211 protein-coding genes, 1 tRNA gene and 1 riboswitch (1 of these 213 only partly in view) are annotated in these 227440 nt (G+C 70.4%); of the genes, 119 read left to right on the top strand and 93 right to left on the bottom strand.

Annotated elements, in window-relative coordinates:
- Window positions 1-141 precede the first annotated feature (141 nt).
- The 4 genes from ACWD2L_RS13410 to ACWD2L_RS13395 all read right to left on the bottom strand — a co-directional run bounded on the left by ACWD2L_RS13410 (window position 142) and on the right by ACWD2L_RS13395 (window position 4197).
- The gene (locus tag ACWD2L_RS13410) at window positions 142-1029 is read right to left on the bottom strand and encodes a chitosanase (RefSeq protein WP_351335132.1); all 888 of its coding nucleotides are present in this window, start codon (window positions 1027-1029) and stop codon (window positions 142-144) included.
- 236 nt (window positions 1030-1265) lie between these two features.
- Window positions 1266-2204 carry an acyl-CoA dehydrogenase family protein gene (locus tag ACWD2L_RS13405; protein ID WP_351335130.1) on the bottom strand — a complete coding sequence of 313 codons (939 nt, stop codon included), beginning with the start codon at window positions 2202-2204 and terminating at the stop codon, window positions 1266-1268.
- Window positions 2204-3343 carry an acyl-CoA dehydrogenase family protein gene (locus tag ACWD2L_RS13400; protein WP_351335127.1) on the bottom strand — a complete coding sequence of 380 codons (1140 nt, stop codon included), beginning with the start codon at window positions 3341-3343 and terminating at the stop codon, window positions 2204-2206. Before ACWD2L_RS13400 ends, ACWD2L_RS13405 begins: the two co-directional genes overlap by 1 nt.
- Window positions 3340-4197: an enoyl-CoA hydratase gene (locus ACWD2L_RS13395; protein ID WP_351335125.1), complete on the bottom strand. Its 858-nt coding sequence runs from the start codon at window positions 4195-4197 to the stop codon at window positions 3340-3342. Before ACWD2L_RS13395 ends, ACWD2L_RS13400 begins: the two co-directional genes overlap by 4 nt.
- Window positions 4198-4244: 47 nt before the next feature.
- On the opposite strand from ACWD2L_RS13395, the gene ACWD2L_RS13390 reads away from it, so the two are divergent.
- The 8 genes from ACWD2L_RS13390 (at window position 4245) to ACWD2L_RS13355 (ending at window position 12266) form a co-directional block, all read left to right on the top strand.
- Window positions 4245-5057, top strand: a complete 813-nt coding sequence (locus ACWD2L_RS13390) for an SDR family oxidoreductase (protein ID WP_351335122.1) — start codon at window positions 4245-4247, stop codon at window positions 5055-5057.
- A complete protein-coding gene (locus tag ACWD2L_RS13385; protein WP_351335120.1) occupies window positions 5054-5647 on the top strand; it encodes a TetR/AcrR family transcriptional regulator in 594 nt (197 codons plus the stop codon). Before ACWD2L_RS13390 ends, ACWD2L_RS13385 begins: the two co-directional genes overlap by 4 nt.
- 22 nt (window positions 5648-5669) lie before the next feature.
- Window positions 5670-6827 carry an acetyl-CoA C-acetyltransferase gene (locus tag ACWD2L_RS13380; RefSeq protein WP_351335117.1) on the top strand — a complete coding sequence of 386 codons (1158 nt, stop codon included), beginning with the start codon at window positions 5670-5672 and terminating at the stop codon, window positions 6825-6827.
- 209 nt (window positions 6828-7036) lie between these two features.
- Window positions 7037-8608 (top strand): FAD-dependent oxidoreductase, encoded by a 1572-nt coding sequence (locus ACWD2L_RS13375; protein ID WP_351335114.1) that lies wholly within the window; start codon window positions 7037-7039, stop codon window positions 8606-8608.
- Between the two features lie 77 nt (window positions 8609-8685).
- Complete coding sequence (locus tag ACWD2L_RS13370) at window positions 8686-9468, top strand: SDR family NAD(P)-dependent oxidoreductase (RefSeq protein WP_351335111.1); 783 nt, start codon at window positions 8686-8688, stop codon at window positions 9466-9468.
- 72 nt (window positions 9469-9540) lie between these two features.
- Entirely contained in the window at window positions 9541-10152 is a 612-nt protein-coding gene (locus tag ACWD2L_RS13365; protein WP_351335109.1) for a TetR/AcrR family transcriptional regulator, read from the top strand.
- Window positions 10153-10326: 174 nt separating this feature from the next.
- Window positions 10327-10530, top strand: coding sequence for a cold-shock protein (locus ACWD2L_RS13360; RefSeq protein ID WP_266720703.1), 204 nt, complete (start codon window positions 10327-10329; stop codon window positions 10528-10530).
- Window positions 10531-10661: 131 nt separating this feature from the next.
- Window positions 10662-12266, top strand: a complete 1605-nt coding sequence (locus tag ACWD2L_RS13355; protein ID WP_351335106.1) for a DEAD/DEAH box helicase — start codon at window positions 10662-10664, stop codon at window positions 12264-12266.
- Between the two features lie 181 nt (window positions 12267-12447).
- Here the strand turns inward: ACWD2L_RS13355 and ACWD2L_RS13350 are convergent, their stop codons facing one another.
- From ACWD2L_RS13350 to ACWD2L_RS13330, 5 genes are read right to left on the bottom strand one after another with little or no spacing between them, the layout of a single operon-like run.
- Window positions 12448-13410, bottom strand: coding sequence for a tyrosine-protein phosphatase (locus ACWD2L_RS13350; protein WP_351335104.1), 963 nt, complete (start codon window positions 13408-13410; stop codon window positions 12448-12450).
- Between the two features lie 41 nt (window positions 13411-13451).
- Window positions 13452-14501 carry an NAD(P)H-dependent flavin oxidoreductase gene (locus ACWD2L_RS13345; protein ID WP_351335270.1) on the bottom strand — a complete coding sequence of 350 codons (1050 nt, stop codon included), beginning with the start codon at window positions 14499-14501 and terminating at the stop codon, window positions 13452-13454.
- 50 nt (window positions 14502-14551) lie between these two features.
- Window positions 14552-15307 carry a CoA-transferase subunit beta gene (locus ACWD2L_RS13340; protein WP_351335101.1) on the bottom strand — a complete coding sequence of 252 codons (756 nt, stop codon included), beginning with the start codon at window positions 15305-15307 and terminating at the stop codon, window positions 14552-14554.
- Window positions 15304-16158, bottom strand: a complete 855-nt coding sequence (locus ACWD2L_RS13335; protein ID WP_351335099.1) for a CoA transferase subunit A — start codon at window positions 16156-16158, stop codon at window positions 15304-15306. The genes ACWD2L_RS13340 and ACWD2L_RS13335 overlap by 4 nt, the downstream gene beginning before the upstream one ends.
- Window positions 16155-16925, bottom strand: a complete 771-nt coding sequence (locus ACWD2L_RS13330; protein WP_351335097.1) for an enoyl-CoA hydratase family protein — start codon at window positions 16923-16925, stop codon at window positions 16155-16157. The genes ACWD2L_RS13335 and ACWD2L_RS13330 overlap by 4 nt, the downstream gene beginning before the upstream one ends.
- A gap of 121 nt (window positions 16926-17046) precedes the next feature.
- Here ACWD2L_RS13330 and ACWD2L_RS13325 point away from each other — a divergent pair, with 121 nt between their 5' ends.
- A complete protein-coding gene (locus ACWD2L_RS13325; protein ID WP_351335095.1) occupies window positions 17047-17787 on the top strand; it encodes an SDR family oxidoreductase in 741 nt (246 codons plus the stop codon).
- Window position 17788: 1 nt separating this feature from the next.
- Window positions 17789-18733, top strand: a complete 945-nt coding sequence (locus ACWD2L_RS13320) for an SDR family oxidoreductase (protein ID WP_351335093.1) — start codon at window positions 17789-17791, stop codon at window positions 18731-18733.
- Window positions 18734-18876: 143 nt separating this feature from the next.
- On the opposite strand, the gene ACWD2L_RS13315 is transcribed toward ACWD2L_RS13320, so the two are convergent.
- Window positions 18877-19791, bottom strand: a complete 915-nt coding sequence (locus ACWD2L_RS13315) for a hypothetical protein (protein ID WP_351337070.1) — start codon at window positions 19789-19791, stop codon at window positions 18877-18879.
- 221 nt (window positions 19792-20012) lie between these two features.
- Here ACWD2L_RS13315 and ACWD2L_RS13310 point away from each other — a divergent pair, with 221 nt between their 5' ends.
- Window positions 20013-23120: an endo-alpha-N-acetylgalactosaminidase family protein gene (locus tag ACWD2L_RS13310; RefSeq protein WP_351337210.1), complete on the top strand. Its 3108-nt coding sequence runs from the start codon at window positions 20013-20015 to the stop codon at window positions 23118-23120.
- 47 nt (window positions 23121-23167) lie between these two features.
- On the opposite strand, the gene ACWD2L_RS13305 is transcribed toward ACWD2L_RS13310, so the two are convergent.
- Window positions 23168-24919 (bottom strand): glycoside hydrolase family 35 protein, encoded by a 1752-nt coding sequence (locus ACWD2L_RS13305; protein ID WP_351337072.1) that lies wholly within the window; start codon window positions 24917-24919, stop codon window positions 23168-23170.
- Window positions 24920-25056: 137 nt separating this feature from the next.
- Between ACWD2L_RS13305 and ACWD2L_RS13300 the strand changes: the two genes are divergently transcribed.
- From ACWD2L_RS13300 to ACWD2L_RS13280, 5 genes are all read left to right on the top strand, one after another.
- Window positions 25057-25944 carry a helix-turn-helix domain-containing protein gene (locus ACWD2L_RS13300; RefSeq protein WP_351337075.1) on the top strand — a complete coding sequence of 296 codons (888 nt, stop codon included), beginning with the start codon at window positions 25057-25059 and terminating at the stop codon, window positions 25942-25944.
- A 6-nt stretch (window positions 25945-25950) separates the two neighbouring features.
- Complete coding sequence (locus ACWD2L_RS13295) at window positions 25951-26295, top strand: chorismate mutase (RefSeq protein WP_351337077.1); 345 nt, start codon at window positions 25951-25953, stop codon at window positions 26293-26295.
- A gap of 113 nt (window positions 26296-26408) precedes the next feature.
- Window positions 26409-28916 (top strand): aminopeptidase N, encoded by a 2508-nt coding sequence (pepN, locus tag ACWD2L_RS13290; RefSeq protein ID WP_351337080.1) that lies wholly within the window; start codon window positions 26409-26411, stop codon window positions 28914-28916.
- 233 nt (window positions 28917-29149) lie between these two features.
- A complete protein-coding gene (locus ACWD2L_RS13285) occupies window positions 29150-30544 on the top strand; it encodes a pyridoxal phosphate-dependent decarboxylase family protein (RefSeq protein ID WP_351337083.1) in 1395 nt (464 codons plus the stop codon).
- On the top strand, window positions 30541-31974 hold the full coding sequence (locus ACWD2L_RS13280; RefSeq protein WP_351337086.1) for a lysine N(6)-hydroxylase/L-ornithine N(5)-oxygenase family protein: 1434 nt from the start codon (window positions 30541-30543) through the stop codon (window positions 31972-31974). The genes ACWD2L_RS13285 and ACWD2L_RS13280 overlap by 4 nt, the downstream gene beginning before the upstream one ends.
- Window positions 31975-31986: 12 nt before the next feature.
- Here the strand turns inward: ACWD2L_RS13280 and ACWD2L_RS13275 are convergent, their stop codons facing one another.
- The gene (locus tag ACWD2L_RS13275; protein ID WP_351337088.1) at window positions 31987-33780 is read right to left on the bottom strand and encodes a bifunctional metallophosphatase/5'-nucleotidase; all 1794 of its coding nucleotides are present in this window, start codon (window positions 33778-33780) and stop codon (window positions 31987-31989) included.
- 150 nt (window positions 33781-33930) lie between these two features.
- Here ACWD2L_RS13275 and ACWD2L_RS13270 point away from each other — a divergent pair, with 150 nt between their 5' ends.
- Together ACWD2L_RS13270 and pyk are read left to right on the top strand one after the other, a co-directional pair.
- Window positions 33931-34620, top strand: coding sequence for an SIMPL domain-containing protein (locus ACWD2L_RS13270; protein WP_351337089.1), 690 nt, complete (start codon window positions 33931-33933; stop codon window positions 34618-34620).
- Between the two features lie 144 nt (window positions 34621-34764).
- Window positions 34765-36201: a pyruvate kinase gene (gene pyk / locus ACWD2L_RS13265; protein WP_351337092.1), complete on the top strand. Its 1437-nt coding sequence runs from the start codon at window positions 34765-34767 to the stop codon at window positions 36199-36201.
- 11 nt (window positions 36202-36212) lie between these two features.
- Here the strand turns inward: pyk and ACWD2L_RS13260 are convergent, their stop codons facing one another.
- Together ACWD2L_RS13260 and ACWD2L_RS13255 are read right to left on the bottom strand one after the other, a co-directional pair.
- Window positions 36213-37001, bottom strand: a complete 789-nt coding sequence (locus ACWD2L_RS13260) for an RNA polymerase sigma factor sigma-70 region 4 domain-containing protein (RefSeq protein ID WP_351337095.1) — start codon at window positions 36999-37001, stop codon at window positions 36213-36215.
- An 82-nt stretch (window positions 37002-37083) separates the two neighbouring features.
- A tRNA-Leu gene (locus ACWD2L_RS13255) sits at window positions 37084-37166 on the bottom strand.
- 104 nt (window positions 37167-37270) lie between these two features.
- Here ACWD2L_RS13255 and ACWD2L_RS13250 point away from each other — a divergent pair.
- Complete coding sequence (locus ACWD2L_RS13250) at window positions 37271-37927, top strand: ANTAR domain-containing response regulator (protein WP_266720737.1); 657 nt, start codon at window positions 37271-37273, stop codon at window positions 37925-37927.
- A 70-nt stretch (window positions 37928-37997) separates the two neighbouring features.
- On the opposite strand, the gene ACWD2L_RS13245 is transcribed toward ACWD2L_RS13250, so the two are convergent.
- The 5 genes from ACWD2L_RS13245 to ACWD2L_RS13225 all read right to left on the bottom strand — a co-directional run bounded on the left by ACWD2L_RS13245 (window position 37998) and on the right by ACWD2L_RS13225 (window position 43656).
- Window positions 37998-38714: an ABC transporter ATP-binding protein gene (locus ACWD2L_RS13245; protein ID WP_351337098.1), complete on the bottom strand. Its 717-nt coding sequence runs from the start codon at window positions 38712-38714 to the stop codon at window positions 37998-38000.
- Window positions 38711-39565 (bottom strand): ABC transporter ATP-binding protein, encoded by an 855-nt coding sequence (locus ACWD2L_RS13240; RefSeq protein ID WP_351337101.1) that lies wholly within the window; start codon window positions 39563-39565, stop codon window positions 38711-38713. The genes ACWD2L_RS13245 and ACWD2L_RS13240 overlap by 4 nt, the downstream gene beginning before the upstream one ends.
- 5 nt (window positions 39566-39570) lie before the next feature.
- Entirely contained in the window at window positions 39571-41364 is a 1794-nt protein-coding gene (locus ACWD2L_RS13235; RefSeq protein ID WP_351337104.1) for a branched-chain amino acid ABC transporter permease, read from the bottom strand.
- 5 nt (window positions 41365-41369) lie between these two features.
- Window positions 41370-42299, bottom strand: coding sequence for a branched-chain amino acid ABC transporter permease (locus ACWD2L_RS13230; protein WP_351337107.1), 930 nt, complete (start codon window positions 42297-42299; stop codon window positions 41370-41372).
- A gap of 118 nt (window positions 42300-42417) precedes the next feature.
- Window positions 42418-43656, bottom strand: a complete 1239-nt coding sequence (locus tag ACWD2L_RS13225; protein WP_351337109.1) for a branched-chain amino acid ABC transporter substrate-binding protein — start codon at window positions 43654-43656, stop codon at window positions 42418-42420.
- A 516-nt stretch (window positions 43657-44172) separates the two neighbouring features.
- On the opposite strand from ACWD2L_RS13225, the gene ACWD2L_RS13220 reads away from it, so the two are divergent.
- The gene (locus ACWD2L_RS13220; RefSeq protein WP_351337112.1) at window positions 44173-46101 is read left to right on the top strand and encodes a Xaa-Pro dipeptidyl-peptidase; all 1929 of its coding nucleotides are present in this window, start codon (window positions 44173-44175) and stop codon (window positions 46099-46101) included.
- Window positions 46102-46119: 18 nt separating this feature from the next.
- Here the strand turns inward: ACWD2L_RS13220 and ACWD2L_RS13215 are convergent, their stop codons facing one another.
- Together ACWD2L_RS13215 and ACWD2L_RS13210 are read right to left on the bottom strand one after the other, a co-directional pair.
- Window positions 46120-46590 (bottom strand): PaaI family thioesterase, encoded by a 471-nt coding sequence (locus tag ACWD2L_RS13215; RefSeq protein ID WP_351337115.1) that lies wholly within the window; start codon window positions 46588-46590, stop codon window positions 46120-46122.
- A gap of 71 nt (window positions 46591-46661) precedes the next feature.
- The gene (locus tag ACWD2L_RS13210; protein ID WP_351337118.1) at window positions 46662-48941 is read right to left on the bottom strand and encodes an FdhF/YdeP family oxidoreductase; all 2280 of its coding nucleotides are present in this window, start codon (window positions 48939-48941) and stop codon (window positions 46662-46664) included.
- Between the two features lie 250 nt (window positions 48942-49191).
- On the opposite strand from ACWD2L_RS13210, the gene polA reads away from it, so the two are divergent.
- Entirely contained in the window at window positions 49192-51861 is a 2670-nt protein-coding gene (gene polA, locus ACWD2L_RS13205; protein WP_351337213.1) for a DNA polymerase I, read from the top strand.
- Window positions 51862-51949: 88 nt separating this feature from the next.
- Here polA and ACWD2L_RS13200 read toward each other — a convergent pair whose 3' ends face one another.
- Window positions 51950-52816: a DUF4184 family protein gene (locus ACWD2L_RS13200; protein ID WP_351337120.1), complete on the bottom strand. Its 867-nt coding sequence runs from the start codon at window positions 52814-52816 to the stop codon at window positions 51950-51952.
- A 181-nt stretch (window positions 52817-52997) separates the two neighbouring features.
- On the opposite strand from ACWD2L_RS13200, the gene ACWD2L_RS13195 reads away from it, so the two are divergent.
- The 3 genes from ACWD2L_RS13195 to ACWD2L_RS13185 all read left to right on the top strand — a co-directional run bounded on the left by ACWD2L_RS13195 (window position 52998) and on the right by ACWD2L_RS13185 (window position 56068).
- The gene (locus ACWD2L_RS13195) at window positions 52998-54719 is read left to right on the top strand and encodes a lytic transglycosylase domain-containing protein (protein ID WP_351337123.1); all 1722 of its coding nucleotides are present in this window, start codon (window positions 52998-53000) and stop codon (window positions 54717-54719) included.
- A 170-nt stretch (window positions 54720-54889) separates the two neighbouring features.
- A complete protein-coding gene (locus ACWD2L_RS13190; protein WP_266720761.1) occupies window positions 54890-55024 on the top strand; it encodes an SPW_0924 family protein in 135 nt (44 codons plus the stop codon).
- A gap of 39 nt (window positions 55025-55063) precedes the next feature.
- Window positions 55064-56068: a DUF3068 domain-containing protein gene (locus tag ACWD2L_RS13185; RefSeq protein WP_351337126.1), complete on the top strand. Its 1005-nt coding sequence runs from the start codon at window positions 55064-55066 to the stop codon at window positions 56066-56068.
- Here the strand turns inward: ACWD2L_RS13185 and hrpB are convergent.
- Window positions 56058-58655, bottom strand: coding sequence for an ATP-dependent helicase HrpB (gene hrpB, locus ACWD2L_RS13180; protein ID WP_351337129.1), 2598 nt, complete (start codon window positions 58653-58655; stop codon window positions 56058-56060). The two genes, ACWD2L_RS13185 and hrpB, sit on opposite strands and share 11 nt — an antisense overlap.
- Window positions 58656-58659: 4 nt before the next feature.
- Window positions 58660-59487, bottom strand: a complete 828-nt coding sequence (locus ACWD2L_RS13175) for a class I SAM-dependent methyltransferase (RefSeq protein WP_351337132.1) — start codon at window positions 59485-59487, stop codon at window positions 58660-58662.
- Window positions 59488-59860: 373 nt separating this feature from the next.
- On the opposite strand from ACWD2L_RS13175, the gene rpsA reads away from it, so the two are divergent.
- From rpsA to ACWD2L_RS13145, 6 genes are all read left to right on the top strand, one after another.
- A complete protein-coding gene (gene rpsA, locus ACWD2L_RS13170) occupies window positions 59861-61393 on the top strand; it encodes a 30S ribosomal protein S1 (protein WP_351337135.1) in 1533 nt (510 codons plus the stop codon).
- A gap of 273 nt (window positions 61394-61666) precedes the next feature.
- A complete protein-coding gene (locus tag ACWD2L_RS13165) occupies window positions 61667-63193 on the top strand; it encodes a flavin monoamine oxidase family protein (RefSeq protein ID WP_351337138.1) in 1527 nt (508 codons plus the stop codon).
- Between the two features lie 115 nt (window positions 63194-63308).
- Window positions 63309-64247, top strand: a complete 939-nt coding sequence (locus ACWD2L_RS13160) for a PAC2 family protein (protein ID WP_351337141.1) — start codon at window positions 63309-63311, stop codon at window positions 64245-64247.
- A gap of 63 nt (window positions 64248-64310) precedes the next feature.
- Entirely contained in the window at window positions 64311-64913 is a 603-nt protein-coding gene (gene coaE / locus ACWD2L_RS13155; protein ID WP_351337144.1) for a dephospho-CoA kinase, read from the top strand.
- Complete coding sequence (locus tag ACWD2L_RS13150; RefSeq protein WP_351337147.1) at window positions 64910-65302, top strand: DUF3592 domain-containing protein; 393 nt, start codon at window positions 64910-64912, stop codon at window positions 65300-65302. Before coaE ends, ACWD2L_RS13150 begins: the two co-directional genes overlap by 4 nt.
- 91 nt (window positions 65303-65393) lie before the next feature.
- Window positions 65394-65756, top strand: coding sequence for a tetratricopeptide repeat protein (locus ACWD2L_RS13145; RefSeq protein WP_351337150.1), 363 nt, complete (start codon window positions 65394-65396; stop codon window positions 65754-65756).
- A gap of 21 nt (window positions 65757-65777) precedes the next feature.
- Here the strand turns inward: ACWD2L_RS13145 and ACWD2L_RS13140 are convergent, their stop codons facing one another.
- Window positions 65778-66032 (bottom strand): DUF6343 family protein, encoded by a 255-nt coding sequence (locus ACWD2L_RS13140; protein WP_351337216.1) that lies wholly within the window; start codon window positions 66030-66032, stop codon window positions 65778-65780.
- Window positions 66033-66259: 227 nt separating this feature from the next.
- Between ACWD2L_RS13140 and ACWD2L_RS13135 the strand changes: the two genes are divergently transcribed.
- Entirely contained in the window at window positions 66260-66940 is a 681-nt protein-coding gene (locus tag ACWD2L_RS13135; RefSeq protein WP_351337152.1) for a methyltransferase domain-containing protein, read from the top strand.
- Window positions 66941-67250: 310 nt separating this feature from the next.
- Here ACWD2L_RS13135 and ACWD2L_RS13130 read toward each other — a convergent pair whose 3' ends face one another.
- A complete protein-coding gene (locus tag ACWD2L_RS13130; protein WP_351337155.1) occupies window positions 67251-67715 on the bottom strand; it encodes an RNA-binding S4 domain-containing protein in 465 nt (154 codons plus the stop codon).
- 157 nt (window positions 67716-67872) lie between these two features.
- On the opposite strand from ACWD2L_RS13130, the gene ACWD2L_RS13125 reads away from it, so the two are divergent.
- From ACWD2L_RS13125 to pip, 5 genes are read left to right on the top strand one after another with little or no spacing between them, the layout of a single operon-like run.
- Window positions 67873-69249 (top strand): M20/M25/M40 family metallo-hydrolase, encoded by a 1377-nt coding sequence (locus ACWD2L_RS13125; RefSeq protein WP_351337157.1) that lies wholly within the window; start codon window positions 67873-67875, stop codon window positions 69247-69249.
- Window positions 69246-70778, top strand: coding sequence for a YfcC family protein (locus ACWD2L_RS13120; RefSeq protein ID WP_351337160.1), 1533 nt, complete (start codon window positions 69246-69248; stop codon window positions 70776-70778). Before ACWD2L_RS13125 ends, ACWD2L_RS13120 begins: the two co-directional genes overlap by 4 nt.
- 16 nt (window positions 70779-70794) lie before the next feature.
- Window positions 70795-71535, top strand: a complete 741-nt coding sequence (locus tag ACWD2L_RS13115) for a uracil-DNA glycosylase (protein WP_351337162.1) — start codon at window positions 70795-70797, stop codon at window positions 71533-71535.
- 9 nt (window positions 71536-71544) lie between these two features.
- Window positions 71545-72750, top strand: coding sequence for a nitrate/nitrite transporter (locus tag ACWD2L_RS13110; RefSeq protein WP_351337164.1), 1206 nt, complete (start codon window positions 71545-71547; stop codon window positions 72748-72750).
- Window positions 72751-72791: 41 nt separating this feature from the next.
- Window positions 72792-73742 carry a prolyl aminopeptidase gene (gene pip / locus ACWD2L_RS13105; protein ID WP_351337167.1) on the top strand — a complete coding sequence of 317 codons (951 nt, stop codon included), beginning with the start codon at window positions 72792-72794 and terminating at the stop codon, window positions 73740-73742.
- A 15-nt stretch (window positions 73743-73757) separates the two neighbouring features.
- On the opposite strand, the gene ACWD2L_RS13100 is transcribed toward pip, so the two are convergent.
- Both ACWD2L_RS13100 and ACWD2L_RS13095 read right to left on the bottom strand, forming a co-directional pair.
- Window positions 73758-74165, bottom strand: coding sequence for a (2Fe-2S) ferredoxin domain-containing protein (locus tag ACWD2L_RS13100; protein ID WP_351337169.1), 408 nt, complete (start codon window positions 74163-74165; stop codon window positions 73758-73760).
- A gap of 19 nt (window positions 74166-74184) precedes the next feature.
- The gene (locus tag ACWD2L_RS13095) at window positions 74185-74859 is read right to left on the bottom strand and encodes a GntR family transcriptional regulator (RefSeq protein WP_351337172.1); all 675 of its coding nucleotides are present in this window, start codon (window positions 74857-74859) and stop codon (window positions 74185-74187) included.
- 248 nt (window positions 74860-75107) lie between these two features.
- Between ACWD2L_RS13095 and ACWD2L_RS13090 the strand changes: the two genes are divergently transcribed.
- Window positions 75108-75881 carry a nucleotidyltransferase domain-containing protein gene (locus ACWD2L_RS13090; protein ID WP_351337174.1) on the top strand — a complete coding sequence of 258 codons (774 nt, stop codon included), beginning with the start codon at window positions 75108-75110 and terminating at the stop codon, window positions 75879-75881.
- Here ACWD2L_RS13090 and ACWD2L_RS13085 read toward each other — a convergent pair.
- Entirely contained in the window at window positions 75875-76408 is a 534-nt protein-coding gene (locus ACWD2L_RS13085) for a 2'-5' RNA ligase family protein (protein WP_351337177.1), read from the bottom strand. The two genes, ACWD2L_RS13090 and ACWD2L_RS13085, sit on opposite strands and share 7 nt — an antisense overlap.
- 137 nt (window positions 76409-76545) lie before the next feature.
- Here ACWD2L_RS13085 and ACWD2L_RS13080 point away from each other — a divergent pair, with 137 nt between their 5' ends.
- Window positions 76546-78474 (top strand): FUSC family protein, encoded by a 1929-nt coding sequence (locus ACWD2L_RS13080; RefSeq protein ID WP_351337180.1) that lies wholly within the window; start codon window positions 76546-76548, stop codon window positions 78472-78474.
- 10 nt (window positions 78475-78484) lie between these two features.
- On the opposite strand, the gene ACWD2L_RS13075 is transcribed toward ACWD2L_RS13080, so the two are convergent.
- Window positions 78485-79447 (bottom strand): endonuclease/exonuclease/phosphatase family protein, encoded by a 963-nt coding sequence (locus ACWD2L_RS13075; RefSeq protein WP_351337182.1) that lies wholly within the window; start codon window positions 79445-79447, stop codon window positions 78485-78487.
- Between the two features lie 201 nt (window positions 79448-79648).
- Here ACWD2L_RS13075 and ACWD2L_RS13070 point away from each other — a divergent pair, with 201 nt between their 5' ends.
- Together ACWD2L_RS13070 and ACWD2L_RS13065 are read left to right on the top strand one after the other, a co-directional pair.
- Window positions 79649-80341, top strand: a complete 693-nt coding sequence (locus ACWD2L_RS13070) for a DUF899 domain-containing protein (protein WP_351337184.1) — start codon at window positions 79649-79651, stop codon at window positions 80339-80341.
- Window positions 80342-80493: 152 nt separating this feature from the next.
- A complete protein-coding gene (locus tag ACWD2L_RS13065) occupies window positions 80494-80676 on the top strand; it encodes a hypothetical protein (RefSeq protein WP_351337187.1) in 183 nt (60 codons plus the stop codon).
- Window positions 80677-80697: 21 nt separating this feature from the next.
- Here the strand turns inward: ACWD2L_RS13065 and ACWD2L_RS13060 are convergent, their stop codons facing one another.
- Window positions 80698-81174, bottom strand: coding sequence for a hypothetical protein (locus ACWD2L_RS13060; RefSeq protein ID WP_351337188.1), 477 nt, complete (start codon window positions 81172-81174; stop codon window positions 80698-80700).
- A gap of 58 nt (window positions 81175-81232) precedes the next feature.
- A complete protein-coding gene (locus ACWD2L_RS13055) occupies window positions 81233-81670 on the bottom strand; it encodes an ATP-binding protein (RefSeq protein ID WP_451189610.1) in 438 nt (145 codons plus the stop codon).
- Between the two features lie 341 nt (window positions 81671-82011).
- Between ACWD2L_RS13055 and ACWD2L_RS13050 the strand changes: the two genes are divergently transcribed.
- Window positions 82012-82881, top strand: a complete 870-nt coding sequence (locus tag ACWD2L_RS13050) for a helix-turn-helix domain-containing protein (RefSeq protein ID WP_351337192.1) — start codon at window positions 82012-82014, stop codon at window positions 82879-82881.
- Complete coding sequence (locus tag ACWD2L_RS13045) at window positions 82882-83154, top strand: DUF397 domain-containing protein (RefSeq protein ID WP_351337194.1); 273 nt, start codon at window positions 82882-82884, stop codon at window positions 83152-83154.
- Between the two features lie 79 nt (window positions 83155-83233).
- On the opposite strand, the gene ACWD2L_RS13040 is transcribed toward ACWD2L_RS13045, so the two are convergent.
- From ACWD2L_RS13040 to ACWD2L_RS13030, 3 genes are all read right to left on the bottom strand, one after another.
- A complete protein-coding gene (locus ACWD2L_RS13040) occupies window positions 83234-84766 on the bottom strand; it encodes a glutamate synthase subunit beta (RefSeq protein WP_351337197.1) in 1533 nt (510 codons plus the stop codon).
- 78 nt (window positions 84767-84844) lie between these two features.
- On the bottom strand, window positions 84845-85330 hold the full coding sequence (locus ACWD2L_RS13035; protein ID WP_351337200.1) for an anthrone oxygenase family protein: 486 nt from the start codon (window positions 85328-85330) through the stop codon (window positions 84845-84847).
- Between the two features lie 93 nt (window positions 85331-85423).
- On the bottom strand, window positions 85424-86290 hold the full coding sequence (locus ACWD2L_RS13030; protein WP_451189509.1) for a DUF2293 domain-containing protein: 867 nt from the start codon (window positions 86288-86290) through the stop codon (window positions 85424-85426).
- A 44-nt stretch (window positions 86291-86334) separates the two neighbouring features.
- Here ACWD2L_RS13030 and ACWD2L_RS13025 point away from each other — a divergent pair, with 44 nt between their 5' ends.
- Window positions 86335-86967, top strand: a complete 633-nt coding sequence (locus ACWD2L_RS13025; protein ID WP_351337202.1) for a nucleoside/nucleotide kinase family protein — start codon at window positions 86335-86337, stop codon at window positions 86965-86967.
- 27 nt (window positions 86968-86994) lie between these two features.
- On the opposite strand, the gene ACWD2L_RS13020 is transcribed toward ACWD2L_RS13025, so the two are convergent.
- On the bottom strand, window positions 86995-88122 hold the full coding sequence (locus ACWD2L_RS13020; protein WP_351337205.1) for a magnesium and cobalt transport protein CorA: 1128 nt from the start codon (window positions 88120-88122) through the stop codon (window positions 86995-86997).
- Window positions 88123-88283: 161 nt separating this feature from the next.
- On the opposite strand from ACWD2L_RS13020, the gene ACWD2L_RS13015 reads away from it, so the two are divergent.
- Entirely contained in the window at window positions 88284-89081 is a 798-nt protein-coding gene (locus ACWD2L_RS13015) for a methyltransferase domain-containing protein (protein ID WP_351337207.1), read from the top strand.
- Window positions 89082-89200: 119 nt separating this feature from the next.
- Here ACWD2L_RS13015 and fdhA read toward each other — a convergent pair whose 3' ends face one another.
- Complete coding sequence (gene fdhA, locus ACWD2L_RS13010; RefSeq protein WP_351342640.1) at window positions 89201-90427, bottom strand: formaldehyde dehydrogenase, glutathione-independent; 1227 nt, start codon at window positions 90425-90427, stop codon at window positions 89201-89203.
- Window positions 90428-90633: 206 nt separating this feature from the next.
- Here fdhA and ACWD2L_RS13005 point away from each other — a divergent pair, with 206 nt between their 5' ends.
- Window positions 90634-91008 carry a cupin domain-containing protein gene (locus ACWD2L_RS13005; protein WP_351342642.1) on the top strand — a complete coding sequence of 125 codons (375 nt, stop codon included), beginning with the start codon at window positions 90634-90636 and terminating at the stop codon, window positions 91006-91008.
- 24 nt (window positions 91009-91032) lie between these two features.
- Here ACWD2L_RS13005 and ACWD2L_RS13000 read toward each other — a convergent pair whose 3' ends face one another.
- From ACWD2L_RS13000 to ACWD2L_RS12990, 3 genes are all read right to left on the bottom strand, one after another.
- Window positions 91033-92361 carry an MFS transporter gene (locus ACWD2L_RS13000; protein WP_451189505.1) on the bottom strand — a complete coding sequence of 443 codons (1329 nt, stop codon included), beginning with the start codon at window positions 92359-92361 and terminating at the stop codon, window positions 91033-91035.
- Window positions 92362-92423: 62 nt separating this feature from the next.
- Window positions 92424-92996, bottom strand: coding sequence for a methylated-DNA--[protein]-cysteine S-methyltransferase (locus tag ACWD2L_RS12995; protein ID WP_351342644.1), 573 nt, complete (start codon window positions 92994-92996; stop codon window positions 92424-92426).
- 41 nt (window positions 92997-93037) lie between these two features.
- Window positions 93038-93889: a glycerophosphodiester phosphodiesterase gene (locus ACWD2L_RS12990; protein WP_351342646.1), complete on the bottom strand. Its 852-nt coding sequence runs from the start codon at window positions 93887-93889 to the stop codon at window positions 93038-93040.
- A 293-nt stretch (window positions 93890-94182) separates the two neighbouring features.
- Between ACWD2L_RS12990 and ACWD2L_RS12985 the strand changes: the two genes are divergently transcribed.
- The 7 genes from ACWD2L_RS12985 (at window position 94183) to aroQ (ending at window position 101381) form a co-directional block, all read left to right on the top strand.
- Window positions 94183-95034 (top strand): MHYT domain-containing protein, encoded by an 852-nt coding sequence (locus ACWD2L_RS12985; protein WP_351342648.1) that lies wholly within the window; start codon window positions 94183-94185, stop codon window positions 95032-95034.
- A gap of 74 nt (window positions 95035-95108) precedes the next feature.
- On the top strand, window positions 95109-97250 hold the full coding sequence (gene uvrB, locus ACWD2L_RS12980; protein ID WP_351342649.1) for an excinuclease ABC subunit UvrB: 2142 nt from the start codon (window positions 95109-95111) through the stop codon (window positions 97248-97250).
- Between the two features lie 150 nt (window positions 97251-97400).
- Window positions 97401-97979, top strand: a complete 579-nt coding sequence (locus ACWD2L_RS12975; protein ID WP_351342651.1) for a TerD family protein — start codon at window positions 97401-97403, stop codon at window positions 97977-97979.
- A gap of 269 nt (window positions 97980-98248) precedes the next feature.
- Window positions 98249-99238 (top strand): TerC family protein, encoded by a 990-nt coding sequence (locus tag ACWD2L_RS12970; protein WP_351342652.1) that lies wholly within the window; start codon window positions 98249-98251, stop codon window positions 99236-99238.
- 129 nt (window positions 99239-99367) lie between these two features.
- Window positions 99368-99670 carry a hypothetical protein gene (locus ACWD2L_RS12965; RefSeq protein WP_351342654.1) on the top strand — a complete coding sequence of 101 codons (303 nt, stop codon included), beginning with the start codon at window positions 99368-99370 and terminating at the stop codon, window positions 99668-99670.
- A 52-nt stretch (window positions 99671-99722) separates the two neighbouring features.
- Window positions 99723-100823, top strand: coding sequence for a calcium:proton antiporter (locus ACWD2L_RS12960; protein WP_351342656.1), 1101 nt, complete (start codon window positions 99723-99725; stop codon window positions 100821-100823).
- 84 nt (window positions 100824-100907) lie between these two features.
- Window positions 100908-101381: a type II 3-dehydroquinate dehydratase gene (gene aroQ, locus ACWD2L_RS12955; protein ID WP_351342658.1), complete on the top strand. Its 474-nt coding sequence runs from the start codon at window positions 100908-100910 to the stop codon at window positions 101379-101381.
- Window positions 101382-101429: 48 nt separating this feature from the next.
- Here the strand turns inward: aroQ and ACWD2L_RS12950 are convergent, their stop codons facing one another.
- Window positions 101430-102086, bottom strand: a complete 657-nt coding sequence (locus ACWD2L_RS12950) for an MBL fold metallo-hydrolase (RefSeq protein ID WP_351342659.1) — start codon at window positions 102084-102086, stop codon at window positions 101430-101432.
- Between the two features lie 9 nt (window positions 102087-102095).
- A complete protein-coding gene (locus tag ACWD2L_RS12945) occupies window positions 102096-102827 on the bottom strand; it encodes a maleylpyruvate isomerase family mycothiol-dependent enzyme (protein WP_351342660.1) in 732 nt (243 codons plus the stop codon).
- Window positions 102828-103125: 298 nt separating this feature from the next.
- On the opposite strand from ACWD2L_RS12945, the gene uvrA reads away from it, so the two are divergent.
- Entirely contained in the window at window positions 103126-106200 is a 3075-nt protein-coding gene (uvrA, locus tag ACWD2L_RS12940; RefSeq protein ID WP_351342661.1) for an excinuclease ABC subunit UvrA, read from the top strand.
- A 119-nt stretch (window positions 106201-106319) separates the two neighbouring features.
- Here uvrA and ACWD2L_RS12935 read toward each other — a convergent pair whose 3' ends face one another.
- Both ACWD2L_RS12935 and ACWD2L_RS12930 read right to left on the bottom strand, forming a co-directional pair.
- Entirely contained in the window at window positions 106320-107246 is a 927-nt protein-coding gene (locus ACWD2L_RS12935) for a carbohydrate kinase family protein (RefSeq protein WP_351342663.1), read from the bottom strand.
- Between the two features lie 212 nt (window positions 107247-107458).
- Window positions 107459-108409: a hypothetical protein gene (locus ACWD2L_RS12930; protein ID WP_351342665.1), complete on the bottom strand. Its 951-nt coding sequence runs from the start codon at window positions 108407-108409 to the stop codon at window positions 107459-107461.
- A gap of 195 nt (window positions 108410-108604) precedes the next feature.
- Here ACWD2L_RS12930 and uvrC point away from each other — a divergent pair, with 195 nt between their 5' ends.
- From uvrC to ACWD2L_RS12870, 12 genes are all read left to right on the top strand, one after another.
- Window positions 108605-110683, top strand: a complete 2079-nt coding sequence (uvrC, locus tag ACWD2L_RS12925) for an excinuclease ABC subunit UvrC (protein ID WP_351342667.1) — start codon at window positions 108605-108607, stop codon at window positions 110681-110683.
- Complete coding sequence (gene rapZ / locus ACWD2L_RS12920; RefSeq protein ID WP_351342669.1) at window positions 110680-111783, top strand: RNase adapter RapZ; 1104 nt, start codon at window positions 110680-110682, stop codon at window positions 111781-111783. The genes uvrC and rapZ overlap by 4 nt, the downstream gene beginning before the upstream one ends.
- Window positions 111780-112817: a gluconeogenesis factor YvcK family protein gene (locus ACWD2L_RS12915; RefSeq protein ID WP_351342671.1), complete on the top strand. Its 1038-nt coding sequence runs from the start codon at window positions 111780-111782 to the stop codon at window positions 112815-112817. The genes rapZ and ACWD2L_RS12915 overlap by 4 nt, the downstream gene beginning before the upstream one ends.
- Window positions 112808-113833, top strand: a complete 1026-nt coding sequence (whiA, locus tag ACWD2L_RS12910; RefSeq protein ID WP_351342673.1) for a DNA-binding protein WhiA — start codon at window positions 112808-112810, stop codon at window positions 113831-113833. The genes ACWD2L_RS12915 and whiA overlap by 10 nt, the downstream gene beginning before the upstream one ends.
- A 184-nt stretch (window positions 113834-114017) precedes the next feature.
- Entirely contained in the window at window positions 114018-116975 is a 2958-nt protein-coding gene (locus ACWD2L_RS12905; protein ID WP_351343674.1) for a M14 family metallopeptidase, read from the top strand.
- A gap of 193 nt (window positions 116976-117168) precedes the next feature.
- On the top strand, window positions 117169-118176 hold the full coding sequence (gap, locus tag ACWD2L_RS12900; protein ID WP_351343677.1) for a type I glyceraldehyde-3-phosphate dehydrogenase: 1008 nt from the start codon (window positions 117169-117171) through the stop codon (window positions 118174-118176).
- A 156-nt stretch (window positions 118177-118332) separates the two neighbouring features.
- Complete coding sequence (locus ACWD2L_RS12895) at window positions 118333-119544, top strand: phosphoglycerate kinase (RefSeq protein ID WP_351343680.1); 1212 nt, start codon at window positions 118333-118335, stop codon at window positions 119542-119544.
- Window positions 119545-119583: 39 nt separating this feature from the next.
- Entirely contained in the window at window positions 119584-120339 is a 756-nt protein-coding gene (gene tpiA / locus ACWD2L_RS12890; protein ID WP_351343710.1) for a triose-phosphate isomerase, read from the top strand.
- Window positions 120340-120457: 118 nt separating this feature from the next.
- Entirely contained in the window at window positions 120458-120688 is a 231-nt protein-coding gene (gene secG, locus ACWD2L_RS12885; protein ID WP_351343683.1) for a preprotein translocase subunit SecG, read from the top strand.
- A 230-nt stretch (window positions 120689-120918) separates the two neighbouring features.
- A complete protein-coding gene (locus ACWD2L_RS12880) occupies window positions 120919-121254 on the top strand; it encodes an RNA polymerase-binding protein RbpA (RefSeq protein ID WP_266720873.1) in 336 nt (111 codons plus the stop codon).
- A 159-nt stretch (window positions 121255-121413) separates the two neighbouring features.
- Window positions 121414-123069, top strand: a complete 1656-nt coding sequence (pgi, locus tag ACWD2L_RS12875; protein ID WP_351343686.1) for a glucose-6-phosphate isomerase — start codon at window positions 121414-121416, stop codon at window positions 123067-123069.
- 49 nt (window positions 123070-123118) lie between these two features.
- Window positions 123119-123634, top strand: a complete 516-nt coding sequence (locus tag ACWD2L_RS12870; protein WP_351343689.1) for a DUF2087 domain-containing protein — start codon at window positions 123119-123121, stop codon at window positions 123632-123634.
- 49 nt (window positions 123635-123683) lie between these two features.
- On the opposite strand, the gene pgl is transcribed toward ACWD2L_RS12870, so the two are convergent.
- The 5 genes from pgl to tkt are packed head-to-tail and all read right to left on the bottom strand — an operon-like array spanning window position 123684 to window position 130327.
- Window positions 123684-124463, bottom strand: coding sequence for a 6-phosphogluconolactonase (gene pgl / locus ACWD2L_RS12865; protein ID WP_351343692.1), 780 nt, complete (start codon window positions 124461-124463; stop codon window positions 123684-123686).
- 10 nt (window positions 124464-124473) lie between these two features.
- Window positions 124474-125550: a glucose-6-phosphate dehydrogenase assembly protein OpcA gene (gene opcA, locus ACWD2L_RS12860; protein WP_351343695.1), complete on the bottom strand. Its 1077-nt coding sequence runs from the start codon at window positions 125548-125550 to the stop codon at window positions 124474-124476.
- Complete coding sequence (zwf, locus tag ACWD2L_RS12855) at window positions 125547-127082, bottom strand: glucose-6-phosphate dehydrogenase (protein WP_351343698.1); 1536 nt, start codon at window positions 127080-127082, stop codon at window positions 125547-125549. Before zwf ends, opcA begins: the two co-directional genes overlap by 4 nt.
- A gap of 4 nt (window positions 127083-127086) precedes the next feature.
- Window positions 127087-128205, bottom strand: a complete 1119-nt coding sequence (tal, locus tag ACWD2L_RS12850; RefSeq protein ID WP_351343701.1) for a transaldolase — start codon at window positions 128203-128205, stop codon at window positions 127087-127089.
- A gap of 34 nt (window positions 128206-128239) precedes the next feature.
- Window positions 128240-130327, bottom strand: a complete 2088-nt coding sequence (gene tkt, locus ACWD2L_RS12845; protein WP_351343704.1) for a transketolase — start codon at window positions 130325-130327, stop codon at window positions 128240-128242.
- Between the two features lie 390 nt (window positions 130328-130717).
- On the opposite strand from tkt, the gene ACWD2L_RS12840 reads away from it, so the two are divergent.
- From ACWD2L_RS12840 to ACWD2L_RS12830, 3 genes are all read left to right on the top strand, one after another.
- A complete protein-coding gene (locus ACWD2L_RS12840) occupies window positions 130718-131668 on the top strand; it encodes a heme o synthase (RefSeq protein ID WP_351343707.1) in 951 nt (316 codons plus the stop codon).
- A 94-nt stretch (window positions 131669-131762) separates the two neighbouring features.
- On the top strand, window positions 131763-132098 hold the full coding sequence (locus ACWD2L_RS12835) for a hypothetical protein (RefSeq protein WP_351344752.1): 336 nt from the start codon (window positions 131763-131765) through the stop codon (window positions 132096-132098).
- Window positions 132099-132169: 71 nt separating this feature from the next.
- Window positions 132170-133264, top strand: a complete 1095-nt coding sequence (locus ACWD2L_RS12830) for an amidohydrolase family protein (RefSeq protein ID WP_351344749.1) — start codon at window positions 132170-132172, stop codon at window positions 133262-133264.
- Between the two features lie 26 nt (window positions 133265-133290).
- On the opposite strand, the gene ACWD2L_RS12825 is transcribed toward ACWD2L_RS12830, so the two are convergent.
- The 4 genes from ACWD2L_RS12825 to ACWD2L_RS12810 form a co-directional block, all read right to left on the bottom strand.
- Window positions 133291-134286, bottom strand: coding sequence for a COX15/CtaA family protein (locus tag ACWD2L_RS12825; protein ID WP_351344746.1), 996 nt, complete (start codon window positions 134284-134286; stop codon window positions 133291-133293).
- A 97-nt stretch (window positions 134287-134383) separates the two neighbouring features.
- The gene (locus ACWD2L_RS12820; RefSeq protein WP_351344743.1) at window positions 134384-135151 is read right to left on the bottom strand and encodes an ABC transporter permease; all 768 of its coding nucleotides are present in this window, start codon (window positions 135149-135151) and stop codon (window positions 134384-134386) included.
- Complete coding sequence (locus ACWD2L_RS12815) at window positions 135148-136071, bottom strand: ABC transporter ATP-binding protein (RefSeq protein WP_351344740.1); 924 nt, start codon at window positions 136069-136071, stop codon at window positions 135148-135150. The genes ACWD2L_RS12820 and ACWD2L_RS12815 overlap by 4 nt, the downstream gene beginning before the upstream one ends.
- 114 nt (window positions 136072-136185) lie before the next feature.
- Complete coding sequence (locus ACWD2L_RS12810; protein WP_351344737.1) at window positions 136186-136977, bottom strand: aminoglycoside N(3)-acetyltransferase; 792 nt, start codon at window positions 136975-136977, stop codon at window positions 136186-136188.
- A 205-nt stretch (window positions 136978-137182) separates the two neighbouring features.
- Between ACWD2L_RS12810 and ACWD2L_RS12805 the strand changes: the two genes are divergently transcribed.
- The 11 genes from ACWD2L_RS12805 to dapD all read left to right on the top strand — a co-directional run bounded on the left by ACWD2L_RS12805 (window position 137183) and on the right by dapD (window position 145816).
- Window positions 137183-137917, top strand: coding sequence for a helix-turn-helix transcriptional regulator (locus tag ACWD2L_RS12805; RefSeq protein ID WP_351344734.1), 735 nt, complete (start codon window positions 137183-137185; stop codon window positions 137915-137917).
- Window positions 137914-139338 carry a Fe-S cluster assembly protein SufB gene (sufB, locus tag ACWD2L_RS12800; RefSeq protein WP_351344731.1) on the top strand — a complete coding sequence of 475 codons (1425 nt, stop codon included), beginning with the start codon at window positions 137914-137916 and terminating at the stop codon, window positions 139336-139338. The genes ACWD2L_RS12805 and sufB overlap by 4 nt, the downstream gene beginning before the upstream one ends.
- Window positions 139339-139397: 59 nt before the next feature.
- Window positions 139398-140582 (top strand): Fe-S cluster assembly protein SufD, encoded by a 1185-nt coding sequence (gene sufD, locus ACWD2L_RS12795; protein ID WP_351344728.1) that lies wholly within the window; start codon window positions 139398-139400, stop codon window positions 140580-140582.
- Window positions 140582-140911 (top strand): bifunctional 3-phenylpropionate/cinnamic acid dioxygenase ferredoxin subunit, encoded by a 330-nt coding sequence (locus tag ACWD2L_RS12790; RefSeq protein WP_351344725.1) that lies wholly within the window; start codon window positions 140582-140584, stop codon window positions 140909-140911. The genes sufD and ACWD2L_RS12790 overlap by 1 nt, the downstream gene beginning before the upstream one ends.
- A gap of 7 nt (window positions 140912-140918) precedes the next feature.
- Entirely contained in the window at window positions 140919-141683 is a 765-nt protein-coding gene (sufC, locus tag ACWD2L_RS12785) for a Fe-S cluster assembly ATPase SufC (protein ID WP_351344722.1), read from the top strand.
- On the top strand, window positions 141680-142939 hold the full coding sequence (locus ACWD2L_RS12780) for a cysteine desulfurase (RefSeq protein WP_351344719.1): 1260 nt from the start codon (window positions 141680-141682) through the stop codon (window positions 142937-142939). The genes sufC and ACWD2L_RS12780 overlap by 4 nt, the downstream gene beginning before the upstream one ends.
- Window positions 142940-142958: 19 nt before the next feature.
- Window positions 142959-143417 carry a Fe-S cluster assembly sulfur transfer protein SufU gene (gene sufU, locus ACWD2L_RS12775; protein ID WP_351344716.1) on the top strand — a complete coding sequence of 153 codons (459 nt, stop codon included), beginning with the start codon at window positions 142959-142961 and terminating at the stop codon, window positions 143415-143417.
- A complete protein-coding gene (locus ACWD2L_RS12770) occupies window positions 143414-143752 on the top strand; it encodes a metal-sulfur cluster assembly factor (protein ID WP_266720908.1) in 339 nt (112 codons plus the stop codon). The genes sufU and ACWD2L_RS12770 overlap by 4 nt, the downstream gene beginning before the upstream one ends.
- Before the next feature lie 123 nt (window positions 143753-143875).
- Window positions 143876-144196 (top strand): DMT family transporter, encoded by a 321-nt coding sequence (locus ACWD2L_RS12765; protein WP_351343481.1) that lies wholly within the window; start codon window positions 143876-143878, stop codon window positions 144194-144196.
- On the top strand, window positions 144196-144735 hold the full coding sequence (locus ACWD2L_RS12760; RefSeq protein WP_351343483.1) for a TetR/AcrR family transcriptional regulator: 540 nt from the start codon (window positions 144196-144198) through the stop codon (window positions 144733-144735). The genes ACWD2L_RS12765 and ACWD2L_RS12760 overlap by 1 nt, the downstream gene beginning before the upstream one ends.
- Window positions 144736-144814: 79 nt before the next feature.
- Window positions 144815-145816, top strand: a complete 1002-nt coding sequence (gene dapD / locus ACWD2L_RS12755) for a 2,3,4,5-tetrahydropyridine-2,6-dicarboxylate N-succinyltransferase (RefSeq protein ID WP_351343485.1) — start codon at window positions 144815-144817, stop codon at window positions 145814-145816.
- Between the two features lie 72 nt (window positions 145817-145888).
- On the opposite strand, the gene ACWD2L_RS12750 is transcribed toward dapD, so the two are convergent.
- Window positions 145889-146209 carry an SCO4225 family membrane protein gene (locus tag ACWD2L_RS12750; protein ID WP_351343487.1) on the bottom strand — a complete coding sequence of 107 codons (321 nt, stop codon included), beginning with the start codon at window positions 146207-146209 and terminating at the stop codon, window positions 145889-145891.
- Window positions 146210-146348: 139 nt separating this feature from the next.
- Between ACWD2L_RS12750 and ACWD2L_RS12745 the strand changes: the two genes are divergently transcribed.
- The gene (locus ACWD2L_RS12745) at window positions 146349-146495 is read left to right on the top strand and encodes a hypothetical protein (protein WP_351343489.1); all 147 of its coding nucleotides are present in this window, start codon (window positions 146349-146351) and stop codon (window positions 146493-146495) included.
- Window positions 146496-146576: 81 nt separating this feature from the next.
- Here ACWD2L_RS12745 and dapA read toward each other — a convergent pair whose 3' ends face one another.
- Complete coding sequence (gene dapA / locus ACWD2L_RS12740; protein WP_351343490.1) at window positions 146577-147464, bottom strand: 4-hydroxy-tetrahydrodipicolinate synthase; 888 nt, start codon at window positions 147462-147464, stop codon at window positions 146577-146579.
- Between the two features lie 212 nt (window positions 147465-147676).
- On the opposite strand from dapA, the gene ACWD2L_RS12735 reads away from it, so the two are divergent.
- The 4 genes from ACWD2L_RS12735 (at window position 147677) to ACWD2L_RS12720 (ending at window position 149687) form a co-directional block, all read left to right on the top strand.
- A complete protein-coding gene (locus ACWD2L_RS12735) occupies window positions 147677-147976 on the top strand; it encodes a hypothetical protein (RefSeq protein WP_351343492.1) in 300 nt (99 codons plus the stop codon).
- Window positions 147973-148158, top strand: coding sequence for a hypothetical protein (locus ACWD2L_RS12730; RefSeq protein WP_351343494.1), 186 nt, complete (start codon window positions 147973-147975; stop codon window positions 148156-148158). The genes ACWD2L_RS12735 and ACWD2L_RS12730 overlap by 4 nt, the downstream gene beginning before the upstream one ends.
- Window positions 148155-148871, top strand: coding sequence for a hypothetical protein (locus ACWD2L_RS12725; RefSeq protein ID WP_351343496.1), 717 nt, complete (start codon window positions 148155-148157; stop codon window positions 148869-148871). Before ACWD2L_RS12730 ends, ACWD2L_RS12725 begins: the two co-directional genes overlap by 4 nt.
- Before the next feature lie 63 nt (window positions 148872-148934).
- Complete coding sequence (locus ACWD2L_RS12720; RefSeq protein WP_351343498.1) at window positions 148935-149687, top strand: SRPBCC family protein; 753 nt, start codon at window positions 148935-148937, stop codon at window positions 149685-149687.
- A 19-nt stretch (window positions 149688-149706) separates the two neighbouring features.
- Here the strand turns inward: ACWD2L_RS12720 and ACWD2L_RS12715 are convergent, their stop codons facing one another.
- Complete coding sequence (locus tag ACWD2L_RS12715; protein WP_351343501.1) at window positions 149707-151545, bottom strand: endonuclease/exonuclease/phosphatase family protein; 1839 nt, start codon at window positions 151543-151545, stop codon at window positions 149707-149709.
- Between the two features lie 212 nt (window positions 151546-151757).
- On the opposite strand from ACWD2L_RS12715, the gene ACWD2L_RS12710 reads away from it, so the two are divergent.
- Window positions 151758-153197: a hypothetical protein gene (locus ACWD2L_RS12710; RefSeq protein ID WP_351343504.1), complete on the top strand. Its 1440-nt coding sequence runs from the start codon at window positions 151758-151760 to the stop codon at window positions 153195-153197.
- 194 nt (window positions 153198-153391) lie between these two features.
- Here the strand turns inward: ACWD2L_RS12710 and ACWD2L_RS12705 are convergent, their stop codons facing one another.
- From ACWD2L_RS12705 to ACWD2L_RS12690, 4 genes are all read right to left on the bottom strand, one after another.
- Complete coding sequence (locus tag ACWD2L_RS12705; protein WP_351343507.1) at window positions 153392-153838, bottom strand: hypothetical protein; 447 nt, start codon at window positions 153836-153838, stop codon at window positions 153392-153394.
- Between the two features lie 17 nt (window positions 153839-153855).
- A complete protein-coding gene (locus ACWD2L_RS12700; protein WP_351343510.1) occupies window positions 153856-155010 on the bottom strand; it encodes a chymotrypsin family serine protease in 1155 nt (384 codons plus the stop codon).
- A 50-nt stretch (window positions 155011-155060) separates the two neighbouring features.
- The gene (locus tag ACWD2L_RS12695) at window positions 155061-155300 is read right to left on the bottom strand and encodes a hypothetical protein (protein WP_351343513.1); all 240 of its coding nucleotides are present in this window, start codon (window positions 155298-155300) and stop codon (window positions 155061-155063) included.
- 86 nt (window positions 155301-155386) lie between these two features.
- The gene (locus ACWD2L_RS12690) at window positions 155387-156142 is read right to left on the bottom strand and encodes an SDR family NAD(P)-dependent oxidoreductase (RefSeq protein WP_351343521.1); all 756 of its coding nucleotides are present in this window, start codon (window positions 156140-156142) and stop codon (window positions 155387-155389) included.
- A 134-nt stretch (window positions 156143-156276) separates the two neighbouring features.
- Here ACWD2L_RS12690 and ACWD2L_RS12685 point away from each other — a divergent pair, with 134 nt between their 5' ends.
- Entirely contained in the window at window positions 156277-157767 is a 1491-nt protein-coding gene (locus ACWD2L_RS12685; RefSeq protein WP_351343516.1) for an alkaline phosphatase PhoX, read from the top strand.
- Window positions 157768-157773: 6 nt separating this feature from the next.
- Here ACWD2L_RS12685 and ACWD2L_RS12680 read toward each other — a convergent pair whose 3' ends face one another.
- Window positions 157774-159267: an amino acid permease gene (locus tag ACWD2L_RS12680; RefSeq protein WP_351343524.1), complete on the bottom strand. Its 1494-nt coding sequence runs from the start codon at window positions 159265-159267 to the stop codon at window positions 157774-157776.
- Window positions 159268-159412: 145 nt separating this feature from the next.
- Between ACWD2L_RS12680 and ACWD2L_RS12675 the strand changes: the two genes are divergently transcribed.
- Window positions 159413-160657, top strand: a complete 1245-nt coding sequence (locus ACWD2L_RS12675; protein ID WP_351343527.1) for a TerD family protein — start codon at window positions 159413-159415, stop codon at window positions 160655-160657.
- A gap of 241 nt (window positions 160658-160898) precedes the next feature.
- A complete protein-coding gene (locus ACWD2L_RS12670; RefSeq protein WP_351343518.1) occupies window positions 160899-161834 on the top strand; it encodes a PRC and DUF2382 domain-containing protein in 936 nt (311 codons plus the stop codon).
- 55 nt (window positions 161835-161889) lie between these two features.
- Here the strand turns inward: ACWD2L_RS12670 and ACWD2L_RS12665 are convergent, their stop codons facing one another.
- From ACWD2L_RS12665 to ACWD2L_RS12640, 6 genes are all read right to left on the bottom strand, one after another.
- On the bottom strand, window positions 161890-162879 hold the full coding sequence (locus ACWD2L_RS12665) for a zinc-dependent alcohol dehydrogenase family protein (RefSeq protein ID WP_351345796.1): 990 nt from the start codon (window positions 162877-162879) through the stop codon (window positions 161890-161892).
- Between the two features lie 40 nt (window positions 162880-162919).
- A complete protein-coding gene (locus ACWD2L_RS12660; protein ID WP_351345799.1) occupies window positions 162920-163753 on the bottom strand; it encodes a carbohydrate ABC transporter permease in 834 nt (277 codons plus the stop codon).
- Window positions 163753-164691 (bottom strand): carbohydrate ABC transporter permease, encoded by a 939-nt coding sequence (locus ACWD2L_RS12655; RefSeq protein WP_351345802.1) that lies wholly within the window; start codon window positions 164689-164691, stop codon window positions 163753-163755. Before ACWD2L_RS12655 ends, ACWD2L_RS12660 begins: the two co-directional genes overlap by 1 nt.
- Window positions 164688-166064 (bottom strand): ABC transporter substrate-binding protein, encoded by a 1377-nt coding sequence (locus tag ACWD2L_RS12650; RefSeq protein ID WP_351345804.1) that lies wholly within the window; start codon window positions 166062-166064, stop codon window positions 164688-164690. The genes ACWD2L_RS12655 and ACWD2L_RS12650 overlap by 4 nt, the downstream gene beginning before the upstream one ends.
- 24 nt (window positions 166065-166088) lie before the next feature.
- Window positions 166089-166850 carry a DeoR/GlpR family DNA-binding transcription regulator gene (locus ACWD2L_RS12645; RefSeq protein WP_351345807.1) on the bottom strand — a complete coding sequence of 254 codons (762 nt, stop codon included), beginning with the start codon at window positions 166848-166850 and terminating at the stop codon, window positions 166089-166091.
- Between the two features lie 282 nt (window positions 166851-167132).
- Window positions 167133-167963: an NAD-dependent epimerase/dehydratase family protein gene (locus tag ACWD2L_RS12640; RefSeq protein WP_351343351.1), complete on the bottom strand. Its 831-nt coding sequence runs from the start codon at window positions 167961-167963 to the stop codon at window positions 167133-167135.
- A gap of 224 nt (window positions 167964-168187) precedes the next feature.
- On the opposite strand from ACWD2L_RS12640, the gene ACWD2L_RS12635 reads away from it, so the two are divergent.
- Together ACWD2L_RS12635 and ACWD2L_RS12630 are read left to right on the top strand one after the other, a co-directional pair.
- The gene (locus tag ACWD2L_RS12635; RefSeq protein WP_351343349.1) at window positions 168188-169132 is read left to right on the top strand and encodes a 5-dehydro-4-deoxyglucarate dehydratase; all 945 of its coding nucleotides are present in this window, start codon (window positions 168188-168190) and stop codon (window positions 169130-169132) included.
- Window positions 169129-170289: a hypothetical protein gene (locus ACWD2L_RS12630; protein ID WP_351343347.1), complete on the top strand. Its 1161-nt coding sequence runs from the start codon at window positions 169129-169131 to the stop codon at window positions 170287-170289. Before ACWD2L_RS12635 ends, ACWD2L_RS12630 begins: the two co-directional genes overlap by 4 nt.
- On the opposite strand, the gene ACWD2L_RS12625 is transcribed toward ACWD2L_RS12630, so the two are convergent.
- Together ACWD2L_RS12625 and ACWD2L_RS12620 are read right to left on the bottom strand one after the other, a co-directional pair.
- A complete protein-coding gene (locus ACWD2L_RS12625; protein WP_351343345.1) occupies window positions 170281-170688 on the bottom strand; it encodes a type II toxin-antitoxin system VapC family toxin in 408 nt (135 codons plus the stop codon). The genes ACWD2L_RS12630 and ACWD2L_RS12625 overlap by 9 nt on opposite strands.
- Window positions 170685-170966, bottom strand: coding sequence for a type II toxin-antitoxin system Phd/YefM family antitoxin (locus ACWD2L_RS12620; RefSeq protein WP_351343343.1), 282 nt, complete (start codon window positions 170964-170966; stop codon window positions 170685-170687). Before ACWD2L_RS12620 ends, ACWD2L_RS12625 begins: the two co-directional genes overlap by 4 nt.
- A 198-nt stretch (window positions 170967-171164) precedes the next feature.
- Here ACWD2L_RS12620 and ACWD2L_RS12615 point away from each other — a divergent pair, with 198 nt between their 5' ends.
- From ACWD2L_RS12615 to ACWD2L_RS12565, 11 genes are all read left to right on the top strand, one after another.
- Entirely contained in the window at window positions 171165-171836 is a 672-nt protein-coding gene (locus ACWD2L_RS12615) for a GntR family transcriptional regulator (protein ID WP_351343341.1), read from the top strand.
- Window positions 171833-172750, top strand: coding sequence for a dihydrodipicolinate synthase family protein (locus tag ACWD2L_RS12610; protein ID WP_351343339.1), 918 nt, complete (start codon window positions 171833-171835; stop codon window positions 172748-172750). The genes ACWD2L_RS12615 and ACWD2L_RS12610 overlap by 4 nt, the downstream gene beginning before the upstream one ends.
- Entirely contained in the window at window positions 172747-174486 is a 1740-nt protein-coding gene (gene araD, locus ACWD2L_RS12605) for an L-arabinonate dehydratase (protein ID WP_351343337.1), read from the top strand. Before ACWD2L_RS12610 ends, araD begins: the two co-directional genes overlap by 4 nt.
- A gap of 158 nt (window positions 174487-174644) precedes the next feature.
- A complete protein-coding gene (locus ACWD2L_RS12600) occupies window positions 174645-175586 on the top strand; it encodes a carbohydrate ABC transporter permease (RefSeq protein ID WP_266720981.1) in 942 nt (313 codons plus the stop codon).
- The gene (locus tag ACWD2L_RS12595; protein ID WP_451189470.1) at window positions 175583-176512 is read left to right on the top strand and encodes a carbohydrate ABC transporter permease; all 930 of its coding nucleotides are present in this window, start codon (window positions 175583-175585) and stop codon (window positions 176510-176512) included. The genes ACWD2L_RS12600 and ACWD2L_RS12595 overlap by 4 nt, the downstream gene beginning before the upstream one ends.
- An 8-nt stretch (window positions 176513-176520) precedes the next feature.
- The gene (locus tag ACWD2L_RS12590; protein ID WP_451189605.1) at window positions 176521-177756 is read left to right on the top strand and encodes a Gfo/Idh/MocA family protein; all 1236 of its coding nucleotides are present in this window, start codon (window positions 176521-176523) and stop codon (window positions 177754-177756) included.
- Window positions 177753-178679, top strand: coding sequence for a DUF6807 domain-containing protein (locus ACWD2L_RS12585; protein ID WP_351343335.1), 927 nt, complete (start codon window positions 177753-177755; stop codon window positions 178677-178679). Before ACWD2L_RS12590 ends, ACWD2L_RS12585 begins: the two co-directional genes overlap by 4 nt.
- A gap of 50 nt (window positions 178680-178729) precedes the next feature.
- Window positions 178730-180286, top strand: coding sequence for a glycoside hydrolase family 43 protein (locus ACWD2L_RS12580; protein ID WP_351343353.1), 1557 nt, complete (start codon window positions 178730-178732; stop codon window positions 180284-180286).
- The gene (locus ACWD2L_RS12575; protein ID WP_351343333.1) at window positions 180283-181653 is read left to right on the top strand and encodes an ABC transporter substrate-binding protein; all 1371 of its coding nucleotides are present in this window, start codon (window positions 180283-180285) and stop codon (window positions 181651-181653) included. Before ACWD2L_RS12580 ends, ACWD2L_RS12575 begins: the two co-directional genes overlap by 4 nt.
- 252 nt (window positions 181654-181905) lie before the next feature.
- Complete coding sequence (locus tag ACWD2L_RS12570) at window positions 181906-183231, top strand: pectate lyase family protein (RefSeq protein WP_351343331.1); 1326 nt, start codon at window positions 181906-181908, stop codon at window positions 183229-183231.
- 169 nt (window positions 183232-183400) lie between these two features.
- Window positions 183401-184513 carry a pectinesterase family protein gene (locus ACWD2L_RS12565; protein ID WP_451189466.1) on the top strand — a complete coding sequence of 371 codons (1113 nt, stop codon included), beginning with the start codon at window positions 183401-183403 and terminating at the stop codon, window positions 184511-184513.
- Window positions 184514-184526: 13 nt separating this feature from the next.
- On the opposite strand, the gene ACWD2L_RS12560 is transcribed toward ACWD2L_RS12565, so the two are convergent.
- Window positions 184527-184757 (bottom strand): hypothetical protein, encoded by a 231-nt coding sequence (locus tag ACWD2L_RS12560; protein ID WP_351343327.1) that lies wholly within the window; start codon window positions 184755-184757, stop codon window positions 184527-184529.
- A 248-nt stretch (window positions 184758-185005) separates the two neighbouring features.
- Between ACWD2L_RS12560 and ACWD2L_RS12555 the strand changes: the two genes are divergently transcribed.
- Complete coding sequence (locus ACWD2L_RS12555; RefSeq protein WP_351343325.1) at window positions 185006-185800, top strand: HAD family acid phosphatase; 795 nt, start codon at window positions 185006-185008, stop codon at window positions 185798-185800.
- A 61-nt stretch (window positions 185801-185861) separates the two neighbouring features.
- On the opposite strand, the gene ACWD2L_RS12550 is transcribed toward ACWD2L_RS12555, so the two are convergent.
- From ACWD2L_RS12550 to ACWD2L_RS12530, 5 genes are all read right to left on the bottom strand, one after another.
- Window positions 185862-186692 (bottom strand): pectate lyase, encoded by an 831-nt coding sequence (locus tag ACWD2L_RS12550; protein ID WP_351343076.1) that lies wholly within the window; start codon window positions 186690-186692, stop codon window positions 185862-185864.
- A 136-nt stretch (window positions 186693-186828) separates the two neighbouring features.
- Window positions 186829-187500 carry a hypothetical protein gene (locus ACWD2L_RS12545; RefSeq protein WP_351343078.1) on the bottom strand — a complete coding sequence of 224 codons (672 nt, stop codon included), beginning with the start codon at window positions 187498-187500 and terminating at the stop codon, window positions 186829-186831.
- On the bottom strand, window positions 187497-188084 hold the full coding sequence (locus tag ACWD2L_RS12540) for a SigE family RNA polymerase sigma factor (RefSeq protein ID WP_351343080.1): 588 nt from the start codon (window positions 188082-188084) through the stop codon (window positions 187497-187499). The genes ACWD2L_RS12545 and ACWD2L_RS12540 overlap by 4 nt, the downstream gene beginning before the upstream one ends.
- 124 nt (window positions 188085-188208) lie before the next feature.
- Window positions 188209-189669, bottom strand: a complete 1461-nt coding sequence (locus ACWD2L_RS12535) for a peptidoglycan D,D-transpeptidase FtsI family protein (protein WP_351343082.1) — start codon at window positions 189667-189669, stop codon at window positions 188209-188211.
- A gap of 472 nt (window positions 189670-190141) precedes the next feature.
- Window positions 190142-190924: an IclR family transcriptional regulator gene (locus ACWD2L_RS12530; protein ID WP_351343083.1), complete on the bottom strand. Its 783-nt coding sequence runs from the start codon at window positions 190922-190924 to the stop codon at window positions 190142-190144.
- A gap of 131 nt (window positions 190925-191055) precedes the next feature.
- Here ACWD2L_RS12530 and ACWD2L_RS12525 point away from each other — a divergent pair, with 131 nt between their 5' ends.
- The 7 genes from ACWD2L_RS12525 (at window position 191056) to ACWD2L_RS12495 (ending at window position 197695) form a co-directional block, all read left to right on the top strand.
- Window positions 191056-192588: an aldehyde dehydrogenase (NADP(+)) gene (locus ACWD2L_RS12525; protein WP_351343085.1), complete on the top strand. Its 1533-nt coding sequence runs from the start codon at window positions 191056-191058 to the stop codon at window positions 192586-192588.
- 45 nt (window positions 192589-192633) lie between these two features.
- Window positions 192634-193242, top strand: coding sequence for a DUF1349 domain-containing protein (locus ACWD2L_RS12520; RefSeq protein ID WP_351343087.1), 609 nt, complete (start codon window positions 192634-192636; stop codon window positions 193240-193242).
- Window positions 193239-193712 (top strand): GNAT family N-acetyltransferase, encoded by a 474-nt coding sequence (locus tag ACWD2L_RS12515; protein WP_351343089.1) that lies wholly within the window; start codon window positions 193239-193241, stop codon window positions 193710-193712. Before ACWD2L_RS12520 ends, ACWD2L_RS12515 begins: the two co-directional genes overlap by 4 nt.
- A gap of 76 nt (window positions 193713-193788) precedes the next feature.
- On the top strand, window positions 193789-194508 hold the full coding sequence (locus tag ACWD2L_RS12510; RefSeq protein ID WP_351343091.1) for a DsbA family oxidoreductase: 720 nt from the start codon (window positions 193789-193791) through the stop codon (window positions 194506-194508).
- A 69-nt stretch (window positions 194509-194577) separates the two neighbouring features.
- Entirely contained in the window at window positions 194578-195714 is a 1137-nt protein-coding gene (locus ACWD2L_RS12505; protein WP_451189602.1) for an aminotransferase class V-fold PLP-dependent enzyme, read from the top strand.
- 44 nt (window positions 195715-195758) lie between these two features.
- Window positions 195759-196391: a sigma-70 family RNA polymerase sigma factor gene (locus tag ACWD2L_RS12500; RefSeq protein ID WP_451189459.1), complete on the top strand. Its 633-nt coding sequence runs from the start codon at window positions 195759-195761 to the stop codon at window positions 196389-196391.
- Window positions 196391-197695: a maleylpyruvate isomerase family mycothiol-dependent enzyme gene (locus ACWD2L_RS12495; RefSeq protein ID WP_351343097.1), complete on the top strand. Its 1305-nt coding sequence runs from the start codon at window positions 196391-196393 to the stop codon at window positions 197693-197695. The genes ACWD2L_RS12500 and ACWD2L_RS12495 overlap by 1 nt, the downstream gene beginning before the upstream one ends.
- A gap of 29 nt (window positions 197696-197724) precedes the next feature.
- Here the strand turns inward: ACWD2L_RS12495 and ACWD2L_RS12490 are convergent, their stop codons facing one another.
- Entirely contained in the window at window positions 197725-198219 is a 495-nt protein-coding gene (locus ACWD2L_RS12490) for a MarR family winged helix-turn-helix transcriptional regulator (protein WP_351343099.1), read from the bottom strand.
- Between the two features lie 164 nt (window positions 198220-198383).
- Here ACWD2L_RS12490 and ACWD2L_RS12485 point away from each other — a divergent pair, with 164 nt between their 5' ends.
- Window positions 198384-199448, top strand: a complete 1065-nt coding sequence (locus ACWD2L_RS12485; RefSeq protein WP_351343101.1) for an alkene reductase — start codon at window positions 198384-198386, stop codon at window positions 199446-199448.
- A 64-nt stretch (window positions 199449-199512) separates the two neighbouring features.
- Here ACWD2L_RS12485 and thpD read toward each other — a convergent pair whose 3' ends face one another.
- From thpD to ACWD2L_RS12460, 5 genes are all read right to left on the bottom strand, one after another.
- Window positions 199513-200409, bottom strand: a complete 897-nt coding sequence (gene thpD / locus ACWD2L_RS12480; RefSeq protein ID WP_351343103.1) for an ectoine hydroxylase — start codon at window positions 200407-200409, stop codon at window positions 199513-199515.
- Between the two features lie 5 nt (window positions 200410-200414).
- Window positions 200415-200819 (bottom strand): ectoine synthase, encoded by a 405-nt coding sequence (locus ACWD2L_RS12475; RefSeq protein ID WP_351343105.1) that lies wholly within the window; start codon window positions 200817-200819, stop codon window positions 200415-200417.
- A 40-nt stretch (window positions 200820-200859) separates the two neighbouring features.
- Window positions 200860-202131, bottom strand: a complete 1272-nt coding sequence (gene ectB, locus ACWD2L_RS12470) for a diaminobutyrate--2-oxoglutarate transaminase (RefSeq protein ID WP_351343107.1) — start codon at window positions 202129-202131, stop codon at window positions 200860-200862.
- 65 nt (window positions 202132-202196) lie between these two features.
- Window positions 202197-202739, bottom strand: a complete 543-nt coding sequence (gene ectA / locus ACWD2L_RS12465; RefSeq protein ID WP_351343109.1) for a diaminobutyrate acetyltransferase — start codon at window positions 202737-202739, stop codon at window positions 202197-202199.
- 400 nt (window positions 202740-203139) lie between these two features.
- Window positions 203140-204240 (bottom strand): pyridoxal-phosphate-dependent aminotransferase family protein, encoded by a 1101-nt coding sequence (locus tag ACWD2L_RS12460; RefSeq protein ID WP_351343111.1) that lies wholly within the window; start codon window positions 204238-204240, stop codon window positions 203140-203142.
- 75 nt (window positions 204241-204315) lie between these two features.
- Here ACWD2L_RS12460 and ACWD2L_RS12455 point away from each other — a divergent pair, with 75 nt between their 5' ends.
- Window positions 204316-205410 carry an amidohydrolase family protein gene (locus ACWD2L_RS12455; protein WP_351343115.1) on the top strand — a complete coding sequence of 365 codons (1095 nt, stop codon included), beginning with the start codon at window positions 204316-204318 and terminating at the stop codon, window positions 205408-205410.
- 263 nt (window positions 205411-205673) lie between these two features.
- Window positions 205674-206603, top strand: coding sequence for an SCO1860 family LAETG-anchored protein (locus ACWD2L_RS12450; protein WP_351343116.1), 930 nt, complete (start codon window positions 205674-205676; stop codon window positions 206601-206603).
- A 268-nt stretch (window positions 206604-206871) separates the two neighbouring features.
- Here the strand turns inward: ACWD2L_RS12450 and cobC are convergent, their stop codons facing one another.
- The gene (gene cobC, locus ACWD2L_RS12445; RefSeq protein ID WP_451189452.1) at window positions 206872-208323 is read right to left on the bottom strand and encodes an Rv2231c family pyridoxal phosphate-dependent protein CobC; all 1452 of its coding nucleotides are present in this window, start codon (window positions 208321-208323) and stop codon (window positions 206872-206874) included.
- An 84-nt stretch (window positions 208324-208407) separates the two neighbouring features.
- Window positions 208408-208824, bottom strand: a complete 417-nt coding sequence (locus ACWD2L_RS12440) for a cobalamin biosynthesis protein (protein ID WP_451189449.1) — start codon at window positions 208822-208824, stop codon at window positions 208408-208410.
- Window positions 208825-208830: 6 nt separating this feature from the next.
- Between ACWD2L_RS12440 and ACWD2L_RS12435 the strand changes: the two genes are divergently transcribed.
- The gene (locus ACWD2L_RS12435; protein WP_351336542.1) at window positions 208831-209565 is read left to right on the top strand and encodes a ZIP family metal transporter; all 735 of its coding nucleotides are present in this window, start codon (window positions 208831-208833) and stop codon (window positions 209563-209565) included.
- A 5-nt stretch (window positions 209566-209570) separates the two neighbouring features.
- Here the strand turns inward: ACWD2L_RS12435 and ACWD2L_RS12430 are convergent, their stop codons facing one another.
- The 8 genes from ACWD2L_RS12430 to ACWD2L_RS12395 all read right to left on the bottom strand — a co-directional run bounded on the left by ACWD2L_RS12430 (window position 209571) and on the right by ACWD2L_RS12395 (window position 219088).
- Complete coding sequence (locus ACWD2L_RS12430; protein ID WP_451189445.1) at window positions 209571-210986, bottom strand: cobyrinate a,c-diamide synthase; 1416 nt, start codon at window positions 210984-210986, stop codon at window positions 209571-209573.
- Window positions 210980-211579: a cob(I)yrinic acid a,c-diamide adenosyltransferase gene (gene cobO, locus ACWD2L_RS12425; protein ID WP_351336537.1), complete on the bottom strand. Its 600-nt coding sequence runs from the start codon at window positions 211577-211579 to the stop codon at window positions 210980-210982. The genes ACWD2L_RS12430 and cobO overlap by 7 nt, the downstream gene beginning before the upstream one ends.
- Window positions 211580-213688 (bottom strand): putative cobaltochelatase, encoded by a 2109-nt coding sequence (locus ACWD2L_RS12420; RefSeq protein ID WP_351336535.1) that lies wholly within the window; start codon window positions 213686-213688, stop codon window positions 211580-211582.
- Between the two features lie 133 nt (window positions 213689-213821).
- Window positions 213822-215357 (bottom strand): cobyric acid synthase, encoded by a 1536-nt coding sequence (locus tag ACWD2L_RS12415; RefSeq protein ID WP_351336533.1) that lies wholly within the window; start codon window positions 215355-215357, stop codon window positions 213822-213824.
- Window positions 215354-216316: a cobalamin biosynthesis protein gene (locus tag ACWD2L_RS12410; protein WP_351336531.1), complete on the bottom strand. Its 963-nt coding sequence runs from the start codon at window positions 216314-216316 to the stop codon at window positions 215354-215356. The genes ACWD2L_RS12415 and ACWD2L_RS12410 overlap by 4 nt, the downstream gene beginning before the upstream one ends.
- A 38-nt stretch (window positions 216317-216354) precedes the next feature.
- Window positions 216355-216502, bottom strand: a riboswitch (cobalamin riboswitch).
- A gap of 85 nt (window positions 216503-216587) precedes the next feature.
- Window positions 216588-216809, bottom strand: coding sequence for a hypothetical protein (locus ACWD2L_RS12405; protein WP_351336529.1), 222 nt, complete (start codon window positions 216807-216809; stop codon window positions 216588-216590).
- Between the two features lie 33 nt (window positions 216810-216842).
- Complete coding sequence (locus ACWD2L_RS12400) at window positions 216843-218135, bottom strand: inorganic phosphate transporter (RefSeq protein ID WP_351336526.1); 1293 nt, start codon at window positions 218133-218135, stop codon at window positions 216843-216845.
- A gap of 203 nt (window positions 218136-218338) precedes the next feature.
- Complete coding sequence (locus ACWD2L_RS12395; RefSeq protein ID WP_351336524.1) at window positions 218339-219088, bottom strand: lysozyme; 750 nt, start codon at window positions 219086-219088, stop codon at window positions 218339-218341.
- 201 nt (window positions 219089-219289) lie between these two features.
- On the opposite strand from ACWD2L_RS12395, the gene ACWD2L_RS12390 reads away from it, so the two are divergent.
- The 3 genes from ACWD2L_RS12390 to ACWD2L_RS12380 all read left to right on the top strand — a co-directional run bounded on the left by ACWD2L_RS12390 (window position 219290) and on the right by ACWD2L_RS12380 (window position 222597).
- Window positions 219290-219961, top strand: coding sequence for a class II aldolase/adducin family protein (locus ACWD2L_RS12390; protein WP_351336522.1), 672 nt, complete (start codon window positions 219290-219292; stop codon window positions 219959-219961).
- Between the two features lie 48 nt (window positions 219962-220009).
- Window positions 220010-221137 (top strand): alpha/beta hydrolase, encoded by a 1128-nt coding sequence (locus tag ACWD2L_RS12385; protein ID WP_351336520.1) that lies wholly within the window; start codon window positions 220010-220012, stop codon window positions 221135-221137.
- Window positions 221138-221205: 68 nt separating this feature from the next.
- Window positions 221206-222597: a hypothetical protein gene (locus tag ACWD2L_RS12380; RefSeq protein ID WP_351336517.1), complete on the top strand. Its 1392-nt coding sequence runs from the start codon at window positions 221206-221208 to the stop codon at window positions 222595-222597.
- Between the two features lie 18 nt (window positions 222598-222615).
- On the opposite strand, the gene ypfJ is transcribed toward ACWD2L_RS12380, so the two are convergent.
- Complete coding sequence (gene ypfJ, locus ACWD2L_RS12375) at window positions 222616-223503, bottom strand: KPN_02809 family neutral zinc metallopeptidase (protein WP_351336556.1); 888 nt, start codon at window positions 223501-223503, stop codon at window positions 222616-222618.
- Between the two features lie 223 nt (window positions 223504-223726).
- On the opposite strand from ypfJ, the gene ACWD2L_RS12370 reads away from it, so the two are divergent.
- The 3 genes from ACWD2L_RS12370 (at window position 223727) to ACWD2L_RS12360 (ending at window position 226851) form a co-directional block, all read left to right on the top strand.
- Window positions 223727-225325, top strand: coding sequence for an ABC-F family ATP-binding cassette domain-containing protein (locus ACWD2L_RS12370; protein WP_351336514.1), 1599 nt, complete (start codon window positions 223727-223729; stop codon window positions 225323-225325).
- 394 nt (window positions 225326-225719) lie between these two features.
- Window positions 225720-225941, top strand: coding sequence for a helix-turn-helix domain-containing protein (locus ACWD2L_RS12365; RefSeq protein WP_009337982.1), 222 nt, complete (start codon window positions 225720-225722; stop codon window positions 225939-225941).
- A gap of 118 nt (window positions 225942-226059) precedes the next feature.
- Window positions 226060-226851 (top strand): enoyl-CoA hydratase/isomerase family protein, encoded by a 792-nt coding sequence (locus ACWD2L_RS12360; RefSeq protein ID WP_351336512.1) that lies wholly within the window; start codon window positions 226060-226062, stop codon window positions 226849-226851.
- 127 nt (window positions 226852-226978) lie between these two features.
- Here the strand turns inward: ACWD2L_RS12360 and ACWD2L_RS12355 are convergent, their stop codons facing one another.
- Window positions 226979-227440, bottom strand: the 3' portion of a protein-coding gene (locus ACWD2L_RS12355; RefSeq protein ID WP_351336509.1) for a nucleopolyhedrovirus P10 family protein. The gene runs 288 nt beyond the window's last position; 462 of the gene's 750 nt are visible here — the last part of the coding sequence; the start codon falls outside the window, past its right edge; the stop codon is at window positions 226979-226981.

Here is a 227440-nt window from a genome sequence, read left to right as displayed (position 1 = left end):
GTGCGGGCCTGACGGCCCGTCAATGAACGTCCCGTACAACGGCGTACGGAACTGAGCGCGACGCTCGCCCTAAAGTCCCCGACCGGACGCTGGGCGGGCGTCGCGGTGCGTTCGGCCCGGTTCGGCCCGGTTCGGCCCGGTTCAGCCAGGGATGTGGAAGGTCTCGCCGTAGACCTTCCATGTCAGGGGCGTCTTCAGGGACAGGTTGCCGTCGTAGAGGAACTGGCGCTGCGCCGTGTCGATGCGGGTCGTGTCGCGGTCGGGGTTCTTCGCCTTCATGGCCTTGCGGCGCAGGTCGAGGAAGATGTCGAGGTAGGCCTTCTCCTTTCCGCCCTGGGACGGGGTGTCGGCCTCCTTGAGCGCCGCCTCGCGCAGGCCGTAGAAGCCGTGCGGGCCCGTGCCGGGGCCGTGCAGGACCATCGCGTCGTAGTAGATGAACTGGCCGAGCGTGCCCAGGCCGTCGAGCTTGGCGAGGCGGACCGCCGGGTCGAAGTAGCCCCGGTCGCGCTCCTTCTCCTGGACGTCCCGGAAGGCCTTGTGTGTGGCCTCCTGCTTCCACGCGGCGGTGAAGCCGGGGTCGAGGCCCTTGTGGGAGTCGGTGCCGTCGACCTTGCGCAGGGCCGGGAGGAAGCGGGCCAGGCCGTTGTCCGGGTGGGCCTTCGTGTAGCGCTCGACCAGGGTAAGCAGGTCGTGGGTGCCGGTGCAGAAGCCGATGATGCCGGCCGTGTAGCCCTGGCCGTCGTCGATGTCCTCGATGTAGCCGTACGCGCTGCGCCAGTCCAGCGTGGAGTTCTCGGCGCTGGCGACGATCTGCTGCGCCAGGTCCTTCTTCTGCGGGGCGGCGAGGCCGGGCGGCAGGCTCGCGATCGCCTTGTCATCGGCTTTGCGCTCCGCTTCGGGCTGGTGGGCGGAGGCGGGGGGCCGCGCGTGCGGGGCGGGGGCGTCGGTGGGCGACAGGAGGTATACGGCGGCTGTGGCGAGGGGGGCCACGGCCAGGAGGGAGAGGGTTATGCAGCCCGCGCGTTTCATGCGGCACAGATTATGCGCCCGGCACCGTCGTTACGCCCTCGGGGCTCCGCCCCGGCCCCCGCGCCTCAACCGCCGGCGGGGCTTGATTTTGCCGCAGGGGCTCGATCTATCAAGCCCCTGCGGCGTGTGAGCAGGCCCGCCCGGCAGGGCTGCTCCTAGCCCCTGCGGCGTTTGAGCAGGCCCGTCCGGCAGGACTTTCGGGAAGGGGCGGGGTGGGGGAGACAAGCGGCCCCGGCCTACCCCACCACTCGCGCCCGGCACGCCGCCGGCGACCCCCACGCGTCGCGCAGCGGGCGCGCCTTGCGGAGCCACAGGGACAGGTCCAACTCCTCCGTGTACCCCACCGCCCCGTGGAGTTGAAGGGCCGCGCGAGCCGCCACATAGCACGCCTCGCCCGCCGCAAGCTTCGCCGCCGCGATGTCCGCCGACGCCATCGTGAGCGCCGCCCCGAACAGCAACGGACGCGCGAACTCCAGCCCCACCAGCGCATCCGCGAGCCGATGCTTGACCGCCTGGAACGATCCGACCGGCACGCCGAACTGCTCCCGCTGCCGGACGTAGTCGACCGTACGGCGGAGCAACTCCAGTCCCACGCCGAGCGACTGCGCCGCCGTCAGGAACGCCGCCATGTCCCTCGCCTCCCGCACCTTCGCGCCCCGCGCCACGACCTCGCCGCCCTCGTCCGGTGCGAACAGCCGGCGCGCCGGGTCCGCCGACTCCCGCAGCGGACCGTGACCGGCGGCGAGCCGCACCGTGTCGCCCTCCACGAGGAACACGGCGTCCGCCGAATCCGCGTCCAGCGCATACGGTCCCGACGCCAACGTCACCGCCACGTCCCCCGCCGCGATCCGAGGCAGCCACTCCTTCGCGGCCTCCGTACCGTTCAGCAGCACCGCCACCGCCGCCGTCTCGACGACCGGCCCCGGTATCGCGTGGCGCCCCAACTCCACGTACGACAACGCCAGTTCCACGGGCAGCGGGCCCACCCCTTCGTACGCCTCCGGGACGGCCAGCGCGAACACTCCCGCCTCCGCGAGCCGCCCCCACAGAGCCCGTCCGGGCCCGGCGTCACCGCCCGCCCACGCGCGGACCGCCGATGGGGTGTCCGCCGCCGTCAGCATCCGGTCGAGCGTGCGGCCGAACTCGGCCTGCTCCGCGTCCAGGAGGAACCTCATCAGCGGCGTCCCTTCGGCAGGCCGAGCAGACGCTCGGCGATGATGTCGCGCTGGATCTCGTTCGTCCCCGCGTAGATCGGCCCGGCGAGCGAGAAGGTATAACCCTCGGCCCACTCGCCCTCCGCCAATTCGCCCTCCGCGCCCAGTAGTTCCAGCGCCGTCTCGTGCAGCGCGATGTCGTACTCCGACCAGAACACCTTGTTCAGGCTCGACTCCGCCCCGATCTGCTCACCCGCCGCGAACCGCGACGCGTTGCCGTACGTGAACAGCTGGTACGCGCGCGCCCCCACCACCGCGTCCGCCACCCGGTCCCGCAGCGCCGGATCCGCGCCGCTCTCCCGCCACAGCCCGAGCAGCCGGTCCGACGCGGCCAGGAAGCGGCCGGGGGAGCGCAGCATGAGACCCCGCTCGTTCCCCGTCGTCGACATCGCGATGCGCCAGCCGTTGCCGACCTCCCCGATCACGTCCTCGTCCGGGACGAACACGTCGTCAAGGAACAGCTCGGCGAAGGCCGGTTTGCCGTCGATGCGGCCGATCGGCCGGACCGTGACACCCGGCGCGCGCAGGTCGAACATCAGGTACGTGAGCCCGTGATGGGGCTTGGCCGCCTCCGGGTCCGTACGGAAGATGCCGAACGCCCGGTCGGCGAACGCGGCCCGCGACGACCACGTCTTCTGCCCGTTCAGCAGCCACCCGCCGTCCGTGCGCACCGCCCGCGAGCGCAGCGCCGCCAGGTCGGAGCCCGCTTCCGGCTCCGACCAGGCCTGCGCCCAGATCACCTCGCCGCTCGCCATCGACGGCAGTACGCGCGCCCGCTGCTCGTCCGTGGCGTGGTCGAAGAGTGTGGGGGCGAGAAGGTTGATGCCGTTCTGTGAGACGCGGCCAGGGGCCCCCGCCGCGTAGTACTCCTCCTCGAAGATCAGCCACTTGAAGATGTCGACGCCGCGGCCCCCGAACTCCTCGGGCCACGAGACGACCGACCAGCGGTCCGCGGACAGCTCGGCCTCCCACGCGCGGTGCGCGGCGAAGCCCTCCTCGGTCTCCAGGGACGGCAGCGGCTCGGCCGGTACGTGCTCCGCGAGCCACGCCCGCGCCTCCTCGCGGAACGCGTCCTGATCCGGGGTGAACTCCAGGTTCATCGGGCACCCGCCTCCTTCATGGCGTGGACGTCCATGCCGCCCAGCGAGTCCGACGCCGTCTCCGCGTTGTGCGCGTGCGCCAGGTGGTGCAGGCCGAAGACGGAGTCCAGGCCCGCGTGCATGCCCTGGAGGTCCTCCGCCTGGTTCACCGCGCGCTTGGTCAGCGCGAGCCCGAGCCGCGGCATCTCGCCGACCCGGTCCGCCAGATCGCACGTGGCGGCCGCCAGTTCGTCCCGGGGCACCACCCGGTTGATCATCCCCACCTCGTGCGCCCGGCGTGCGCTCATCCGCTCGCCCGTGAACAGGAACTCCTTGGCGATCCGCGGCGGCATCACCCACGGGTGCGCGAAGTACTCGACGCCCGGGATCCCCATCCGGACGACGGGATCCGCGAAGAACGCGTCCTCGCTCGCCACGATCAGGTCGCACACCCAGGCCAGCATCAACCCGCCCGCCACGCACGCCCCTTGCACCGAGGCGATCACCGGCTTCGGCAGCTCGCGCCAGCGCCTGCACATGCCCAGGTACACCTCCGACTCGCGGGCGAACCGCGACTCGGCGCCCCGCTTGTCGGAGTGGTCCCACCACAGCCCGGCCCGCCGCTCGAACGGCAGATGCGCGTCCCGCTCCGGCGTCCCGATGTCGTGCCCCGCCGAGAAGTGCTCGCCCGCGCCCGAGAGGACGACGACCTTGACGGCCTCGTCCTCGGCGGCCCGGTAGAGGGCGGAGTCCAGGGCATACGTCATCGCCGAGTTCTGCGCGTTGCGGTACTTCGGCCGGTTCATCGTCACGTGCGCGACCCGGCCCCTGACCTCGAACAGGACGGGCTGCGGCGCGGTTTGTTCTGTGGGCATCGGAGACATCCTTCCCTAACAAGTGTTTGGTAGGTTAGCTTATGAGCATGGACAGCGTCGAGGACTCCCGATCCCGCTCCACCACTCCCGCGTACGTCTCGGGCCACCAACTGCTCGACGGGCGCAGTGCCGTCATCACCGCGGCCGCCGGCGCCGGGATCGGCGGCGCCACCGCGCGCCGCTTCCTGGAGGAGGGCGCCCGCGTCGTCATCAGTGACGCGCACGCGCGCCGCCTGAAGGAGAGCGAAGCGGCCCTCGCCGCCGAGTTCGGCGCCGAGCGGGTCTCCGCGCTCGCCTGCGATGTCACCGACGAGGAGCAGGTGCAGGCACTCTTCGCGCACACCGCCGAGCGGCACGGCGGGCTCGACATAGTCGTCAACAACGCGGGCCTCGGCGGCACTTCGCCGCTCGTCGACATGAGCGACGAGCAGTGGACGAAGGTCCTGGACGTCACCTTGAACGGGACCTTCCGGTGCGTGCGGGCCGCCCTGCGCGCCTTCCGCGAAACCGGGCGCGGCGGCGCGATCGTCAACAACGCGTCGGTCATCGGCTGGCGCGCCCAGGCCGGACAGGCGCACTACGCCGCCGCGAAGGCCGGCGTGATGGCCCTGACCAGGACCGCCGCGATAGAGGCCGCCGAATACGGAGTACGGGTCAACGCGGTGGCGCCCAGCCTCGCCATGCACCCGCACCTGGTGAAGGTCACCTCGGAGGAACTGCTCGCCGAACTGACCGAGAAGGAGGCCTTCGGCCGGTACGCCGAGCCCTGGGAGGTGGCCAACGTGATGGTCTTCCTCGCCTCCGGCTACTCCTCGTACATGACCGGCGAAACCGTCTCCGTCAGCAGCCAGCGCGCATGAGCCCCTCGCCCGAGCGGCGTCGAGAACTCCTCGCCACGGCGGCCGAGGTGTTCGCGGCGCAGGGCTACGACGCCACCACCGTGCGCCGGATCGCGGACGCCGCGGGGATGCTCGCGGGCAGCCTCTACTACCACTTCGACTCCAAGGACTCGATCGTCGAGGAGATCCTGCGCGGCTTCCTCGACGAGCTGTGGGGCCGCTACGACACCGTCCTCGCCGCAGGCCACGAGCCGCGCGAGACGATGCGGGCCCTGGTCACCGAGTCTTTCCGGGAGATCGACCGGCACGGACCCGCCGTCGCCATCTACCAGAAGGAGTCGAAGGCGCTCGCCGCGAGGGAGCGGTTCGCCTTCCTCGCCGCGTCGCAGCGCAAGTTCGAGCAGACCTGGCTGACCACCCTGAAGGACGGGGTCGCGGCCGGATCGTTCCGCGCCGACCTCGACATCCGGCTCACCTACCGGTTCGTGCGCGACACCGTGTGGGTCGCCGCGTCCTGGTACCGGCCGGGCGGCAGACACAGCCCCGAGGAGATCGCCCGCGAGTACCTCGCGATGGTGCTCGACGGGATAGCCCAGCCCCACCATCCTTAGAAACGACTGGAGTTGATGCGTCATGGCCGAGGCCTACATCGTCGATGCGGTCCGTACGCCCGTAGGGCGGCGCAAGGGCGGGCTCAGCGCCGTCCACCCCGCCGACCTGGGCGCCCACGTCCTGAAGGAGCTCGTCGCGCGCACCGGGGTCGACCCGGCCGCCGTCGAGGACGTCGTCTTCGGCTGCCTCGACACCATCGGCCCGCAGGCAGGCGACATCGCCCGCACCTGCTGGCTCGCCGCGGGACTTCCCGAGGAGGTGCCGGGCGTCACCGTCGACCGGCAGTGCGGTTCGTCCCAGCAGGCCATCCACTTCGCGGCACAGGGCGTGCTCTCCGGTACGCAGGACCTCGTCGTCGCGGGCGGCACACAGAACATGTCGATGATCCCGATCGCCTACGCCTCCCGGCAGGCCGCCGAACCGCTCGGCCTCACCGAGGGCCCCTACCTGGGCAGTGAGGGCTGGCGCGCCCGCTACGGCGACGCGCCCGTCAACCAGTTCCACGGCGCGGAGCTCATCGCCGAGAAGTGGGGCATCACGCGGCAGGACCAGGAGGAGTGGGCGCTCCGTTCCCACCAGCGGGCCCTGCGCGCGATCGACGAGGGTCGGTTCGCGAAGGAGTCCGTCGCCTACGGGGACGTCACCGCCGACGAGGGCCCGCGCCGCGACACGAGCCTGGAGAAGATGGCGGGCCTGAACCCGGTCGTCGAGGGCGGCACCATCACCGCCGCCTGCTCCTCGCAGGTCTCGGACGGCGCGGCGGCCCTGCTGATCGCCTCCGAACAGGCCGTGCGGGAGCACGGGTTGACGCCCCGGGCCCGCATCCACCACCTCTCCGTACGCGGCGAGGACCCCATCCGGATGCTGTCCGCGCCCATCCCGGCGACCGCGTACGCGCTGAAGAAGACCGGCCTCACGATGGACGACATCGACCTCGTCGAGATCAACGAGGCCTTCGCGCCGGTCGTCCTCGCCTGGCTGAAGGAGACCGGCACCGACCCCGAGAAGGTCAACGTCAACGGCGGAGCCATCGCGCTGGGCCACCCTCTCGGCGCCACCGGCAGCAAGCTGATGACGACCCTGCTGCACGAACTGGAGCGCACCGGCGGCCGGTTCGGCCTCCAGACCATGTGCGAGGGCGGCGGCCAGGCCAACGTCACGATCATCGAGCGCCTGTGACCGTGCCTCTGACCGCCCCTGTGACTGCTGCTGCGGGATCCGCGTCCCGCTGAGCGGGAATCGGCGGTGGGGCGCCGGGGGAGGCGCGGACAGGGTGAGGGCATGACCCGTACCCCTGTACCTTCCGAGCCCACCGCCGACGCCCCGCGCGTCCGGCGGATCGCCGTCCGTGCCGTACTTCCCCAGTGGTGCGAGAGGAGCGAGACGCTGTGAGCGGCAACCCTGACGTGGAGTGGGACGAGACGGTCGACGTGCTGGTCGTCGGCTCCGGCGGCGCCGCCCTGACCGGCGCGTACAGCGCCGCCGCGCGCGGCCTCGACACCCTCGTCGTCGAGAAGACCGAGTACTTCGGCGGAACGACCGCGTACGCCGGAGCCTGCCTGTGGCTGCCCGGCAACCAGGCGCAGGCCCGCGCGGGCCTCGAGGACAGCGCCGACCTGGCCCGCACGTACTTCCGGTCCCTCGTCGGCGACTCGACGCCGCACGAGATGCAGGACGCGTACCTCGACGGGGCCGGGCCCACGGTCGAGTTCCTTGAGCGCAGCGAACTGCTCCGGTTCGAACACCGGAAGTTCCCCGACTACTACCCGGGCCCCGGCCGCTTCGACGCGGGACGCGGCGTCTTCCCCGTCCCCATGGAGCGGCCCGCGGGCGAGCAGCCGCTGCTCGACGCCGTCCGCCCGCCCGCGCGCTGCGAGCGGCTGGGAGCGCCGGCGCCCGAGGGGGCGCTCACGGACGGCCGCGCGCTGATCGGCCGACTGCTGCTCGCCCTCGATCAGGCCGGCGGGCGGGCGCGCTCCCGCACCGCGTTCACCGGGCTCGTGCAGGGCGAGGACGGGCGGGTCGTCGGCGCCGAGGTCCGCGACGCACAGGGCAGTACGGCCCGGATCCGGGCCCGCCGCGGTGTGCTGCTCGGTGCCGGCGGCTACGAGCGGGACGCCGAACTGCGCCGCGCCTTCGACAACGGGCCGGGGGCCGACTGGACGATGGGGCCCGCGGGCGGCGGCACCGGGGACGCGCTGCGGGCCGCGCAAGGGCTCGGGGCGGCGACGTCGCTGCTCGACGAGAGCTGGTGGTGCCCGTCCGTGCTCTTCCCCGACGGCAGCGCGGCGTTCGCCCTCGGCTTCCGCGGCGGCGTCTTCGTCGACGCCGAGGGCCGCCGGTTCGCCAACGAGTGCCTGTCCTACGACCGGATGGGCCGGGCCATGATCGCGGCGCGGGCCGGGGACGCGCCGGAGCGCCCCGTGTGGTGGGTGTGGGACGCGCGGCACGGCGAGGAGCCGCCCGGCATCGTCCTCGTCCCGGTCGACCGGGAGTCGTTCGAGGCGGCCGGGGTGTGGCGCAGCGCGGACTCGGTGGAGGCGCTCGCCGAGGCGATCGGAGTGCCGGCCGAAGGCCTCGCCGCGACCGTCGCGGCGTTCAACAAGTACGCGGGGAACGGCCACGACCCGGAGTTCGGCCGCGGCGACGACCCCTACGACCGGTTCTTCGCGGGCGCGGGCGAGCAGGGCGCGCCCAACCCGTGCCTGCTGCCGCTGTCGTCCGGCTCGTTCCACGCGGTGCGGATCGTGCTCGGCGACCTGGGCACGAAGGGCGGCGTCCGCACGGACACGGACGCGAGCGTGCTGCGCGAGGACGGGTCCGTGATCGAGGGCCTCTACGCGGTGGGGAACACGGCGGCGAACGTGACGGGCTCCGTCTACCCGGGGCCGGGAGCGCCGATCGGCACGGGGATGGTGTTCGGGTACCGGGCGGCGGGCCGGATGGCCGGGGAGGGGTGACCCCTGGTCGTACGGGTGGGTGGCTCGAGTCGCCCCTGGGTTGTTCGGAGACAACGTGGAGCCGGAGGGATACGCGGATGCGTGAGGGACAACTGGACGGAAAGGTCGCCCTGGTGACCGGGGCGGCGCGCGGGATGGGCGAGGCCATTGCCAGGGAAATGGCAGCCCGTGGGGCGCGGGTCGTGCTCGGCGACGTACTCGTGTCCGAAGGGGAGCGGGTCGCCGGTGAACTCGGGGAAGCCGCACGGTTCGTCCGGCTGGACGTCACCGGCGCCGACTCCTGGGCCCATGCCGTCCGTGTCGCCACCGACACGTACGGACGGCTCGACATCCTCGTCAACAACGCCGCCATCTACACGACGTCCCCCATCGTCGACGAGGATCCGGCCCAGCTGGAGCGGATCCTCAAGGTCGATCTCGTCGGCCCGTTCCTGGGGCTCCAGGCCGTCGTCCCCGCCATACGGGCGGGGGAGCGGGGCGGCGCGATCGTCAACATCTCCTCGCAGGCCGGGGTTCAGGGCATCTGGGGGCATGGTTCGTACGGCGCCGCGAAGTGGGGGCTGCGCGGGCTGAGCCGGACCGCCGCCCTCGAACTCGGCGGCGACGGCATCCGCGTCAACGCCGTCTTCCCCGGCGCCATCGACACGGCGATGACCGCCCATCTCGGCACCACCGAGCACCCGGCCGCCGCGCTCGGCCGCATCGGCCGCCCCGAAGAGGTGGCCCGGCTCGTCGCGTTCCTCGCCTCCGACGACGCCTCCTACCTCACCGGCGCCGAAGTCACCGCGGACGGCGGCGCGTCGGCCGGCCGGATGCCCGTGTCCGCGCAGCGCGGCGGCGGACAGGGGGACAGCCGGTGACCCCGCCCGGCCGCCGCACCCTGCTGTGACACCCGGGACGCCCGCAGCCGCGGCACCCGGGACAATGGGCCCGTGCCTACGAAGAAGAAGTCCCAGTCGACGAACGCGGCGCCCGAGCGGCGCGGCGAGCTCCTGCACACCGCGGCCGAGGTCTTCGCCGAGCAGGGCTACAACGCCACGACCGTCCGCAAGATCGCCGACCACGCGGGCATGCTCGCCGGCAGCCTCTACTACCACTTCGACTCCAAGGAATCGATGCTGGAGGAGATCCTGCGGACCTTCCTCGACGAGCTGTGGTCCGGCTACGACACCGTGCTCGACGACGAGCTCGGCCCGCGGCAGACCCTGGAGGCGCTGGTCACCGAGTCCTTCCGGGAGATCGACCGGCACCGCGCCGCCGTCGCGATCTACCAGCGGGAGTCCCAGCAGCTCGTCGCGCAGGACCGCTTCGCGTTCCTCGCCGAGTCGCAGCGCAGGTTCGAGAAGACCTGGCTGACCACCCTGGAGCGCGGCGTCGCCGACCAGGTCTTCCGCGCCGACCTCGACATCCGCCTCACCTACCGGTTCGTGCGCGACACCGTCTGGGTCGCGGCATCCTGGTACCGGCCCGGCGGGCGGCACAGCCCAGAGGAGATCGCGCGCCAGTATCTGTCGATGGTTCTGGACGGGATCGCGGTGCGGTGAAGTCCCATGCTAAGATTCATGACGTTGCAGTTTTGGTACCCATAGACTTTATGCGCGCCTGACGGGAATGTTCCTCAGGCGCATTATTGTTTCCACCGGGAAATTTCCCGGTTTCCGGCGTTCACGTGGGCGTTCGTGGAATGGGGACTGCTACCTGTTCTTAAGGAGAACGACATGGCCACCGGTATCGTTAAGTGGTTCAACTCGGAAAAGGGCTTCGGCTTCATCGAGCAGGACGGCGGCGGCGCCGACGTCTTCGCCCACTACTCGAACATCGCCACCTCGGGCTTCCGTGAGCTCCAGGAGGGCCAGAAGGTGACGTTCGACGTCACGCAGGGCCAGAAGGGCCCGCAGGCGGAGAACATCCTCCCCGCCTGATCTCGCTCGTAGATCACTCGACCCCGCCGGGCTGACCCGGCGGCGTCGGATCGAGCATCACCGGGCCGGGGCCCGCACCGCTACGGTGCGGGCCCCGGTTCCTGCTGTCCCGTCCCGGAAGGCATCGCCGCATGGCCAGTTCTGCCCGCCCGTCCCGCCGCAGCCCGCGTCCCGCAGCCGGGCAGCGCCGTGCTCCCGAGCAGCGCCGCAGGCAACAGCCCTCGCCGCCCGCCGAGTTCACCATGCCGGAGAACACCACCCCCGCGCTTCCCGCCGTGGACAGCTTCGCCGAACTCGACATGCCGGCCGCCCTTCTGAAGACGCTGGGTGAGCAGGGCGTCACCGACCCCTTCCCCATCCAGGCCGCGACGCTCCCCAACTCGCTCGCCGGACGGGACCTCCTCGGCCGCGGCCGCACCGGCTCCGGCAAGACCCTCGCCTTCGGCCTCCCGCTGCTCACCCACACGACCGGCGCCAAGGCCGAGCCGAAGTCCCCTCTCGCGCTCGTCCTCGTCCCCACGCGTGAGCTCGCGCAGCAGGTCACCGACGCCCTCACCCCGTACGCCACCGCGCTGCGGCTGCGCATCGCGACCGTCGTCGGCGGCATGTCGATCTCCCGGCAGGCGGGCCAGCTGCGCCGCGGTGCCGAGGTCGTCGTCGCCACCCCGGGCCGCCTCAAGGACCTCATCGAGCGCGGCGACTGCATGCTCGGCTCGGTGCGCACGACGGTGCTCGACGAGGCCGACCAGATGGCTGACATGGGCTTCATGCCGCAGGTCACCGCGCTCCTGAAGCAGGTCGAGTCGGGCGGCCAGACCATGCTCTTCTCGGCGACGCTCGACAAGAACGTCGACCGGCTGGTCAAGCAGTTCCTCAACGACCCGGTGGTCCACTCCGTCGACCCGTCGGCCGGCGCGGTCACGACGATGGAACACCACGTCCTGCACGTCCAGGACGAGACCGACAAGAAGGCCGTCACCGCGCGCATCGCCGCGCGTGAAGGCCGCGTCATCCTCTTCGTCGACACCAAGCGCTCCGCCGACCGGCTCGCCAAGCGGCTCCTCGCCAGCGGCGTGTACGCGGCTCCGCTGCACGGCGGCCGCAGCCAGCCGCAGCGCAACCGCACCCTGGAGCAGTTCAAGGACGGCCGGGTCACCGCGCTCGTCGCCACGAACGTCGCGGCGCGCGGCATCCACGTCGACGACCTCGACCTCGTCGTCAACGTCGACCCGCCCACCGAGCACAAGGACTACCTGCACCGCGGTGGCCGCACCGCGCGCGCCGGTGAGTCCGGCAGCGTCGTCACGCTGGTCCTGCCCGAGCAGAAGCGCGACATGCAGCGCCTGATGCGCGACGCGAAGATCCAGCCGCGGACGACGCAGGTCCGCTCCTCGGACGAGGCGCTGACGCAGATCACCGGCGCGCGCGAGCCGTCCGGTGTCGCCGTGGTCATCGCCGTGCCGGAACCGGTCGCCCCGGCCGCCACGACCAAGCCCCGCCGCTCACGCCGCTCCCGCGGCGGATCGGGCAACGGCAACGGCCGCGCCGCAGCCACCGAAGGCCAGCGCACGAGCTCGGGCGGCAACAACCGCCGCCGCTCCGCCTCGCCCAACGGCAGCCAGTCCGCCTCCGGCACAGGCAACAACCGCCGCGGCTCCGGCTCGGCCAACGCCGGCCAGTCCGCCTCCGGCACAGGCAACAACCGCCGCGGCCACGGCCCCCGCCAGGCCGCTTAACCCGAAGCACAGCCCGGCGGGGCCAACTCCAGCCCCGCCGGCAACGCCTCCTGGCACCGGGCAATTCAAGCCCCGCCGGCGATTGAGGCGCGGGGTCCGGGGCAGAGCCCCGTGGCCTCCGCCCCGTGGGGGCGCAACACGTCGGGGGCCCGGGGCGGAGCCTCCATGGTGGCGCAACACCTCATCCCACCAGCCGCGCCCGCAACGCCCCCACCACCCCCCGATCCACCCCGAGCCCCTCGGCCACATACCGGCGCAGACTCCCGTAGCCGCACCGAACCTCCTCACGCGCCGCATCCAGGTACTCCATCCGCACCTCCTGGACAGGAATCAGCAGGTCCGGATCCCGCATCAACCCCGCCCGCCGAAGCCCCTCGCGGACCTCCGCGTCATGTGCCGCGCGAAACGCGTTCGACGCCAAGTAGTCGCCCTCCGCCGCCCGTTGACCCACCCCGAGCACGCTCAGCAGGACGTACGTCATCCAGCCCGTGCGGTCCTTCCCGGACGTGCAGTGGTAGAGCAGCGCGCCGGACCCACCGCTCGCCGCATCCCGGAGCGTCGCCGCGAACCGCGCGCGGTTGGCCGCGTCGGTCACGAACATCCGGTACGTGGTACGCATCGCGGCGGCCGCCTTGCCGCCCCCCAGCACTTCCTGCTGCACCGCCGGGTCCTTGGAGCCGATCGCGGCCATCATCCGCTCGTACTGGCCACCGTCGGAGACGGACCGCGCGGTCACCGCCAGACCCGCGGGCAGCCGGTCCGCGCCGTCCGTACGCACCTCGAACGGCACCCGGAAGTCGACCACTTGGTCAAGGCGCAGACCGGCGACCCGCGCCACGTCCGCGTCGGTGAGTTCGCTCAGCGCGTCGGCCCGGTAGACGAGGCCGTACCGGACCCGGCCGCGGCCCCGCGCGCGATGGCCACCGATGTCCCGGACGTTCACCGCCCCTTCGAGCGGGATCTGCCGGATGCCACCGGCGCCCGACCCGGTGTCCGGCCTTCCCGGCGACTGCGACGGCGCCGCCGCGGCGACGGGGGCCCCGGCGAACGCCGCGACCGTGCCGAGCGCGGCGCCGAGCGCACCGCGCCGCGAGAGCGCCCGCCCCGCCGTGTGCGGGTGACCTGTTCTGTACGTGTGCGACATACATGAACTCCCTTGCGGTGGCGGGCGATTGACGCGCCCGGTCAGGGTGGCGTGGGAAGTGCCTCCAGCGTCTTACGTGCCTCGGTCATCACGCGGTCGACCAGCTCGGCGCAGTTGGGCAGGTCCTCTATGAGGCCCGCCACCTGGCCGGAGGCCATGACCCCCAGGTCGGTGCGGCCCTCGACCATGGACGCCCTCAGGAGCATCGGGGTGTTCGCGGCCAGCAGCACCTGGCTCCACGTGAGGTCCTTGCCGTGCTTCATGGCGAGGCCGTCCCGCACCATCTGCGGCCAGCTCAGGCCAGAGAGCTTCTTGAAGCCCGTGGCGCGACGCACGGCGTGCAGCAACGCGCGCGTGCGCCCCGCGTTCTCCAGCGAGTCGACCAGCTCGGAACGGAGCATGCGGTGCGGCAGACCGTCCACCGCCGTCGTCACCGTGACGTCCTTGACGCTCGCCGCCAGGTACTTCGCCTTCACCGCGTCCGGCACCGTCGAGTCCGACGTCAGCAGGAAACGGGTCCCCATGGCAACCCCGGCCGCCCCGTAGGCCAGCGCGGCGACCAGGCCCCGGCCGTCACGGAAACCGCCCGCCCCGACCACCGGGATGTCGACGGCGTCCACCACCTGCGGCAGCAGCACCGACGTCGCCACCTCCCCGGTGTGCCCGCCGCCCTCGCCGCCCTGCACGATCACCGCGTCCGCGCCCCACGCCGCGACCTTCTCGGCGTGCCGGCGCGCCCCGATCGACGGGATCACGACGGCGCCCGCGTCCTTCAGTTCGGCGATCAGCTCGCGCGAGGGGGCCAGCGCGAACGACGCGACCTTCACGCCCTCCTCGACGATCACCTTGACCCGCTCGCGGGCGTCCCCCGCGTCGGCCCGCAGGTTCACCCCGAAGGGCTGGTCCGTGCGCGACTTCACCTCGCGTACAGCGGCGCGCAGTTGGTCGAGCGTCATGGTGGCGGACGCGAGGATGCCGAGCGCCCCCGCGTTCGCCGCCGCCGACACCAGGCGCGGCCCCGCGACCCATCCCATGCCGGTCTGCACGATGGGGTGGCGCACTCCGGTAAGCCGGGTCAGGGGCGTCGGGATCGTGAACGCGGCGGAGTCCCGGGCCGGTTCGGAAGACGGCTCAGGTGGCGTCATACCGGCTTGACCTCCCGGTCCCGCGTCGCCTTCGGGTCGATGACCTCTCGGATCAGCCGCAGCTCCTCCGCCGTGGGCTCCCGCGTGGACGGCACCTCGCCGCCCTCCGGGAGTACCAGCGCGAACCCCGTCGCCTCCTGGACCTCCTCCACCGTGACACCCGGATGCACGGACAGCAGCCGCATCGCGTGGTCTGCGGTGTCGAAGTCCAGGACGGCCAGATTCGTCACCACGCGCGGGATGCGATGGAACCGCGTCGCCGACGGGCCCGCCGCGGCCGCGCTGTCGTAGCCCACCCCGCTGATCATGTCGACCTTCTCGACGAAGACCCGGCGGCTGTGCTTGGGAACCCAGTAACTCACCGGATTGTTCAGCGTGTTGACCGGAGCGCCACGCACCCCGAGGAGCTGCCGGTCGGGCCGCTCCCAGTCGCCGATGCACGAGATGTTCTGGTTGCCGAACCGGTCGATCTGGCTCGCCCCCATCATCACGTGCCGCTTCCCGCCCGTGACCATCGTCAGATGCTGCCGGTACGGGAGCCAGCCCTCCGCCGAACCGTCGAGCCCGACGACCATCGCCTCGCCGTCGGTCAGCAGCAGGCCGGGGGAGAAGGTGCGCTTGGCCAGCCGCGCCCCCACGGACGGGATCAGGCCCATCGGGCTGGCCAGCACCTCCCCGTTGTCCCGCCAGGCCTCGGCGCACGCGATCGCGCAGTACTCGGCACGGGACACATCTGTCGTGGTGACGCTCACTTCTGCTCCTCGTGCCAGGCCTGGACGGCGGACTGGTACTGCTTCTCGTCACCGCCGGGCGGCAGGAACCGCTCGGCGAACTCGGGCCAGGGCGTGCTCGCGTACAGCTTCTGGAACGGCTCGTCGCGGTCGTAATCGGGCACACAGGACGTGAAGTGCGCCCCGCCCGGCGTCTCCACGACGCCCGTCACGCAATGCCGCTTCACCAGCAGCGTCTGCGGCACGGTGTCCGCCCCGAAGCCGTCGACCAACTGCTCGCACGACACGTACGCGCTGTCCGCCGCCTCGCAGAACAGGTCGTCGAAGTACGGGTCCGGGCCCAGGTACTGGCCGTTGCCCGCGCGGTCCGCCCGGTTCACGTGCACCAGGGCCGCGTCGAGGCGCAGCGCCGGCATCGCGACGAACGTCTCCCCGTCCTCGTACGGCGACGTCACCGTCCGCAGCCCCGGGTTGACGCGCATGACGTCCGAGCCGATCCCCGCCCGCACGGGCAGGAACGGCAGCCGGTTCGCCGCCGCGTGCAGGCCCCACATGAACATCGCCTCGTCGACCTCCATCAGCTCGAACGCGCCCTGCTGGCGCGCCGCCCTGAAGTTCGGTTCGAGCGGGATGGAGTCGAGCGTCGCGAACGCCGCGACCAGTTTGCGGATCTTCCCGGCCGCCGCGAGCAGCCCGACGTCCGGACCCCCGTACGAGACGACGGTCAGGTCCGTGACGTCGCTGCGCAGCAGCGCCCTTACCAGCGCCATGGGCTTGCGGCGCGAACCCCAGCCGCCGATGCCGATGGTCATGCCGCTGCGCAGCCGCCCGACCACCTCGTCGGGCGTCATGATCTTGTCCGGTGTGGTCATCGCTCGGTCTCCTGTCCGAAGGTGTCGCGGACCCGGTCGGCGACACCGCTCAGGTTCGCCTCGAAGGTGAAGCCCTGCTCGAAGCGGTAGCTGCGGTGCACGTCGACCGGGTCGATCCCGTTCAGCGCGGATTTGGCGAGGCGGAGCAGGTAGCCGTCCTTGCGGGCGATGTCGCGGGCCAGCTCCAGGGCCGCCTCGCGCAGCCGCTCCCTCGGCACGACCTGCCACACCGAGCCGTGCGCCTGCAGTTCGGCGGCCGTCGCCGTGCGGGACGTGTAGAACAGCGCGCGCATCAGGTGCTGCGGGACGAGGCGGGCCAGGTGCGTGGCCGCGCCGAGCGCGCCCCGGTCCAGCTCGGGCAGGCCGAACGTCGCGTCGTCGCTCGCGACGATCGCGTCCGCGTTCCCCACGAGTCCGATGCCGCCGCCCAGGCAGAACCCGGCGACCGCCGCGATCACCGGGACCTCGCACTGGTACACCGCCGAGAACGCTTCGTAGCAGCCGCGATTGGCGCCGAGCAGGGCGCTGTGCCCGCCGCCCGCCGCGGCCGTCTCGCGCTGCATCTCCTTGATGTCCACCCCGGCGTTGAACCCACGGGAGGTCTCGGCCGCGGTCAGCACGACGCAGCGCACATCGGGATCGCGGCCCGCGGCGCGCACGGCGTCCGCCAGGTCGTACCAGCCCCGCACCGGCAGCGCGTTGACGGGTGGGAAGTCGACCGTGACGACGGCGATGCCCTTTTCGAGTGAGGAGGTGGAGACACCCATGGCGTTCAGCTACCTTTCCACCTAACGTTTGTTTGGTACGTCGATGACGGTAGCAGGCGGCGAGGGCCGACGGAATGGGTCGGCGCGAGAGGGACCCGAAAGGGTCGGGAATGGGAGCGGGATGGATCTGAGCGGTCGGGTCGTCGTCGTCACGGGCGGGACGAGGGGAGTGGGCGCCGGGATCGCGGGCACCTTCGCGCGAGCCGGGGCGCGGGTGATCACCTGCGCCCGCAGACCACCCGAAACCCCCGTGGACGGCTGCGAGTTCATACCGGTCGACCTGCGGGACGCGGCGGCCGTGGAGGAGCTGTTCGCGGGCCTCGACCGGGTGGACGTACTCGTGAACAACGCGGGGGGCACGCCGTACCGCCCGCTCGCGGAGGCGGACGCGGTCCGGCACGCGCGCGTGCTCGAGCTGAATCTTACGGCGGCGCTGACCGCGTCCCTGGCCGCCCGCGAGAAGCTCGCCGCCGCGCACGGCTCGATCGTCATGATCGGCAGCGTCAGCGGCAGTCGCCCCTCGCCCGGCAGCGCGGTGTACGGGGCGGCGAAGGCGGGCCTGGAGCACCTCGCGCGGTCCATGGCCGTGGAGTGGGCACCCCGAATCCGGGTGAACACACTGGTGCTCGGCATGGTCCGTACCGAACTGAGCGAACTGCACTACGGGGACGAGGCGGGCGTCGCCGCGGTGGGCGCGACCGTGCCCATGGGGCGCCTGGCCGAGCCGCGCGAGGTCGGTGACGCCGCGGTGTTCCTGGCGTCCGACGCCGCCTCGTACATCACCGGGGCGAGCCTGCTGATGCACGGCGGCGGCGAGCTCCCCGCGTTCCTGGACGCGGCAACTGCCAACAAGGAGGCGTGAGATGACGGACACGAAGTCGACCGACAGCAACAGCGGAGCCCTGTGCGCGGGGCGGGTGGTCGCCGTCACGGGAGCGGGACGCGGACTCGGACGCGCGCACGCACTCGCGTACGCGGCCGAGGGCGCGAAGGTCGTCGTGAACGACCTGGGGGTGGGCCTGGACGGCGCCCCCGCCCCCGACAGCCCGGCGGCCCAGGTCGTCGAGGAGATACGCGCGACGGGCGGCGAGGCGGTGGCGCACGGCGCGGACATCGCGAGCTCCGAAGGTGCCGCCTCGCTCGTCGCTGCGGCAGTCGACACCTTCGGGCGCCTCGACACACTGGTGAACAACGCAGGGTTCCTGCGCGACCGGATGCTGGTCAACCTCGACGAGGACGACTGGGACGCCGTGATGCGGGTCCACCTCAAGGGCCACTTCCTGCCGCTCAAGCACGCCGCCGCGTACTGGCGGGCGGAGTCGAAGGCGGGGCGCACGCCGGTGGCCCGCGTCGTCAACACCTCTTCCGGGGCTGGCCTGTTGGGGTCCGTCGGGCAGGGCAACTACAGCGCGGCGAAGGCCGGGATCCTCGGCCTGACCCTGGTCGCGGCCGCCGAGATGGGACGCTACGGCGTGCAGGTCAACGCGATAGCGCCGGCCGCCCGCACCCGGATGACCGAGGCGACGTTCGCCGAGACCATGACGGCACCCGGAGCCGGAACCTTCGACGCGATGGCGCCGGAGAACGTGTCACCGCTGGTCGTATGGCTCGGCTCGGGAGCCGCGGCGGACGGGGTGACCGGCCGGGTCTTCGAGGTGGAGGCGGGCCGCATCACCGTGATGGAGGGCTGGCAGCCCGGCCCGACCGTCGACAAGGAAGAGCGGTGGACACCGGCGGGCGCGGGCGACACGGCCCGCGAACTGCTGGCCCGCGCGGCCGTACCGGGAGGTGTCTACGGGGCGTCGTAACACCCACGCGGCGCCCCGCCACCGGTTGACCTCATCAAGTCCCGCCGCTGATCGACCACATCAAGCCCCGCTCTTGTGACGAGAGCCCGCGGGGCCCGGGGCAGCGCCCCGGACCCCGCCCCGCCGCGGCCCCGCCGAAGGGGCTACGTGTCGCACTCCCACACCGACCGGCACAGCCCGCACCGAGCCCGCACCCGGCCCCGCACCGGCACCCGGATCCGCTGATGACACGTCGGGCACGCGAACGCCACCCGCAGCCCACCACCGCGCCCCGACGCCCCGTCCACCGCGGTCGAGAACGCGTACGGGCCCGCCGGGTCCAGCCCGCGCGGCCCGTGATCCTGCGCGTACCGGCGGTCCTTCGCATAGCGCCGCCGCCCCGCCCAGCCCGCCGCGGTCAACGGCGGCTGCCGCTCGTCACGCCGCGCCTGCTCAAGCCCCCGCTCGTACGCCGAGTACGCCTGCGGGCTCGTGAACCACGTCTCCGGACCCTCACCGAAGACGAGGGCCCGCTTCGCCAGCACGTAACCGAACTCCTCCGGCGTCAGATAGCCCAGCTTCTGCGACGACGCCGCATCCTCCCGATAGGCGTCGAGCAACAGCCAGCCCGCACCCAGGTACGTAGCGGCCGTATCGGTCAGGATCTCGTTGTCCCGCGTCCCCGGCAGCGACAGATCGAGGCGATGCAGATACACGTGCATGATCTCGTGGGCGAGCGCCGCGCCGATGTCCCGGCGATGCGTACGGAACCGGTCGTTCAACTCGATGAAGTACTCGGGACCCGCCGCCAGTTCCACGCTCGCCGCATGCCGCATCTCCCGGAAACTCACGATCATCCGCGCGTCCGGGAGCCGATAGTGCAGCACCAGCTCACGCGCCACCCGCTGCACACCCAGATACAGATCGTCGACGTCACTGAACGCCACGTCGACCGGGGCGACACTCGACGAGAACGTCCGCACCGTGTCGTAGGAGAGCCGCCTGTAGAGCGCGGTGATCGCCGACCGCACCGTCTCCACATGCGGATAGCCGTGCACCACCGGTCCGCCGTCCGCCACGCGCGCACCCCCTGGGTCCGCCGGGCCGGTACCCGGCGATCCCAGAGTACGGCCATTAATCCAAGACCTGCCGCCCCTTTGTCCATGGGCACCTCCGCCCCGCCCGGCGCATCGTGATCGACACGCCAAGCCGCCGTGAGAAGGAGTGCGCCGTGCCCGAGCAGCCCCAAGGCCAGCCGTCGGAGAACTCGGAGAGCTCGCAGAACGCGAGGTACGAGGAGATGCCGGGCAGCCGACAGCACGCGACATCGGGCCCCAGCCGCCGGGCACTCGTCGCCGCCGGAGCGGTCGGCGGAGCGGGCGCCGCGCTCGGTCTCGGCCTGACCGGCACCGCCCGCGCCGCGACCACCACGCCCACCGCTGACGGCGCCGCCGTCATCCGCTCCAAGGACCTCGACGTCCGCGTCAGCACCGGCTTCCCCGTCGTCGTCTCCTACACCGAGCGCGCCACCGGCGCCGTCCTGCACGCACAACCTGACCCGCACGCGTCACTCCTCATCGACGGCGCCGAACACACCCCGAAGGTGACGTGCACGCCCGCCGCCGACCGCGCCGACTACCGCCTCACCCTGACCGGCGGCACCACCATCGACATCCGGATCAGAGTCGAAGGAGGCCAGGTCGACTGGCGCATCACGAAGATCAGCGACACGGCACAACTGCGCGTCGGCACCCTCCAGTTCCCCGGCCTCGCCCTGCTGTCCGTCCGCAGCGACCAGCCCGGCGCCGCCCTCCTCGCCGCCACCGTGCAGCTCGACAAGGCCAAGAGCGGCGACACCCTCGTCACCCCGACCACCGACAGCCCCGCCCAGGCGCCCACCGGATGCGCCTACGCCGTCGTCGCCCACGACCGGCTCGGCGGCGCGATCGAGACCAACACCAGCTACGACAGGCCCGACGGGGCCGCCGGAACCACCTGGGAGAACGGCCGCCTGTGGCGCGAGACCGTGCGCCGCGAAGGACACACCGCGGCGCTCCTCGCCCCCGGCCAGTGGACACACCGCGCCGCCACCGCCCCGGTCGACGCCACCGAACCCCTCCCGTACGCGACCGTCGTCGTCACGGGCGACAGGAACGGCGACGGAAAGGTCGACTGGCAGGACGCCGCCATCGCCTTCCGCGACATCGCCCACACCCCGCGCGGCGCCGACGAACAACACCTGCGCGTCGTCCCGCACATCCCGTTCAACTTCGCGTCACAGGCCACGAATCCGTTCCTCGCGACCCTCGACAACGTCAAACGGATCCACCTGGCCACCGACGGGCTGCGCCAGTACACCCTCCTCAAGGGCTACCAGTCCGAGGGCCACGACTCCGCGCACCCCGACTACGCCGGGAACTACAACACGCGCGCGGGCGGCCTCGACGACCTCAACACCCTTCTCCATGAAGGCAAGAAGTGGAACAGCGACTTCGCCGTCCACGTGAACGCCACCGAGTCCTACCCCGTCGCGAACGCCTTCTCGGAGAAGCTCGTCGACAAGTCCGACAAGCAGTGGGACTGGCTCGACCAGAGCTACCGCATCGACCAGCGCCGCGACCTCGTCTCCGGCGACATCGTCAAGCGCTTCGCCGACCTGCGCCGCGACACCGACGACGGCCTCAACACCCTCTACATCGACGTGTTCCGCGAGTCCGGCTGGACCTCCGACCGCCTCCAGCGCGCCTTCCGTGAACAGGGCTGGAACGTCACGTCCGAATGGGGCCACGGTTTCGAAAGGTCATCGCTGTGGTCGCACTGGGCGACCGAGACCGACTACGGCCCCGACACCTCACGCGGCATCAACTCCCGCCTGATCCGCTTCATCCGCCACCACCAGAAGGACGTCTTCGCCGACAAGTGGCCCACCCTCCTCGGTGTCGCCCGCATGGGCAACTTCGAGGGCTGGGTCGGCAAAACCGACTGGAACTCCTTCTACCGCCTCATCTGGACCCACTCGCTGCCCGCCAAGTACCTCCAGGCACAACCCATCAAAACGTGGGGCGAGCACGAGATCACGTTCTCCGGCGCCACGAGAACGAGCGTCACCGACGCCTCCGGCGCCCGCCGCATCACCACCGACGACCGCCTCGTCTACGACGCCGGCACCTACCTGCTGCCGTGGGAACCACGCAAGGCCACCGACCCGGCGAAGCTGTACCACTACAACCCCAAGGGCGGCACCACCAGTTGGCGCCCCCCGCGCGCGTGGGAGAGCAGAAACCGGGTGGCCCTGTACCGCCTCACCGACCAGGGCCGCGCCTTCGTCTCCTACGTCACCGTGTCCGGCGGCAAGGTGACGCTGAAGGCCGACGCCGACCAGCCCTACGTCCTCTACCGGGCCCGCGACGACCTCGACCGCGAACCCGCCTGGGGCCAGGGCACCCCACTGCACGACCCCGCCTTCAACTCCGGTTCCCTGAAGGGCTGGACGGTCACCGGGCCCGCGTCCGTCGAGCGCAGCGACCTCGGCGACCACGAACTCGTCATCGGTCCCGGCGCCGCCGCCACCGTCTCCCAGCGCCTGACCCGGCTCGCCCCCGGCGGCTACGCCGCGTCCGTACAGGTGGAGGTCGGTGCCAAGGCGGGGGAGCGGCGCACGGCCACCCTGGAGGTGCGCACCGTCGACGGAGTGACCGCCGCGAACCGGACCGACACCTCCACCGCCGGCAACCACGTCGCCGCCGACCGCAAGCACGACACCCGCTTCCAGCGGATGACAACGTACTTCACCGTCCCGGCCGGCGGCGGTCCCGTCACCCTCGCCCTGCGTGCCGCGGCCGGATCGGCGCGGGTCCGCTTCGACGACGTACGCATCGTGAAGGCACCCGCACCCGAACTCCCTCAACACACGCTGGTCCACGAGGACTTCGAACACGTCCCGCAAGGCTGGGGCCCCTTCGTGAAGGGCGACGCGGGAGGCTCCACCGACCCGCGCACCCACATCGCCCAGCGCCACGCGCCGTACACCCAGCGCGGCTGGAACGGCAAGGCGATCGACGACGTCGTCGACGGCACCCAGTCCCTCAAGTCGCGCGGCGAGAACACCGGCCTCGTCTACCGCACCGTCCCGCACACGGCCCGATTCAAGCCCGGCAAGCGGTACCGGGTCTCCTTCCGCTACGAGAACGAGAAGGCCGGCCAGTACGCCTGGATCACCGCCACCGACGACCCGGAGGCCAAGGAGCTGTCCCGTAAGGACCTGCCCGTGGCCACGGAACCCACCACGCTGACCTATGAGTTCACGGCGCCGGACAAGGGGGAGGCCTGGGTCGGCCTGCGCAAGACGGGCGACGACGGCACCGCCGAATTCGTCCTGGACACGTTCGAGGTGACCGAAATCGCCTGAGCTGATGCGGGCGGGCCGCCGGAATGATTCCCTGCGGCCCGCCCGCCTCAACGCAGCACGACCCGCGGCTCCCCGGCCCGGTCGAGCTCCAGGACCCACACCTCGTTCGCCCCCTCGCGCAGCACTGGGCCCGGCACGTACAAGGTGTGCTGCGGGCCCGTCGACCAGTAGCGGCCCAGGCAGAATCCGTTCACCCACACGAAGCCCCGCCCCCAGCCCGGCAGTTCGAGCGCCGCGTCCCCGGCCCCTGACACCTCGAAGGACCCTCGGTACAGGCCCCGCCCCTCGCCCCCGGCCGCCGCCGACGCGGACGGCAGAGAGGCCACCCCGGAAGCCGTGAACGCGTCCAGGCGCAGCCCCCGCGCCCGCACCCCGTGCAGGAACTGCCGCTCGTGCAGCAGCCCGCCCGTGATCCCCTTCGGCTCACCCGTGCGCGGCCCGTAGTTGACCCGCCCCAGGGACTCCACCCACAGCTCTACGCGCGCGTGCCCCGCAACGTCCTCCGTGAGCCGAGATTCCTCCTCCGTGAGCACCCCGGCCCGCTCCCCGTCCACGTACACGACGGCCAGGTCCCGCAGCCCGCGCGCCCGCAGCGGATACGGCTGCCGGGGCCCCGGCACGGTCACCGCGTACCGCACCAGGCCACGGTCCACGTCAAGCTCCTCGAACGACGGCGGCACCGCGTACTCGGCCTCAGGGCCGCCCAGCGCCTCAAGGACCCCGTCCAGGGCCGTGAACGCCGTCAGCCCGGCCGTGACCGGGCCCGCGAGCGCTGCCGGCTGCCCCGGCACCTCCGGCAGCGGACCCTCCGCGTACGCGGCGAGGACCTCCCGGAACAGCCAGAACTTCTCCGTGGGGCGGCCGAACTCGTCGATCGGGGCGTCGTAGTCGTACGACGTGACATCCGGCTCCAGCGGGCCCTCGTGCAGCGCGCCACCACCCCGGTTCGCGCCCGCCCAGCCCCCGAAACTCGTCCCGCCGTGCGCCATGTACAGGTTCACGGACGCCCCGCACTCCAGGATCTCCCGCAGGGCCTGCGCCGCCTCCCGCGGATCCCGCACGACGTGCTCCGCACCCCAGTGGTCGAACCAGCCGCACCAGAACTCCATGCACATCAAAGGCCCCCCGGAACGGTGCCTACGTAGCGCCGCGAAGGCCCCACGCGCGCGTGAGCCGAAGTTCACCGTCGCAAGAACCCCCGGAACCGAACCCCCGCTCAGCATGTGACCCTCGGGCCCGTCCGACGTGAACAGCGGCACCGTCACCCCGAGCCCCACAAGAAGGTCGGCAACAGCCCGCAAGTAATGCTGGTCCGAGCCGTAACTGCCGTACTCGTTCTCCACCTGCACCATCAGCACCGGACCACCCCGGTCGACCTGCCGCTCAACGATGTGCGGCAACAACACCCCGAACCAGCGCTCCACCGCCGCCAAGAACTCCGCGTCCCGGGTCCGCGCCCGCGCCCCCAACGGCCCCGTCACCCAGTGCGGAAGCCCCCCGTTCTCCCACTCCGCACAGATGTAGGGCCCCGGCCGCACGATCACCCACAGCCCCTCCCGCCGCGCCGCGTCCAGGAAACGCCCCACCGCCGCCACATCGCACACCTCACCGGGGCGCGGCTCGTGCAGATTCCACGGCACGTACGTCTCCACACAGTTCAGGCCCATCGCCCGCAGCATCCGCAGCCGGTGCGCCCACTGCTCCTCGTGCACCCGGAAGTAGTGCAGGGCCCCCGACAACAGCCGCACCGGCCGCCCGTCCACCTCGAAGTCGTCCCCGCCCACCCGGAAATCCGTCATCACGTGCTCCTCATCGCCCGATGGGCGCGGCACCCACCGGCCGCCACCCTCACCTCTGGCGGCCGACGGGGTCCATGGACAAAGATCGGCCGGTGTTGGACGGGGACGCCCGCACGCACCACCACGGGAGGGGACAAATGGCCACGTATCACACCTGGATGCGGTACTTCACACCCAGCCCGGCCCACCACCGCCTCGGCCTCGTCTGCCTCGGCGTCGGACTCCAGCACGGGCCACTGCCCACCGTCGGACCCCGCACCCTCGACCACCACGTCGCCGTCGTCATCACCGCGGGCAACGGCTGGTACCAGGACGCCGAAGGCCGCCGAACCACCCTCACGGCCCCCGCCCTGATCTGGCTCACCCCCGGCCGCCCCCACCACTACGGCGCCGACCCCGACACCGGCTGGGACGAGTGCTTCGTCGACTTCACCGGGCCCGCCACCACCACGTACACCGAACTCGGCTACATCGAACCCGACCGCCCCGTCGTCCCCCTCGCCGACGCCGCCCAGCCCCGCGCCGCCGTCGCCCGCATCGCCCGCGCCGCCCGCCGCGGCAACCCGCTCCTCGAAGTGGAGACCGGCGCCGCCGTCCACGAACTCCTCGTCGCCCTGCGCCGCGCCCGCGCCGACCTCGCCCCCGACGGAGACCCCGTCCTCCAGGCACTCGCCCGCGACGCCTTCCAGCCGCTGTCCGTCGCCGCACACGCCGCCCGGCACGGCATGACCCCCGCCGAACTGCGCACCGCCGTCCGCCGCGGCGCGGGCATGAGCCCCAAGGACTACCTCCTCGGCATCCGCCTCGGCCGCGCCAAAGAACTCCTCGCCGCGACAGAACTCCCCGTCGCCGCCGTCGCCCGCCGCGTCGGCTACGACGACCCCGCCTACTTCTCCCGCCTGTTCACCCGCCGCGTCGGCACCGCACCCGTCCGCTTCCGCGAACAACAGGGCCGCGCCGTGCCCGGCGGCTGGTCCGACAAGATCCCCGACCCCGACGACCCACCCATGCTCCACGTAGGGTGATCCGTCATGACCACCAGCAAGCCGAACGACAAGCCGGCAGCCGACCCGGCCGTCCGCGCCGAGCTCGCCCGCCTGCGCGACAGCATCGACAACATCGACGCCGCCGTCGTCCACATGCTCGCCGAGCGCTTCAAATGCACCCAACAGGTCGGCCACCTCAAGGCCGAACACGACCTCCCCCCGGCGGACCCGGCCCGCGAATCCCGCCAGATCGAACGCCTCCGCCAACTCGCGGAGAACGCCAAACTCGACCCGGCCTTCGCCGAAAAATTCCTCAACTTCATCATCAGCGAGGTAATCCGCCACCACGAACAAATCGCAGCCCAATCAAGCCCCGCCGGCGACCTATAAAGCCCCTCCGGCGATTGAGGAGCGGGGTCCGGGGCAGAGCCCCGCGAGCTCAACCCCGGTCGGGCGAAACAATCACCCTGGCCCCCGCCGGAGGCGTACGGCAGCATTACCGCATGCCCGTACTGACACGCAGCGAAGCACAAACCCGAGCCCAGCTCATCGACGTCGAGCGCTACACCGTCGCCCTCGACCTCACCGTCGGAGACACCACCTTCGACTCCCGCACCGTGATCCGGTTCACCGCACACACCGCGGGCGACACCTTCGCCGAGCTCAAGCCCGCCGAACTGCGCACCGTCACCCTCGACGGGCAGCCCCTCGACCCCACGACCCTCGCCGACAACCGGCTCCCCCTCACCGGCCTCACCCCAGGCACCCACGAGCTGCGCATCGACGCCTCCATGCGCTACTCGCACACCGGCGAGGGCATGCACCGCTTCACCGACCCCACCGACGGCGAGACATACACGTACACGCAGCTGTTCATGGAAGACGTCCAGCGCGTCTTCGCCGCCTTCGACCAGCCCGACCTCAAGGCGACCTTCGACCTCACCGTCACCGCCCCCGAAGGCTGGACCGTCCTCTCCAACGGCGTCACCGAACACCTGGGGGAGGGCCGCTGGCAGGCCGCCACGACCCCGCTGCTCTCCACGTACCTGATCGCCGTCGCCGCAGGCCCCTGGCACTCCGTGCGCACCGAACACCGCGGCCTCCCCTTCGGCCTGCACTGCCGCCGCTCCCTCGCTCCCCACCTCGACGCCGACGCCGAAGAAATCCTCGACGCCACGCGCGCGTGCTTCGACCGCTACCACGAGAAGTTCGAGGAGCCCTACCCCTTCGACTCCTACGACCAGGCCTTCGTCCCCGAGTTCAACGCCGGAGCCATGGAGAACCCCGGCCTCGTCACCTTCCGCGACGAGTTCGTCTACCGCTCCGCCGTCACCGACACCGAACGACAGACCCGCGCCATGGTCATCGCCCACGAAATGGCCCACATGTGGTTCGGCGACCTCGTCACCCTCAAGTGGTGGGACGACATCTGGCTCAACGAGTCGTTCGCCGAGTACATGGGCTACCAGACCCTCACCGAAGCCACCCGCTTCACGGACACCTGGATCGACTTCGGTGTCGCCCGCAAAACCTGGGGATACGACGCCGACCAGCGCCCCTCCACCCACCCCGTCGCCCCCGAATCCGTGCCCGACACGGCCTCCGCCCTCCTCAACTTCGACGGGATCTCCTACGCCAAGGGCGCCTCCGCACTGCGCCAACTGGTCACCTGGCTCGGCGAGAAGGACTTCCTCGCCGGCATCAACACCCACTTCAAGCGCCACAAATTCGGCAACGCCACCCTCGCCGACTTCATCGAATCCCTCGCCTCCGGCACCGAACGCGACGTACACGCCTGGGCCGACACCTGGCTGCGCACCACCGGCGTCGACACCCTCACCACATCCGTCTCCGAGGGCGACGACACGTGGACACTCACCGTCGACCGCGAGGGCAACCGCCCCCACCGCATCGCGATCGGCCTCTACGACCACGCCCCCGCCGGCGCACACGGCTTCGTCCTACGGGAACGCATCGATGTAGAAGTCCCTTCCAGCGAACGCGAGTTGACCTTCCGCGGTAGCCGACGCCCCGCCCTGATCGTCCCCAACGACCAGGACCTCACCTACGCCAAGATCCGCCTCGACACCGCATCCGCGGAAGCCGCCCAGCGCGGCCTGTCCGGCATCCCCGACGCCCTCACCCGCACCGTCGTGTGGAACACACTGCGCGACATGGTCCGCGACGGCGAACTCCAGCCCGCCACCTACCTGGAGACCGTCGCCACCCACCTCCCCGAGGAGAGCGACCTCGCCCTCGTCCAGGGCGTCCTCACCTTCGCCCACACCCAGGTCGCAGACCGGTACACCCACCCCGCCGAGCGGCCCGAAGCCCTCGACGTCATCAACACCCTGTGCGAAGACCTCGTCCGCCGCACCGAGGACGGCAGCCGCCCAGGGCTCCGCCTCACCGCCGTACGCCACCTCATCGACGCCGCACAACACGCCGACGTCATCCGCGACTGGTACGACTCCGGAGCCGTCCCCGGCGGACCCGAACTCGACCCCGAACTGCGCTGGCGCATCCTCGGCCGGCTCAGCGTCCTCGGCGCCGTCGACGAAGCCGTCATCGAGGCCGAACTCGCCCACGACCCCAGCGCCACCGGCCAAGAAGGCGCCGCCCGCTGCCACGCCGCCCTGCCCGACCCCCAGACCAAGGCCGAGGCCTGGGCCGCCATGTTCCCCACGGACCCCGCCCACGACCTCTCCAACTACCTCTTCACCGCCACGGCCCAGGGCTTCTGGCAACCCGAACAGACCGACCTCCTGCGCCACTACGTCCCCCGCTACTTCACCGACGCCACCACGCTCGCCGCACGCCGCGGCCCCGCGATCGCCGAGGCAGCGGGCCGCCACGCGTTCCCCGTCTACGCCATCGACCCGGACACGCTCAGCGTCGGCACCCAGCACACACCGGACGCCATCCCGGCCCTGCACCGCAAACTCACCGACCAACTCGACGACCTCCGCCGGGCGTTGCGCGTCCGCAATTCAAGCCCCGCCGGCGATTGAGGCGCGGGGTCCGGGGCAGAGCCCCGATCTTTTCAGCCCCTGCGGCGATTGAGCAGCGGGGTCCGGGGCGGAGCCCGCGACGTAGGTACGCCCGACCACCCACTTAGCACACCCACCCCACTACACAACCCCACCCCTACCACTTTCGGGTCACCTTCACCGGTCCGGCGGACGCATCAGCACGCAAACGGCAAGCTGATGCATCACATACGCCAACCACGCAAAGGACCCGAATGCGCAACACGCCGCCCCTCGCCGGAGGTACCCAAGGCCCCGACGCCCTGCGGCCGTTGCTCGCCACTGTCCTCGACGCCCTGCACAAGGGGGCCGCCCACCGCGGCGGCCCCCTCCCGGCCGGCGGCCCCGAAGCCGTCACGGCACAACTCCACCACGACGTGGGCGAGTTGCTGCCCACCCACGGCACAGGCCCCGAGGAAGCGCTGCGCACCCTCGTCACCGCCCTCACCGAAGGCGCCGCCGACCCCGCCGACCCCCTGTGCGCCGCACACCTGCACTGCCCACCGCTCGCCGTCGCCACCGCCGCCGACCTCGCCGCGAGCGCGCTCAACCCCTCCATGGACTCCTGGGACCAGGCCCCCGCAGCCTCCGCCCTCGAAGCCCTCGTCACCACCACCCTCGCCCACGAGGTCTACGGCCCCCAGGACGAAGGCCCCACCCCCGACGCCCTCGTCACCACCGGCGGCACCGAAGCCAACCAGCTCGCCGTCCTCCTCGCCCGCGAAGCCGCCGCCCCCGGCGAACCGGTCCACCTCTTCGTAGGCGCCAACGCCCACCACAGCCTCGCCCGCGCCGCCTGGCTCCTCGGCCTGCCCGACCCCGTCACCGTGCCCGCCCCCGCCGGCACCCTCGACCCGGCCGCCCTCGACGAAGCACTCACCGCACTCCCGGGCCCCAAACTCGTCGCCGCCACCGCAGGCACCACCGACGCCGGACTCATCGACCCGCTCCCCGAAATCGCCGACATCTGCGAGCGGCACGGCGCCCGCCTCCACATCGACGCCGCCTACGGCGCAGGCGCCCTCTTCAGCCCCCGCGAAGCCCCCAAGCTGAACGGCCTCGCCCGCGCCCACACCGTCGCCCTCGACCTGCACAAACTCGGCTGGCAACCCGTCGCCGCCGGCATCCTCGCCGTACGCGACACCACCGAAACCGGCGCCCTCGGCCACCAGGCCGACTACCTCAACGCCGACGACGACACCGAAGCAGGCCTCCCCGACCTCCTCGGCCGCTCCCTGCGCACCACCCGCCGCCCCGACATCCTCAAAACGGCCGTCACCTTCAAGGCCCTCGGCCGCGCCGGACTCGCCGCCCTCGTCGACGACGTCACCGCGCTCGCCCACCACCTTGCACAACTCATCGACGCTCACCCCCACTTCGAGCTGTACGACACCCCCACCCTCACCACCGTCCTCTTCCGCCCCACCGGCGCCACCGACGAGCGCCTCGCCACCATCCGCCGCACCCTCCTCACCGAAGGCCGCGCCGTCCTCGGCCGCGCCCGCATGGACGGAAAGCTCCACCTCAAAGCCACCCTGCTCAACCCGCACGCCACCCCCGAAGACCTCACCGCCCTCCTGGACCTGGTGGAAGGACACACGCCCCGATGACAGCCGCGCCCACCCCCAACCGCGCCACACCCCCCACCGAAGCACCCCGCGACCTCGTCGGCATCGGCATCGGCCCCTTCAACCTCTCCCTCGCCGCCCTCGCCCACCCCCTCACCGAACTCGACACCGCTTTCTACGAACAGCGCCCCGCCTTCCACTGGCACCCCGGTCTGCTCATCGAAGGCGCCACGCTCCAAGTCCCGTTCCTCGCCGACCTGGTGACCCTCGCCGACCCCACCAGCCACTGGAGCTTCCTCAACTACCTCAAAACCCGCGAACGCCTCTTCCCCTTCTACTTCGCCGAGCGCTTCCACATCCAGCGCGCCGAATACGACGCCTACTGCCGCTGGGTCAGCGAAAACCTCCCCGGACTCCACTTCTCCCACCAGGTCGACGCCGTCCGCTGGAACACCGAACGCGCCCTCTTCGAAGTCGACTTCACCCAACTCGACGCCGAAGGCGAAGCAGAAGCCCTCGGCCGCACATACACGAAAAACGTCGCCATCGGCGTCGGCACCGCCCCCTACATCCCCGAACCCCTCAAACCGCTCGCCGACGCCCCCACCGTCCCCGTCCTCCACTCAGCCGACTACCTCACCCACCGCGAACGCCTGCTCGCCGCCGAACACATCACCGTCATCGGCAGCGGCCAATCCGGCGCCGAAATCTTCCTCGACCTCCTCAGGTCCCGCCCCGCAGGCCGCGAAAAAATCACCTGGCTCGCCCGCAGCGAAGCCTTCGCACCCATGGAATACAGCAAACTCGGCCTCGAACACTTCACCCCCGACTACAGCCACTACTTCCACCACCTCCCCGAAGCCGAACGCGACCGCCTCGTCCCCGCACAGTGGCAACTCCACAAAGGCATCGACGCCGACACCATCGCCGCCATCCACGAAGAGCTCTACCAACGCACCCTCGACGGCGGCTGGCCCGACGCCACCCTCACCCCCGGCGTCAGCATCCGCACCGCCGGACGCGTCGCCACCACCAAGATCGAACTCCACCTCGAACACCGCCAACAAGGCACCCGCTCCCGCCTCACCACCGACGCCGTCGTCCTCGCCACCGGCTACAAAGAACGCCCCCTCAGCGGCATGCTCACCGGCCTCGACCCCTACCTGCGCCGCGACCACTCCGAACGCCCCCGCATCGACGACCACTTCCGCCTCGTCCTCGACGACCGCGTCCAAGGCTCCGTCTACGTTCAGAACGCCGAACGCCACACCCACGGCGTCGGCGCCCCCGACCTCGGACTCGCCGCCTGGCGCAGCGCCACCATCCTCAACTCCCTCACCGGCAAAGACCCCTACCCCCAGCCCCGCCGCACCGCCTTCACCACCTTCGGCCTCACCGGACACGACCACCGCGCCCCCCTGCCAGGACAACAGACAGGAGAGCGCGGCACCATGGTCAAACTCCAGGACTGACCGGTCGACCCACTACGGGAAAACCGGCGCCCCGTCCCGCGTCAACTTCCAGTCCACCGAAGCGAAATCGGCCGGATCCAGCACACCCTTCGCCGTCACCCACTCCGCGATCCGCGTCCGGATCTCCGTCGACTCCGACCACAACTCCTTCGCCGACGCCACATGCGGGAACGCGCCACCACCGTTCGCCCGATAATTGTTCACCGCGAACACGAACTCCGCCGCGTCATCCAAATCCTTGCCGTCGAACTTCACGTTCTTGATCCGCGCACCCGCCGCCTGCGCGATATCGATGTCGTACGTCAACCCCGACACATAGTCGTAGTTGTAGTCCGGCCGATTCCCCGCATTCGTCAGCTTGTCGACGTCGACATCCGCACCCGCCGCCGTCTGCACGAAATACTCCGCCGAATACTCCAGATACGCCCGCACCTGCGCACCTGTCAACAACTTCGCCACCAACGTGTTGTCGTACACATACAGACTCGACAGATCCCGGATGGTGACATCCCCCGCCGGGATCTCCGACGTACGCGAGAACGGCGAAGCCTGCGAAAGGACCGGCAGCGACGCGTACTCCGTCGACGCCAGCGCCTTCGTCACCACATCCGCCTGCACCTTGTTGATCAGATCGATGATCGGCGCATCCTTGTAGCGGGCATCCGTCGTCGTCAGCGCCACCTTCGCCGTGCCCACGACCTGATTGACGTACTCCACCACCACCTCGTGCTGCTCCCGCAGCAACTTCGAGATCTCCGGGTCATCCGCCACAGCATTCGTGTTCCGCAACGACGCCTTCACCGACTCGACCGTCCAACGCCCCTTCTCCCAGACCAGATCGAAGTCGAACAACGCCAACCGCTCGGCGAAACACAGCGGTTCGGACAGAACGACCGTCTTCCCCGTTTCCTCATTCGTCACCAACTGCTGCTCGATCTCGACATGCGCGTGCCCCACCAGAATCGCGTCGACCCCCGGCACCTGCTTCGCGACATTCGCCGCCGCATTCTCCACATACGGCACCTGATCCCCGTACGACGACTGCCCCGAAGCCCCCGAATGCGCCGACACGATCACCACATCCGCACCCATCGACCGCAGCCTCGGCACCCACTTCGCCGCCTGCTCCTCAAGCCCCGGGAACTTCAACACACCCTGCACATACGCCTTGTCCCAAATCGCGATCCCCGGATTGGTCAATCCGAGGACCGCCACCTTCACATCCTTGCCGTGCGGAGTACGCAACCGCGTCATGAAGTACGGCGCAAAAGCCGGCCGCTCCGTCTTCGCATCCACCGCATTCGCACCCAACAACGGAAACTCGCACTGCGACTCGAACTTCCTGAGCGTGTCAATGCCGTAGTTGAACTCGTGGTTACCCAGCGCCACCGCGTCATACCCGATCGCGTTCATCGCCCGCGCCATCGGATGCACCGGACCACCATCCGCCGTGATCGGATCCACCTTCGCGTAGTAATACGTCAGCGGAGTGCCCTGAATCGTGTCCCCGGCGTCGATGAGAAGAGTGTTCCTCCGCCCCCTCTCCTCCCGCACCTGATCCACCAGCGTCGAGATCCGCGCCAGCCCCTGCGCATTGCCGTCCGCATCCGCGTAATCGGCATTCTTGAAGTAGTCCCAGTTGAAGACATGACCGTGCAGATCCGTCGTCCCCATCACGGTGAACGCGTACCGCTTCCGCTTCTTCTGCCGTGCCGCGACCGCCGGCGACGCCACGGCACCAGTCAGCGCCACCCCGGCACCGGTCGCGGCCGATCTCTCCAGAAAGGACCTGCGGTTCAACGCCATCGAAGCTCTCCTCAGTCACGGAACGTGCGTACCCGAACGAACAGTTGCAACGCGCGTAGATTCTGGCGCAGAACCCCCAACGCGCAACAGTCCCAACAGGTTTCGTTTCGATGACCAACCGCCGACCCCGGCCAATGCCAAGGTGGACCCATGACCAACGACCACCAGAACGCCACCCCCGAAGCCCCACGCATCGCGGTCCGCGGCGAAGCCCACATCGAAGCCGAACCCGAAATCGCCCGCATCGGCATCACCGTCACCGCCCGCGGCACCGACCGCCGCACCGCCCTCGAAGACCTCACCCGCCGCAACACCCACGTACTCGACCTCATCAAAAGCTACGGAGACGCCCTCGACAAAACCGCCACCGGCACCCTCTCCATCACCCCCGAACTCACCAAACGCGGCCGCGGCGAACGCATCCGCACCTACCACGGCCGCGTCCACATCACCGCCGACCTCACCGACTTCACCGCACTCGGCGAACTCACCACCCGCCTCGCAGACCTCGACCTCACCAGCGTCGACGGCCCCTACTGGTCCCTGCGCCCCACCTCGCCCGTACACGCCCAAGCACGCCAACAAGCCGTCCGCGAAGCCGTCCAACGCGCCCGCGAATACGCCGAAGCCCTCGGCACCACCCTCGCCGCACTCATCGAAATCGCCGACATCGGCGCCGGCGAAACCTTCCAACCCGGCGCACCCCGCGCCATGATGCGCTCCGCCGCCTACGGAGGAGAAGCCGCAGAACCCGCCCCCGCACTCGACCTCGAACCCCAACGACAACGCGTACGAGCCGAAGTCAACGCCCGCTTTACGATGCACCCACCGACACTCTGAACGAGACCGAACCCGCGCCACATTCGCTCATCCGAGCACCTGGCCGCCCACATTCAACCCTTGTCAATAGCCCTTCACGCAAAGGTTGTTGAGTAGTCATGACCGACCAATTCCCTACCCGCCGGTAAGGTCTAGGCTCGAAACATGCGCCGAGCAAAGATCGTCTGCACCCTGGGCCCCGCCACCGACTCGTACGAGCAGATCAAAGCACTCGTCGAAGCCGGAATGGACGTAGCCCGCTTCAACCTCAGCCACGGCACCTACGCCGAACACGAGGAGCGCTACCAGCGCGTGCGAAAGGCCTCCGACGAAACCGGCCGCAGCGTCGGAATCCTCGCCGACCTTCAAGGCCCGAAGATCCGACTCGGCCGATTCAGCGAAGGACCCGTACTACTCGAACGCGGCGACGAGTTCACCATCACCGTCGAAAGCGGCATCCAAGGCGACCGCCACACCTGCGGCACCACCTACGACGGCCTCGCCCAAGACGTCACCACCGGCGAACGCATCCTCGTCGACGACGGCAAAGTCACCCTCGAAGTCACCGGAGTCGACGGACCCCGCGTCCGCACCCGCGTCATCGAAGGCGGCATGGTCTCCGACCACAAGGGCCTCAACCTCCCAGGCGTCGCCGTCTCCGTCCCCGCCCTCTCCGACAAGGACGAAGCCGACCTCCGCTGGGCCCTGCGCACCGGCGCCGACGTCATCGCACTCTCCTTCGTCCGCAGCGGCCGCGACATCGAAGACGTCCACCGCATCATGAACGAAGAGGGCCGCCACCTCCCCGTCATCGCCAAGGTGGAAAAGCCCCAAGCCGTCGACAACATCGACGACATCGTCGCCGCATTCGACGGCATCATGGTCGCCCGCGGCGACCTCGGCGTCGAAATGCCACTCGAACAAGTCCCGATCGTCCAAAAGCGCGCCATCAAACTGGCGAAGCGCAACGCGAAACCGGTCATCGTCGCGACCCAAATGCTCGACTCGATGATCGACAACTCCCGCCCCACGAGGGCTGAGGCCAGCGACGTCGCGAACGCCGTCATCGACGGCACCGACGCCGTCATGCTCTCCGGCGAAACCAGCGTCGGCAAATACGCCATCGAAACGGTCAAGGTCATGGGCCGCATCGTCGAAGCGGCAGAAGAGGACATCCTAGCCAAGGGCCTCCCGCCCCTGACCGAACGCAACAAGCCCCGCACGCAAGGCGGCGCGGTTGCCCGCGCGGCGGCGGAAATGGGCGACTTCCTCGGAGCGAAATTCCTGGTGGCCTTCACACAGTCCGGCGACACCGTCCGCCGCCTGTCCAGGTACCGCTCCCCGATCCCCCTCCTCGCCTTCACCCCGGACTCGGCGACGCGCTCCCAGCTCAACCTCACGTGGGGCGTGGAGACGTTCCTGGGGCCGCACGTCGACTCGACCGACGCGATGGTCGCGCAGGTCGACGAACAGTTGTTGAAGATCGGCCGCTGCAAGAAGGGCGACGTGGTCGTCATCACGGCCGGCTCCCCTCCAGGCGTCGCCGGCTCCACGAACCTGGTCCGCATCCACCACATCGGCGAGGACGACAGCCCCAAGTAGGGGTGGGCGGGTCAGTACTTGGGGCCGATGTGGGTGTCGAGCAAGGCGACGTCTGTTTTGCGGGCGACTGAGATGTTGAATGGGTTGCCGTGGCGTGTGCAGTGGGTCCATGTGACGTTGAGCTTGTCCAGGGTGTCCGTGTACAGCTGCCGGATGCAGTCGGACTTGTTGGCGAAGAAGTACCGCGGGTACTCGTAGCGCTTCCGCTCACCGCCGACGAGCCGGGTCGTCCAATTCGTGATGCGGCATCCGTCGGAGTGGATGAGCCCCCGGACGAACTCCCACGGGTGGGCGTCGACGATCTCCTGTTGCCAGGCGGCGAGCATGATCTTGCGATCGTGCTTCTTGCCGGGACCGTGCTGGGGGAAGAGGCAGGGGAGGTGCTTCGAGTAGACCTTCACGTTATGGCATCCGGTTCGTCGGACCCGGCACACGCTGTTGTCCGGAAACACTGACCGCATCGCGGCTTCCGTCTCGTTGGCGATGCCGGGCCAAGCGTCGGCGCACGTCACCATCAGGTTCGGGACGCGGTGCCCCGAGTAATGACTGATGTGGCCATCGCCCAGGTACTGGCCGAGCAGGTACGAGTACGCGGCCTTATCCAGCGGGCGGCCATCGCAGCGGGGGCAGGTCGGATCGTGCGAGCCGGGGCACTCGCCCCGTTTCGCTCGGTCCATGTGGAGCCAGTACGAGACTGTGCCCAGGGGGACGTCGAGGCTGCGTGCGACGTCCGCGTTCTTGGCTCCGCCGTGGAGGAGTGTGATGGCGCGCTGCCGGGTTTCCAGCGGATGCATGTTCATGCGTTGATCGTGCATTGCTATGCGGCGATGCGACGCAAAAAAGCGGATGTTCACGAGAACGTGAACATCCGCTTCGAGGAAGTGCCCGGTGTGGGATTCGAACCCACATGTTCTTTCGAACAGATGTGTTTGAGACATCAGCGTATGCCATTCCGCCAACCGGGCAAGGTGGGGTGAGCTGCGGGAAAGCATACCCGGTCTCCGTGGGGCGCCGCAGCTAGGTAGGCTCTAGCTGCAGCCCCCAGCCTGCCCGAACAAGGAGCGCCCCCGTGACCGCCCCCGAGACGCCCGAGCCCGTAGACGCCGTCGACGACGACAAGTCGCACGTCCCGCCGCTGACGACCCGCGTCGTCATCGCCGAGGACGAGGCCCTCATCCGCCTCGACCTCAAAGAGATGCTCGAGGAAGAGGGCTACTCCGTCGTGGGCGAGGCCGGCGACGGTGAGCAGGCCGTTGAGCTGGCCCGTGAGCACAAGCCCGACCTCGTGATCCTCGACGTGAAGATGCCGAAGATGGATGGCATCAGCGCGGCGGAGAAGATCGCCGGTGAGTCGATCGCCCCGGTTCTGATGCTGACCGCGTTCTCGCAGCGCGACCTGGTGGAGCGTGCGCGTGACGCCGGTGCGATGGCGTACCTGGTGAAGCCGTTCAGTAAGAGCGACGTCGTGCCGGCGATCGAGATGGCCGTGTCCCGCTTCACGGAGCTGAAGACGCTGGAGAACGAGGTCGCGGACCTTACGCAGCGGCTTGAGACGCGGAAGCTGGTGGACCGGGCGAAGTCGGTTCTGCAGACGGAGTACGGCCTGACGGAGCCGGCGGCGTTCCGGTGGATTCAGAAGACGTCGATGGATCGCCGGCTGTCGATGCAGCAGGTGGCTGAGGCGGTCATTCAGGACGCCGAGGAGAAGAAGGCGTCGAAGGGCTGAAGCCAGGCTCAGCCAAGCAATGTGGCCCGTGTCCCTTTCGAGGGGCACGGGCCACATTCACGTAAGGCCATCAGTCCTCGCCGAGGTACGCCTTGCGTACGGATTCGTCGTGGAGGAGGTCCTCGCCGCTGCCGGACAGGACGATCGAGCCGACCTCCATCACATGTCCCTGGTCCGCCAGCGAGAGTGCCGCCTGCGCGTTCTGTTCGACCAGCAGGATCGTCGTGCCTTGGGCCTTGAGTTCGTTGATGGTCGACATGATCTTCTGCATCATGATCGGGGAGAGGCCCATGGAGGGCTCGTCCAGCATCAAGAGCTTCGGCTGGGACATCAACGCCCGCCCCATGGCCAGCATTTGCTGCTCGCCGCCGGACAGCGTTCCCGCCGCCTGCTTTCTGCGCTCCCCCAGGATCGGGAACAGCTCGTACGCCCGCTGCATGTCCTTTTCGACGGCTGCCTGGTCGCGGCGGAGGAATGCGCCGAGTTGGAGGTTTTCCGCGATGGTGAGGCGCGGGAAGATGCGGCGGCCTTCGGGGGAGTGGGCCAGCCCCATGGCGACGATCTTGTGAGCGGGGACGGTGGCGAGTGGTTGTCCCGCGAAGGTGATCTTGCCGGCGGACGGTTTCAGCAGCCCCGACAGCGTGCGCAGTGTGGTCGTCTTGCCGGCGCCGTTGGTGCCGATGAGGGTGACGACCTGGCCTTCCTCCACGCTGAAGGAGATGCCTTTGACGGCTTCGATCTTGCCGTAGGCGACCTTGAGGTCTTCGACCTCGAGCAGTGCGGTCACTGGTCGTTTCCTTCCCCGCCGGCCTGGGCCTCCGCGGCCTGGACTTCTTCGATGGCGGTGTCTTCGGGTGCGCCTTCGAAGGGGGTGCCGAGGTAGGCGGCGATGACGCGTTCGTCGCCTTGGACGACGTCGCTGGTGCCCTCCACCAGCTTTTCTCCTTGGACCAGGACGGCGACGCGGTCGCAGAGGTTGAAGATGAAGCGCATGTCGTGCTCGATGACGAGGACGGCGACGCCCTTGTCGCGGATGGCGACGACCAACTCTTCGGTGGCGCGGGTTTCTTGGGGGTTCATTCCCGCTGTCGGCTCGTCGAGCAGGAGCAGGCCCGGTTCACTTGCCAGCGCCCTCGCGATTTCCAGCTTGCGTTGTTCTCCGTACGGGAGATTCCGCGCGAGGTGGTCGCGTTTGTGGGCGAGGCCGATGAATTCGAGGAGTTCCATGGCGCGTTCTTCGCTGCCGCGTTCGGCCTTGCGGAAGCCGGGGCCGCGCAGGAGGGCCGACCACAGGCCTTCCTTGGTCCTGGTGTGGCGGCCCACCAACACGTTTTCCAGCACTGTCATGTTGGCGAAGAGGCGGATGTTCTGGAAGGTGCGGGCGACGCCTGCTTGGGTGACGAGGTGGGATTGGGGTGGGAGGACGGTGCCCCGGTAGGAGACGCTGCCTTCGGTGGGGGTGTAGAGGCCGGTGAGGCAGTTGAAGAAGGTTGTTTTGCCGGCGCCGTTGGGGCCGATGAGGCCGACGATTTCGCCTTGGTCGACGTGGAGGTCGACGTTTCGTACGGCGGTGAGGCCGCCGAAGCGCATGGTGACGCCGTTTGCCTGGAGCACTGTGTTTGTTGTCGCCGTGGTCATCGGGGTCACGCTCCTGCCTTGGTCGTTGCCGTGGTGGCGGTGCCGGGCAGGCTCGTTTGGTCGGGGACGTCGAGTTGGCCGGTGTCGTGGAATTCGAGTTTTTTGCGCCGGTCGGCGATGAGGCCTTCGGGGCGGAAGCGCATGAGGAGGACGAGGGCGAGGCCGAAGAGGAGGAGTTGGTAGTCGCCGATGAACTGGAGTTTGGCGGGGATGAGGTAGAGCAGTGCTGCGCCGATGAGGGGGCCGCTGACGGTTCCCATGCCGCCGAGGATGACGGCGGCGAGGAGGAATGCGGAGTTGGGTGGTGCGTTTTCGACGAAGACGTATTGGTCGGGGGTGACGGAGTACTGGATGTGGCCTTGGACGGCTCCGGCCATGCCGGCGAGGGAGGCGCCGAGGGCGAAGGCGAGGAGTTTGAGGCGGAAGGCGTTGATGCCCATGGCGCGGGCGGCTGTTTCGTCTTCGCGGATGGCGACCCAGGCGCGGCCGATGCGGCTGGAGCCTGCGCGGCGGAAGACGGTCACGACGATGATCGTGAAGAAGAGCATCAGTAGGTAGTAGTTGGCGAATCGGCCGAGGTCGACGCCGAGGACGGTGTGGGTTTCGCCGAAGTCGAATCCGAAGATTTTGAGGTCGGGGATGTTGGCGATGCCGTTGGGTCCGTTGGTGACGTCGGGGCCGGATTGGCCGTCGAGGTTGTTCATGGTGATGCGGAAGATCTCGCCGAAGCCGAGGGTGACGATGGCGAGGTAGTCGCCGCGTAGTCGCAGGGTGGGGGCGCCGATGAGGATGCCGAAGACGAGGGAGGCGCCTGCGCCGGTGAGGACGGCTGCCCAGAAGGGGAAGTGGACGCCGATGGTGGAGTCGGCGGAGCCGGAGACGAGGGCGGCTGCGTAGGCGCCGACGCCGAGGAAGGCTACGTAGCCGAGGTCGAGGAGTCCTGCGAGGCCGACGACGACGTTGAGGCCGAGGGCGACGGTGGCGAAGACGAGGATGTTGGCGGCGACGTTGGTGTAGGTGTCGTTGGACTGGGTGAAGGGGAAGGCGGCTGCGGCGACGAAGGCGGCGGTGAGGGAGATGCTGCGGTGTTTGTTGGTGAGGGTGGTGATGCGGGAGATGAGGCCGCTCTTGGTGAGGGCGGTGCCGCCGAAGAGGATGAGGACGAGGTAGCCGACGAAGAGTTCGCCGTATTCGGTGTCGATGCCGTACGTGAAGACGTAGAGGGCGATGCCGAAGGAGACGGCGATGATGAGGATTTCGGCCCAGGCGGGCAGCACTGTGGTGGTGGGGCGTGGGGCGGGTGCTTTGAGGCTGTGGCGGAAGCGGGCCCAGGCGCGGGTGGCTTCGTCGTCCTTGGTGTCGGCGGGGAGGCCGAGGGCGAGGACGGTGGTGGCGAGGGCGGCGATGCCGGCGATCCAGGCGCCTGGTTCGAGGTTGGCGGTGCCGCCGAGTTTCGCGGAGATGGCGCCCATGGTGTAGCCGGTGGTGCCGAGGGTGCCGAGGGCGAAGAGGAGTGTGGGGGCGGTGTTGCCGCCGGGGGTGAGCCAGCGCAGGCCGCGGGTGCCGAGTCCGGAGAGGGCGAGTAGCAGGGTGAGTGCGGCGCCGATGAGGGTGAGGACTTGGAGGCCGCCGGGGTAGCCGGTGACGGTGAGGTCGCCGGGGAATTCTTCGGTCCAGGTCCAGGCGAGGAAGGTGCTGGCTGCTGTGAGGAGGGCGGCTGTGGCGGTGCCGTAGCGGGCGGCCTTCTCGGGCAGTGGGATGAGTGCCTGGGGCGTCTTGGTGGTGGTGGTGTCTGTCATGGTGATCACGCCCTGTCCGAAACGCGTTCTCCGAGCAGGCCCTGGGGGCGCAGCAGGAGGACGAGGATGAGGAGGACGAAGGCCCAGACGTCCTTCCAGGCTCCGCCGCCGAGGAGTTCCATGCCGGGGATGTCCTGGATGTAGGCGGTGGCGAGGGCTTCGGCGAGGCCGAGGGCGAGGCCGCCGATCATGGCGCCGTAGATGTTGCCGATGCCGCCGAGTACGGCGGCGGTGAAGGCTTTGAGGCCGGCGATGAAGCCCATTTTGAAGCCGACTTGGCCGTATTTGAGGCCGTAGGCCATGGCGGCGACTGCTGCGAAGGCGCCGCCGATGGCGAAGGCGGTGACGACGATGCGGTCGGTGTTGATGCCCATGAGCTTGGCGGTGTCGGGGTCTTGGGAGGTGGCTTGCATGGCGCGGCCGGTGCGGGTTTTGGCGACGAAGAAGGCGAGGGCGGCCATGCAGATGGGGGCGGCGATGATGAGGAAGATGTCGCCGCGTTGGAGGTTGAAGGCGCCGAGGTCGAAGGGGCCGCCCTTGAACTGGGGGAAGGTGCGGTCGGATTTGGCGTTGGGGTAGAAGGCCCAGATGGCTTGCTGGAGGGTGATGGAGAGGCCGATGGCGGTGATGAGGGGTGCGAGGCGTGGGGCGTTTCTGAGGGGGCGGTAGGCGAAACGTTCCGCGCCGACGGCGATGAGGACGGAGCAGGTGATGCCCATCAGGAGCATGAGGGGCAGGGCGATGGCGAGGTTGGTTCCGGTGGGGAGCCAGAGATACATGGTGAGGGCGCCGAAGCCGCCGATCATGTAGATCTCGCCGTGGGCGAAGTTGATGAGCTGGATGATGCCGTAGACCATGGTGTAGCCGACGGCTATGAGGCCGTACAGGGCTCCGAGGATCAGGCCGTTGACCAGCTGCTGCGGCAGATCGTGCACCGCTGGGCCTCCGAGGTGGGGTCAAGTGCGGGGACGCGGGGGGCTGTTGGTGGGTGCCCCCCGCGTTGTGGGCCGGGTGGGGGAGTGGCCGGGGTCGGGCCGGGCTCCCCCGTGGGTGCTACTGCTCCAGCTCGCCGGTCTTGACGGGGACGATCTGGCCCTTCTTGACCTGGTAGACGGTGAGCGTCTTGTTGGTGGTGTCGCCGTACTTGTCGAAGGAGACCTGGCCGGTCACGCCGTTGAAGCTGACCTTCTGGGTGGCTTCGGTGATCTGCTTGCGGGCTTCGTTGAAGTCGCTGGGCAGCTTGCCGTCGTTCTTGGCGACGACGGACTTGACGGCTTGGATGACGGCCCAGGCGGCGTCGTAGGAGAGGCCGCCGTAGGTCTCGTAGGGCTCCTTGTAGCCGGCGGCCTTGTAGTCGGCGATGAACTTCTTGGCGGTGTCGAGCTTGGCGACGGGGGCGCCGACGGAGGTGGCGAAGTCGCCGTTGGCCGCGGAGCCGGCGAGCTTGACGTAGTCGGCGCTCTGCAGGGCGTCGCCGCCGATGACGGGGATCTTGGCGCCGGCGTCCTTGATCTGCTTGGAGAGCGGGGCGCCGTTGGGGTATTCGCCGCCGAAGTAGACGAAGTCGGCGCCGGAGTTCTTGACCTTGGTGGAGATGGCGCCGAAGTCGCGGTCGTCCTTGTTGATGTGGTCGCTGGCGACGACCTTTCCGCCGAGCTTCTTGAATTCGTCGCGGAAGGTCTGGGCGAGTCCTGCGCCGTAGGTGAGCTTGTTGTCGATGACGTACACCTTTTTCAGCTTGAGCTGGTTGTAGGCGTACTGGGCGGCGAAGGGGCCCTGGAGTGCGTCGGTGGTGGCGGTGCGGAAGTAGCTGTCGAAGGGACGCTGTTTGGTCTTCAGGTAGTTGGTGCCCTGGGTCAGCGTCGGGTTGGTGTTCGCCGGTGAGATGACGGCGAGGTGGGCGGAGTCGAAGGTCTTCTGCATCGACTGGGCGACGTTGGAGTTGAGGGGTCCTACGACGCCGAGGACGTCCTTCATGCCGACGAGTTTGGTGGCGTTCTGTCCGCCGGTGGAGGCGTTGGAGACGTCGTCGAGCGGTTCGGTCTTGAAGGTGACGCCGGGTACTTCCTTGTTCTTGTTGGCGATCTTCGCGGCCAGGTGGACGGAGTTCTTGATGCCGAGTCCGATGGCCGAGAGGTCGCCGCTGAGGGGGGCGTCCATCCCGATGACCACGGTGGTCTTGCTGCCGCCGCCGCTGGACTTTTTGTCGTCGTCGCGCGATCCGCAGGCGGTGAGTGTGAGTGCTCCGGTGGTGAGCACGGCGGTGAGTATGAGCAAAGAACGGTGTCGCACGATCATTCCTCTCCCTGGCGCGGCCCCCTGGTCCAGGGGCCGTGTGTCTCGCCGGGCCGTACGGAGTGGTACAGGGGCCGTGCAAGTGGAGCGCCCGGCGGCGCGGTGACTGGCCGTGACTATAAGCGCAGGTGGCGGGGTGGAGCGTGGGTGCGGGAGAGGCTGTGACGTTCTTGTTATGCCGGGCGTGCCGCTCGGGCGGGGCGGACCATGATCACCTCAAGTCCCGTAGTGGAACGGGGTGTTCTCAAGATCGATACGGTCGGGTACGCCCCGTGAGTGTCGACAGGGCTACGCGGTGCGACGTTCTCATTGCTTCGTTGCGGCAGAGGTAACCGAGTGTTACCGGCGTGTGAGTTCGGTGCGGGGTGGTGAGTTGAGGAAGCCTTGTCAATGCCGGTGTGGGGACGGGGAGTTGGTGAGGCCCTCTGGTCGGGCGGGGCGTGGCGCGGTGGAATGCCTGATGTCACCTCCCGTCCCGTGAGTGAGCTCCCTGAACGCGCCCTTGGAGGCACGATGGTGAGATCCGCCGGTAAGAGACGTTTGGGCCTGTCCCTGGTGTGTGCGTTGGTGGCGGCGGTGGCCGCCCCGTCCGCGTATGCCGTGCAACCTGCGGCCGAGCAGGCGCAGTTGAAGATCGAGGATCGTGAGACGCAGCCCGTTTTCTCGCGCGCGGACGCCGTGTCGCAGAAGGTCGATGTCCGCACGGGGGTCGACAGTGACGGTGATGGGGAGCGGGACACCGTGCGTATGCGGATTCTGCGGCCCAAGGAGACGGAGTCGGCGGGTCTGAAGGTTGCCACGATCGTCGAGGCGAGCCCGTACTGGGCGGGTGGCAACGATGTCCCGAATCATGTCGTGGACCTGGACGGGGACGGGCTTCCGGAGTCGGGTGGGAAGTTCCAACAGGAGCCCGGTAAAGCCGGGTTGGCGGGTCCGGGTGTGGCGTATGGCGGGTACTACGACAATTACTTCCTGCCGCGCGGTTATGCCGTGGCCGAGGTCGACAGCCTCGGTACCGGCGGCTCCACCGGCTGTCCGACCTCGGGTGGCCGCAATGAGACGCTGGGCGCGAAGGCCGCGATCGACTGGCTGAACGGCCGCGCGAAGGGCTGGGACACCGACGGCAACCCGGTCCGCGCCGACTGGTCGACCGGCGACTCCGCCATGATGGGCATCTCGTACAACGGCACGCTGCCAACCGCCGTCGCCAGTACGGGAGTCGAGGGCCTCAAGGCGATCGTGCCGATCTCCGGGATCTCCTCCTGGTACGACTACTACCGCGCGAACGGCGGTGTGGTGGCGCCCGGCACGTTCCAGGGCGAGGACACCGACGTGCTCGCCAAGTACGTGTATTCGCGGGCGGACCGGGAGATCTGCAAGCCGGTGCTCGACGCGCTGGAGCGTGATCAGGACCGGGTGAGCGGTGACTGGTCGCCGTACTGGCAGGAGCGCGACTACCTGAAGGACGCCGGCCGGATCAAGGCGGCGACGTTTGTCGTGCACGGCCTCAATGACTGGAACGTGAAGACGAAGAACGCCGGCCGGTTGTGGGAGGCGCTGAAGAAGAACCATGTGCCGCGCAAGCTGTGGCTGCACCAGGCCGGGCACACCAATCCGATGCCGCTGCGCATGGAGGAGTGGCTGAGTCAGGTCCACCACTGGTTCGACCACTATCTGTACGGGATCGGCAACGGCGTCACCGCCGAGCCCCGGGTCGACGTCGAGCAGGCCGACTTCAGTTGGAAGCAGCAGAGCGACTGGCCGGCCGCCGGTACGCGCTCGACGACACTGCGGATGCGGGCCGACGGCACGCTGGGGAGCAAGGCGGGCCCCAGGCGCGTGCAGTCGCTGACCGACGCGGGCCGCACGGTCGCCGCGGAGAAGCTCGTCACGTCGCCGGACGACGCGAACCCGAACCGGCTCGCGTACACGACGGGGGCGCTGGACAGGGACGTCCGGCTCAACGGTGTGCCCGAGGTCGATGTGCGGGCCTCGCTGGCCGGTACGTCGCCGTACGTGACGGCGCTGCTCGTCGACTACGGGCGGGACACCCGGGCCACGTCGGGCACGGTCACCGACACGTCGCAGCAGGTCTGTTACGGCGAGGGCGTGCCGGGTCTCGCCGGGGAGACGGGCTGCGCGTACCGCACGAAGCACCGCACGGAGACCGCCGACTACAAGATCGTGACGCGGGGCTGGCTGGACGCCCGAAACCGGACGTCGTACGAGCGCCAGTCCAAGGTCGTGGAGGGCCGCGAATACCGGCTGAAGTGGGACATGCAGCCCGAGGACTACGTCTTCAAGGCCGGGTACCGGCTCGGCGTCGTCCTGATCTCCACCGACTACGACTACACGCTGCGCTATCCGGCGGGCACGCGGATGACCGTGCGCGCCGGGGACAGTTCGGTGACGCTGCCGGTGGCGTCCACATCCAAGAAGTAGGCGCCGAGCCGTCCTCCACTATGCGGTGGGCGCGTCCGGGGCGTCCTTGAGCATGCAGGTCAGGCGGGCCGAGCAGACCCGCCTGTCCTGCTCGTCGGTGATGACGACCTCGTACGTCGCCGTGGAGCGGCCGCGGTGCAGCGGTGTGGCGACGCCGGTGACGAGGCCGGAGCGGGCGCCGCGGTGGTGCGTGCAGTTCAGGTCGACGCCGACGGCGATCTTGCCGCTGCCGCCGTGCAGCATCGCGCCGACGGAGCCGAGGGTTTCGGCGAGGACGGCGGAGGCGCCGCCGTGCAGCAGCCCGTAGGGCTGGGTGTTGCCCTCGACGGGCATGGTGCCGACGACGCGCTCGGCCGAGGCCTCCTTGACCTCGATGCCCATGCGGGTGCCGAGGTGGCCGGCGGAGAACAGGGCGATGAGGTCGATGCCGAGCGCCGTGTACTCGTCGATGACCTCTTGCGGGAACTGCGTGTGGTTCTGCTCGCCCATGGCGCCCGGCTCCGTTCGTCGTGTCTTGCGGGGGTACGTGGCTCGAGGCGGCCACGTGGCTGAGCAAACGCTCAGTCGGTCCTGGATTGTTCCAGGCGGACCACGACGGACTTGCTGGCGGGTGTGTTGCTGGTGTCCGCGGTGGCGTCCAGCGGCACCAGCACGTTCGTCTCCGGGTAGTAGGCGGCCGCGCAGCCGCGGGCCGTCGGATAGTGCACGACACGGAAGCCGGGCGCGCGCCGCTCCACGCCGTCCGTCCACTCGCTGACGAGGTCTACGTAGGAGCCCTCGGCGAGGTCGAGGTCGCGCGCGTCGTCCGCGTTGACGAGGACGACGCGGCGGCCGTTGCTGATGCCGCGGTAGCGGTCGTCCAGGCCGTAGATCGTGGTGTTGTACTGGTCGTGCGAGCGCAGCGTCTGCAGGAGGAGGCGGCCCTCGGGCACGCGCGGGTACTCGACGGGCGCGGCCGTGAAGTTGGCCTTGCCGGTGGTGGTGGGGAAGCGGCGCTCGTCGCGCGGCGCGTGAGGGAGCGCGAAGCCGCTCGGATCCGCCACGCGCGCGTTGAAGTCCTCGAAGCCGGGGACGACGTGTCCGATGCGGTCGCGGATCGTCGCGTAGTCCTTCTCGAACTCCTCCCAGGACGTGGTCGATTCGGCGCCCAGAACGCGGCGGGCGAGGCGGGCGACGATGGCCGGCTCGGACAGCAGGTGCCGGCTCGCCGGGTCGAGGCGGCCGCGGGAGGCGTGCACCATGCCCATGGAGTCCTCGACGGTCACGAACTGCTCGCCACTGCCCTGGAGGTCGCGCTCGGTGCGGCCGAGGGTGGGCAGGATCAGGGCGCGGGCGCCGGTGACGGTGTGCGAGCGGTTCAGCTTCGTGGAGACGTGCACGGTGAGGCGGGCGCGGCGCATCGCCGACTCGGTGACCTCGGTGTCGGGGGACGCCGCCACGAAGTTGCCGCCCATGGCGAAGAAGACCTTGGCCTGCCCGTCGCGCAGGGCGCGGATGGCGCGCACGACGTCGAAGCCGTGCTCGCGCGGCGGGGCGAAGCCGAACTCCTTCTCCAGGGCGTCGAGGAACGCGGGGGCGGGGCGCTCGAAGATGCCCATGGTGCGGTCGCCCTGCACGTTCGAGTGGCCGCGCACGGGGCACACGCCGGCGCCGGGCCGTCCGATGTTGCCGCGCAGCAGCAGGAAGTTGACCACTTCGCGGATCGTCGGCACGGAGTGCTTGTGCTGGGTGAGGCCCATGGCCCAGCACACGACGGTGCGCTTGGAGGCGAGGACCATCTCCAGGGTGCGCTCGATGTCGGCGCGGGACAGGCCGGTCGCCGCGAGGGTCTCGTCCCAGTCGGCGGCGCGGGCGGCCTCGGTGAACTCCTCGTAGCCGTGCGTGTGCTCGGCGATGAAGGCGTCGTCGATGGCGCCCTCTGTGCCGAGGATCAGCTTGTTGAGGAGGCGGAAGAGGGCCTGGTCGCCGCCGAGCCGGATCTGCAGGAACAGGTCGTTGAGCGCCGCGCCCTTGGTGAGGCCCTTCGGCGTCTGCGGGTTCTTGAACTTCTCCAGGCCCGCCTCCGGCAGCGGGTTGATGGAGATGATCTTCGCGCCGCCCGCCTTCGCCTTCTCCAGGGCGGAGAGCATGCGCGGATGGTTCGTGCCCGGGTTCTGCCCGGCGACGATGATCAGGTCCGACTTGTAGAGGTCCTCCAGGAGGACGCTGCCCTTGCCGACACCGATGGTCTCCGTGAGCGCGGAGCCGGACGACTCGTGGCACATGTTCGAACAGTCGGGCAGATTGTTCGTGCCGAACTCGCGGGCGAACAGCTGGTAGAGGAACGCCGCCTCGTTGCTGGTGCGCCCCGACGTGTAGAAGACGGACTCGTCGGGGGAGTCGAGCGCGGTCAGTTCGTCCGCGATCAGATCGAAGGCACGCTCCCAGCTGACGGGCTCGTAGTGGGTGCCGCTCTCATCCAGAAGCATGGGGTGGGTGAGCCGGCCCTGCTGGCCCAGCCAGTAACCGGAGCGCGTCGCGAGGTCCGCGACCGGGTGCGCGGCGAAGAACTCGGGCGTCACCCGGCGCAGGGTGGCCTCCTCGGCGACCGCCTTCGCCCCGTTCTCACAGAACTCCGCCGCGTGCCGGTGCTCCGGCTCGGGCCAGGCGCAGCCCGGGCAGTCGAAGCCGTCCTTCTGGTTGACGCGCAGCAGCGTCAGCGCCGTCCGCTTCACGCCCATCTGCTCGCGGGCCATCTTGAGCGAGTGCTTCACGGCGGGGAGCCCGGCGGCATGGTGCTGCCGCGCCGCTACCTGCGGCGCGTCCTGTACCGGGTCGGATGCGGGCGGCTTGCTTGCCATGGTTCGGCTCCCCTTTGAGCAGGTCCTGCGGTGCTGCGATGCCGTGCTGGTTGCACTGTTGTGAGCTATGTCTCCGATCTTCGCACGGGGGTGTGACAACGCCCGTGCCGGTCCGGGGTGGGCCGCGCTGTCAGTGGGGCGTGGCAGGATCGTGGGCGTGGCAGAGAAAGCAGCAGCGAAGACGACGCAGAAGACGGTGGCACCGGTGGCGAAGGCAGCAGACAGCAGCTCGGGCGGGCGCCCCCGCCTGATGCTCATGGACGGGCACTCGCTGGCGTACCGGGCGTTCTTCGCGCTGCCCGCGGAGAACTTCACGACGGCGACGGGTCAGCCGACGAACGCGATCTACGGTTTCGCGTCGATGCTGGCGAACACGCTGCGCGACGAGGAGCCGACGCACTTCGCGGTGGCGTTCGACGTGTCCCGCAAGACGTGGCGCTCCGAGGAGTTCACCGAGTACAAGGCGAACCGCTCGAAGACGCCGGACGAGTTCAAGGGACAGGTCGAGCTGATCGGCGAGCTGCTCGACGCGATGCACACGCCGCGCTTCGCGGTGGACGGCTTCGAGGCCGACGACGTCATCGCCACGCTCGCCACGCAGGCCGAGACCGCGGGCTTCGAGGTCCTCATCGTCACCGGCGACCGGGACTCGTTCCAGCTGGTCTCGGAGAACGTGACGGTGCTGTACCCCACCAAGGGCGTCTCCGAGCTCACCCGCTTCACGCCGGAGAAGGTCGAGGAGAAGTACGGGCTGACCCCGGCCCAGTACCCGGACTTCGCGGCGCTGCGCGGCGACCCGTCGGACAACCTGCCGGGCATCCCCGGAGTCGGTGAGAAGACGGCCGCTAAGTGGATCAACCAGTTCGGTTCGTTCGCGGAGTTGGTCGAGCGCGCCGAGGAGGTCAAGGGCAAGGCGGGGCAGAACTTCCGGGACCACATCGAGGCCGTGAAGCTGAACCGGCGCCTGACCGAGATGGTCCGTGACGTCGAGCTGCCGAAGACCGTCACAGACCTGGGCCGCGAGGCGTACGACCGTACGGCGATCGCGATGATCCTGGACACGCTGGAGATCCGTAACCCGTCGCTGCGCGAGCGCCTGTTCGCCGTCGACCCGGGGGCGGAGGAGGCCGAGGAGACCCCGGCGGAGCCGGGCGTCGAGCTGGACGGCACGGTGCTCGCGACGGGCGAGGTCGCTCCGTGGCTGGCCGAGCACGGCAAGGCGGTCCTCGGTATGGCGACCGTCGACACCTGGTCGCTCGGTACGGGCTCGGTCACCGAGGTCGCGCTGGCCGCCGCCGGGGGAGAGGCCGCCTGGTTCGATCCGTCGACGCTCGACGAGGCCGACGAGAAGGCCTTCGCCACGTGGGCCGCCGACGCGAAGAAGCCGAAGGTGCTGCACAACGCGAAGAGCGTGATGCGGGTCTTCGCCGAGCACGGCTGGAGTGTCGACGGCATCACCATGGACACGGCGCTCGCCGCGTACCTGGTCAAGCCGGGCCGCCGCTCCTTCGCGCTCGATGCGCTGTCCCTGGAGTACCTGGGCCGCGAGCTGGCCCCGGCCGGCGCGGCCGACGGTCAACTCGCGTTCGGTACCGACGAGGACGACCAGGCCGAGGCCGACGCGCTCATGGTGCAGGCCCGCGCGATCCTCGACCTGGGCGAGGCGTTCGGTACGCGCCTGAAGGAGGTCGGCGCGGCCGATCTGCTCACCGACATCGAGCTGCCCACGTCCACGCTCCTCGCCCGCCTGGAGCGGCACGGCATCGCCGCCGACCGCGCGCACCTGGAGTCGATGGAGCAGATGTTCGCGGGCGCCGTGCAGCAGGCGGTGAAGGAGGCGCACGACGCGGTGGGCCACGAGTTCAACCTCGGCTCCCCGAAGCAGCTCCAGGCCGTCTTCTTCGAGGAACTCGACCTTCCGAAGACGAAGAAGACCAAGACCGGTTACACGACGGACGCCGACGCGCTCGCCTGGCTGGCCACGCAGACCGACCACGAACTGCCCGTGATCATGCTGCGCCACCGTGAGCAGGCCAAGCTCCGCGTCACCGTCGAGGGCCTGATCAAGACGATCGCGGCGGACGGCCGCATCCACACCACGTTCAACCAGACGGTGGCGGCGACCGGCCGCCTGTCGTCGACGGACCCGAACCTGCAGAACATTCCGGTCCGCACGGACGAGGGTCGCGCCATTCGGCGCGGGTTCGTGGTGGGTGACGGCTACGAGTCGCTGATGACGGCCGACTACAGCCAGATCGAACTGCGCGTCATGGCGCACCTGTCGGAGGACGAGGGCCTCCTGGAGGCGTTCAACTCCGGCGAGGACCTGCACACCACGGTGGCCTCGCAGGTCTTCTCAGTGGAGCGGGACGCGGTCGACGCGGAGATGCGCCGCAAGATCAAGGCGATGTCGTACGGGCTCGCGTACGGGTTGTCCGCGTTCGGTCTGTCGGGTCAGTTGGGCATTGACCCGGGCGAGGCGCGCGGCCTCATGGACACGTACTTCGAGCGGTTCGGCGGGGTGCGGGACTACCTGCGGCGGGCCGTCGACGAGGCGCGTGCCACCGGGTACACCGAGACGATGCTGGGGCGGCGCCGCTACCTGCCCGACCTGAACTCGGACAACCGGCAGCGTCGCGAGATGGCCGAGCGGATGGCGCTCAACGCGCCGATCCAGGGCACGGCGGCCGACATCGTGAAGATCGCGATGCTGAATGTCGACAAGGCGCTTATGGAGGCGGGGCTCCAGTCGCGGATGTTGCTCCAGGTGCACGATGAAGTTGTGCTGGAGATCGCTCCGGGGGAGGCCGCCGCGGCGGAGGAGTTGGTGCGGCGGGAGATGGCCGGGGCGGTTGCGCTCCGCGCGCCGCTGGATGTGTCGGTGGGGCTGGGGGCGGATTGGGAGTCCGCGGCCCACTAGGGCCTGGTCGGCCGGGTGTGGGTCGCGTTGTCGCGGCCTGCGCCGGGCCTACGTCACGGGGCTCCGCCCCGGACCCCGCGGGCTCTCGTCACAAGGGCGGGGGCTTGATGTGGCCGCACTCGTCGACGGGGCTTGATGTGGCCGCACTCGTCGATGGGGCCTGCTGTGCGGGCGTTTGGCGGCGTGGCCTGAGGCGGGTCACCAGTGCGTACAGCACCACGCCCACGCCCACGCCCGCCCCCGCGCCGAAGCACAGGGTTGGGATGATTTCCCATGGTCTCCAGGGGAGTTCCGCCCCGTTCACGTACGACAGCCAGCGCGTCACCCGCAGCGCGCCGGCCGCGCACGCGCAGCCCGCGATCAGGGTCCACGCGAGCCACCGATTCCCTGCGGGGGGTGCCGGTGCCGGCTCGGCGGACCGGACCGACCACCACGCGAACGCGGCCAGCACCGCGAGTGCCACGGCCGAACCGGCGTACTGGACCCACCAGTAGAGCGGGGAGCCGGCGAACGTGTCGGCGAGGGCGGGGAAGAGGCGTGCCCCCCAGCGGTCCGGGTGCGTGAAGGCGTCCCACACCACGTGGGTCGTGGCGCCGAGCGACGCGGAGACGTACCACCACAGCGGCCACCATCCGGTACGGGGCCGTGGCCGGACCACGGCGCCCAGCCGCCCCCGCAGCCGCCCCGGTACGAGCCCGAGCACCGGCTCCCGGATCAGCCGCCACAGAGCCACCAGCGTGAGCGCGAGCCCGACGTCCACGGTGAACACGCCCGTGAACGAGTGCGTGAACGCGCCGAATTCCATGGCCCCCGGCACCGCCCCCGCCGCGTAATACGTGAGGTCGGGCGCGAACGACCCGGCGGCGAGCAGCGCGGGGACGAGCGGCCCACGCCCCGAACCGTCCCGCCGGACGAACGGCAGCACCGCCGCGGCATGGCTGATGGTGAACGGCACGTGTCCCCCTGTTGTCCCGTACGTGCGAGCGTGGAAGCGTACGGCATCCGTAGCGGCGCAATCGTTCAATACCGGGCGCGAACGGGTGTCTGTGCGGCGGAAGTTGTCGTAGGGTCGGCTGGATCCGCGCGCTGGGGGAGCGAGGCGGGTCGGTACAGGCGACAAGGGGAGGGCTCGCGGCATGGCGGCGGTATTCGGCAGGCGACTGCGCAGAGGAGTCATGACGGCCGCGGTCGCCGCCGCGGCGGTGGCGGCCCTGTCCGCGTCCCAGGCACCCGGGGTGAGCCCGCCGCGTGCGGACGGCGGCAGTTCCGCCGCGGACCGCTCCGACGACAATCCGCCGGATTCGGCGACGGGCCCGGACTACTACACCGACCTGCCCCCGCTGGACAGCCCCACCGACGACCCGACCACGCCCGGCACGGGCGGGAAGAGCGGCGACGACTCCGGCATACCCGCGACCGTCCTCGACGCGTACAAGAAGGCCGCCGCGGAGCTCGGCACGACCAAGCCCGGCTGCAATCTGGACTGGCAGCTGCTCGCCGCGATCGGCAAGGTCGAGTCGGGCCAGGCCCGCGGCGGCGACGTCGACGCCAACGGCACGACGAAGGGCCAACCGATCCTCGGCCCGTCCCTCGACGGCAACGGGTTCGCGAAGGTCACCGACACCGACGGCGGTTCCTACGACGGCGACACCACCCATGACCACGCCGTGGGCCCCATGCAGTTCATCCCCTCCACCTGGGAGTGGGCGGGCCGTGACGGCAACGGCGACGGCAAGAAGGACCCGAACAACATCTACGACGCCGCGCTCGCCGCGGGCCACTACCTGTGCCGCGCCGACCGCGACCTGTCGAACGCCTCGGACCTCAACAAGGCGATCCTCAGCTACAACAACTCCTCGGACTACCTCGCCACCGTCCTGAAGTGGCTCGAGTTCTACCGCAAGAACTCGCACTCGGTCCCCGACGGCACCGGCGTGCTGCCCAAGCACCCGAGCGTCGGCGGCACGGGCAGTGGCGCGGGCGCGTCGCCGAGCGCCACCGACCGGAACCGGAACTCCGGGGGTTCGTCGGACTCGCCGACCACGAAGCCGCCGTCCAAGAACCCGCCCAAGACCCCGTCCGGCGGCGGTTCGACCAGCCCCGGTGGGGGCGGCACCACCTCGCCGCCCACCACGCCCCCCACGCCCACCCCCACCCCCACGCCCACCGAGTCCGTCACCAAGCTCTCCGACGCGGGCACCGGCAGCCTCGCCGCCCTCCAGGACGACTCCTTCAGCGAGCGGGTCAAGGTGAAGGCGAAGAACGCGGCGGGCTCCGCCGTCGGCTCCGCGAAGATCCGCTTCGCGATCGTCGGCGCCACGGACGCCACGTTCACCGGCGGCGCCACCAGCGCCACCGTCACCACGAACAGCTCCGGCGTGGCCACCGCGCCCGCGTTCAAGGCGGGGAAGGAGACCGGCCAGTTCACGGTCCGCGCCACCGTCGTCGGTCGCAATGTGGCCGGCCTCGACCACACGGCGACGGTCACCGCGCGCGCCGACAAGCTGGAACGCGTCGGCGACGACGCGCTGACCTGCGAGGCCGGCGGCACCTTCGACAAGGCCGTCGAGCTGAAGGCCACGTACAAGGGCGCCGCGGCCGACAAGGTCGCCGCGACCGCGACCCTCGTCACGTCCAAGGACGACGCGACCGAGGCGGACAAGGGTCCCTACTTCAAGGACGTGGACGGCAAGACGCTCCGCACCCTCAAGGGCCTCGAGGCCGACGCCGAAGGGCACCTCACGCTGCCGAAGCTGTACGCGGACGACACGAGCGGCACGTTCCTGCTGCGCGTCACCACCACGGGCGGCGCGACGCTCACGGTGGAGCTGAAGGTGACCGAGGCAGCCGCCTCGTAACACGCCCCGCGCACCGCGTAGTTGAGCCCCCGACCCGGACGTGGTCGGGGGCTCAACTACGTCCCGTACAACGTGTTCTCATTCCCGCTCCGCGTTGCTACGGTGCACCGACCCAGAGGCCTGACGCCTCATCAGATTCCGTGTGCCGCAAGGCTGCAGGGAGGTCGGACATGCGTGCTCTCGTCGCCGCGGCCATCGGTCTCGCCGCGGCGCTCGCCCTGGTCCTCACCATGACCGCGGTCGGTGCCCCGCCGGGCGAGACGTCCCCGAAACCGCTGCTGCACTCAGTGCCCAAACACCCGTAAAAGCCCGTGCCACGCCCGTAGCTGAGGAGGGCCGCAGCGATGCGCCGCAAGGCCAGCCTGATCCTGCTAGCCTTCGCCGTCTTCTTCACGGCGATGTCCCCGCTGATGCGCTGGTACGCGTTCCCGCGCCTGGCGAAGATCCCGCCGAGCCAGTACCAGACGATGGTTCTGGAGGCGAAGAACGCGACACTGATCGACTACGGGACCATGAAGGAGAAGAAGATCCCCAAGCTCAGCATCGTCCAGACGCTGAAGGGCAACGTCGAAGCGTCGAACGAGGTGGAGAAGACCGCCGGGCGCGATGTCGTCGTCTGGGACGGCCTGACCTACGGCGTGGGGCCCGACGGCAAGATGGTCACCGAGATCCCCGAGCGCTACATCTTCGACGCCCACAGTTCGGCGCCCGTGCACGCCAAGAGCGAATCCGTCGACGGCGACCCGGTCAAGCGTGAGGGCATCGAGTTCAAGTGGCCCTTCCTGACGGAGCGGCGCGGCTACGAGTACTTCGACGCGCGTGCCCGCGTCACCCGCCCCATCCACTACAAGGGCACCGAGAACTTCCACGGCCTGGAGGTCTACCGCTTCGAGCAGACCATTCCATGGACGAAGGTTCCGTTCCCCAACACGCTGCCCGTGAAGGGCATCACGCCGGAGTCCGTCGCCAAGACCGGCACCAAGATGTACTACTCGACGGTGCGCACCTTCCTGGTCGACCCGACCACCGGCGCGCCCGTCTACGGCGAGGAGCAGCACAAGGAAGAGATGCGGGGCGGCACCCTGCTCGCCGGGGACCCGGACAAGAAGGTCACCGCGTTCGCGGGCGACGTGAAGATGCGCCCCGACTTCATCGAGTCGACGGTCGACCTGGTCAAGTCCCAGCGTGTCCTGGTCCTTCTCCTCACCTCCTACCTGCCGTGGGGCTTCCTGATCCTCGGCGGGCTGCTGCTCGCGCTCTCGCTGTGGCTGGAGGCGCGCAGCCGGCGCCCCGGCGAGCCGGAGGAGACGCCGGTGGCCGAGCCGGAGCCCGACCCGGTCAGCGTCTGAGACGGGCGTTCGTGTGCCGCGTGGGCTCGGCCGCCGCCGGGTCCTCGGGCCACGGGTGCTTGGGGTAGCGGCCGCGCAGATCGGCCCGTACGGAGCGGTAGCCGTCGCCCCAGAACGAGGCGAGGTCCGCGGTGACGGCGGCGGGCCGCCCCGCGGGCGACAGCAGATGCACGAGCACCGGGACCCCGGCCACCCGCGGCGTCTCCCGCAGCCCGAACATCTCCTGCAACTTCACCGCGAGCACCGGCTGCTGCGGATCGGAGTAGTCGAGCCGCACCCGCGACCCGCTGGGCACCTCCAGCCGCTCCGGCGCCAGCTCGGCCAGACGCGCCGCGTGGCCGCCCGCCCACGGCAGCAGCCGCCGCAGCGCCTCCCCGGCGTCGATCCGCCCGAGGTCCGCCCGGCGCCGCGCCGCGCTCAGCTCGGGCTCCAGCCACTCGTCCACGCGCGCGTGCAGCGCATCATCACTCACGTCCGGCCACGGCTCCCCGACATGCCGCCGCAGAAACGCAAGCCGCTCCCGCAGCGCCACGGCGTCCTTGCTCCACCGCAGCAGCCCGAGCCCCTCGCGCCGCAGCCCTTCGAGCAGGGCGTCCCGTACGAGGCCGGGGGCGGGGTTCTTGAGCGGGCGTACGGCGAGTTCGACGGCGCCGAGCCGGGTGACGTGCCGGGCCACCAACTCGCCGTCCGCCCAGGCCACTTCATCGCCTTCGCCGAACAGTGACGCGGCGGCCCGCCGGGCGGCCTCCTCGTCCACGGCCGCGCCGAGCCGCACGCGCGCGTGCCCGGCCCCCACGGGCCGGTCGGCGACGGCGACGGCGACCCACTCGGCGTCCCGCAGCGCGGAGCCGTCGGGAACGTCGGCGCGGGTGCCGGACACCATGAGCAGCGACCCACCACTGCGCCGGGCAACGCGCTCGGGGAAGGCGAGCGCGGCGACGACCCCGGCAGCGCGATCATCCCCGCCGGCCGCGCCCACCCCGGGGCCGCCACGCGGGCCATCCGTTGCGGCGCTTCGGGTGGCTGGGAGGGTCACTCCCCGCGCCGCAGGCGCGGAACCACCCACGAGACCGGACAGCCGCCGAACTTCAGCGCCCCACCGCGAGGCATACGCATCACCCCCACGCCGAGCCGAGCGCAACGCCCCGCCCAGATCATCGCCGTAGGCCCTCGGCGGCTCCTCGCTCAGCAGCGCCACCACCTCCGCCGCCCGCTTGGCGCCCACCACCGGAGCCGCATCCACAAGCGCACGCCCGAGCCGCGGATGCAGCCCGAGCCGCGCGAGCCGCGCACCACGCCCGGTGGCCCGCCCCGTGTCCTCCTCCACCGCGCCGACCGCGGACAGCACGGACCGGGCCGCCGCCATCGCCCCGGCCGGAGGCGCGTCGAGCAGCGCAAGACCGGACGCGTCCGGGTCGCCCCAGCACGCCACTTGCAGAGCGAACGCCGTCAGGTCCGCCACCTTGATCTCGGGCGAGGGGAACCTGGGCAGCCGCCCGTCCTCCGCCTCGTCCCAGCACCGGTACACCACACCCGGCGCCTCACGCCCGGCCCGGCCCGCCCGCTGCGTCCCGGTCGCCCGGGAAGCCCGTACGGTCGTCAGCGCGCTCAACCCGCGCGCGTGGTCCACCCGCGGCTCCCGCGCCAGCCCCGCGTCCACGACGGCCCGCACCCCCGGCACGGTCAACGACGACTCGGCGACGGCCGTGGCCAGCACGACCCGCCGCCGCGCACCCGCCGAGAGCACCGCGTCCTGCACGGCGGCCGGCGCCCGCCCGTGCACCTGCAACACATCCACATCCGAGCCCAGTCCCCCCAACTGCCCGGCCACGCGCGCGATCTCCCCGACGCCCGGCAGAAAGCACAACACGTCCCCGTCCCGCTCGGCGAGCGCGCGGCGCACCACGGACGCCACATGCGTGAGCAGCGCCGGATCCACCCGCATCCCGTGCGGCGGCCGCACCGGACGCGCGGGCGGCGCCCACACCACGTCCACCGGGTACGAGACGCCCTCGGCCTCCACGACCGGAGCGTCCCCGAGCAGCGACGCCCACCCCGCGGCGTCCGTCGTCGCGGACGCCGCGACCAGCTTCAGCTCCGGCCGCAGCGCCTCGCGTACGTCCCACAGGAAGGCGGCCACGGTGTCCGCGTCCAGGTGCCGCTCGTGCACCTCGTCGAGCATCACGGCGTCGACACCGCGGAGCTCCTGGTCCCGCTGCAGCCGTTGCAGCAGCACACCCGTCGTGACCACCTCGACGCACGTACGCGGCCCGACGACGCGCTCGCCGCGCACCGTGTACCCGACCCGCTCCCCGACCTTCTCGCCGAGCAGCCACGCCATCCGCCTGGCCGCCGCACGGGCCGCGATCCGCCGCGGCTCGGCGACCACCACACGGCGTACGGGAGCGTCCTCGTCGAGCAGCCCGGCGAGGACGAGCGGCACGAGCGTCGTCTTGCCGGTGCCGGGCGGCGCCACGAGCACCGCGGCCCCGGCACCGTCGAGCGCGGAGCGCAGCGCGGGCAGCGCGGAACGTACGGGCAGGGCTCGCAGCGCGTCGTCACGTACAGAAGAAGGGGGTGAGGTCACCCCTTCAGTTTCGCTCGCACACGAAGATCGACGTCCCCGGGATCAGATTGCCGCGCAGCGGCGACCAGCCGCCCCACTCCTGTGTGTTCCACTCGGGCCACTCGGGCTCCACGATGTCGACGAGCCGGAAGCCGCCCGCCACCACGTCCCGCACCCGGTCCCCGATGGTCCGGTGGTGCTCTACGTAGACGGCCCGCCCGTCGTCGTCCTGCTCCACGTAAGGAGTGCGGTCGAAGTACGAGGCGGCGACGGACAGGCCCTCGGGGCCCGGCTCGTCGGGGAACGCCCAGCGGATCGGGTGCGTGACGGAGAAGACGAACCGTCCGCCGGGCCGCAGCACGCGGTGCACCTCGCGCATCACCTGCACCTGGTCCGCAATGAAGGGGAGCGCCCCGTACGCGGAGCAGGCCAGGTCGAAGGAGCCGTCCTTGAAGGGGAGCACTCCGGCGTCCGCCTCCACGAGCGGCACCTTGCCGCCGTCGATGCGCAGGGCGTGCTGGAGCTGGCGGTGCGAGAGGTCGAGGGCTACTGGGCGCGCGCCCTGGTCGAGCAGCCAGCGTGAGCACTGTGCGGCGCCCGCCCCGATCTCCAGGACGTCCTTATCCGCGAGCTCGTCGAGCGGGCCGAGCAGTTCGGCCTCCATTTCGTCGAGCCCCTCGGGGCACCACACGAAACGGTCGTCGCCCAGGAACGTGCCGTGCTCCACCTGGTAGTCGTCCGCGTTCCTGTCCCACCAGCCGCGGTTGGCCCGCGAGCTCTCCGTGGTGTCCGCGTCCCGACGGGTCGCCGTCGAGTCGTCGTCGACCGTAGAGGGGGAGTGGTGCGCTTCCATTGGTCCGGACTCTTGGATGATCGGCTCCCTCGTAATAATGTGCGGGCCCTGCGGTGCCATGCGGTGCCAGCGGCCTCGTGTGACAGGTTTTCTGCCGGGTATGCGGCGATCCGCCCCGGGTGTGCGCCTTCGCGCATTGACCCTGTCCGGCTGCCCCCGTATGCTACAAGTTGCGCTGCGGGCCTGCGCACCTCAGACATAGCAGGCTGTGCTCGCATCTGTTGTATGTCCCCTCGGTTATCGAGGCGCCACCGGCTCTTCACGGAAGCCCGGATCTGGCGCTTCCTGGGCTGTCCGGCTTCTTCGGTGCGAAACAGGCTCCCGGCGTAGCAGTACCCCCCGACTTTCAATGTCCGCCGGAGCCCTTTCCCACATGACGAGCAGCACCGAGACCACCGCCACCACTCCGCAGGTTGCGGTCAACGACATCGGTAACGAGGAAGCATTCCTCGCCGCCATCGACGAGACGATCAAGTACTTCAACGATGGCGACATCGTCGACGGCGTCATCGTCAAGGTTGACCGGGACGAGGTTCTCCTCGACATCGGTTACAAGACCGAAGGTGTCATCCCGAGCCGTGAGCTCTCCATCAAGCACGACGTCGACCCCAATGAGGTCGTCGCCGTGGGCGATGAGATCGAGGCCCTCGTTCTCCAGAAGGAGGACAAGGAAGGCCGTCTGATCCTGTCCAAGAAGCGCGCTCAGTACGAGCGTGCCTGGGGCACGATCGAGAAGATCAAGGAAGAGGACGGGATCGTCACCGGTACCGTCATCGAGGTCGTCAAGGGTGGTCTCATCCTCGACATCGGCCTCCGTGGCTTCCTGCCGGCCTCCCTCGTCGAGATGCGCCGCGTTCGCGACCTTCAGCCTTACGTGGGCAAGGAGCTCGAGGCGAAGATCATCGAGCTGGACAAGAACCGCAACAACGTGGTCCTGTCCCGCCGTGCCTGGCTCGAGCAGACCCAGTCCGAGGTCCGCCAGACGTTCCTCACCACCCTGCAGAAGGGGCAGGTCCGCTCCGGCGTCGTTTCCTCGATCGTCAACTTCGGTGCCTTCGTGGACCTGGGTGGCGTCGACGGTCTCGTCCACGTCTCCGAGCTCTCCTGGAAGCACATCGACCACCCGTCCGAGGTTGTCGAGGTCGGCCAGGAAGTCACCGTCGAGGTCCTCGACGTCGACATGGACCGCGAGCGTGTCTCCCTGTCGCTGAAGGCGACGCAGGAAGACCCGTGGCAGCAGTTCGCCCGTACGCACCAGATCGGCCAGGTCGTTCCCGGCAAGGTCACGAAGCTGGTTCCGTTCGGTGCGTTCGTCCGCGTCGACGAGGGCATCGAGGGCCTGGTCCACATCTCCGAGCTGGCCGAGCGCCACGTGGAGATCCCGGAGCAGGTCGTCCAGGTCAACGACGAGATCTTCGTCAAGGTCATCGACATCGACCTCGAGCGTCGCCGCATCAGCCTCTCGCTGAAGCAGGCCAACGAGGCCTTCGGCGCCGACCCGTCGGTCGTCGAGTTCGACCCGACCCTGTACGGCATGGCCGCGTCGTACGACGACCAGGGCAACTACATCTACCCCGAGGGCTTCGACCCCGAGACCAACGACTGGCTCGAGGGCTTCGACACCCAGCGCGAGGCCTGGGAGACCCAGTACGCCGAGGCGCAGACGCGCTTCGAGCAGCACCAGGCTCAGGTCATCAAGTCCCGCGAGGCCGACGCTCAGGCCGAGGCCGAGGGCGCGGCTGCGCCCGCCGGTGCGGCTCCGGCCGCCTCCGGTGGCGGCAGCAGCAGCGGTGGCGGCGGTGGCGGCGGCTCGTACTCCTCGGAGACGGCCGACAACTCCGGCGCGCTCGCCTCGGACGAGGCGCTCGCCGCGCTTCGCGAGAAGCTGGCGGGTGGCCAGAGCTGAAACGCTCTGCGCTAGCAGGTAGTTGAGCGGTGGGGCTGCACCAATAGGTGCAGCCCCACCGTTTTTTTGCGCCCCGCGCCCGCGTCCCCGGCGGCGTCGGCCCGCACCAAGAGAAACGTGGCGGATACACGAGTTGTGCGTGTGTCGTAACACGGCGTTGCCACCATCCCCGGATCAGTCGAGATCGAACGTGATCTGAGGGGAGCCGGACACATGGCAGCAAGTCGGCGGGCATTTCTGCGGAACGTGGGTCTCACCGGGGGTGCCGGGGCCATGTTCGCGACCATGGGCGCCCTCGGGCTCGCACCCACCGCGCAGGCCGCGCAGCGTGAATCGCCGTACCGTGCGCCACGGTCGGGGGACTTCTCGCTGAGCGGGCGCGGCGCCGCGAAGGTCGTGATCGTGGGGGGTGGCATCGCCGGGCTCGCCACCGCGTACGAGCTGGGCAAGGCCGGCTACGACTGTACGGTCCTGGAGGCGAGAGGCCGGACCGGTGGGCGCAACTTCACCGTGCGGGGCGGGGATTCGACCGTCGACACGTACGGGAACAAGCAGACCGCGCGGTTCGGTGAAGGCCAGTACATGAACGCGGGGCCGGGCCGGCTGCCGCAGTGGATGGTGACGCTCGACTACTGCCGTGAACTCGGTGTTCCCATCGAGGTGTTCACGAATTCCAATGCCGACGCGTATCTCTTCAACGAGGTCGCCGGGATGACCAAGCCCGTGCGGTACCGGACCGCCAAGGCGGATGTGTACGGGTATGTGTCGGAGCTGCTTGCCAAGGCTTCCAACAAGGGGGCTCTGGACAGGGAGTTGAACTCCGTGGACCAGGAGCGGCTTGTCGAGTTCCTGAAGGACTTCGGGTCACTGGGGAACAAGCTCGCCTACGAAGGCGGTGACCGGCGTGGGTACTCGACCGTGCCCGCCGCCACCGGGACGCCGGGCGTGGTGCTCGGGGACGTGCCCTCCGCGTCCGAGGTTCTGGCGAGCGGCGTCGGGCGCTACTTCTCCTTCGAGTTCGGCTTCGACCAGGCCATGCTGATGTTTCAGCCGGTCGGTGGGATGGATCGGATACCGAAGGCGCTGACGGACGCGATAGGGGCTTCCCGGGTACGTACCGGGGCAGTCGTCGGCAAGATCACGGACAAGGGTGACGGGGTCTCCGTCACCTACACGCAGGGTGGGCGGACCAGGGTCGTCGAGGCGGACTTCTGTGTCGGGGCGCTGCCACCCAACATCCTCGCCAAGATCCCGCACAACCTCGGCTCCGGCGTGCAGAGCGCCCTGGAGGCCATCACGCCGCAGTCCGCGGGGAAGATCGGCCTGGAGTACCGGAGCCGGTGGTGGGAGACCGACCATCGGATCTACGGCGGCATCACGGAGACCGACATGGACCTCAGCCACATCTGGCACCCGTCGTACGGCTTCCACGGCGAGCGCGGTCTCATGATCGGCTACTACAACTACGGCGCCGATGCCGACGCGTATGCCAAGCTCTCGCCCGAAAAGCGCGAGGCGCGGGCCGTGGCGCAGGGCGTGAAGATCTACGGCGAGAAGTACCGGACCGAGCTGACGACCTCGTTCTCGCACCACTGGCGGCAGACGCCGCACCTGGAAGCCGCCTGGCACGACACCCCGGGCGGCCCCGACGACCCCCGCTACAAGCCGCTCAACGAGCCGACGGGCCGCGTCTACTTCGCCGGCGACTGGCTCAGCTACACCGACGCCTGGCAGCACGGGGCGTTCACGTCGGCGCGGCGGGCCGTGAGCAGTCTGCACGCGCGTGTGCTGGCCGACTGACGTGGACCGGCGCGCTGCTCATCTTCGTAAGAGACAGCTGAGAATGGGTGCGGGCGGGAATGTCCGTGCCCGCTCCGCGCGTTCTTCGGGTGGAACACGAGGAGGAGCGGTCACTGTGCTTGATCCGCAGGATTTGTACTCATGGGAGCCGAAGGGGCTCGCCGCCGTGGACATGGCGCTTGCCCAGGAGTCGGCCGGGTTGGTCATGCTCTACCACTTCGACGGATACATCGACGCCGGTGAGACCGGCGACCAGATCGTCGAGCGGCTCATCGACCAACTGCCGCACCAGGTGGTGGCCCGCTTCGACCACGACCGGCTCGTGGACTACCGGGCACGCCGCCCGCTGCTCACGTTCCGGCGCGACCGGTGGACCGAGTACGAGGTGCCGGTGCTCGAGGTACGGCTCGTACAGGACGCGACGGGGGCGCCGTTCCTGCTGCTCGCAGGGCCCGAGCCGGACGTCGAGTGGGAGCGTTTCGCGGCCGCCGTGCGGCAGATCGTGGAGCGTCTCGGGGTGCGCCTCGCGGTGAACTTCCACGGGATCCCGATGGGCGTCCCGCACACCCGCCCCGTCGGCCTCACGCCGCACGGCAACCGTACCGATCTGGTGCCGGGGCACGTCAGCCCGTTCGACGAGGCGCAGGTGCCGGGCAGCGCCGCGTCCCTCGTCGAGTACCGCCTCATGGAGGCCGGGCACGACGCCCTCGGCATCGCGGCGCACGTCCCGCACTACATCGCGCGCTCCGCGTACCCGGACGCCGCGCTGACCGTCCTGGAGGCGATCACCGCGGCGACCGGCATGGTGCTTCCGGGCGTCGCGCACGGGCTGCGCACGGACGCGCACCGTACGCAGACGGAGATCGACCGGCAGGTCCAGGAGGGCGACGAGGAACTGGTCTCGCTCGTCCAGGGACTTGAGCACCAGTACGACGCGGTCGCCGGAGCGGACCAGCGGGGCAACATGCTGGCGGAGCCCATGGACATCCCGTCGGCGGACGAGATCGGCCAGGAGTTCGAGAAGTTCCTGGCGGAACGCGAGGGCGACGCCTGAGCACGGGCCCGGCTTGATCACGGGCCCTGCCCGATTGCGTCGGCAGGCCCTAAGCTTCCGCTTATGTTGAAGGTGGGTCTGACCGGCGGAATCGGTGCCGGCAAGAGTGAGGTGTCACGGCTGCTCGTGGAGCGGGGGGCCGTGCTGATCGACGCCGACAAGATCGCGCGGGAGGTCGTGGAGCCCGGGACCGAGGGGCTCGCGGCCGTCGTCGAGGCGTTCGGTGACGGGGTGCTCGCGCCGGACGGGAGCCTGGACCGGCCGAAGCTCGGCTCGGTCGTGTTCGCGGACTCCGACAAGCTGGCCACGCTCAACAAGATCGTGCACCCGCTGGTCGGCACCCGCTCCGCCGAGCTGGAGGCCATCGCGGGCCCCGACTCCGTCGTCGTCCACGACGTGCCACTGCTCGCGGAGAACGGTCTGGCGCCGCTCTACGACCTGGTGATCGTCATCGACGTGAGCCCCGCGACCCAGCTCGACCGCCTCACCCGGCTGCGCGGCATGAGCGAGGAGGACGCGCGGGCCCGGATGTCCGCGCAGGCCACCCGCGAGAAGCGGCTGGAGATCGCCGACATCGTGATCGACAACGACGTACCGCTGGAGCGATTGCGGGAGCGGGTCGACGAGGTCTGGACGGAGCTGGCGCGCCGGGCGCGTGCCGCGTGATAATCCTCGCCGCCTGCACCGCGCTCGGCGGGCTGGTGGCGCTGATCGCCGGGGCGTACGGACTGCAGCGCAGCCGTCGCGTCCAAGGCGTGGGGAACATCGCGCAGGCCCTGGTCAAACCGCCCAGGCCGGGGTCCGAGCGGCCGCTGCTCCAGTTCGAGACGGACGACGGGAGGGTCGTGGAGGTCGCCTCGCCCGCGCCGCCCAGCAAGCGGCGCCCGCTGCCCGCCGGCGGGATCGTCAGCGTCGCGTACGACACCGAGGACCCGCGCGAGACCGTGCTGATCGGCGGCGAACGGCCCGGCGTGGACCGGACCTTCATGATCGCGGGGGCGCTTCTCGTGCTCGTGGGCATGGTGATCACGGTGTCGCTGAGCCGCTCGCGCTGATCGCGCCGCGTGTTCCGCCGACGGGCCGCGGGCAGGAATAGCCCCTACGGTCCACGGTGTTGACCATGTCGACACCAGGAGGAGGTTCGTCGTGCCCGAAGCCACGCCGGAGACACACGTCATCGACTACCGCGCCGCCGAGCAGCTCCTGGCCGCGCGCGATCCGCGCGGAGCGGTGAAGCTTCTGGACGACGTGCTGGCCCTCTACCCGGAGCACACGGCGGCCCGGCTGCTGCGGGCCCGCGCGTTCTTCGCCGCGGCGCAACTGCGCGCGGCCGAGCTGGAGTTCACGATCGTCCTGGAGCGCGAGCCGGACAACGCGTTCGCGCATTTCGCGCTGGCCAGGACGTACGAGCGGTGGGCGCGCCCGCAGCAGGCGCGGCGGCACTTCCGGCTCGCCGCGGCGCTCGACCCACAGCCGGATTACCTGGCCGCGGCGCGCTTCGACGACTGACGCGGTTCTACGGCGGTGGGGTCACGGCGCCCTGCGGTACGGCGGGACGTCCCGGCCCGGCTGGTAGTGCGGACCCTGGCGGATGTGCCGAAGGATCATGAACAGGTCGACGGTCGTGATCAGCCACAGGATTCCGCAGGCCAGCGCCCACCACGGGCGGTGCGCGAGGAGGAACGCGACGGTGCCGAAGACCGTCCACACGAGCCCGAACAGTGCCAGGCCGAGCCGCAGGCGCAGGGGGCTGCGGGCGGTGACCGGCTCGTCACCGGTGCGGATGAAGTACGCCGGGTGCGCCGGGTGCGATGGCACTTGCGGTCCGTGCGGTCCGTGCGTGCGATGCGGGTGCGTGCCGGCCATGGTCACCATCCCCTCGGCGCGTGCGTGGCGACGGGTGAGGGCGCCTGAGCACCCCCTTTGCGGCTTCCCTTCCAGGGTGCCACGCGGGAACCGTGTGCGGGGAACCGTGGGTGTGGGCGGTTCGTTGGGCCTGCATGGGTCTTCAGATGCGTACGGGTTATGAGGGCACGGGGCCGGGAGCCATCACGCCGGACGGTTGTGCCGTGGAGTTGTACTCGCGGCTCGTGGTCGAGGACGAGCCGGATGTCGTCGCGGGCGCGGCGCCCGCCGGGGCGACCGTGCTGGAGCTCGGCTGCGGGGTCGGCCGCGTGACGCACGCGCTCGTCGAGCGGGGATTCCGGGTGACGGGGGTGGACGAGTCCCCGGAAATGCTGGAGCGGGTCCGGGGTGCGCGCACGGTGCGCGGTTCCATCGAGGGGCTCGACCTCGGCGAGACGTTCGACGTGGTGCTGCTCGGGTCCATCCTCATCCACACCGGGGACGCGGAGGTGCGGGCGGGGATGCTCGACACGTGTCGGCGTCATCTCGCCGCGGGGGGCCGGGTGTTGATCCAGCGGGAGCGGCCGGGGGCGCACGAGAACCTGCCGCGTGAGGTGACTGGGCCTGGCGGCGGGTTCACGATCCGTAAGGTGCACTCGGAGCCGGTGGGGGACGGTGTGCGCTCGGTGAAGGTCGAGTACGTGTTCCCTGACGTGGTGTGGACGCAGACGTATCGGGCGAGGCCGCTCACCGCGGAGGAGTTCGAACGGGCGTTGGCCGGGGCCGGTTTGAAGGTCGACCGGGTCCTGACGGACGACGGGACGTGGGTGTGCGCGGTGCCGATGTGACGCGGCGGCGCCGTCCCCACGCCACGGGGCTCCGCCCCGGGCCCCGCTGCTCAATCGCCGCAGGGGCTTGATAACCCAATCCCCGTGGGTCTGAAGGGTCCAGCCGGGCGGGGGCTTGAAAAGCCGATCGCCGTGGGTCTGAAGGGTCCAGCCGGGCGTGGGCTTGATCTATCCAGCTCGGCGGGGCTTGATGGTTCAAGCCCCGCGCCGGCGATTGAGGCGCGTCTTTTGAGCCCCTGCGGCGATTGAGCAGCGGGGTCCGGGGCGGAGCCCCGGGGCGCAACGACGGTGGGGCTCGGGGTGCCCCGGCTCACTCGTCGGCGGAGCCTGATTCGGCTCCCGGGCCCCGGCCGAAGGTGGCACGGAGGCGTTCCAGTTCGCGGCGGTCGCGTTTCGTTGGGCGGCCTGCGCCGCGGTCGCGAACGGGGACCGGGGCGAACGCCTCGCGCGGTGGCGGCGGCGGAGAGTTGTCGACGTAGGCCTCCGCGGCGACCGACGCCCCGACCCGCTTGCGGATCAGACGAGTGACCTTCACCAGACGCTCGCGCTCACCGGGCCTGCGCACCCGTACCTCGTCCCCGATGCGCAGCGCGTAGGCGGGCTTGACGCTCGTCCCGTTGACCTTGACGTGCCCGCCCTTGCAGGCCGCGGCCCCCGCCGAGCGCGTCTTGACCAGGCGTACGGCCCAGATCCAGCTGTCGACCCGCACGCTTCCGCCGCCGCCGCCGCCCGACCCGTCCGGCGCCTGTGGTGTCCCCGGTGTCTGCGATGCCATGCGTCCGACGATAGCGCCGCGTGGGCCGCGCCCCGTACCCGTTGTCGTACCCCTCGGCGAGCCCCGGCCGAACTGCCCCACCCTGCCCGGATAATCCGGTCGAAACGATTGCAATCGACGTATTCGACGTATTCAACAGCAAGGGGTGCATGAACACATGGGCGGCACGGATGCCATCGACCCAACCGGCGATCCGCGAGCCGCGGTCGACCGACTGATGGACGGTCTGCGGTCCGATCTGGAGCGGCTGGCCGCCATCCCCTCCATCGCCTTCCCCGGCTACCCGGAGGAGCCGGTGCGCGAGGCCCACGACCTGCTCGTCGGGCTGCTGCGGGACGCCGGCGTGGAGCAGATCGAGACCCTCGATCTGCCCGACACCGCGCCCGTGATCTTCGGCGAGATCCCGCCGCCCACACCCGACGCCCCGACCGTCCTGCTCTACTCCCACTACGACGTGCAGCCGCCCGGCGACGAGAGTCTGTGGAAGTCGCCGCCGTTCACGCCGACCGCGATCGAGGGCGGGCTGCGGGCCCGTGGCATCGCGGACGACAAGTCGAACGTCATCGCGCATCTGGGGATGCTGCGCGCGTACCAGGGCCGCCCGCCCGTCGGCGTGAAGATCGTCTTCGAGGGGCAGGAGGAGTACGGCAGCCCCTTCGACGGCTACCCGCCCACCGACCCGGACCGGTTCGCCTGCGACGCCATGGTCATCGCCGATCTCGGCAACCTCCGGCCCGGCACGCCGACCCTCACCACCGGCCTGCGCGGCGCCGCCGAGGTCATCGTCGAGGTCCGCACGCTCGAAGAGGCCCGCCACAGCGGCGAGTTCGGCGGCGCGGCCCCCGACGCCCTGCTCGTCCTCCTCAAGGCCCTCGCCACCCTCCACGACGTGCACGGGGACGTCGCCGTCGAGGGGCTGCGCCGCGAGAAGTGGACCGGCGCCGGCTACACCGACGAGGAGTTCCGCGAGCTCGCCGGCGTCGAGGAGGGCCTCCCGCTGCTCGGCAGCGGCACCCTCGGTGAGCGCCTCTGGAGTGGCCCCGCGATCACCGTCATGGGCCTCGACGCGCCGAGCGTGGCGGGCGCCGCCTCGGCCGTCGTCCCCCACGCCCGCGCCAAGCTGAACCTCCGCTTCCACCCCCAGCAGGACCCCAACGAGGCCCAGGACCTCCTCGTACGGCATCTGCGCTCGCTGCGCCCCTTCGGCATCGAGCTCACCGTCACCCCCGGCGACACCGGCCCCGGATACGAGGCGGACACCGGCGGCCCCGCCTACCGCGCCGCCCGCGCCGCGCTCAAGGAGGCCTGGGGCGCCGACGCGTCGTACGTCGCGACCGGCGGCTCCATCCCGCTGGTCAACGGCCTCGCACAGGCCGCCCCGAACGCCGAGGTGCTGCTCTTCGGCGCGCAGGACAACCTCTGCAACCTGCACGCCCCCAACGAACGCGTCCTCTTCTCCGAGCTGCACGCCACGGTCGTCGCGATGTGCGCGTTCGTACGGGAGTACGCGGCCGACTTCCGGAGCGAATCATGAGCACCGCCGACACGACAGAGGCGCCCGAACAGCCGCCACAGAAGAAGAAGTTCACCTTCCCCAGCGCCCTCACCGTCCTCGCCGTCGTCACGATCGCGATCTGGCTGCTCGCGTTCCTGATCCCGTCGGGGGAGTACGACAGGAACAGTACGGGCGCGCCCGTCGAGGGCACGTACCAGCGCGTCGACTCCGGGCAGTCCTTCGTCGACCGCCTCAACGACCTGTTCCTCGCCCCGGTCAACGGCCTCTACGGCATCCAGGACCCGAAGACCTCCCTCGTCTCGCCCGACAACTCCGGTGATCTGTACGGAAGTGCGGGCGTCTTCCTGTTCGTGCTCGCCATCGGCGCGTTCATCACCGTCGTCTTCGCGACCGGCGCCCTCGACCGCGGCATCGGCCGCCTCGCCCACCGGCTGCGCGAGCGCGGGGCGCTGCTCATCGCGGGCGTCATGGCCGTCTTCTCCGTCCTCGGCACGGTCGAGGGCTTCGCCGAGGAGACGCTCGGGTTCTACGGCCTGATCGTGCCGCTGATGCTCGCGCTCGGCTACGACCGGATGACGGCGGTCGGCGCGATCATCCTCGGCGCGGGCGTCGGCGTGCTCTGCTCGACCGTCAACCCGTTCGCGACCGGCGTCGCCTCCTCGGCCGCCGACATCTCGCTCGGCGACGGCATCGCGCTGCGGTTCGCGATGTGGATCGTGCTGACCGGGGTCACCATCGCGTACGTCATCCGGTACGCGAAGCGAGTGCGCAGCGACCCGGCGCGCTCGCTCTCCGGCTTTCTGCCGGGGGACCGGGATCTCGACGAGACGGCCACCGAGGCGGCCGAGGTCCCCGAACTGACCGGCCTGCACAAGGGAGTTCTGGTCGCCACGGCGCTGGTCTTCGCCTTCATGATCTTCTCGGTCGTGCCCTGGGCGAGCGCCCTGACCGGAGACGCCGACGCGACCCCGTACGGCTTCGAACTCGACTGGTCCTTCCCGCAGTTGGCGGCGCTGTTCCTGGTCGCGGCCGTGCTCGTGGGGCTCGTCGCGCGGATGGGGGAGCAGAAGCTCAGCTCGACGATCGTCCAGGGCGCCGCCGACTTCGTCTCGCCCGCGCTCGTCATCCTGCTGGCCCGCGGCGTCACCGTGATCATGAACAACTCGAAGATCACGGACACGGTCCTGCACGCGATCGAGGGCGTGGTGAAAGGCACCTCGTCCGGGATCTTCGCGATCATCGTCTTCCTCGTGAACCTGCCGCTCGCCTTCCTCATCCCGTCCACGTCCGGGCACGCCACCCTCGCCATGCCGATCCTCGCGCCGCTCGCCGACTTCGCCGGTGTCTCGCGCGCGGTCGTCGTCACCGCGTGGCAGGCGGCAAGCGGCTGGATGAACCTGTGGGTGCCGACGACCGCCGTCACCATCGGCGGCGTGGCCCTCGCCAAGGTCGGCTACGACCGGTACCTGCGGTTCGTGTGGCCGCTGCTCGTCATCCTGTTCGTGCTGATCTGCGTGTTCGTCGCGCTGGGGGCCGCGTTCACGTAGCCCCTACGGTGGTCGGATGGACGGACTCGACGCGCTCGACGAGCGCATCAGCGACTGCCGGGCCTGCCCGCGGCTCGTCGAGTGGCGTGAGGAGGTGGCGCGCACCAAGCGCGCCGCCTTCGCCGACTGGACGTACTGGGGGCGCCCGGTGCCCGGCTTCGGTCCGCACGACGCGTCGCTCCTGATCGTCGGCCTCGCGCCCGCCGCGCACGGCGCCAACCGCACGGGCCGCATGTTCACGGGCGACCGCTCGGGCGACGTCCTCTACCGGGCCCTGTACGACATCGGGCTCGCCTCCCGGCCGGACGCCGTGAGCGCCGACGACGGGCTGACTCTGCACGGTGTCCGGATCACCTCGCCCGTGCACTGCGCGCCGCCCGCGAACAAGCCGACCCCGGCGGAGCGCGACACGTGCAGGCCCTGGCTCGTCCAGGAGCTGAACCTGCTGCGGCCCACGCTGCGCGCCGTCGTCGTGCTCGGCGCGTTCGGCTGGCAGGCGGCGCTGCCCGCGTTCGCCGAGGCGGGCTGGGAGGTGCCGCGCCCGCGCCCCGTCTTCGCGCACGGCGCACGGGTCGATCTCAAGGGGGCCGAAGCGGACCTCGCGCTCTTCGGCTGCTTCCACGTCAGCCAGCGCAACACCTTCACCGGCAGGCTCACCCCGGAGATGCTGCGCGGTGTGCTGCGGGACGCGGCGGGCGCGGCCGGGTTGCACCCGTTCGGACCAACTCAGGAGGACCGGGACGCGCCCGCTTTCTAGCGTGGCGGTGTGGCAGCACTGACAGCGCAGGAGACGACGACACCCAAGCCGCCCGCGGCGGCCTACCGCAACCTCATCGTGGCGACCGTGGGCTTCGCGCTCACGTTCTGGGCGTGGAACCTCATCGCCCCGCTCGGCAGTGCCTTCGGCGAGTCCCTGGGGCTCAGCTCGTTCGAGCAGTCCTTCCTGGTCGCCGTGCCGGTGATCGTCGGTTCGCTGGGCCGGATCCCGGTCGGCGCCCTGACCGACAAGTTCGGCGCCAAGGTGATGTTCCCGCTGGTCACCGCGGCGACGATCATCCCCGTGCTCCTGGTGACGGTGGCCAGGGACTCGTACCTGGCCATGGTCCTCGTCGGCTTCCTGCTGGGCCTCGGCGGCACCACGTTCGCCATCGGGGTCCCGCTGGTGAACTCCTGGTTCCCGCCCGCCAAGCGCGGCGCGGCGGTCGGCATCTTCGGCATGGGCATGGGCGGCACGGCGCTGTCCGGCTACCTCACGCCCCGCATCGCCAAGCACGGCGAGAACCTGCCGTTCTACATCGTCGCGATCGCCCTCGCCGCCTTCGTGGTGATCGCCTGGTTCCTCATCAGCGACCACCCCGGCCGCACCATCCCGACGACCTCGCTCGGCGAACGCCTCGGTGAGGCCGGGAAGCTGCGGGTGACCTGGGAACTGTCGGCGCTCTACGCGATCGGCTTCGGCGGCATCGTCGCGTACGGCACCTATCTGCCCACGTACCTGAAGACCTGGTACGACCTCGACCCCATCGACGCGGGCACCAAGGCCGCCGGGTTCGCCCTCGTCACCGTCGTCTTCCGGCCGATCGGCGGCTGGCTCTCCGACCGGATCCACCCGGCGGTCGTCACCGCCTGGGCGCTCGCCGGCGTCGCGATCTTCGCCATCGTGCAGGCCTTCAACCCGCATCTGGCGCCCGGCGGCACCATCGACATGCTCGTCATGGGCGCGGGCCTCGGCACCGCGAGCGGCAGCGTCTTCGCCCTGGTCGCACAAGTCACCCCACCGTCCAAGGTCGGCTCGGTCACCGGCATCGTCGGCGCCATCGGCGGACTCGGCGGCTTCGTCCCACCGCTGGTCATGGGCGCGATCTACAGCGCGCAGAACTCGTACTCCATCGGCTTCATGCTGCTGTCCGACCTGGCGCTCGCGGGCTGTGTGTACGCGTACGGGCGGATGCGCAGCATCAAGGTCGACTGATCCCCAGGCGGTGTGCGGCGGACCGGTAGTAGGTTCGCCGGATGCCTCTGTACCCGCCCGTCGAACCGTACGATCACGGCCTCCTCGACGTCGGTGACGGCAACCGGATCCACTGGGAAACCTGCGGCAACCCGCACGGCAAGCCCGCCGTCGTGCTGCACGGCGGCCCCGGATCCGGTGCCACGCCCTTCACCCGGCGCCTGTTCGACCCGGAGCGCTACCGCATCGTGCTGCTCGACCAGCGCGGCGCGGGCCGCTCCACGCCGCCGGCGAGCGCGTACGACACCGACATGAGCGTCAATACGCTGCCGAAACTGATGGCCGACCTGGAGCTGCTCCGCGCCCACCTCGGCATCGAACGCTGGCTGGTGTGGGGCGTGTCCTTCGGGTCCGTCCTGGCCCTGCGGTACGCGCAGACGCACCGGGACGCCGTCTCCGAACTCGTCCTGACGGGCCTGGCGACGGGCAGCCGGGAAGAGGTCGACCTGATGACGCGGGGGCTGGGGAAGGTGTTCCCGGAGGCGTTCGCGAAGTTCGTGGACGGAGCGCGGGAGGCGGACAGGTCCGATGATCTCGCGTCGGCGTACAACCAACGTCTCGAGTCACCCGACGCGGACGTACGCGCGCGTGCGGCGCTCGACTGGACCGACTGGGAGACGGCGGTGGCCTCGCAGCCGCCGCGCTCGGTGGCCCGCTACCAGGACCCGGACTTCCGCTACGGCTTCGCGCGCACGGTCACGCACTACTGGGGGCACGACCACTACCTGGACGGCCCGGACACGGTGCTGCGCGACCTTCCGCTGCTCAAGGGCGTGCCAGGGGTGATCGTGCAGGGGACGGTGGACCTCGGGAACCTGCTCGGCATCCCGTGGCGGGTGGCGCGGGCCTGGCCGGACGCGGAACTCGTCCTCGTGGACGATGCCGGGCACAACGCGGGGGCGCCCGGCATCACCGACGAACTGGTGGCGGCGCTCGACCGGTTCGCCGGATGACACACGCGGACGGGCTCAGCGCCCGCGGCGCCGCCTGACCCGCTCGCCCTGCGCCTCGATGAACTGCAACTCAAGGGCGATGGGCGCGGGCGCGAGACCGGGCCCGCCGGCCTCCGCCCACGCCAGCACCTCGTCGGTCGCGTCGTCGCCCATCGACCAGCCGATCCACGCGGCCCTCCCGCCGCGGGCGCGGCCCTGGGCGGAGGGCTGGAGGACGACGACGTTGGCCTGGTCGCACGGCCCGAGACAGTCGACGACCCGCACGGCGAACCGCCCCCGCGAGGCCCGCGCCGCCGCCTCCCAGCGCTCCAGTTGCCAGTCGTGGTCGTAACCGGGGTACTTGCGGGCGTCACCGCAGCAGCAGCCCCGGCACACGACGAGGGTGCAGGGGCGGGTGCGGGCGGCGCCGATGAGGGTGGGCACGGTTCTGTTGCTCCTGGTGTTACGGGGTGGGCTCGTCCTCGAAGAGGTGCCGCACGGTGGAACGGTAATTGGTGTGGACGTGGGCCAGCGTCACCGCCCGCGCCCGGTGCGCGTCCCCTTCGGCCATCGCCTCATACAACTCCCGGTGTTCGGCGAGCTGTTGGGCCCACTCCTCGTTGCGCCGGGTCAGCCAGCGCAGCCGCCCGCCGACGGGCTGCATCACGGACACGATGAGTTCGTTGCGCGCCATCTCCAACAGCCGGTCGTGGAAACGGGAGTTGACGTCGGTGTTCGTCTCGGCGTCGCCCTCGCGCGTCGCACGCGTGGCACGTTCGAGCAGCCTCTCCAGTTCCGCCAGATCGTCCTTGGTGGCCCGCTCGGCCGCGAGCCCGGCGGCGTAGACCTCCAAGGCCTCGCGCAGCTCGTACAGTTCGGTGACGTCGGTGCGGGTCAGGGTGCGCACGACGGCCCTGCGGGGCGTCTCGTACGTCACGAAGCCCTCGGCGAGCAGCGCCCGGATCGCCTCACGGACGGGCACCCGGGACACCCCGAACCGCTCGGCGAGCTCCCGCTCCACGAGCCGGTCGCCGGGCCGCCGACGCCCACCGACGATGTCCTCACGCAACGCCGCGAGCACGCGCTCACGCACCGCACCCAGGGGCTCCGGGGGCTCCACCGATCCTGCCGTCGTCATGGGGCCATCTTCGTCGATGTGCGTGGGGGGCGGGGGAAGCGGGGTGGGTTTACGGAGAAGGCGGTGGCCACGGCGATCGTGCCCACCGTCCCGCTCCCGTCCGTGATCCAGTACCGCCTCCCGTGGTACTCGTCGTGCCTGTGGTCCCGCCCGGTGCGACCGACCGCTCGACCAGTCGCCGCTCCGACTGCTTGCCGCCGCCCCAGTCGGCCGCCTCGCCGGCGGTGTCCGCCGGGTAGCGTGAGGGCATGCCTGAGTTTGCGGATGACGTCTTCCTCGACCGCCTCGCCGAACGGCTCCACGCCCTGCCCGGGGCGCACGCCGTGACCCTCGGTGGGTCGCGGGCGCAAGGGACGCACACCGACGCGAGCGACTGGGACACCGCCGTGTACTACCGGGGGAGCGAGGGGCTGTTCGAGCCCCGGAACCTGCGGGACGTCGGGTGGGAAGGGGAGGTCTCCGAGATCGGGGGCTGGGGTGGTGGCGTCTTCAATGGGGGCGCCTGGCTCACCGTCGACGGGAGGCGTGTCGATGTGCACTATCGGGATCTCGACAGCGTCGAGCACGAGCTGGCCGAGGCCGAGGCCGGGCGGTTTCGGATCGAGCCGTTGATGTTTCATCTGGCCGGGATTCCGTCGTATCTCGTCGTCGCCGAGCTTGCCGTCAATCGCGTGCTGCGTGGCGAGATGCCCCGGCCCGACGGGTATCCGGCCGCCCTGCGCAAGGCCGCTCCCGAGGTGTGGTGGGGGCGAGCCTCGATCACCTTGGACTACGCGGAGGGGAACAACGTGCCCCTCGGCGGGCGCACCGAGGTCGTGGGGGCGGTCGCCGGCGCGGCCATGCAGGCGGCCCACGCCGTGCTCGCCGCGCGCGGGGAGTGGGTGACCAACGAGAAGCGGTTGCTGGAGCGGGCCGGGTTGCGGGGGATCGACCGGGTGGTGAGCGACCCCTCGATCCCGCTCCAGGAACTCGTCGAGCGGGCGCGGGAGTTGATGGCGCGGGCCGTCGCCGAGGCTCAGTAGGAGGGAAGCCCCAGCGGGTACGTGCGGAGGTCACGCCAGCCCGTCCCCGCGCCCTCCGTCACGATCAGCTTCACCGACTCCACGCGCGCGTGGAGCGGCAGCGCGGACGTGAACTCCGTGTCCGGGATGCCGTCCGTGCCCGCGCCGCTCGCCAGCGTCAGGTGGGGGTCCAGGCCCTCGTCGCCGAAGATTCCGCGGTACGGGACCGCCTCCGGCCAGCGCGACCGGACCGACTTCGTCAGGCTGCGGAGTGTGTCGTCCGGGGTCGGGGGGAGGTAGCAGACGCCCGGCCAGCGGCGCAGCGCGGTGAAGGTGAGGGGGAGCGGGGGCGTTGACGCGAACAGGGTGCGTAGTTCGGTCTCCGTGTCCGGCGTGATCCGGGCCAGCGGGAGGAACGGGTAGAGGACGGTGATGTGGGCCCTCGACGGGGTGCGGACGAGCGCGTCCGCCTCCGGGACGTGGATCGTCAGGGCCGTGTCGCCGGGGGCGTCCGGCCAGCCGGTGTCGGAGGAGCTCGTCGTGGGCACGGTCAAGTGTCACATTGCCGAAACCTGGATGTTTCTTCCCCTCCAACAACTCCGCTTACTCTTGACAAACCAGTTCAGGCTGGCCAACGGCGCCCGGCACCCCTCCGTGTTCGTACGACAGGAGTCTGCCCACCGTCATGCGCCGCCCCCATTCGCTTCCGCCCTGGCTGAGCCACGCCCTGCGCGCCCAGCGCGCGCCCGTGCCCTGGCCTGCCGTGGTGCGCGGGGCGCTGGCGGGTGGGCCGCTGGTGCTCGTCGCCATCGCTGCCGGGCAGCCGTCCAGTGGGGTGCTGCTCGCGCTCGGGACGCTGCTCGCCGGGGTCAACGACCGGCCGGGGCCGCGGCTCGCCGCCGTCTCGCGGCTCGGCGGGCCCGCGCTCGCGGGGGCGCTGGGGATGACCGTCGGCAGTTTTGTCGGGGGTGCGCTGCCGGCCGGTGCGCTCATCGCCTGCGTCTTCGCCGTGCTCGGGCTCGTGGGTGGTGCGTTCAGTGCCGTCGGGCCCGTCGCGTCCTCCGCCGGGACCCAGTTCCTCGTCACCGTCGCCATAGGTGCCGGGATGCCGCTGCCGGAACCCGCGTTGCAGCGCGCGCTGTTGTTCGCCGGGGGCGCCGCGTGGCTGATCCTGTTGCGGCTGCTGCTGCCCTCTCCCGTACGTACGAAGGGGCTCGGGTACCTCTACGACGGTGAGCGTGCGGCCGTCGCCTCCGTGTACGAGGCCGTGGCCCGGCTGCTCGACGCTGTCGGCGGGCCGGAGGCCCAGGCGCGCCGCGTCGCGCTGACGGCCGCGCTCGACCAGGCGCAGGACGCCCTGCGGCGTGGCCGCTCGCGGGCGTCGCTTCGTCTGCGTCGCCAGTACTCCGCCGCTCTGCCGCTCGCCGAGGCTGCCACCGCGCTTGCCTGGGCCGAGCGGCCGGTCGCTGCGCGGGCCGGGGAGGGGCCGCGGCGGCTCGCGGCCGCGGTGCGGACCGGGGAGGCGGCCGGTGCGTTGCCCGCTCCTGCGCGGGTCGATGCGGGGCTGCGGGCTCTCGATGAGGCGTTGCTGCGGGCGGCTGAGGCGTTCGACCGGAACGGTACGCATTCGCCTGTGACGGTTGAGCGGCGGAGCCCCGTGGCATCGGAAGCGGTGCCGTCGTTGCGGCCTCGGGGCTCTGCCCCGGACCCCGCGCCTCAATCGCCGGCGGGGCTTGAAATGGCCGCGCCTCAATCGCCGGCGGGGCTTGATAGGCGCACGTCCGTGCGTGGTGTGTTGCGCAGGGTGGGTGGGCCCGCTGGGCGTGAGTACGGGGTTCGGGTTGGGTTGTCCTTCGGGGCCAGTGCGGCCGTCGCTCAGGCCCTGCACCCGCTGCACTGGTACTGGCTGCCCGCCACCGCCGTGTTTCTCGTGAAGCCGGACCTCGGGCCGCTCGCCTCGCGCGCGCTGTGCCGGGCCGCCGGAACCGTCGCGGGCGCCGTCCTCTTCGCGGGGCTCGCCGCCGTGCTGCCCCAGCCCCTCGGGCTCGTCGCGCTCGTCGCCGCCTGCGGGGCGCTGATCCCCGTCGCCACCCGGCACTTCGCCGCTCAGACCGCCGTCGTCACCGTCCTCGTACTGTCCCTGGTGATGGTGGGCGGGCAGGCGCAGGCGTCCTTGGGCCGGATCACCGAGACGCTGCTCGCCTGCGCGATCGTGCTGGTCGCCGGGCATCTGCCGCTGCCGGGCGGGCACCGGGGGAGCGGCGTGCGGGTGCGGCTCGCCGTCGCGCACGACGCCGCCCACGCCTACGTACGGCATGTGCTGAGCGAGTCCGCGCAGGGAGCGGAAGCACAGGAGGTCGACCGGCACGGGCGGTGGGCGCTGCGGCGCGAGGCGTACCGGACGCTCGCGCAGGCGCGGGCCGCCGTGGACCTCGCCGCCGCCGAACTGCCCGTGCTCGCGCGGCACTCGGACGGTTCGCGGCAGGTGACCGTCGTACTGGAGCGGCTCGTCGACGCGACGACAGCGTGCGCGGTGCAGGTCGACGACACCGGGCGGGTGCCCGAGCAGCACGCGCGCAGGATCGACGTGCTGCTCGCGGAACTCGCCGCCTGACACGCGTGGTTCAGGGCCGCAGGTCGATCCACACGGGCGAGTGGTCGGACCCCGGCGCGTCTCGCCGCTCCTGCGGATCCGCGCCCACCGAAGGCAGTGGTTCGAGCGCGGCGCCCTCCTCGTGCGGCACGCCCGTCCCCGCGCGGACGACGTGGCCGAGCAGTTCGTGCGAGACGAAGGCGTGGTCGATCAGCTCGCGGTGGCCCGCCCGCACGCGCGAGTACCGCTGTTCCTCGGGGATCAGCGGCGCCACGTTCCACAGCCGCTTCGCGTCGCCCTTGTCGGCGTGGTCGAAGCCGGGCGTGCCGATCTCGGAGCCGGGCGGGCCCTGGAGGATCTGGGTGGTCGCCGCGGCCACCTCGTCGTTGAAGTCGCCCAGGACGGCGACGCGTTCACGGCGCCCGTCCTCCCCGAGGAGGGTGTCCGCGAGGGCGCGTACGGTCGCCGCCTCAGCTGCTCGCCGCTGCAACGCGTACGCCGCGTAGCGCGCCCGCTCACCCTCGTCGCGCGGCACGAACCGGCCGCCCGGGTAGCCGAGCAGCTTCGACTTGAGGTGGCAGACGGCGGCCGTGAGCCAGGTCGCCCGCGTCGAGAAGTGCACGGCGAGCACGCCCCGGCCCGCCCGGTCCGCCGCCCTGCCGCCGTCGTCCACCTGCACCGGGCGCACCGCCTGCGGGAACGCGGCCGTGTCCGCGACCACCCGTACGCCGACGTCGCCGAGGAAGCCGACCCGGATCCCGCGCTCGTCGGGGTACTGCGACAGCGTCGCCGTGTAGTCGCCGTCGAGCAGCTGCACCAGATCGTCGAGCGCCGCCGGGTCGCCGACCTCCTGCACGCCGAGAAGGGTGGGCCGGAGCCGGTTCACGGTGGCGGCGAGAGAGGCGAGTTTCGCCTCGTACGTGGCCTTGTCGCGGGGGCCGTAGGGGCCGCCGGGGCGGTAGAGGTTCTCCAGGTTCCAGGTTCCGACGAGCATGGCGTGCTCCGTCCTCTGGTCGGCCCGGACGGGCCGGGGCGGCCAGCGTCCCAGCGGCTCCGCCGGGAGGACAGCACTCCTGCAGAAAATCAGGGCCCGGCCAGAGAACCAGGGCCCCGGCAGAAAAACTTTCGCCGCAGCGATGAGTTCCGCACGGCCCTCCGGTCACCCCTCACGAGATACACGACCGGAGGAGGAACCATGGGGCTGCCGAAGGTGGTCACGCGCGAGGAGTGGCGCACCGCGCGCGAGGAACTGCTCGCCCTGGAGAAGGCGGCGACCCGCGCGCGGGACGCGCTGAACGCACGGCGGCGCGGGCTGCCCATGGTCGAGATCGACAAGTCGTACGTCTTCGAGGGTCCGGACGGAAAGTCGGAGCTGCTCGACCTGTTCGAGGGGCGACCCCAACTCGTCGTCTACCACTTCATGTTCGCGCCCGACTGGGACGCGGGCTGCCCCAGCTGCTCCGGATTCCTCGACCAGATCGGGCACCTGGCCCATCTGCGGGCCCGCGGTACGGAGTTCGCGGCGGTGTCCCGCGCGCCGTTCACCCGGATCCTGCCGTTCAAGGCGCGGATGGGCTGGACGGCGCCCTGGTACTCGTCCCATCTCAGCGATTTCAACCAGGACTTCGGCGCCACGTTCACGGGCGAGGACGGCGTCCTCCAGGAGCAGCCCGCGATCAGCTGCTTCCTGCGCGAGGGGGAGCGGGTGTTCCACACGTACTCGACGTTCGCCCGCGGCATGGACCACATCGGGTTCACCACGAACCTCCTGGACCTCACCGCTCTCGGCCGCCAGGAGGAGTGGGAGAAACCCGAGGGGCGCGCGTCGGCTCTCGGGGCGCCCGCGGGCAGTGCGCGAGTGCGCTATCACGACGAGTACGTCGACTGAGGCTCCACGCACGTGAGCTGACCTCGTATCAACTCGGTGTCATTCTCGTCACGTTGCGAGCCGGAACCGCCGCTGCCAACGTTCTCCCTCATGAAGTGCCCGGACGCTCCGGGCGCGGCACATCGGCACGATCACGGGGGCAGGGACGAGCGATGATCAACGGACGAGTGGTGTTGCAGCGATTCCCGGCGGGCGGACCCCGCGGCTCCTGGCCGGCGGAGGAGTACGCGAACCGTCGCCGACAGGAGGGTCAACCGGTCGAGGTCGTCATGGACTTGGCGACGGACGCCTTCCTGGTGATCGTGCGGGAGCCGGTCGCCGATCCGGTGGGCTGACTCCCGTAGAGGAAACAGGAACTACGAGGCGCCGACCGACCGTGACCACACCGGCGTGGTCCCCGTGACCCGGCACAGCGCGAGGTACAGCGGAATCGGCGGCGTGTACGGCACCGAACCCTCCGGACAGTGCACCAGGGCGGGCGCCCGCGGCGCGTCGAGCACCAGCGCGCCCGCCGTGTAGCACGCGGGCGCGGGCCACTCCAGGGACACGTCGGAGTCCGACGGCACGAGCCACCACCAGTGCGCCCCGTCCGCGTACACACAGCCCATCCGCGGCAGGCGCTTGGCCATCGCCCGGCCGAACTCCTCGGGTACCGCGACGGCGTCGCACCCCAGTGGTGCGGTCATGCCCGCGGGCACGCTGAGCCGCACGGGCGGTGTGTGACCCGCACGCGCGGCGTCCGTGTGCTCCGGACGCCGGGGGCGGCGCCTGAGGGCCAGTCCGGCCAGCGAGTTCAAGTGCATCGTCCGCTTGCCCGTTGTCACCACGCCCATCCGATCCCGTTTCGCACGTTCGTCGTTCCTCCGCCCGCCGTCCGGCAGGGGCGGGCGTTCACCAGGCCCATCCGGCGCCGTCCGATGCGCCGGGGACGGGGCCCGGCGCCCGCGGGTCCAGTTCGTCGCGGGGCAGTTCGGCCCAGACGAGGAGGCCGGGGCCGGTCTCCTGGGCGCCCCACGCCGTGGCGACCGCGGCCACGAGGAGGAGTCCTCTGCCGTGCTCCTCCTCGGGCGCGACGCGGCCCGCGAGGGCGTCACCGGGGATGCAGCCCTCGTCCCTGACCGCTATGCGCAGCCGGTCGCCCGAGTCGTCGCGCAGCTCGCGGAGCTCGCAGTGGATGCGCCGGCTCGCGGTGTGCACGATCGCGTTCGTGACCAGTTCGGACACGACGAGGGCCGCCGCGTCACAGGTGTCCTCGCACGCGCCCCACGCACTGAGGTGGGTACGCGTCACGCGCCGGGCCTGAGCGGCGGAGCCCGGGTGGGGAGCCAGTTCGAAACTGCTGCGACGGGTCGCCGACGGGTGAGCCCCTATCGGGGTACCCGAACGGTCACCGAACGTAGTTTCGCCGACTTCTGTTCCTAAAGGCGCAGACGGAGTCACGCTTGCCACTATCTCCCCGCCATGAACACTTGGCAAGAGCCACTCTGAAAAGTGCAGAGTGGCGTATGCCGTGTGGAGCGGGCATGGCAGACTGCTCGCAGCAGTGCGCCACACGGCCCCCATTGGGGTCGAATCGCTGGGAAACGGCCGGTGAGGGACGTCTTTCGGACCTTTTCCCGCGATGGAAAGTGGCGGGATTCAGACATTGGAACTACTGGGAGGTAGGGGGCGTGAGCGAACCTCGGTCCGCGCCGACGGTCGGCCAGGTCGTTCTCGGCCGCCGGCTGCAGGACCTTCGCGAGGGCGCCGGGCTCAAGCGCGAGGAGGCCGCGAAAGTACTCCGCGTGACCGCCGCGACGATCCGCCGCATGGAAACCGCCGAGGTCTCACTGCGGATCCCGTACGTCCAGCTGCTCCTGAAGGCCTACGGCGTCGCGGACGAAGAGACCACGTCCTTCGTGCACCTCGCGGAGGAGGCGAACAAGCCGGGCTGGTGGCAGCGGTACCACGACATCCTCCCCGGCTGGTTCTCCATGTACGTGAGTCTGGAGGGCGCGGCCCAGCTCATCAGGTCGTACGACCCGCACTTCGTGCCCGGCCTGCTGCAGACCGAGGACTACGCGCGCGGGGTGCTGGATTCCGGCGCGATAGGGCGGACGCTCGCCGAGGACCCGGACGTCGTCGAACGGCACGTCGCCCTGCGGGTGCGGCGCCAGGCCCTGCTCACCCGCGAGGACGCCCCCCGCCTCTGGGTCGTGATGGACGAGACCGCCCTGCGCCGCCCGGTCGGTGGCGTGGACGTGATGCGCGCCCAGATCGACCGGCTGCTCGAAGCGATGGAGCTGCCGAACGTGACGCTTCAGGTCGCGGAGTTCGCCGCGGGCCCGCACCCGGGCACGTACGGCCCCTTCGTCCTGTTCCGATTTGCCATGTCAGAACTGCCGGACATGGTCTACAGCGAGTACCTGACAGGCGCGGTCTACCTCGACGCGCGCCCCGAAGTGGCCACCCACCTCGAAGTCATGGACCGCATGGCGGCGCATGCCGCGACGGCGCAACGCACAAAGGAGATCCTCCGCGATCTCCGCAAGGAGCTGTGAATGGACTCGATCAAGGACCGAATACGAGGCGTCGACGGCGAGCCGATCTACAACGGCATGCCCGCGCGCGAGCTCGGCAGCGAAGGCTGGCACAAGCCGTGGAGTGGCGGCAACGGAGGCAACTGCCTCGAAGCCATGAAGCTGGCCGACGGGCGCGTCGCCGTACGTCAGTCGTCGGATCCGGACGGGCCCGCGCTGATCTACACCATCGGTGAGATCACCGCGTTCATCGAAGGAGCGAAGACGGGGGCCGCGGACTTTCTGCTGTCGTGACGCTTTCTGCCGTCGTGACGTTTTCTGTCGTCGTGACGCGCCGCGGATCGTTCGATTTCGGGCGGGCGGTCCCGGCCGTTCAGACGGTCATCGGGCGGTCGTGCGCACCGATCGGCTCCGGCAGTCGCGTGTGCCCCGTGAGCCAGCGGTCGACCGCGGCGGCCGCCGCCCTTCCCTCGGCGATCGCCCACACCACGAGCGAAGCGCCGCGCCCCGCGTCGCCCGCGACGAACACGCCGGGCACGCCCGTCGAGAAGGCGGGGTCCCGCGCGAGACGGCCCCGCTCGTCGACGCCGAGGCCCAACTGGTCGATGAGGCCGCCGGGTTGACGCTCCGGCCCGTGGAAACCGAGCGCGAGCAGCACGAGGTCGGCGGGCAGTGTCCGCCCCGTGCCCGGCAGTGGCCGGCGCGCCGCGTCCACCTCCACGAGGTGCAGCGCACGCACATGCCCCGCGGCATCCCCCGTGAAGTGCAGCGTGGAGGCGGCGAAGAGCCGGGCGTCCGCGTCGGCCGCCGGGGCGGTGCGCAGCTCACCGGCCTCCTCGTGCGCGGCGGAGAGCCGGTACAGCTTCGGGTACGTCGGCCAGGGCTCGGCGTCCTCGTCGCGCGCCTCGCCCGGCCTGTCGTAGATGTCCAACTGTGTGACGGACGCGGCCTGTTCGCGCACCGCCGTGCCCAGGCAGTCGGCGCCGGTGTCACCGCCGCCGACGATGACGACGTGCTTGCCGGTGGCGGTGAGCGGTGACGCTTGCGTCTCCGGTGGCGTGTTGAGGGGTGTGCTCGTCTCGTTCTTGTTCTCGTTGTCGTAGGTGCGGTTGGCCCACGGCAGGTACTCCATCGCCTGCTCGACGCCGGTCAACTCCCGGCCGGGGACGTCCAGTTCGCGCCATTGTGTGGCTCCCGTGGCGATCACCACGGCGTCGTGACGCGCGCGCAGGTCTGCCGCTGCCAGCTCCCGGCCGATCTCCGTCGACGTACGGAACCGCACGCCTTCCTTGGTCAACTGGTCGAGGCGGCGGTCCAGTTGGCGCTTCTCCATCTTGAACGCGGGGATCCCGTAGCGCAGCAGCCCGCCCGGCCGCTCGTCCCGCTCGTACACGGCGACCGTGTGCCCGGCCCGCGTCAGCTGTTGCGCGGCCGCGAGCCCGGCGGGGCCCGAGCCGACGACGGCGACGGTCAGGCCGCTGTGCCGATCGGGCGGCTGCGCGGTCACGAGACCCTCGTCCCAGGCCCGGTCGGCGATGGCGACCTCTACGTTCTTGATGGTGACGGCCGGCTGGTTGATGGCGAGGACGCAGCCCGCCTCGCAGGGGGCCGGGCACAGCCGGCCGGTGAACTCCGGGAAGTTGTTCGTGGCGTGCAGGCGCTCGCTCGCCGCCCGCCAGTCGTCCCGCGAGACCAGGTCGTTCCACTCGGGGATCAGGTTCCCCAGTGGGCACGCCTCGTGGCAGAACGGGATCCCGCAGTCCATGCAGCGGTCGGCCTGCGCTTCGATGATCGGCAGCAGGCCGCCGGGGACGTACACCTCGTCCCAGTCGCGGACCCGCTCGCCGACCGGGCGGCGCGGCGCCTCCTGCCGGGACGTGGTGAGGAAGCCCTTGGGGTCGGCCATGGCCGTCTCCCTACGCCGTGACTGCTGGCTCTGGCTCTTTTTGTCACGATACGTCGGGTGGGCGCGGGCCGCCCCGGCTCACGTCAGGGCAAGGACGAACAGCAGCGAGGCGGCGGCTCCCGTCGCGGCCCTCACGTGGTTCCACCGCCCCCACTCGACGAGATACGTCCGCCACTGCGCGGCGCTTTTCTCGGACTCCTCGTCGCCGGAGAGCCCCGCGAGCGCCGCGTTGCGCGGCACGTTCGCCAGGACCGTGACGCCGAAGGAGCCCGCCAGGTACAGCGCGCAGCCGAGCAGCAGCTCGACGGTGCCCGCGTCGGGCCAGAGCACGAACGTCACCACCGCGATCACCGCGCACAGCACCGCCGCGCCGAGGAAGACGACCATGAACGGCGGTGCGAGAGCGGCGACGTTGACGGCGTTCATCGCGGCGATCCCCTGCGCGGCGGGCAGCGCGCCCAGTCCGCGCATCACGAACGTGGAGAACGCGACGAACACCCCCGCGCTCACCCCGCACCAGACCGCCCCCAGCACGACCAGCACGAAATACGGACCTTCGATCATGAGCCCCCCATCAAGACGGATCATGCCGCAGTTTGTCGGTTGTGGACAGTGATTTCTCGATTACGTTGAGCGAACGGTGCCGGTTGTGGCGATTCAGTGAAGTGCGTCGGATGCGGTGGGTGTGATGAGTGTGGTGGCCGTGGCGGAGGGGGTGGGAGCCGGCCCCTGCCACTCGTCCAGGACCGCCGCCACGGCCTCGGCCACCCGTGCCCGCGCCTCCCTCCGGGGTACGCCCTCCATCAGGAAGCGGTCGTAGGGCGTGTCCACATGGCGCACGGCAGCCCGCACCGCGGCCGTGACCGCACCCTCGGACAACGCCCGCCCCGCCGCGCTCCGGCCCACCCGCCCGCTCCCGCGCGCCCCGGCATGCCCGGCGATCGCCGCCGCCCGGGCCTCGGGGCAACCGGGAAACAGCCGCCGGATCCGCGCCGCGAACTCCGCCACGAACACCTCGTCCTGCGCCGCCCGCCGCGCCGCGTCCCGCACCCGCCGCCGGGCCCGCGCCTCCGCGTCCGCCAGGCAGCGCGCCTCGGCCCGCGCGAGCGCCGACTCCTCGACGAGCACGCCCTGCCGCTCGTACCGCCCGCGCCTCCGGTGGAAGCGCACGACGACGGCCGAGAGCGCGCTCTCCTCGCGTGCCCTACGGGTCAGTGCCGTGTCCCCGCGCGCCAGGAACACGAGGTGCCCCAGGTCGGCGCAGCCCAGACAGCGGGGCTGCCCACCCTCCAGCGTCAGGAGCCCGAGCGGCCCCCGGCGACAGGCGCCGCACCACTTGCGCTTGACCGGCTGAAAGACGAGCGGGCTGAGCGGGCTGCGTGGGGCGGCTTCGGCAGGCGGTGAGGCGGATCCCGTCGGCGGTGGGGCGGATCCGGTCGGCGGTGGGGCGGCTGCGGTCCGAGGCGGGGTGGCTCCGGCCCAAGATGTGGCGGCTCCGGACCGAGGCGGGGTGGCTCTGGTCATACGGGCGTGATGCCCGCCCCGGGGTGCCCTGCATCATGGAGTGCGTGCGACTCGAAGCGATCACCTGGGAACGGCTCGGCGAGGCCCTCGCCGAGCGGCTGCTCGACCTGAAGCCGGCGGACGGCGGCCCGTGGCCGAAGGTCGCCCTCGACGGAGCGCCGGCCGCCCGCACCGGCGAACTCGCGGCGCTCGTCTCCGAGGCCCTGCGCACCCGCGGCCGGTCTTCGCTCACGGTCGGCACCGAGGGCTTTCTGCGCCCGGCCTCACTCCGGTTCGAGTACGGGCACCGGGACGTCGAGGCGTACTACAGCGGCTGGTTCGACACGGGTGCCCTGTGGCGGGAGGTGTTCGGACCGCTCGAACCGGACGGCACGGGCCGCGTCCTGCCCGACCTGTGGGACCCAGTCACGGACCGGGCGACCCGCAGCGGCTACGTCCAACTCCCTCCCGGTGGCGTGCTGCTGATGCACGGCCCGCTGCTGCTGCACCACTGGTTCCCCTTCGACCTGACCGTGCACGTGAGCCTGTCGCAGGGCGCGCTGCGGCGTCGCACCCCCGAGTCCGAGCAGTGGACGCTCCCGGCCTTCGAGCGCTACGCCTCCGAGACCGGCCCCGCGGCGAGCGCCGACGTCGTCATCCGCGCGGACGACCCGCGGCACCCGGCGTGGAGCGGGTGACCGCTCCGCCCCGCGCGACCCCGCGGCTCACAGCCAGCCGTTGCGCTTGAACCCCCGGTACACCACGAAACAGATCACCGCTATCACGGACATCATCAGCGGGTAGCCGAACCGCCAGTGCAGCTCCGGCATGTTCTCGAAGTTCATGCCGTAGACGCCGCAGCCCATCGTCGGCACGGCCACGATGGCGGCCCACGCGGTGATCTTGCGCATGTCCTCGTTCTGCGCGACCGTCACCTGCGCCAGATGGGCCTGCAGGATCGAGTTGAGCAGTTCGTCGAAGGCCGCTATCTGCTCCGCCGCCCGCAGCAAGTGGTCCGAGACGTCGCGGAAGTACGCCTGTATCTCGGGCGGCACGGCGGGAAAGGGGCGCCCCGAAAGCTCCTGTATCGGCCGGGACAGCGGCACCACGGCCCGCTTCAACTCGAGCAGCTCACGCTTGAGTTGATAGATCCGGCCGGGGTCGGCCTTCGCGCCGTTCGGCGCGAAGACGTCCGCCTCGACCTCGTCGATGTCCGCCTGGACCTCGTCGATCACCGTCAGATAGTCGTCGACGACGCTGTCCGCGATCGCGTGCAGCACCGCCGCCGGGCCCTTGGCCAACTGCTCCGTGTCCGCCTCGATGCGCTCGCGCACGGGACCGAGCGAGCCGTGCCGGCCGTGCCGCACCGTGATCACGAAGTCCTGGCCGAGGAACACCATGATCTCGCCGGTGTCCACCACCTCACTGGTCGCGGTGAGCTCCGCGTGGTCGACGTAGCAGACCGTCTTCAGCACCGCGAAGAGCGTCTGTCCGTACCGCTCCACCTTGGGCCGCTGGTGCGCGTGCACCGCGTCCTCGACGGCCAAGGGGTGCAGGTCGAACAGCTCGGCGATGCCCGCGAACTCCAGCTCCGACGGCTCGTGCAGCCCCAGCCAGACGAACCCGTCCGCCGCCTTGCGCACCGCGCGGACCGACTCGACGAGATCGCTGCCGCCCGACTCGCGCACGCCCTCCCGATAGGTCACGCAGTTCACCACCGCGGAGCCCAGCGGGGAGCGCGCCGGGTGGCTCAGGTCGACCTTGGGCGTGCGCCGCGCGAGCCGTGCGACTCTGCGCAGGCCGCCCACCCTGCGCAGACCGCCGACCTTCCGCAGATTGCCCGCCATCGACATGCTCGGCCCCTCCCGATTTCCCTCCGCTCTCCGTCGCGAAGATGACTTGGTGGCCAGTCTGCCAGCGGCCACCGACAGCGCGTCCACCCCTGGGGGAACGGAAGGCTCCGCTCCGCTGTGCAATGTCCCGTATCCAACGATTGGGCTGGGATGATCGGTTCATGATGCGATCAGGCGACCACGCGTACCTCCTCGACAACCAGCAGCCCGAGGCGGGGCGGCGCTTCGACGCCTTCTCGGTCCTCTTCGACCCCACGACGTTCCGGCACATCGAGCGTCTCGGCATCGGTTCCGGCTGGCGCTGCTGGGAGGTCGGGGCCGGGGGCACGTCGGTGGTCTCGTGGCTCGCGCGGAAGGTCGGCCCGACCGGCCGGGTCCTCGCCACCGACATCGACACGTCCTGGCAGACCGCGACGCCCCGCACGCCCGTCGAGGTGCGGCGCCACGACATCGGCGTCGACGAGCCGCCCGCGGAGAGCTTCGACCTGGTGCACGCGCGGCTCGTCCTGGTCCATGTCCCGGACCGGGAGCGGGCGTTGGCGTCGATGATCCGTGCGCTGCGCCCCGGCGGCCGGCTGGTCATCGAGGACGCCGACCCCGCGCTCCAGCCCCTGCTCTGCCCGGACGAGGCGGGTCCCGCGCAGCAGCTGGCCAACCGGCTGCGGCACGGCTTCCGTTCCCTGCTCGCGGAGCGCGGCGCCGACCTCTCGTACGGCCGCAAGCTGCCCGGACTGCTGCGTGCGGCGGGCCTGGGCCAGGTCGAGGCGGACGCGTACTTTCCGCTGGCTTCGCCGGCCTGTACGGCGCTGGAGACGGCGACGGTCGGGCAGATCCGGTCGCAGCTCGTGACGGCGGGGCTGGCGACGGACGACGAGATCGACCAGCACTTGGCGAATGTGGCCGACGGAACCATGGACCTGGCGACGGCGCCGCTGATCTCGGCGTGGGGGCGGAAGTAGGTTCGCCCGGGGCGGGGCTCGGGGCTCCGCCCCGGACCCCGCTGCTCAATCGCCGCAGGGGCTTGATTTGCCCCAGCCGACCGGATGGTGGCTCCACGCACGCGTGGAGCCACCATCCCTCAGACCGCTCGGGCGCCGTTCAACGCACCGTGCGGGTCGAGGACGTACTTGCGGCTCGCGCCCTGGTCGAACTCCGCGTAGCCGCGTGGCGCGTCCTCAATGCCGATCACGGTCGCGTTGACGGCCTTCGCGATGTGCACACGCCCGTGCAGGATCGCCATCATCAGGCCCCGGTGGTACTTCATCACCGGGCACTGGCCGGTCGTCAACGTGTGGCTCTTCGCCCAGCCCAGACCGAGCCGCACCTTCAGCGTTCCGGTGCGCGCGTCCTGGTCGACGCCGCCCGGGTCATCGGTGACGTACAGGCCGGGGATGCCGAGCGCGCCACCGGCCGTCGTGAGCCCCATCAGGGAGTTGAGGACGGTGGCCGGCGCCTCGGGTGCGTCCGGTCCGTGCGCGCGGGCCTCGAAGCCGACCGCGTCCACGGCCGCGTCCACCTCGGGGACTCCGAGGATCTCGGCGACCTGCTCCTCCACGGTGCCGCGCGTGAGGTCGACCGTCTCGCAGCCGAAACTCCTTGCCTGCGCGAGCCGTTCGGCGTTCATGTCTCCGACGATCACCACGGCCGCGCCCAGCAGATGCGCCGATGCCGCCGCCGCGAGCCCGACGGGCCCGGCCCCGGCCACGTACACCGTCGAGCCGACCTGCGTGCCCGCCGTCACCGCGCCGTGGAAGCCGGTCGGGAAGATGTCGGAGAGCATGGTCAGGTCGAGGAGCTTCTCGCGCGCCTGGTCGGCGTCGGGGAAGCGCAGCGCGTTGAAGTCCGCGTAGGGGATCATCGCGTACTCGGCCTGGCCGCCGACCCAGCCGCCCATGTCGACATAGCCGTAAGCCGCCCCGGGCCGCGCCGGGTTGACGTTCAGGCAGATGCCGGTCTTGCGCTCCTTGCAGTTGCGGCAGCGCCCGCAGGCGATGTTGAACGGCACGGAGACGATGTCCCCGACGTCCAGGAACTCGACGTCCGGGCCCTTCTCCACGATCTCACCGGTGATCTCGTGGCCCAGGACGAGGCCCTCGGGTGCCGTGGTGCGGCCGCGCACCATGTGCTGGTCGCTGCCGCAGATGTTGGTGGCGAGCACCTTGAGGATCACACCGTGCCGACAGGTCCTGCCCACGTTCTGCGGGGCCACTCCGGGCCCGTCCTTCAGCTCCAGCGTCGGGTGCTCGATGGTCCTGACCTCCACCGTGCCCGGCTTGAGATATGCGACTGCCCTGTTTCCGCTCATGCCTGATCGCCGTCCCTTCGGCTCCGTGACTCGCTCTGCGGGATGCTCCGGCTGTGCGCACAGCGGAGTCTGCTACCGAAACGGCGTTCTGAGGAGTCTTCCGGGCAGAGTTGTTGAAGCCTCGACGAGCCGTCCAGTCGGCGGGGCCCGTACGGCACAGGCCGTCCAGTGAGAGGAGAGGCGCAGGTCATCTACCGTGACTGGCCATGACCACGAACGATCGACCCGCAACCGCCCTGGGCTCCTTCGCCGTCCGCGTCCCGGACGTGGACCTCGAACCCGAGCCCCTCGACCCCGCACAGATCGTCTCCGGCGCCCCCGAAGTGACCGGCAAGGTGCTGTGGGAGTCGGCCGACGGCAAGCAGGTGCGCGGCATCTGGCAGATCACGCCCGGTGTGGTCACCGACACCGAGGCGAACGAGCTGTTCGTGGTCGTCAGCGGCCGCGCCACCGTCACGGTCGAGGGCGGCGACACGCTGGAACTCGGACCGGGCACGGCCGCCGTGCTGCGCGAGGGCGACCGCACGACGTGGACCGTGCACGAGACCCTGCGCAAGGCGTACCACATCACCCTGTGCTGAGCTGCGTACGAACAGCCGCTCCCGCTACGGGTGTTGGGCGCGCCGCGTGAACAGTGCCAGCGCCCCGAGCGGGAGCAGCAGGCACGCCGCGGCCAGGTTCAGCCACGCGTAGCTCGCCGTCGCCATCACGAGGCCCGCCGCCGCTCCGCCGATACCCGCCGCCAGGCTCATCGTCAGGTCGGAGAGGCCCTGCGCGGCGGCCCGCGCGGCCTGCGGCACGGAGTCGGTGAGCAGCGCTGAGCCCGCGACGAGCCCGGCCGACCAGCCGAGCCCGAGGAGGAACAGCGCCGCCGCGCTCTGCCCGTGGTTCCCGCCCGCGGTCCCGGCGAGCAGCGCCGCGCATGCGAGCAGCCCCACCGAGAGACCGATCACCGTGAGCCTTCCGAACTTGTCGGCGAGACGTCCCATCACCGGCGAGAACGCGTACATGCCGGCGATGTGCCCGCTGATCACGAGCCCGATCAACTCGATGCCCGCGCCGTGGTGTTCGAGGTCCACCGGTGTCATCGACATGACGGACACCATCGCCGTGTGCGACACCGCCACCGTCACCAGCGCGAGCCGGGCGCGCGGGGAGGCGGACACGGCCGCGAACCCCGCCCGGATGGAGCGCGCGGCGGGCGACCGGTCCTCGGCGGGAGCCAGGGACCGCGCGGTCAACAGCGGGTCGGGGCGCAGCGTCACGTGCACCACGACCGCCGATATCAGGAACACTCCGGCCGCCCACACGAACGGCCCCGCCTCCGCCGGTATGCCGAGCCCGGAGACGCTGCGGCCCGCGGGCGCCGCGATGTTCGGCCCGAGGACGGCGCCGATAGTGGTGGCCCACACGACCGTCGAGATGGCGCGGGCCCGCCGATCGGGTGCTGCCAGGTCGGCGGCCGCGTACCGGGCCTGGAGGTTGGCGGAGGACGCCGCGCCGAAGCCCATCAGCCCGATGAGCAGCAGCGGGAACGTGCCGATCACCGCGGCGACGACCGTGACCACGGCCCCCACCGTGCCGATCAGATAGGCCAGTACGAGGCCGGCCCGCCGGCCACGCGCGTTCATCAGCGCGGCCAACGGCACCGAGAGCACCGCGGTCCCCGCGACGCTCGCCGTGGACGCGAGGCCGGAGAGCGCCTCGTCCCCGCTGACCTTCTTGGCGAGCACGGCGGCCAGCGCGATCCCGGTCGCGGTCCCGAGCCCGCCCAGTATCTGCGACGCGACAAGCACCCGCTGCGTCCGTCGCTGCAGCGCCTCCGTCCCCGGCGTCCCCGGCTCGACGTCCGCGGTCCGCCCGACCGAGTCGGCGCGCCCGTCCTCCGGGGGCCCGTCCTCCGGTCGCTGCAGTTGCTCCTCACCCGTGCTCAACGCACACCCCCGCCCCGATCTCCCCTGCGGACTCCACGCATCCGCCCCGCCCCAGGACCGTCTCAGAACAACGGCTCGGGCAACACCCCTTCCAGCGCGAGCAACTTCCGCTTCGTCTCCAGTCCGCCCCCGAAGCCGCCGATCCCGCCGTCGCGCTCAACGACCCGGTGGCACGGCACCACGACCGGCAGCGGATTCGCCCCCATCGCCAGGCCCACGGCCTGCGCGGCTCCCGGTTGCCCGACCCGATGTGCCAGATCCCCGTACCCGACGACCGCCCCGAACGGCACCCCGGCGAACAGCTCGCGCAGCACCTCCCGGTTGAACCCGGTGATCAGTGACCAGTCGAGCGGCACCTCGAACTCGCGCCGACGCCCGGCGAAGTACTCCGTGAACTGCCGTATCGCCTCGGCGAGCAGGGGCGATCCGGGCGCCTCGACGGGCTCGGCCCCGAGCCGGGAGCCGAGCCCGTCGAGTGCCTTGTCCCGCACCGGGTCGGTGGCGTGGAAGACCACGTTCACCAGACCGGTGTCCGTCGCGGCCAGCAGCAGTGGGCCGATATCGCTGCGCACGACGGCCCACACGGCCTGCCGCGGCGCGGCGGAACCGGTCTCGTTTGCTCCAGTGGCGTTCATGCCGACCACGGTACGGCCGGGCACTGACAACGCCGGGCGGGTCAGCCGCCGAGGGCCGCCCGCACCACGTCAGGAGCGTTGCTGATGATCCCGTCGACGCCGAAGCCGGCCACCTGCTGAGCGGTCTGCGCGTCGTTGACGGTCCACGAGTAGGTCTCGAGCGGCTTGCCGTGCGGGCCCTTGAGCGCGTGCACCGCCTTGACGTAGTCCGCCGAGATCGTCGTGTGCGAGGGATTGATCTGGTCGGCGAACTTCGCGTAGGTGGGCAGCTCGGACACGGCGGGTGTGCCGAGGAAGCCCGTCTTGATGTCCGGGCGCCGCGCATGCACGGTCCGGATGCTGTCCGCGTTGAAGCTCTGGATGATCAGCCGGTGCTTGACGTCCGAGGGGCCCAGCCAGCCGTCCTTGCGCAGCTGGCGCAGGATCTGGCTTTCGATGCCCGGGTACAGCTCGGGCGACTTGATCTCCATGAGCAGCTTCTGGTGGTTGCGGTCGACGCGCCGCAGGTACTCGTGGAGCGTCGGGATCCGGGCGCCCGTGTACTCGGCGCCCTTCCAGCTGCCCGCGTCCAGCTTGGCGATCTCGCCGGAGGTGAAGTCCGCCACGTTCCACGGGGAGCGGTCGGGATAGACCTGCTCGACGTTGGTGGTGCGGGCCAGCGTGGTGTCGTGCAGGACGACCAGGGCGCCGTCCTTGGTGCGCTGCACATCGTTCTCGACCCAGGTGAACCCCAGGACGTGCGCCCTGTCGATGGCTGCCAGGGTGTTCTCGGGTGCGTACGCGGAGGCACCGCGGTGGGCGACGACCGCGGTTCTGTTGTGTGAGGGGGCGGCTTGTGCGGTGGTGGGCAGGACCAGGACACCGATGACGACGGAGCCCGCCACTGAGGTCATAGCGGCTGCTGCGCGTGCGTACACGTGTGCTCCTCATACGTCGTGGGATCACGGACTGTACGAGATTGACAGCTGAGAGCGAACGAAAAGTAGGCGCAGGATGGTCACGAGTTGAATGGAGTCACTCAACTGCGGTCGACCCCCGTGTCGGGGGTCCGGCTTCTTTGCCGGAAAATCGTTCGGACGTTCCCTTGTGCGCTTTAATTTCTGCCTCACCGCGGTCGCTCCGGCCGCCGCGCGCGAAGGGACGAGCTGCACATCTCACGGAAAACCAGGCGGAAGGGCTGCCGCGCATGCAGGGTTCGGTCGACGGCTTCAGTTACGGGCTCGTCACCCCGGTGGTGGCATATCTCATGGCCTGCCTCGGCGGCGCCCTGGGACTGCGCTGCACCACCAGATCCCTGCTCGTCGCCCATACCTGGCGGGTGGGATGGCTCGCGCTGGGCTCCGCGGCGATCGGCTCCGGGATCTGGACCATGCACTTCATCGCGATGATGGGCTTCAGCGTGGAGGACATGCCGATCCGCTACGACCCGCTGACGACGTTCGCGAGTCTCGGTGTGGCCATCCTCATGGTCGGCATCGGCGTCTTCATCGTCGGCTACAAGGGTGCGACCGGTACCGCTCTGTTCACCGGGGGCACCATCACGGGCCTCGGAGTGGCGTCCATGCACTACCTCGGAATGGCCGGAATGCGTCTTCACGGGACGATCAGTTACAGCATGTTCACCGTGGTCGCCTCCGCGGTCATCGCCATGGCGGCGGCGACCGTCGCCCTGTGGGCAGCCGTACAGGTACGGGGCATTCTGTGGAGCATCGGCGCGAGCCTGGTCATGGGGCTCGCCGTCTCGGGCATGCACTACATGGCGATGGCGGGGGTCAGCGTCCACGCGCACACCGATACCGCCGGTGCCCTCGGAGGGGACTCGGTCGGCACCATCCTCGGGCCCATGCTGATCGGCCCGCTGAGCTTCCTGCTGCTGGCCGGAGTGGTCGTCGTGTTCGACCCGATGCTGGTCACGGGCCGCCCCGACTGGCGTGACAGCCGAGCGGCACAGGACCGGCTCGGGACCCCCGTGCCGACCGTCCGGCGGCTGCGCCGCCCCCTGCGCCGACCGGCTTCGCGCACACCGCAGGACTGGTGACCCGGAGCCGCTGAAGGCCGGGCCCGACGGTGGTTCGGGCCCGGTTGTCAGTGGTGGGTCGTACGGTGGATTCCATGCGGCCCGTATCCAAGATCGAACGCACGGTGGCACCTTTCGAGGTCGTCAGTCCGTACCAGCCCAGCGGTGACCAGCCCGCGGCCATCGCCGAGCTGGAGAAGCGCGTGACGGGAGGCGAGAAGGACGTCGTCCTGCTCGGCGCGACCGGCACCGGCAAGTCCGCCACCACAGCGTGGATGATCGAGAAGCTCCAGCGCCCCACGCTCGTGATGGCGCCGAACAAGACGCTTGCCGCCCAGCTGGCCAACGAGTTCCGCGAACTGCTGCCGAACAATGCGGTGGAGTACTTCGTCTCGTACTACGACTACTACCAACCCGAGGCGTACGTTCCGCAGTCGGACACGTACATCGAGAAGGACTCCTCGGTCAACGAGGAGGTGGAGCGCCTGCGCCACTCCGCGACGAACTCGCTGCTGACCCGCAGGGACGTCGTCGTGGTCGCCTCCGTCTCCTGTATCTACGGTCTCGGTACTCCGCAGGAGTACGTGGACCGCATGGTCCCCCTGAAGGTCGGGGACGAGATCGACCGGGACGACATGCTGCGCCGCTTCGTGGACATCCAGTACACGCGCAACGACGTGGCGTTCCAGCGCGGCACCTTCCGGGTGCGCGGCGACACCATCGAGATCTTCCCCGTCTACGAGGAGCTCGCGGTCCGCATCGAGATGTTCGGCGACGAGATCGAGTCGCTCTCCACCCTCCACCCCCTCACCGGCGAGGTCATCAGCGAGGACGACTCGCTGTACATCTTCCCGGCGACCCACTACGTGGCAGGCCCCGAGCGCCTGGAGCGCGCGTCCAACGACATCGAGAAGGAGCTGGAGGGGCGCCTCGCCGAGCTCGAGAAGCAGGGCAAGATGCTCGAGGCCCAGCGCCTTCGCATGCGGACCACGTACGACCTCGAGATGCTCCGCCAGATCGGCTCCTGCTCCGGTGTGGAGAACTACTCGATGCACTTCGACGGCCGTGAGCCCGGCTCCCCGCCGAACACGCTGCTCGACTACTTCCCGGACGACTTCCTGCTGGTGATCGACGAGTCGCACGTCACCGTGCCGCAGATCGGCGCCATGTACGAGGGCGACGCCTCCCGCAAGCGCACCCTCGTGGACCACGGCTTCCGCCTGCCGTCCGCGCTCGACAACCGCCCCCTGAAGTGGGAGGAGTTCCAGGAGCGCATCGGCCAGACCGTCTATCTGTCGGCGACCCCCGGCAATTACGAGCTCGCGCGCGGGGACGGCCACGTCGAGCAGATCATTCGCCCCACCGGTCTCATCGACCCCGAAGTCGTCGTGAAGCCCACCGAGGGCCAGATCGACGACCTGGTGCACGAGATCCGTACGCGCACGGAGAAGGACGAGCGCGTCCTGGTCACCACGCTCACCAAGAAGATGGCCGAGGACCTCACGGACTACTTCATCGAGCTCGGCATCCAGGTGCGCTACCTGCACAGCGACGTCGACACGCTGCGCCGCGTCGAGCTGCTGCGCGAGCTGCGCGCGGGCGAGTTCGACGTGCTGGTCGGCATCAACCTGCTGCGAGAGGGGCTCGACCTCCCCGAGGTCTCCCTGGTGGCGATCCTGGACGCCGACAAGGAGGGCTTCCTGCGCTCCGGCACGTCGCTGATCCAGACCATCGGCCGCGCGGCGCGAAACGTCTCGGGGCAGGTCCACATGTACGCCGACAGGATCACTCCGGCGATGGCGAAGGCCATTGACGAGACCAACCGCCGCCGGGAGAAGCAGGTCGCGTACAACGAGGCGAACGGGATCGACCCCCAGCCCCTCCGCAAGAAGATCAACGACATCGTAGCGTCCATCGCGCGCGAGGACGTCGACACGGAGGCGCTGCTCGGCACCGGGTACCGCAAGGGCGGCAAGGACGGAAAGGGTGCCAAGGCCCCCGTCCCCTCGGGTGGCAAGGCGGACAAGGCGCCGGCCAAGAAGAAGCGCGGCAAGGCGGACGAGACGGTTCCCACCGACCGTCCCGCGGCCGAGCTGTCCCAGGAGATCGAGGAGCTGACCGAGCGGATGCGGGCCGCCGCCGGGGATCTCCAGTTCGAGGTCGCGGCGCGGCTGCGCGACGAGGTGTCGGAGATGAAGAAGGAACTGCGCCAGATGAAGGAGGCAGGCATCGCCTGACCTGCCCCGTGGGGCGGGGTGGTGAGGGCGTGTCGCAGGACCGCCACAACCCCCGTCCGCGGTGGCGGCGTTGTCAGTACCGCCCTCTAGAGTTTGGGCCAACCGCGCACATGGCGCGGCAACAGGGGACGGTTCGAGAGGGGACAACGCGTGGGCATCGACTTGACCAAGGGCCAGGCCATCAGCCTGGAGAAGCAGGGCGGGGGCACCCTCACGTCCGTACGGATGGGACTCGGCTGGCAGGCGGCCCCTCGGCGCGGCCTGTTCGGCACCCGCACGCGGGAGATCGACCTCGACGCGTCGGCGGTCCTCTTCGCCGACAAGAAGCCCGTCGACGTGGTCTTCTTCCGCCACCTCGTCAGCGACGACGGCTCGGTGCGGCACACCGGGGACAACCTGGTCGGCGGCGCGGGACAGGGCGGCGACGACGAGTCGATCGTCGTCGACCTGCAGAACGTCCCGGCCCATGTCGACCAGATCGTCTTCACGGTCAACTCCTTCACGGGACAGACCTTCCAGGAGGTGCAGAACGCGTTCTGCCGCCTGGTCGACGAGACGAACGGTCAGGAGCTCGCCCGCTACACGCTCGACGGCGGCGGGAAGTATACGGCGCAGATCATGGCGAAGGTGCACCGTGCCGGCGCCGGCTGGCAGATGACGGCCCTGGGCGCGGCGACCAACGGGCGCACGTTCCAGGACCTGATGCCCGCGATCCGGCCCAGCCTGTAGCAGTGACGAAAGCCCCTCGGAGGAGGGGCCTCTGACCTGCGGACTTGGTTACTATTTTACCTTTACCTTTACCTTTCATGGGTGTTTCGAGTACGCTCCTTGACGCGGAGGGGAGTACTCCAACGCGGCGTTCCCGTCAATACGGACGACAGGCCCGAAAGCCTTCGATCCCGGGGCGCCGGCTCGGGCCGCGCTCAGGCGCTCGGGTGGAAGAGACCTCCGGCAGCGACGACGCTGATCAGTAGCCGTACGACGCCGGAGGCGCAGTAGTGGACGTATCAATGACTGTGTGGGTGCTGACCGTTCTCGGTCTGTGTGCCCTGGTAGCGGTCGACTTCTTCATCGGGCGAAAGCCCCACGACGTATCGATCAAGGAAGCGGGCATCTGGACGGTCGTCTGGATCGTGCTCGCCGCGCTGTTCGGCGTGGGCCTCGTGCTCTGGGGCAGCGGCCAGGCCGGCGGCGAGTTCTTCGCGGGCTTCATCACCGAGAAGTCGCTCAGTGTGGACAACCTCTTCGTCTTCATCCTGATCATGGCGAAGTTCTCGGTCCCCACCCAGCTGCAGCAGCGCGTGCTGCTCTTCGGTGTGCTCATCGCGCTCGTGCTGCGGGCGATCTTCATCGCGGCGGGCGCCGCGGTCATCGCCAACTTCTCGTGGGTCTTCTACATCTTCGGCGCGTTCCTCATCTACACCGCGTGGAAGCTCATCAAGGAGGCCATGACCGACGAGGAGGACGAGGAGTTCGAGGAGAACCGCGTCCTTAAGTCGATCGAAAAGAAGTTCGGCGTCGCGGACCAGTACCACGGCACCAAGCTGTTCATCCAGCAGCACGGCAAGAAGGTCATGACGCCGCTTTTGGTCGTCATGCTCGCCATCGGCATGACCGACGTGCTGTTCGCCATGGACTCGATCCCGGCGATCTTCGGCTTGACCCAGGACCCGTACGTCGTCTTCACGGCGAACGCGTTCGCGCTGATGGGTCTGCGCCAGCTGTACTTCCTCATCGGCGGCCTGCTCAAGAAGCTGGTGCACCTCAGCTACGGCCTGTCGGTGATCCTCGCCTTCATCGGCGTGAAGCTGGTCCTGCACGCGCTGCACGAGTCCGGAGTGCACGTACCGGAGATCTCCATCCCGGTCTCCCTCTCCGTCATCTGCGGCGTCCTGATCATCACGACGATCACCAGCCTCCTCGCCTCGAAGAAGCAGGCCGAGAAGGACGCGGCCGAAGCGGCTCAGAAGGACAGCATCGAGGCCTGACGGCGTCGGGCGTAGGAATTACCAGCACCGGGAGTGGCGCGCGGCCGATTGCCGCGGGCCCCTCCCGGTGCTTCTTTGTGCCCTGAGCGCGTCCCGCGGGGGCGTGAGGGCACGACGGGGGAGGACCCCATGAAGTTCATCCAGATCATCGACTTCGAGTCCCAGCGATTCGGCGAGATGCGGGAGCTGCTCGAGGCCTTCGAGCAGCGGATGCAGGGCACTGAGGGCGGCCCCACGCACCGGATGATGCTCAAGGACCGGGACACCACGGGCCGCTATCTCGCGGTCATCGAGTTCGAGTCCTACGAGGACGCGATGCGCAGCAACGAACACCCCGAGGTGGCCGAACTCAACCGGCAGCTCTCGGCCCTGTGCACCCGTCCGCCGGCCTTCACCAACTTCGACCTCAAGGACGTGCGCGAACTCAAGTGACGTACGCGCGCGTGAAGTCGCGACCCCACCCGGTCACGGGCACCATCGATGAATGATCACCAGAGTGCGGGCGCTGAGTACGCAGTGGACCGTGGTGGTGCCACTGATCGCGATCGTGCTGCTCGCGTTCACCTGGGGGCGCGGGCTGCCGGGTGCCGTGGTCGCCGTCGTCGCGGTGGTCCTCGCGGCCTCCGTACTCGCGGCCGTGCACCACGCGGAAGTCGTCGCCCACCGGGTCGGTGAACCCTTCGGTTCGCTGGTGCTCGCCGTGGCCGTGACGATCATCGAGGTCGCGCTGATCGTCACCTTGATGGCCGACGGCGGGGCCAAGAGTTCCACGCTCGCCCGCGACACCGTGTTCGCCGCCGTCATGATCACCTGCAACGGCATCGTCGGTGTCAGCCTGCTCGCTGCCGCGCTGCGGCACCGCGTGGCGATCTTCCAGTCCGAGGGCACCGGGGGAGCGCTCGCCACCGTGGCCACGCTCGCGACGCTCTGCCTGGTCCTGCCGACCTTCACCACCAGCAAGCTCGGCCCCGAGTTCTCCACCTCCCAGCTGGTCTTCTCGGCCGTCTCCGCGCTTGTCCTGTACGGGCTCTTCGTCGCGACGCAGACCGTGCGCCACCGCGACTACTTCCTGCCGATCACCAAGCACGGCGAGGTGATCGACGCCGACGACCACGCGGACGTGCCGAACACCAGGACCGCCCTGTTCAGCCTCGGCCTTCTCGCGCTCGCCCTGGTCGCCGTCGTCGGACTCACCAAGGGCGTCTCGAAGACGATCGAGCGGGGCGTGGAGGCGGCCGGCATGCCGCAGGCGGTCGTCGGCGTGATCATCGCGCTGCTCGTGCTGCTGCCCGAGACCATCGCGGCGCTCCGGGCGGCGCGCAGGGACCGGGTGCAGACCAGCCTCAACCTCGCGCTCGGCTCGTCCATGGCCAGTATCGGCCTCACGGTGCCGGCCGTCGCCATCGCCTCGATCTGGCTGACCGGGCCGCTCGTCCTCGGGCTCGGCGCCACGCACATGGTGCTGCTCGCGCTGACCATGGTGGTCGCGACGCTCACCATCGTTCCGGGCCGTGCCACGCCGCTGCAGGGCGGCGTCCATCTGGTGATCCTCGCCGCGTACATCGAGCTCGCCGTCACGCCCTGACCGGCCTGTACCCACCGCCCTTCGGGCGGTAGTGGCGCCGTGATAGACCCTCAAGGAGCAAACGCTCTTCTACGGAGGTCCCTCGTGCCGCGCACGCTCGCCAACGCCCCGATCATGGTTCTCAACGGCCCGAACCTGAACCTGCTCGGCAAGCGCCAGCCGGAGATCTACGGGCGCGACACCCTCGCCGACGTCGAGGCCCTGTGCGTGAAGGCGGCTGCCGCGCACGGCGCCACCGTGGACTTCCGGCAGTCCAACCACGAGGGCGAGCTCGTCGACTGGATCCATGAGGCGCGCGAGAACCACGTGGGCGTCGTCATCAACCCCGCCGCCTACTCGCACACGTCCGTGGCGATCCTGGACGCGCTCAACACCTGCGACGGCATGCCGGTGGTGGAGGTCCACATCTCCAACATCCACCAGCGCGAGGAGTTCCGGCACCACTCCTACGTATCGCTGCGCGCCGACGGCGTGATCGCCGGATGCGGCGTGCAGGGATACGCGTTCGGGGTGCAGCGAGTGGCGGCGCTCGCCGCGCCGGGGGCGGCGCAGGCGTAGCACGCGGCCTTTTACAGGGCGGGCCGAGGCGAAAAGCCCGCCTACAGGTCACCAGCCCCGCTCGCGCCACTCCTGGATGTGGGGACGTTCGGTGCCCAGCGTCGTGTCGTTGCCGTGTCCCGGGTAGACCCACGTCTCGTCCGGCAGCGTGCCGAAGATCTTCGTCTCCACGTCGTCGACGAGGCTCGCGAAGGCCTCGGGGTCCTTCCACGTGTTGCCCACGCCGCCCGGGAACAGGCAGTCGCCGGTGAAGACGTGCGGGTGGCCGTGCGGGTCGTCGTAGACCAGGGCGATCGAGCCGGGCGTATGGCCGACGAGGTGGCGGGCCGTGAGCGTGATCCGGCCGAACTCGATGGTGTCCCCGTCGTCGACGGCTACGTCGGTCGCCACCGGGATCCCCTCGACGTCCTCGCGTCCCGCGTACGTGCGCGCGCGGGTCGCCTCGACGACCTCCTGGAGGGCCTGCCAGTGGTCGCCGTGCCGGTGCGTGGTGACGACGGCCGCGATGCCGTCCGCGCCGATGAGGTTGCGCAGCGTCTCCGGCTCGTTCGCCGCGTCGATCAGGAGCTGCTGATCGGTTGCGCGGCAGCGCAACAAGTAGGCGTTGTTGTCCATCGGCCCGACCGCGACCTTGGAGATCATCAGGTCCTGCAGCTCGTGCACATCCGCCGGGCCGCCGACCTTCACCGCTCCGTTGTACGTCATGGATTCAGCCTATAGCGGGGGCAGGGACGGCAGGGAGCCCCGGTCGACGGTGAGGGCGCTGCCGTCCCTGCGGCCCGCGAGCCAGCCCAGAAGGTCCGCCTGGTGGCCCTTGATGACGATCCCGAGCTCGGGGTCCGGGCTCGCGCCCGACTTGATCTCCTCCAGGGAGAACTTCTGTACGGCTCCCGTGGAGATCATCCGGCCGTCGTCCTGCTTGATCAGCAGCGGCGGCAGGCCGGGGTGATCGCGGAACCGCTTCGTGAGGAAGTTGATCTCCCGCTGGGTGAACTCGGCGGAGAGGTCCTCCAGCTCATAGCCGATCCCGAGGTCCACGTGGTGCATTTCGACCTCGGTCCAGCGCCGGAACGGCAGGTTCGAGGCGAGATCCTTCACACCGTTGCGCAGCACCACCGTGCGGGTCCAGTCGGTGTCCTCGGCCCCCAGGCGCCGGAAGCGCTCGGCGCTGTCCTGTACGTCGCCGAGCTGCTCGCGCAGTCCGCGCGGGGCGTCCCGTTCGATGTCGGCGTCTCGGGACCGGGCACTCTCGTACATGGGGCGGCCCTCGAGGACGTTGCCGAGCGCGTCCGCATTGCGGGCCAGGTGGGCGAGAACGTGCCCGCGGGTCCACCCCGGGAGCCGTGACGGCTCGGTCACGGCGGCGTTGTCCAGGGTGCCGACCGCGGCGAGCAGCCGGTCGGTCGCTTCGCGTACTGAGGCCAGGTCGCGCACATGATCACTCATGGCGCCGACGATAGCCCCGCCACACGTTCGGGTGAAGGTGGCCTACGGAGGCCTATGATCCGCATGAATCGAATGTACGTGCTATATGGTCGAGGGCGACGTCGGGCATGCTTGGTGGTCCGGGTTTGTTACCAACCAGGGAATCCGACCGGCGTTGTCAGTGGCTCCCTCTAGTCTTCGAAGGACAGCCTTCTCAGGGCCGCTCCGCCTCGATCGCGGCGTGAGCGCTCTCGAGAGTCAGACCGCGAGAGACGGGGGCCCGCCCCTGTCACTTATCTCCAGAAAGGTGCGGACCGGCGTGGCCGACCGTCTCATCGTCCGTGGCGCGCGCGAGCACAATCTTCGGAATGTCTCGCTCGACCTCCCGCGCGACTCCCTCATCGTCTTCACCGGTCTGTCCGGCTCCGGTAAGTCCTCCCTCGCGTTCGACACGATCTTCGCCGAGGGCCAGCGCCGGTACGTCGAGTCGCTGTCGTCGTACGCCCGCCAGTTCCTCGGCCAGATGGACAAGCCGGACGTCGACTTCATCGAGGGCCTCTCCCCGGCCGTCTCGATCGACCAGAAGTCCACGTCGCGCAACCCGCGCTCCACGGTCGGCACCATCACCGAGGTCTACGACTACCTGCGCCTGCTCTTCGCGCGCGTCGGCAAGCCGCACTGCCCCCAGTGCGGCCGGCCCATCGCCCGCCAGTCGCCGCAGGCCATCGTCGACAAGGTCCTGGAGCTGCCCGAGGGCAGCCGCTTCCAGGTCCTGTCGCCGCTCGTGCGCGAGCGCAAGGGCGAGTTCGTCGACCTCTTCAGCGACCTCCAGACCAAGGGCTACTCCCGCGCGCGTGTGGACGGGCAGACGATCCAGCTGTCCGAGCCGCCGACGCTGAAGAAGCAGGAGAAGCACACGATCGAGGTGGTCGTCGACCGCCTCACTGTGAAGAGCTCCGCCAAGCGCCGCCTGACCGACTCCGTGGAGACCGCGCTCGGCCTCTCCGGAGGCATGGTCGTGCTCGACTTCGTCGACCTCCCCGAGGACGACCCGGAGCGCGAGCGCATGTACTCGGAGCACCTGTACTGCACGTACGACGACCTGTCCTTCGAAGAGCTGGAGCCGCGCTCCTTCTCCTTCAACTCGCCCTTCGGCGCCTGCCCCGACTGCACCGGCATCGGCACGCGCATGGAGGTCGACCCCGAGCTGATCGTTCCCGACGAGGAGAAGTCGCTCGACGAGGGCGCCATCCACCCGTGGTCGCACGGGCACACGAAGGACTACTTCGGCCGCCTCATCGGCGCCCTCGCCGACGCGCTCGGATTCCGTACGGACATCCCCTTCGCCGGCCTTCCGCAGCGCGCCAAGAAGGCGCTCCTGAACGGCCACAAGACGCAGATCGAGGTCCGCTACCGCAACCGGTACGGGCGCGAGCGCCGCTACACGACGCCGTTCGAGGGCGCCGTCCCGTTCGTGAAGCGCCGCCACAGCGAGGCCGAGTCGGACACGAGCCGTGAGCGCTTCGAGGGCTACATGCGCGAGGTGCCCTGCCCGACCTGTGAGGGCACGCGACTGAAGCCGCTGATCCTGGCCGTCACGGTCATGGGGAAGTCGATCGCCGAGGTCTCGGCCATGTCGATCAGCGACTGCGCCGACTTCCTGAGCGAGATGAAGCTGAACGCGCGCGACAAGAAGATCGCCGAGCGCGTCCTGAAGGAGGTCAACGAGCGGCTGCGCTTCCTGGTCGACGTGGGCCTCGACTACCTGTCGCTCAACCGCGCGGCGGGCACCCTCTCCGGCGGCGAGGCCCAGCGCATCCGGCTCGCCACGCAGATCGGCTCCGGCCTCGTCGGCGTCCTGTACGTGCTCGACGAGCCGTCCATCGGCCTGCACCAGCGCGACAACCACCGGCTCATCGAGACGCTCGTCCGGCTCCGCGACATGGGCAACACGCTCATCGTGGTCGAGCACGACGAGGACACCATCAAGGTCGCCGACTGGATCGTCGACATCGGCCCCGGCGCGGGCGAGCACGGCGGCAAGGTCGTGCACAGCGGTCCGTTGAAGGGACTGCTGGAGAACCCCGAGTCGATGACCGGCCAGTACCTGGCGGGCAAGAAGGCCATCGAGATGCCGGACATCCGCCGGCCCGTGGACCCGGGACGCCGCCTCACCGTGCACGGCGCCAAGGAGAACAACCTCCGCGACATCGACGTGTCCTTCCCGCTGGGCGTCCTCACCGCCGTCACCGGAGTCTCCGGATCCGGCAAGTCGACGCTGGTGAACGACATCCTGTACACGCACCTGGCAAGGGAGTTGAACGGGGCGCGGTCCGTCCCCGGCCGCCACACGCGCGTGGACGGCGACGACCTAGTCGACAAGGTCGTGCACGTCGACCAGTCGCCCATCGGCCGCACGCCGCGGTCGAACCCGGCGACGTACACCGGAGTCTTCGACAACGTCCGCAAGCTGTTCGCCGAGACGACCGAGGCGAAGGTGCGCGGCTATCTGCCGGGCCGCTTCTCCTTCAACGTCAAGGGCGGCCGCTGCGAGAACTGCTCCGGTGACGGCACGATCAAGATCGAGATGAACTTCCTGCCGGACGTGTACGTCCCGTGCGAGGTCTGCCACGGCGCGCGCTACAACCGGGAGACGCTGGAGGTCCACTACAAGGGCAAGTCCATCTCCGAGGTCCTGGACATGCCGATCGAGGAGGCGCACAGCTTCTTCGAGGCCGTCCCGGCGATCGCCCGCCACCTCAAGACGCTCAACGACGTGGGCCTCGGCTACGTCCGGCTCGGGCAGCCCGCGCCGACGCTCTCCGGTGGTGAGGCGCAGCGTGTGAAGCTCGCCAGCGAGCTGCAGAAGCGTTCCACGGGCCGCACGGTGTACGTGCTCGACGAGCCGACGACCGGTCTGCACTTCGAGGACATCAGCAAGCTCATCACGGTGCTCTCGGGCCTCGTCGACAAGGGCAACACGGTCATCGTCATCGAGCACAACCTCGACGTCATCAAGACCGCCGACTGGGTCGTCGACATGGGCCCCGAGGGGGGTAACGGCGGAGGTCTCGTCGTCGCGGAGGGCACCCCGGAGGAGGTCGCGGCGATCCCGACGAGCCACACCGGAAAGTTCCTGCGTGACGTCCTCGGCGCCGACCGGGTCAGCGACGCGGCCGTGCCGGCCGCGCGTCCCCGTAAGGCGGCGAAGAAGACCGTGGCGGCGACGAAGGCCCCGGCCAAGAAGACGGCCGCGGCGAAGGCGACCGCCACCAAGACGGCCGCGGCGAAGGCGACCGCCACCAAGGCGACCGCCAAGACGGCCGCGAAGAAGCCCACAGCCAAGAAGGCGACCAAGGCGACCAAGGCGACCGGGAAGGCCCGTAAGGCCTGACACAGGTCTGTCCGTCCCGCCGACGGACGAGCGACGGCGCCCCGTGGGGAACTCCCCGCGGGGCGCCGCACGTTCAGATCCGGCCGACCCTCACGAGCCGCCCCTCACGAGGCCGTCCCTCACCACGCGACGCCCGCCAGCTCGGCGGCGTACGGCGGCTCCGCGCCCGCCCGTGAGCAGGTGACCGCCGCCGCCCGCGCGGCGAACCGCAGCAGCCGGGACCAGTCGTCGCCGCCGAGCGCGGCGATGGCGGCGGGGGAGAGGGCGTCCTGGCGCGAAAGCCCGTGCAGCAGCGCGGCGTTGACGGTGTCACCGGCGCCGATCGTGTCCACGACGTCGACCCGCTCACCCGGTATCGCGTACTCGCCCCCGTCCCGTGTGAGTACGGTGAGCCCGTCCCCGCCGCGCGTGATCACCACGGCGGCCGGTCCCGCGGCCAGCCACTCCTGAGGTGTGCCGCCCAGCCATTCGGCGTCGTCCTCGGAGAGCTTCAGCAGCGTCGTCGACGCCAGCCAGTTCTTGAAACGGGCCCGGTAGGCGTCCGCGTCGGGGATCAGTCCTGCCCGGATGTTCGGGTCGAGCGCCGTGCACACGCCCTGCGCGGCTGCCGAGCGCATCACGTCCTCGTACGCGGTGGCGCCCGGTTCGAGCGCCAGCGAGCAGGTGCCGAACGACATCGCGCGCGTGCCGGCGGGCAGCGCCTCGGGCACCGCGAAGAGCCGGTCGGCCGTCCCCTCCACGTAGAACGAGTACCCGGCGGAGCCGTCGGCGCCGATCGAGGCCACGGCGAGCGTCGTCGGCTCGTCGCCCCGCTGCACCGGGGACACATCCACTCCGGCCGACCGCAGGCCGCCGAGCAGGGCCTCCCCGAAGGCGTCCCGCGACACCCGGGAGCAGAACGCCACGGACGAGCCGAGGCGGCCGAGCGCCACCGCCGTGTTGTACGGGCCGCCACCGAGCCGCGGCGCGAGGGCGGGCAGCTCGCCGTCGGTGGGCACGCCCTGGGGGACGAGGTCGATCAGTGCCTCTCCGGCGACGACAATCACGGTGTTTCCTTTCGAGCGGGCAAGCGGACGAGCACCGGCAAGCGAGCGAACCCGGGCAAGCGACCGAGCACGGGCAGGCGACCGCCCGGTCGGACCTGCGATCACCACACGCCGACGCTAGAGCCTCCCACCGAGCACGGCACCCGCCTCACCCGAACCGGGCACGCCCGCCGTGCACCCGGGCACGTACGCCCTGGATCCGGGCAGGGGGTTCACTCCCAGTCCCACCCGATGCCCATCAGCCCCGCCCGCACCTGCGGCTCCACCATGTGCACCGACCGGTGCGTGTCGCTCAGCGCGAGTTCGTGGCGGCCGTCGCGCGGGCCCGCGGCCGACCGCTGCGCGAAGCGGTGGCAGCGCACGGGCAGCGCCTCGTCCGCGAACCGGACCTGGAGCGCGTACTGCCCTCCGGCGAAGCCGAATCCGCGGACGTACTCGGAGGCCGGACCGGCCGTCCCGTCCTCGAAGCCGTAGTGGAACAGATGCGTGTCACCGGCCCGGAGCCGCGCGTCGAACAGCAGCTCCGCGACCAGGACGCCCGCCCCGTCGTCCCATCGCACCCGCCCCGTACGGCAGTTCTCCGTGGCGTAGACCGCCACATCCGCCGGGGAACATCCCGGATCGCCATGGTGGATGGCCACATAACGGTCCACGCCGTCGTGGTGCGCCCGCACGATCTGCTGCGAATCCCTGCCGAGGAGCTGCCGGCGCGCGCCGATCCGCACCCGCTCGTGGTGCCCGATGGTGTGCACCCCGCCGTCCAGCGGGGACTCCAGCTCCGCGAGCAGCCGCTCGACGGCCCCGGACACCTCGATGAGCGACCGGTACGAGCGGGCCGCGGAGCGCTTGGGCACGGCCGTTCCGGGCACCGGGCCGAGCAGCCGGATCAGTGATTCCTCGGGCAGTTCGAGGATCTCCTCCAGGGCGCGCACGGCGCGCATCGACTCTGGGCGCTGCGGCCGCCGTGCGCCGTGCTGCCAGTAACTCAGGCTGGTGACGCCGATGGTGACGCCCCGGCGGGCCAGGTGGTGGCGCACTCGGTGCAGGGGCAGCTGCCGGGCGGCGATCGCGGCCCGCAGGGCGCTGTGGAACGGCCCTGAGCGCAGCACCGCCTCCAGGTTCGGCCCCCGGGCCGTTGATGTCCGTCGTCCGTCGAGCCGCATTCCACCGCCTCAAGTCACCCGGCATTGAAGCGTGTTGGCCCGCGCCCGACAAGCCTCGACACTCACCACACGCAACGCCACCGGCCGACCACGCACAGGTGTCGGACGCCGCGGGCGGCCGCGTACCCCCGAGAGCGCGGCGCCACCCACGCAGCGCACCCCGAACTGTCACACACCGCCAGTAGGGTGTCTGACATGGCCGACCCCTCCAGCTACCGCCCCAAGCCGGGACAGATCCCCGACTCCCCAGGGGTGTACAGGTTCCGCGACGAGCACCGCCGGGTGATCTACGTCGGGAAGGCGAAGAGCCTGCGCCAGCGCCTGGCGAGCTACTTCCAGGACCTGGCGAACCTGCACCCCCGTACGCGCACGATGGTCACCACGGCCGCGTCCGTGGAGTGGACGGTGGTGTCCACGGAGGTCGAGGCGCTGCAGCTGGAGTACTCCTGGATCAAGGAGTACGACCCCCGGTTCAACGTCAAGTACCGCGACGACAAGAGCTACCCGTACCTCGCGGTGACGATGAACGAGGAGTTCCCGCGGGTCCAGGTGATGCGCGGCCAGAAGAAGAAGGGCGTGCGCTACTTCGGTCCGTACGGGCACGCGTGGGCGATCCGCGACACCGTGGACCTGCTCCTGCGCGTCTTCCCTGTACGCACGTGCTCCAAGGGCGTGTTCAACAACGCGGAGCGCACGGGCCGGCCCTGTCTGCTCGGCTACATCGGCAAGTGCTCGGCTCCCTGCGTGAGCCGCGTCACGCCCGAGGAGCACCGCGAACTGGCCGACGAGTTCTGCGACTTCATGGCGGGGCGTACCGGGACGTACATCCGGCGCCTGGAGAAGGACATGGCCGCGGCGGCCGACGAGATGGAGTACGAGCGGGCGGCCCGCCTGCGTGACGACGTCGAGGCGCTCAAGAAGGCCATGGAGAAGAGCGCGGTCGTCCTCACCGACGCCACCGACGCCGACCTCGTCGCCCTGGCGGAGGACGAGCTGGAGGCGGCCGTCCAGATCTTCCACGTGCGCGGCGGACGCGTGCGCGGCCAGCGCGGCTGGGTCACCGACAAGGTCGAGGCGGTCACCAGCGGCGACCTCGTCGAGCACGCGCTGCAGCAGCTCTACGGGGAGGAGACCGGGGACGCCGTCCCCAAGGAGGTCCTCGTCCCCGCGCTGCCCGAGCCCCTGGAGCCCGTCCAGGCCTGGCTCACCGAGCGCCGCGGGTCGAACGTGTCGTTGCGCATCCCGCAGCGCGGCGACAAGAAGGCGCTCATGGAGACGGTCTACAGGAACGCGCAGCAGGGCCTCGTCCTGCACAAGACGAAGCGCGCCTCCGACCTCACCACGCGCTCGCGCGCGCTGGAGGAGATCGCCGCGGCCCTCGACCTGGACAGCGCTCCGCTGCGCATCGAGTGCTACGACATCTCGCACCTCCAGGGCGACGACGTCGTGGCCTCCATGGTCGTCTTCGAGGACGGCCTGGCCCGCAAGAGCGAGTACCGGCGCTTCCAGATCAAGGGCTTCGAGGGACAGGACGACGTCCGTTCCATGCACGAGGTCATCACTCGGCGCTTCAAGCGCTACCTCTCCGCCCAGGAGAAGTCGGCCGACTGGTCCGACGAGGAGCCGGACGCGGGCGAGGAACCGGTGGTCGAGGAGTCGCGCCTCACAGAGGACGACGGCCGGCCCAAGAGGTTCGCCTACCCGCCGCAGCTCGTCGTGGTCGACGGCGGGCAGCCGCAGGTCGCGGCGGCCAAGCGGGCCCTGGACGAGCTCGGCATCGACGACATCGCGGTGTGCGGCCTCGCCAAGCGTCTCGAAGAGGTCTGGGTGCCGGACGAGGAGGACCCGGTGGTCCTTCCCCGCACCAGCGAGGGGCTCTACCTGCTCCAGCGCGTGCGGGACGAGGCGCACCGCTTCGCGATCGCCTACCAGCGCACCAAGCGGGCCAAGCGCTTCAGGTCGGGCCCGCTGGACGACGTGCAGGGCCTCGGGGACTCGCGCAAGCAGGCACTGCTCAAGCACTTCGGGTCGGTGAAGCGGCTGCGGGCCGCCACCATCGACCAGATCTGCGAGGTCCCCGGCATAGGCCGCAAGACGGCCGAGGCCATCGTGCTGGCCTTCGCCAAGGCCGCGCCCGCCGCGCCCGCGGTGAACACGGCCACCGGAGAGATCATCGAATACGAAGACGAAGCGACCGGCACGACGGACGTGCCGGCCGGCGGGGACCCGGTCAGCGCGGGCGCCCCGGAGGAACAACGGGGGCATGAGTCATGAGCGAGCAGGACCACGAGAGCAGCGACACCAGCGGCATGCCACAGGGCCCCGCACCACAGGAACAGCCGCAACCACAGCACGGAGCACAAGTGAGCACGGGCACCGGATCAGGGACAGGACCAGGCACGGAACAACCAGGCACGGGCGAAGAGACGGGCACAGGCGAAGGCACAGGCGCGGACCTGGACACCGCGGCGGGAGCCGGCAAGACCGCCGATGCGCCGGGCGTCCCCGACACCGCCATCCCCGAGCTCGTGATCATCTCCGGGATGTCGGGCGCCGGCCGCTCCACCGCGGCGAAGTGCCTGGAGGACCTCGGCTGGTTCGTCGTCGACAACCTGCCGCCCGCGCTGATCCCCACCATGGTGGAGCTCGGCGCCCGCTCGCAGGGCAACGTGGCGCGGATCGCGGTCGTCGTCGACGTACGGGGACGGCGCTTCTTCGACAACCTCCGGCAGTCCCTCGCGGACCTGGAGGCCAAGCACGTCACGCGCCGCATCGTCTTCCTGGAGTCCTCCGACGAGGCCCTGGTGCGCCGCTTCGAGTCCGTACGCCGCCCGCACCCCCTCCAGGGCGACGGCCGGATCGTCGACGGCATCGACGCCGAGCGCGAACTGCTGCGCGAGCTGCGCGGCGACGCGGACCTGGTCATCGACACCTCCAGCCTCAACGTCCACGAACTGCGCGCCAAGATGGACGCCCAGTTCGCCGGCGACGAGGAGCCCGAGCTGCGGGCCACCGTCATGTCGTTCGGCTTCAAGTACGGCCTGCCGGTCGACGCCGACCTCGTGGTCGACATGCGCTTCCTGCCGAACCCGCACTGGGTCCCCGAGCTGCGCCCCTTCACCGGCCTGAACGAGGAGGTGTCGAACTACGTCTTCTCGCAGCCCAGCGCCAAGGAGTTCCTCGACCGCTACACCGAGCTGCTCCAGCTGATCGCCGCCGGCTACCGCCGTGAGGGCAAGCGCTACGTGACGATCGCCGTCGGCTGTACGGGCGGCAAGCACCGCTCCGTCGCGACGTCGGAGAAGCTCGCCGCCCGCCTCGCCGCGCAGGGCGTCGAGACCGTGATCGTCCACCGTGACATGGGACGGGAATGACGGGACGTACCCTGCGGCTCACCAGCAGGATCCGCCGCAGAACCTCGCCGGTGAAGCCGGGCAGGGGCACCACACCCAAGGTCGTCGCCCTCGGCGGCGGCATGGGTCTGTCGGCATCCCTGGCCGCGCTGCGCCGCATCACGAACAACCTCACGGCCGTCGTCACGGTCGCCGACGACGGGGGCTCCAGCGGCCGCCTGCGCGACGAGCTGGGCGTGCTGCCGCCCGGTGACCTGCGCAAGGCCCTCGCGGCCCTGTGCGGGGACGACGACTGGGGCCAGACCTGGGCCCGCGTCATCCAGCACCGCTTCCAGTCCAAGGGCGAGCTGCACGAGCACGCGGTCGGCAATCTGCTGATCGTCGCCCTGTGGGAGCAGCTCGGCGATCATGTGCAGGCCCTGGACCTGGTCGGCAAGCTGCTCGGCGCGCAGGGGCGGGTGCTGCCCATGTCCGCCGTCCCGCTGGAGCTCCAGGCCCTGGTGAAGGGACACGATCCGACACGCCCGGACGACATCGAGACCGTGCGCGGTCAGGCGACGGTCGCGCTCACCCGCGGTGAGGTCCAGTCCGTCCACGTGGTGCCGCGCGATCCGCCGGCCGTTCCCGAGGCGGTCGCCGCGGTGCTCGACGCGGACTGGGTGGTGCTGGGCCCGGGCTCCTGGTTCTCCTCCGTGATTCCGCATCTGCTGGTCCCGGAGCTGCTCGACGCACTGGTCGAGACGAAGGCCCGAAAGGTCCTCTCGCTGAACCTCGCGCCGCAACCCGGAGAAACTGAGGGGTTCTCCCCGCAGCGTCATTTGGAAGTTTTGGGACGACACGCACCTAAACTCACGTTGGACGTGGTGCTGGCCGACGAGGCCGCCGTGCCCGATCGCGAGTCCCTGACCGAAACCGCCCATGAGCGTTTCGGTGCCGCGGTCGAGCTGGCGCCGGTGGCCAGGCCCGACGGCACTCCGAGGCACGACCCGGAGCTGTTGGCCGCCGCGTACGACCGTATTTTTCGGATGCATGGAAGGATCGGCCCATGGCGATGACGGCAGCGGTGAAGGACGAGATCTCCCGGCTCCCCGTCACCCGGACCTGCTGCAGGAAGGCCGAGGTCTCGGCCATTCTGCGGTTTGCGGGCGGCCTTCACCTGGTGAGCGGCCGCATCGTGATCGAGGCGGAGCTGGACACCGCGATGGCCGCACGGCGGCTCAAGCGGGACATTCTCGAGATCTTCGGGCACAGCTCGGAGCTGATCGTGATGGCGCCCGGCGGGCTGCGCCGCGGCTCGCGGTTCGTTGTACGAGTGGTGGCGGGCGGCGACCAGCTGGCCCGCCAGACGGGCCTGGTGGACGGCCGCGGCCGGCCGATCCGGGGCCTGCCGCCGCAGGTGGTCTCGGGGGCCACCTGCGACGCCGAGGCGGCCTGGCGCGGCGCGTTCCTGGCGCACGGCTCGCTCACCGAGCCGGGGCGCTCCAGCTCGCTCGAGGTGACGTGCCCGGGCCCCGAGGCGGCGCTCGCCCTGGTCGGCGCCGCCCGCAGGCTGCAGATCGCGAGCAAGGCCCGTGAGGTGCGCGGCGTGGACCGCGTGGTGGTGCGCGACGGCGACGCGATCGGCGCCCTGCTCACCCGTATGGGGGCGCACGAGTCGGTGCTCGCCTGGGAGGAGCGGCGGATGCGCCGCGAGGTGCGCGCCACCGCGAACCGCCTCGCGAACTTCGACGACGCGAACCTGCGCCGCTCGGCCCGCGCCGCGGTCGCGGCCGGCGCCCGGGTGCAGCGCGCCCTGGAGATCCTCGCCGACGACGTGCCCGAGCACCTCGCCGCCGCGGGCCGCCTGCGCATGGACCACAAGCAGGCCTCCCTGGAGGAGCTGGGCGCGCTCGCCGACCCGCCGCTGACCAAGGACGCCGTCGCGGGCCGCATCCGCCGCCTGCTGGCCATGGCGGACAAGCGGGCCCAGGACCTCGGCATCCCCAGCACGGAGTCCAACCTCACGGAGGACATGGCGGAGGAGCTGACGGAGGAGATGGCGGAGAGCCTCGCGCAGAACCTGGCGGGCTGACCCGCAGCACCTTTTCGACGAGCCGGTGGCGGCGCCCGATCGCGGGCGCCGCCACCGGCTTTTCCATGTCTGTGAACGGGAGTTGAGGCCCCCTTGACTTGACCATGAACGGTCACGATTCTGACGCTTGTTCGCTTCTGCGGCATCGCGCCACAACCGTGGCAGACAACTGCAAGGGGGGCTCATGCGACGAAGTGTGGGACGAAGAACGGGACGGGGGCGGGGAGCGGGACGACGAGCGAGATCGATCCTCGCCGTCGGAGCGCTTGTCCTGGGGGTGGGAGGCGCCGCACTGGCGCCCGTCGCCCACGCGGACAACGGCCCGGCGAAGGCAGGTTCCGGCGCGGACGCCGTCAAGGTGTTCCGCGCCGAGGTGTCGAAGGAGCAGATACCGCTGCTCCTCCAGGCCGGCCAGGACGGCCACGAACTCGGCGAGCAGGCTCCGAAGAAGGGCACGTCGAAGGTCGAGGTCTACCTCACCGACAAGCAGGCCGACAGCCTTCGTAAGAAGGGCGTCGAGCTCACCGAGCACAAGCTGAGTACCAAGGCGACGGCCCGCGTCGAGGCCGCCGGTGACGGAGTCTTCCGCCCGTACCGCGGCAAGGGCGGCCTCCAGGAGGAGGTCCTGCGCACCGCCCAGGAGCATCCCGACCTCACCAAGGTCGTCTCCATCGGCAAGACGCTCCAGGGCCAGGACATCCTCGCGCTCAAGCTCACCAAGCGCGCCAAGAAGGTCAAGGACGGCGCGAAGCCGTCCGTGCTCTACATGTCGAACCAGCACGCGCGCGAGTGGATCACCCCGGAGATGACCCGCCGCTTGATGCACCACTACGTGGACAACTACTCCAAGGACGCGCACGTCAAGAAGCTCGTCGACTCCACGGAGATGTGGTTCGTCCTCTCCGCCAACCCCGACGGCTACGACTGGACGTTCAAGGACGCGGCCAACCGCCAGTGGCGCAAGAACATGCGCGACAACAACGGCGACGGCAAGTACACCACCGGCGACGGCGTCGACCTCAACCGCAACTTCGCCTACAAGTGGGGCTACGACGACGAGGGTTCGTCACCCGAACCCGCCAACCAGACCTACCGTGGCGCGAGCCCGAACTCCGAGCCGGAGACCAAGGCCCTCGACGCTTTCGAGAAGCGCGTCGGCTTCGACTACGCCATCAACTACCACTCCGCCGCCGAACTGCTGCTCTACGGAGTGGGCTGGCAGGTCGCCACGCCGACCCCGGACGACGTGCTCTACAAGGCGCTCGCCGGTACCCCGGAGAAGTCCGCGATCCCCGGCTACCACCCGCAGGTCTCCTCGGAGCTGTACACGACGAACGGCGAGGCCGACGGGCACGCAGGCAACGTCAACGGCACCTCGATGTTCACGCCCGAGATGAGCACCTGCCAGACCGCGTCGAACGTCGACCCCAACGACGCGTGGAAACCCGGCGACTGCGCGTCGGTCTTCACGTTCCCGGACGACGAGAAGCTCATCCAGGCCGAGTTCGAGAAGAACATCCCCTTCGCGATGTCGATCGCCGAGACCGCCTCGCACCCGGACCAACCGTCGTCCTCGGTCGGCATGGAGGCGCCCGACTTCACCCCGGCGAAGTTCACGACTTCGTACGCGCGCGGTGGTGACCAGGAAGTCTCCGTGACGGTACGGAAGTCTGTTCGCGACAAGGAGCTGAACTACCGCGTCAATGGCGGCCGTTCGCACGATGAGGAATTGCGTGCCTGGAAGGGCGGCGAGACCTACGGAGGCGACGACAATCTGCACTTCGACGCCTATAGGGCGAAGGTCGAGGACGCCGATGTCGGCGACAAGGTAGAGGTGTGGTTCACGGGGCGCACGAAATCCGGAAAGAGCACAAGTAGCGAGCACTTCACCTACACCGTCGCCGCACGCGACAAGGGCGACACTCTTGTCGTCGCGGAGAACGACGCCGCGGGTGTGCAAACGGGCGCCTACGTAGACGCGCTCAAGGCCGCGGGCCGCTCCCCGGTCGTCTGGAACGTCGCGAAGCAGGGTACTCCCGACCCCCTCGCCGTACTCGGCCACTTCAAGGCGGTCGTCCACTACACGAGCGCCGACCGGCCGACCCTCGCCACCCAACTGGCCATACGCGACTACCTGAACGAGGGCGGCAAGCTCGTCGAGGCGGGCGAGAAGGCGGGCGGCTCTGTCGACATCGGCGGCACCACGACGAACGACTTCAGCCAGTACTACCTGGGCGCCTACTCGCGCACGGCCTCCCCGGTGGCGACCCGCTTCGACGGTTCAGGTGACCTCGACGGGATCGCCGCGTCCCTCGGAGACGCACCCGGCAACCCGCTGAACGGCGCGGGCCTGTACGAGGCGACCTCCGCCACGCTGCCGCAGTTCACCAGCGCGGGAGCGGGCCAGTACGAGGGCGCGGGCATGGCGGCCGCCGTCCACACGGACGACGCGTACAAGCGCCTGACCCGCACCATCGACCTCAGCGGAGTCACCGCGGCCCAGCAGCCGCAGCTGCGGATGCAGCTCCTGTGGGACACCGAACCGGGCTACGACCACGCACCCCTGGAGGCGCACACGACCGGTGCGGAGGACTGGACGACCCTGCCCGACAGGGACGGTTACACCTCGAACAAGGTGCCCACGGAGTGCGAGGCCGGATTCTTCATCCAGGACCACCCGGCGCTCGCCCGCTACCTGACGCCGGACGGCGCCGCCTGCGGCAACACCGGCACCTCCGGCCAGTGGAACAGCCTCACCGGCTCCTCGGACGACTGGAAGACGGTCACGTACGACCTGAGCGCCTATGCCGGCAAGTCCGTCGAGGTGTCCCTGAGTTACGTGAGCGACCCCGGGACCGGAGGTGAGGGCGTGCGCGCCGACAACGCCTCCGTCGTGATCGGGGGACAGGCCACCGAGACCGAGGGCTTCGAGACGTCCCTGGGCGTCTGGAGCGTCCCCGGGCCGCCCGCGGGCAGTCCGCCCGCCGTGAAGGACTGGGCGCTCGCCAAGGACCTGTTCACGACGTACGGCGCGATCAGCACGCCCGACACGGTGCTGCTCGGATTCGGCCTGGAACACGTCACCGCGGCAGCCGATCGAAATGCGCTCATCCGAAAGGCCCTGCGCTCAATTAGCGACTGAACGGGGTCTGAATTACCCGCGAAATACACAGCGGCCCGTACGTTACTCATGAGTACGGGCCGCTGTGTCCTGCATGGAGTCGCTCGATGTCACCCCGAGCCTTTATGGGAGGTAGGGTCGGAGGCGGTCGGGGACATCCCAAATAAATCTCGCCGGCGTCGATACTCCGGCGTACCAACGAGGAGATCGGTTCGTGACGATCCGCGTAGGCATCAACGGCTTTGGCCGCATCGGTCGCAATTATTTCCGCGCCCTTCTTGACCAGGGTGCAGACATCGAGATCGTTGCTGTCAACGACCTGGGTGACACCGCGACCACCGCACACCTTCTGAAGTACGACACGATCCTGGGCCGTCTCAAGGCCGAGGTGTCGCACACAGAGGACACCATCACGGTCGACGGCCGCACCATCAAGGTGCTGTCCGAGCGCAACCCCGCCGACATTCCGTGGGGTCAGCTCGGTGTCGACGTCGTGATCGAGTCCACGGGCATCTTCACGAAGAAGGCGGACGCCGAGAAGCACATCGCAGGCGGCGCCAAGAAGGTCCTCATCTCGGCTCCGGCCAAGGACGAGGACATCACCATCGTGATGGGCGTCAACCAGGACCAGTACGACCCGGCGAACCACCACGTCATCTCGAACGCGTCGTGCACCACCAACTGTGTGGCGCCGATGGCGAAGGTGCTCGACGAGAACTTCGGCATCGTCCGTGGCCTGATGACGACGGTTCACGCCTACACGAACGACCAGCGCATCCTGGACTTCCCGCACAGCGACCTGCGCCGCGCGCGTGCCGCCGCGGAGAACATCATCCCGACCACGACGGGCGCCGCCAAGGCGACCGCCCTGGTCCTGCCGCAGCTCAAGGGCAAGCTCGACGGCATCGCGATGCGCGTCCCGGTCCCGACCGGCTCGGCCACCGACCTGGTCGTGGAGCTGCAGCGCGAGACCACCAAGGACGAGGTCAACGCCGCGTTCAAGAAGGCCGCGGACGGCGAGCTCAAGGGCATCGTGGCGTACACCGAGGACCCGATCGTGTCCTCGGACATCGTCGGCGAGCCGGTCTCCTGCACCTTCGACTCCTCCCTGACCATGGTCCAGGAAGGCAACTCGGTGAAGATCCTCGGCTGGTACGACAACGAGTGGGGCTACTCCAACCGTCTCGTCGACCTCACGGTCTTCGTCGGCGGTCAGCTCTGAGCCGTCCAGGGTTCTGAGACCTCTAAGGTTCTAGAGCAGCAAGGCACTCAGATGTAGCGAAGGGTCCGGACCCGCGCGGCGCCGCGCGACAGTCCGGGCCCTTCGCGCGTCAGCCTTCACGAACGTGCACGACCAGCCCTCTCAAGGAGCCCATCCATGAAGACGATTGAGGAACTTCTCGCCGAAGGGGTCGACGGGAAGCGGGTGTTCGTCCGCGCCGACCTCAACGTGCCGCTGGCCGACGGCCTCATCACCGACGACGGCCGCATCCGCGCCGTCCTGCCGACCGTGCAGGCCCTGGCCGGCGCGGGCGCCAAGGTGATCGTCGCCTCCCACCTGGGCCGCCCCAAGGGCGCCCCGGACCCGCAGTTCTCCCTGCTGCCCGCCGCCGAGCGCCTCGCCGAGCTGCTGGGCAAGCCGGTCGCGTTCGCCCAGGACACGGTCGGCCCCGCCGCCCACGAGGCCGTCGACGGCCTGCAGCCCGGCCAGGTCGCCGTCATCGAGAACCTGCGCTTCAACGCCGGCGAGACGAGCAAGGACGACGCCGAGCGCGGCGACTTCGCCGAGCAGCTCGCCCACCTTGCGGACGTCTACGTAGGCGACGGTTTCGGCGCCGTGCACCGCAAGCACGCCTCCGTGTACGACCTGCCGAAGCGGCTTCCGCACTACGCCGGCTACCTCATCGCCACCGAGGTCGGCGTCCTGAAGAAGCTCACCGACGACGTCAAGCGCCCCTACGTGGTCGCGCTCGGCGGCGCCAAGGTCTCCGACAAGCTGGCCGTCATCGACCAGCTGCTCGGCAGGGCCGACCGCCTCCTCATCGGTGGTGGCATGGCGTACACCTTCCTCAAGGCCAAGGGCTACGAGGTCGGTATCTCGCTCCTCCAGGAGGACCAGCTCCCGACCGTCACGGAGTACATGGAGCGCGCCGAGAAGAACGGCGTGGAGATCGTGCTCCCGGTCGACGTCCTGGTCTCGCCGGAGTTCCCCGACCTCAAGGGCAAGACCCCGGCCAACCCCTCGACCGTCGCCGCGGACGCCATCCCGGCCGACCAGGAGGGCCTGGACATCGGCCCCAAGACCCGCAAGCTGTACGCCTCGAAGCTCGCCGACGCCGAGACCGTGTTCTGGAACGGTCCGATGGGCGTCTTCGAGCACCCCGACTACGCCGAGGGCACCAAGGCGGTCGCCCAGGCCCTCATCGACGCTCCCGGCTTCACCGTCGTGGGTGGCGGAGACTCCGCCGCGGCGGTCCGTACGCTGGGCTTCGACGAGAAGGCATTCGGCCACATCTCGACCGGCGGTGGCGCCTCCCTCGAGTACCTCGAGGGCAAGACGCTGCCCGGTCTCGCCGCACTGGAGGACTGACCCCGCATGACTGCTCCCGTACAGGGCCGCACGCCGCTGATGGCGGGCAACTGGAAGATGAACCTCAACCACCTCGAGGCCATCGCGCACGTCCAGAAGCTCGCTTTCGCTCTCGCGGACAAGGACTACGACGCCGTCGAGGTCGCCGTTCTGCCGCCGTTCACCGACCTGCGCTCCGTGCAGACGCTGGTCGACGGCGACAAGCTCAAGATCAAGTACGGCGCCCAGGACCTCTCGGCGCACGACTCCGGCGCGTACACCGGTGAGATCTCCGGCCCGATGCTCGCCAAGCTCAAGTGCACCTTCGTGGCGATCGGCCACTCGGAGCGCCGGCAGTACCACGACGAGACCGACGAGGTCGTCAACGGCAAGGTGAAGGCCGCGTACAAGCACGGCCTGACGCCGATCCTGTGTGTCGGTGAGGAGCTGGACGTCCGAGAGGCGGGCAACCACGTCTCCCACACGCTCGGCCAGGTCGAGGGCGGCCTCAAGGACCTGCCCGCCGAGCAGGCCGAGACGATCGTCATCGCCTACGAGCCCGTGTGGGCCATCGGCACCGGCAAGGTGTGCGGCGCCGACGACGCGCAGGAGGTCTGCGGGGCCATCCGTGGCAAGCTCGCCGATCTGTACTCGCAGGACGTCGCGGACAAGGTCCGCATCCAGTACGGCGGTTCGGTGAAGTCCGGCAACGTCGCGGAGATCATGTCCAAGCCCGACATCGACGGCGCCCTGATCGGCGGCGCCTCGCTGGACGCCGACGAGTTCGTGAAGATCGTTCGCTTCCACGAGCAGTGACACGAGCAGCGAGTAGGCGCTAGCCGCCATACGTCGTACCCTTGCGGGGCCGAGGCTCTTCGCGGAGCGTCGGCCCCGTCGTCCAAAAAGTTCCGAGGAAGTTGGTCCAGCCGTGGTTATGGGGTTCTCGATCGCCCTGATCGTCTTCAGCCTGCTGCTGATGCTCCTGGTGCTGATGCACAAGGGAAAGGGCGGCGGCCTCTCCGACATGTTCGGTGGCGGCATGCAGTCCTCCGTCGGTGGCTCCTCGGTCGCCGAGCGGAACCTCGACCGGATCACGGTCGTGACCGGTCTCCTGTGGTTCGCGTGCATCGTGGTGCTCGGCATTCTGATGAAGATCAACAACTGACTTTCGGGCCCCGGTCCCTGGGGCCGGTCCGCCACAACCGCATATCTCTCACGTAAAGCCCCATGTTCGGTACGCGCTCAACAACGCGGCCTATCATGGGGCTTGCGTCTGTGGAGCGATGTAACTCCAAGCACTGGACGCGCGTTGGGCCTTACGTAGACTGAGGCGCTCCGCGGCGAAGCTCGAACGCCGACAGGCTTCGCGGCACCATCACGCAGGGAGTTACGACCGTGGCAAGTGGCAACGCGATCCGAGGAAGTCGGGTCGGGGCGGGGCCGATGGGCGAGGCCGAGCGCGGCGAGTCCGCGCCGCGCCTGCGCATCTCCTTCTGGTGCTCGAACGGGCACGAGACGCAGCCGAGCTTCGCCTCCGACGCGCAGGTGCCGGAGACCTGGGACTGTCCGCGCTGCGGCTTCCCGGCCGGGCAGGACCGGGACAGCCCGCCGGCCCCACCGCGTACGGAGCCGTACAAGACGCACCTGGCCTATGTGCGGGAGCGGCGCAGTGACGCGGACGGTGAGGCGATCCTCGCCGAGGCGCTCGCGAAACTGCGGGGCGAGATCTGACCGGCCAAAAGGGCCGGGCACCTGAGCAGGTGCCCGGCCCTTTTCTCGTACCTCTTTCGTGTGGCCACGGAAAGGCCCGATTCAACCTGATCAATTAGGTTGGATGGCAGCAGCGGGGCACCGTACGTACGCAGGTACGAGAGAAGGCTGAAGTCCGAGATGAACGCGTCCGACAAGCAGACAGCACTCACCCAGACGCCCGAATGGCAGGCGCTCGCCAAGCACCGCGAGCAGCTGGGCGACGTACCACTGCGGGAGTTGTTCGAGGCCGATCCCGCGCGCGGTTCCGGCTGGACGCTGGGGGTCGGTGACCTGCACGTCGACTACTCCAAGCACCTGGTCACCGGCGAGACGCTGCGGCTGCTGCGCGAGCTGGCCGCCGCGACCGACGTGTTCGGCCTGCGCGATGCCATGTTCCGCGGCGACAAGATCAACACGACCGAGGACCGGGCCGTCCTGCACACCGCGCTGCGTGCTCCGCGGGACGCGGTGATCGAGGTCGACGGCGAGAACGTGGTGCCGGGAGTGCACGCCGTCCTCGACAAGATGGCCGCCTTCGCCGACCGGGTCAGGTCGGGGGAGTGGACCGGACACACCGGCAAGCGGATCAAGAACGTCGTCAACATCGGCATCGGCGGCTCCGACCTCGGTCCCGCGATGGCGTACGAGGTGCTGCGCTCCTTCGCCGACCGCGACCTGACCGTCCGCTTCGTGTCGAACGTCGACGGGGCGGACCTGCACGAGGCCGTACGGGACCTGGACCCCGCCGAGACGCTGTTCGTCATCGCCTCGAAGACCTTCACCACCATCGAGACGATCACCAACGCGACGTCCGCGCGCGACTGGCTGCTCACCGGGCTGAGGGCCCCTCAGGAAGCCGTCGCCAAGCACTTCGTGGCGCTTTCGACGAACGCAGGGAAGGTGTCGGAGTTCGGCATCGACACGGCCAACATGTTCGAGTTCTGGGACTGGGTCGGCGGACGTTATTCGTATGACTCGGCGATCGGGTTGTCGCTGATGATCGCCATCGGCCCGGCCGCGTTCCGCGAGATGCTCGACGGCTTCCTCCTCGTCGACGAGCACTTCCGCACGGCGCCCGCCGAGTCCAACGTCCCTTTGCTGATGGGTCTGTTGGGTATCTGGTACGGAAACTTCCACGACGCGCAGTCGCACGCGGTGCTGCCGTACTCGCACTACCTCTCCAAGTTCACGGCGTACCTCCAGCAGCTCGACATGGAGTCGAACGGCAAGTACGTGCAACGCAATGGCGAGGAGGTCGGCTGGCAGACCGGCCCCGTGGTGTGGGGCACGCCGGGCACGAACGGGCAGCACGCCTACTACCAACTCATCCACCAGGGAACGAAGTTGATCCCTGCGGACTTCATCGGTTTCGCCGAGCCGGTCGCCGATCTGCTGCCGGGGCTCGTCGCCCAGCACGACCTGCTCATGGCCAACTTCTTCGCGCAGACCCAGGCGCTGGCGTTCGGCAAGACACCCGACGAGGTGCGCGCCGAGGGAGTGCCCGAGGAGCTGGTGCCGCACAAGACGTTCAAGGGCGACCACCCGACGACCACGATCCTCGCGAAGGACCTCACGCCGTCCGTGCTCGGGCAGTTGGTCGCCCTCTACGAACACAAGGTGTTCGTGCAAGGCGCCGTCTGGAACATCGACTCCTTCGACCAGTGGGGCGTCGAGCTGGGCAAGGTGCTCGCGAAGCGCGTGGAGCCGGCGCTCACCGAGGGTGCGGAGGTACCGGGGCTCGACACGTCGACACAGGCGCTGGTCGCGAAGTACCGGGAGCTGCGGGGCCGTTAATCGTTATTGGGGTGCGCAAAGTCCTTCCGGCGGGTGAGACTGCCCGTCCGTGACCCAGCCGGGAGGCAGCCCCCTGATGAACAACGGCCAGCTCATGTCGGCACTCGCCGACCCAGAACGACTCAGGCTCTACGCGCGCATCGTCCTCGACGGCCTGCCGCCGCGCGAGGCCGACTCCCCGGTGGCCCGCAAGCACCTCGGCAAGCTGATCGCCGCGGGACTCGTCCAGCGCCTCGACGACGGCTCGCTGCGCGCCGGGTCGGAGATCTTCCGCCACCACCGGGCCGCCGAGCCCGCCCCGGGCGTCCCGCGCCACCTCACCGGCTTCTTCTCCCGGGGCCGCCTCACCGTCATACCGGTACGCCAGACCGTCCGCCACGACCTCCTCGTGCACCTCACGGGCAGGCTCTTCGACGCCGAGCGCACCTACAGCGAGCGCGAGGTCAACGAGGCGCTGCGCACGGTCCATGACGACACGGCCGCGCTGCGCCGCTACTGCGTCATCGACGGCCTCCTCGTACGCGAGAAGGACGGGTCGGACTACCGCGTGCCGCAGCACGCGTAGGGCCCCACTTCTTTAAGAAGCGGGGCCCACGTGCCTGCGTAGGACGTCGTTACGCGATCGCCGGCGGATACAGCTCCGGCGGCAGCTGCGACGCCGCGGCCGCGTCCAGCAGCCACAGCGTGCGCGAACGGCCGTACGCGCCCGCGGCGGGGGCCTGGATCTCGCCCGCGCCGGACAGCGCGATCGCGGCGGCCCCCGCCTTGTCCTCGCCCGCGGCGAGCAGCCACACCTCGCGCGCGGCCCGGATCGCCGGGAGCGTGAGCGTGGTGCGGGTGGGCGGCGGCTTGGGGGCGCCGTGCACGCCGACGACGGTGCGCTCCGTCTCGCGGACCGCCGGGAGCTCCGGGAAGAGCGACGCGACGTGCGTGTCGGGGCCGACGCCGAGCATCAGGACGTCGAAGGTCGGCACGGGGCCGTGGTCCTCGGGTCCCGCGGCGTTCGCGAGCTCGGCCGCGTACGCCTCGGCCGCGGCGTCCGCCTCGAAAGGACCGTCCGACGCGGGCATGGGGTGCACGCGCGTGGGGTCGAGCGGCACCGCGTCGAGCAGCGCCTCCTTCGCCTGTGTGTAGTTGCGCTCGGGGTCGCCGTCCGGCAGGAACCGCTCGTCGCCCCACCACAGGTCGAGGCGGCCCCAGTCGACCGCGTCCCTGGCGGGGGCCGCGTGCAGCGCGGCCAGCAGGCCGTTGCCGTTGCGGCCGCCCGTCAGGACGACGGAGGCGGAGCCGCGGGCGGACTGGGCGTCGACGATCTTGGTGATCAGCCGGGCCGCGGCCGCCTGCGCCATCAGCTCCTTGTCGCGGTGGACGACGAGTTGGGGTGCTGCACTCACTTGTCTGCGCTCACTTCGTCGTTGCCTTCTTGGCGGGAGCCTTTTTGGCAGGGGCCTTCTTGGCCGGTGCCTTCTTCGCGGCCGCCTTCGGGGCGGGCGCCGCCGCGGGAGCGGCCGAGGCTGCCGACGACACCGACTCCGGCACCGTCTTCTGGCCATCGGGCTCGCCCAGCCGGTCCACGCCGAACCGCAGCGCGGCCGCGTACGTGTCGTCCGGGTCGAGCCGGCGCAGCTCCTCCGCGATCAGCTCGGACGTCTCGCGGCGCTTGAGCGCGACCGCGCGGTCCGGCTGGCCCTGGATGGAGAGCGTGGCGAGGGTGCCGTCGGCCCGGTCGAGGACGATCGGGCCGCAGGTGGACTCCAGGCGTACGCCGGTCAGCCCTGGACCCGCCGACAGGCTGCGCCGCACGGGGACGTCGAGCCGGTCCGCCAGCCACATCGCGAGCAGCTCGCAGCTCGGGTTGAACTCCTCGCCCTCGACCTCGACCGAGGTGACGTCGCAGGTCACCTGGTCGAGCGCGGCGGCCAGCATCGAGCGCCACGGCGTGATCCGGGTCCACGACAGGTCGGTGTCGCCGGGAGCGTAGGACTCGGCCCGCGCCTCCAGCTCGTGAACCGGCTGCTCGGCCGCGTACGTGTCCGTGACGCGGCGCTGGGCCAGCGCGCCCAGCGGGTCGTTCGCGGGGTCCAGAGGCGCGTCCACGGGCCACCAGACGACCGTCGGGGCGTCCGGCAGCAGCAGCGGCAGGACGACCGACTGGGCGTGGTTGATGACCTCGCCGTACAGGCGCAGGACGACGGTCTCGCCGGTGCCCGCCTCGGCGCCGAGCCGTACCTCGGCGTCGAGCCGGGATTTCGTACGGTCGCGAGGGGAGCGCGAGACGCGCTTGATGACCACGAGGGTGCGCGAGGGGTGTTCGCGCGAGGCCTCGTTGGCGGCCTTCAGGGCGTCGTAGGCGTTCTCCTCGTCGGTGACGATGACGAGGGTCAGCACCATGCCGACGGCGGGTGTGCCGATGGCGCGGCGGCCCTTGACGAGCGACTTGTTGATCTTGCTGGACGTGGTGTCCGTGAGATCGATCTTCATGGCCTGCGCCAGCTCCGTCCGTCTCGTGCGAGCATTTCGTCCGCCTCGGCGGGCCCCCACGTGCCGGACGGGTACTGGGCGGGCTTGCCGTGCTTGTCCCAGTAGCCCTCGATCGGGTCGAGGATGTTCCAGGAGAGCTCGACCTCCTCCGTGCGCGGGAAGAGGTTGGCGTCGCCCAGCAGCACGTCCAGGATCAGCCGCTCGTACGCCTCGGGGCTCGACTCCGTGAAGGACTCGCCGTACGCGAAGTCCATCGACACGTCGCGGATCTCCATCGACGTGCCCGGCACCTTCGAGCCGAAGCGGACCGTGATGCCCTCGTCCGGCTGGACGCGGATCACGATCGCGTTCTGCCCCAGCTCCTCCGTCGCCGTGTGGTCGAAGGGGGAGTGCGGCGCCCGCTGGAAGACGACGGCGATCTCGGTGACCCGGCGGCCGAGACGCTTGCCCGTACGCAGGTAGAAGGGCACGCCCGCCCAGCGGCGGTTGTCCACCTCCAGCTTGACGGCCGCGTACGTGTCGGTCTTCGACTTCGGGTCGATGCCGTCTTCCTGGAGGTAGCCGACGGCCTTCTCGCCGCCCTGCCACCCGGCCGCGTACTGCGCGAACACCGTGTCCTTGCCGATGTCCTTCGGCAGCCTCACCGCGCCGAGCACCTTGGCCTTCTCGGCGACGAGCGCGTCCGCGTCGAAGGAGGCGGGCTCCTCCATGGCGGTCAGCGCCATCAACTGAAGGAGGTGGTTCTGGATGACGTCGCGGGCGGCGCCGATGCCGTCGTAGTAGCCGGCGCGGCCGCCGATGCCGATGTCCTCGGCCATCGTGATCTGGATGTGGTCGACGTAGGACCGGTTCCAGATCGGCTCGAACATCTGGTTGGCGAAGCGCAGCGCCAGGATGTTCTGGACGGTCTCCTTGCCGAGGTAGTGGTCGATCCGGAACACCTGGTCCGGGTCGAACACCTCGTGCACGATCGCGTTGAGGTCCTTGGCGGAGGCGAGGTCGTGGCCGAAGGGCTTCTCGATGACGGCGCGCCGCCAGGACCCTTCGGGGGCGTCCGCGAGGCCGTGCTTCTTGAGCTGCTGGACCACGTTCGGGAAGAACTTGGGGGGTACGGAGAGGTAGAACGCGAAGTTGCCGCCCGTGCCCTGCGACTTGTCCAGGTCGTTGATGGTCGCCTTGAGCTGCTCGAACGCGTCGTCGTCGTCGAAGTTGCCCTGGACGAAGCGCATCCCCTGGATGAGCTGCTGCCAGACCTCCTCGCGGAACGGCGTGCGCGCGTGCTGCTTGACCGCGTCGTGCACCTCCTGCGCGAAGTCCTCGTCCTGCCACTCGCGGCGGGCGAACCCGATGAGCGAGAAGCCGGGCGGCAGCAGACCCCGGTTCGCGAGGTCATAAACCGCGGGCATCAGCTTCTTACGTGACAAATCGCCCGTAACGCCGAAAATCACCAGACCCGACGGCCCCGCGATGCGCGGGAGCCGTCGGTCGGCGGCGTCACGGAGCGGATTGCTGTTCGCTCCGTGTGCGGTCAAGGGATCAGCCCTCCGAGGGGGCGAGGCGCTTGAGCTCCGCCTCGGTCGACTTCAGCAGGTCGGTCCAGGCCGCCTCGAACTTCTCGACGCCCTCGTCCTCGAGGAGCTGCACGACCTCGTCGTACGAGATCCCCAGCTTCTCGACGGCCTCGATGTCCTTGCGGGCCTGGTCGTACGTGCCCGCGATCGTGTTCCCGGTGATCTGGCCGTGGTCGGCCGTCGCCTCCAGGGTGGCCTCCGGCATGGTGTTCACCGTGCCGGGAGCGACCAGGTCGTCGACGTACAGGGTGTCCTTGTACGCCTTGTCCTTGACGCCCGTCGACGCCCACAGCGGGCGCTGCTTGTTGGCCTGCGCCTTGTCGAGCGCGGCCCAGCGGTCGGAGGAGAAGACCTCCTCGTACGCCTCGTAGGCAAGGCGCGCGTTGGCGAGGGCGGCCTTGCCGCGCGCCGCCTTGGCGTCGTCCGTCCCGAGAGCGTCGATCCGCTTGTCGATCTCGGCGTCCACGCGGGACACGAAGAACGAGGCGACCGAGTGGATCGTCGACAGGTCGATGCCCTTGGCCTTGGCCTTCTCCAGGCCGGCAAGGTAGGCGTCCATGACCTCGCGGTAGCGCTCCAGGGAGAAGATCAGCGTGACGTTGACGCTGATGCCGTTGCCGATCGTCTCGGTGATCGCGGGCAGGCCGCCCTTGGTCGCCGGGATCTTGATCAGCGTGTTCGGCCGGTCCACCAGCCACGCGAGCTGGCGGGCCTCGGCGACCGTCGCCCTGGTGTTGTGCGCCAGGCGCGGGTCGACCTCGATCGACACGCGGCCGTCCTGGCCGCCCGTCGCGTCGAAGACCGGGCGCAGGATGTCGGCGGCGTCACGGACGTCCGCCGTCGTGATCATGCGGATGGCCTCTTCGACGGTGACCTTGCGGGCGGCGAGGTCGGCGAGCTGCTGGTCGTAGCCGTCGCCCTGCGAGATCGCCTTCTGGAAGATCGACGGGTTGGTGGTGACGCCCACGACGTGCTGCTCGTCGATCAGTTCGGCGAGGTTGCCGGACGTGATCCGCTTGCGCGACAGGTCGTCCAGCCAGATCGCGACGCCTTCCTCGGAGAGGCGCTTCAGTGCGTCTGTCATGGAAATTGCATCTCCTATGTCGTGTACGAAGGCGTCAGCGCTTGGCCGCGGCGAGAGATTCCTTCGCCTTGGCTGCCACGTTCTCGGCAGTGAAGCCGAACTCCTTGAAGAGGACCTTGCCGTCCGCGGACGCGCCGAAGTGCTCCAGCGAAACGATGCGACCGGCGTCCCCGACGAAGCGGTGCCAGGTCAGACCGATCCCGGCCTCGACGGCGACGCGCGCCCTCACGGCGGGCGGCAGGACGCTGTCCCGGTACCCCTGCTCCTGGGCGTCGAACCACTCGACACACGGCATCGAGACGACGCGGGTGGCGACGCCCTCGGACTCCAGCTGCTCGCGGGCCTCGACGGCCAGGTGCACCTCGGAACCGGTGGCGACAAGGATCAGGTCCGGCGTCGCCTTGGAGGCCTCGACCAGGACGTAGCCGCCCTTGGCGGTGTCCTCGTTCGCCTCGTACGTCGGCACGCCCTGACGGGTCAGCGACAGGCCGTGCGGGTGCGAGACGCCGTACTCCTTCTTGCCGCGGCGCAGGATCTCGCGCCAGGCGATCGCCGTCTCGTTGGCGTCCGCGGGGCGCACGACGTTGAGGCCGGGGATGGCGCGCAGCGCGGCGAGGTGCTCGACCGGCTGGTGGGTCGGGCCGTCCTCACCGAGACCGATGGAGTCGTGCGTCCACACGTAGGTGACGGGCAGCGACATGAGGGCGGACAGGCGCACCGAGTTGCGCATGTAGTCGGAGAACACCAGGAAGGTGCCGCCGTAGATGCGCGTGTGGCCGTGCAGCGCGATGCCGTTCATCTCCGCGGCCATGGAGTGCTCGCGGATACCGAAGTGGATCGTGCGGCCGTACGGGTCGGCCTCCGGCAGCGGGTTGCCCTTCGGCAGGAACGACGACGTCTTGTCGATCGTCGTGTTGTTCGAGCCGGCAAGGTCGGCGGAGCCGCCCCACAGCTCGGGGATCACACCGCCGAGCGCCTGGAGGACCTTGCCGGAGGCGGCGCGGGTGGCGACACCCTTGCCGGTCTCGAAGACGGGGAGCTTCTCCTCCCAGCCGGCCGGCAGCTCGCCCGCGTTGACGCGGTCGAACTCGGCGGCGCGCTCCGGGTTGGCGGAGCGCCACTCGGCGAGCTGCTTGTCCCACTCGGCCTTGGCCTGCGCGCCGCGCTCCAGGGCGCCGCGCGTATGGTTGATGACCTCGTCGGAGACCTCGAAGGACTTCTCCGGGTCGAAGCCCAGGACGCGCTTGGTGGCGGCCACCTCGTCGTCGCCGAGCGCCGAGCCGTGCGCGGCCTCGGTGTTCTGCGCGTTCGGGGCGGGCCAGGCGATGATCGAGCGCAGCGCGATGAAGGACGGCTTGTCCGTCACGGCCTTGGCGGCCTCGATGGCGTTGTAGACGGCCTCGGGGTCGAGGTCGCCGTCGGCCTTCGGCTCGACGCGCTGGACGTGCCAGCCGTACGCCTCGTAGCGCTTGCAGGTGTCCTCGGAGACCGCGGTCTCGGTGTCGCCCTCGATCGAGATGTGGTTGTCGTCCCACAGCAGGACCAGGTTGCCGAGCTGCTGGTGGCCCGCCATGGAGGAGGCCTCGGAGGAGATGCCCTCCTGGAGGCAGCCGTCACCGGCGATGGCGAAGACGTAGTGGTCGAACGGGCTCTCCCCGGCGGCGGCCTCGGGGTCGAACAGGCCGCGCTCGTAGCGGGCGGCCATGGCCATGCCCACCGCGTTGGCGACACCCTGGCCGAGCGGGCCCGTGGTGGTCTCCACGCCGGTGGTGTGCCCGTACTCCGGGTGGCCCGGCGTCTGGGAGCCCCAGGTACGGAACGCCTTCAGGTCGTCCAGCTCCAGGCCGAAGCCGGCCAGGTAGAGCTGGATGTAGAGGGTCAGGGACGAGTGGCCCGCGGACAGGACGAAACGGTCCCGGCCGGTCCAGTCGGCGTCCGCCGGGTCGTGTCGCATCACCTTCTGGAAGAGGGTGTACGCGGCCGGGGCCAGGCTCATCGCCGTACCGGGATGGCCGTTGCCGACCTTCTGTACGGCGTCGGCGGCCAGGACGCGAGCGGTGTCAACGGCCCGCTGGTCCACATCGGTCCACTCGAAGTCTGTGGTGGTCGGCTTGGTGCTCACCCTGGGTCAGGGCTCCTCTCCACATGTCTCATGCCGGTGGCTTCTGTCACCAGCCGTTGTCGAGCCTACCCTCGCTGGAACGTGCTTTTTTTCGAGTCATTCCAGACTGCCGGGAGTCTGTCGGATCCGCCTCCTGACGCGGATCGACGCGCTTTCGACACGTGAATACGCAGCCGCTCACATGGGGGCTCATCCGTGGCCCGAAACGCTCATCCGCGAGCCCTTGCGAAGAGGGGTGGAAAGGGCATTACGGCATGCGGGCCAACACGACCCACCCCCACGAAGGGCTGAGTATGGGCAACGTCTAGAGTGGCGTGGTACGCGCGAGCCTTTACCGGGACTTCACATCAAGTGGTCCGCAACGGGGGCTCGCTGGAGTCTCTGTCAGGGGTGTGCGTGACGGCCGTCGAATCCCGTCCAGCGGGAGCGCTGACCAGCAGCAGTCGGGGCCAGCGGCCGTTCGGGGCCCGCATCAAGGCGTTCGTGGCGCTGACCAAGCCACGGATCATCGAACTGCTCCTCATCACCACCGTTCCGGTGATGTTCCTTGCCGAACAGGGTGTGCCCGACCTCTGGCTCGTGCTGATCACCTGCGTCGGCGGTTATCTGTCCGCGGGCGGCGCCAATGCCCTGAACATGTGGTACGACCGCGACATCGACGCCCTCATGGAGCGCACGTCGCAGCGTCCGCTGGTCACCGGCATGGTCAGCCCGAACGAGTGCCTGGCCTTCGGTATCGCCCTCGCGGTGATCTCGACGCTGCTGTTCGGCTTCGCGGTGAACTGGCTGTCCGCCTGGCTGTCCCTGGGCGCACTGCTCTTCTACGTAGTCGTCTACACGATGATCCTGAAGCGTCGTACGGCGCAGAACATCGTGTGGGGCGGCATCGCGGGCTGCCTGCCCGTCCTCATCGGCTGGTCGTCGGTCACGAACTCCATGTCGTGGGCGCCGGTCATCCTCTTCGGGGTCATGTTCTTCTGGACGCCGCCGCACTACTGGCCGCTCTCCATGAAGGTGAAGGACGACTACGTGCGCGCGGGTGTGCCGATGCTTCCGGTCCTCGCCTCCAACAAGGTCGTGGCCAAGCAGATCGTCGTCTACAGCTGGGTGATGGTGGCGGTGTCGCTGCTGCTCCAGCCGCTCGGTTACACGGGCTGGTTCTACACGGTGGTCGCGCTGCTCGCCGGCGGGTTCTGGCTGTGGGAGGCGCACGGTCTGCAGAGCCGCGCCAAGGCCGAGGTCTCGGGCGTGAAGCTCAAGGAGATGCGGCTGTTCCACTGGTCCATCACCTATGTGTCGCTGGTGTTCGTGGCGATCGCGGTGGATCCGTTCCTGCGCTGAACTTCATAAGAAGTCCTCGATAAGTGGGGTGCGTGGCCCAGGCCACGCACCCCACTTATCGCTTGTTTGACTACTCGTCGGTAGCATCCTGTCCATGGCAGAGACTCAAACGGTTGAGGCGCCCCGCAGGGCGGCCAAGGACGAGCGTCGCGCGGCCAAGCTGGCCAAGGAGATCGGCGTGTTCTCCAAGGCGCACGGCGGCGTCGAGGGGCAGCTCGCGTACATCGGGGAGCACGGCACACGCATCGTGCTCGTCGGAGCGGACGGCGGCTGGGGAGACCTGGTGGCGGCTACGTACGAGGTCGCGCAGAAGGCCGTCGAGAAGGCGGGCATCACCGTCCACGAGGACTTCGACGGCGATTTCGCGGCCAAGGTCGAGACGGGCCCGTACGAATGGAAGCGGATGGCGGGAATCCAGCTCGGCGGTTGAACTTCGACCAACACCAGGCGCCCGTTCACCCGTTAGGACTGTAGAAGCACGGTCCACATACGGGAGCCCGGATGATCGAAACGCCGTCCCTCGTGGATCAGTACTGCCAGGGGGTGCTCCGTACGGAGCTGGGCCTCGGCACGTTCGAGGCCCACCTCGGCCGGGGCGAGGGGCCGCCCGCTCCCGGCACCACCTTCTTCGACACCCAGACCGGGTTCGCGGTGCGCCGCTGGTGTCCGCCGCTGCTCGGTCTGGAACCCCACTGTCCGCCCGCCCGCTATCTGGCCAGGCGCCGCGAGCTGGGCGTCGTCGAGTCGGGGCGCAGGCTGCTGCGCGGCAGCGGCATCACCACGTATCTCGTGGACACGGGGCTCGCCGACGATCTGACCGGGCCCGCCGAGCTGGCCTCCGCCGCCCAGAGCGAGGCCCACGAGATCGTCCGCCTCGAACTCCTCGCGGAGCAGGTCGCGGACACCTCGGGGACCGTCGACTCCTTCCTCGCCAACCTCGCCGAATCGGTGCACGCGGCGGCCTCAGGCGCGGTCGCCTTCACCTCGGTCGCCGGCGTACGCCACGGGCTCGCGCTCGACCCGCAACCACCGGGGCCCGGCGAGGTGCGCGGCGCGGCGGGGCGGTGGCTGGCGGGGCGGCAGGTCGGCGGCGCCCTCACGGACCCGGTGCTGCTGCGGCACCTGCTGTGGGTCGCGGTCGCCTCGGGCCGCCCGCTGCAACTGCGCTGGGGGCACCTCGACCACACCGACCCGGCGGTGCTCGTCGAGTTCGCCCGCGCCACGGCGGGGCTCGGCACGGACGTGGTGCTGCTGCACGGCTACCCGTACCACCGGCACGCGGCGCATCTGGCGGGCGTCTTCTCGCACGTCTACGCGGACCTGGGCCCCGCGCTCGCCCGGACGGGGACGCGGGCGGCGGGGCTGCTCGCGGAGTTCCTGGAGCTGGCGCCGTTCGGGAAGCTGCTGTTCTCGACGGGGGCGCAGGGGCTGCCCGAGCTGCACGTCGTGGGCGCACGCCTGTTCCGGCAGGCGCTCGGGCGGGTGCTGGGGGAGTGGGTCGCCGACGGCGCGTGGTCGCTGAGTGACGCGCAGCGGGTGGCCGGGATGATCGCGGCCGGGACGGCGCGGCGGGTGTACGGGCTCGGGACGGCCTGAGCGTTCCCGAGCCCCGTACGGAGTCGTCAGACCGCTGAGAGTTCCTGGTCCGTCTGGGACGGGAGGTCCGGTTCCGTCGCCGGGCGTTCGCGCAGTGCGAGGACCACGCGCAGTACCCCGATCCACACCAGCGCCGAGCCCAGCATGTGCAGGCCGACCAGGACCTCCGGCAGGTCCGTGAAGTACTGGACGTAGCCGATGGTCCCCTGCGCGAGCAGGATCAGGAACAGGTCGCGGGTGCGGTGCAGCGGGCCCTTGGGGGCGTCGACCGCCTTCAGGACGAACCACAGTGCGAAGGTCAGCGTCACCACGATCCAGGCCAGGACCGCGTGCACCTTCGACACGGTCTCCCAGTCGAGCGGCATCCGGTGCACGTCGCTGGAGTCGCCCGCGTGCGGGCCCGCGCCGGTCACCACCGTGCCGACGAGGATCAGCAGCGCCGCCGCCGCGACCAGCGCCCAGACGAGCTGCTTGATGGCCTTGCCGACCAACGGGCGCGGCTCGGCGTCGCCCTCACGGGTGCGCTGCCACATCAGGACGGCGACCGTGAGCAGGGTGGTGGTCAGGACGAAGTGGGCGGCCACCGTGTACGGGTTGAGGCCGACCAGGACGACGATGCCGCCGAGCACCGCGTTGCCCATGACGATCCAGAACTGGGCCCAGCCGAGCCGGGTCACCGTGCGCCGCCACGGCTTCTGCGAGCGGGCGGCGATGATCGCCCAGCCGACCGCGGCGCACAGCACGTAGGTGAGCATGCGGTTGCCGAATTCGATGGCTCCGTGGAAGCCCATCTCGCTCGTCGCGGTCAGCGACTGGTCGGTGCACTTGGGCCAGGTCGGGCAGCCGAGGCCCGAGCCCGTCAGGCGCACGGCGCCGCCGGTGCAGACGATGAGCACCGTCATGACGACGGCGGACATGGCCGCGCGCTGGACGGTCCGCTGCGTGGGAGTCCAGTACTCGGCGATGAAGGCGAGCGGATTGCGCAGCGCCCGCGCGGCGTCGGTGGGGGTCAGCTTTGGCACGGGCCCATCGTAGGCCGCCGCTTGTGCACGGCTTCACGAGGGGGACGTAACTGGGCCATCTGTGACGCGTGTTACGGCCCCGTACGGGTCCGAGGGCTCACTCCCAGCGGAAGAAGCGCCCCGCCGCGCCGAGCCCCACGACCGCCCACACGGCCAGGATGCCGAGGTCGCCCCACGGCATCGCCGCACCGTGCTGCAGCACGTCCCGCAGGCCGTCGGAGAGCGCCGAGATGGGCAGCAGGCCGAGCACCGACTGCGCGGCGTCGGGGAACTTGTCGAGCGGCACGATGACGCCGCCGCCGACCAGGAGGAGCAGGAAGACGAGGTTCGCCGCGGCCAGCGTGGCCTCCGCCTTGAGCGTGCCCGCCATGAGGAGGCCGAGACCGGAGAACGCCGCCGTGCCGAACACCAGGAGGAGGAGAACGGCGAACGGGTTCCCGTGCGGGGACCAGCCGAGCGCGAACGCGATGACCGTGAGGAGGACGACCTGAAGGATCTCCGTCACCAGGACGGAGAGCGTCTTGGCCGTCATCAGCGCCCAGCGCGGCAGCGGGGAGGCGCCGAGTCGCTTCAACACTCCGTAGCGCCGCTCGAAGCCGGTGGCGATGGCCTGGCCCGTGAAGGCCGTGGACATCACGGCCAGCGCGAGGATGCCGGGGGCGAGGAAGTCGACGGCCTTGCCGGAGCCGGTATCGACGATGTCGACCGCCGAGAACAGGACCAGCAGCAGCGTCGGGATGACGACCGTGAGCAGCAGCTGCTCGCCGTTGCGCAGCAGCATCTTCGTCTCGAGCGCGGCCTGCGTCGCGATCATGCGGGGGAGCGGCGCGGCTCCCGGGTTCGGGGCGTACGTACCCGCGCTCATCCGCGCAGCTCCTTGCCGGTCAGTTCCAAAAAGACGTCTTCGAGGGTGTGCCGTTCCACGGAGATCCGGTCCGGCATCACGCCGTGCTGGGCGCACCAGGAGGCGACCGTCGCGAGGAGCTGGGGGTCGACCTTGCCGCTGACGCGGTAGGAGCCCGGGGTGAGCTCGACGGCCGCGGCGTCGGCGGGCAGGGCCTTGAGGAGCGAGGCCACGTCGAGGCCGGGGCGGCCGGAGAAGCGGAGCGTGTTCTCGGCGCCGCCCTTGCAGAGCTGCTCCGGGGAGCCCTGCGTGATGACCTTGCCGGCGTCGACGATCGCCACGTCGTCGGCGAGCTGCTCCGCCTCGTCCATGTGGTGCGTGGTGAGGATGACGGACACGCCGTCGGCGCGCAGGTCCCGCACCAGGTCCCAGGTGGCGTGCCGGGCCTGCGGGTCGAGGCCCGCGGTCGGCTCGTCGAGGAAGACCAGCTCGGGCCGGCCCACGACGGCCATGGCGAGCGCGAGCCGCTGCTGCTGGCCGCCGGAGAGCCGCCGGTACGTGGTGCGGCCGCAGCTGCCGAGGCCGAGGCGCTCGATGAGGGCGTCCACGTCGAGCGGGTGGGCGTGCAGCTTGGCGATGTGGCGGAGCATTTCGTCGGCGCGGGCTCCGGAGTAGACGCCGCCGGACTGCAGCATGACGCCGATCCGGGGGCGCAGTGCGGGGGCCTGCTTGACCGGGTCGAGGCCGAGGACGCGGACGGTGCCGGAGTCCGGTCGGCGGTAGCCCTCGCAGGTCTCGATGGTGGTCGTCTTGCCCGCGCCGTTGGGGCCGAGGACGGCCGTGATGCCGGGGGCCGCCGTGAGGTCGAGGCCGTCGACCGCGGTCTTGGTTCCGTACCGCTTCACCAGACCGGTGATGTGGACGACTGGCTCACTTCGCATGGTGCGCAAGTCTAAGGACGCGGTGCGCTCCGCGGGCGGGCGGGGCGCTGTGGGCGGGGCCGATCTCGGCGCGCGCGGCGCCGGGGCCGGATCGTCCGGGGCGGCCTGCGCACGTCAGCCGCCGTCGGGACGGTGCGCCGGCAGCCACTTCTCCGCGTACGCCACGGCTTCGGCGACCCCGAAGAGGCGCGACTCGGCGGCGCCGACACGGCCCCGGGCGACCGGGTTGGCGGCCTCGAAGGCGGCGCCCAGGTCGTCGAACCGGTCGGAGTCGATCGCCACCTCGCGCACATGCTCCCAGCCGTGCCGGCCCGGCCGCCCGGCGTCCTCGTACCCGGTGGGGACGCGGTACTCGGCCAGGTGAAAGGCCGTGCACGCCTCGTATCCCGCGCCCAGGAGCAGTACGCGCGCGTGCATCTCCTCGAGCCGGGCCAGCGGGCTGCGCTCGCCGAGCCGGCAGTCGACCGCATGCCCCTCGGTCACCTCGGCGGCGCGCGGCCCGAGCGCCGCGAATGACGTCTGCGGATGCGCGCTCCGCATGGCCCCGGGCCACGTCCGCACGGTCTCCGGTACGACCCCGACGCCACGCGTGGGCGTAATCGCCGGGTCGTACGGCGGCATGGTCGCCCGGATCGTCTCCCACCAAGCCGCCGGGACCGGTGGGCGGCTCCATTCGGCCGGGTCGGAGACATCCGCGGACTGTGTCGGGACGACGAGTGTGCCCTCGGTGCAGAGGGCGTCGAGGAGCGCGCGGACGACCGTGGCCGGGCCGCCGTTCACCCAACCGAGGCTGCTGAGGGAGGTGTGTACGAGGAGGGTGTCGGCCGGTTGGACGCCGAGGGAGCGGAGGTCGGACGTGAGGGACGTGCGGGTGACGAGTGGGCCGGTCGGAGGGGGTGTGGGCATGGGGGCGAGTGTGCTCGTGAGGGGCGTCGGGCGCCATGGAATTGGGTTCGGGGCCGGAGGGTGTCGGACCGGATTTCGATCGATCAAAGATCGTTTCCGCAGGTCACGGCACGTGATTACTTAGGTCTGCCTAAGTGATGCACCGCACGAGTGGCGATCGCCGCCGCGCTTGTCAGGGTCTGAGGAATTACGCAACAATGGCGTTGTGAAATACGTTGGCGAGGTTCCAGAGGAGCTCACGACCGGGGAGCGTTCGACGCGCAACCGGGTCGCGCGCTCCATCCTGGACCACGGCCCGTCCACCGTCACCGAGCTGGCGGGGCGCCTCGGCCTCACCCAGGCCGCCGTCCGCCGCCACCTCGACGCACTCGGCGGGGACAACGTCGTGGAGCCCAGGGAGCAGCGCGTCTACGGAGCCCGCACCCGCGGCCGCCCCGCCAAGGTGTTCGCGCTGACGGACTGCGGCCGGGACGCCTTCGACCAGTCCTACGACAAGCTCGCCGCGGAAGCGCTCCGCTGGATCAAGGAGCAGGCCGGCGGCGACGAGGCACTCGTCTCCTTCGCCCGCGCGCGGATCGCCGCACAGGCCGGCCCCTACAAGGCCGCGATCGAGGCGGCGGCGCCCGAGGAGCGCGCCCAGGCCCTTGCGAGGGCCTTGAGCGCGGACGGGTACGCTGCTACGGCGCGTAGCGCACCGGTCGGTGAGCAGCTCTGCCAGCACCACTGCCCAGTCGCCCACGTAGCCGAGCAGTTCCCGCAACTGTGCGAGGCCGAGACCGAAATGTTCTCGCAGCTGCTGGGCACCCACGTACAGCGACTGGCCACCATCGCCCACGGCGACGGGGTCTGCACGACGTTCATCCCAAAGAACGCCCCGAAGAACACCCCAAACACGACCACCAACGCATCTGCAAGCACGGCCGGGAGGAACCCCGCATGACTCTCCCCATCGAGGAGACTGCCCACCCTGAGCTCGAGGGTCTGGGCAAGTACGAATACGGCTGGGCGGACTCCGACGAGGCCGGTGCCTCTGCCAAGCGCGGCATCAACGAGGACGTTGTCAAGGACATCTCCTCCAAGAAGTCCGAGCCGGAGTGGATGACCAAGCTCCGCCTCAAGGGCCTGAAGCTGTTCGGCAAGAAGCCCATGCCGAACTGGGGCTCGGACCTCTCGGGCATCGACTTCGACAACATCAAGTACTTCGTGCGCTCCACGGAGAAGCAGGCGGAGTCCTGGGAGGACCTGCCCGAGGACATCAAGGCCACGTACGACAAGCTCGGCATCCCGGAGGCGGAGAAGCAGCGCCTCGTCGCCGGTGTCGCGGCCCAGTACGAGTCCGAGGTCGTGTACCACCAGATCCGTGAGGACCTGGAGGAGCAGGGTGTCATCTTCATGGACACCGACACGGCCCTGAAGGAGCACCCGGAGCTCTTCAAGGAGTACTTCGGCACCGTCATCCCGGTCGGCGACAACAAGTTCGCGTCGCTGAACACGGCCGTGTGGTCCGGTGGCTCCTTCATCTACGTGCCGAAGGGCGTGCACGTCGAGATCCCGCTCCAGGCCTACTTCCGTATCAACACGGAGAACATGGGCCAGTTCGAGCGGACGCTGATCATCGTCGACGAGGACGCGTACGTGCACTACGTAGAGGGCTGCACCGCGCCCATCTACAAGAGCGACTCCCTGCACAGCGCCGTCGTCGAGATCATCGTCAAGAAGGGCGCGCGCTGCCGCTACACGACCATCCAGAACTGGTCGAACAACGTCTACAACCTGGTCACCAAGCGCGCCGTGGCGTACGAGGGCGCGACCATGGAGTGGGTCGACGGCAACATCGGCTCCAAGGTCACCATGAAGTACCCGGCCGTCTACCTGATGGGCGAGCACGCCAAGGGTGAGACGCTGTCCATCGCCTTCGCGGGCGAGGGCCAGCACCAGGACGCCGGTTCCAAGATGGTCCACATGGCGCCGAACACCTCGTCCAACATCGTGTCGAAGTCCGTGGCGCGTGGCGGTGGCCGCACCTCCTACCGCGGTCTCGTCGAGATCGGCGAGGGCGCCCACGGCTCGAAGTCGAACGTGCTGTGCGACGCGCTGCTCGTCGACACGATCTCCCGCTCGGACACGTACCCGTACGTCGACGTCCGCGAGGACGACGTCTCCATGGGTCACGAGGCGACCGTCTCCAAGGTCAGTGACGACCAGCTCTTCTACCTGATGAGCCGCGGCATGACCGAGTTCGAGGCCATGGCGATGATCGTGCGCGGGTTCGTCGAGCCGATCGCCAAGGAGCTGCCCATGGAGTACGCGCTCGAGCTCAACCGGCTGATCGAGCTCCAGATGGAAGGCGCGGTCGGCTAACCGCCAACTGCCGCCGCCATCAAGCCACTTACGTAACGAAAGCGAGCACCACGACAGCCATGGCTGAGGCTCCCACCACCATCCCGGCAGGCTCGACGACCGCGGGCGTCGTCGCGGTCGCCGCCGAGTCGACCGTCGCCACGCGCATGAGTGCGCCCCCCTCCTACGACGTGCAGGACTTCCCGGTCCCGCACGGCCGCGAGGAGGAGTGGCGGTTCACGCCGCTGGAGCGGCTGCGCGGTCTGCACGACGGCACCGCCACCGCGACCGGTGACGGCGTGAAGGTCGACATCGAGGCCCCGGAGGGCGTCGACATCGAGCTGGTCGGCCGCGACGACGCGCGCGTCGGCAAGGCCGGCAAGCCCGTCGACCGCGTCGCCGCGCAGGCGTACTCGGCGTTCGAGAAGGCGTCCGTCGTCTCCGTGCCCAAGGAGACGGTCCTCACCGAGCCGATCCGCATCCGCGTGCACGGCGAGGGCGGTGTCCGCTACGGCCACCAGGTCATCGAGCTGGGCGCCTTCGCCGAGGCCGTCGTCGTCATCGACCACACCGGTGACGCGGTGCTCGCCGCCAACGTCGACTACCTGATCGGGGACGGCGCGAAGCTGACCGTCGTCTCCGTGCAGGAGTGGGACGACAAGGCCGTGCACGTGGCGCAGCACAACGCGCTCATCGGCCGCGACGCCTCCTTCAAGTCCGTCGTCGTGACCTTCGGCGGCGACGTCGTCCGCCTCAACCCGCGCGTCAACTACGCGGGCACCGGCGGCGAGGCCGAGCTGTTCGGCCTGTACTTCACCGACGCGGGCCAGCACCAGGAGCACCGCCTCCTGGTCGACCACAACACCCCGCACTGCAAGTCGAACGTCGTCTACAAGGGCGCGCTCCAGGGCGACAACGCGCACGCCGTGTGGATCGGTGACGTCCTCATCGAGGCCGCGGCCGAGGGCACGGACACGTACGAGCTGAACCGCAACCTGGTCCTCACGGACGGCGCGCGGGTCGACTCGGTGCCGAACCTCGAGATCGAGACCGGCGAGATCGTCGGCGCGGGCCACGCCTCGGCGACCGGCCGTTTCGACGACGAGCAGCTCTTCTACCTGATGGCCCGCGGTATCCCGGCCGACGAGGCGCGCCGCCTCGTCGTCGGCGGCTTCTTCGCGGAGCTGGTCCAGCAGATCGGTGTCCCGGACATCGAGGAGCGGCTGCTCGCGAGGATCGCGACCGAGCTGGAGGCGACGGTCTGATGACCTTCGTCCGCGCCTGTGACCTGAGCGAGCTGGAGAGCGACACCCCCAAGCGGGTCGAGCTCGACGGCACGCCGGTCTCGGTCGTCCACACGGAGGGCGAGGTGTTCGCGATCAACGACATCTGCTCGCACGCGAACGTCTCCCTCTCCGAGGGCGAGGTGGAGGACTGCCAGATCGAGTGCTGGCTGCACGGCTCCGCCTTCGACCTGCGCACCGGCAAGCCGTCCGGCCTTCCCGCCACGCGCCCCGTCCCCGTATACCCCGTAAAGATCGAAGGGGGCAGCGTCCTCGTCGACGTCGGCGCCTCCCTCACCCAGGAGTCCTGAGACACCCATGGCTACGCTTGAAATCCGAGACCTGCACGTCACCGTCGAGGCCGACAACGCCACGAAGGAGATCCTCAAGGGCGTCGACCTCACCGTGAAGCAGGGCGAGACGCACGCCATCATGGGCCCGAACGGCTCCGGCAAGTCGACCCTCGCCTACTCCATCGCGGGTCACCCCAAGTACACGATCACGCAGGGCACCGTCACCCTCGACGGCGAGGACGTCCTCGAGATGTCCGTCGACGAGCGCGCCCGCGCCGGCATGTTCCTCGCCATGCAGTACCCGGTCGAGGTCCCCGGCGTCTCCGTCTCCAACTTCCTGCGCTCCTCCGCCACCGCCATCCGCGGCGAGGCCCCCAAGCTGCGCACGTGGGTGAAGGAGGTCAAGGGCGCGATGGAGACCCTCCAGATGGACCCGGCCTTCGCCGAGCGCAACGTGAACGAGGGCTTCTCCGGCGGTGAGAAGAAGCGCCACGAGATCCTCCAGATGGAGCTCCTCAAGCCGAAGATCGCGATCCTCGACGAGACCGACTCCGGCCTCGACGTCGACGCCCTGCGCCAGGTCTCGGACGGCGTCAACCGCGTCCGCGAGACCGGTGAGGTCGGCACGCTCCTCATCACGCACTACACGCGCATCCTGCGCTACATCAAGCCGGACTTCGTGCACGTCTTCTCGGCGGGCCGCATCGTCGAGTCCGGCGGCCCCGAGCTGGCCGACACCCTCGAGGCCGAAGGCTACGAGAAGTACACGAAGGGTGGCGCAACGGCGTGACACAGCAGCTGCCGGGCCTCCTCGACACTGAGGCGATCCGCAAGGACTTCCCGATCCTCGACCGGGTGCTCCACGACGGCAAGAACCTCGTGTACCTGGACAACGCGGCGACCTCGCAGACGCCGCGCCAGGTCCTCGACGCCATGACGGGGTACTACGAGCGGCACAACGCGAACGTCCACCGTGGCGTGCATGTGCTGGCCGAGGAGGCCACGGCGCTGTACGAGGGCGCGCGCGACAAGGTCGCCGCGTTCATCAACGCGCCGAGCCGCGACGAGGTCATCTTCACGAAGAACGCCTCGGAGTCGCTCAACCTCGTTGCCAACATGCTCGGTTGGGCCGACGAGCCGTACAAGGTCGACCACGAGACCGAGATCGTGATCACGGAGATGGAGCACCACTCCAACATCGTTCCGTGGCAGCTGCTCTCGCAGCGCACCGGCGCGAAGCTGAAGTGGTTCGGCCTCACCGACGACGGTCGCCTCGACCTGAGCAACATCAACGAGGTCATCACCGAGAAGACGAAGATCGTCTCGTTCGTCCTCGTGTCGAACATCCTGGGCACCCACAACCCGGTCGAGGCCATCGTGCGCCGCGCCCAGGAGGTCGGCGCCCTGGTCCTGATCGACGCCTCGCAGGCCGCTCCGCACATGCCGGTCGACGTGCAGGCGCTGCAGGCCGACTTCGTGGCCTTCACCGGGCACAAGATGTGCGGCCCGACCGGCATCGGCGTCCTGTGGGGCCGCCAGGAGCTGCTCGAGGACCTTCCGCCCTTCCTGGGCGGCGGCGAGATGATCGAGACGGTGTCCATGCACTCCTCGACGTACGCGCCCGCGCCGCACAAGTTCGAGGCCGGTACGCCGCCGATCGCGGAGGCCGTCGGCCTCGGCGCGGCGATCGACTACCTGAACTCGATCGGCATGGAGAAGGTCCTCCAGCACGAGCAGGCGCTCACCGAGTACGCGGTGAAGCGGCTGCAGGAGGTCCCCGGCCTGAAGATCATCGGCCCGGCCACGGCCGAGGACCGGGGCGCCGCGATCTCCTTCACGCTCGGTGACATCCACCCGCACGACGTGGGCCAGGTCCTCGACGAGCAGGGCATCGCGGTCCGGGTCGGTCACCACTGCGCACGGCCGGTCTGCCTGCGGTACGGAATTCCTGCGACCACGCGAGCGTCGTTCTATCTGTACTCCACGCCGGCCGAGATCGATGCTCTGGTCGACGGCCTGGAGCACGTACGGAACTTCTTCGGTTGAGGGGTTGGCGAGGAGTCGCATGAAGCTGGATTCGATGTACCAGGAAGTCATCCTGGACCACTACAAGCACCCGCACGGTCGGGGCTTGCGGGATGGCGACGCCGAGGTGCACCACGTCAACCCGACGTGCGGTGACGAGATCACGCTGCGCGTGAAGTACGAAGGCGAGAAGATCGCGGATGTCTCGTACGAGGGGCAGGGCTGTTCCATCAGCCAGGCCTCGGCGTCCGTACTGAACGATCTGCTGGTCGGCAAGGAGCTCGGGGACGCGCGGCAGATCCAGGAGACCTTCCTGGAGCTGATGCAGTCCAAGGGACAGATCGAGCCGGACGACTCGATGGAGGAGATCCTGGAGGACGCGGTCGCGTTCGCCGGAGTGTCCAAGTACCCGGCCCGAGTCAAGTGCGCCCTCCTGAGCTGGATGGCGTGGAAGGACGCGACGGCCCTGGCTCTCGCACAGGAGGCGAAGACCGCATGAGTGACAGCACGGCAGTGGAAATGAAGCCGGCCTCCGAGGAGGAGGTCCGCGAGGCGCTGTACGACGTCGTCGACCCCGAGCTGGGCATCGACGTCGTCAACCTGGGCCTGATCTACGGCATCCACGTCGACGACGCGAACATCGCGACGATCGACATGACGCTGACGTCGGCGGCCTGTCCGCTCACGGACGTCATCGAGGACCAGGCGAAGTCCGCGACCGACGGCATCGTCAACGAGCTGCGGATCAACTGGGTCTGGATGCCGCCGTGGGGCCCGGACAAGATCACGGACGATGGCCGTGAGCAGCTGAGGGCGCTCGGCTTCAACGTGTGAGCAGTTCAAGCCCCGCCGGCGATTGAGGCGCGGGGTCCGGGGCAGAGCCCCGCGACCGCAACCCCGCTTCTCCTCAATCGCCGGCGGGGCTTGTTTTTGCTTCCGTTATGTACACTCGTACACATGGGATATGTGCTGCTGGGCGGCGCCATAGTCGCCGAGGTGGGGGCCACCACCGCCATGAAGTACAGCGAGGGGTTCAGCCGGCTCTGGCCCTCGCTGCTCACCGTCGCCGGCTACCTCGTCGCGTTCGCGCTGCTCGCGCAGACGCTGAAGACCGTGCAGATCGGCACCGCCTACGCGATCTGGGCGGGCACCGGCACGGCGATCATCGCCGCGATCGGCATGCTGTTCCTGGGCGAGGGCCTGACGCTCGCCAAGGTCGGCGGGATCGTCCTCGTCATCGGCGGCGTCGTGCTGCTCAATCTGGGCGGGGCGCACTGATGGCCACGCGCCGCTACGATCCCGAGCGCCGCCAGCGGATCATCGACGCCGCGATCCGGGTCGTCGGGTCGAAGGGGATCGGCGGGCTCAGCCACCGGTCCGTCGCCCGCGAGGCCGATGTGCCGCTCGGCTCGACCACGTACCACTTCAAGACGCTCGACGAGCTGATGGTGGCCGCGCTGCGGCAGGCCAACGAGGGCTTCGCGAAGGTCCTCGCGGGGCACCACGCCATCGAGGACCCGGACAGCGATCTGCCCGCCGAGTTGGCCGCGGTGCTCGGCGAGTGGCTGGCGGGGGACCGGGACGGCGTGGAGCTGGAGTACGAGCTGTATCTGGCCGCACTGCGCAGGCCGGCGCTGCGGCCCGTCGCCGCCGAGTGGTGCGAGGAGCTCGCGGAGGTCGTCTCCCGGCGCACCGACCCGGTCACCGCGCGGGCGCTGGTCGCGCTGATGGACGGGATCTCGCTCCAAGTGCTGCTGACGGGCGGCGAGTACGACGCCGGGTACACGCGGCAGATGCTGGCGCGGCTGATCCCCTGAGCGCGGCGGCGCCCGGCTGGTGAGATGGGGGTGGGCACCGGTTGGCCTCCACGGGCCCGCGCCGATTAGGTTTGGCCCCATGACCGACACCACACCCTCCCCTGCAGGTCCTCGCTCCACCGGCGCCGTCGCCGCCGGTCTCGCCACCATCACGACCGACGGCACCGTGCTCGACACCTGGTTCCCGAAGCCCGAGCTCGTCGCCGAGGCCGGTCCGGCCGGGACCGAGAAGCTCTCCGCCGAGAAGGCCGTCGAGCTGCTCGGCGAGGGCGCGGCGAAGGCGATCGGCAGCGACGCCCGTCGTGGCGTGGAGATCGTGGCCGTCCGCACGGTCATCGGGTCCCTCGACGACAAGCCGTTCGACGCGCACGACGGCTACCTGCGCCTGCACCTGCTCTCCCACCGCCTGGTGAAGCCGCACGGCCAGAACCTGGACGGCCTGTTCGGCCTCCTCACCAACGTGGCCTGGACCTCGCTCGGCCCGGTCGCCGTCGACAACCTGGAGACGGCCCGGCTGAACGCGCGCGCCGAGGGCCTGAACCTCCAGGTGACCTCCGTGGACAAGTTCCCGCGCATGACGGACTACGTCGCCCCCAAGGGCGTGCGCATCGCCGACGCGGACCGCGTCCGCCTGGGCGCGCACCTCGCCGAGGGCACCACGGTCATGCACGAGGGCTTCGTGAACTTCAACGCCGGCACGCTCGGTACGTCGATGGTCGAGGGCCGCATCTCCGCGGGCGTCGTCGTCGGCGACGGCTCCGACATCGGCGGCGGCGCCTCCACCATGGGCACGCTCTCCGGCGGCGGCAACGTCCGTATCGTCATCGGCGAGCGCTGCCTCGTCGGCGCCGAGGCGGGCGTGGGCATCGCGCTCGGCGACGAGTGCGTCGTCGAGGCGGGCCTGTACGTCACGGCGGGCACCCGCGTCACGATGCCCGACGGCCAGGTCGTCAAGGCCCGCGAACTCTCCGGCGCCTCCAACATCCTCTTCCGCCGCAACTCGGTGACCGGCACGGTCGAGGCCCGCCCGAACAACGCGGTGTGGGGCGGCCTCAACGAGGTGCTGCACAGCCACAACTGACCTGCGTCGGCCGGTACAGGCGAGCGCCCTCCCGTGGCTCACGGGAGGGCGCTCGTGTGTCCGCGGAGGGTGTCAGGCGGTCCGGCCGACGCGGCGGCCGCGCAGGGCCTCCAGGGCCGCGCCGAGCGCCAGGGACTGGAGAAGGGCGCTCACGGCGATGCCGGTGGCGAGCAGCCACGTGGGCGCGTCCGTGCCACCGACCGCGCCGATGATCCCCATCGCGAGCAGGGACGTCGGGGCGGTGAAGAAGAAGGGCCAGACCCCGACGAAGCCCGGGTCGGAGGACGTCAGTACGACGACGCCGGTGAACAGGACGGACGCGCCGACGAGGCCGAGGTAGATCGCCGAAGCCGGGTTGGTGACGGTCAGGCGAAGAAGCGTGCGGGCATTCATGGGTCGTCTCCCCGTGGGTGGTGGTGCCGTTCTTCTCCCATGGTCACGCGGGGTGGGCGCCGCCGTCATGAGTATCCGTACCTGAGTTCGTCCACTCAGGGAGACCGCCGACGGCAGCGGTCCGGAGGACTTTCGGTTCGTGCCCGACGGTGACCTCGTGGGCGGGAAGAAGGAGATCGCCGTCGCCGTGAACGACGCGCGGACCGGCGAACTCGTCGACAGGCTGCCCGCGCAGCAACTGCTCGCGATGGCAAGGGCGAGTTCCGAAGCCAGTTGCTGCTGGTGACGGTCGGCAGCGACAAGGTCGTCCAGCTGAGCGACTTCCTCAAAGCGTCGGTCGACTGTCCGGGGCGCTGGTCGCCCCTGTTCACGACGCGCTGAGCAGCTTGTCGAGCGCCACTCGCAGCCCGTCGGTCGCTTCCTGGCCGGCGGGTCGCAGGGGTGCGCGGACCGGGTTGCCGAGGAGCGCCTTCACGGTGACCGTGCCCGGCAGACCCGCGTTCATCATCAACTGGGTGAGAGGGATGGTGAGTTGCTGGCGGCGCGCGGCCTCCGCCGTGTCGCCCGCGTCGTACGCGTCGATGACGGCGCGGAAGGCGGCGGGCGCCACGTTCGAGACCGTCGAGACGTAGCCCGCGCCGCCCAGTGCGTACAGCGCCAGGACGTACTCGTCGCAGCCCGTGTAGTACGCCAAGTTCGTTTTGGACATGACCCGTTGGGTGCCGAGAAGGTCGTACGCGCAGTCCTTCACGGCGACGATCCGGGGGTGGGCCGCGAGCCGGATCATCGTCTCCGGCTCGATGCGGGTGCCGGTGCGGCCGGGGATGTCGTACAGCATCAGGGGGAGGCCCGTGGCGTCGGCGACCGTGCGGAAGTGTGCCTCGATTGCGTCCTGCGGTGGGCGGCTGTAGTACGGGGTGACCACCAACAGGCCTTCGGCGCCCGCCTGTTGGGCCTGGCGGGCGAGGTCGACGGTGTGGCGGGTATCGGACGTGCCGATGCCGGCGACGACCTTCGCGCGGCCGTCGACCGCCTCGCGCGCCGCCCGTACGAGGTCGGCCTTCTCCGCGTCCGTCGTCGTCGGCGACTCTCCGGTCGTGCCGGAGAGGACGAGACCTTCGCAGCCTTCGGTGACCAGCTGGTCGGCCAGCTTCTGGGCGGCGGCGAGGTCGAGCGCGCCCGTACGTGTGAAGGGCGTGACCATGGCGCACAGGGCGCGGTTGAAGGGGGAGGGGCGTGGGGTTGCGTCGGTCATGAGGGGAGTGTCGGCCCGGGCGCTGTGTAGCTCCACTTAATTCTGCTACGAGGTGGTGCGAAGCACTGCTGAAGTGTTGAGGCGGAATCCGGGCAACAGGGCTGGAGTGTGCCGCTTTGCGCCAGGTTTGGCTGAGATGTGCACTTCAGGTGGCGCGGCGGGAACCCGATGAACCGCAGTGAAGATGCTGGTCAGTTCGCGAGGTGCGTGTGGTGCGAGAGATGGTGATGGCGCTTGCCGCGCCCGCGGTGATGTGTGCGAGTGGGGTCTACGCGGCGTGCGCCGTGTGGTGGCGGCGCAGGCACCCGGCGCCCGCGCCCTGGTCGCAGGCCGGGCTGCGGCTCGCGGGGGAGCGGGCGGTCGCCGTGGCCGAGGCCGTGGTGGCCGACGAGCATGCCCTGCTCGTGCAGGACGCCGACCGGACCGGTGCCAAATCGGGTCGTATGCGCCACCATGAGAGGCCGGTGACCGGCAACCGGGTCGCCGAAGGCCGTTCAGGGGAGGCGCCATGAGGCTGGGCAGGGCACTCGCCACCGGAATCGCCGAAGAAACGCCGCGGACGACCGAGCGGCCCGAGCGGCCCGAGCGGACCGAGCGGACCGAAGTGGACGGCAATGCACGGGAGTTGACGCCCGAGACCGCCGTGCGCGCCGAGGCCGTACCGGAGCCCGCCGAGGTCCCGGCCGCGCGATGAGGCTGCGGCTCCCTCAGGAGCGCCCGGCGGAGCCGCCCACCGGTTACAAGATCGCCCACCCCGTGCTCGCCGCGGACGGTGGGAGCGCCGGTTTCCTGGGTGTCTCGCTCGGTGCCGCCGCGCCCTACAAGGTGCTCGACGAGGCGCGCTGCGTATACGGGCGACGGCACCGCGCGCCGCACCGGCGCTGCGACTGCGGATTCCACTGCGTACACGAACGCCGGTGCGCGGAAGGGCTGTTGGTGCAGGCCGAGCATCGCAGGGCGGTACTGATCGAGGTGTCCGTCCTCGGGCCCTACATCCGGTTCGAGCGCGGGTTCCGCTACGGACGTCAGCGGGTGCGCGCCGCCACCGTCGGGCCGTGTCCGTGCGGCACCGAGGCGGCCGTGCTCGCCGACGCGGGGTGGGGGTGCGACGGCCGGCTGGTGCTGGAGGCGGCGTGCGCCGGGTGCGTCGAAGGGGAGGGGAGCGCAGCGACTTCCGCAGAAGGGTGGCGGCGGGCGACGGGTGGGCGGCCGCGCTGGACCCTGGAGGCGTTCGCCCGGATCGCGGGTGACGGGCTGCGGGTGCGCGCCGCACCGGGGGTGGGGCCGCGGGGGCCCGCCCCACAGATGCCCGAACCGGCCGCGGAAGCGGCACTGCTCCAGGCGCGACTCGACTGGTTCCAGGGGCAGTTGGCGCGCCTGGGGCGGGCGATGGGAAGTGGTGGGTAGTCGAGCGGGGGCGGGCTCGGCCGACCTGTGGGACCGTGAGTTCATGCGACGGATTCGGCGGTCATGAGCGGGGCCCGTGACGGCGGAAAGCCGTTCGAGATCCCGCGCGAGTTCGAGGTCGGCGTCGGCCCCCAGCAGGTGTGGGACGCCGTCACCAAGGGGTCCGGCGGCTGGCTGTGGCCCATGGAGTACGAGCCCAAGGAGGGCGGCGAGGGCCCCTTCCACTCCGTACTGACCGTGTGGGACCCGCCGCGCCGGCTCACCGTCCGCTCCGACGACCCGGCCGCCCTGCCGCCCGGACAGCCGCTCAATCAGCTCGACTGGACCATCGAGCCGCGCGACGGCGGCGCCCGGTCCCGGGTCCGCTACGTCCACAGCGGCGTCTTCACCGAGAACTGGGACGACCTCTTCGACGGCGCCGACAAGCACACCGACTTCTACCTGCACACGCTGCGCCAGTACGTGACGCACTTCGCGGGCCGCCCGATCGCCTTCGCCACGCTCGACGGGCCCGGCACCTCCGCGAACCGCGAGGCGCTCACCGCCGTCGGCCGCGCGCTCGGCCTGCCCTCCGACGCGACGGAGGGCGCGCGGGTCCGCGTCCAGGGCCCGGCCGGGCAGACCCTGGACGCCGTGCTCGACTACCGCGACGCCCATTTCCTCGGGCTGCGCACCGAGGACGCCCTGTACCGCTTCTTCGGGCGCGGCCACTGGGGCGCGCCCGTCGGCGTCAGCGTCCACGACTTCGCACAGGACGCGGACGCCGCGCGGAACGAGGGCGAGTGGGGCGACTGGCTGGCGCACGTCTTCGCGTAGCCCCTGGAGCCGGGCGGTTCTAGGGACGGAAGCGCAGTACCTGCGGGTCGTGATCGCTGATCTGGTCGTGGAACTCGCTGTTGATGTGCACGCTGTCGTACGCGAACGCGTCCTTGGCCCTGATCGACGGACTGATCAGGATCTGGTCGAGGACCTGGCTGTTGCCCTGGTAGTCATACGTATAACGCTCGTGCTTCGGCAGGGACTTGATCGCCGACCAGAGCGCGCCGCCGGCCTCCAGGCGCTGGGCCGTGCCGGAGAACTCGAAGTCGTTGATGTCGCCGAGTGCGATCACGTCCGCGTCCGGCTGCGCCTTCAGGATGTCGTTGGCGAAGGTGTTCACCACCGTCGCCTGTGCGTGCCGCTGCGTCTCCGAGGAGCGCGCGGGCGGCTGGTACTGGGAGGTCAGGCCCTGGTCGCCGCCCTTGGACGCGAAGTGGTTGGCGATCACGAAGACCGGCTTGCCGCGGAACGTGAACTCGCCGGCCAGCGGCTTGCGGCTGTTCGCCCACGCGGCGTCTCCGGGCGCCACGCGGCCGGGTGACGCGGTGAGCGCCGCCCGGCCGTTCTCGCTGGTCACGCCCACGGGTGTGGTGGCGTCGCCGCCAGGGCGGCCGGTGAAGGACACGCGGTCCGGGTTGAACAGGAAGACCTGGCGGATGTTGCCGCCCGGCTCGCCACCGTCCTTGTTGTTCTCCGGGTCGACCGAACGCCAGTCGTAGCGGGGGCCGCCCGCGGCGGCGATCGCGTCGATCAGCTTGCGCATCGTCGCGTCCGCGGCGACCGTCCCGTCGTTCTTCGCGCCGTTGTTGTCCTGGATCTCCTCCAGGGACACGATGTCGGGCGAGCGCAGACGGTCGACGATCGCGGCGGCGTGCGCGTCGAAGGTGGCGTCGGACGGGTCGAGGTTCTCCACGTTGTACGTCGCCACGGCCAGCTCGCCCGGCTTCTGCGCGCGGGTCGTCTCGGGCTGAAGTGCGGACTGCTTCATGACCCCCAACTCCCGTGCCACCAGCGTGTATCCACCGTACTGGTTGAAGTCGAGCGGGCCCTCGGTGGCGCCGGACAGGACGTCACCGACGTCGGCCGCGGGGAAGTCCGCGAGCGCGCCGAGCGACTGGATCTGCAGGCGCCCGCCGTTCTGGTCCGCGTACGAGCCGTAGCGGGTGCCGCCGTGCTTCGTGCGGTTCTCGTGCGGCTTCACGGTGACCCACAGCTCGCCGTACGCGTCGGACGCGGTGACGACCCGCGAGGAGCCGACGCGCACGTTCTGGCCCTCGAGCGACTCGTAGTAGTCGAGGGCGTACGCGCGCGGGTGCAGGGGCAGCTTGTTGACCGAGCCTTTCGCCGCCGGGTCGCCCTGTGGCGCGTACGCGCGCGGGACCGACTTGTCGCTGATCGTGGTGACCGGCACCCGGTTGCCCGAGGAGTTCACGGTCACGGTCGGCTTCGTCAGCTCGGTGAGCGACTGGTTGCCGGACGAGGCGCCGCCGGGCACGTACTCGGAGACCGTCGCGGAGACGGTGACGGAGTCCCCGACCCGCACGGTGGGAGTGGAACTCGTGAAGACGAAGACGCCCTCGCTGGTGGCCGGGTCGGCGTCCGGCTCGGTGTCCTGGAACCAGAAGCCGCGGGACGAGCCGTACGTTCTGACGCCCGTCACCACCCCCGTCACGCCGGTGACCTGCTGTCCGGCGAGCGGGGATATGCGGGTGGCGCCCTGGATGTCGTGGATGGCGACGTCGGCGGCCGCGGCCGGGTGGGCGGGGAGCGTGGCGAGGGTGCCGGACACCGCCGCGCAGGCGACGGACAGCGCGGCGAGGCGCGACCGGGACAGCACGTACTTGCTCGGCTTCATGTTCGACTCCTAGTCGGGAGAGGCGTGCGACGCCTTCTACGCGCGTCAATTTCCGTCCTGCGCCCACGAGTTGTCAAGGTTTCGGGGATGTCGGGGACATGAGGAGAAGCCGACCGGTCCGTGAACCCGGCAGCATGGGTGTAAATCCGTCTAGGCTGGGCGGTCGCAACGCAACGTAGGCCCCCTGCACGTCCCCCTAGGAGAACCAGCCGATGTCAGACAGCTCCCCCCTGCCGCCGGTGCGGCTGCCCGCCGAAGCGGAGCTGGCGCGGGACGCCCTTGCCACCCCCCTGCTGTCCCGCGCGGTGAAGCTCGCCCGCTGGGCCGGTCCCGAGACCCGGGTCGGCGCGGGCGGTGAACTCGTCGAGGAGCAGCTGCCCGCCGCCGCGGCCGAGCTGGGGCTCACCGAGACCATCGACGAGGCCGACAGTGCCGCGTACGCGAGCGAGGCCTGGCGCATCGCCGTCGACACGGGCCTCGTGGAGGTCGTCGACGAGGAAGAGGGCACCGTCACGGTCGGCGAGGAGCTCGGCACGCTCACCTCCGGCGGCCCCTCCGACGTGCTCACGGTGTGGCTGGGCGCGCTCGACACCGTGCTCGCCGACGCGAGCGTGCCCGACCTCGACGACCTGGTCGGCGCCATCGAGGAGGGCGGCGACATCGACTTCTCGCAGCTCGACTGGGACCCCGAGGCGGAGTCCGAGTTCCTGGAGGGCGTGCTCGGCAACCTCTACCTGCTGACCGTCAGCGAGGGCGGAGCGGGCGAGGAGGCCGTGCCGCTGCCCGCGCTCGCCGCGTCGATGATCGTGCCCGACGACATGGGCCAGCCGACGGACGACGTGCTGGAGCAGGTGTCCGACGCGATGATGCGGCTCGACGACCAGTTCCGGATGCTCGACCCGATCGGCCTGGTGGAGTTCCAGCCGGTCGACGAGGCGCTCATGGCCGACGCCGACGAGCCGGTCGCCGAGCCGGTCGACGACTCCGACGTCTCCCGCTACGGGATGGTGCGGCTCACCCCGCTCGGCCTGTACGGGGTCCGGGCCCGGATGCTCGACGCGGGACTGGACGCGCCGGCCGTCGGCGACCTCGCCGACAAGGGTGCCGACGCGCTGCTCGACGGCACCACCGGGTTCCCCGAGGCCGCCGCGCAGGTCGAGATCGAGCAGTGGCTCGCGCGGCGCGAACCGCTGGCCGCGGCGCGGGAGTTGTTGGGTGCGGCGCGTGGCGGCGACGAGTGGGCGCCGCTGCGGCGACTGCGGTGCCAGCAGGCGCTTTCGTTGGTCGGTGGGGAGGCGGAGCCGGCGCTGCGTGAGGTGCTCGACGATGCGGAGCTTGGGGGGCTTGCGCGGGTGTGGCTGGCCGAGCACGGGTTTGCGGATGTACCGGCGCCGTCGCAGGACCTGGTGTTCTGGTTGACCGTCGACACGATCGCCGCGCAGCTTTCCATCGAGGGGAACTCGGAGGAGTTGCAGGCGTTGGTGGAGGGGCTTGCGGCGCAGCACGGGGGGTTTTTCGCGGCGGCGTGGCGGGTGGAACATCCCGCTACCGCGGATGTGTTGGAGGCGATGGGGCGGTTGCATCCCGATAAGAAGGTGGCGAAGGAGGCGCGGAAGGCGGCGTTCAAGGCGCGGTCCGCCGGCGGGAGTTGAGGGTGCGCGGCGCCGTGGTTGCGGTCGCGGGGCTCTGCCCCGGACCCCGCGCCTCAATCGCCGGCGGGGCTTGATTTGTGCGCATTCGCCGCCGAAGAGGCATGAATGTGCGCCTCGGCGGCGAGGAGGCACGAATGGTGCGCCTCGCCGCCGAGACTTGATCTACTCAGCCGCCGCTGATGGTGCGCGCGGGACTAGCAGAGATACCGCGTCGTGTGTTTGAAGGATGAGGACGCGCCGTCGAAGCCGTATGTGCCGCGGTAGGACGGTGGGTTCTGGAATTCGCCTATCAGCGTGATCGTGGAGGCGCACGAACCCTGGCCCGACCGTTTCGCGTCCAGGCGGATGGTGTCGCCGATGAAGCCGCCCGTGATGTCCCACGGGGCTCCGCAGATGCCCGACGTGATCTGGCCGCCGGTCACCACGAACGGGTGCGTGTTCGGGTTTATCTTCGCGGTGATGGCGAAGGTGACCGAACCGTTGTTCAACTCCAGCTTGCAGTCGACCGTCAGCGCCTCCGCCGACACCTCGCGCTGCGTGGCGAACGCCTCGTCGCGGGTCTTGACCTCCGCACCCTGCGGGTTGTGGAAGCGGTGTTCCGAGCGGCTCTGGTTCTTGCCCTTGCGTGCCTGAGTGGTCATGGCGTTTCCGTCACCTCCTATGCCAGTTGCTCAGCGATCTCGACGCGCAGCAGGGTGCGCACGTTCTCGATGTGGTTCTCGACCGTGACCGTCGTCGACCCGGCGAAGAGCAGGCCGACCGCCACGTTGTCGTAGGACGTCACGAGCGAACCGGAGTCCCCGCCCGCGGACATGTTGGTGGTGAGGATCTGGTCCTTGAAGCGGGCCGTGCCCGCCGTGCCGTAGTTGACGTCGATAGTGGCGTCGACCGAGACGATCCGGCCGAAGGACACGTTCGTCGTACGGCCCGTCTTCTTCACCAGGTCGCCGACCGCGACGTTCGCCTTGCGGCGCCAGGCGCGCGGCGGTCCGCTGAAGTACTGGTCCCGCGTGGCGTCCTGGAACTGGACCTCGGCGAGCGCGCAGTCGACCACGTTGTTCTGCCGGTCGAGCGGCGTCTGCGGGGCGAACTGGATGGTGATGAAGCGGGACAGCGTGGCGATGCGGTCCGCGGGGTCCGTGCCGCCGTCGAACCGGCCGGGCTGCACGATGGCGCTGCCCAGCTGGGCCCGGTTGGAGTCGGCGAGGACGTGGTTGTTGGAGAGGATGTAGAACTTCGCCGGGGTGCCGAGGCCAGGCCCCGGCGGGTCCACCGTGGCGCCCGGCAGGAAGTCGTAGACCACGCTGCCGAGGGTGCCCGCGGTGATGGCGACGTTGCCGACCGAGAAGCCGGAGGGGCAAGGGCGCATCCGGCGTACGAGCTGCTGCGGCTCGAAGCCCTGGAGCCCGCCGAGCTCTTCGAGCAGTGGCTGGCCGTGGCCGGAGAACTGCTGGGCGATACCGCCGTCGGGGCCGTACGTGACCTCTTCGGAGCGGGCTCCGGAGGGGCGGCTCTGCCGGCGGTGGGCGGAGATATGGCCGACGGCCACGATGTCGGTCGGGGTGCCGTCGTCCATCTGACGCGGAATCACATCCCGTTCCGGCAGCAGGGATTCGGGTACTTTCTGGGTCACGAAGACGAGGACGGCCTCCTCGCCCGTCGGCTCGCCGTTCGACCATTTCACGCCGTGGCCGAAGCCGACCACATTGGCAAGGGGCGCCTCGCGCCGCAGGAAATCACTGGTCGCTTGCTGCCGGGAGCTGTCGCTGAGCTGCCCTCCGGCGGGTCCGCGCATCAATTCGGGCTGGCGCACGCCAGACCACCTCTATTCCCCTGACTTGCCGCTGAAGTGCGGGGGACCCCTCACCGCTCGTCGTTTTGGGCGTGCACGTCGCCGATCGCGAGCACACGCACCGGTACCCCGTCGAGCGCTTCGGGGACGACGTCCTCCGCACGGAGCCGGTCGCGGGGCACTTTGCGGGTCACGAAGACGACGATGACGTCCTCGCCCGAGTGTTCGTCCTTCCCGGTCCCGACTCCGGTGACATTGGCCAGCCTCATCAGCCGGCTCTCATGGAGGGCGCGTGCCTGGCGTACGTCCACGGCCCGCACCTCCGAACTGTCTTCTGCCGCCTGTCTATTGCCGCACGGCAGACCGGTCAAGGTGTACCGCGCGAAATACGGAGACGTCACGTACGCAGGTACGAGGCGCCGTTCAGGTCGAGGACGGTGCCGGAGGCCCACTGCGCGGCCGGTGAGGCGAGCCACAGGACGGCATCGGCGATCTCCTCGGCCGACGCCACGCGGCCGAACGGGCTCTGCGCGCGCACCTCGTCGGTCAGCCGGTGCGCCACCCGCTCCGTCTCGATGAAGCCGGGCGCCACCGACGCCACCCCGATCCCGTGCGGCGCGAGCGCCACCGCGAGGGACTGGCCGAGCGCGTGCACGGCCGCCTTCGTCGCCCCGTACGCCGGGTGGTCGGGCTCGCCCTTGAAGGCGCCGCGCGAGCCGATGTTGACGATCCGGCCCGCCGTGCCCTGCCCGATCATGCGCCGCGCGGCGAGGTGGCTGAGGTTCGCGGTGCCGAGCAGATTGACGGAGACGTGGCTCTGCCACAGCCGGGCCCACTCCTCGTACGAGGTGGTGGCCGGCGGATGCGGCAGGTTCACGGCCGCGTTGTTGACCAGGACGTCGAGGCCGCCGAGGCCGTCCGCCGCCCGCTCGGCGACGGACTGCGCGCCCTCGGGGTCGGAGATGTCGCCGCCGACGAGGACGTGCCCGTCACCCGTGAGCGAGTCGAGCGTGGCCCGCGCCTCGTCCTCCCGCGAGCCGTAGTGCACCGCCACCCGGTCGCCGTTCGTCGCGAAGGCGCGGGCGAGCGCCCGGCCGAGGCCCCGCGAGGCCCCGGAGACGAGGACCCGGCGGCCGGAGGGCGGAAGATTCACGGAATTCACGGATGTCACGGCAGTGGGCCCCTCGACGTCGGACGGTGTTCAACCGCCGTTTATACGCGAGCGAGAACGTATGGCCGAAAACAGGGCCCGTTCACTCTCATCGATCACCACGGGAGACAGCCACCATGTCGCTCACTCGCAGGGACTTCACCAGACGATCCGCGGCCACCGGCGCGGGCATCGCGCTCGCCGGGTCCGTCGGCTCCCTGGCCACCGCGCCGAACGCCCTCGCGGCCACCGACGACGGGGGCGTCGACGTACTCAAGGGCAAGGACAAGGGCAAGGGCGGGGGAGTCGGCTACGGTCCGCTGATCGACGACCCCGACGGCATCCTCGCGCTGCCCGAGGGCTTCTCGTACACGGTCATCACGTACTGCGGGAAGACCAAGCTGGAGTCCGGTGAGTTCACGCCCTCCAACCACGACGGCACCGCCACCTTCGCGGGCCCGCGCGGCGCCACGCTGCTCGTCAACAACCATGAGCTGGCGGGCGCCCGTGCCGACTGGCCGCACCCGGTGCCGCTGACCGAGGGCCTCGTCTACGACCCGATGGCGGCCGGCGGCTGCACCGTCGTGGAGGTCCGCAGGGGCGGCGAGGTCGCCGAGTGGGTCGGCATCGCCGGCACGGCCACCAACTGCGCGGGCGGGCACACCCCGTGGAACACCTGGCTGACCTGCGAGGAGACCGAGGACAAGGCCGGCAAGTACGGCTTCACCAAGGACCACGGCTACGTCTTCGAGGTCGACCCGGTCGACCATCCCCAAGCTCTCAACTCCGTTCGAGCAGGGGAGACCCCATTCGCCAACAGGTCCCCGAAGCCCATCAAGGCCTTCGGCCGCTACGCGCACGAGGCCGTCGTCATCGACCCCAAGCGCGGCCACGCCTATCTCACCGAGGACGCCTCGGGCCCCAACGGCCTGCTCTACCGCTGGGTTCCGCCGAAGGGCTTCGAGCACGGCCGCGGCAAGCTGCGCACCCTCGCCGACGACGCGGGCGTGCTGCAGGCGACCCGGTGCTTCGACTCGGGCGGCCGCTTCGTCGACGACCTGTCCCGCGCCACGAAGATCGGCACGACGTACGGCGTGGACTGGGTCGACGTCCCCGACCGCGACGCCAAGTCGGTCTCCACGCGCAAGCAGTTCAAGGACGGCGAGATCACCCGCGCCCGCAAGCTCGAGGGCATGTGGTGGGGTGACGGCGGCGCCTACGTCGTCTCCTCGTTCGCCCGCGAGGAGAGCCCCGTCGCGCACGACGGCCAGGTCTGGTTCTACGACCCCAAGCGCCGCACGCTGACGCTGAAGGTGCTGCTCGGCGTGAACCCGGACCCGTCGAAGGACGGCGCCCTCGACGGCCCGGACAACATCACCGTCTCCCCGTACGGCGGTCTGGTCATCTCCGAGGACGGCGAGGGCATCCAGCACCTGTTCGGGGCGACCGAGCGGGGCCGTACGTACCCGATCGCGCGCAACGACCTGAACATCGGGACCGCGGCGGAGCCGGAGTACAGCGAGATGACGGGCGTGACGTTCTCGCCCGACGGCTCGACCCTCTACGCGAACATCCAGAACCCCGGCATCATGCTGGCGATCAAGGGCCCCTGGAAGCGCCAGAAATAACGGGAGTCACTGGAGCGGGTCCACCGGCGGCGCCTCGCGTTCCGCGGCGATCCGGTGGACCCGCCCCCGCACCGCGTACCAGCCGATCGTCAGGCACACCGCGATCGGGATCAGCATCAGCACCGTGTTGCGGCCCGCACCGTCCTTGTCGAACCACATCATCACGATCACGGCGAGCAGGAACGCGATCGTGGTCAGCTCGATCCACGGCGAGGCCCACAGCCGGAACGCGGGCCGGTGCACGACGCCCTCCCGCGCCCGCCGCACGAACACCAGGTGACAGAGCATGATCATGACCCAGGTGGAGATGACGCCGAGCGAGGAGACGTTCGTGACGATGGCGAACGCGTCGTCCGGCAGCCACGCGTTGAGCGCGACCCCGAACATCGCCACCGTCGCCGTCAGCAGGATCCCGCCGTACGGGACATGGCTGCCGCTCATCCGGGCCGTGAAGGACGGGGCCGAGCCCGCCATCGACATCGAGCGCAGGATGCGGCCCGTGGTGTAGAGCCCCGAGTTGAGCGAGGACATGGCGGCGGTCAGCACCACCAGGTTCATGATCCCGCCCGCCGACGGCACCCCGATCTTCGACAGGACCGTCACGAACGGGCTCTCGTTCGCCGAGTACGCCGTCCAGGGCAGCAGCAGTGTCAGCATCACGACCGAGCCGACGTAGAAGATGCCGACACGCCACATGATCGAGTTCACGGCCTTCGGCACGACCTTCTCCGGCTCCGCGGTCTCGCCGGCCGTCACGCCGACCATCTCGACCGCCGCGTACGCGAAGACCACGGTCTGGGTGATGAGGACGACCGGCAGCACGCCCAGCGGGAAGAATCCGCCGTTGTCGCTGATGAGCGAGACACCCGGGTCGTAGGTCCCGTCCACCGGCTTCCCTGTCACCAGGAAGAAGATCCCGATCAGCAGGAACAGCACCAGGGCCGCCACCTTCACGATGGCGAACCAGAACTCCATCTCACCGAAGCTCTTCACGGAGATGAGGTTGATGGTCAGCACGATCGCGAGGGCGACCGCGGCCAGCGCCCACTGCGGGATCGTCGTGAACATCGACCAGTAGTGCACGTACAGGGCGACGGCGGTGATGTCGGCCATCCCGGCCGATGACCAGTTCAGTACGTACATCCAGCCGGCCACGAACGCGCCCCGCTCGCCGAGGAATTCGCGCGCGTAGCTGACGAAGGAGCCGGAGGACGGCCGGTGGACGACCAGTTCGCCCAGCGCCCGCACCACGAAGAAGGCGAACATGCCGCAGATCGCGTAGGCGAACGCGAGGGCGGGTCCCGCCTTCGCGAGGTTGCCGCCCGCACCGAGGAAGAGCCCCGTGCCGATCGCCCCACCGATCGCGATCATGCTGATGTGGCGGGGCTTGAGGCTCTTGCTGTACCCGAGGTCACCGGCGTCGGCGACCCCTTCGGCGGTGATCGGGTCGTCCAGGTGGGGGTCTTCACCCGCCGGTCCGGTTCGGTGGCCTTTGTGCATGTTCACGTCGGGCACTCTCGCAAATTAACCGCCCGGCGTCGCAGCTACGCGCCGCAGGCGTGCGGGGCCGAGAAAAGTCCCCCGCAAAATCGCCGGGTAAGGGAACGGTAAAGCGGGGTCGGTCGTTACCCCAGGCATGACCGCAATGACTCCCGGCTCGAACATCCCGCTCACCGTGCAGCGCGTGGCGGTTGACGTCACGGCGCCCGTGCGGCTCGACGTATCGGGCCTGCTGCTCACCGCCGACGGCAAGGTGCGCTCGGACGACGACTTCATCTTCTACAACCAGCCCTCGGGGCCCGGTGTGACGTACACGTCGGGGGGCGGCACCGCGCCGGACTCCATCACGGTGGACACGTCCGCCGTGCCGCCGGGCATCGAGAAGATCGTCGTCACCGCGAGCCCGGACGCCGCGGGCCAGTCGTTCCAGGGCGTCGAGCCGACGGCCACGATCCGCGGCGCGGACGACGGCTCGGTCCTCGCCACGTTCACCCCGCCGCAGCTCGGTGCGGAGACGGCGCTGGTGGTCATGGAGGTGTACCTGAGGAACGGCGCGTGGAAGGCGCGCGCGGTGGGCCAGGGGTATGCGAACGGTCTGGCGGGTATCGCCACGGACTTCGGCGTGTCGGTGGAGGAGCCGGCGGCCCCCGCGGCACCCGCCGCCGCCCCGGCCCCGCAGGCCGCGCCCGCCCCGCCGGTGGCCGCGATGCCCGCGCCGACGACGCCGCCGGTGGACCCGCGGACGGCCCCGCCCCCGCCGGTCGCCGCGCCTGCCGCGGCCGCGCCCGCGTCTGCCCCGGCGCCCGGCTCCGGGAAGATCAACCTCGACAAGGGCCGCGTCTCCCTCCAGAAGAACCAGACGGTGTCCCTGGTCAAGGGCGGCAAGCCGCTGCTCTCGCAGATCAAGATGGGCCTCGGCTGGGAGCCCGCCTACCGCGGCAAGGACATCGACCTGGACGCGTCGGTCATCGCGTACGGGCCGCAGCGCAACCACGTCGACAGCTGCTACTTCGGCAAGCTCTCGATCGTGGGCGGCGCGATCAAGCACTCCGGCGACAACCTCACGGGCGAGGGCGGTGGTGACGACGAGGTGATCGTCGTGGACCTGGGCCGCATCCCGCAGGAGGTCACGGGCCTGGTCTTCACGGTGAACTCGTTCACGGGACAGAAGTTCACCGAGGTCGCCAAGGCGTACTGCCGCCTCGTCGACGCGGCGACGGACGAGGAGCTGGTCCGCTTCGACCTCACGAACGCCGAGGCGCAGACGGGCGTGATGATGGCGAAGCTGATCAAGCAGTTCTCCGGCGAGTGGGAGATGACGGCGATCGGCGAGTTCGTGAAGTCACGGACGGTGCGCGGAATGGTGAAGCCCGCGGCGAAGGCGCTGTAGGGACGCGGCGACGGTTGTGAACAGCAACTGTTCACTCGGATGGCGGCACTCGGCGTATCCGGCCGGGCCGTGCCCCGTGCCCCTCCATGGGGCCGAAACGGCCCGTTCACCAGGCGTAACGGCTACACCGAGTGAAGCCCCTTGTTGCGAACTTTCCCGGTACGGCGCGCGATGGACCTGAGGCACATGGCCCAAGCGGCGGCCACCAGCCGCCTCCATGTCCCGAAGGGAGTGATCACGCATGACGCAGAGCGAGATCAACAACCCCGATGCCCTTGTGGGGCTCACCGCCTATGACCGCACTGGGGAGAAGATCGGCAGCGTCGAGCGGGTCTACCTCGATGACAGGACAGGCAACGCCGACTGGGTGACGGTCAAGACGGGCCTCTTCGGCATGAAGGAGACCTTCGTGCCGCTCAGGGGTGCCACGCACGACAGCGAGCGGCTCAACGTGCGGTACACCAAGGAAGCGGTCAAGGACGCGCCGCGGGTCGACGCCGACCAGCACCTCGACGAGTCCGAGAAGAGCGAGCTGTACACGCACTACGGCATGACGCGCCCCTCGACGGGCGCGGCCGACACCCAGCCCCAGCGACCGGCCCAGGCCGACACGGGGCGGATGGGGGCGGCGGGCACGGCCGGCACGGCGGGTGCCGCGGGCGCGGCCGGTGCCATGGGCGCCGGAGCCGGCGCACGTTCGGACGCCGGGCGGCACGCGGGTGCCGGCGCACGGGAACCTGCCATGCGCTCCGGAGCCGGCGCGGACGGCGACCGCAAGGCCGACGAGATGATCCGCTCCGAGGAGCGCCTGCGTGTGGGCGTCGAGGAGCAGGAAGTCGGCCACGCGCACCTGCGCAAGACCGTGGAGACGGAGAACGTCACCACGTCGGTGCCCGTGTCCCACGAAGAGGTCCGCGTCGTGCGCGAACCGATCCGTGAGGGCGACGGCGGGAAGGCCACCATCGGCGAGGGCGAGACCGAGGTGACGCTGCACGCGGAGCGTGCGGTCGTCCGGAAGGAGACCGTTCCGGTCGAGCGCGTCCGCCTTGAGACCGAGAAGGTCACGGAGACGAAGGAGGTCTCCGACACCGTCCGCAAGGAGAAGATCGAGTTCGACGAGCCGAAGGACGACGGCATGCCCGGTGAGGGTCGGGGCCGTCGCGGGCCGCGCCACTGACCGCAGCACACAGCAGTGCGGGCCCGCCGGGAAGGCGGGCCCGCACTGCTGTGTGTCAGGGCACCACGACGATCTTCCGGCCCACGCCCGAGGCGAACTGGTCGAGCGCCTGCGGGTAGTTGGCGAGCGGCAGCCGGTCGCTGATGAAGACGGACGGGTCGAGGACGCCGCCCGCGAAGAGCTCCGCCGCCCGCTCGTAGCTGTGCAGGACCGCCATCGAGCCGGTGATGGTGATCTCCTGGTTGTAGATGCGGTACGGGTCGATCGTCACGCGCGTCGCGTAGTCCGCCACGCCGAACTGGAGGAACGTGCCCGCCTTGGAGACGCGGCCGAGGCCGTCCTGGATCGCCGCCGCGTTGCCGGTCGCGTCGATGACGACGTCCCAGCCGGCGGGGCGGTCGAGTTCGTCGGGGTTCGCGGCGGACCCCGAGACGCCGAGGCGCCGGGCCGTCTCGAGGCGGTCCGGGTTGAGGTCCACCACCTCCACGCTCGCCGCGCCGGTCCGCTTGGCCAGCTCCAGCATCATCAGGCCCATCGTGCCCGAGCCGTAGATCAGGACGTGCGCGCCGAGCCGCGACTGGAGGACGTCGTAGCCGCGCACCGCGCAGGACAGCGGCTCGATGAGCGCCGCGTCCTGGGTCTGTACGTGGTCGGGCAGCGGTACGCAGTTGGCGACCGGCGCGACGGCGTACTGGGCCGCCCCGCCCGCCGTCGACACCCCGATCGCCGCCCACCGCTCGCACAGATTGCCCCGGCCGGCCCGGCAGTAGCGGCACTCGTGGCAGTGCAGGGAGGGGTCCACCGCCACCCGGTCGCCGACCCTCAACTCCGTGACCTGAGAGCCCACTTCGACGATCGTGCCCGCGAACTCGTGGCCCGGGACCACCGGCAGCGTAGGGGCGAACTCGCCTTGCAGGATGTGCAGATCGGTGCCGCAGAGCCCGCAGGCCGCGACCCCGACGATCACGTCGCGGGGACCGGGCGTCGGGTCCGGCACCTCGCCGACGACGACCTTGCCCACCGATTCGACGATCGCGGCCTTCATGTACAACCTCCAGAGCACATACGGGAGTTGAGCCGGTATTTCACTTCACCGCGCCGAGGGACAGGCCCTGGACGAGCTTGTCCTGGGCGGCGAACCCTGCCGCGAGTACCGGCAGGGAGATCACGAGGGACGCGGCGCACACCTTCGCCAGGAACAGGCCCTGGCTGGTGATGAAGCCGGTCAGGAAGACGGGTGCGGTCTGGGCGACGACGCCGGTCAGCACCCGGGCGAAGAGGAGTTCGTTCCAGGAGAAGATGAAGCAGATCAGGGCCGTCGCCGCGATGCCTGGCAGCGCGATCGGGGCGACCACCCGGGTCAGGACCGTCGGAAGGCGCGCCCCGTCGATCTGCGCGGCCTCGATCACCGCGACCGGCACCTCGGCCAGGAACGACTGCATCATCCACACCGCGATCGGCAGGTTCATCGACGTGTAGAGGATGACCAGGAGCCAGATGTTGTCGAGGAAGCCGGTGTTCTTCGCGAAGAGGTAGATCGGCAGCAGGCCCGCCACCACCGGCAGCATCTTCGTGGAGAGGAAGAAGAACAGGACGTCGGTCCACTTGCGGACCCGGCGGATCGACAGCGCGTACGCCGCGGGGAGCGCGAGCAGCAGCACGAGCAGCGTCGCGACGAGCGAGGCCACCGTCGAGTTGATGAGCGCGGGCCAGGGGCTCGCGCCGCCGCCCGCGCCGAAGAAGTCGCGGTAGCCGTCGAGGGTGAGCGAGGCGGCGAAGGAGGGCGGGTTGGTGGCCGCGTCCGACTCCGAGTGGAAGGACGTCAGGACCATCCAGGCGATCGGCAGGAAGAAGACGATGCCGGCCAGCCAGGCCAGCAGGCCAAGTCCCTTGCCGCGCAGAAAGGTTGAGAACGTCATCAGCGTGACACCTCCTCGCGGAACAGCGACGACACGACCCGCAGGGCGAACGTCGCGATGATGATCGAACCGATGACGACCAGGACGCCGGCCGCCGAGGCGAGACCGTTCTCGTGGGCCTGGTAGAAGGACTGGTAGACGGTGTACGGCAGGTTGGCGGTGCCGAGGCCGCCGGACGTGATGGTGAAGACGGCGTCGAAGTTCTGCACGATGTAGATCGAGCCGAGCAGCGCGCCCAGCTCCAGGTACCTGCGCAGGTGCGGGAGCGTGAGATGGCGGAAGATCTGCCACGGCCCCGCGCCGTCCACGCGGGCGGCCTCGATCTGTTCGGCGGAGCGGGACTGAAGGCCCGCGAGCAGGATCAGCATCATGAACGGCGTCCACTGCCAGACCAGGGAGAGCTCCACCGCGAGCAGCGGCGTGTTCGAGATCCAGTCCGGCTGTGGCCCGCCCACGTAGTGCAACAACCCGTTGAGCAGGCCGTATTCGGGGTTGTAGAGGACGTGCTTCCACAGCAGCGCCGCGGCGACCGGGACGATCAGGAACGGCGCGATCAGCAGCGTACGGACCAGGCCGCGACCCTTGAAGCGGCGGTCGAGCAGCAGCGCGAGGGCGAGGCCGAGCACCAGGCTCGCGACGACCACCGACACCGTCAGGACGATCGTGGTGAGGACCGACTTGCGCAGGTCCGGGTCGGTGAGGACCTCGGAGTAGTTGCCGAACCCGGTGAAGTGGCGGGCGTCCGGGTACAGCGCGTTCCAGTCGAAGAACGAGATCACGAGCGTGGCCACGAACGGGAGTTGGGTGACCACGACCATGAAGACCAGGGCGGGGAGCAGCGGCGCGCGGGTCGCCCAGGCGCGCAGCCTGCTCGGGGCGTTCGTGACGACCGGTGTGGGAGTGGGGCTGGTCGCGGGAGCGGCGGTCGTGGTGGTCATCGGCCCTCGTACTCCTTCGCGATCTCGGCGGCGAGCTTCTGGGACTTGGCCAGGGCCGAATCGACCGACTGGCGTCCGGCGACGGCCGCGCTGATCTCCTGCGAGACCTTGGTGCCGAGGTCGGTGAACTCGGGGATGCCGACGAACTGGATGCCGGGCGCGGGCCGCGGCTGCACGCCCGGATCGCTCGGCCGCGCGTTCTCGATGGCGTCCCGCGTCTGGGCCTGGAAGGGGGCCGCCTCCTCGCGGTACCGCGGGATGTCGTACGTGGAGGCGCGCTTGCCGGCGGGCACGTTGGCCCAGCCGAAGTTCTCGCCGACGAGCTTCTCGTACTCCTTGCCGGACGCCCAGGAGATGAACTTCCAGGCCTTGTCCGGGTTGGGGGAGGCCTTCTGCAGGCCCCACGCCCAGGTGTAGAGCCAGCCGCTGGACTTCGTCTTCTCGACGGGCGCGGAGACATAGCCGATCTTGCCCTTGACCGGCGACTTGGCCGCTTCGAGCGAGCCCGCCGCGGAGGTCGCGTCATACCACATGGCGGTCTTGCCCTGGGTGAGGTTGTTGAGGCACTCGGCGAAGCCGGCCTGGGCGGCGCCGGACTCACCGTGTTTGCGTACGAGATCGACGTAGAACCTGGTCGCGTCCTTGAAGCCCTTGTCGTTGATGCGGGCCTTCCAGTCCTTGTCGAACCAGGTGCCGCCGAAGGTGTTCACGACCGTGGTCAGCGGCGCCATCGACTCGCCCCAGCCCGGCAGCCCGCGCAGGCAGATGCCCTTCATGCCCTTCTCGGCGCCGTCGGCCTTCGCCGAGAGGTCCGCGACCTGCTGCCAGGTCGGGTGCTCCGGCATCTTCAGGCCCTTCTTGGCGAAGACGTCCTTGCGGTACATCAGGAAGGACGACTCGCCGTAGAACGGTTGGCCGTAGAGCTTCCCGTCGTCGCCGGTGAGCGACTCGCGCATGGGGGCGAGGATGTCCTTCTGGTCGAAGCCCTTGTCCTTGCTCACGTAGGGGCCGAGCGAGCGCAGCCAGCCGTTGCGGGCGTAGATCGGGATCTCGTAGTTGGAGAGGGTCGCGACGTCGTACTGGCCCGCCTGGTTGGCGAAGTCCTGGCTGATCTTGTCGCGGACGTCGTTCTCCGGCAGCACGGTGAAGTTCACCTTGATGCCGGTCTCCTTCGTGAAGTGCTTGGCCGTGAGTTTCTGCAGCTCGACCATCTGCGGGTTGTTGACCATCAGGACGTTGAGGGAGTCACCGCCACTGCCGAGCCCGCCGGCGCCGGCCCAACAGCCGGTCAGGAGAGGGGTGGTGAGCAGCGTCCCTGCGGCGGCCATCACGAGCAGGGGGCCCGGTGGCCGGCGTCGGCTCTGGGTTCGCATCGATGCTCCTGGGGTTGTGGGTGTTCACACGCGGATGACCTGAGGCCCCAGCAGCGAGTAGCGGTGGGCCTCGGACATGGGCAGCTGGGTGCTGGTGACGATCGCTTCCAAGGCGCCCACCGGAGCGAAGCGGCAGAAGCTGGTCGCGCCGAACTTGGTGTGCACGCCGGCGAAAACCGTGCGCCGCGCCGCCCGGATCGCCTGCGACTTGACCTCGCTGACGGCCGGGTCGGGCGTGGTCAGGCCGTGCTCGCGGGAGATGCCGTTGGCGCCGATGTAGGCGAGGTCGACGACGAACCCGGCGAGCATCTTCGACGTCCAGTGGTCCACGGTCGCGAGCGTGCCCGCGCGGACCCGGCCGCCGAGCAGCAGCACGGTCGTGTTGTCGTTCTCGGCGAGTGCGCCGGCGGTGGCGAGGGAGGCCGTGACGACGGTCAACGGCCGGTCGCGCGGCAGCGCCTCGGCGATCAGCTGCGGCGTGAAGCCCTCGTCGACGAAGACCGTCTCGGCGTCGCCGAGCAGCTCCGCGGCCGCCGCGGCGATCCGCCGCTTCTCCGGCACGTGCATCGTCGTGCGGAACGCCAGCGTCGTCTCGAACCCGGCGCTCTCCACCGGATACGCGCCGCCGTGCGTGCGCCGCACCAGGCCGTGGTCCTCCAGCGCCCGCAGGTCGCGGCGCACGGTCTCCTTCGCGACACCGAGCGCGGCCGCGAGCTCGGTGACGTCGACGGAGCCGGAGTGCCGCGCCGTCCGCACGATCTCCCGCTGTCGTTCCTCCGCGCTCATGCCCGCCGACCTCCGTACCCGTCACTGCCCGTTCGGGCCCGGAAGGGCCCGCACCGGAAGTTTTACCGGGGGTACGCCGAGGTGAACAGGCCCCTAGCGGGCCCGATGCCGCCCGTTCGTGCCCGTTTCGCGGGGCGCGCGGTCCGGCCCGGACCTGCGGGGGAGCGGCGGATCATGTGGGTTCGGGCGGGGCGGATGCCCGAACAAGGCGGCGGGCGGGCCCGTTCGGTGCCCGCCCGCCGCCGCGTCCTACGGAAAACGTGTGCTCAGTACGGCCGGATCTCAGTACGGCCAGATCGGCGGGTCGTTGACGAAGCGGCCGCCCATGTACCGGTGCGCGGGATTGTCGTCGCTGAGCGGGCCGTGCTCGGCGAGCAGCTGCTCCGCGTACGTCTCCGAGTCGTCCTGCGGCTCGTAGCCGAGGGCGCGGGCGCTCGAGAGGTCCCACCAGGCGCGGGTGTTGTCGGAGGAGCCGTAGACGACGGTGTGGCCGACCTTCTCCGCGCTCAGGGCCGCGTGGAAGAGGCGGGCGCCGTCCGCCGGGCTCATCCACACCGACATCATGCGGACGTCCGTGGGCTCCCTGAAGCAGGAGCCGATGCGCACGGAGACGGTCTCGATGCCGTGCTCGTCCCAGTAGAACTGGGCGAGGTCCTCGCCGAACGACTTCGACAGGCCGTAGTACGTGTCGGGGCGGCGCAGCGTCTCGACACGGACCAGCGATGCGCCGTCCTCCACGCGCGGGCGCGGCGTGTAGCCGATCGCGTGGTTGGAGGAGGCGAAGACGATGCGGGGGACCGTGCCGTCCGTGCGGGACGCGGCCTCCTGGCGTACGGCCTCGTAGAGGTGGTACGTGCCCTTGATGTTCGAGTCAAGGATCTTCTCGAAGGTCGACTCCAGGCTGATACCGGCGAGGTGCAGCACGGCGTCGACGCCGCGCACCGCCTCGCGCAGCGCGGCCGTGTCGTTGAGGTCGGCGATGATCGCGTCGGGCGCGTTCTCGACCGGGCGCACGTCGAGCAGGCGGAGCTCGTATCCGTGCTGGGGCAGCAGCTCCCGCATCAGGGTGCCGAGTCCGCCGGCAGCGCCGGTGAGCAGGAGGGTGCGGGGCATGCGCGTGATCTCCGTGTCTGTGAGCCGTTGTCGATGAAGTCGTTCACATTCGTGGATGCAGGGAAACGCTATGGAGTGGTGTCCCACCCGTCAAGGGAGCTGTACGGGAGGTGAGTTCGGGCGCTTGACCGCGCTCAAAGGGGCGTCCTACCGTGGATGTTCAGAAATATAAACGCGAATCATAACCGTGCACGTATGGCCGTGCATCAGCTCAGGGAGAGCCCGTGACGCCACTCTCGCTCGCCGCCCGACTCCGCGACCCCCGGGGACCGCTGTTCTTCCCCGTCACCGCGTACGGGCCCGACGGATCCGTCGACCTCGACACCTACCGCACCCATGTCCGGCGCGGCGTCGAGGCCGGGGCCGCCGCCGTGTTCGCCTGCTGCGGCACGGGGGAGTTCCACGCCCTCACGCCCGAGGAGTACGAGGACTGCGTCGCGGCCGCGGTCGAGGCGGCGGCGGGCCGGGTGCCCGTCGTCGCGGGCGCCGGATACGGCACCGCGCTCGCGGTCCGCTACGCGCGTGCGGCCGAACGGGCGGGCGCGGACGGCCTGTTGGCGATGCCGCCCTATCTCGTCGTGGCGGGACAGGAGGGGCTGCTGCGGCACTACGCCGAGCTGGCCGACGCGACCTCCCTCGACATCATCGTCTACCAGCGCGACAACGCGGTCTTCACCCCGGAGACCGTCGTCGCGCTCTCCCACCACCCCAAGGTGCTCGGACTCAAGGACGGGCTCGGCGACCTGGACCTGATGCAGCGGATCGTGAGCGCCGTACGGACGGCAGGGGCGGCGGAGTTCCTGTACTTCAACGGACTGCCCACGGCCGAACTCACCGGCCTCGCCTACCGCGGCATCGGCGTCACGCTCTACTCCTCCGCCGCCTTCGCCTTCGCGCCCGAGCTCGCGCAGGCCTTCCACAAGGCGCTGAACGCGGGCGACGACAGCACGGTGAACCGGCTCGTCGACGGCTTCTACCGGCCCCTCGTCGAACTCCGCGACCAGGGCCGGGGGTACGCGGTCTCCCTCGTGAAGGCGGGGGTCCGGCTCGGCGGGCTCGACGTCGGCGGGGTGCGGCCGCCCCTGCACGAGCCGCGCGCGGAGCACATCGATCGGCTCGCCGAACTCATCGAGCAGGGCGCCAAGTTGCTGGAAGGAGCCGACGCGTGAGGACCTCCACCTTCGTCTACCCCTGGGACGTCAACGGGGACCCGGACGCCGCCCGCCGCATCGCCGACCTCGGTGTCCAGCAGGTCACCCTCGCCGCTGCCTACCACTCCACGCGCGCGCTGACGCCCCGCCACCCGCGCCACCGTATCGTGACGGCGGAGCACGCGGCGGTGCTGTACCCGGTCGACCAACAACGCTGGCAGGGGCGGGAATTGACGCCCTACGAAGCCGGGGGCTGGGCCCCCGGCGACGCCTACGCGGAGGCCGCCGAGGCCCTCGCGGGCGCAGGGCTCGACGTCCACACGTGGGTCGTGCTCGCCCACAACTCCCGGATGGGCGCCGAACATCCGGACACCTCCGTCGTCAACGCCTACGGCGACCGCTACCCGTGGGCGCCGTGCATCGCGCAGCCCGCCACGCGCGCGTACCTCGTCGACCTGGCGGCGGAGGCGGCGACCCGCCCCGGCGCGCGCGGCACGGAACTCGAATCGCTCGGCTGGTACGGCCTCGCGCATCTGCACGCCCACGACAAGACCGGCGGCGTCGGCCTCGGCGAAGCCGGGCAGTACCTGATGTCGCTGTGCTTCTGCGACTCCTGCCGCGAGGGGTACGCCCAACACGGCCTGGACCCGGTGGAGTTGGCGGTGTCCGTCCGGTCCGCCCTGGACCCCGTATGGCGGGGGAAGGCGTCGGACGACGGCTGGGCGACGGTCGAGAAGCTGCTCGGCGCCGAGACCGCCGCCGCCACGCGCGCGTACCGCGACACCACGGCCCGCACCCTCCAGGAGGCGGCCGTCGCGGCGGTACGGGCCGCGGCCCCGGCCGATTTCCAGGTGCTGCTGCACGCCGACCCGGTCTCGTACCACTGCGGCGCCAACGCCGGCGTCGACCCGGAGCACATCCTCTCCGTCGCCGACGGCGTCGTCGTGCCCTGCACGGGCGGCGCGGGCCTGGTGCGCCCCTTCGCGGAACAGGGCGGGGGTGCCGTCGCCGCGAACCTCACCGTCGTACGCGGCATGGGCGGCAGCCCGGACACCCTCGCGCAGGACGCCCGGACCGCACGCGACCTGGGCGCGACGCAGCTGCGGCTGTACCACGCGGGTCTTGCGTCGGACGGGGACCTGGAGCGGGTACGCGCGGCGCTGGCTTCACTCTGAGGGAGCGGTGACCGGGAACCCGAGCTCCTCGGCCGCCTTCGTCAGCTCCAGGCCGTACGTGACGAAGGCGGTCAGGTCCGAGCGGAACGGGTCGGCGCTGGCGAGATGGATGGCGTCGAGCGAGCCGAGGCGCGCGGTCTGGTACGCGATCGCGCGGCTCAGCACCGTGGACGTGAGTTCGATCAGGTAGAGGCCGCGAACGGCTTGGTTCACGTAATAGGGAACGCGCTGGTGGTCGACGCCGGCGCGGTGCAGGGTGCGTGTGATCTCCAGTCGCGCCAGCTCGCTCGCGACCAGTTCCGTCCCGTCGGGCAGGCTCTCGCGCCAGGCCCGCAAGGCGCTCGACTCCTTCTCCGGCTTGATGAACTTCAGCAGTGCGCATGCGTCGAGGTAGATCACCGGCGGCGCTCCCTGTCGCGGTCCGCGTGCAGCAGCTCGGACAGGCTCGGCAGGTCGGGTGCGAGGTCGGGGATCAGGTCGGGCATGCCCTGCTCGGTGGGAGGCTGCGCATCGCCCGCATCCAGCATGCGCTGCAAGGCGCTGGGCGCCTCGGCCTCCGGCACCATGCGCAGTACCGGCTTCCCGCGGTCCGTGACCAGTATGGGAACGCCGGATCGCACCAGCGCCACGGCCTTGGAGGGATTCTGGTTCAGCTCGCGCAGCCCCATGGTCTTCATGACGGCAATGTACCTACATGATGTAGTTACGTCCAGGTGAGGGTGCGGCATCGACCGCTCCTCGCAGGGGTCGATGGCGCGCACGGGGTGGATTTTTTGTGTCGGAAGCGTTGACGAAACCCGGTGGCGCTTCTAGCTTCAACGCGTCGTACTTCGTACGTCATATATGAGACGCGATACGCCATACGAGAGGCCCGCATGACCTCTGTGCCCACGCCGATCCCCTCCCGTACCCAGTACGTCCTGGAGGAGATCAAGCACCGCATCCTGACGGGGCGGCTGCGTCCCGGTCAGGCCCTGGTGGAGACCGATGTCGCCGCCCAGTTCGGGGTCTCCAAGACTCCGGTGCGCGAGGCGCTCAAGACCCTCGCCGGAACCGGGCTCGTCGTGATGAGCCAGTACAAGGGCGTCACGGTGCGCATGGTGGACGCCGACATGGCCCGCGAGGTCTACGACGTGCGGCTGCTGCTCGAACCGGAGGCGCTGCGCCGCACCGTGTGCCGCCGTGCCTCCCTCGACGCCGCCCGCGACGCGCTGCACAGCGCCGCCACCGCGAGCGACACGGCCCAACGCTCCCTCGCCAACCGGGAGTTCCATCGAGCCCTCTACCTCCCGTGCGGCAACCCGCTGCTCGGCAGGATGCTCGACGAGGTCCGCGACCAGGCCGCCCTGGTGTCCGCCGTGGCGTGGGCCGCCGACCCCTCGTGGGACCGGGAGGCCGCCGAGCACCGGGAGATCCTGGAGCTCGCCCTCGCCGGTGACGCCCAGGGGGCCTCGCGCGCGCTGCGGGACCACATCGCGTCGTTCGTCGAGCGGGCCTTCCCCGAAGCGCGGGAGGACCGGGAAGAAGAGGGTGGGCACCACTCATGAGAGTCACACCAGCCATGTTCGAGACGCAGCGCGCCGCGCTCGCCGATGTGGTCGCGATCCCGGTGACCCCGTTCGCCGAGGACGGATCCGTCGCCGAGGGGCAGTACAGGGCCCTGCTGCGGCGCCTGCTCGACAGCGGGGTGCGCACCCTCACGCCGAACGGGAACACCGGCGAGTTCTACGCCCTCGGACCCGAAGAGCGCCGCCTCGTCACGGAGTTGACCCTCGACGAGGTGAGGGAGCGGGGCGTCGTCCTCGTCGGCGTCGGCCATGACGTGCCGACCGCGATCGAGGCCGCCCGGCATGCCCGCGAGCACGGCGCCCACATGGTGATGGTCCACCAGCCCGTGCACCCCTACGTGTCCGACGTCGGCTGGGTCGACTACCACCGGACGATCGCGCGGGCCGTGCCCGAGCTCGGCGTCGTCCCGTACCTCAGGAACGCGGCGCTCCCCGGTGCCCGGCTCGCCGAGCTCGGCGCGGCCTGCCCGAACGTGATCGGCGTGAAGTACGCGGTGCCGGACGCCGCGCGCTTCGCCGGCTTCGCCCGGGACGCGGGCCTCGACCGGTTCGTCTGGGTGGCCGGGCTCGCCGAGCCGTACGCGCCCGCCTACTTCTCCGCGGGCGCCACCGGCTTCACCTCGGGGCTCGTGAACGTCGCGCCGAGCGTCTCGCTGTCCATGATCGAAGCGCTTCGATCGGGCGACTACACCGCCGCCATGAAGGTGTGGGAGCAGATCCGCCGCTTCGAGGAACTGCGCGGCGCCGACGCCTCCGCCAACAACGTCACCGTCGTCAAGGAGGCCCTCGCCTCCCTCGGCCTGTGCCGCCGCGACGTCCGCCCGCCGAGCAAGGAACTCCCGGAGGCGGAGCGCGCCGAGGTCGCCGAGATCGCCGCGGGGTGGTCCATATGACCGCCCCCGACCGGAGACTCGCGCCCGAACAGCTCCGATCCCACCAGTGGTACGGCACCGAGGGTCAACTGCGCACCTGGTCGCACAACGCCCGGATGCGTCAACTCGGCTACGAGGCCGAGGAGTACGAGGGTCGCCCGGTCATCGCCGTCCTCAACACCTGGTCCGACATCAACCCCTGCCACGTGCACCTCCGCGAGCGCGCCGAGGCCGTGAAGCGGGGCGTGTGGCAGGCCGGCGGATTCCCGCTCGAATTCCCCGTCTCCACGCTCTCGGAGACGTACCAGAAGCCGACCCCGATGCTCTACCGCAACCTGCTCGCCATGGAGACCGAGGAGTTGCTGCGCTCCTATCCGGTCGACGCGGCGGTGCTGCTCGGCGGCTGCGACAAGTCGACCCCCGCCCTGCTCATGGGCGCGACCTCCGCCGACGTGCCGGCGATCTTCGTGCCGGCCGGGCCGATGCTGCCGGGCCACTGGCGCGGCGAGACCCTCGGCTCCGGCACCGACATGTGGAAGTACTGGGACGAGCACCGCGCGGGCAACCTCACCGACTGCGAACTGCGGGAACTTCAGGGCGGGTTGGCGAGGTCGCCCGGTCACTGCATGACCATGGGGACCGCGTCGACCATGACCGCGGCGGCCGAGGCCCTCGGCGTGACGCTGCCGGGCGCCTCCTCCATTCCGGCCGTCGATTCCGCGCACGAGCGGATGGCCGCCGCCTCCGGGCGCCGCGCCGTCGACCTCGCGTGGACAGGGCTCAAGCCGTCCGGGATCCTCACCCCCGAGGCCTTCGAGGACGCCGTCACCACGGTGCTCGGGCTCGGCGGCTCCACCAACGCCGTCATCCACCTCATCGCCATGGCGGGGCGGGCCGGAGTGCCGCTCACGCTCGACGACTTCGACCGCGTCGCGCGCACCGTTCCCGTGCTCGCGAACGTACGGCCGGGCGGGCGGACGTACCTGATGGAGGACTTCTACTTCGCCGGCGGTCTGCCCGCGTTCCACTCCCGGATCGCCGACCTGCTGCACCTCGAACGGACCACGGTCAACGGGCGGTTCGGCGATAGGATCGAGAACGTCGAGGTCCACAACGACGACGTGATCCGCCCCCGCACGAACCCGGTCGCGGCCGAGGGGGGCGTCGCCGTCCTGCGCGGCAACCTCTGCCCCGACGGCGCCGTCATCAAGCACATCGCCGCCGAGCCGGGACTGCTCAAGCACACCGGCACGGCAGTCGTCTTCGACGACTACAAGACCATGCAACGCACCATCAACAACCCGGAGTTGGGCATCACCGCCGACAGCGTCCTGGTGCTGCGCGGCTCGGGACCCAAGGGCGGGCCCGGCATGCCCGAGTACGGGATGCTGCCCATCCCCGACCATCTGCTCAAGCAGGGCGTGCGCGACATGGTGCGGCTCTCCGACGCGCGGATGAGCGGCACGAGTTACGGCGCGTGCGTCCTGCACATCGCGCCCGAGTCGCATGTCGGCGGACCACTCGCGCTGGTCCGCAGCGGGGACGCCATCACCCTCGACGTCGCCGCCCGGTCGCTTCAACTCGACGTCAGTGACGAGGAGTTGGAGCGGCGGAGAGCCGAGTGGGTGCCGCCCGTCGAGCGTCACCAGCGCGGCTACGGCGTGCTCTACGACGAGCAGATCACCCAGGCCGACACCGGCTGCGACTTCGCCTTCCTGGCGCGGCCCGGCACGGTCTCGGATCCGTACGCGAGCTGAGTCACCGCGCGTCACCTCGCACCACCCGCACCGCCCGCACCACCCCGAACCACCATCCGTAGGAAGCGCTTCGATACGTGCCACGTGCAAGCGCTTTCTACGGCCCCGTACAGAAGTAAGAAGCACCGACCTGAGCCACCGAGAACGGAGTTCCCGTCATGGCCCAAGCCGCAGCCGTGGCCAAAGCACCGGGGGGCGCGTCGCCGCCCCGGCGCCGTAAGTCAGCCACCCCGCGCAGGCTCCCGTATCTGCTGATCGCGCCCGCCGGGCTGCTGATGCTGGGCTTCATCGCGTATCCCGTCATCAGCGTCTTCTACTACAGCGTGCAGCACTTCAACCCGACCAAGCCGTGGCGCAACGGGTTCGCGGGGCTCGACAACTTCGTCACCGCGTTCACCAACGACCCGGACTTCTGGCGGACGCTCGGCTTCAGCCTCCAGTGGGTCGTCGTCCAGGTCGTGCTGCAACTGCTGCTCGGCCTCGGGCTCGCGCTCGTCGTCAACCAGACCTTCGTCGGCCGCGGCATGGCCCGCGCCCTCGTCTTCTCGCCCTGGGCCGTCTCCGGCGTGCTCACGTCCGCCGTCTGGATGCTGCTCTACAACTCCCAGACCGGCATCACGCGTTACCTCGCCGACATGGGCATCGGTACGTACGGCACGTCCTGGCTGTCGGACACCGCGACCGTCTTCCCGGCCGTCGTCACCGCCGAACTCTGGCGCGGCGTCCCCTTCTTCGCGATCCTCATCCTCGCCGACCTGCAATCCGTGTCGAAGGATCTGTACGAGGCCGCCGAGGTCGACGGCGCGAGCCGGCTGCGCCAGTTCTTCCACATCACACTGCCGCACCTCAAGGACGCGATCATCCTGTCCACGCTGCTGCGCGCGGTGTGGGAGTTCAACAACGTCGACCTGCTCTACACCCTCACCGGCGGCGGGCCCGCGGGGGAGACGACCACCCTGCCGCTGCGCATCGCCTCCATCGCCGTCGACAGCCACGACTTCGGCTACGCGTCCGCGCTGACGTCCATCGCCTTCGTGATCCTCCTGTTCTGCTCGATGATCTATCTCCGCCTGAGCAAGTTCGGGGGCGAGGACAAGTGACCGTCAAGGAAGCCGAATTGACCGCCATCACGACCACGCCCAGCACCGCCACGACGGCCGGCGGCCGGCACCGCGCCGCCTTCCGCCCCTCCAAGAAGGGCCGGTCGGGACCTTCTTGGGAGGACGTTCCGCGCTGGCAAATCTACGTACCGCTCGGCGTCTACCTCCTCTTCACGCTCGTCCCCTTCTACTGGATGCTGCTGTTCGCGTTCCGGCCCACCGGATCCACGTCCCTCGTACCGTGGCCGCTCACCTTCGAGCATTTCGACAAGGTGTGGAACGAGCGGTCGTTCGGGATGTTCTTCCAGAACAGCCTGCTCGTCGGTCTCGCCTCGATGCTGATGACGACGGTCGTGGCGCTGGCCGGCGGCTACGCGCTCGCCCGCTTCAACTTCCGTATCAAGCAGGGCTTCATGCTCGCGCTGCTGTGCTCGCAGTTCATCCCGGGCGCCCTGATGCTGGTCCCGCTGTTCCAGATCTTCGCCAACCTGCGGCTGATCAACTCGCTCGGCAGCGTCATGATCGCCGAGACCGTCTTCCAGCTGCCGCTCACGATGATTCTCATCAGCGGCTTCATCAAGAACGTGCCGTACTCGCTCGAAGAGGCCGCCTGGGTCGACGGCTGCGGACGCTTCCGCGCCTTCTGCGCCGTCGTGCTTCCCCTGCTGCGACCGGGGATCATCGCGGTCGGTTCCTTCGCCTTCGTGCACAGCTGGAACCACTTCCTGTTCGCCCTCATGTTCCTCTCCAACCAGGACAAGCAGACGATCCCGGTCGGCCTCGCCACGCTCATGGGCGCCGACTCCGTCGACCTGGGCGCGCTCGCCGCCGGTGGTGTCGTGGCCGCGCTGCCCGTCGTGATCGTCTTCGCCTTCATTCAGAAATGGCTCGTCACGGGGTTCAGCGCGGGGGCGGTGAAGGGATGACAACCACCATGAAGATCAAGTCGATCATGCAGACAGGCGACGGCGGCCCGGTGCGCGAGCCCGTTCCCGTCGTCCTCGCGGGCGCTCGCGGACACGGCCGCTGGCACCTGAACAACCTTCGGGGCCTCGCGGAGGCGGGGCGGGTTCAGCTCGTCGGAGTGTGCGAGCTGCGGCCGTTGGACGCGGCGGAGCTCGACGGGTTCGAGGCCGGTGGCCTCGTGCAGTCCGCCGACTTCGGGGAGCTGCTCGACCGCACCGGCGCCCGGATCGCGATCATCTGCACCCCGATCCCGACGCACACGGAGCTGGCCCTGGTCGCCGCCGAGCGGGGCGTGCACCTGCTCCTGGAGAAGCCGCCTGCGCCGTCATATACGGAATACGAGCGGATGGCGGCCGGGGTGGCCGAGGCGGGGATCGCCTGCCAGATCGGCTTCCAGTCGCTCGGCTCGCATGCGGTGTCCCATATACGAGATCTCGTACGCGACGGCGCCATCGGCGAGGCCCTCGGCATCGGCGCCGCCGGAGCCTGGGCCCGCGACGAGGCCTACTACCGGCGCGCCCCCTGGGCCGGACGTCGACGTCTCGCGGACGCCGGCGGCACGGGCCGCACCGTTGATGTGGTCGACGGCGTGCTCACCAACCCCCTCGCCCACGCCGTCGCCACCTCCCTCGCCCTCGACGGCGCGACCGGCGGCGACGACCTCACCACGATCCGCACCGAGCTGTACCGCGCCAACGACATCGAGGCCGACGACACCTCGTACGTCGAGCTGACCACCCGTACCGGATCGCGCGTCACCGTCGCCGCGACCCTGTGCGCCGAGCTGCCCGACGAGCCGTACGTCATCGTGCACGGCAGCCGCGGCCGGATCACGTTCTGGTACAAGCAGGACCGCGTCCTCGTGCAGCGCGCGGGCCACGGCCCGCAGGAGACCGTGCACGGGCGCACCGACCTCCTGGCGAACCTCGTCGAACACCTCGCCACCGACGGGGAGACACCGCTGCTCGTGCCGCCCGCCGCCACCGGCGCGTTCATGCGCGTGGTCGAGGCGATCCGGCGGGCCCCCGACCCGCTGGCGCTGCCCGCCGACGCGTGGAGCGAGATGCCCGCCGACCGGCCCGGCGCCGTACGCCGGGTGGTGCACGGCGCCGACGGGCTCGTCGCCGCGAGCGCCGACGGACTCACTGGCTTCGCCGGGCTCGGCGCGTCCTGGGCCCGCTCCGGAGTGGAGGCCTCGTCGTGACCCGAACCCCGAACGGGCTGATCACCGCCCCGCTGACGCTGAGCTGTGCGGGCCGCCCCGTCGCCCGCTACGAGATCCGCCCCGACGTCGCGCGGCGCCTCTCGCCGCGCCCCTTCCTGCACCCGGTGACGACGCTCGCCGGCACTCCGGTCACCGAGTTCGCGCCCGCCGACCACCTGCACCACCTCGGGGCGGGCGTCGCCGTGCCGGACGTCGCGGGGCGCAACTTCTGGGGTGGGCGCACCTACGTCGAGGGGCAGGGGCCGACCGAGTTCGACAACCACGGCGAGCAGCGGCACCGCGAGTTCAAGCTGTGCGACCCGGACGGGTTCGTGGAGGACTTGGACTGGACCGCGGATGGCTGCATGCCGCTCCTGCGCGAGCGCCGCACCGTGGCCACCACCCAACTTGCCGACGACGCCTGGGCGTTGGACTTCACGTTCTCGCTCACCAACCCGTCGGACGACGGGCTGAGCATCGGCAGTCCCGCGACCAACGGCCGTCCCGGCGCCGCGTACGGAGGCTTCTTCTGGCGGGCGCCGAAGGAGAGCGCGCCGCCGGCCGTGTTCAGCTCGAACGGTCCCTCTTCCGGCCGGGGGGCCGGGGGTTGTCCCCCGGGAGAACACAGCACCGCGGGCGGTGAGGGGGAGCAGGCGGTCCACGGCCGCCCCGCCGACTGGCTGGCCATGGCGGGCGACGGCTGGACCCTCGTCTTCGCGGGCGCCACCGCGCGGACCCGCCACGACCCGTGGTTCGTCCGCACCGACGAGTACCCGGGCGTCGGCTCCTCGCTCGCCTCCGCCGCCCGGCTGCCCATCGGCCCCGGTGACACCGCCGTACGCCGCGTGGTCACGGTCGTCGCCGACGGCACGCTCGACCGCAAGCGGGCCGCGGCGCTCGTCCGCAAGGCGGTGGCCGCGTGAGCCGCGCACCGAAGACCTCCAAGCCGAAGACCTTCAAGAAGACCGGTGACCTGGGCGACGGCACGTACCGCAACCCCGTGCTCGCCGCCGACTGGTCCGACCCCGACGTGGTCCGCGTCGGCGACGACTTCTACCTGACCGCGTCCAGCTTCGGCCGCGTCCCCGGGCTTCCGCTGCTGCACTCCCGCGACCTCGTCAACTGGACGCTCGTCGGACACGCCCTCGACCGGCTCGAACCCGCCGAGGCGTTCACCACCCCGCGCCACGACTGCGGCGTGTGGGCCCCGTCGATCCGCTACCACGACGGCCGCTTCTGGATCTTCTGGGGCGACCCCGACCACGGCGTGTACCAGGTCAACGCCCCATCCATCACCGGGCCTTGGACGACACCTCACCTCATCAAGGCGGGCAAGGGGTACATCGACGCCTGCCCGCTGTGGGACGCGGAGACCGGCGAGGCGTACCTCGTGCACGCCTACGCCAAATCCCGCGCCGGCATCAAGAACCGCCTCACCGGCCACCGCATGGCGCCCGACGGCACCGAACTCCTCGACGAGGGAACGGTGTTGATCGACGGGGACCGCATTCCCGGTTGGTTCACCCTCGAAGGCCCCAAGGTCTACCGGCACGACGGCTGGTACTGGATCTTCGCCCCGGCGGGCAGCGTGGAGTCCGGCTGGCAGGGCGCCTTCCGTTCCCGCTCGTTCTTCGGCCCCTACGAGGAGCGGGTCGTGCTAGAACAGGGCGCCACCGACGTCAACGGCCCCCACCAGGGCGGATGGGTGCGCACGGCGGTCGGCGACGACTGGTTCCTGCACTTCCAGCAGCGCGGCCCGTACGGCCGTGTGGTGCACCTCCAGCCGATGCGCTGGGACGCCTCCGGGTGGCCGGTGATCGGCGACGACGGTGCCCCCGTCGACGTACACGAGAAGCCCGCGCTGCCGCCGGGAACGGTGGCGGCGCCCGCGACGGACGACGTCTTCCCTGGCGGGCGCTTCGGGCCGCAGTGGCAGTGGACGGCCAACTCCACCCCGGGCAAGACGAGTTCGCACGACGGGGACGGTCTGCGGCTGACCTGTGTGCGCTCCGTCGACGGGGTGCGCGACCTGCGCCGCGTACCGCACCTGCTGACCCAGCGGCTGCCGCTCCTGCCGAGCCGCGTGGAGGTCGACCTGCGGCTCGACGCCACAACTCCCGGAGCCCGCGCGGGGCTTGCGGTGCTCGGCGACGCGTACACGTGGATCGGCCTCGAACGCGGGGCGGACGGGGCGGCCCACGCCGTGCACCGGTTCGCCGAGACCACCGCCGACGCGGAACGGGACGCGGCCCACCCCCGCGCGGCGCCCGACGCGACGGCGCGCCTGCGCGTCGACATCGCCGACGGGGCCCGCTGCCGCCTCTTCGTCGACACCGGAGACGGCTTCTGGCGCTCCGGCCAGGTGTTCGCCGCCCAGCCCTGGCGCTGGGTCGGCGCCCTGCTCGGCCTGTTCGCGGCGGCACCACTCGACGGTCAGGCGCCCGGCGGCCAGGCACCCGGCACCGCCTGTTTCACGAACTTCCGCAGCACCACCCTCCAGTTGGATCCAGAAGAAGAGAGCCGATCATGACCATCAGTGCACGCAGAGGAACCCGCAGCGGCGTCCGCAGATCCGCGCTGCGCACCGGCACCGCCCTCGCCCTCAGCACGGTCCTCGCCCTGACCGCCACCGCCTGCGGCGACGACGGCAGCGGCGCCGGCGGCGACAAGGGCGACGAGGGCTCCGGCAAGGGCGAGATCACCTTCTGGGACAACAACACGGCCGTGCGCCGCGACGTCTGGATGGAGATCATCAAGGACTTCGAGGGCAAGAACCCGAACATCAAGGTCAAGTACGTCGGCGTCCCCGCCGAGAACGTGCAGTCCAAGTACGACACCGCCATCCAGGGCGGCGGCCTGCCCGACGTCGGTGGCGTGGGCACCGCGATGCTCGCGGGCATCGCCGCGCAGGACGCCCTCGAACCGCTCGACGAGCGCATAGCGACGAGCTCGCTCAACGGGAAGCTCAACGACGCCTTCATGGCGTCGGTGAAGTCCGCGGGCGCCGGCGACAAGCTGTACGAGCTGCCGACGTCCGCCAACAACGGCGTCCTCTACTACCGCACCGACCTGTTCAAGAAGGCGGGCCTTGAGGCGCCCGAGACCTGGGACAAGTTCTTCGACGCGGCGACCAAGCTCACCAACACCGGCAAGAACGAGTTCGGTTACACCATCCGGGGCGGCGAGGGCTCCATCGCGCAGGCCCTCGACGTGACGTACGGACAGAGCGGCATCACGTCGTTCTGGGACAAGAACAACGAGAAGACGACGGTCAACGACCCCAAGAACGTTGCCGCGTTGGGGAAGTACGCCGCCCTCTACAAGAAGGCGACACCGTCCGCCGACGTCAACAACGACTTCACGAAGATGGTTGCGCAGTACGACAGCGGCAAGATCGGCATGCTGAGCCACAACCTCGGCTCGTACGGCGACCACGTGAAGGCCTTCGGTACGAAGTTCCGCGGCATTCCCAACCCGACGGGCCCGAACGGCACCCGCGTCCAGGTCTCCAACCCGGTGGACGGGCTCGGCCTGTTCAAGGCGAGCAAGAACAAGAAGGCCGCCTGGAAGTTCATGGAGTTCGCCGCCTCGCACGCGGAGAACAGCAAGTGGAACGAGTCGGCCAAGCAGATCCCCGCCAACACCGAGGCAGCCAAGGACGACTGGGTCCAGAAGTCCGAGCCGACGAAGCTCGCAGCCGACGCCCTCTCGTCCGGTTCGACGAAGATCGTGGACCTTCCGTACTACCTGCCCGACTGGAACACCATCTCCAAGGCCGACAACGAGGACGACTTCCAGAAGGTCATGCTCGGCAAGATGACGGCCAAGGCCTTCCTCGACTCGCTCGCCGACCAGCTCAACAAGGCGCAGACCGAATGGAAGCAGCAGGCCAACTAGCCCTCGCTGCACGCCTGTTCACCCATGACCGGGCCGGTGGCGGGACGCCCCGTGCCCCGCGGCTCCCGCCGCCGGCCCCACCCGAAGAGCCACCCTGGCCGCCCTCGCCGAACGGGATGGCGTCGCGCTCCTCGACGTCCAGGCGCTGTCCCTCGCCCTGTGGCAGAAGCTCGGCGTCGAGGTCACGAAGACGTACTTCACCGGAACCACCCCCGCCTGAGAACTCCGACACCGTCCTCCAGGAGCCGCACAGTGAGAGCACACAGGAAGAGCCGTCAGAACAGCAAGCAGACGAGATACGCGGTCGTCGCCGCCGGCTGCACGGCCGTCGTCCTCGCCGTCACTGGCACGGTCACCACCGCGGGCGCCGCCGAGACACACGGCCGCGACCTCGCCCGGCAGACCCTCGCCAAGGGCGACGGCTGGGGCTCGGCCACCACCGGTACCGCGGGCGGCGCCGCCGCCGACGTCGCGCACGTCTACACCGTCACCACCTGGGCGGAGCTGAAGGCCGCCTTCGCCGACGGCGGCGCCGCGCCCAAGATCGTCAAGATCAAGGGCACCCTCGACGCGGACGGCGCGACCTGCTCCGAATTCGCCGCGCCCGGCTACGACTTGGACCAGTACCTCGCCGATTACGACCCTGCCACCTGGGGCTACGACAAGGAGGTGTCCGGCGAACAAGAGGACCTGCGCGCCGCGTCCGCCACCGCCCAGGCCAAGGCCATCAAGGCGAACGTGCCCGCCAACACCACGATCATCGGCGTCGGGAAGAACCCCGGCATCGTAGGTGGCAGCCTCCAGATCAACGGCGTCGACAACGTCATCGTGCGCGGCCTCACCCTGGAGTCCCCGCTCGACTGCTTCCCACAGTGGGACCCGACGGACGGCGACACCGGCAACTGGAACTCCGAGTACGACGCGGCCGTCGTCTACAACGCGACGCATGTCTGGCTGGACCACAACGAGTTCACCGACGGCGCCCACCCGGACTCGACCCTCCCCAGCTACTACGGCCGCATCTACCAGCAGCACGACGGCGAGCTCGACATCGTCAAGGGCGCGGACCTGGTGACCGCCTCCTGGAACGTCTTCGCCGACCACGACAAGACCCTGATGATCGGCAACAGCGACGGCGCGGCCGCCACGGACCGCGGCAAACTCCGCGTGACCCTGCACCACAACCTCTTCAAGAACCTCGTCGAGCGGGCCCCACGCGTCCGGTTCGGACAGGTCGACGTCTACAACAACTCGTATGTGGGCAACGCCGATTACGCCTACTCCTTCGGCATCGGCTTCGAGTCACAGCTCTACGCGGAGAAGAACGCGTTCACGCTGCCGCGGGGTACCGGGGCGGACACCGTCCTCCACCGCTGGAACGACTATCCCCTGACGACAACCGACAACCAGGTCAACGGCAAGTCGGTCGACCTGGTAGCCGCCTACAACACAACCCACGCAGACACTCCGCTCCGCGCAGGTGCAGGCTGGAAGCCGGCCCTGCGGCGGCATGTGGACCCGGTGAGATCGGTCCCGCGGACGGTGTCCCGGGAGGCGGGCCCGGACCGGCTCGGATAGTCACCATTCAGGCACGCACCAGCGTGAGTCGGACTGCATCACGTATCGGCGCAAGTTGAGCAATATCAAGCCCCGCCGGCGATTGAGGCGCGGGGCCCGGGGCGGAGCCCCGTGACGTGTGCCTCAATCGCCGGCCGCCCACCACATCCCCCCGCTCCGGAGCCGCAGCATGCAAACCCGCCTCGCCAGACGCACCTTCCTCACGGGCACGGGCACGGTCACGGCCCTCGCCCTGACCGCCACCACCACACCGGCCGACGCCAAGCCGCACCGGCACCCCTTCGGCCGCTACGGCTCCCCGAGGAACCGTCTCACCCCCACTACCCTCTACGTCCATCCCCACGGCGCCGGCGACCACCGCACCGTCCAAGCCGCCGCATCCGCCGCAACGGATCCCGCCCACACCCTCGTCATCGCCCCCGGTACCTACCGGGAAACGGTGACCGTCCCGGCCACGGCCACCGGCACCACGTGGATCGGCGCCTCCGGCAACCCCCGCGACACCGTCATCGTGTACGACAACGCCGCCGGCACCCCGAAACCCGACGGCTCCGGCACGTACGGCACCACCGGCAGCGCCACCGTCACCCTGCGCCCCGACGGCTTCACCGCGCACCACCTCACCTTCGCCAACGACTGGTTGCGCGCGGCGAACCCGGAGTACACCGGAACGCAGGCCGTCGCGGTCAAGGTGACGGGCGACTGCTCGGCGTTCTTCCAGTGCCGCTTCCTCGGCCACCAGGACACCCTGTACGCCGACTCGGCCGCGCTCACCGCCTTCGCCCGCCAGTACTTCCACGACTGCTACGTCGAGGGCGACGTCGACTTCGTCTTCGGTCGCGGCACGGCTGTCCTCGAACGCTGCCGCTTCCGCGCGCTCGACCGCACGGACCTCGCCTCATCCCCGTACGGTTTCGTCTTCGCACCGTCCACGGCGGCCGCCAACCCGCGCGGCTTCCTGGTCAGCCGCTGCCGGATCGACTCCACCGCACCGGACGCGTACTACAAGCTGGCCCGCCCCTGGGTGCCCAGCTCCGACACGACGGCCAGGCCCGCCCTCGTCGTCCGCGACACACGCATCGGCCGTGGCATCGACGCGGCCACGCCCTACGCCAACATGTCGGACGCGTACCCCTGGCAGAACCAGCGGTTCGCGGAGTACCGGAACACCGGACCCGGTGCCGATTCGCCGATCCCGGGGAACTGCCCGCGACTCACCGCCGCGCAGGCGGCCACGCACACACGGGAGACGTATCTCGGGGACTGGCGCCCGTGGGCGTGAGGTGCGCCGTGCGTCAGCCGAGGTGCCACAAGGCGTACGTCACGAACAGCAGCACCACGCCCGCGAGGGTCAGCGCGCCGCCCAGGACGCGGAGGTAGCCCACCGGGGTCAGCCCGCGGACGTCGAACGCCCAGATCAGACCGGCCGCCATGGCGATGACGCCGCCCACGGCGAAGAGGCCGAGGAGGACCGGTGGGGTGGCGCGGTCACCGGCGGCGAGGGGGAGGAGACTCGTCGGGGTCACGGTCACGGTGGGGCCTGCATTCTGTGGATCGAGCGCTTCCTCCGACCCTAGAAGGGGCCCCTTCAAGGCACGGTCAACAAGGCGCCATGCCGGAGCAATGGTGCGGCCATATTGGTGTCGGGTATCGATCGGGTAAAGCGGGTCGCGGGGCTCATGTGATGCGCGTAGACATACATTCACCTGCACGGAGTCCCCCATTCCCCGACGGCCCTCGCAGCCGTCACGGCCAGAATTGGATTACGTCACCGATGCGCAAGCGCCATCTCGCCGCCGCCACAGCGACGGTCGCTTCCCTCGTACTCGCCGGCGTCGTCACCGCCGGCTCCGCCGACGCGGGCGGAACGAACGACAAGGCCACCGCGGAGCCGCACAACATCGGCCTCCTCACCAAGGAGATCGACTCCTACTACGGCGCGAAGCAGGACGCCGACGGCGTCTGGCAGGCCGCGCCCGACAGCCCGTACGCCGAGGACCTCGCCCGGATCGAGAAGGGCGCGAAGCGGCACATCGCCGCGGCGGCGCGGCAGCACCACGGCAAGGGCGACAAGCCCGCGATCGTCTTCGACATCGACGACACGCTGCTGCTCAGCCTCGACTACGAGAAGAAGACCAACTACGTCTACAACGACGCCAGTTGGAAGAAGTACGTGGACGAGGCGAACCGCCCCGCCGTCTTCGGCACGCCCGAGCTCATCCGGTACGCCGAGTCCAAGGGCGTCGAGGTCTTCTACAACTCGGGGCTCGGTGAGACGCAGCGCTCCGCCGCCGTGGAGAACCTGAAGAAGGTCGGCATCGACGTCAACCTCGACGCGGACCACGTCTTCCTCAAGGACAAGACCGACCCGCCCGCGTACCTGGCCGACTGCGCCACGGCCGCCGCCTGGAACTGCACGACGGTGCAGTACAAGTCGGGGACGCGCAAGCACATCGAGTCCCGCGGCTACGACATCGTCGGCAACTTCGGCGACCAGGACTCGGACCTGGAGGGCGGGTACTCGGGCAAGACGTACAAGCTGCCGAACCCGACGTACTACGTGGAGTGACACCGGCGGCTCAGGGGGACGTGGCCGCAGTGGCGGCCACGTCCCCGGTCGCGTGCCCCGCTCAGTCGTACGTCAGATCAGAGGCGCTGTACTTGCAATACGTGCCGTCCGGGCCGCTGCCGATCTCCTTCGGCTCGGCGCCCGAGCTGTTGCCCTCGTAGCGGACGCAGGGCTTGATCTTCTTGCTGCTGTCGCCGTGGATGCGGACGTTGCGCAGGGTCGCGGTGTCGCCGTAGTTCGAGTTGATGCCGGCGATCGACTTGCCCGGCGCGGTCACGTCCACGTCGCTGATGGTGATGTCGCGATTCTTGTACTGCGTCGAGCAGTTGCCGCAGGAGCGGACGAGCTTGCCGAAGTCGGAGACCTGGAACTTGGTGACGGTGAGCCTGCCCGCGCCGTTGAACTGGAAGACCTTGTCGTCGGCCTTCTTCGCGCCGCCGGTCACCGTGTAGACGGAGGACGTCGACTTGCCCTTGAACGTGGCCGCGTCCTCGCCGACGTCCTCCCACCACACGTTCTGCAGCGTGCAACTGCCCGCGCAGTGCACGCCGTCGGCGGCCGGCGAGCCGATGATCACGTTCTTGAGGACGGCGCCGTCCTTCAGGTTGAAGATCGGGTCCTGCCCCTCCTCCTGCCCGTCCCCGCCGAGGTCCCCGGAGCCGTAGAACCGCTTGGTCCCACCGTCGTACGTCCCCGAGACGGAGATCGAACTGCTGACGGCCTCGGTACCGGTGGGCGTCGGCCAGGCGGCCGCGGCCCCCGCACTCCCGAGCATCCCACTCACCATGAGCGCACCCCCGGTCAACGTGACCGCCCCAAGCCCCCCGAGCAATGCTCTGCGGCGGGTGGCGCGACGTCGATGGGTCTGAGTGTGTCGTGTTGTGTTCTTCATGCCCTCCAGTCGCCACCACCGGAGGAAGGGTTGCCGCCGATTAAGCAGCGCATATCAAGCCCCTGCGGCGATTGAGCAGGTCTTTCAAGCCCCGCCGGCGCTTGAGGTGCGGGGTCCGGGGCAGAGCCCCGCGACGTCAACCCCGTTGACCCGCACCCGGCGCGAAGTCCCCGTCCACAGACACCCGTTGACCCGAACCGTCCCGCCCACGAACGACATACCGATCCGCGGACGCGTCCCGCCCGCCCTCCGCATGGTCATACTGCCCCGCAAACACGTGCTCCCCCACGGGAACCACCCGCCCCGCCCTCAACACCCACCGATACACAAGGAACCCGCCCCGCTCGCTCACGGTCTCCGTGAAGTCGCCGGCAGGAAGCGACCGCCAGTGCCCCGTGCTGCGAACCTTCCCGGTCTGTGCCACCCGCAACTCGACCGTAAGAGACGCAAGTTCGCTCTTCGTCTTGAACGTGACGTTGGACTGCGCCCAGTACGCGTTCGAGCCGGGGTCCACCGACCCGTCCGCCCACAGCGACGGCGCCGGTGACACGCCGACCTGCTGCTGCCGCGGCGCCGGATCGGACCGCAGCGCCGAGCCGACCGCGAACCCGCCCACGGCGAGCGCCCCCACGACACCCGCGGTGATCCCGGCGACTCGCACCCAGCCCACCGCGGGCCGCCGCTCGGGCTCGTCCGTGGTAGGCCGCTCGTACATGCCGCGCTCGACGCGGGCGAGCATCCGCGCACGGTCGGGCCGGTGCGCGTCGGCGGCCGACCGCAGTCGCTGCCGAAGGTCGTCCTCGCTCATCCACGCCCCCCTTCCGTGACGTCGAGCGCGGCGCCGACCGAGCGTACGCGCCCGGGTGTCCGGCCGTTCGGCTCGCCGTTCCCGAGCCTCCGCTCAAGCTCGGCCATGCCCTTCGAGGTCTGGCTCTTCACCGTACCGACCGATACGCCGAGCGCGAGCGCGGTGTCCTTCTCCGACAGGTCGAAGGCGTGCCGGAGGACCACGCAGGCCCGCTTGCGGAACGGGAGTTCGCGCAGCGCGCCCTGCATGTCGACGACCGCAGGCACGTCGGGCCCCTCGGTGCGGTCCTGCCGTCCCGACCAGAAGAGGGCCACGCGCCGCCGCTCGCGCACCGCGCTGCGGATCCGGGTGCGGGCGAGGTTGGCGACGACGCCGCGCGCGTACGCCACCGGGTGCTCGGCGTCCCGCACCCGGTCCCAGCGGTGCCAGAGCGCGAGCAGGGCGTCCGCGGCGAGGTCGTCGGCGGCGTCCGCCTCGCCCGTCAACAGGTGGGCGAGGCGGGCGAGTTCGCGGTGGTGCCGTTCGAAGAAGGCATGGAACTCGGCGGAAGCGGAATCGTCCCCGGCGTCCACAACCGTGCTCACGCGATCCCTCCCTCACAGTGGCGGCCCGATGGGGGAGGCGTGAGCGTACCAGCGTTGTGTACGACGCACCGAAGGGTGTCCGTGATATCGGACACCCTTCGGTGGAACTGTGCTTGACGAGGCGTCAGTTCTTGAGCGCCGCCGCCATCATCGCCTTGGCGACAGGACCCGCGAGGCCACTGCCGCTGACCTCGGAGCGGGCCGCGTCCGACTGCTCGACGAGCACGGCCACGGCGACCTTCTTGCCGGTCGAGTCGTCCTTCGCGTAGGAGGTGAACCAGGCGTACGGGGTCTCGCTGTTGTTCTCGCCGTGCTGCGCCGTACCGGTCTTGCCGCCGACCGTCGCGCCGTCCATCTGCGCGACCGTGGCGGTGCCCTTGGAGACCACGGTCTGCATCGCGGACTGCAACTGCGAGGCCGTCGACTCGCTGACGACGCGGGTGTCGTCGCCGTCCTCGAAGGACTTGATCTCGTCGCCGTCGGCGTCCGTCACCTGCGACACCATGTGCGGGGAGGCCTGCTCGCCGCCGTTGGCGATGGTCGCGGAGACCATCGCGATCTGCAGCGGCGTGGCCGTCACGTCGAACTGGCCGATGCCGGACAGGGCCGTCTGCGCGTCGTCCATCTTCGACGGGTAGTTGCTCTTGGCGGCCCGTACCGGGACGTCCGTCTTCTCGTCGTTGAAGCCGAACTTCTCGGCCATCGCCCGGACCTTGTCCGCGCCCAGTTCGGCGGCGAGCTTTCCGAAGACGGTGTTGCAGGAGTACTGCAGCGCCGTGCGGACCGAGGCGTCCTCGCAGGGCATCGAGGTGGTCTCGTTCTTCAGGTACGTGCTCGTACCCGGCAGCTTGTACGGGTTCGGGGTGTCCGTCTTGTCGTCGATCGACGAGACCAGACCGTCCTCCAGCGCCGCCGCGGCGACCACCAGCTTGAACGTGGAACCGGGCGGCAGTGCCTGCTTGAGCGCCCGGTTCGTGGTCGGTGAGTCCTCGTCCTTCGACAGCTTCTTCCACTCGGCCGCGTCCGAGGAGCCCGAGCCGCTGATCTTCGACGGGTCGAAGGACGGCGTCGACACCATGCCGAGGATCTTTCCGGAGTCCGGGTCGATGGCGACGGCGGCGCCCTTTTTGTCGCCGAGCGCGCTGTACGCGGCCTTCTGCACGCCCGGGTCGATCGTCGTGATCACGTCACCGGGGGTGGTGCTCTTGCCGGTGAGCGTGTCCAGCGGGTTCTTCAGCTGGGTGTCGGTGCCGTCGAGCACGCCCTGGTAGATCCCCTCGAGCTGCGTGGCGCCGTACACCTGCGAGGTGTAGCCGGTCACCGCCGAGTACAGCGAGCCGTCCGTGTACGTCCGCTTGTACTTCAGGTCGCTGGAGTCGCCCGCCTTCGCAGAGCCCGTCACCGCCTTTCCGCCCACGATGATGTCGCCGAGCGGATTCGCGTACTGCGAGATCGTCTTCCGTCGGTTGTCGTCGCTGTTGGCGAGGGCCTGGCCGTCGTAGAACTGCACCCAGGTCGCCCTGATCAGGAGGGCGAACACGAGGAGCAGTGTGAAGACGGAGGCGCGCCTGATCGTCTTGTTCATTGCGTACGGGAAGACGAGCGGGTGGGGGCGATTCGTTCCTACCAGTGCGCTTTCTCACCGTACGTTCATGTGCCACGGCCCCGCGGTTCCGCCCTCGGGGCTCCACGCCTCAAACGCCGGCGGGGCTGAAAAGATCGGGGCTCTGCCCTCGGGGCTCCGTGCCTCAATCGCCGGCGAGGCTTGAAAGATCGGGGCTCCGCCCCGGACCCCGCTGCTCAATCGCCGCAGGGGCTCAAATAGCCGACCCCCGCCGGGTTCGGATGTTCCAGTCCCCGCCGGCGATTGAGGCGATCTTTCCGGCCCTGCCGGTGGATGGGCATTTCCAGCCCGCCGGTGGGTGGGCATTTCCAACCCCGTCGGTGGAGGGGCGTTTCAAGCCCTGCCGGCGATTGAGGCGACTTTCCAGCCCCGCCGGCGTTTGAGGCGCGGGGTCCGGGGCGGAGCCCCGTGGCCGTGACGACGGTGCCGCGCGTCAGAGGCGGCGCGTTGCCAACGTCAAACGGTCTCGCGCATCGAAGAGCGCGTCCTTGACCATCTGCTCGTGCGCAGGCGTGAGCCGCGCCACCGGCACCGAGCAGGAGATCGCGTCACGGGCCGGGGTGCGGTACGGAACCGCCACCCCGAAGCACCGCAGGCCCAACGTGTTCTCCTCGCGGTCGACCGCGAACCCCTGCTCCCGGATCTGGTGCAGCTCCTCGATGAGCTTCTCCCGGTCGGTGGTCGTGTGCTCGGTCAGCGACGGAAGGGTCTCCGGAAGGAGCTTGCGGACCTGCTCGTCGGTGTGCGTGGCGAGCAGCGCCTTGCCCAGCGACGTGGAGTGCGCGGGCAGCCGCCGACCGACGCGGGTGAAGGGACGCAGGTAGTGCTGCGACTGGCGGGTGGCGAGGTAGACGACGTTCGTGCCGTCGAGCCGCGCCAGGTGGATCGTCTCCGTCGTGTCGTCGGAGAGCCGGTCGAGGGTGGGGCGGGCCGCCGCCACGACCTCGTCACCGTCGATGTACGAGGTGCCGACGAGGAGGGCGCGCACCCCGATGCCGTACCGCGTCCCGGTCGCGTCCGTCTCCACCCAGCCGAGGTCGACGAGCGTGCGCAGCAGCATGTAGAGGCTGGACTTCGGGTACCCGACGGCCTCCTGGACCGCGGCCAGCGAGTGCATCCCCGGCCGGCCCGCGAAGTACTCGAGCAATTCCACGGTCCGCACCGCGGACTTGACCTGCCCGCCGCCCGCCGCGGCCCCCGTCTCGTCTGCCGACATCGCGCTTGACCCCTTCGTTGGACGAGAAATAGTCTCGGTGAGTAGTTCATCATCAGAGACAGCGTTCAGTATATCGAACGATCCTCGTGGCTCACCCTGGTGCGCGGCGAGAAAAGCTGGAGGAATGTGCCGTGGCAGCAACACCAGTCTGGAGTGTCGACCCCCGAACCGGGAAGCAGCGGGAGCAGGTCGCGGACGAGGCCACGGCGCAGGAAGTGGACGAGGCGGTGCGCGCCGCACAGGGCGCCCGTGCCGCCCTCGCCGACCGTGCCGTCCGCGCCGCGTTCCTGCGCACCGCGGCCGAGCGTCTGGAAGAGGCCAGGGGCCACCTCGTCGAGGCGGCGGACGCGGAGACCGCGCTCGGCCCGGTCCGGCTGGGCGGTGAACTCACCCGCAGCTGCTTCCAGTTGAGGAAGTTCGCGGACATCGTCGACGAGGGCGCCTTCCTCGGCGTCGTCATCGACCACCCCGACGACACGGCGACGCCGCCCATCCCGGACCTGCGCCGCTACAAGATCCCGCTCGGTGTCGTCGCGGTCTACGCGGCCTCGAACTTCCCGTTCGCCTTCTCCGTGCCCGGCGGCGACACGTCGAGCGCGCTCGCGGCCGGCTGCCCGGTCGTCGTCAAGGCGCACCCCGACCACCCGGCCACCTCCGAGCTGGTCGCCGCCACCATCCGCCGGGCCGCCGCCGAGCACAGCATCCCGGAGGGCGTGCTGGGCCTGGTGCACGGCTTCGACGCGGGCGTGGAGCTCGTCAAGCACCCGCTGGTGTCCGCGGCCGGCTTCACCGGCTCCGTACGCGGTGGGCGCGCGCTCTTCGACGCCGCCGCCGCGCGTCCGGTGCCGATCCCGTTCCACGGTGAGCTCGGCTCGCTGAACCCGGTCGTGATCACCGAGTCCGCGGCTGCCGAGCGCGCCGACCAGATCGGCACGGGGCTCGCCGGCTCGATGACGATGGGCGTCGGCCAGTTCTGCGTGAAGCCGGGTCTCGTCTTCGCGCCGACGGGCGAGGCGGGCGACACGCTCGTCAAGTCCCTCACGGCCGCCGTCAGCGACACCGACGCCGGGGTCCTGCTCGACCACCGGATGCGCGACAACTTCATCGCCGGTGTCGCCGAGCGGGCCGAACTCCCGGACGTGGACGCCCCGGTGACCCCCGGCGCGGGCAGCGAGCACACCGTGGCGCCCGGCTTCCTCACGGTCCCGGCCACCCGCCTCGCGACCGAGGGTGGCGCGCACGACCTCCTCCTGGAGGAGTGCTTCGGCCCGGTGACGGTCGTCGCCCGCTACGAGACGGCCGACGAGATCACGGCCGTCCTCTCCCGCCTCCCCGGCAACCTCACGGCGACGGTCCAGCTGTCCTCCGGCGAGGCCGCCGGTGAGGGCCGCGGCGCCGAGATCCTCGCCGAGCTGACGCCCATCGCCGGCCGTGTCCTCGTCAACGGCTGGCCGACCGGTGTCGCGGTCGCACCCGCCCAGCACCACGGCGGCCCGTACCCGGCGACGACGTCGACGTCCACGTCGGTGGGCGGCACCGCGATCGAGCGCTGGCTGCGCCCGGTCTCGTACCAGACGACGCCGGAGGCGCTCCTCCCGCAGGAGCTGCGCGACGGCAACCCGCTGGGCCTGCCGCGCCGCTACAACGGCCGCCTGGAGAACTGACGGTACGGGGCCCGCGGTCCCGCGGGCCCCTGCGAGACTGACGGTATGGATCTCGAAATACCGCCCCTGCCCTTCCCGTTGCGCACCTACGGACCCGACGGCCACTGGTCGTACGAGGACGGGGTGCTCACCGGGTGGGCGGGGCCCCGCCAGGACCGCTTCGTGCCGCCGACCGGTTCCTCGCTCGAACCGGCGTCGGACGCGCCGCGCCTCCTCGGGGCTCCCGACGGGGACTTCCAGCTGATCGCCCGCGTCACGGTCGGCTTCGCCGCGGCCTTCGACGCCGGGGTGCTCTACGTTCATGTGGGTGACCGGGAGTGGGCGAAGCTCTGCTTCGAGCGGTCCCCGGACGAGCCCACCATCTGCACGGTCGTCACCCGTGGCCACTCCGACGACGCGAACGCCTTCGTGGTGCCGGGCTCCTCGGTCTGGCTGCGCGTGAGCCGCACCGGCTCGGCCTTCGCCTTCCACGCCTCGACCGACGGCGAGACGTGGACCTTCATCCGCATCTTCGGCCTGGGCGACGAGAAGGCCGCGTCGACGGCCCTGGTCGGCTTCCTGGCGCAGTCCCCGGTGGGGGAGGGCTGCGTGGTCACCTACGACCACATCGCATACCGCCCGACGTGGCCCGAGGGCCTGCGGGACGGCTCATGATCCGTACCGCCGTGGCCGCCGACGCCCCCACCCTCGCCGCCCTGCACCGCAGAGCCCGCGCCACGTACCACCGGGTGGGGTTCCCGGACGACGGGGACCCGGGCGCGTGGGTCGAGCGGTGGGAGGTGGCCATCGCCCGGCCGCACGGGCACGTACTCGTCTGCGTCAGGGACGGCGTCGTCGTCGGCCTCGCCTCCTTCCGGCGGCCCGACGAGGCCCCGGCCGACGCCTCCGTGCTGTACCAGTTCCAGGTCGACCCCGACCACTGGAGCCGCGGCATCGGCACCGAGCTGCACGCCGCCTGCGTCGAGCAGTGGCGGGTCGACGGCGTCGCTGAGGCCCATCTCATCGTGCAGAGGGACAACACCCGCGCCCAGGCCTTCTACGCCCGGCACGGCTGGGTCGACGAGGGAGCGGAGGGCGGCGGCAGCTCGCACCGCCGGATGCGGTTCACGCCGGGCGGGGAATGAGCGGAGGGTCCGTCCGGTTGTACGGGTGCGCAGGGGCAGACCTCTGCGCACCCGTGGACGAGAGACCGAGAGACCCATGCGCGTCGAGATCTGGACCGACATCAACTGCCCGTTCTGCTACATCGGCAAGGCCCGCTTCGAGGAGGCGCTCGACGGGTTCGCGCACAAGGACGACGTAGAGGTCGTGCACCGGTCCTTCGAGCTCGACCCGAACGCCAAGCCGGGGGAGACCGGGCTCGTGGTCCCGTACATCGCCAAGAAGTACGGCATCAGCGAGGAGCAGGCCGCCGCCAACGAGCAGGGCCTCGGGCAGCAGGCCGGCGCCCTCGGCCTGCCGTACCTCACCGAGGGCCGCGACTTCGGCAACAGCTTCGACCTGCACCGACTGCTCCACCTCGCCCTGGACAAGGGCGTACAGGACGCCATGATCACTGCCCTGTACAGGGGCAACTTCGCCGAGGAGTCCTCCGTCTTCGCCGACGAGGAGACCGTCGTGCGGCTCGCCGTCGAGGCCGGCCTCGACGAGGGCGAGGTCCGGGCGATGCTCGCCGCCCCCGACGCGTACGCGGACGCGGTGCGCGCCGACGAGCGGGAGGCCGCCGAACTCGGCGCGAACGGCGTGCCGTTCTTCGTGCTCGACCGCAAGTTCGGCGTCTCCGGCGCCCAGCCCGCCGAGGTGTTCACGCAGGCCCTGACCCAGGCGTGGGCCGACCGCTCCCCGCTCACCGTCATCGACAGCGCGACCGGGGACGGCGACGCCTGCGGCCCCGACGGCTGCGCGGTCCCCCAGGCCTGACCCAAACGACATGCCAGTCCTGACCTGCGTAAATAAGCGTCGCTTAGGCGTACCCCACAAACATTCGCAATAGACGGGCAGGTGGCCGCGCGGCACAGTGGGGCCATGCAGACTTCCGGTGCGCACCAGGCCGTCCCTCAGGCCCTTGACGCGGAGCTGGTCCGCGCGCAGTACAGCCCCGCCGCCACCTACCTCAACACCGCGAGCACGGGCCTCCTCCCGGCCCGCGCCGTCGCCGCCGTCCGTGACGCGGTCGCCGGCATGGCCGAGGGGCGGGCGAACGACTCCCTCTTCGGGGACGTGGAGGAGGCGCGCGCGGCCTTCGCCCGGATCGCGGGCGTCCCGGTGAGCCGGGTCGCCACCGGCTCGTCCGTCGCGACGTACACCGGCCTCATCGCCACGTCGCTGCCCGCGGGAGCCGAAGTCCTCACCGCGGAGGGCGAGTTCAGCTCCACCGTGAACCCCTTCCACGTACGCCGCGACCTCAAGGTGCGCACCGTCCCGCTGGACGCGCTGCCCGACGCCGTAAGCCCGTCGACCGCGCTCGTCGCCGTGAGCGCGGCCCAGTCGGCCGACGGCAGGGTGGCGGACCTGGAGACGCTGCGCGCGGTCACGCGTGCGCACGGCGCCCGGCTCTACGTCGACGCCTCGCAGGCGGCCGGCTGGTACCCGCTCGCCGCGCACGCCGCCGAGGCCGACTTCCTGGCCTCCGTCGCCTTCAAGTGGCTGACCTGCCCGCGCGGCGTCGCCTTCTTCGTCTGCCCGGCGGACCGGGAGGGCTTCGACGCGCTCACACCCGCCTTCGCCGGCTGGGTCGCGGGGGAGAACCCCTGGGACAGTTGCTACGGACCCGTCGCCGAACTCGCCCACTCCGCCCGCCGGTTCGACGAGAGCCAGAGCCTCGTCGCGTACGCCGGAGCCCGCCACGCGCTCTCCGTCATCGAGGAGTTGGGCCCGGATGCCATCCGCGCCCACGACCTGGCGCTCGCCGCCCGGTTCCGCGCGGGGCTCGTCGGACTCGGCCACGAACCCGTCCCCGCACCCGACTCCCCGATCGTCTCCGTACCCGGACTCGGCGCGAGGCAGCCGGAGTTGGGGAAGGTGGGACTCCAACTCTCCGACCGGGCAGGGAACTTGAGGGCCTCCTTCCACCTCTACAACACCTCCGCCCATGTCGACCGCCTCCTGGACGCACTCTCCGGCTGAGGGCTGGCGCCGGGCCGCCGTGGGCACTAGGAAGGCACTACGAGGTGGTGGTGCCGGTGGCCCGTACGGATGCGTACGACCCCAAGGACCGGGCCGCGGACGACGCCGAGCTGCACCGACGTCTCGTCTACGGTGACGAGGCCGCGCTCTCCGAGGCGTACGACGTGTACAGCGGGCTCGTCCGTGGCGTCGCCGTGCGGGTGACCCGCACGGCGGGTGCGGCGGACGACGTGGCGCAGGAGGTCTTCGCGCAACTGTGGGCGCGGCCCTACGCCTTCGACGCCCGGCGCGGCTCGCTCCGCGCCTGGCTGACCATGCTGGCGCACCGCCGCGCCGTGGACTGGGTGCGCAGCGAGGCCCGGCACCGCAAGGCCCACGCCGCGGACGACGCGACGCTGCACGCCATCCCGGCCCCCGACCCGGGGCCCGACGAGCGGGTCGTCGACCGCGAGCGCTCGCTGCTCCTGCATTCGGCCCTGGCCCAACTCCCGCTGCCCCAGCGCCAGGTGGTGCATCTGGCGTACTTCGCGGGCCGGACGTACCGTCAGGCCGCGGCGGAACTCGGTATCCCGGAAGGGACCGCCAAGACCCGCCTGCGCACGGCACTGCACCGCCTGGCCGAAACGCTGGCGGACCCGGCGGAGCCGGACTGCGAGGCTCACGAAAGGGGTGCCTGATGGCCACGGACGCGCGCGACCACGGATTGGTGAGCGAACTCCTGGGCGCCTGGGCCATGGAGGCCCTCCCCGCCGACGAACAGCGCGCTGTCCCCGCGCACTTGGCGGACTGCGAGGAGTGCGCGGCCGAAGCGGAACGCCTGCGCGCGACAGTCCGCGCCCTGAACGGCCCACCCGGACCCGGCTCGACCGGGCACGGCACAGCCGACGAGGCGAAGGCCGACGGGGCGGGCCTCCCACTCAACACCGACGAGGCGGGCCTCCCACTCCACACCGACGCTGCGGGGCAGCAGCTGCACACCGGCGGTGCACCACAGGCGGACGCGGCCAGTCACCCGCTCCACGCCGACGGCCCGCCGCACGCCGACGCTGCGGGGCACCCGCCGCACACCGGCGGCCCCGCTGCCCGTCACCCGCTCCACACCGACGGCCCGCCGCAGCGCGACCCGGTCGGAGCCCCCCTCCGCGCCACCGGCACCGGCCCCCTCGCCGCGGCCCTGGCGCGTCGGCCGCCCGCACCCCGCGGCCCCGGCGCCACCGCCCCGCACGCGCAGCCCTACGCGGCCACCGTCGCCGCCCTCCAGGCGCTGCTCGTCGAGGCGGACGACGCGTGGTCCACGGAGGTGGTGCACGGCTGGACGGTGCGTGACACGGTCGCGCACCTCATCGCCGCCGACGAGCCGCTGGCCGTCCACCTCGGCCTGCCGGCCCACGAACCGCCCGCCGACGCGGCGGCGGACAGCGACTGGCGCATGGCCTGGGAGGCCCGCACCCGCACCGTCATCGCCCACGAACGCGCCCGTGACCCGCACGCCACCGTGGCCGTCTGGCGCGACCGGGCCGCCGGGCTGCTCGCCGCCCCCGCCGCCCGCGACCTCGAACTCGCCGCGCAGGCCGCCCGGTTGATGGGCGCGCGGCTGCCCGTCGCCGAGCACTTCCTGGTCCGCGCCTTCGAGACGTGGATCCACAGCCACGACATCGGCCGCGCCCTGGACCGCCCCGTCCCCCCGCCGCCCGCCGGCCACCTGTGGAGCCTGGTGCGCCTCGCCGTGCGGCTGCTCGGTCAGGCGCTCGGCCCGCAGGCCCCGCCCGTCGCCCTCACCATCACGGACGCGGGCCGCACCACGGAGTGGGTCCTCGGCTCCGAGGACGAACCGGTGAGGGCCGAACTCGCCCTGGACCCGGTCGACTTCTGCCTCCTCATCGGCGGCCGCGCCGCCCCCGACACCCTCCCGCCGGGCACCGGCGACCCGGCGGCGGCCCGCACCCTCCTGGACCGGGCGGCCCGACTGGCGTGGCTGTGAAGCGCCGGGGGCCGACCAGCACCTGACCCCTACGGGCAGTCCTGCGCCCCGGCCTCCGCGCACAGATTGCCCTCGACCAGCGCCAGCAGCCGCGCGAACTCCGCCCGGTCCCGCTCGGAGAGCCCCGACAGGGTCTGCTCCTCCAGCGTTCCCCACACCCCGGCCACGTCCTCCAGGAGCCCGCAGCTGCGCTCCGTCGCCTCGACGAGTGAGGCGCGGCGGTCGCCCGGATCAGGGGTGCGGCGCACGTGCCCGGACTGCTCCAGGCGCTGAAGCATCTTCGTGACCGTGGACGGATCCAGGTCGAGCGTCTTGATCAGTTCGGACTGACGCACGGGCCCCTTGTCCCACAGGTGCATCATCACGAACTCCTGCCCCGGATAGAGCCCGAGCCCGCGCAGCCGCTGCCCGGCGGCGATCCGGTGCAGCCGGGCCACGCGGGACAGGGCCAGGCTGACGGGCCCGCTGCGGGCGGCGACCGGGATCTGACCGGTACAGCCGGGGTCCTCGGCGGTGGGGGACATGGGGGCTCCTCTCGATGTCTTCACGAGATTACCTTGGCCGGCCAATTAATGCGTTACAGTGAGGGCGGCCGATTGATTGGCCGACCAATGATTTATTGCGGTCCTGTGTCGTTCTTGTGGCGCCCTGTGTCGCCCTCTGTCACCACCCGTTGAACGGAGTAGCCATGACCACCGTCTTCGACCCCATCGACCTCCCCGGCACCCGCCTGGCCAACCGCATAGCCATGGCCCCCATGACCCGCAGCCGGGCCGGCGAGGGCGGCACCGCCACCGCCCTGACCGCCGAGTACTACGCGCAGCGCGCCTCGGCGGGGCTCATCGTCACCGAGGGGATCCAGCCCTCGGCCGTGGGCCAGGGCTACGCCTGGACGCCGGGCCTGCACACCGCGGAGCAGGTCGAATCCTGGCGCCCGGTCACCGACGCCGTGCACGCCAAGGGCGGCAAGATCTTCGCCCAGGTGATGCACGCGGGTCGGATCGGTCACCCGTCGCTTCAGCCGGACGGCGGCGCGCCGGTCGCCCCCTCCGCCGTCGCCCCGGAGGGTCAGGCCTTCACGAACGAGGGCTTCCAGGACTTCACGACCCCGCGCGAGCTGACCTCTGACGAGGTCCGCGCGACCGTGGCCGACTTCGCCGAGGCCGCCCGTGGCGCCGTGGCGGCCGGCTTCGACGGCGTCGAACTGCACGGCGCCAATGGCTACTTGATCCACCAGTTCCTCTCGCCCGGCACGAACCTGCGCACCGACGAGTGGGGCGGCAGCGTGGCGAACCGGATCCGGTTCGCCGTGGAGGCCGTCAAGGCCGTCGCCGAGGCCATCGGCGCCGAGCGCACCGCCATCCGCCTCTCGCCCGGCAACCCGTACAACTCCATGGGGGACCACGACACGGTCGAGACCTACACCGCGCTCGTGGACGCCCTGGAACCGCTGGGCCTCGGCTACCTGCACGTACTGGAGGTGGGCGAGCCCAGCCGCGAGGTGACCGTCGACCTGCGCAAGCGGTTCAGCGGCCCCTTCGTGCTCAACGCGCACACCGAGGGGCCGACCGACCACAGGTCCCTCGGTCTGGTCGAGGAGGGAGTCGCCGACATCCTCAGCTTCGGCGCCCTCTTCCTCGCCAACCCGGACCTGCCGGACCGCCTCAGGAGCGAGGGCCCGTACAACGCCCCGGACCCGGCGTCCTTCTTCGGCGGCACCGAGAAGGGCTACACGGACTACCCCACCCGGTAACCCCGTAACAGCAGTTGGGGCGGGACCGAAGACGGTCCCGCCCCAACTCACGCGCGTACGAGGATCACTTCACCGGAGTGAAGTCGCGCGCCCCGATGTACTCGGGACGCCGCACCGGCGCCGAGAACGGCTCCACCGCCGTGTTCTCCACGCTGTTGAACACGATGAACACGTTCGAGCGCGGGTACGGGGTGATGTTGTCACCGGACCCGTGCATGGCGTTGCAGTCGAACCATGTCGCCGAGCCGGGGCTGCCGGTGAACAGCTGGATGCCGTGCGCGTCGGCGAATTTCGTGAGGGACTCGTCTGAGGGCAGCCCGGCGTCCTGCATCTGCAGCGACTTCTTGTAGTTGTCCTTCGGCGTCTCACCCGCGCAGCCGAGGAACGTCTTGTGCGAACCGGGCATGATCATGAGCCCGCCGTTGGTGTCGTAGTTCTCCGTCAGAGCGATGGAGACGGACACCGTCCGCATGTTCGGCAGGCCGTCCTCGGCGTGCCAGGTCTCGAAGTCCGAGTGCCAGTAGAAGCCCCGCGCCCCGAAACCGGGCTTGACGTTGATCCGTGACTGGTGGACGTAGACGTCCGAACCGAGGATCTGACGGGCCCGCTCGACGATGCGCTCGTCGCGCACCAGACCGGCGAAGACCTCGCTGATCTTGTGGATCTCGAAGACCGAACGGATCTCCTGCGACTGCTTCTCGACGACGGAACGCTCGTCGGCGCGCATCGTCGGATCGGTCACCAGACGGTTCAACTCGGCCTGATAGATGCCGATCTCGTCCGGGCCGATCAGCTCGTCGATGGCGAGGAAGCCGTCCCGCTCGAAGGAAGCGAGGTCCGACTGGCGAATCGGCCCTCGCGCTCCCTCCGCCGACCAGACGACCGGGTCGACACGCGGCGTGGCCACCTCGGAGGCGCCTCGCGTCGGGTACAGGTCCGTGATGTCGGGTGCGGTCGTCATCGGGATCAGGCCCCCTCGTCCTCTGTCAGCAGCGGGTAGACGCCATTCTCGTCGTGGTCCTCCCGTCCGGTCACCGGAGGGTTGAACACGCAGACGCAGCGGAAGTCGGTCTTGGGCCGCATGGTGTGCTTCTCGTGACCGTTCAGGAGGTACATCGTTCCTGGTTCGATCCAGTGCGTCTCACCGGTTTCCCGGTTGGTGAGCTCGGCCTCGCCCTCCACGCACAGCACGGCCTCGATGTGGTTGGCGTACCACATGTCGGTCTCGGTCCCTGCGTACAGGATCGTCTCGTGCAGAGAGAAGCCGACCTTCTCCTTCGCAAGCACGATGCGCTTGCTCTCCCAGGTGCCGGTCGCCGACTTGATGTGTCGGTCGGTGTTCTCGATCTCCTTGAACGAACGGACAATCACGGTGAGTTGCTGCCTTTCCTCGTAAACTTTGTTGTGCTGGTCAGGCGGTCTCGCGCACGGCTCGGGTGAGCGTGCGGAGGCCTTCGTCCAGCTCCTCGGGCGTGATCGTCAGTGCCGGAAGCAGCTTGACGACCTCGCTGTCGGGGCCGGAGGTCTCGATGAGCAGGCCCAGCTCGAAGGCCCGCTTGGCGACCTTGCCGGCCCGGTCCTTGTCACGGAACTCGATGCCCCAGACAAGGCCGCGGCCGCGGTATTCGACGATCTCGTCGTGGTACTCGGTGCGCAGTGCGCTGAGCACCTCGTCGACCTGCTCGCCGCGCTCCAGGGTCTGCTTCTCCATGGCCGCGCCGTCGGTCCAGTACGTCTCCAGGGCAGCGGCCGCCGTCACGAACGCCGGGTTGTTGCCACGGAACGTGCCGTTGTGCTCGCCCGGCTCCCAGACGTCGAGCTCCGGCTTGAACATGCACAGGGACATGGGGAGCCCGTACCCACTGATGGACTTCGAAACGGTCACGATGTCCGGCGTGATGCCCGCCTCCTCGAAGGAGAAGAAGGCACCGGTGCGGCCGCAGCCCATCTGAATGTCATCGACGATCAGGAGCATGTCCCAACGTTCGCAGACATCCGCCAGTTTGCGCAGCCACTCTGCACGGGCGACATTGATGCCGCCCTCGCCCTGGACCGTCTCGACGATCACTGCGGCCGGGGTGTTCAGGCCGGATCCGGAGTCCTCGAGGAGGCGCTCGAACCAGATGAAGTCCGGCGTCTGCCCGTCGAGGTAGTTGTCGAACGGCATCGGCGTGCCGTGCACCAGCGGGATGCCGGCGCCCGCGCGCTTGAACGCGTTGCCGGTCACCGCGAGGGCGCCGAGCGACATGCCGTGGAAGGCGTTGGTGAAGGACACGATCGACTCGCGGCCCTTGACCTTGCGGGCCAGCTTCAGCGCGGACTCGACGGCGTTGGTGCCCGTCGGGCCCGGGAACATGACCTTGTACGGCAGGTCGCGCGGGCGCAGGATGATGTTCTGGAAGGACTCCAGGAAGTTGCGCTTGGCCGAGGTCGACATGTCGAGCCCGTGCACGACGCTGTCGCGCTCCAGGTAGTCGATCAGGGCGCGTTTCAGGACCGGGTTGTTGTGGCCGTAGTTGAGCGAACCGGCACCGGCGAAGAAGTCCAGGTACTCGTGGCCGTCCTCGTCGTACATACGGCTGCCCTGGGCCCGGTCGAAGACGGTGGGCCAGCTGCGGCAGTAGCTGCGCACCTCCGACTCAAGGGTCTCGAAGACGCTCAGGTCCGGCTGGGTGATGGTCACAGCAAAAACTCCTCTAGGGAGGGAAAGTTGAGGGGGGTTCGGGGTGAGTGGGGTCGAGGGCGCGCTCAGGCCAGGGGGCCTATGCGGTACAGCTCCTCGGGCAGGTGCCCGTCGTCCGGGAACAGGCCCGCGTCGAACAGCACCGTGCGGGCCACACCGACGCGGTGCCGGCGGGCGAACGAGGTGAACAGGGCCTGGGAGGCGGCATTGTCGGGCGTGATGGTGGTCTCCAGCGTGGTGACCGGACGCGCCGCAGCGACCCGCGCGGCCAGCCCGTCGAGCAGCGCGGCGGCGAGGCCGCGCCCGCGGTGCGCAGCGTCCACGGCGACCTGCCACACCACGAGGATGTCGGGTCGGTCGGGACGTACGTAACCGGTGATGAAACCGGCCACCTCGCCCTTCTCGTCGCGGGCGATCACCGACGTGGCGGCGAAGTCGCGACACCACAGCAGGTAGCTGTAGGAGGAGTTGAGGTCGAGCACCTTCGAGTCGCGGGCGATACGCCAGATCGCGGCTCCGTCGGCCACCTCGGGGTGGACGATCTTCAGTCCGTCGGGGACCGGGGCCACTTCGGCGACTTCCAGGAATTGCGCTTGTGCGGCGGTCATGCAAATTGAATTTACCGAGCAATTTGCGGGATTGCACCCGCGGATGGGGTTACGTAAAGCGGCGTTGTGTGTTATCGCGCGCAGGTGGGCGCGCGCACGTGATTGCGGCGCTATGTCCCGGTTTCATGCGGACAAATCGGTCGCAACCAAATTAGTGTGGAGTACGTCACAGCGTCGTAATCGCGACGAGACGCGTCCGAATTACGTCGGTTCCCGTTGATGAAATCTCTGCGTTTACGTCGCCGGAGAGCGGGCAGAAGCAGAACAGGAAGCCTCGCCTGATGCCCCTGATAAAGTGCGGGACAATTCTGCCTGAAGAATTCTTGGATAAAAACAAAGGCGCCGCCCCGAAAAGGGACGGCGCCTACGGTCGAGTGCGCCGGTTCATGCGCCGGGGCGCTTATTCCCAGGCGGCCGCGACCGCCTTTCGCGCCCCTTCCAGGTCCACCTCGAAGCCGGCCTCCGCGAGCGCCCCGCCGAGCGCGGCGAGCGAGGACTGCACGACGCCGCGGGTCGCCTGCGGACCGTAGTGGTTGACGCGGATCATCTCCTGCGCGAGCGAGCCGCCCCCCGCGACCAGCGGAAGGACCGGGTCCACCGCCAGTGCCCGCGCCACCAGCTCACGGGCGTCCGTACCGGCGGGCGCGCGAAGTGTAGTGGCGACAGGGGCGGCGTCGCGGGCTTCGTGGACGTATGGCTCAAGTCCACCGCCCAGCGCGAGCGTTCCGGCGCGGGTGGCGGCGGCGGCCGATGCGTGCCGCGCCATCAGGGCGTCCAGGTCCTCACCCTCGATGCGCTCCACACACGCCTCCAGGGCGAGCATCTCCAACTGGGCGGGCGCGTGCAGCAGCGCCTTGCGCCCGCCGTCCACCCACCGCTGCTTCCAGTCGAGGAGCGAGAGGTAGGAGTGGCGCGGCGCGTTCGGGTTGGCGGCCATCCGCTCCCAGGCCCGCGCGCTCACGGAGACGGCCGAGACGCCGGCCGGGCCGCCCATCGCCTTCTGCGCGCCGATCACGCACAGGTCCACGCCCCACGCGTCGGGGAGCACCGGCTCGGCGGCGATCGACGCGACGGCGTCCAGGTAGAACAACGCGCCGTGCCTGCTCACCACTTCACCGATCTCGGCGACCGGATTGGTGTTCCCGGTCGCGGCCTCCGCGTGCACCAGCGATACGAAGTCGATCTCCGGGTGCTCGGCGAGCGCCTGCCCGACCTGCTCGGCGGTGACAGCCGTGTGGAAGGGCACCGCGAGGTCGTGCACCGTGGCGCCGCAGTCACGCAGCCAGTCGCCGAAGGTCTGCCCGTACGGACCGGTGATCACGTTCAGCGCCACCGTGCCGGGGCTCGCGGCCCCGCGGATCGCGCCCTCCAGCGGAAGCAGCGCCTCGCCCTGCATGATCACGACATCCTGCGAGGTGTCCATCAGCCGGGCCACCCGGTCCTCGATGGAGGCGAAGTGCTCGGCGCTCAACGGGGTCAGGTCGAGAAACGGATGCGTCACGGTGGTGCTCTCTTCGCTCACGGGTTCGTACGGGTGCCGGTGTCGAGCGTACCGACCGCCTCATAGGCTGCGCGCATGAGTATGGGCGGGGTACTGCACGTGAAGGGCCGGGTCCTCGTCGGGCCCGACGACGTACGCGACGAACTGTGGGTGGTCGACGGCCGGATCGCATACGAACGACCGGTGACGGCGGGCCTCGACGTCACCACCGTCGAGGGCTGGGCGCTGCCAGGCCTCGTCGACGCGCACTGCCACGTCGGGCTCGGCACGCACGGCCCCGTCGACGCCGAGACCGCGGAGAAGCAGGCCCTGACCGACCGCGACCACGGCACGCTGCTGCTGCGCGACGCGGGCTCGCCCTCCGACACCCGCTGGGTCGACGACCGCGAGGACCTGCCGCGCATCATCCGCGCCGGCCGGCACATCGCCCGCACTCGCCGTTACATTCGCAATTTCGCGCACGAGATCGAGCCCGAGGAACTCGTCGCGTACGTCGCCCAGGAGGCGCGGCGCGGCGACGGCTGGGTCAAGCTCGTCGGCGACTGGATCGACCGGGCGACGGGCGACCTCGGCGCCTGCTGGCCGCGCGAGGCCGTCGAGGCGGCGATCGCCGAGGCGCACCGCCTCGGCGCCCGCGTCACGGCCCACTGCTTCGCGGAGGACTCGCTGCGCGACCTCGTCGAGGCAGGCATCGACTGCATCGAGCACGCCACGGGACTGACCGACGACACCATCCCGCTGTTCGCGGAGCGCGGTGTCGCGATCGTCCCGACCCTCGTCAACATCGCCACGTTCCCGCAGCTCGCGGCGGGCGGCGAGAGCAAGTTCCCCGAGTGGTCCGCGCACATGCGGCGCCTCTACGACCGCCGCTACGACACCGTCCGCAACGCCTACGACGCCGGGATCCCGGTCTACGTCGGCACGGACGCGGGCGGCTCCCTCGCGCACGGCCTGGTGGCGGGCGAGGTCGAGGAGCTGGTGAAGGCCGGCATCCCGCCCGTCGAGGCGCTCTCGGCGACGGCGTGGGGCGCGCGCTCCTGGCTCGGCCGCCCCGCCCTTGAGGAGGGCGCGTCCGCGGACCTCGTGGTCTACGGGGCGGATCCGCGCGAGGACGTACGGGTGCTGGCGGCGCCGCGCAGGATCGTGCTGCGGGGCACCGTGGTGGGCTGAGCGGGTTGACGCGGCGGCGGGACCGGTGGGACGTACGGGCCACGTGATCTACGTGATTCGAAGGCGTGCACGGAAACGCCACTTTGGAGTGAACTCGATGAACGTGGCCGCCCGTTCACTCTCAGTGCGTAAAGATTCCCTTACCGATGACCACTCGAGACGGTTCCGTCCCGTTCCGTCTCGTTCAGTCTGTTTCCGTCCCGGCCCGTTCCGTGCAGTCCCGTCACGCACGGTCCCGGCTCGTACTTGGGGGTCCCACCGCCATGCCCAGCTCCACCCTGCGCACACCCGCCCGCCGCCTCGCCGCGACCGCGGCCGTCACCGCGCTCGCCCTCGGCCCCACCGTGCTCGCGACCGCGGGCCCAGCCGCGGCCACCGAGCACAGCGGCGGCAAGGCCGGAGCCGTCGTGCTCCGCACCGGACTCGACGTATCGCTCCTCAACAAGACCGTGAACGTCCCGCTCAAGGTCTCGCTGAACGAGGTGCAGGCGCCCAAGAGCGCCGACAAGACCGCGCTGACCGCGACGTTGGACGGGGTCGACGACGGGCAGCCGTTCAGCGTGCTGCGCGCGGACGTGGCGAAGGCGAAGGCGACGGTCGAGGGTGCGAAGGCGGAGGGCTTCACGCAGCTCGCCCACGCCAAGGTCCACGTCCCCGGCCTGCCGCTGCTCTCCCTCATCGAGGTCGACCAGGTCACGTCCAAGGCGCTGTGCGTGGCGGGCGAGAAGCCGGTCGCCGAATCGAACCTGCTGGGCGGCGTCACCATCCTCGGCAAGAAGACCACGCTGTCGACCGGCGGCACGACGTCCATCAAGATCCCCGAGGTCGGCGAGGTGACGCTCGGCCTCTCCAACCGCTCCAGGACGGACACCACGGCCGCGGCCTCCGCCCTTCAACTCAAGGTCCACGTCAACCCGTTGAACCTCAACGTCGCCGAGGTCGACGGCGAGGTCACGCTCGCGGAGGCCACGTGCGAGACGCCGAAGGCGGTTGCGCCCGCGCCGAAGCCCCAGGGTGAGCAGGCCGACGCCCCCGTCCAGAAGACACAGCCGCAGTCCCAGCCGCAGCCGCGGGACCTCGCGGAGACGGGCGGCGACGAGTCGACGCCGTACATCGCGGGCGGGGCGATTGTGCTGTTGCTGGCGGGCGGCGCCGGAGTGGCGCTGGCGCGCCGGGGCCGGGGCCGGGCGTAACTGTTCGCGGGCCGCGAGCACTTCAAGCCCCTGCGGTGCGGGCCGGCAAATCAGGCCCCTGCGGTGCGGGCCGGCAAATCAAGCCCCTGCGGTCGGGTGGGCAAATCAAGCCCCTGCGGCGATTGAGCAGCGGGGTATGGGGCAGAGCCCCAATCTTTTGAGCCCCCGCGGCGCCGGGGCTTCGGGGCTCCGCCCCGGCCCTCGCTGCTCAATCGCCGCAGGGGCTTAAAACGCACACCCGCACCGCGGCGCTTGATGGCCCCGGCGGCTACCCGGCGGTGCGCAACACCCCGGCCAACGCCGCGACGAAACTGTCGCTCGTGGAACGGTCCCGCACCGCGACCCGCACCCAGTCCGCCCCCAGCCCGGGAAACGTGTCACCGCGCCGCACCGCGAACCCGGCCGAACGCAACCGCTCCCGCACCACACCCGCCCCCGGTACCCGCACCAGCACGAACGGCCCCTCCGCCGCCCCGGCCACGGAAACCCCGTACGGGCCCAACCCCCGGAGCAGCCCCACCAAATACCCCCGGTCCGCCGCAACGGCGTCCGCCGCATCCGCCGCCTCCGCGGCACCCCTCGCCGACACACACGCCTGCGCAGCGACGAGCGCGGGCGAGGACACCGGCCACAACGGCTGTGCCCGCTCCAGCTCCGCCACCACCTCCGGCTCCGCCACCACGTACCCGACCCGCAACCCCGCCAGGCCCCACGTCTTCGTCAGGCTCCGCAGCACCACGAGCCCCGGCACATCCGTCCGCCCGGCCAGCGACTCCCGCTCGCCCTGCACCGCGTCCATGAACGCCTCGTCGACCACCAGGAACCGCCCCGGCCGCGCCAACTGCCGCAGCACATCCGCCGGATGCAGCACCGATGTCGGGTTCGTCGGGTTCCCCACGACCACCAGATCCGCGTCGTGCGGTACGAGCGCCGGATCGAGCCGGAACCCGTCCGACGCCCGCAGCAGCACCCGCCCCACCGCATGCCCGGCGTCCTCCAACGCGGCCTCCGGCTCGGTGAACTGCGGGTGCACGACGACGGGCCTGCGCACCCGCAGCGCCCGCGCGAGCAGCACGAACGCCTCCGCCGCACCGGCCGTGAGCAGCACCCGCTCCACCGGCACCCCGTGGTGCGCCGCCACCGCGGCCCGCGCGGCCCGCCCGTCCGGATACGCCGCGAGCCCGTCCAGTGACCCGGCGATGTGCTCCCGCAGCCAGGACGGCGGCGTGCCCGTGCGCACGTTCACCGCGAGATCCGTCAACTTCTCGCCGTCGTCGCGGACTTCGGCGTCCCCGTGGTGCCGCAGATCGGGCCCACCGACCGGCCCCGCCACGACTGGGGCGGCCGCGCACCGCACGTCGACCTCGGGATGGGCCGCGGCCCACCCCACGGCCTGCGTGTGGCACCGCTCCGACAGCAGGGCCCCGTAGGGCAGCACGACGACCCGCCGCGCGCCGAGCGCCGCGCACCGGTCGAGCCCCGCCGGCACGTCGGGCGCCGCCGACACATACGCCGGTTCCACGCCCGCGTAGCCGCTGCCCTCCCACAACATCCGTGCGGCGGCGGCGAGTTCGGCGTTGACCGCGGAGTCGGCCGAGCCGTCCCCGACGAGCAGCACGGTCACATCGGCCCGGTCGCGCGGTCTGCGGGGGCCGCCGCTCAGAACGTCGTCGAGCCGTTGCTCCAGGGCGGCGAGCAGGGCCGGGGGAGGGGTGCGCATGGGGACGGGCTCCTTGCGGGAGATCGAGAGGGGGATCCAGGAATCCGGGGGGGACAGAGAGCGGCGGCGAAGCCGGGCCGGTCCCTACCCGGGCCGTGCCACCGCACACGTCACCCGCCCCGGACCCCCGCCCGCCCCGGCCGACGCCCGCTTCGGGACGAGCAGTTCACCACCGCGTACGAGCGCGGCGGCCTCGGCTACCGAAGGGGTGCCCACGGCGGCGCGGGCCCGCGCGGACGGATGCGGCACGGGCACGGCGGCGAGCCGCTCGGCGTCGTACGTCTCCAGCGGCACGCCCAGCGCCCGCGCCGCCGCGACGATGCCGGGCTCCCGGCCCTTCGTGTCGACCGTCGCGAGCGCCAGGACGTCCGTCGCGCCCGCCTGGGCCAGCACGGCCCGGACGAGCCCGAGCACTTCGTCCGCCGAGACCCCGGACCGGGCGCCGACACCGACGACGACACCGCGCAGGATGTGCGGGGAGGCCCCCGGATGGGTTAGCAAGGGGCCATGGCCGTGATCGTGGCGCTGAGCGCCTTCCTGATGACTTTGGTCGGCGGCTGGACCGCGCAGCGGGTCACCGACCGGCGCCACCTGGTGCTCGGCCTCGCCGGTGGCCTGATGCTCGGCGTGGTCGGCCTCGACCTGCTGCCCGAGGCCCTGGAGGCGGCGGGCAGCGAGGTGCACGGGGTGCCGGCGGCGCTGCTGCTGTTCGTGGCCGGGTTCCTCGGGGCGCACATCATGGAACACCTGCTGGCCCGCCGCCAGGCCGCCCACGGGGCGGAGGAGGGGGCGTCGGGCGGCCGGGCCCCCGAGGTGGGGCTCACGGCGGCGTCCGCGATGGTCGGGCACAGCCTGATGGACGGCATGGCGATCGGCGCGGCCTTCCAGATCGGCGGCGGCATGGGCGCGGCCGTGGCGGTCGCCGTGGTCGCCCACGACTTCGCCGACGGCTTCAACACGTACACGATCACCCGGCTCTACGGGAACGCCCGCCGCAAGGCGTTGATCATGCTGTTCGCGGACGCCGCGGCTCCGGTGGTGGGCGCCGCGTCCACGCTCCTGTTCACCATTCCGGAGCAATTGCTCGGCGGCTATCTCGGCTTCTTCGGCGGCGTGCTGCTCTACCTGGCCGCCGCCGAGATCCTCCCGGAGGCCCACCACGAGCACCCGGCCCGGTCGACGCTGCTGTGCACCGTCGCGGGGGTGGCCTTCATCTGGCTCGTGGTGGGCATCGCGGGCTGACCCGTTCACCGTGCGCCGCTCCACTGGACCAGGCGGTGCGCGATGTCCGGCCGCGCCGCCCAGTGCGTGTGCAGATAGCTGGCGTGCACACCGCCCTGCACGAAGCCCTCGACGCGCCGCGTCGGCAGCCGCATGCCCCACGCGGGCGTGGGCCCCGCGCCCGGCTCCAGCATGGTCCGGTGGAACTCGTGACCGCGCAGCCGGGCCCCGGCGGGGGCGAGCACGCTGTCGGTGACGGCGACGGCGTCGCGGTAGCCGAGGGTCAGCCGGCCGGACATCTCCGCGTCCGCGTCGAGCACCCCGCACATCGGCCGCCCGTCGAGCGAACGGGACAGGTACAGCAGCCCCGCGCACTCGGCGACCACCGGGGCGCCGGACCTGGCCAGTTCGGCCACGGCCTTGCGGAGCCGTTCGTTGGCCGACAGCTCGGGGGCGTAGACCTCGGGGAAGCCGCCACCGATGACGACCGCCGCCGTGCCCTCCGGAAGGGTTTCGTCGTGCAACGGATCGAACGCCACGACCTCGGCACCCGCCGCCCGCAACAACTCCGTGTGCTCGGCATACGAGAACGTGAACGCGGCGCCACCAGCAACCGCGACAACAGATCCAGCCCCGCCGGCGTTTGAGGCGCGGGGTCCGGGGCGGAGCCCCGAGACGTCAACCCCGCTCGGGCCAGGACTCCACGCCTCCGTCAAAAGCGGCGGCGCGCTACGGGCCAGCCCCAACAACCCCTCCAGGTCACACCCTTCCCGCACCATCGCGGCCGAGGCCCCCACAGAGTCCACCGCCTCCGTGCTCCGCTCGGCCACCGGGACCAACCCCAGATGCCGAGACGGCGTAGCCACCCGCGGAGTCCGCCGCAACGCCCCGTACACCGGAACCCCGACCTCCTCCATGGCCTCGCGCAACAACTCCTCGTGCCGGTCGGAGCCCACCTTGTTGAGGATGACGCCCGCGAGCCGCACCTCGGGGTCGAACGAGGCGAAGCCATGCACGAGCGCCGCCACCGACCGCGACTGCGACGACGCGTCGACGACGAGCACGACAGGCGCCTTCAGCAGCTTCGCGACATGCGCCGTCGAGGCCAGCTCACCCTCCCCCGACGCCCCGTCGAAGAGCCCCATCACACCTTCCACGACCGCGAGTTCACACCCCGCCGCCCCGTGCGCGAACAGCGGCGCGACCAGCTCGGGCCCACACATGTACGCGTCGAGGTTCCGCCCCGGCCGCCCGGTCGCGAGCGCGTGGTAGCCGGGGTCGATGTAGTCGGGCCCCACCTTGTGCGGCGACACGGCGAGCCCACGCTCGGCGAACGCCGCCATCAGCCCCGTCGCCACCGTCGTCTTGCCGGTCCCGGAGGCCGGCGCGGCGACGACCAGGCGGGGCACGTCCACGGGCCGCGTAGTCTGCGGACCTACCATTCGATGCCCCGCTGGCCCTTCTGGCCCTCGTCCATCGGATGCTTCACCTTCGACATGTCGGTGACGAGATCCGCGAACTCGACCAGCTTCTCAGGGGCGTTGCGGCCCGTGATGACCACATGCTGCTGCCCGGGACGGTTCCGCAGCGTCTCGACCACATCGTCGACGTCGATCCAGCCCCAGTGCATCGGATAGGCGAACTCGTCGAGCACGTACAGCTTGTACGTCTCGTCGGCCAGGTCCCGCTTGACCTGCTCCCAGCCCTCGCGCGCCTTCTCCTCGTTGTCGGCCTGGTCGTCGCGCTGCACCCACGACCAGCCCTCGCCCATCTTGTGCCAGGCCACGGTGCCGCCCTCGCCGCTCGCGCCGAGCGTCTTGAGCGCGTTCTCCTCGCCGACCTTCCACTTCGCCGACTTGACGAACTGGAACACCCCGATCGGCCAGCCCTGGTTCCAGGCACGCAGCGCGAGCCCGAACGCGGCCGTCGACTTGCCCTTTCCGATGCCCGTGTGCACGAACACCAGTGGGCGGTTGCGACGCTGACGTGTCGTCAGCCCGTCGTTCGGTACGACGCTCGGCTGTCCCTGCGGCATTTAAGCGGCCTTCCTGATGGTGTTCTGCGTTCCAGTGACGTCCTTCACGAGCCCGGCGATCGAATCCGCCCGCAGCTCGTCCAGCGTGACGGCGGTGCCGCCGAGCCGTCCTGCCAGCTCCCCGGCGAGCCCGAGCCGCACCATGCCGGTCTCGCAGTCGACGACGACGCTCGCCGTCCCCTCGGCGGCGTGCAGCCCGGCCGCACGCCCCGCCAACTGCACCGGCTCCGGCCCACCCGTCGCCCGCCCGTCGGTCACGACGACCATCAGCGGGCGCCGCGCCGGATCCCGCAGCCGTTCCACACGCAGCACGTCGTGCGCCTTCAGCAGACCGGCCGCCAGCGGGGTGCGCCCTCCGGTCGGCAGCGACTCCAGGCGGCTCGCCGCCGCGTCCACGCTCGACGTGGGCGGCAGCGCGACCTCGGCCGCCGACTTCCGGAAGGTCACGAGCCCCACCTTGTCCCGTCGCTGGTACGCGTCGAGCAGCAGCGACAGCACGGCGCCCTTCACGGCGGTCATCCGCTGCCGCGCCGCCATCGACCCCGAGGCGTCGACCACGAACAGCACGAGGTTCCCCTCGCGCCCCTCGCGGGTCGCCTGCCGCAGATCGTCACGGCGTACGACGAGCCCCCGGCCCGAGCGGCCACGCGCCCGCTGGTGCGGGGCGGCGGCCTGCACGGTCGCCGCCAGGTGCAGCTTCGTCAGGGCGCCACGGGGCCGCGTCGCCCCCGTGGTGCGACCGTGCTCGGTACGCGCCCGCGACCGCCGCCCCGCCGCGCCCTCGCCGAGGCCGGGCACGCTCAACATCTTCGTACGAAAGGGCTCACCGGCCGCCACGGGCTTCTGCTCACGGGCTCCGCCACCGGCTGCCGGGGCGGCGGCGGGCTCCTCGGTCTCGGGGGAGTCCTCCCGGTTGTCACCGGCCGGGGCATCCTGCGGGTCCTGCGTTTCCTGCGGCGCGTCGTGAGGCCCGTCCTGCGGCGGCACACCACCACCGGGACCACCACCGTCGGGACCCCCGCCGGGCCCGTCCGGATCATCATCAGGGTCAGGGTCAGGGTCAGGGCCCGACTCCGGGTCCGGCTCCGGCTCGTCCTCGGGACCGAACTCGTCCAGCGTCTCGTCGAGCTTGTCCTCGTCGAGCCCCGGCGCGTCGAAGGGGTTCCGGCGCCTGCGGTGCGGGAGCGCGAGCAGCGCGGCCTGCCGCACGTCCTCCGCCAGCACGTCCTCACGCCCCGCCCAGGCGGCGAGCGCGGTGGCCGTGCGTGCCATCACGATGTCGGCGCGCATGCCGTCCACCTCGAAGGCCGCGCACGTCGCCGCGATCTGCGTCAACGCCCGGTCACCGAGCCGCACTTGGGGCAGCAGCTCACGCGCGGCGACGATCCGCTCCCGCACGTCGGCCTCTTCGTCGGCCCATGTGCCCGCGAACCCCTCGGGGTCGTCGTCATAGGCGAGCCGCCGCTTGACGACCGCCACCCGCTGCTCCGGCTCGCGCGACGCCGCAACCTCCACGGTCAGCCCGAACCGGTCGAGCAACTGCGGCCGCAGCTCGCCCTCTTCGGGGTTCATCGTCCCTACGAGAAGGAAACGCGCGGCATGCCGTACGGAGACACCCTCGCGCTCGACGTACGAGGCGCCCATGGCGGCGGCGTCGAGCAGCAGATCAACAAGGTGGTCATGCAGCAGATTGACTTCGTCCACATACAGAATCCCGCGATGCGCATCGGCGAGCAGCCCCGGCTCGAAGGCCTTCACGCCCTCGGAGAGCGCCCGCTCGATGTCGAGCGCGCCCACGAGCCGGTCCTCCGAGGCGCCGACCGGCAACTCGACCATCCGGGCGTCCCGTTGGTCGCCCGGGGCGTCGCCGTGCGGCCCGTCGGGACACCCCGGATCGGGCGCCGCCGGATCACACGAGAACCGGCACCCGGCGACGACGTCGACGCCCGGCATGAGCGCGGACAGCGCACGCACGGCGGTCGACTTGGCCGTCCCCTTCTCCCCCCGCACGAGCACACCCCCCACGGCGGGCGACACAGCATTCAACAACAACGCAAGCCGCAAATCGTCCTGCCCGACAACGGCAGTGAACGGAAAGGGAGTACTCATCGAAACCTGACCTCCACGATTAGGGGCGCGGGACTGTGCCTATATGCGGCTCCGCCGCGGGGCGCAATCTTTTGGGGGGCGAGGGGGCGCAGCCCCCAGGGACGGGACGGGAAGCGGCGGCGGGGGCGAAATCTCACGACGGCGCCCCGGGAGCCACAAACGGCAACCCCGCAGGGGCGCCCCCCTCAATCAACCGCCAGAGCGCACCCGTATCGGCATGCCGCTCAATCAAATCCCCCAGCCGATCAAGCTGCTCCTCCCGCAACGCCTCGAACGATGTATCCGCCGCCGGCACAAACCGCCTCCCGGCAGCCGCCGCCACCTCCCGCAAAAACGCCCGCCGAAACCCATCCGCCTCCAACGACCCATGCCAGTGCGTCCCCCACACGCCCTCGACCCGACACCCGTCCAAGAAGGCGTCTCCGCCCAGCACTTCGGCGACCCCGTGATGAATCTCGTACCCCTCGACGTACTCGCCGAGCGCCTCACCGGCCGGCCGCGCAAGCGTCTTCTCCGCCTCGAACCGCACACGTACGGGAAGCAGCCCGAGCCCATCGACGACCCCGGCCCGCGACTCCACCTCGTCCTCGATGGACTCGCCGAGCAACTGGAACCCGCCGCAGATACCGAGCACGGGCCGCCCCTCGGCCGCCCGCCGCCTCAAAGCCTCCGCAAGCCCTCGCTCCCGCAGCCACTCAAGCGCCCGCACCGTCCCACGTGTCCCCGGCACCACGACGAGGTCCGCGTCGACGAGCTCCTCGGCCCGGTCCACGAACCGCACCACGACACCCGGCTCGGCGGCCAACGCGTCCACATCGGTGAAGTTCGACATCAACGGCACCGCGCACACGGCGACCCGCAGCACGTCCTCGCCCACGGGCGGCGCCACGACGGACTCCCGTACGGCACCCCGAAGGGACACCCGAAGCCCGTCCTCCTCGTCGATGCCGAGGCCGTGCTGGAACGGCAGCACCCCGTAAGTGTCCCGCCCCGTAAGGGACTTGAGCATGTCGAGACCGGGCTCCAACAAGCTCACGTCACCCCGGAACTTGTTCACCAGATACCCGGCAAGAAGCTCCTGGTCCTCGGGAGCCAGCAGCGCGGTCGTCCCGAAGAACGAGGCGAAGACCCCACCCCGATCGATGTCGCCGACCACAAGCACCGGAAGCCGCGCGGCCCGCGCAAGCCCCATGTTCACGATGTCCGTCCGCCGCAGATTGATCTCCGCGGGCGAGCCCGCGCCCTCACAGATCACGGCGTCATGCGTGGCCCGCAGCTCCTCCAGACACCCGACCACGGTGTCGAGCAGCGCCGCCTGACGCCCCCCGTGATACCCCCGGGCACTCAACTCGCCGACAGGCTTGCCCATGAGCACGACCTGACTACTGCGATCGCTCCCCGGCTTGAGCAGCACCGGATTCATCAGCGCGCTCGGCTCCGCCCGCGCGGCCTGCGCCTGCATGGCCTGCGCCCGCCCGATCTCGGCACCCTCCCTGGTCACGAACGAGTTCAGGGACATGTTCTGCCCCTTGAACGGCGCGACCTTCACGCCCTGCCGCACCAGCCACCGGCAGATCCCGGCGGTGACGACACTCTTCCCGGCGTCGGAGGTCGTCCCGGCGACGAGCAGCCCGCCGCCTCGTCGAACACCGTCTCCACGCCCGCTCATCGCCGCACCCGCGCCCGTACCAGTCGCGCACCCACACAGACTCCCAACGCCAACAGAGACACCCGCCGTGACAGCCGCACGGCCCGATCCACATCACGTACCTCGACCGCACGCCCCGGCGCGTTCAGCACCGGCCGGTGCTCGACCCGCCCGCCGTACGCCAGGGTCCCGCCGAGCCGCACCCCGAGCGCGCCCGCGAAGGAGGACTCGACGACACCGGCGTTCGGGCTCGGATGCCGCCCGGCGTCCGCCCGCCACGCGTCCAGCGCCTCCCGGGGCCTGCCACCGGCGAGGACGGCGAGGACACCGGTCAGCCGGGCCCCCGGCCAGCCCGCCACGTCGTCGAGGCGGGCCGAGGCCCAGCCGAACCGCCGGTACTTCGCGGACTTGTGCCCGACCATCGCGTCGAGCGTGTTCACGGCGCGGAAGGCGACCAGGCCCGGCACTCCGCCGAGCGCGCCCCACACGAGCGCGCCCACGACCGCGTCGGAGGTGTTCTCGGCGACGGACTCGACGACACCGCGCGCGATCCCGTCGGCGTCGAGCCCCTGCGGATCACGGCCGCACAGCCGGGGCAGCAGCTCCCGCGCCAGCTCCACGTCTCCGGCATCGAGCGCGGACCCCACGCCGCGGGCCTCGCGGCCCAGCGAGGTGCCGCCGACGACGGCCCAGGTGGCGGCGGCCGTCAACGCGAGGGACGCGGCGGGGGAGCGGCGTACGACACGGGTCGCGGCGGCGGCGAGAGCGACGGCGCCTCCGGCACACACCACGGTGTGCAGGGCGCCCGCGCCACGGTGGTCACGCCACAGCCCGCGCTCGACGGCCCCGGCGGCGCGCCCGAATCCGGCGACGGGATGCCCACGGCGCGGATCGCCAAGAAGAAGGTCGGCGAAGATCCCGGCGGCGGCACCGCACGCATACACGCGCTCGCGCCGCCAGTTGCCGCGTGGGGCAAGCATGGCGGTAGGTGTCCTCACTCAGGGTGTCCACGCCCTGGTTCGACGAGACCGGCAGCGAGAGTTCCTGGCTCGCCCCTTCGAAGGAGGGGGCTCACAGTGGCGGGACCGCGCCGGATTCGCACCGGCTTCCTCAACTGCTGCCGTATATGGCGGGGGAAGTCCACCACGCTGCGAGTTGGCACGTCAACTTGCTGTTGAGGCGTACGCACGAAGGCGGGGCACGGGACGCCGAACGCCCCGCACCCCGCCCCCGAAGGGCCCTGATGTCGCCTCAGGCCACGATCAGATAGATCCCGTAGGCCACGGCCGCCGCGCACAGCGCGAAGCAGGCATACGCCCCTGATGTCGCGACCGCGGCCGAGCCACCGTCACGCGCCGCCGACTCCCGCTTGGAGAGGCCCACGATGCCGAGGGTGAACAGGCCGACGAGGGCCACGGTGACCACGAGAGAGACGCCGAACACGGAGCCGAGGGCCGCCCAGTCGATCTTCATTCCTGCCTGCTTCCTTCTGAGCTACAGCGCTGACTACAGCGTGGCGCCGGCGGGGCGCGCGGGATCGTTCACCGCTCCGGCCTTCGGCCGGTCGGTGATCTTCGCCTCGGACTCGGCCGACTCGACCGTGCCCGCGGGCGGCGGCGTGACCGAGGCGATCGCGGCGGTGACGACGCCCGGGGCTTCCTGCGCCTCCTGCGCTTCCTGCACGGGGGCGGCGTGCGGCTCGTCCGCCGTGACGTTGGTGTGGTCGACGGAGTTGCGACGCGAGAGCTTCCAAATGATCGCCGAGCCGGTCACGAGCAGCGCCGCGGTGAGGCCGATGCCCCACGCGCCCTGCTTGGTCAGGAACTCGGCGCCCGCGCCCACCAGGCCGGCGGCCGGCAGGGTCAGGCCCCACGCGATGAACATCCGGGTGGCGGTCGACCAGCGGACGACGCCGCCCTTGCGGCCGAGGCCCGCGCCCATCACACCGCCGGAGCAGACCTGCGTGGTGGAGAGCGAGAAACCCAGGTGCGAGGAGGCGAGGATCGCGGTCGCCGCACTGGTCTGCGCCGCGAAGCCCTGCTGCGGCGCGAGTTCGGTGAGGCCCTTGCCCATGGTGCGGATGATGCGCCAGCCGCCCAGGTACGTACCGAGGGCGATGGCCATACCGGCCGAGACGATGACCCACAGCGGCGGGTCGGCGTCGTGCCCGATGACGCCGCCGGTGATCAGCGCGAGGGTGATGATGCCCATCGTCTTCTGCGCGTCGTTCGTGCCGTGCGCGAGCGATACGAGCCCGGCGGAGGCGATCTGCCCGGCGCGGTACCCCTTCGCGGTCGCCTTCTGGTCCGTCTTCTTACTGATGCGGTACGTCAGGCGGGTGGCCAGCAACGAGGCGATACCGGCGACGAGCGGCGCGGCCACCGCGGGCAGCAGCACCTTGGTGACGACGGTCCCGCCGTTCACCGACGACCAGCCCATCGACATGACAGCGGCGCCGATGAGCCCGCCGAACAGCGCGTGCGACGAACTGGACGGCAGCCCGACCAGCCACGTCAGCAGATTCCAGAGGATGGCGCCCACCAGCGCCGCGAAGATGACCTCTGTCTTGAGGCCGTCCTCATTGATGATGCCGCCGGAGATGGTCTTCGCGACTTCGACGGAGAGGAACGCTCCGACGAGGTTCAGCACGGCGGACATGGCCACCGCCGCCTTCGGCTTGAGAGCGCCGGTCGAGATGGTCGTAGCCATCGCATTGGCGGTGTCGTGGAAACCGTTGGTGAAATCAAAAACCAGCGCGGTAACGATCACGATCGCAAGGAGCAGCGTGATGTGTTCCATTTACCCAGGCTTCGGTTGGACGTCAGTGGTTCTTGGAACGTAAAGAGCCCGAGTGAACGGAAGATGAACTGGGCCGGGCGCCCCGGTGACCTGATTCGGAGGGGTCTCGCTCCGCTTGCCTCGGGGCGGCGCCGCCGGTTCCGGTTCGAGGCGCCCTCGGCCCCGGAACCAGGGGCTCCGGGGCGCTTCGGACGGCCCTTCGACTAACCCCGCGCGAAGCGCTTGAGCTGGGTCATTGAGCCGTTGAAGAGATTCTGATCACCCGGGAGGCTGCCCTTGTCGTTGTACTGCCAGAACGTCCAGTAGGTCCAGCCCGCCGGGAGTGCGCCGGCGCTCCGGTCGTACCGGGCGAGCCACAACGCGTGGTTCGAGGCGAACGCCCCGCTGTTGCCGGTGCACTGCTTCCACCATCGCGCGTTGGTGTAGATGACGGGACGGCGTCCGGTCCTGCGTACGACCTCGTTGCTGAAGGACTTGACCCAGGACACCAGCGTCGACTTCCGCAGCCCGTAGCAGGGGTGCTTGCCCTTGCCGTACGGGTTGTACTCGATGTCGAGCGCGGGCGGCAGCGTCCAGCCGTCGCGCCGCCACGCCCCGCCGTTGCGCACGAAGTACGAGGCCTGTGTCTTCCCGGAGGACTTGTACGGCAGCGCGAAGTGGTAGGCGCCGCGGATGATGCCCGCGTTGCGGGCGCCCTTGTACTGCCGGGAGAAGTAGGGGTTGCGGTAGTTCGTCGACTCGGTCGCCTTGACGTAGGCGAACCGGGCGCCCTTGTTCTTCGCCTTCTGCCAGTTCACGTTCTTCTGGTGCGACGAGACGTCGTTCCCGCGTGGCTTGCCCGCGCCGTGGGCCGGCAGCTCCGCGAGCAGGGTGCCGCCGAGGGTCAGTGCGGCGACTGACGTGAGCGCGGCGGCGCGGTGGCGGCGTGGGGACGCTGTGCGGCTGAGAGCCATGATTACCCCCCGAAAGTGACGACGTGCATGACAAATCCCCAGGGAACTCCCAGAGATTAGCGGGAGATCATTAATTACCCGGCCAAGGTCGGCCAAATAACACATGAGTCTTATCAATCACCATATGGGGTATTCCGGAGGGTCGGGTTCCGTGCCGATCGCCACCTGTCACCACGTCAAACGGCTGACAGGATGCGCGCCATGACACAGCTTCAGGAACTCGGGGCGGCATGGCAGGACGTGGTGGCGACGGCCCGCCGGACAGTGGTCGACGGCCTGGTCGTCGGGACCTCGGGCAATGTCTCGGCGCGGGTCGGCGACACCGTGCTCGTGACCCCGACCGGCGTCCCGTACGAGGAACTCGGCCCGGACGATCTCGTCGCCGTGGGCCTCGACGGCGAGCGGCGGGCCGGCACCCTGAAGCCGACCAGCGAGCTCCCCATGCACCTCGCCGTCTACCGGCACACCGACGCCCGCGCCGTCGTGCACACCCACGCCGTGCACGCCACCGCGGTCTCCACGCTCGTGCCGGAACTCCCGCCCGTGCACTACATGACGGCGGCGCTCGGCGGCCCCGTCCGGGTCGCCCCTTATGCCACGTACGGAACCCGAGAGTTGGCCGAGAACATGCTGCTCGCGCTGGCCGACCGCACGGGATGTCTGCTCCAGAACCACGGAGCCCTCACTTACGGAAGCACCCTCGCCGCCGCCTACGACCGCACCGCCCAACTGGAGTGGATGTGCCGCCTGTGGCTCACCGCCCACTCGGTCCCCGGCCTGACCCCGTCGCTGCTGACCGGGGAGCAGCTGCGCGAGGTGGGGGAGCGGCTGAGCGGGTACGGGCAGCGGGGGTCGACCGAAACGTCACCCTGAATCGTCGTCCCACTGGCCGGGGCGGGCGCGGGCCCCGACACTGGACGGGTGCGCACCGCCAACGCGACGGCCGCTGCCGTCACCGCCGTCATAGGGGCCTCGGCCGCCGCCATCGCCGTGGGCCGGCTGGCCAGCGACGCCGCGCTCAAGGCGCCCGCAGGCCGCCCGCTGCCCACCGAGCCGAGACTCACCGTGCACGCCACCGCCGCGGGCCAGGTCACCCTGACCCGCGCCCTGGCCTCGCTGCGCCCCGGTACGTACGGGTTGCAGGGCGACGGGTACCACGCGGTGGTCGGACCGGTCGTCGAATCGGCCACGACCTCCGCCGACACCGTCGTACGCCGCCTGGAGCGGGTCACCCACGGCACCCTGGAACCCGGCGCCAAGGCCTGGCTCACGCCCCAGGTGCACATCGGTGACCCCAAGGCCGCGCTCGGCCTCGACCACGCGGACGTCGACGTGCCGGGTGAACTCGGCGCGCTGCCCGCCTGGTTCGTGCCCGGGACCCGGGACACGTGGGTGATCACCGTGCACGGCCTCGGCACCACCCGCGAACACCCCATGAACCTCATGGGGTTCCTGCACCACCACCAGTTCCCGGTGCTCGACCTCGCCTACCGCGGCGACCTCGGCGCGCCCCGCTCCCCGGACGGCCTCGGCCACCTCGGCGAGACGGAGTGGCGCGACCTCGACGCGGCGATCCGCTACGCCGTGCGGTACGGCGCCCGCGACGTCATCGTGCTCGGCTTCTCGACGGGCGCCGCGATGGCCCTGCACGCCGCCGCCCACTCGGCGCTGCGGGACCGCGTCAAGGGCCTGGTCCTGGACTCGCCGGTGCTCAGCTGGGAGACGACGCTGCGCGCCCTGGCCCGCGCCCGCCGCACCCCGGGCCCGCTGCTCCCGCTCGCGGTCCGCGCCGCTCAGGGGCGCACGGGCCTGAGCGGCGACCGCCTCGCGCAGGTCGCGGACCCCCGCGCCCTCAAGGTCCCCACGCTCCTGGTCCACGGCCCCGGCGACGAGGTCTCCCCGTGGGCGCTCTCCCGCCGCCTGGCGGACCGCCGCCCGGACCTGGTGACCCTCCACGAGGTGGACGAGGCCCCGCACAACGCGATGTGGAACGCGGACGCGAAGGGCTACGAGGAGGCGCTGAGAAGGTTCCTGACGCCGTTGATGTAGCCGTTGATGCAACGGCTCCGGCGGTCGCCCGTTTGGGAATTGGCGGGTCAACCGAGAGACTGCCCTTCGTGACGTCCCGTACCCCGCGCGACTCCCGGCTCCGACTCGTCAGCCCGCGCCGCCAGCCCCTGGCCGCCCCGACCCCGCGGCCGGTCGCCGCACGCCGTCCGGCACCCCGCCCACCGGAGGGCACGCCACCACCCGCCGAGCTCGCCCGCGCCGCGCGCCGCGACCTCGCCGCCGCCGTCCGCGTGGCCCGCTGGGCGGACACCAGGATCGGCCCCGGCAATGACATGGCGGCCCGCGACGGCAAGGGCACGCTCTCCGACGTGACCGCTCTGCGTGCCGCGGACGAGCTGGGGCTGACGGTCGATCAGGTCCGTGCGGACTGGGACACGGCCCGCCTCGCGGGACTCGTCGAGGTGCACGGAGCCAGTGCCCGGCCCGGCTGGCGGCTGCGTGCCTGGGACCGCGACGACACTGCCGTGCTGCGCGGCTGGGTCGCCCTGTTCGACGCCTGGTCGCTGGTCCACCCGGCGCCCGACGACCTGGGCCCCGCCGCGGTGGCCGAGGTCGTCGAGGCGGTGCCGCAGTTGCTGAGCTTCCTGCAGCTGATGGCGGACCGGGTCGCCGCGGCCCAGCTCCTGGACCTCCTCGACCAGCGCGTCACGGAACTGCGCACGGAACGCTGCGAAATCCCCTTCGGGCCCCAGCCGGAACCGACCTCTCCGCAGGACACCCCGCTCCTTCCGCTGCTTGAGTGGTCCCTGAGCGGTCTCGCCGCCGTGGGCGCGCTCACGTACGACGACGGGCACGCCGCGCTCACCCCGCTGGGCAGCTGGGCGGTGTGGGTCAAGCTGGAGCAGATCTGCGTCGCCGCCCAGTCCCCGGCCGGGAACATCGAGGTGTCCGCCGAGGACATGCTGCGCGGCTGCGCGCGGCTGCGCCCGAAGGCGGCGCGCGACGAGTACCGGGCCTGGCTCGCCGCCCGCGACATCGGCACCGCCGTCACCGACCTCCTCGACGCCGCCCGCGGCGAGGACGCCCTGCTGCGTGGCCTCGCCTTCGAGGCGCTGCGGGTCGTCGGCGCCCCCGCCGAGCCCGAGGTCCGCCGCGCCGCCGGCGACCCGCATCTGCGCCCCTACGCCCTGCTGTGGCTCGCCGAGTACGAGGGCGCCGACCCCGAGGACGTGCACACGGTGCTCAGCCGGGAGGAGGCGACGTGGCTGTGGGTGGACACCGCCGCGGCGGTCGCCGACCACGGCGAAGCTCCCCTCCTCGTACGGCACTTGGAGGCCGCGGTGCAGCCGACGGTGCCGGCGCTGATCGAGGAGGTGCGCGCGGTCGGGCACCCGCGCACGGTGCAGGTGCTCGTCGCGCTCGCGGCCGCGCACCCCGACCCGGCCCTCGCGAAGGCGGTCCGCAGGGCGGCCTTTCAGGTGCACACGGGCGGGGCGTAGGACGTCAGCGGCCCGTGCTCACCGGAAGGTGTTGCACTGGGCCATGTCGCCGCTCTCGAATCCCCGGTAGAACCACTGCTGGCGCTGCGCGGCCGAGCCGTGTGTCCACGTTTCCGGCGTCACCCGGCCCTGGTACCGCTCCTGGATCCGGTCGTCGCCGACCGCCGCCGCGGCGTCCAGGCCGTCGCGGATGTCCGCGTCGGTCAGGCTCGTGATCAGCGGCCTGCCGGTGGACTCGGTGGGCGTGCGCGTCGCGTGCCGCGCCCATACGCCCCCGTAGCAGTCCGCCTGCAGCTCGACCTTCACCGCGTTGCTGTTCTCGCCCGTACGCCCGTCCTGGGAGCGGGTCAGGGTGCCCATCAGGTTCTGCACGTGGTGTCCGTACTCGTGCGCCACGACGTACGCCTGCGCGAAGGGTCCGCCGCTCGAACCGAACTTCGTCCGCAGCTCGTCGAAGAAGCCGAGGTCGAGATAGACCCGCCGGTCGCCGGGGCAGTAGAAGGGGCCGACCGAAGAGGTCGCCGAGCCGCACGCGGTGGCGACCTGGTTGGTGAAGAACACCGTCGAGGCGGGCGTGTACGTGGCGCTTCTGCGCCCGAACTCCGCGCTCCAGAAATCCTGCACGCTGTTGACCACCGCGACCGTCCGGCAGTCCTGCCTGCTGTTCGCGTCCGAGCCCGTGCGGCACTGCTCCTGGACCTGCGCCTCGCTGGACATCTGCGCGGCCGGGGCACCGGTGGTCCCGTCGGAGAGCCCGAACTGGTCCGTGCCGAAGAGCAGCCCGAGGACGAGCGCGATGACCCCCGCGAAACCGCCCCCCATGGCCGCTCTCCCACCGGGAAGCCGGCTGCCGCGCACGTCCTGGACCTCGGAGGTGTCCAGACGCGCGTCGTCGTCGAACTGCATGCGCACCGCCTTCTCGCCGGTAATCGACCCCCTCATCCTGGTACGCCCCTGGTCAGCGGCGCCGGATCCGAGGGCCGAACGGGGGACGGGGCACGCCTGGGAAAAGCGTTTGCACGGCACCGGTAAACTGGTTCGTATGACGTTCCTTCTCTGGGTGCATTAGCGGCGCTGATTGGCCCCCGCCCTGTCAACCAGCCGTTAATCCTGTCCTGGAGTACTTCCCTTGATCACCGCATCCGGCATCGAACTGCGCGCGGGCGCGCGCATGCTCATCGAGAACGCCAACTTTCGTATCGCCAAGGGCGACCGCATCGGCCTGGTCGGCCGTAACGGAGCGGGCAAGACGACCCTCACGAAGTGCCTGGCCGGCGAGGGCATCCCGGCCGGCGGCACCATCAGCCGCTCCGGCGAGGTCGGCTACCTCCCGCAGGACCCGCGCACCGGCGACCTCGACGTGCTGGCCCGCGACCGCATCCTCTCGGCGCGCGGTCTGGACACCCTGATCCGCAAGATGCGCGAGAACGAGCAGCGCATCGCGACCGGCTCGGGCGCCACACAGGCCAAGGCCCTGCGGCAGTACGAGCGCCAGGAGACGGAGTTCCTCACCAAGGGCGGGTACGCCGCCGAGGCCGAGGCCGCCACCATCGCCGCCGCGCTGAACCTCCCCGACCGTGTGCTGGGCCAGCCCCTGCACACGCTCTCCGGCGGTCAGCGGCGCCGTATCGAGCTGGCCCGCATCCTCTTCTCGGACGCGGACACGTTGCTCCTCGACGAGCCCACGAACCACCTGGACGCGGACTCGATCGTCTGGCTGCGCGACTACCTCAAGACGTACAGCGGCGGCTTCATCGTGATCTCCCACGATGTCGAGCTGATGGAGACGGTCGTCAACAAGGTCTTCTACCTGGACGCCAACCGCTCCCAGATCGACGTCTACAACATGGGCTGGAAGCTTTACCAGCAGCAGCGCGAGGACGACGAGAAGCGCCGCAAGCGCGAGCGGCAGAACGCCGAGAAGAAGGCCTCCACGCTGCACGCGCAGGCCGACAAGATGCGCGCCAAGGCCACCAAGACGGTCGCCGCGCAGAACATGGCCAAGCGCGCCGACAAGCTCCTCGCCGGCCTCGAAGAGGTCCGCCAGTCCGACAAGGTCGCCAAGCTGCGCTTCCCCGAGCCCTCACCGTGCGGCAAGACGCCGCTCATGGCCGAGGGTCTGTCGAAGTCGTACGGCTCCCTGGAGATCTTCACGGACGTCGACCTGGCCATCGACAAGGGCTCGCGCGTCGTCATCCTCGGCCTCAACGGCGCGGGCAAGACGACCCTGCTCAAGCTCCTCGGCGGCGCGGAGAAGCCCGACACGGGGCAGGTCATCGAGGGCCACGGCCTCAAGCTCGGCTACTACGCGCAGGAGCACGAGACCCTCGACCCGGAGCGCACGGTCCTGGAGAACATGCGCTCCGCGGCCCCCGACCTGGACCTGATCCAGGTGCGCAAGACGCTCGGCTCGTTCCTGTTCTCGGGCGACGACGTCGACAAGCCGGCCGGGGTCCTCTCCGGCGGCGAGAAGACCCGCCTGGCGCTCGCCACGCTCGTCGTGTCGTCCGCGAACGTGCTGCTCCTCGACGAGCCCACGAACAACCTCGACCCGGCCAGCCGCGAGGAGATCCTCGGCGCGCTGCGCACCTACAAGGGCGCCGTCGTCCTCGTCACGCACGACGAGGGCGCGGTGGACGCCCTGCAGCCGGAGCGGATCATTCTGCTTCCGGACGGAATCGAGGACCTGTGGGGCCAGACGTACGCGGATCTCGTGGCACTCGCATGATCCATCCGGTGATCGGCTCGGTGATCCACTGGGTGGTCGACTCGGCGGTCACCGGCTGATCCATTGAATGATCCACTCCATCTGGATCATTCGGCCGATCCGTGATCCTTCATCTGGGTGAGATCGCCTCGTACCCAGGTGTGTCGTGCACGGAATTCGGGGCCGCGTCGTCCATGGCGCCCTTGCGGCGCCTGGGCCGTGGCTGACCTGCCACTTCTTTCGCGGAGGCGTTTTTCAGGGCCTCGAAACCTCGCCGGAATTCCGGATTCCACTCGTGTGGATCCCTGTCGCGCCCGCAATTGGGGGTCCATGGACCTTGCCGAATGGGTGGCCAGGAAGCCCGCAAGGGGTGATCATGGGAAATCCAGAGCGCACTTCCCACGAGGAGGCACGGGTGGCCGAGACTCTGAAGAAGGGCAGCCGGGTAACCGGCGCCGCGCGCGACAAGCTCGCGGCAGACCTGAAGAAAAAGTACGACTCCGGTGCGAGCATTCGGGCATTGGCCGAGGAGACCGGCCGCTCGTATGGGTTCGTGCATCGGATGCTGAGTGAATCCGGGGTCACGCTGCGGGGTCGCGGCGGGGCCACGCGAGGCAAGAAGGCCACGTCGGCCTGACCCTCGCAGGGTTCGTTCGGCTCACTGGGCTCCAACTGACCACCCGGTCGGTCCGCTGTCCGGCCGGGTGGTTACTGTGCAGTCACTTACGTACGGCTGCGCAGACCCGGAGGCCCAGATGAACCTGCCCGCACCGCTGCTCGACAAGGACGGCGTCCGGCTCACCGTCGACGATGCGATCGCCACGGTCAGCCTGACCAACCCGGACAAGCGCAACGTCCAGAGCCCCGCTCTGTGGCGGGCGTTGTGCGAGGCCGGGCGTACCCTGCCGGGGTCCGTGCGGGTCGTCGTGGTGCGCGGTGAGGGCAAGTCATTCTCCGCGGGCCTCGACCGTCGGGCCTTCACGCCCGAGGGCTTCGACGGCGAGCCGTCCTTCCTCGACCTGGCGCGCGGCGACGACGACGTCCTCGACGCGACGATCGCCGAGTACCAGGACGCGTTCACCTGGCTGCGGCGCAGCGACATCCTGTCCGTCGCCGCGGTACAGGGGCATGCCATCGGGGCCGGGTTCCAGCTCGCCCTCTCCTGCGATCTGCGCGTCGTCGCCGACGACGTGCAGTTCTCCATGCGCGAGACCAGCCTCGGCCTGGTGCCGGACCTGACGGGCACGCATCCGCTCGTCTCGCTGGTCGGCTACGCGCGCGCCCTCGAAATCTGCGTCACCGGGCGCTACGTCCACGCGGACGAGGCCGTACGCAGCGGCCTGGCCAACGTGTCGGTCCCCGCGGGCGAGCTCGCGGACGCGACGCAGGACCTGGTCGCGGCCCTCGTCGCCGCGCCCCGCGACGCCGTCATCGAGACGAAGGCCCTGCTCCAGGGTGCGGCCGACCGCACCCTTGACGCCCAGCGCACGGCAGAGCGAGCATCCCAGTCCCGCCGCCTCCGCGCCCTGGCGGGCATCGGCGACTGACGCCCGTCAGCGTTTCATTCCAGCCCGCCCGCCGTTTCATTCCAGCCCGTCCGGCGTTTGAGGACAGGGGGTCTGGGGGCGTAGCCCCCAGAGACGGGAAGGGAAGGGAAGGGGCGGCGGGGGCGAGCTACGCCGTGATCTCCGTGACCAGCACCGCGACGGTGGGCCCGTCCGGCAGGGCCTTGGCCACCGCCCGGCGGACCGCCCCGGTCACCTCGATGGGTCGAACGCCCACCGCCACCGCCACCTCCACCCGCACATGCCGCCGCGGCAACGCCCCCTCACCGGCCCGCTCCTCAATGTGGACCGCACGACCCAGCCCCCCGAGCGCCCCGGTCAACCGCGCCACCCCCGGCACCGCGAGGGCGGCCTCGGCGGCACGCCCCGCGTCCCCGGAGGAGGCCGGCTTCGAGTCGCCGGGCCCCGGTGGCTCCTCGAGGGAACCGGTATCCCGATCCCCATCCGCGTCCGCCACCCGATCGGCCTCATCGAGCAGCGCCGTGACCTGAAGGTCGACCTCCGACACCACCAGCCCGACCCACTCCGCCGCCCCGGCAAGCGCCTCCCTCAGCCGATCGGCGGCAACCGG

Source organism: Streptomyces sp. NPDC002754, assembly GCF_053592315.1.
Note: the sequence above shows the minus strand (reverse complement) of the source record. Positions and strands in the feature narration are given on the sequence as shown.

Bases quoted from the DNA above. Each gene is read 5' to 3' on its own strand.
- fdhA (WP_351342640.1), bottom strand. From the start codon at position 90,427: ATGAGCGGAAACAGGGCAGTCGCATATCTCAAGCCGGGCACGGTGGAG.
- uvrC (WP_351342667.1), top strand. From the start codon at position 108,605: ATGGCCGACCCCTCCAGCTACCGCCCCAAGCCGGGACAGATCCCCGAC.
- ACWD2L_RS13090 (WP_351337174.1), top strand. From the start codon at position 75,108: ATGCCTGAGTTTGCGGATGACGTCTTCCTCGACCGCCTCGCCGAACGG.
- ACWD2L_RS12555 (WP_351343325.1), top strand. From the start codon at position 185,006: ATGCGCAAGCGCCATCTCGCCGCCGCCACAGCGACGGTCGCTTCCCTC.
- dapD (WP_351343485.1), top strand. From the start codon at position 144,815: ATGACCGACACCACACCCTCCCCTGCAGGTCCTCGCTCCACCGGCGCC.
- ACWD2L_RS12600 (WP_266720981.1), top strand. From the start codon at position 174,645: ATGGCCCAAGCCGCAGCCGTGGCCAAAGCACCGGGGGGCGCGTCGCCG.
- ACWD2L_RS13330 (WP_351335097.1), bottom strand. From the start codon at position 16,925: ATGGGTGTCTCCACCTCCTCACTCGAAAAGGGCATCGCCGTCGTCACG.
- ACWD2L_RS13080 (WP_351337180.1), top strand. From the start codon at position 76,546: ATGCGCCGCCCCCATTCGCTTCCGCCCTGGCTGAGCCACGCCCTGCGC.
- ACWD2L_RS12710 (WP_351343504.1), top strand. From the start codon at position 151,758: ATGTCAGACAGCTCCCCCCTGCCGCCGGTGCGGCTGCCCGCCGAAGCG.
- ACWD2L_RS12730 (WP_351343494.1), top strand. From the start codon at position 147,973: ATGAGGCTGGGCAGGGCACTCGCCACCGGAATCGCCGAAGAAACGCCG.
- ACWD2L_RS13115 (WP_351337162.1), top strand. From the start codon at position 70,795: ATGGACGGACTCGACGCGCTCGACGAGCGCATCAGCGACTGCCGGGCC.
- pgi (WP_351343686.1), top strand. From the start codon at position 121,414: ATGAACGCGTCCGACAAGCAGACAGCACTCACCCAGACGCCCGAATGG.
- ACWD2L_RS13325 (WP_351335095.1), top strand. From the start codon at position 17,047: ATGGATCTGAGCGGTCGGGTCGTCGTCGTCACGGGCGGGACGAGGGGA.
- ACWD2L_RS12895 (WP_351343680.1), top strand. From the start codon at position 118,333: ATGAAGACGATTGAGGAACTTCTCGCCGAAGGGGTCGACGGGAAGCGG.
- ACWD2L_RS12770 (WP_266720908.1), top strand. From the start codon at position 143,414: ATGAGTGACAGCACGGCAGTGGAAATGAAGCCGGCCTCCGAGGAGGAG.
- ACWD2L_RS12490 (WP_351343099.1), bottom strand. From the start codon at position 198,219: ATGTCCCCCACCGCCGAGGACCCCGGCTGTACCGGTCAGATCCCGGTC.
- uvrB (WP_351342649.1), top strand. From the start codon at position 95,109: ATGCGGCCCGTATCCAAGATCGAACGCACGGTGGCACCTTTCGAGGTC.
- ACWD2L_RS12495 (WP_351343097.1), top strand. From the start codon at position 196,391: ATGGCCACGGACGCGCGCGACCACGGATTGGTGAGCGAACTCCTGGGC.
- dapA (WP_351343490.1), bottom strand. From the start codon at position 147,464: ATGACCGACGCAACCCCACGCCCCTCCCCCTTCAACCGCGCCCTGTGC.
- secG (WP_351343683.1), top strand. From the start codon at position 120,458: ATGGGGTTCTCGATCGCCCTGATCGTCTTCAGCCTGCTGCTGATGCTC.
- ACWD2L_RS13210 (WP_351337118.1), bottom strand. From the start codon at position 48,941: ATGGCAAGCAAGCCGCCCGCATCCGACCCGGTACAGGACGCGCCGCAG.
- ACWD2L_RS12565 (WP_451189466.1), top strand. From the start codon at position 183,401: ATGCAAACCCGCCTCGCCAGACGCACCTTCCTCACGGGCACGGGCACG.
- ACWD2L_RS13220 (WP_351337112.1), top strand. From the start codon at position 44,173: ATGGTGAGATCCGCCGGTAAGAGACGTTTGGGCCTGTCCCTGGTGTGT.
- ACWD2L_RS13335 (WP_351335099.1), bottom strand. From the start codon at position 16,158: ATGACCACACCGGACAAGATCATGACGCCCGACGAGGTGGTCGGGCGG.
- sufC (WP_351344722.1), top strand. From the start codon at position 140,919: ATGGCTACGCTTGAAATCCGAGACCTGCACGTCACCGTCGAGGCCGAC.
- ACWD2L_RS13095 (WP_351337172.1), bottom strand. From the start codon at position 74,859: ATGACGACGGCAGGATCGGTGGAGCCCCCGGAGCCCCTGGGTGCGGTG.
- thpD (WP_351343103.1), bottom strand. From the start codon at position 200,409: ATGACGACCGCACCCGACATCACGGACCTGTACCCGACGCGAGGCGCC.
- ACWD2L_RS12990 (WP_351342646.1), bottom strand. From the start codon at position 93,889: ATGACCTCAGTGGCGGGCTCCGTCGTCATCGGTGTCCTGGTCCTGCCC.
- ACWD2L_RS12450 (WP_351343116.1), top strand. From the start codon at position 205,674: ATGCCCAGCTCCACCCTGCGCACACCCGCCCGCCGCCTCGCCGCGACC.
- ACWD2L_RS13035 (WP_351337200.1), bottom strand. From the start codon at position 85,330: ATGATCGAAGGTCCGTATTTCGTGCTGGTCGTGCTGGGGGCGGTCTGG.
- coaE (WP_351337144.1), top strand. From the start codon at position 64,311: ATGTTGAAGGTGGGTCTGACCGGCGGAATCGGTGCCGGCAAGAGTGAG.
- ACWD2L_RS12790 (WP_351344725.1), top strand. From the start codon at position 140,582: ATGACCTTCGTCCGCGCCTGTGACCTGAGCGAGCTGGAGAGCGACACC.
- ACWD2L_RS13275 (WP_351337088.1), bottom strand. From the start codon at position 33,780: ATGGCGTTGAACCGCAGGTCCTTTCTGGAGAGATCGGCCGCGACCGGT.
- ACWD2L_RS12810 (WP_351344737.1), bottom strand. From the start codon at position 136,977: ATGCCCACACCCCCTCCGACCGGCCCACTCGTCACCCGCACGTCCCTC.
- pyk (WP_351337092.1), top strand. From the start codon at position 34,765: ATGCGCCGAGCAAAGATCGTCTGCACCCTGGGCCCCGCCACCGACTCG.
- ACWD2L_RS12820 (WP_351344743.1), bottom strand. From the start codon at position 135,151: ATGAGCGCGGGTACGTACGCCCCGAACCCGGGAGCCGCGCCGCTCCCC.
- ACWD2L_RS13040 (WP_351337197.1), bottom strand. From the start codon at position 84,766: ATGGCCGACCCCAAGGGCTTCCTCACCACGTCCCGGCAGGAGGCGCCG.
- ACWD2L_RS13400 (WP_351335127.1), bottom strand. From the start codon at position 3,343: ATGAACCTGGAGTTCACCCCGGATCAGGACGCGTTCCGCGAGGAGGCG.
- ACWD2L_RS12405 (WP_351336529.1), bottom strand. From the start codon at position 216,809: ATGAAGATCGACTGGGCGGCCCTCGGCTCCGTGTTCGGCGTCTCTCTC.
- ACWD2L_RS12545 (WP_351343078.1), bottom strand. From the start codon at position 187,500: ATGAGCGAGGACGACCTTCGGCAGCGACTGCGGTCGGCCGCCGACGCG.
- ACWD2L_RS13195 (WP_351337123.1), top strand. From the start codon at position 52,998: ATGGCGGCGGTATTCGGCAGGCGACTGCGCAGAGGAGTCATGACGGCC.
- ACWD2L_RS12760 (WP_351343483.1), top strand. From the start codon at position 144,196: ATGGCCACGCGCCGCTACGATCCCGAGCGCCGCCAGCGGATCATCGAC.
- ACWD2L_RS12610 (WP_351343339.1), top strand. From the start codon at position 171,833: ATGAGAGTCACACCAGCCATGTTCGAGACGCAGCGCGCCGCGCTCGCC.
- ACWD2L_RS13175 (WP_351337132.1), bottom strand. From the start codon at position 59,487: ATGGAAGCGCACCACTCCCCCTCTACGGTCGACGACGACTCGACGGCG.
- ACWD2L_RS12905 (WP_351343674.1), top strand. From the start codon at position 114,018: ATGCGACGAAGTGTGGGACGAAGAACGGGACGGGGGCGGGGAGCGGGA.
- ACWD2L_RS12590 (WP_451189605.1), top strand. From the start codon at position 176,521: ATGAAGATCAAGTCGATCATGCAGACAGGCGACGGCGGCCCGGTGCGC.
- ACWD2L_RS12645 (WP_351345807.1), bottom strand. From the start codon at position 166,850: ATGAGCGCGGAGGAACGACAGCGGGAGATCGTGCGGACGGCGCGGCAC.
- ACWD2L_RS12430 (WP_451189445.1), bottom strand. From the start codon at position 210,986: ATGGTAGGTCCGCAGACTACGCGGCCCGTGGACGTGCCCCGCCTGGTC.
- cobC (WP_451189452.1), bottom strand. From the start codon at position 208,323: ATGCGCACCCCTCCCCCGGCCCTGCTCGCCGCCCTGGAGCAACGGCTC.
- ACWD2L_RS12360 (WP_351336512.1), top strand. From the start codon at position 226,060: ATGAACCTGCCCGCACCGCTGCTCGACAAGGACGGCGTCCGGCTCACC.
- araD (WP_351343337.1), top strand. From the start codon at position 172,747: ATGACCGCCCCCGACCGGAGACTCGCGCCCGAACAGCTCCGATCCCAC.
- ACWD2L_RS12435 (WP_351336542.1), top strand. From the start codon at position 208,831: ATGGCCGTGATCGTGGCGCTGAGCGCCTTCCTGATGACTTTGGTCGGC.
- ACWD2L_RS13270 (WP_351337089.1), top strand. From the start codon at position 33,931: ATGACCAACGACCACCAGAACGCCACCCCCGAAGCCCCACGCATCGCG.
- ACWD2L_RS12680 (WP_351343524.1), bottom strand. From the start codon at position 159,267: ATGCACAAAGGCCACCGAACCGGACCGGCGGGTGAAGACCCCCACCTG.
- ACWD2L_RS12965 (WP_351342654.1), top strand. From the start codon at position 99,368: ATGAAGTTCATCCAGATCATCGACTTCGAGTCCCAGCGATTCGGCGAG.
- rpsA (WP_351337135.1), top strand. From the start codon at position 59,861: ATGACGAGCAGCACCGAGACCACCGCCACCACTCCGCAGGTTGCGGTC.
- ACWD2L_RS13380 (WP_351335117.1), top strand. From the start codon at position 5,670: ATGGCCGAGGCCTACATCGTCGATGCGGTCCGTACGCCCGTAGGGCGG.
- ACWD2L_RS12410 (WP_351336531.1), bottom strand. From the start codon at position 216,316: ATGCTTGCCCCACGCGGCAACTGGCGGCGCGAGCGCGTGTATGCGTGC.
- ACWD2L_RS12395 (WP_351336524.1), bottom strand. From the start codon at position 219,088: ATGGCTCTCAGCCGCACAGCGTCCCCACGCCGCCACCGCGCCGCCGCG.
- polA (WP_351337213.1), top strand. From the start codon at position 49,192: ATGCTCATGGACGGGCACTCGCTGGCGTACCGGGCGTTCTTCGCGCTG.
- ACWD2L_RS13030 (WP_451189509.1), bottom strand. From the start codon at position 86,290: ATGACCAGAGCCACCCCGCCTCGGTCCGGAGCCGCCACATCTTGGGCC.
- ACWD2L_RS12535 (WP_351343082.1), bottom strand. From the start codon at position 189,669: ATGAACAAGACGATCAGGCGCGCCTCCGTCTTCACACTGCTCCTCGTG.
- ACWD2L_RS13215 (WP_351337115.1), bottom strand. From the start codon at position 46,590: ATGGGCGAGCAGAACCACACGCAGTTCCCGCAAGAGGTCATCGACGAG.
- ACWD2L_RS12510 (WP_351343091.1), top strand. From the start codon at position 193,789: ATGCGCGTCGAGATCTGGACCGACATCAACTGCCCGTTCTGCTACATC.
- ACWD2L_RS13235 (WP_351337104.1), bottom strand. From the start codon at position 41,364: ATGACAGACACCACCACCACCAAGACGCCCCAGGCACTCATCCCACTG.
- ACWD2L_RS12835 (WP_351344752.1), top strand. From the start codon at position 131,763: ATGGCAGAGACTCAAACGGTTGAGGCGCCCCGCAGGGCGGCCAAGGAC.
- ACWD2L_RS12915 (WP_351342671.1), top strand. From the start codon at position 111,780: ATGACGGGACGTACCCTGCGGCTCACCAGCAGGATCCGCCGCAGAACC.
- ACWD2L_RS13305 (WP_351337072.1), bottom strand. From the start codon at position 24,919: ATGACGGATTTCCGGGTGGGCGGGGACGACTTCGAGGTGGACGGGCGG.
- ACWD2L_RS13385 (WP_351335120.1), top strand. From the start codon at position 5,054: ATGAGCCCCTCGCCCGAGCGGCGTCGAGAACTCCTCGCCACGGCGGCC.
- ACWD2L_RS13125 (WP_351337157.1), top strand. From the start codon at position 67,873: ATGGGCGGCACGGATGCCATCGACCCAACCGGCGATCCGCGAGCCGCG.
- ACWD2L_RS13165 (WP_351337138.1), top strand. From the start codon at position 61,667: ATGTTCGCGACCATGGGCGCCCTCGGGCTCGCACCCACCGCGCAGGCC.
- ACWD2L_RS12675 (WP_351343527.1), top strand. From the start codon at position 159,413: ATGACTCCCGGCTCGAACATCCCGCTCACCGTGCAGCGCGTGGCGGTT.
- ACWD2L_RS12985 (WP_351342648.1), top strand. From the start codon at position 94,183: ATGCAGGGTTCGGTCGACGGCTTCAGTTACGGGCTCGTCACCCCGGTG.
- ACWD2L_RS13240 (WP_351337101.1), bottom strand. From the start codon at position 39,565: ATGACCACGGCGACAACAAACACAGTGCTCCAGGCAAACGGCGTCACC.
- ACWD2L_RS12485 (WP_351343101.1), top strand. From the start codon at position 198,384: ATGACCACCGTCTTCGACCCCATCGACCTCCCCGGCACCCGCCTGGCC.
- pip (WP_351337167.1), top strand. From the start codon at position 72,792: ATGCCTCTGTACCCGCCCGTCGAACCGTACGATCACGGCCTCCTCGAC.
- rapZ (WP_351342669.1), top strand. From the start codon at position 110,680: ATGAGCGAGCAGGACCACGAGAGCAGCGACACCAGCGGCATGCCACAG.
- ACWD2L_RS13410 (WP_351335132.1), bottom strand. From the start codon at position 1,029: ATGAAACGCGCGGGCTGCATAACCCTCTCCCTCCTGGCCGTGGCCCCC.
- ACWD2L_RS12660 (WP_351345799.1), bottom strand. From the start codon at position 163,753: ATGACGTTCTCAACCTTTCTGCGCGGCAAGGGACTTGGCCTGCTGGCC.
- ACWD2L_RS12720 (WP_351343498.1), top strand. From the start codon at position 148,935: ATGAGCGGGGCCCGTGACGGCGGAAAGCCGTTCGAGATCCCGCGCGAG.
- ACWD2L_RS13070 (WP_351337184.1), top strand. From the start codon at position 79,649: ATGGGGCTGCCGAAGGTGGTCACGCGCGAGGAGTGGCGCACCGCGCGC.
- ACWD2L_RS13075 (WP_351337182.1), bottom strand. From the start codon at position 79,447: ATGCTCGTCGGAACCTGGAACCTGGAGAACCTCTACCGCCCCGGCGGC.
- ACWD2L_RS12530 (WP_351343083.1), bottom strand. From the start codon at position 190,924: ATGTCGGCAGACGAGACGGGGGCCGCGGCGGGCGGCGGGCAGGTCAAG.
- ectA (WP_351343109.1), bottom strand. From the start codon at position 202,739: ATGACCGCCGCACAAGCGCAATTCCTGGAAGTCGCCGAAGTGGCCCCG.
- ACWD2L_RS12765 (WP_351343481.1), top strand. From the start codon at position 143,876: ATGGGATATGTGCTGCTGGGCGGCGCCATAGTCGCCGAGGTGGGGGCC.
- ACWD2L_RS12655 (WP_351345802.1), bottom strand. From the start codon at position 164,691: ATGACCACCACGACCGCCGCTCCCGCGACCAGCCCCACTCCCACACCG.
- ACWD2L_RS12615 (WP_351343341.1), top strand. From the start codon at position 171,165: ATGACCTCTGTGCCCACGCCGATCCCCTCCCGTACCCAGTACGTCCTG.
- ACWD2L_RS12685 (WP_351343516.1), top strand. From the start codon at position 156,277: ATGTCGCTCACTCGCAGGGACTTCACCAGACGATCCGCGGCCACCGGC.
- ACWD2L_RS13065 (WP_351337187.1), top strand. From the start codon at position 80,494: ATGATCAACGGACGAGTGGTGTTGCAGCGATTCCCGGCGGGCGGACCC.
- cobO (WP_351336537.1), bottom strand. From the start codon at position 211,579: ATGCCGCAGGGACAGCCGAGCGTCGTACCGAACGACGGGCTGACGACA.
- ACWD2L_RS12640 (WP_351343351.1), bottom strand. From the start codon at position 167,963: ATGCCCCGCACCCTCCTGCTCACCGGCGCTGCCGGCGGACTCGGCACC.
- ACWD2L_RS12995 (WP_351342644.1), bottom strand. From the start codon at position 92,996: ATGAACGCCACTGGAGCAAACGAGACCGGTTCCGCCGCGCCGCGGCAG.
- ACWD2L_RS12670 (WP_351343518.1), top strand. From the start codon at position 160,899: ATGACGCAGAGCGAGATCAACAACCCCGATGCCCTTGTGGGGCTCACC.
- sufB (WP_351344731.1), top strand. From the start codon at position 137,914: ATGACTCTCCCCATCGAGGAGACTGCCCACCCTGAGCTCGAGGGTCTG.
- ACWD2L_RS13405 (WP_351335130.1), bottom strand. From the start codon at position 2,204: ATGAGGTTCCTCCTGGACGCGGAGCAGGCCGAGTTCGGCCGCACGCTC.
- ACWD2L_RS12945 (WP_351342660.1), bottom strand. From the start codon at position 102,827: ATGAGTGATCATGTGCGCGACCTGGCCTCAGTACGCGAAGCGACCGAC.
- ypfJ (WP_351336556.1), bottom strand. From the start codon at position 223,503: ATGCAGTTCGACGACGACGCGCGTCTGGACACCTCCGAGGTCCAGGAC.
- ACWD2L_RS13320 (WP_351335093.1), top strand. From the start codon at position 17,789: ATGACGGACACGAAGTCGACCGACAGCAACAGCGGAGCCCTGTGCGCG.
- ACWD2L_RS13390 (WP_351335122.1), top strand. From the start codon at position 4,245: ATGGACAGCGTCGAGGACTCCCGATCCCGCTCCACCACTCCCGCGTAC.
- ACWD2L_RS13395 (WP_351335125.1), bottom strand. From the start codon at position 4,197: ATGCCCACAGAACAAACCGCGCCGCAGCCCGTCCTGTTCGAGGTCAGG.
- ACWD2L_RS13310 (WP_351337210.1), top strand. From the start codon at position 20,013: ATGCCGGGCAGCCGACAGCACGCGACATCGGGCCCCAGCCGCCGGGCA.
- ACWD2L_RS12960 (WP_351342656.1), top strand. From the start codon at position 99,723: ATGATCACCAGAGTGCGGGCGCTGAGTACGCAGTGGACCGTGGTGGTG.
- pepN (WP_351337080.1), top strand. From the start codon at position 26,409: ATGCCCGTACTGACACGCAGCGAAGCACAAACCCGAGCCCAGCTCATC.
- ACWD2L_RS12950 (WP_351342659.1), bottom strand. From the start codon at position 102,086: ATGACGTACAACGGAGCGGTGAAGGTCGGCGGCCCGGCGGATGTGCAC.
- ACWD2L_RS12815 (WP_351344740.1), bottom strand. From the start codon at position 136,071: ATGCGAAGTGAGCCAGTCGTCCACATCACCGGTCTGGTGAAGCGGTAC.
- ACWD2L_RS12705 (WP_351343507.1), bottom strand. From the start codon at position 153,838: ATGACCACTCAGGCACGCAAGGGCAAGAACCAGAGCCGCTCGGAACAC.
- opcA (WP_351343695.1), bottom strand. From the start codon at position 125,550: ATGAAGATCGATCTCACGGACACCACGTCCAGCAAGATCAACAAGTCG.
- ACWD2L_RS12575 (WP_351343333.1), top strand. From the start codon at position 180,283: ATGACCATCAGTGCACGCAGAGGAACCCGCAGCGGCGTCCGCAGATCC.
- sufU (WP_351344716.1), top strand. From the start codon at position 142,959: ATGAAGCTGGATTCGATGTACCAGGAAGTCATCCTGGACCACTACAAG.
- ACWD2L_RS13295 (WP_351337077.1), top strand. From the start codon at position 25,951: ATGACCACCAGCAAGCCGAACGACAAGCCGGCAGCCGACCCGGCCGTC.
- ACWD2L_RS12420 (WP_351336535.1), bottom strand. From the start codon at position 213,688: ATGAGTACTCCCTTTCCGTTCACTGCCGTTGTCGGGCAGGACGATTTG.
- ACWD2L_RS12665 (WP_351345796.1), bottom strand. From the start codon at position 162,879: ATGAAGGCCGCGATCGTCGAATCGGTGGGCAAGGTCGTCGTCGGCGAG.
- ACWD2L_RS12650 (WP_351345804.1), bottom strand. From the start codon at position 166,064: ATGCGAACCCAGAGCCGACGCCGGCCACCGGGCCCCCTGCTCGTGATG.
- ACWD2L_RS13350 (WP_351335104.1), bottom strand. From the start codon at position 13,410: ATGTCGCACACGTACAGAACAGGTCACCCGCACACGGCGGGGCGGGCG.
- ACWD2L_RS13185 (WP_351337126.1), top strand. From the start codon at position 55,064: ATGCGCCGCAAGGCCAGCCTGATCCTGCTAGCCTTCGCCGTCTTCTTC.
- whiA (WP_351342673.1), top strand. From the start codon at position 112,808: ATGGCGATGACGGCAGCGGTGAAGGACGAGATCTCCCGGCTCCCCGTC.
- ACWD2L_RS12515 (WP_351343089.1), top strand. From the start codon at position 193,239: ATGATCCGTACCGCCGTGGCCGCCGACGCCCCCACCCTCGCCGCCCTG.
- ACWD2L_RS12520 (WP_351343087.1), top strand. From the start codon at position 192,634: ATGGATCTCGAAATACCGCCCCTGCCCTTCCCGTTGCGCACCTACGGA.
- ACWD2L_RS13060 (WP_351337188.1), bottom strand. From the start codon at position 81,174: ATGGGCGTGGTGACAACGGGCAAGCGGACGATGCACTTGAACTCGCTG.
- ACWD2L_RS13360 (WP_266720703.1), top strand. From the start codon at position 10,327: ATGGCCACCGGTATCGTTAAGTGGTTCAACTCGGAAAAGGGCTTCGGC.
- sufD (WP_351344728.1), top strand. From the start codon at position 139,398: ATGGCTGAGGCTCCCACCACCATCCCGGCAGGCTCGACGACCGCGGGC.
- ACWD2L_RS13370 (WP_351335111.1), top strand. From the start codon at position 8,686: ATGCGTGAGGGACAACTGGACGGAAAGGTCGCCCTGGTGACCGGGGCG.
- ACWD2L_RS13280 (WP_351337086.1), top strand. From the start codon at position 30,541: ATGACAGCCGCGCCCACCCCCAACCGCGCCACACCCCCCACCGAAGCA.
- tpiA (WP_351343710.1), top strand. From the start codon at position 119,584: ATGGCGGGCAACTGGAAGATGAACCTCAACCACCTCGAGGCCATCGCG.
- ACWD2L_RS13260 (WP_351337095.1), bottom strand. From the start codon at position 37,001: ATGAACATGCATCCGCTGGAAACCCGGCAGCGCGCCATCACACTCCTC.
- ACWD2L_RS13300 (WP_351337075.1), top strand. From the start codon at position 25,057: ATGGCCACGTATCACACCTGGATGCGGTACTTCACACCCAGCCCGGCC.
- ACWD2L_RS13355 (WP_351335106.1), top strand. From the start codon at position 10,662: ATGGCCAGTTCTGCCCGCCCGTCCCGCCGCAGCCCGCGTCCCGCAGCC.
- ACWD2L_RS12930 (WP_351342665.1), bottom strand. From the start codon at position 108,409: ATGCGGCTCGACGGACGACGGACATCAACGGCCCGGGGGCCGAACCTG.
- ACWD2L_RS13020 (WP_351337205.1), bottom strand. From the start codon at position 88,122: ATGTCGATGGCGGGCAATCTGCGGAAGGTCGGCGGTCTGCGCAGGGTG.
- ACWD2L_RS12715 (WP_351343501.1), bottom strand. From the start codon at position 151,545: ATGAAGCCGAGCAAGTACGTGCTGTCCCGGTCGCGCCTCGCCGCGCTG.
- ACWD2L_RS12725 (WP_351343496.1), top strand. From the start codon at position 148,155: ATGAGGCTGCGGCTCCCTCAGGAGCGCCCGGCGGAGCCGCCCACCGGT.
- ACWD2L_RS12415 (WP_351336533.1), bottom strand. From the start codon at position 215,357: ATGAGCGGGCGTGGAGACGGTGTTCGACGAGGCGGCGGGCTGCTCGTC.
- ACWD2L_RS12750 (WP_351343487.1), bottom strand. From the start codon at position 146,209: ATGAATGCCCGCACGCTTCTTCGCCTGACCGTCACCAACCCGGCTTCG.
- ACWD2L_RS12400 (WP_351336526.1), bottom strand. From the start codon at position 218,135: ATGGAACACATCACGCTGCTCCTTGCGATCGTGATCGTTACCGCGCTG.
- ACWD2L_RS12455 (WP_351343115.1), top strand. From the start codon at position 204,316: ATGAGTATGGGCGGGGTACTGCACGTGAAGGGCCGGGTCCTCGTCGGG.
- ACWD2L_RS13015 (WP_351337207.1), top strand. From the start codon at position 88,284: ATGATGCGATCAGGCGACCACGCGTACCTCCTCGACAACCAGCAGCCC.
- ACWD2L_RS13190 (WP_266720761.1), top strand. From the start codon at position 54,890: ATGCGTGCTCTCGTCGCCGCGGCCATCGGTCTCGCCGCGGCGCTCGCC.
- ACWD2L_RS12620 (WP_351343343.1), bottom strand. From the start codon at position 170,966: ATGAAGACCATGGGGCTGCGCGAGCTGAACCAGAATCCCTCCAAGGCC.
- tal (WP_351343701.1), bottom strand. From the start codon at position 128,205: ATGACAGACGCACTGAAGCGCCTCTCCGAGGAAGGCGTCGCGATCTGG.
- ACWD2L_RS13285 (WP_351337083.1), top strand. From the start codon at position 29,150: ATGCGCAACACGCCGCCCCTCGCCGGAGGTACCCAAGGCCCCGACGCC.
- ACWD2L_RS13120 (WP_351337160.1), top strand. From the start codon at position 69,246: ATGAGCACCGCCGACACGACAGAGGCGCCCGAACAGCCGCCACAGAAG.
- ACWD2L_RS13045 (WP_351337194.1), top strand. From the start codon at position 82,882: ATGGACTCGATCAAGGACCGAATACGAGGCGTCGACGGCGAGCCGATC.
- ACWD2L_RS12550 (WP_351343076.1), bottom strand. From the start codon at position 186,692: ATGAAGAACACAACACGACACACTCAGACCCATCGACGTCGCGCCACC.
- ACWD2L_RS12390 (WP_351336522.1), top strand. From the start codon at position 219,290: ATGACACAGCTTCAGGAACTCGGGGCGGCATGGCAGGACGTGGTGGCG.
- ACWD2L_RS12830 (WP_351344749.1), top strand. From the start codon at position 132,170: ATGATCGAAACGCCGTCCCTCGTGGATCAGTACTGCCAGGGGGTGCTC.
- ACWD2L_RS13005 (WP_351342642.1), top strand. From the start codon at position 90,634: ATGACCACGAACGATCGACCCGCAACCGCCCTGGGCTCCTTCGCCGTC.
- ACWD2L_RS13135 (WP_351337152.1), top strand. From the start codon at position 66,260: ATGCGTACGGGTTATGAGGGCACGGGGCCGGGAGCCATCACGCCGGAC.
- ACWD2L_RS13130 (WP_351337155.1), bottom strand. From the start codon at position 67,715: ATGGCATCGCAGACACCGGGGACACCACAGGCGCCGGACGGGTCGGGC.